Here is a 230,686-nt window from a genome sequence, read left to right as displayed (position 1 = left end):
ACGACCGGCCATGCGAGGTTTTTCTCGATATAGGCGGCGATATCATCGCAGAAGGTCGCGATCGACATTTGCTCCGGATTGCCGGCTTGGGACTGGCCGTGGCCGCGCGCTTCGATGGTCACCCGGCGGAAACCCATGTCGGACGGAAAGACCTCATCGGTCTGCGCCGCATCTCCGCATAGGCCATGCTGGAAGATGACGGACACGCCCTCGCCCGCCGTATCCACATTGAGAATGGTCCCGTCGCTGGTTTCGAACGGTTGACCTCGTCTCATCTTCCTGCCTCCGCAGAATTACCGTCGAGGCTATTCTTCAGGAAGGCCGCCACACCGGCCGCCTCCGAGGCCGAAAGACCATGCGTGACGAGACTGCCGTCAAAGCCGATCGCCTTGAGCCGGCCGAGATAATGCCCATAGTCGAGGACACCCTTGCCGGCGGTCGCGAAACGACCGTCAGGATTGCGGTCTTTCGCATGCGCCATGACGATCCGATCGGCCAGGAGGTCGATGGCGGAAGACACGATGCGCCGCTGCTCATCCAGCGTCGCGACCTCGAAGAGATTGGCCGGATCGAGCACGATCTTGATGCGGGGGCTCGTCAGTGCCGTGATCAGCCGATCGGCTTTCTCAGCCGAGTTGACGACATTGGCAAGCTCGGGCTCGATGCCGAGATCCACATCATAGCGCTCGGCAATCTCGATGGCCGTCTCCATGGCTTCGAGGAGATCCCGCCACGCCTCCGGCGTGTCGTTGTCGCCGTGGGCCTTCCACTGGTCGATGGGGTCGCGCGTGCCGGTGCAGAGCGTAATCAGGTCGGTCGACATGCCGGCGCAACGCTCGGCCAATGTCGCCAGATTGCGAAGGCCGGCCTCGCGCACGGCGGGATCCGGATGGATCATGTTGAAGGTGCCGGAAACGGCAACGATCTCGACGCCGCTGCTCAGCGCAGCGTCGGCGACCGAGCGGGCCTGGGCTTGCGTGATGATCTCCGGCATCGGCGGAAGGCCAGAACAGGCCATATTGTATTGGGTGCAGGTGAACCCGGCCGCAGCGACCGAATTCAAAACGGTCAAGGGCTCCGTTCCCTCGAAGGTCTTTGCGAAGATGCCGAGCTTCATCACACGCCGCCCGTGACGTCAGCCAGCGCAACCGCCTTGCCGCTTTCGGCCGAACGCGCGACGGCGACCATGGCTCGTACGGATGCCACGCCATCATCGATGTCAGCGCCTTCCATCACCGCGCCGTCCAGAATGGTGCGGGCGAAGCCTTCGACCTGGCGGCGGTAGAAATGGCCGTCGGCGCCGAGAACGCGATGGGTGGCGCCGTCCGCTTCGCGGAAAATGTCCACCTCGCTGCTCTTGTAGTACCATGGGTTATAAGTCTTGCCCAAAATGCTGCCATTTCGGCCATAGATCTGGAAGCCTTCGTGCCAGTCCATGCGCACCTGGACGGTGAGATCGAGATGGCCGAGCGTGCCGGAGGCAAATTCCACGTCCACGAACCAGCACCAGATGCCCGCGCGCTCGGACAGGCGCGCGTTGACGGAAACGATGTCGCCGGCGAAATAACGTGCGGTGTCGATCAGATGGCAGCCGTGCGCAAGCATGTAGTAGCGCCGCAGGTCGGCTTTCGGATTGGCCCAGGGCTTTTTCGCATTGGCGCTGGTGACGATCAGGGGCTGGACCGCATCGGTCATCGGATAGCGGTGCGTGCTGTCGCAATACCAGGCTTTCAGAGCGACCATCTCGCCCATTTCATCGCGGATGAAGGATTTGGCAGCCTGGAGCCCCGCGTCGAAACGCTTCATGTGCCCGACCTGAAACACCTTTCCCGACGTCTCGACAGCGGCCTTCAGTTCAAGGCATTCCTCAATGGTGACACCGACGGGTTTCTCGCACAGGACATGCTTGCCCGCCTGAAGAGCGCGAATGGAGGCCGGGACGTGAAACGCATCGGCGGTGGCGATGATCACGGCATCGAGGTCGGGATCGGCCAGCATCCTGTCGTAGTCGTCATAGGTTTTTTCCGCTCCGTGGGTGATTGCCATACGTTCGCGGAGATCCTCGGCAACGTCGCAAATCGCATAGAGGTCGGCATTGGCCGCCTTGGTGCAGCTCTCGAAGTGCGCGGCCTGGGCAATCTGGCCCGCTCCCAATACGCCGATGCGGAGACGTCGTTCCTGTTTTGCTGGCATCGATGAGCCCTTCTTTCGCTCGTCACTTCAGAGCGCCATATGCGTTTGAGGATGGAAAAAGTGTAGTTTCGCCGGGTCGATTGCCAGATCGATCGATTGACCTGTCTCGACCGCACTGACCGCTTCGAACCGCGCGACGGCGTTGGCGGCCCCGCTCAGGTCTTCGACGGCATCGGGATCGCCCGAGTCGATCCGGACCGCGTCGATCTTCAAATGCACGATCAGCTCGGAGCCGAGCTCCTCGATCGACTTCACGACCACCGGGATCGTCGGATACGAAGCACCGGACGGCAACCGGCTGTCATAGAGATCCTCAGGCCTGACTCCAAAGATCACGGAATTTCCCTCGAAGGCGGAAAGACCGGGCGCGCGTTCGAAGGCGCCGTCGGTCAAGGGAATGGAGAAGCCCGGCAGATGAATTCGCCGGCCCTCCAGACGCCCCTCGAACAGGTTCATCGATGGCGAGCCGATAAAGCCGGCGACAAAGGCGTTGACCGGGCGGTGATACAAAGCCTTGGGCGTATCCACCTGCTGAAGCACGCCGCCCTTCAGCACCGCGACCCGATCGCCCATGGTCAGCGCTTCGGTCTGGTCATGCGTCACGTAGATCGTCGTCACGCCCAGCTGTCGCTGCAGGCTGGCGATCTCCGCCCGCATCTGCACGCGCAGCTTCGCATCGAGGTTCGAGAGCGGTTCGTCCATGAGGAATGCCGCCGGCTCGCGGACCATGGCGCGGCCCATCGCAACACGCTGGCGCTGGCCGCCGGAAAGCTGTGCCGGCTTGTTGCCCAACAAGGCTTCCAGCTGCAGGATCTTGGCGATCTCATGCACGCGCTTGGTGCGTTCGGCCTTGCTCTTTCCGGCCAGCTTCATCGAGAAAGCGATGTTGTCGAACACGGTCATGTGCGGGTAAAGCGCATAGCTTTGAAAGACCATGGCAATGTCCCGGTCCTTGGGCGCGAGATCCACCACGTCCTGGCCGCCGATGCTCAGGGTTCCGCTGCTGATTTCCTCGAGCCCGGCAATCATGCGCAGCGCAGTCGATTTTCCGCATCCGGACGGACCGACCAGGATCAGAAACTCGCCGTCATGGATCGTCAGGCTCAGATCCTTGATCGCATGGTAGCTGTTGCCATAGGTCTTGCAGATTTTGTCCAGTACAACCACGGCCACGTCTCGTCCTCCCGTACCAGTCGGATCACATCTTCAGACGGCGCTCCCCGCCGTCTCCGATCCTTTCGACAAGAAGGCTCAGGACTGCGCCTCAAAGTCAACAAAAGAATCGAGGTATGACTCGCCAGAAAGTGCCGATAATTCGGTATATATATCTGAAAAATATATCTATTTATGATGTTTAGTTGCGAGATTTTATTTTTTATCGCGCGTAATTTTTATGGCCGTGCTGCAGGTGTTGAGATCTCGCCGTGCGATCAATTATCCACCAGAGAGGTTTCACTCGACCGATCGGCCAGCGTCGACATCAGGCACCCCGCGCTCATTCCCGGCATTGGGGCAAAGCGAGCGGCACCGGCGCATTCTCCGCCGCCATCCATGCCAGGCATGTCCGGTTGTCCGGCAGGCCCCGGCGCCCTCCCCGTGCGGTCACGGAAATGGCGGCAGCCGCCGTAGCATAGGCAACGCAATCCAGCGGGCTTTTCCCTTCCGCGAGGGCAAGAGCGTAGGCCCCGTGAAAACAGTCCCCGGCGCCTGTGGTATCGACCGCTTGTACTGGATAAGCCGGCACATGCCACCGGACGGCATCGCCACTCTGGCGGAGGTAGGTCCCCCGTTCGCCATCAGTGAGGACAACAGCGGACCGATCCGCAGACCAGAGCTTGTCCAGGATCATCGTCGGATCACGCTCGCCGGTATATTCCTGCCCGAAGGCGAGCGGCAACACCAGATGGTCAGCGAAAGCCAATATCCGATCCGTCGTGGCACCGACCGTCCATTCGATATCGGCAATCACGGCCAGGCCCAAGGCACGTGCGCGGGCCACGACGCTTTCCGAGTGCGTGGCATAACCGTCGATCAGCATCACCGGGGCCTGCAGCAGAACATCGTCGGGCAGCGCATCCGACGTGCCGTGCAGCACATCGTCGTCATAGGCAATGAACCGGTCGCCGTCGGGACCGACCGTGATCACGGAGCGGATCGGAGCGGCATCCGCATGGCGGGGAGCCAGCGATATGTCGACGCCGTCACGCTCGAGTTCGCTGCCGGCCACATCAGTCGCGGGCTCATCGCCGAGCCAGCCGATGAAGCCGGCGCGCCCGCCCAGCCGGGCGACGGCAACAAGGGCCGTCGCCACGTTGCCGCCATGGTCGGTGGCGCGTTTCGTCACCTTCCCCTTGCCGGCCGTCAGCCCCCGATCGACATAGATGATGTCATCGATTGCCAGGGCGCCGAAGCCCAGAACCTGGAAAGGGCGCGACACGCCTCAAGCACCGGCCGCCGCCAGCGCCTCCTCCGGCGCCATCCCCTTATGAATGACGAGCTTGAAGGCGCGCGCGGCCATGGTCGTATCGCCATGACCCCAAAGGTTGCGACCGACAACCGCGCCTTTGGCGCCAGCGCGCAACGCTTCGGAAGTCTGGACGAGCGCTCCGAGCAGCGTATCGGTTTTCGGGCCGCCGGCGATCACCACCGGAATCGGGCAGGTCGCAACGGTCTCCCGGAAGGACTCGAAATCGCCGGTATAGCCGACCTTGATCACGTCGACGCCGGCCTCGAAGCCGATGCGCACCGCATAGGCAATCTCATCCGGCGTGAACACGATCTTGCCGCCGTCGGAGAAATCGCGGGGATAGACATGGGCGACGACCGGCATCTCGAAACGGGCGGCGGCGTTGACCGTATCGGTGAGCCAGCGGATATACTCTCCTTCGGTGGCGCCGCGCACGGGAATGGCGACCGCCAGAGCGTCCGCACCATAGCGCACGGCATCTTCCGGGGTGGCAATGAGCTGGCGAATGCGGTCGTCGGCGGTGAAGCAACCGCCCTGAATGACGAGCGCTGCCTTTCCGGCATATTCCGACCAGAGGTGACGCGCCGCACCAGGCTGGATGCTGATGTAGTCCGGCCCCCCCGCCATGACGCGCCGGAGCGCGCCCGGCAGGTCGGCAAGCCCGCCCTCACGCACATTGCCATAACCGACAAAATGATCGACGGCGCCTCCGAACAAATGACCCGAGGGGTTCGAGAACAGGCGTGCGAGGCGGACTTTGGTTCCGAGACCCATGGCGAGACTTCCCTTTGTGATGGCTGCTTTTTCAATTGTTGGAGAACCTAACTCGAAAACAAACAAACATTCAATATTTCGATTTCTTTCGTTTTTACGTGACGAAGGAATTTTTGACGTGCATTTTCGTCGTTCAACGGCTAGTTTTGCAGCAGAAGCTGTGAGCTGGGAGCTCAAGCTTTCGTTTTTCAAAAGTCAGATAGTCGCAAAAAGCGACAGTCGGGATCACATATGCTTGCAGAACAGAGGCGGCAGCAGATCATGCTGGAACTTCAGCGGGTGGGTCAGGCACGCACCCGCCAGCTGGCTGAATTCTTCGAGGTCTCGGAAGTGACGATCCGCTCCGATCTCGAAATCATGGACGCGAAGAAGCAGCTGATCAAAACGCATGGCGGCGCGATCGCCCTGCCGTCCGACTCGCCGGCGGCGGCCTTCGAGGAACGCATGCAGCGCAATTTCGATGCGAAACGGCGTATCGCCCAGATGGCTGCGCGGCAGATCATCGACAACCAGTCGATCGTCTTCGACAGCGGCTCGACGCTGCTGCAGGTTGCCATGCAGATGCCGCCGGTCAACAACGTCGTGGTTGCGACGACGGCGATGAACATCGCACAACATCTGATGTACCGGCCAGGGCTCGACGTGCACATGATCGGCGGCCGCGTGTTTCCGAGCACCGTGAGCACGATCGTTTCGGACTCCGACAAGGCGGTCGGTGGCCTCGTCGCCCACCAGGCCTTTGTCGGCGCCCACGCGATCGATCAGGCCTTCGATGTCGTCGACGTCTCCGAGGATATCGCCCGGACCAAGCGCAACCTGGTTCGCATGGCCCGGCGTGTCGTCCTCGTGGCGGATTCGAGCAAATTCGACATCGGCGCCTCCTCGAAAGCCTTCTCGCTGTCGCGTGTCGATCTGATCATCACCGACAGCAACATGCCGCACAGCATCCGCCACCGGCTGGACAAGCTCGGCGTGGAGGTCCGCTACGCGTGACCTGCCGTCCACCTCTCCGCTGCGTAAGAACGCCAGCAGAGACTTGGGCTCCGATCGACGGTTCAGGCCGACAGCGGGGAAAACGAGGCCGGCTAAAATCCGAGACGTCGAAGCGTCTCGCGGTTCACGCGAACCGCCGCGGCGGGATCGGTTCCGGCGTGGTCCGATTCTTCCTCGACCACGATCCAGCCGGTAAACTTCGGCGCATCCCGAACGGCCGAAATCACGGCAGGCACGTCGCAGACGCCGTCGCCCAGCATCGCCCAGACGCCACCGGCGTCGACATCCTTCAGATGCACGTAGCGGATACGCTCCCGGTAGGCCGCCAGCGTATCGCCGATCTGCTGGCCGCCACGCAGGATATGGCCGGTATCAGGCACCCAGCCCACGCGCGAATCCAAGAGAGCAAACAGGCGGTCATAGTCCTCGCGGGTGAAGAGGAGCGTGTTGTGGTGCGAGGAAGGATGGACGGCAACGGCGACACCGGCCGACTGCCCAATCTCGGTCGCACGATTGTAGCACTCGGCCGCAATGGCGAACTTCTCATCGCGCGGGCCATCCGAAACGACCGTCGCCGATCCCATCGAGACCATCGCACCGGGAAAGTTCGCCGCGAAATCGACCCATCGCCGCGCCGTGTCGAGATCGGAGGCAATCTTTTCCGCCACCGTGAAGCCGCTGGCGGAGCCGAAGGCAAAGGAAACCAGCGTCAAACCGGCGTCCGTCAGAGTACGGGCAAAATCGGCAGGATTGAGCGCGTAGTGACCGATCATCGTGTCGGTGATTTCGATGCCGGTATATCCGCCATCGGCGACGGCGCGCACCAGATCGTCCGGGCCGCCGCTCCAGCCTGCGCCGAGCATCTCCCAGGTGAATGTCTGGCAGCCGATCTGCAGCTCAGCATTTTTCATATCTTGGTCCTGACCTATTTGTTGATAACAGCCGATACCGAAGTCCTCGGGGCATTTCGCCTCGCCGGCCGAAAGCCCTTCCGCAGGGAGTGCGGATCGAAAACCGGAAGGGCGGCTCTTCTTCGGAGATTGCGACCCCAGTGTCTTGTCATTACGTACGGTCAAATGTTACCGTGCGTCAATATAATTTATTCCCTGCGCTTAAAACGTAACGCACCCTCAACTCTCCGCAGCCGCAACGGCAAAATCAGGTTCCTCGATGACACAGACCAATGGCATGAAACTCAGGATCGGCGTTGTGGGATGCGGCAACATTTCGCTCGCCTATATGCGCAACGCGCCGCTGTTCCGCGGCGTCGAAATCATTGCCTGTGCAGATCTTAACGCCGACGCCGCCAAGCGCCGCGCGGCGGAATTCAATCTGCGCGCGGCCGACGTCGATAGCCTCATTGACGACAAGGACATCGACCTCATCCTCAATCTGACGATCCCGGCTGCGCATTTCGACGTTTCGATGCGGGCGCTGTCGGCAGGCAAGCATGTCTTCACCGAGAAGCCGCTCGGCGTCACGGCCGCGGAAGGACGCCGGCTGGTGGATGCGGCCGCCACCAAGGGCCTTATGCTCGGCTCGGCGCCGGACACGTTCCTGGGGGCAGCCGGACGCCATGCCCGGCGGCAGATGGAAGCCGGCGCCATCGGCAAGCCGGTGACGGGAACGGCCTTCATGATGGGGCGCGGCATGGAGCACTGGCATCCCGATCCCAGCTTTTACTACCAGGCCGGCGCCGGCCCGGTCATGGATATGGGGCCTTACTATCTGACGATGATGGTCAATCTCATGGGGCCGATCCGCCGTGTGCAGGCGGTCGCCACAAGCGGGCAGGAAGAACGGCTCATCACCGCCGAGGGGCCGAAACAGGGCACCACGTTCAAGGTCGGCACGCCGACCAGCGTGCTGTCGCTGCTGGAATTCGATTGCGGCGCCACCGTCACCTTCGGCACCTCCTGGGACGTCTTCCGCCACTCCAACCACCCGATCGAGCTCCACGGTACCGAAGGCTCGCTGCGCCTGCCCGACCCCGACAATTTCGGCGGCTCCGTCGCGCTCTCCAGCCGTGGCGCTCCCTGGCAGGAAACGGATACATCAGGCGAACTCTTCGGGGCCGTCAACTGGCCGATCGCCGCGCCTGATCGCGCCAACTACCGCATGCTTGGCCTTGCCGATCTCGCGCGCGCAATCATCGAAGGCCGCACGCCACGCGCTTCGTGCGATCTCGCCCTGCATGTGCTCGAAGTCATGGAAGCGATCCTGCGTGCGGGTGAAACCGGCGTCGCGCAGACCATTGCGGGTATCGTCGCGCAGCCGAAAGAATTGCGGGAAGACGAAGCAAGGAGCTTGCTCGCATGACGCAACTGGACGAATCCGCCAAACGCGCCCTGGCATGGCCTGGCGATCCGGAAACGGCGGTGGAAAGCTGCACTCCGGCGCAGGCGCGGCAGCAATATCTGGACAGTTTCGCAGGCATCCAGTGGCCACTCGAAGAGGTGGCAGAGATGTTGGAAAGACGTGTGGGCGCCATCAGGGTGAAGATATGGCGCGGCCAAGCAGCGCCGCGCCAAGGGGCGCCGGCCCTGCTTTATCTCCATGGTGGCGGCTTTGTGATCGGCGCGCCGGAAACCCATGAGGATATCTGCCGGACGCTTGCCAATATGGCAGGCGCCGTCGTGGTTTCACCCGATTATCGCCTGGCACCGGAACATCCGTTTCCGGCCGCGATCGACGATTGCGCTGCCACACTTGTTTGGATGACGGAGCAGGCCGATGCACTCGGTATTGATCCCTCGCGCATTATCGTCGGCGGCGATAGCGCCGGCGGCAATCTGGCCGCCGTCGTTGCCCTCCTGGCGCGGGACGGACAGGTGCCGGCCGTCATCGGCCAGGTGCTGATCTATCCGGTGACCGACCAGTTGCAGGCCGCAGACAGCTACTCACGTTACGCAGAGGGTTTCGGCCTGACGGCAGCGGCGATGAAATGGTTCCGGGACCACTATCTGCCGGAAGCCGCGAGCAGGTCGGACTGGCGGGCTTCGCCGCTCAGCGCGATGTCGTTGGCCGGTGTGGCGCCGGCCTTCGTGATCCTTGCCGGACACGACGTGCTGGTCGACGAAGGGGCAGGCTATGCCGAGCGGCTCAGCCGGGAAGCGCAGGCCACAAGCCGGACCTGGCCCGGACAGATCCATGGCTTCGTATCGAAGAGACGGGCCATTCCGGAGGCGCAAGAGGCGCTTGAGGCCATTGCAATGGCGTGGCGCACCATGGACCCCGCGCTTACCCGCTGAGGCCGTAACCCTCGCCGGATCTCAAGCCGACCGGATCTCAAGCCGAGTCGCGCATGACAAGCGTTGCCTCAAGGATCACCTTGTTCGTGGCGGGGGTCGTTCCGTCATCCTCGCTCTCGATATGCGCGAGCAAAAGCTCCACGGATTTCGCGGCGATCTCGGATGCGTTCTGGGCCATCGTCGTCAGCGACGGGCAGGTATATCGGCTCAGCGGGTGGTCGTCGTGCCCGGCGATGCGCACGTCGCAAGCCTCGTTCCGGCCGATTTTCAGTCCCGAGGCGAATGCCGCCGCCATCGCGCCGAAGGCGAACCGGTCGTTGGCGCACAGGAGCGTTTTGCCGGGAAGTCCGCCATTCGCAAGCATCCTCTGCATCTGCTCGTATCCGAGACGCTCGAACTCCCAGGAAGGCGGCGCGTCGCAATCGATGACGAGCGGGGAATGCCCTTCCCTCGCCATGGTCGCGCGATAGCCCGCCTGCCGCTCGCCGGCATTTTCGGTCATATGCGGAATTTCCAGGAAGATCGGCGGCTCACCGGATCGGCAGAGATATTGCACAATGGCTGCCATGCTTTGCGCGTTGTCGTTGCCGACATAGGGAAGGTCACCGCTGGCAGGATTGTCGAAGCAAACGACGGGGATTGCATCCCTTAGTCTTTCCAGCGCGGAACGCCGCGAACCGGCGCCCAGCGGCGCCACGATCGCACCCGCGACCTTCAGCGAGAGCAAGGTCCGCACGGCCTCCGCCTCCAGCTCGGGCCGCGTGTGCGAGGAGATCTGGACAGGCCAGAATCCCCTTTCGCGCAACTCCAGCTCGATCAGCGACACGACCTGCACATAAAAGGGATCCGACATGGTCGGGACCAGAATCCCGATATTCCTGGTCCGCTTGCGATTGAGATGCCGCGCGAAAAGATTCGGCTCGAAGTTCGACTTCTTGAGAGCCGCCTCGATACGCTTGCGGGTCACTTCCTTGATCTGCGAGGGATCATCGAAATATTTCGACAGCGTCGGACGCGATACGCCGGAGGCGGCCGCAAAATCGTCCATCGATTTATAACTTTTCTTGGCCATTCAGTTCCTTAATCGGCGGCGCGACGGTGCGCTGAATCGAAAATGATGTCGCATCACACGCATTCGGCAATTTGTACAGGGTGGTCTTCGTTTTCCGGAATCGGGGAAAATCAACGGGCAGGCCGGCATGACTTTTCGCTGCGGACCCGGCTCTCTTTCGAAAAACGAAATATTCTCCTCTCTTGCGACGTCAGGTGCTCGCGCCGCATGGTTGCAAAAACGCTTGTTTCAGGCCCCGAATTCGAAAATTTGCGGTGAGGACGGCGGGCGTCTCCGCTTTTCGTTTTGTTGGGCAAACTTTCATTTGTTTACGAAAGTAAAGAAAAAAAGCGTCACAAGCAACACAAATGCTCCGAAAAAATTCGGACGATAACGAATAATTTTGTTATTATATTTCAATTAGTTGTGTGCGAACTCGCCATGAATACGGGCCTCCCATCTTTTCTCGATCGCAGTTCTTCATTGACAGATAGGCGCCTCAGGGAACCTACTTTGCCTACGATCTTGAGGAGGATCGATTAACTGAAAATCTATGGGAGGCACACATGAATATCAGAAAATTCAGCGTGACGATGCGGGCTGCCGTGGCGGTATGGGCGCTCTGCGCCACATCGGCGTTTGCCGACACCACCATCGAATTCATACAATGGTGGGAACCCGAAATGCCGTCCGGGGCGCTGCGCGGCATCATGAACGATTTCGAGGCCGCCAACCCCGGCATCAAGGTGACGCTGGTCAGCGGCCCCTATGCCACGACGCGTGACCAGATCGTCGTCGGCGCCGCCTCCGGAACGCTGAGCGACGTGGTGGGCCTGGATGGCGCCTGGGTAAACGGGCTGGCCAAGCAGGGCGCAATCGCCTCCATGGACGAACTGATGGACAAGGCGAAGTACGACAAGAGCCAGATCACCGATATCGTCAAGGTCGATGGCAAGAGCGTGATGTTCCCGCTCGCTTCCTTCGTCTATCCCGTCTTCGTCAACCTCGATATCGCCAAGGCATCCGGCGTCGACAAGTTGCCGACCACACGCACGGAATTCGCTGAAGCCGCGAAGAAGATGACCGATGCGCCGAAGAACCAGTATGGCTGGGTCCTGCCGCTGTCGCTGCAGTCGCCGAGCGGAATCCAGAACGACGTCATGTCCTGGGTCTGGGCCTCGGGCGCCTCGATGCTGAAGGACGGCAAGCCGGATCTCGAAAATGACGCTGTCGTCGGCACGCTCGATTATATCGCGTCCCTCAACAAGGAAGGCGTTATTTCGCCCGGCATTTTCGCCAAGAAGGAACAGGACAAGGTCGAGGAATTCGTCAACGGCCGCGTCGGCATGATGGTCGACTCGCTCGCCCACGTGAACCTCATCCGCGAGCGCAATCCGAAGCTCAACTTCGGCATCTCCGCCTTGCCGGCCACTGACGGCTACACCGGCAAGCGCGGCATGCCTTATGCCTCCTGGGGCATCGGTATCAGCGAAGGCAGCCAGCACAAGGAAGAAGCCTGGAAGCTTGTGGAATATCTGATGAGCCCAGACGTCAACGGCCGTCTGGTTTCGATTGCCAACGCCTTCCCCGGCAATGTCCACGCCAAGCCGGATTTTGTGGCATCGGACCCGATCTTCGCCGAAGCTTTCAAAATCTTCCAGAGCGGCTATCCTGCCAATGAATTCGTCGGTCTTCCGGTTGCCGAAGAGCTGATGCGCGACATGAACGTCGAAGTTCAGAAGATGTTCGACGGCGGGCAGTCGGCCAAGGACGCGGCTTCCAATACCCAGAAGGCCTGGCTCGCGAAGTTCTAAAGCACGTCGCTTTCACGAATCACCGGCAGCGCCAGATTGCGCTGCCGGTGCAAGTCGTCAAATCTCGGCAGAATGGGAACTCACAGCTCATGAATCATTCCGCTCCGGCTCTGGTCGCTGCGCACGCCAAAGCGCCAAGAAAAGGATGGCTTCGTTACAGCACCTTGAGGAAGCTGGTGCCGTATTTCTACGTGTCGCCCGCCACTCTGCTGCTTGTTCTGCTGATGCTGTTCCCGATGGTGATGGTCTTCAAATATTCGCTGATGGACGGCGCCATCATGAAAAAGGATGCGGCGTTCGCAGGCGTCCAGAACTACCTGACCATCTTCGAGAATCCGGTCTTCTGGCAGTCGGTCGCCCAGACGCTTTATTTTACCATCATGAGCGTCGTCTTCCATTTCATCATCGGCCTGGCCTTCGCGCTGCTGTTGAACACCAACCGCGTCGATCCGCTCATTCGCAGCATCCTGCGCGTGCTCTTCATCCTGCCCTGGCTGTTCACCGCCGTCATCATCGCCATCATCTGGCGCCTGCTGCTCGATCCGAACGGCGTCGTCAACAGCGTGCTGATGGCGCTCCATATCATCAACTTCAAGGTCGAGTGGTTCTCTTCGACGCGCACCGCCATTCATGCATTGACCTTCGCAAACATCTGGGCGGGTTACCCGCTCTACATGGTCAGCCTGCTCGCCGGCCTCCAGGGCATTTCGAAGGAGCTTTACGAGGCAGCCGGTATCGACGGTGCCAACGAACTCGAAAAATTCTGGTACATCACCATTCCGCAATTGATGCCGATCATCATCAGCATCGCGCTTCTCGACTTCATCTGGACGATGCAGGTTTTTCCACTCGTATGGATGACGACGGGCGGCGGTCCGATCTATTCGACGGAAGTGCTCTCGACTTTCACCTACAAGCTCGCCTTCTCCCAGTATGAGTTTTCCCTGGCTTCGGCGAGCGCGATGATCATCCTCATCATTTCGATGAGCGTCACCTACTTCTACATCAAACACCAGCAGCGCAGGTGACCGCCATGGCAAAGCGTTCCTTCAAAAGCTCGGCATTGCCGACCATCCTGACCTATCTCGGCCTGGCGATCGGCCTGGTCTTTTCGACCTTCCCGATCGTCTGGATGTTTTTCAGTTCGCTGAAATCGAATACGGAAATCTTCGCCCTTCCGCCGCGGCTGCTGCCGGATGACTTTACGGTGGCCGCCTATCTGACGATCTTCAACGATCCGGTGAAAGTGCGCTTCTTCATCAACAGCTACTTCGTCGCCGGCGTCGTCACCTGCCTGACCCTGGTTATCGCCATCCTGACCGCCTACGGATTCAGCCGCTATCAGTTCCGCTTCAAGAACACTTTGAACATCTTCATCATCAGCACCCAGACCGTTCCGCCGATCACCCTTCTCATCCCCTATTTCGGCATGGTGGTCGCCTTCAGGATCTTCGATACCTATCTGGCGCTGATCCTGACCTACATGGTCTTCACGCTGCCTTATGCCATCCTGCTAATGACAGGCTATCTCAATACCTTGCCGAAAGAGCTGGACGAGGCCGTCCTTGTCGACGGCGGCTCGAGCTGGACGGCGCTCTGGCGCGTCATCGTTCCGGTCTCCATCCCCGGGATCGTCGCCACGGCGGTCTACACGTTTCTGCTGGCCTGGAACGAATTCCTCTTCGCGCTAACGCTGACGAAATCGATGGATCTCAGAACCGTTCCGATCGGTATCCAGCTTCTGATGGGCCAGCACGCCTTCGAATGGAACGAGATGATGGCGATGAGCGTGCTTGGTTCCCTGCCCCTTCTGGTACTCTACCTGGTTGCCCAACGCTATTTCCTGGCAGGCATGACCGCCGGCTCGGTCAAAAGCTGACGGCTGGTGGCCACGGCTGCGCAGTATGATTTCGCGGAATTATTTCTCTAGAGCCGTCACCCCGCCATGACACGAAGTCGATCGTCGTTCATTCACCTGCGGCTGCTGCTTGCAAGATCGTTCTCGCAATATCAGCAAAACCAAGGCCGGCGGGCTGCAACGAGACCCACTTCGGTGCGTACTGCAATTGCGGAAGGACGGGAATGATATTGTTGACGCCGAAGGAGTTGCGGATAAAGCCGAACATCGGGGCATCGTTTCGAGAGTCGCCGACGAAGGCGGTAACGGCGGGAGTTTCAGCCGGGTCGATACCGAATATCTCGGTTAAGACGCGTTCGCTCATCGACCGCTTGTCGTAATTGCCGATCCACGTGTTGATGTGAATGGAGCTGATCGCAACCGTTCCGCCAATGGCTTTTATGCTGGACGCGAGATCCTCGACCTCATGCGGGTCGTGACCCTGGATATCGATCGCGACGTCCGCCAGCCGGAAGACCTGATCGTGGGCAATTCTGAACGTCTTGCCCCTTCGCGAAACCAGCTCTTTCACTGACTGGAGATGCAGGCGTTGGCGCTCAGCCTGCAGGGTGGCATCTTCCCAATAGTCGAAGACGACTGCGCCGTCCCTACGGGTGACACAATATGCGCCGCTTTCGCCGACGACCGCGGCCACCGGCCAGGCACGAACGATGTGTTCGCACCAACCGGCGGAGCCGCCCGTAACCGGCACGACGGCAATGCCTGCCCGGCTGAGATCCCAGAGAGCTTGGTAGGTTTGCGGAAGTAGCTTGCCTTCGGTGGTCAGGGTATCGTCGATGTCGGTGAACAGGTAGCGCACGTCCCGTAACTCACGAGCTGATGGCGCAAGGTCTACATAGCTCATGCCATATCCTCGCTGCATGTCACCACGTCCAAGCCGCTCTCGGAGAGGGCATTGGTGGCGGCCGCTTCGCCAGGCAGCCGATCCGTATAAAAGCGGGTGAGTTTGCTGAATGGCGCCACACGCACGGAAGCGTTTCGCGTCCACTTGCTGACGTCTGCAGCCAGAATCTGCGTTTGTGAATTCTCAAGGAGGGCATTGGTGATTTGGGCTTCGCTATAGCTGAAATCCATCAGACCGTTGAGCGGGCTTAGAGCGCCTGCGCCGACGACGGCGTAAGTCGCATAGAATTTTTCGACGAACCTGATCACATCCGTGCCCACCACGTCGCGATCGTCGTGACGCAAAAGGCCGCCCGTCAAATGCACCTCGACACTCGGTGCATCGCAAAGGCTCAAGGCGACGTGGATGTTGTTGGTAATCACCGTCAGGCCCTGGTGATCACGCAGCGCCTCGGCAACGAACCGAACCGTGCTGCCGATCCCCAGGAACACTGTCGCGTCGACCCCTATGTCGGCGGCGACGCGCTTGGCGATAAGCCGCTTGGCCCTTCGGTTGAGCTGGGCGCGAGCGTTGAGCGAGATGTTGCTGCCCTCGACCGGCAGGTCGACGCCACCGTGGAAGCGGCGCGCGTGCCCGAGATCGCACAATGCATTGATATCGCGACGGATCGTCTGCGTCGTCAGATCGTACCGACGTGCCAGTTCCTCGATGTACTGAACACCGTCCGTTTCGATCAGCGCAAGGATCTCACGTTGTCGGCTCGATATGATCCGCTGCCCCATCGCCGCTCCTTACGTGAGGTAGACACTGGGGTCGTCTGTTATCACCCCAGTCAAACCCACCTCCCAGAAAGACGCGAGCAGCTTGGGATCATTGCAAGTCCATGCCCGCACCGCGATGCCGCGACGCACGGCCTCCTCGAGAAACCCGACACTCAGAGCCTTGTAGTCGAGATGGATGGTCTTTGCGGGAATTGACCGAAGGATATCCAACCAATCCGCGGGCAGGTTGCTCCACAGCATGGCGAGCTCGTAGCTTGGATCGACTTCGTGCATTCCCTTCAGCGCAGCGGCATCAAAGCTCGAGATCATGATCTTGGTGTGCGCCGCCCGCCCTTTCAAATGTTCATCAACGACTTTGACCAACTGGTCGAGTGATTTGTGATGAGCATGCTGCTTGATCTCGACGTTGGCATTGAGACCGAGTTCGCCCAAGGCGGAAACGACACGGGCCAGCGTCGGCAGCGGTTCGCCTTTGAATTTTGGGCTGAACCACGAGCCAGCGTCGATTCTCGCGAGATCCGACGCGTTGAGGTTGGCCAGATTTCCCTTTGACGAGGAACAGCGGTCGATGGAAACGTCGTGGATCACGACCGGCGTACCGTCGGCAAGAAGTGCAACGTCGAGTTCGACCCATTCCGCGCCCTGGTCCGCGGCCGCTCGAAAGGCAGCAATCGTATTTTCAGGCGCAACGGCAGAAGCGCCTCGATGTGCCTGAACTTCACCGCGTCTCGGCCCGGATCGCGACTCTACGGTCGTCATCGTCTCATCTCTTTCGTCTTCTTCGAAGGTTGGATGGAGAAATAATAAACTGGAGTCAATCTGTGCGTTTTCCCGTATCGCTATTAAAAGGGTGCATCGCGTCAACACGTGCAAAGATGTCGATATTCGCATTCTCGGCAAAGTCCGGACGACCCGGTACGGTCAGGACAACCGTCTGCTGGCCCCCCCCCAATCGCACATGCAGATGGCTTTCTCCCCCGATTGGCTCGAGCAACTCGACGGTTGCGTTGAGACGGACGGAAGGCTCTGCCGGCCTGGCAACAAGTAACGCGTCCGGGCGGAGCCCGACCATGTCGGTACCGGCAGGCAATGCCAGGGTCCCAGCGCCGTCGGCCGCCCTGAGGACGTCGATCGGTACCAGATTCATCGGCGGCGAGCCGATGAAGCCTGCGACAAACAAGCTTGCCGGACGGTCGTAGACTGCCACTGGCGTTCCGACCTGTTCGACAAGTCCGCCGTTCATGACGACCAATCGGTCTGCGAGGGTCATCGCTTCAAGTTGGTCATGGGTGACGTAGATGCTGGTCGTCTTGAGACGCCGTTGCAGCCGACGAATTTCAACTCGCATCTGCACGCGCAATTTGGCATCGAGATTGGACAGCGGCTCATCGAACAGGAAGGCGGCCGGCTCGCGAACGATCGCGCGCCCCATCGCAACCCGCTGGCGCTGCCCGCCGGAGAGTTCGCGAGGTTTACGATCCAACATCGGTCCGATTTCGAGGATCTCGGCGGCTTCCGCCACACGACGGTTGATTTCGGCCCGTTCGGTGCCGCGATTTTTCAAACCATATTCGAGATTTCCGCGTACCGTCATATGCGGATAAAGCGCATAGTTTTGAAAGACCATGGCGATATCGCGGTCGGCCGGCTCTGCCTTATTGACATTGCGGCCCGCAATCTCGACCTGGCCTTCGCTGATCGTTTCCAACCCGGCAATCATGCGAAGCAGGGTGGATTTGCCACAGCCCGAGGGGCCGACGAGGACGATGAGTTCGCCGTCTGCAACGGATAGGTTGATGCCTTTGACAGCTGGAACGGTACCATAATTCTTCTTGACGTCGATGATGTTGATCGTTGCCATTTCATTTCTCCGTTTCGACCAGGCCTTTGACAAAAAGGCGTTGCATGGCGACGATGACGAGGACGGGTGGCAGGGCGGCGAGAATGACCGCTGCCATCACGAGGTTCCAGCGGGGCTCGGCATCGGCAACCGCTGCCATGCGCTGGATTCCCATCACGACTGTGTAGAAGCTCTGGTCGGTCGTTATGATGAGCGGCCAGAGATACTGGTTCCAGCCGAGTACGAAGAGGATGATGAAGAGCGCCGCGATATTGGTGATCGACAACGGCAGCAGAATATCCCGGAAGAACTTCATCGGTCCCGCTCCATCGACGCGGGCGGCCTCCATCAGTTCGTCAGGGACGGTCAGAAAGAACTGACGAAACAGGAAGGTTGCCGTTGCCGAGGCGATCAGCGGGATGATGAGGCCGCTGTAATTGTTCAGCATTCCAAGATCGGCGACGACTTTGTAGGTCGGCACGATACGCACCTCGACCGGCAACATCAGGGTGATGAAGATCATCCAGAATGCCAGGGTCCGGAACGGAAACCGGAAATAGACGATGGCAAAGGCCGAAAGGATCGAGATGACGATCTTGCCGACGGCGACGCCAACCGCCATGATCAACGAGTTGATCATCATCGGCCCGATCGGCGGCGCCCCGGAGCTCGTCATCCCGGATGAGAGCATCGTCGAATAGTTCTCGATGATGTGGCCACCTGGTGTCAGCGGCACGACGCCTGACAAGAAGTCGTTTGGGCCATGGCTTGATGCAATGAAAGCCACGTAGACCGGAAACACCACGATCGTCACGCCAATGATGAGGACAAGGTGCGCCAGGAAATTTAGGAAGGGGCGATTCTCAACCATCCTTGGAATTCCTCAATATTGTACGCGGCGTTCGATAAAACGGAATTGGACGGCCGTCAGAGCGACGACGATCACCATGAGAATGACCGACTGTGCCGCCGACGAGCCCAAATTCAGCCCGATAAACCCGTCGAAATAGACTTTGTAGACAAGGATTTCCGTCGCGCGCGCCGGTCCGCCTTGGGTGGTTGCATGAACGATGCCGAATGTGTCGAACATCGCGTAGACGATATTGATGACGATCAGATAGAAAGTCGTCGGTGAGATCAGCGGGAACACGATCGTCCAGAAACGCTTCATCGGACCGGCTCCGTCGATGGCCCCGGCTTCCTGAAGCGAGCGTGGGACGGATTGCAGCGCAGCCAAGAAGAACAAGAAATTATAGGAAATCTGCTTCCACGTCGCCGCGATCACGATCAGGACCATGGCATCGTCGGGATTGATCAGATGATTCCAATTGATTCCCATTGCCCGCAACATATAGGCGACGATGCCGATCGATGGATTGAACATGAACCACCAAAGAATGCCGGCGATCGCGGGGGCGACGGCATAGGGCCAAATGAGCAAGGTCGAATAGATTCGAGAGGTGCGCAACACGCGCATTGCCGCTGCAGCCAGGAGCAGCGCAATCGACGTTGATAGGACCGTCACGAGTATGGCGAAGATGAGCGTGTGGCCGAAGGCATTGATGTAGATCGGATCGGCAAAGAGCCGACGGTAGTTTTCAAACCAGACGAAGGTCGTTTTGAAACCGAAAGCGTCCTGACGCAGGAAAGATTGCCAGAATGCAGTTCCCGCAGGCCAAAGGAAAAATACCACGGTCACGAAAATTTGGGGAGCGATGAGCAGGTAAGGCAAAAGCTTGTTGGGAAATACGGTCCGTTTGGTTTGCATGGGCCCTCACACTGACGGATGGGAAACGGGGGCCGGTCTTTCACCAGCCCCCGTCACGGAGCCCATTAGTTGGCGGACTGGAAATCGCGAAGCTGTTCGTTGCCTCTTGCGACCACGGAATCAACTGCTTCCTTCGCCGTCTTCTTCTCGCCCAGCAAGGCCGCAAACTCATCGTCGATAATGCCACGCACCTGGACGTAGTTGCCGAAACGGATGCCCTTGGAATTGTCGGTGGGTGTCACCCGCGTCAGTTGCTTGATGCCGATATCTGCTCCGGGGTTCTTCTCGTAATAGCCCTGATCCTGGCCCAGCTTATAGGCAGCCTCCGTTATCGGCAGGTAGCCCGAGAACTGATGCCAATCGGCTTGGACTTCCGGCTTCTGCAGGTAGGTGAAGAACTTCGCGACACCTTTGTACTCCTCTTCCGGGCGACCTTTCAGTGTCCAGAGAGTGGCGCCGCCGATAATCGAGTTGAGCGGCTGCGGAATAACGTCGTCATAGTAGGGAAGCGGCGCAAAACCGACCTTGAAAGCCTTTGCGTTGTTGATGACCCCTGCCCGACCGGCGGACGAATTCATGTACATCGCGCATTCCTGAGAATAGAACATCGGAGGAGCGTTATCGCCGCCGCCAGGTCCTCCAAATTTGAAGAGCCCCTCGTCCTGCCACTTCTTCAGATTGCCCCAATGGCGGATCGTGAGATCATTGTTGAAGGTGAATTCTGCGTCCAAGCCGCCAAAACCGTTGGCCTTGGTGGAATACGGCTTATCGTGCAGGGCATTCAGGTTCTCAGTCTGGATCCAGGAGATCCAGGCGCTGGTGAAACCGCATTTAGCTGCGCCGGACTTCATGATCGTCCGCGAAAAGGCTTCAACGTCCGCCCATGTTTTCGGCGGCGTTTCCGGGTCAAGCCCTGCTTTCTTGAAGATATCCTTGTTGTAATACAGGATCGGCGTCGAGGAATTGAACGGCAAGGACAGAACGTTGCCGCTGGTGTCAGAGTAGTAACCGACGACCGGAGCAATGAATTTGCTCTGGTCCCAGGCCTCACCTTCGTCCTTCATCAACTGGTAAACGGGATAGACCGCACCCTGTGCTGCCATCATGGTGCCGGTACCAACTTCATAGACCTGTACGATTGCGGGCTGCTGGTTGGCGCGGAACGCAGCAATGGCGCCCGTCAGCGTCTCGTCATAGGTGCCCTTGAATACCGGAACGATCTCATAGTCAGATTGAGATGCGTTGAACCCCTTGGCGATCTGTTCAAGCTTCGCGCCATTCTCGCCGCCCATTGCGTGCCACCACTGGATCTTCGTGGCTGCCATTGCCGGAACGGATAACGATAGGCTGGTCAATCCTGCGGACAGGAAAAAAGCGATCTTGTTCATCCTCACTCCCACTTGTTGTCGGTCCGAAGCCTCCCGCTACGAACGTGAGCCCGATGGTAACAGGCGAAGTTCACTTTGCAAGAATGAAATGTTCAAATGAACATTTGCGGCCGGCGATCACCTGCGGACTGGCGCAATGCTGGCGACAGCATCAGGTTCGAGGTGGGCGGTTCTCGGGCCGAGGATATGGGATTGAGGGCCGTGACCCGGCGGCATGGGCTTGGTCGCCTTTGGGTGGCAGCACAAGCGTGATCAAGTGAACACCTCCATGGCGTTCACCATTAACGACGTTGCTGCCTGGATTGTCACAACTCTTCCGGTGTGATCACTTTCATCGTCGCCACCGCCGGGCGCCAATCTTGAAGCACCTTGCAGACTTCGGCTCTGGTCGGCGCGCCGGTGCGACCGCCGAAGACCTGGCACTTGAGCGCCGCCGCCATAGACGACAGGCGCATCGTCTCTTCGATCGGCATGCCTTCCGCGATAGCCAACACGAAAGCGCCATGGAAGATATCCCCGGCTGCAAGCGTATCGACCGCTCTCACCTTTGGAGCGGCAAGATGGCAGACTTCGCCGGTTGCGTCATCGAACCAGAAGCAGCCATTTTCGCCAGCCGTGACGCTGATGAAGGCATGCTCGAACTTTTGCTTCAGCAGGCCGACGACTGTCACCGGGTCGGCCGTTCCCGCAAGCCGCTCAGCGGCTGGTTGCGAGAACACGATATGGCTCGCCGCCGGCGCAAGCATCTCGACCACGCCATCGCCGGCAACGTCGCCATCGAGAATGGCCGGCTTGCCCGCCTCTCTCGCTGCCAACAGCGTCCGCAGCGCAAGCTTCGGCCAGCGGACGTCGACCAGCACCGCGTCGAAGGAGGAAATGTCCTGTTTTGTGACCGGCTTGACCGTCTCGTGCAGGCCAGCATCGTAGAAAGGCACGATCAAGCGTTCGCCCTGATCATCGACAAGGATCGTCGAGACGGCCGAGCGGGCGCCTGCCACACGCACCATACCGCTCGTGTCTATGCCGCTCTCGCCGAGGTCGGCAATGATGCGGTCGCCGGTGGCGTCATCGCCGACCGCGCCCCAAAGGCTGGCATGGCCGCCAAGCCGGGCAACGGCAAAGGCGGCGCTCGATGCCATGCCCTCGGCAATCTGCAGCATATCATAGGGCAGAAATTTGCCCTGGCCGGTCGGTAACGAGCGCACACGAAACAACGTATCCATAACCGCCGCGCCGACGCACAAAACGCGGCGCGCCTGACCGGGAGGCGGGTCGAAGGCAGAAGTCGTCAAAACCGTCGTCTCACCCGCTCACTTGACGGCTCCGGCCGTCAGGCCTGCCACGATCTGCCGTTGCGCAAACACCGTCAAGATCAGCACCGGCAAGGTGACGATCAATGCGGCTGCCGCGAGCGGACCCCAACTGACCTGTTCGAACGAGAGCATGTTGTAGACCGCGACCGGAAGCGTGCGCGTCTCGCGACTGGCGAGCACGATGCCGAAGACGAAATTGTTCCAGGAAAAAATGACCGACAGGATGAAGGCGACGACGATGCCCGGCCTTGCGATCGGCAAGGCGACCAGACGGAAAACCTGCCAGGGTGTCGCGCCGTCGATGCTTGCAGCCTCTTCCAGCTCCATCGGGGTCGTCTCGAAATAGCCGATCATGATCCACACGACGATCGGCACGGTGACCACGAGATGGATGATGATCTGCGGCAAGAGCGTGCCGAGCAGGTTCAGCCATTGGAACAGCAGGAAGAGCGGGATCAGGAAGGAAAGGCCCGGTGTCATGCGCGCGATCATGATGACCATCGCGGACTTCTCCGCCTTCAGCCGGGCGATGCCATATCCGGCGGGCACGCCGATCAGCAGCGCCAGAAGCGTGGCCGCACCCGTCACCAGCACCGAATTCCAGAGATAGAGGAAGAAATTGTTCTCCTCGAAGACTTTCAGATAGTTCGACCAGGCCAAGCGCTCCGGGATGAAGATCGGCGGATAGGCGCCGTTGTCGATTTCATACTTCAGCGACAGCGAGATCATCCAGAGGAAGAACAGGACGACCGGCGAGATCATCACCAGGGCGACGAACAGCAGTCCGATGCGATCGAGCGTCTTGCGCTTCATCAGCGTGCCTCCCCGTCGGACCAGTTCACGCGCTGCCTGAGCATCATAAGGACGAAAGAAAGCAGGACGATGAGGATGAAGAAGACAACCGCCATGGCCGAGCCATAGCCGATATCGTAATAGGCGAAAGCGGTGTTGTAGAGATAGATGTTGATCGTTTCCGACGCCGTGCCGGGGCCGCCTTGGGTCATGGCATAGATGATGTCGAAACTTTTCACTGCATCGATGCTGCGGATGATCACGGCGATCATCAGGAAAGGCGCGATCATCGGCAGCGTCAGATAACGGAATTTCTGCCAGACATTGGCGCCATCGATCTCCGCACTTTCATAAGGTTCGCGCGGAACCGCCGCCAGGCCGCCAAGCACGATCAGCATGATAAGCGGCGTCCATTGCCAGGTCTCGACCAGCACCAGCGACGGGATGACGCTGCTCTGATTGTAGATCCACTCCTGGGGACCGATGCCGATGAGGGAGAGGAGATAGTTGAGAACGCCGAGCTGCGGATGGAACATCATCGTCCAGACGAGTGCGATGGCGACGGGTGTGGCCATCATCGGCATCACGAATATGCCGCGGATGAGACCGCGCAGCGGAAATTGAGCATCGAAGATCAGCGCGGCGAGCGTTCCCAGAAAAAGGGGAACCACTACGGAGAGCGTCGTATAGAGCACCGTATGCCACAGCGACTCCCAAAAGCGCACGTCGCCGGCGAGGCGCACATAATTGTCCCACCCCGCAAAGACCTGCGCTTGGCCGAGCGTCCAGCTGTTGACGCTCATCCACACGGTAAACACCCATGGAAAGACGATCACGGCCGATATGACGATGAGCGCCGGGATGACGAAGGGCCAGTAGTTGGGAGCAAACCGATCCGGTTTGCTCCTTCCTTTCGACGCCTTGGCCGCTGTGGCCGTTTCGATGCTTGCCGAGGCCATTATCCCTCGCTTTTCGCCAGGACGGGTTCGAACTGTGCCGTCGCTGCCTTCAGTTCGGTTTCGGGATCAGCGCCGCCGATCATGTTGGTGAGACCGACGCCATAGATGTCGCGGAACTCGGTGACCGGAATGATGACCGGCAGCGCGAGCTGCGAGATCTTGCCCGAACCGACGACGGCATCAAGCCACGCGCCCGGCATCTTGACGCCTTCGCGAACCTTCGCATCCTCGAGGACGGACTGCCGGAAAGGAACGCCGGCGCCGGCCTGCAGCAGACGGGCGCCCATTTCATGCGAAATCGCCCATTGGCAGAAGAGGTAGGCTGCTTCCTTTTTCTGGCTTGCTGCGACGACGCCAAGGCCGTCGCCGAAGGTGCCTGCGGCCTGTGCCTTCGGGCCTTTCGGCATGATGCCGTAACCGACCTGGCCGACGACGCGCGACTTTTCCGGATTTTCGATCGGCGGTGCAAAACCGACGCCATCAAGCCACATGCCGATCTTGCCCTGCAGGAAGGCCGACTGCGCCTCCGCCCAGTTGAAGCCGGAGACGCCGGGAGGGGCGGTTTTGGTCATCAGTCTCTGGTAAAGCTTGGCCGCATCGATCGCTTCCGGCGATGTCGTGCGCAGCTTGCCGTCAGGGCCGAGCGGGCTCGAACCATAGCCGAGCAGCAGCGACGTCCAGACCGGCGTATTGGCGTTCTTCAGGCCGCGGGCAACGAAGCCATAGGTGTTGGTCGAAGCGTCGGTCAGTGCCTCCGCAGCACTTGCCAGCTCTTCGAAGCTCGAGGGGTAAGCAAGCCCCTTCTTCTCGAACAGCGCCTTGTTCCAGTAGATGATCCAATAATCGACTGAAAAGGGAAGAGAGCGCAGAACACCTCCGGCGTCCTTGGCGAAGGCGAGGCCGGCTTCGGCGAAATCGCCCTCCGTCAGGGACGGGTCGGTCAGCGAAGGGTCCTTGAGGAAACCGCTGATATCGGCAAGCCAGCCGCCCTTTTCGAACTGCCGCTTCTGGACATGGTAGCTCATATGCACGACGTCGAAACTCGGCTTGCCGGAGCTGAGCTCGATCGTCGTCTTCTGGCGCTGCTGCTGTTCGGGCGTCGCTTCGGCATTGACCTTGATGCCGGTGAGCGCCTCGAACTCGGACAGGTACTTCAGCAGTATTTCGCTGCGCGGGCTCTTGACCAGGTTGACTTCGAGCGTCGTGCCGGCAAAACGCTTCCAGTCGACGGCGGCCGATGCGAGCCGCATGCCGAGCATGCTGCTCGCCCCAAAAGCGGCTGTGCCCGCCAGAAAGCCGCGTCTCGTCGGATTCAAAAACGATGACATGTGATTCCTCCTCCTTTTGCCGGCGATCTCCTCACCCCCGGCTGTTTATTTCCGATTATATCCTGAGCGCACGATCTCTTGCATGATTGATGTGTGCGACAAGGCTGTTGACGGCGTCCTCCGCCGATCGTCGTTCGATCGCCTCGAGCACTTTCAGGTGCTCGCCCATGACAGGTCCGACGTGACCTTCGATGCGAAAACGATCCTGACTGATCAGGCGCATCTTGATCGAGTTCACCCGATAGGCGTTCGAAATGATGGAATTTCCCAGGGCATCGATAAAGGCGTCGTGCATACCCCAATCGACGGCCTGCGCGTGCACTTCCAATTCGTGCGATGTATCGCCGCTTCGAATGGCATCGGCGATATCCCGATGCTGCTTCAAAAGCCCGGCGATCGTCTCGTCAGACGCAGAGCGGGTGAAAAGCGCGACGGCCTCCTTCTCCAGGAACACGCGCAGCTGGAAGGCCTCGCGAATGAGGTTGAGGTCGATATGAGCAATCTGCAAACCCCGCTGGGGGACCGTCTTGATCAGCCCTTCGGCTTCGAGCCTCGGGATGAGCTCACGGATGGCGCCGAGCGTCAGTCCCGTCAGCTCGACGAGACGGCGCTGGGAGACGAACTGGCCGGGACGCACGTCACGCGCAAGAAGATGGCGCGTGAAGCTCGCATACGCCTTTTCCCGCAGCGTTGGCTGCTCGTCCGTTTCGTCCATCGCCTCTTCCCGAAACATGTCTGACCTATGCCGCTTTCGACTGGAAAAGACGATCGAAAGCAAGAGCGAGCTGCGCCTGCCCTTCGGCGGATATTGAAGCGAGCGGCGGGCGCACCGCAAGCCAGATCTCTTCGGACGCCACGTGCGCCATCATGGCTTTCACGGCCGGGACAACAGGATATTTGAGCAGCTCGGCCACAAAACCCTCGATGCGGGGATCGTCCTTGCCTTCTTCGGCCATCAGCTTGACGTCGCGGGGCACAAAATTCGCCATGCCGGAGATCGCCCCCTGGCCGCCGAGCCGCACGCCCCTGGCAAGATGCCGTTCATCGCCCACCAGGATAATGAGATCGCCATGCGCCTTGAGCAGGCTTTCGGTATACGGCCAGTCGCCGGAAGAATCCTTGACGCCTGTCACGATATTGGGGAAGGCGGTCCGCAGCCGTCCGATCAGCGACACGGTCAGCGGGACCATGGTGAGCGAGGGAAGATTGTAGACGATGATGTCCCGCGCCTTGTCTCCCAGAATGGCGAAGACGGCCGAAAACCACTGGAAGACACCGTCGTCGCTGACATTCTTGAAATAGGACGGCGGGGCAAGAAGAATATTACGAACGCCCTGGGAAAGAGCATGATCTGCCTGGATCGCCGCATCCTCGGCGGCATCGACCAGCACACCGACGATGATGTTTTTTGCCGCGATCCCCGCATCGAGGAAAGACGCGAGGACGCGGTCACGTTCCCGGCTTCCGATGGAGGAGCCTTCACCCGTCGTTCCGAACAGGGTTACGCTGGAACATCCTGCAGCGAGGCTTCGCCTTGCCTGCACGATCATCGCATCGATCGCAATATCGCCATTGCTGTCAAACGGCGTGGCAAGAGCGACTGACAGGCCGAATTTCTGGGTCAAATATGCTTCCTCCCGATTGTTGAGATTAGATGTAGCAGACTGACATGTTAGCTGTAAAGAGGTGATTGCAGACTCCTCGTTACGCGCGCCACGTCACTTTTCGCAGAGCCGCCGGCCGCCGGAATATGGCTGATAGGTACAGTCGGACGGCCGGAAGGAGCGGTAACTGCGCGAGCAGGCGGTGATGTTACAGGACTGCGGTGCGCCTTGACCATCGCTTGCCGCTTCTGTCGATCGCACGCCATTCAGCGGAGGTTCGGCCGTCGCCTGGCGCATGAAATCCCGCCAAATATGCGCTGGCAGGGCGCCGCCCGTCACCCCCTTCATCGGCGCGTCATCATCATTGCCAACCCAGACACCGACGACAAGCGCTTCCGTGAAGCCGACGAACCAGGCGTCACGATTGTTCTGGCTCGTGCCGGTCTTGCCGGCCGCAAACGTGCCGGGGTCCGCTCCACGCCCAGTACCGCGCTCGACCACCAACTGCAGGAGGCCGAGGAGATCGGACTGGTAGGGCGAAAGATCGACGTTCGGCTTTGATTGTGAGCCAACTCGAAATGTCTTGGGCTGCCCTGCCGCTTGAAAGTCGATGATGCCCCAGGGCTTGACAGGTGCCCTACCGAGTTGGACGGACGCATAGGCGCTGGTGAGGTTAAGCAGATTTACTTCGGATGTCCCAAGCGCCAAAGACGGCGTGTTGGCGAGTGGTGCATCGATGCCGAGTTCACGCGCTGCGGCAATCACATTGTCTAAACCAACCTCTTCGGCAAGCGCGACTGAAGCGGCATTGAGCGATCGCGCGAACGCCTCGGCAAGCGTTACCCAACCGCGATAGTTGCCGCCGGAATTTTCTGGCGACCAGCCAGCGATGTCAATTGGCGCGTCCAGAACCTGGTCAGACAAGGTGAACCCGGCCTTCAGTGCTGCGTAATAGACGAATAGCTTGAAGGTGGAACCCGGCTGGCGCATCGCTGCGACGGCGCGGTTGAACTGGCTTGCCTTGTAGTCGCGCCCGCCAACCATCGCGACGACCGCGCCATCGGGCGTCATCGCAACCAACGCGGCCTGCGATGCTCCAACTGCCTTCCCTTCACCGTCCAAGGCTCCTTTCACGACCCTTTCGGCGATTTGCTGCAATTGTGGCACCATCGTGGTTCGCACCGACGTCGAACCTGGCGAGGAGCCGGCGATTTCGCTCGCTTGCGGCGAAATCCAGTCCGCAAACCAGCTTCCCGAGCGCGGCGTCGGCGTCGTTGGATGCAGCTTGGCAAAGCTCGCCTTGGCCTCCGCCGCCTCTGGCGCGGTGATTTTTTCATTGGTCGCCATCGCATCGAGAACGACCATGCTACGCTGCCGGGCGCCTTCGAAATTGTCGATGGGATTCCATTGACTTGGAGCCCGCAGCAACCCCGCCAGCATCGCCGATTCCGGCAAGTTAAGGGCGTCGATATCCTTGTTGAAATAGATCCGCGCGGCGGCAGGCATGCCTGTCGCGCCAGCGCCAAGATAGACGCTGTTGAGATAGCGCGTCAGGATTTCCCGCTTGCCGAGCTTCCACTCCAGCCAGACTGCGATCACAACCTCCTGTATCTTTCGCTTTATCGTTCGATCGCTGTCCAGATATTGCAGCTTGATGAGTTGCTGGGTGATGGTGCTGCCCCCCTCCACCACCGAGCCAGCCTCCAAATTCCGGAGAAACGCCCTCCCGATCCCTCTCGGATCGACGCCGAAATGGTCCATGAACCGGCGGTCCTCAATCGAAAGGACGGCATCGATCAGATGGGACGGGAACTGGTCGTATTGCGTATATGGCCCTTGATAAGGTCCCTGCCTTACGAGCGGCGCACCGTCAGCGGTTTCCAGCACAACAATCGGCTTCAACGTTCCGTCACGAATCTCGCTCCAGGGCACGTCTTTTAGTGCCCACACCAGCACGCTGCCTATGAGGAGGCACACAAGCAAGGCCCAGCCCATAGCGAATTTCCACCAGTTCGCCGGAAGCCATCGGCGCCGGCGACTTTCGCGCGGCTTGCTATGCCAATGGCGAATGCCGCGCCCGGCTTTGATCGGAGCAGTCGTCATCCATTTGGTGAGAGCCGATGTGCTTCCCAGCCGCATCGACCTCGTCAGCCTCGTTATCAAAAACAAAGCCATCGACTTGATCTTCGCCAGCACAGGACTTGCCTGCAAATCGTGACGCAGCGCACGTAACAGATTGCTCGCGGCCTGGCGAGTTTGGACGAAGGGTCGGTGAGGGAGTTGCGGACTGTCGGCCTGGGTGGTTCTCGGCGAATCCGAGGCGGTCACTTGCGTTGCCGAAACTGCTTGCTGATTGCCACCCGTGCTCGATTTGCCAACGCTTTCGCCTGAGGATTCGGGAGGATTGGGCATCGGTTACCGCCAAAAGGCCAACGTGGCGTGAACTTTATAGCCGAGCGATGCTGCGTGTTCTACCGCAAAAGGCCCCAATCACTCCGAGGCGTTTTGGCCGGAATAAGCCCCTGATCGAACAGGCGTCGTAGACTTTCAATGCGGCGCTTCGTCCAGAGCCGACCTGCTTCTGCCTCAGGCTTACGACCATCACTTGTCTATTTTTTTCAATGCGCTAAATTACAAGAATTAGTTGCATCGGTTTGTCCCCGCTCGATTGGGGCGGATGCTGCAGAAGCGATACCTTCGGATGCCAACATGATCTGGAACCATCGCATCACACGCATTGTTGTCGGCCTGCTGCTGCTGGCACTGGTGACTCTCGTTTCATTGCCGACGATTACCGGCTTTACGAGCCTTGATGGCACGGTCAATGCGCGGTTTGCGGTCGTTAATGCCCCAATCGATGGCACAATTGCGGAAGAATCCCTCAAGGTCGGCAGCCCGGTCAAAGCGGGACAATCCCTCGCAGAAATCAGAAATACGCGCGTCAATCGCGCAATCCTCGCGTCGCTCGAGGCAGATCACAACACGGCGCTCGACCGCGTCGCGGCACTGAAAAAGGAACGGGAGGAACTCTCCGCGCTTCGCGAGGAATTGTCTACCAGATTGGAAGTCTACAAGCAGACCACCATTGCCAATCTCGAACGCGAAGTCGAAATCCTGCGGAAGAAAGTCGAAGTGTCGCAAGCTCAGGATCTGGTCGCCCAGGTCGACTTGAGCCGCCGGATGCAGCTCGAGTCAAAAGGCATTCTCACGCAGAAGCTGGTTGAGGCCGCGCGTGCCGCGGGCGCTGCGACCGGCGGCGAGGTCGAAATCAGCAACCTGACTGTCGATCAATTGCAACAAAGGCTCAATGCGGTCCGCCAGGGTATCTTTGTCTTCGGCGACGGGCAGAATGACGTGCCTTATTCGAGACAGCGTGAAGACGAGGTAGTCGTTCGCATCAATGACTTGAACTCGCGCATAGCGGAAAATGAAACACGAGCCACCGAAGTTCAAAAGCAGCTGGTCAAAGAGGCAAATCGCGTCAGCAGCCTTGAATCCGCAACCGCGATAGCGCCCTTTGACGGCGTTGTTTGGGCGAGGAGTATCGTCAGCGGTTCGAATGTTGTGCTGAATGACGAGTTGATGCGCCTCCTCGACTGTCGAGAGCTGTTTGTGGATATCCTTGTTCCCGAGGTCAATTATGACGAGATCTATCCGGGACTTGTCGCGCAGGTGCGTTTGTTCGGCCGCAGCGATGTCTTCAAGGGCACGGTCATTTCTGTCAGAGGCAGTTCGGCTTCGGTCGAGACCGATTCCTTTGCCGCCACTTTGCCGCCGTCGACTCAGCGCAATGCCCGCATTCGGGTTCGCCTTGATCCATCCTTCATGAACGACGACTTTGCGAACTCCTGCCAAGTGGGGCGCACAGTGCAGGTAAGGTTTTCCAAGCACGGCATCGACGTGTCCAACTGGGTCAAAAGCCTGTGGTTCAGTATCTTGTAGCGCTGGTTCCGACCTTTCTCGTTTTGGCCTTCTTTTGCCTGGGGCCGTTCAATTGGTCGCGCCGTCACACCTGGACACGGGCGGTGACCTGCGCGTTTGTCGCTGCAGTCGCATTGCGATACATGTTCTGGCGCTTGACGGAGACAGTGCTTCCCTATCCCAACAACGGTGCGAGTTTCTACTGGGTTTGGATCCTCTTCGTCGTCGAGATTCTGGCGTGCGTCGAAGTCATCCTTTTTCTGGTATTGATGAGCCGCTACGTCGACCGGAGCGCGGAAGCGGACAGGCTGGCTCGTGGTTTCTTTGCGCGCGACAAGCGTGAGCTGCCGACTGTCGATGTTTTCATTCCAACCTATAACGAGCCACTCGACGTGCTCGAGCGAACCATCATCGGCGCCCGCTCGCTGGATTATCCTCCCGACAAATTGAATGTGTACGTGCTTGACGATCAACGCCGGGACTGGCTGAAGGCCTATTGCGAAGAAAAGAACGTCATCCACGTCATGCGCGGCGACAACAACCACGCCAAAGCGGGCAATATGAACAATGGGCTGAAGGTCAGCTCGGGCGAGTTTATTGCGGTCTTCGACGCCGATTTTGTTCCCTATCGACATTTCCTTCGCCGAACGCTGCCCTTCTTTTGCGACGAAAGCATCGGCATCGTCCAGACGCCTCAACATTTCTTCAACGCCGATCCGGTGCAATCAAACCTCGGCCTGGAGAATATCTGGCCGGACGAGCAGCGTTTGTTCTTCGACGAGATCGCGCCCAGCAGAGACGCCTGGGACGTCAGTTTCTGCTGCGGGTCATGCTCGATTGCCCGCCGCAAGTCCATTGACGCAATAGGAGGATTCCCGACGGAGTCGATCACAGAAGACCTGCTGACAACTCTTTCAATGCTCAACAAAGGCTACAAAACGCGCTACCTGAACGAGCGGCTGTCGATGGGATTGGCTGCCGAAAACCTAACCGGTTATTTTGTGCAGCGCGAACGGTGGTGTCAGGGAGGTATTCAAACCCTTTACCTGCATAATGGCCCGCTGCGTGGCCCCGGATTGACGCTCTTTCAACGGATCATGTTCCTGCCGGCGTCCTGGCTGGTGCAGTATCTGGTCCGCTTCATGATATTGCTCGTCCCCATCGTCTATCTCTGGTTCGGCCTGCTCCCCCTCTATTTCACTGACATAGCCGATTATGTGTCTCATCAGGTGCCGCTGCTGGCAGCGTATTTTCTGCTTATGCTATGGATCACGCCGACGCGCTATCTGCCTGTGATATCAAGCGCCGTCGGGACCTTTGCGACATTCCGCATGTTGCCTACCGTGGTCTCCAGTCTCGTGAGACCATTTGGCAAGCCGTTCAGGGTGACGCCGAAGGGCAGTGGCAACGAGTCGAACCAGTTCGACCGCTACAGCTTCGCCTGGATCGCAAGCATCATCATGATCACCGTCCTTGGTCTGCTGGTCAACATCGTCCCGGAAACGGCGCATGTACAAGGCCAGTTTTCGCCGGTCGCGGCCTGGTGGTCAGGTATCAATATCGTCGTGCTGCTCATCGCATCGCTCATCTGCTTTGAGAAACCCCGACGCTTGTTTCATGCCTTCAAGCTCGATGAACCCGCGATCGTAGACGATGTACCTGGCCAAATCGTAAGTTTGGCCTTGGACAAGGCGGTCGTTGCGGTCCCCACCATGTCCCGATTTCAATCCAAATCCGTCGTGCTTAAACTGCCCGGCTTTGCTCCGTTCAAATCTGAGCTCAGACTGGTCACCCAACGACGCAGGAGCATAAGTCGCGGTGGTGACAAGCAATCTTACTACCTCCACCTGTATTTCGAACTCATTGGCTCTGCTCGCGACAGCATGATCGTGAAGCTCTACACTGGTCAATATTCGCAGGACATTCGCGACATCGATAAAGTCGCGGTCTCTCTTAATCTTCTTCTGCGTTCGTTCGGGCGAACGCGCACGTTGTAGTCGACGGTCAACCTCGGATCGTCCGGCCGGCGTCCTCTCGAGCGTTGCCGCAACAGAGCCGGATTATTCCATCGAAGGGGCGCCAACCAAACCCGCCCTCAGCGGCGGGTTTTTCTTTGCCTTGTTGCCGCTTTGTCAGCGTTGCGGATCATTGTCGTAGCCGCAACTTCCTTACGATCAACCGGCATGTCGCCGCACTCCACTGTTTGCCCGCACCAGCGCCATCAGCATCGGGCCGATAGCAAATTCGCCCCTCTCGGTTCTTCGGGTCAGATCGCGGAGATAACCGCCAGGCGAGTTGATATGCCCTCCCCTTTCCAGGATGCAGGCGATCACGGTTGCGGCATTTTCCGGCCCCATGCCCGAGCAGGCTTCCTCATAGGCCGAGGGGCTGACGCCGAGCATCGAGCGCACGATGACGGCAGCCGACATCAGATCCCGCCAGTTGCCGATCGTTCCACCCGGCCCGTAGTCGAGAATTTGAGGGCAGGCCTGGAGGACGAGGCCAAGCGGGAAGGATTTCAGGCTATGCCCGGCCCCTGGATCTGCCGTGTCTTTCGCCTTGTTGCCCATCCCGCCGGAAGGCTTCGGTTGTTTCAATCTTCGCTCGTCCGGCGCTTCGGCGTTCGGCTCATTATCGGCCACCGCCCTTTCGCCCTGCTTCGTTTCGAAGCTTGGTTCAAGTTCATAAGTGGAGTAGGGATTTGAATTCTGTTTGTGACGCTCAATCTGAAACTCATTGGCGTTTATTTTTTGTGTTTTTATCCGTCTTTCCAATGCGTTGATGATCTCATCGCGCAGTAGTCCCATCTCGTCGAGCAGCGGCGCCAGTGCTTCGGCCGTCGCAACGCGCGGAATTCGGGCAAGGAGCGTGCGGAACATCGCCGAAATTCCCTCCCAGTCACCGGAGACCTCCTCTTCGATGGCTGTCGCGATCAGCTTGGAGATATCGCGCCGGCACACCGTCAGGCGTTCCCTGGTCACCCTGAGCAATTCCCGGTCGGCGACCGCCTGGGCGGCCAGGTTTTCGATTTCAACCGCACGCGCGAGCAGCGGCGCGACGCTGAAGCCGAAGGCCTCACCGACGGCACCTGCTTTGTCGCGGCGCGCATAGCGCTTTCCATTCGGACTGTCCTTGCGCAGGATCAGGCCGGCCTCGACCAGGACGGCAAGATGCCGCCTGAGGGTGGCTGCCGTCATGCCGCGGGCACGCAGCGAAAGCTGCGCATTCGACGGGAAGACGATCAGGCCCTTTTCTTCGGAAATCTCGTCGTCAGGGTAGAAAGTCAGAAGCGCATCGAGCACCGTCAGCGCCCGATCGGTCACGCCGAGCGCCGGCCGCGCCTCGCAGATTGCCCTGAACAGCTTCCACTTGCTGCGCTTCATTCCCGGCTCGATGGTCTCGGCCAGTTGCTGGCTTGCCAGCATGCCAAGCGACATCGGCCGCCGCCCAAAGGGCGTCGTCACATATCCACTCTCCATTTGCCTTCACCTTCGTTCAGGCAAAAGAAAACCATCCACCAATTTGGTGCCTAAGACGCTTGACTGTGATTCGTGGAAATGCGATTCTCGATGTGCTTAAGATCTGAGAAGGGCTTCCACGACGGCGTCGTTGGGGGCCTTTTTCTTTTGCGCGTTACGCTCCTCTGTCCTTGTTGAATTCCTGGAACAGGCCCTTCAGCCTTTCCTGGACGAATTGATCGAAACCGGGTGCGGTCTTGCCGTCGAAGACGAAGGTTGCACCGGATGCTGTCTTTTTGATCACCACCGGCACGCCGCTGACTAGGGTTTTGGCGATCGCCGGCTTCGGCGCTGCCGTCCTCTTCGTTGCCAGAACGAGTGCCCGATGAAACCGCTCGTCGCTTGAGATTTTGCGAGCGTCGTCCGCGGACAACTCCGCGATGATCTTCTCGATGTCGGCGCCTTCCAGCCGCTCGCCCAGCTCCAACCAGCGTCGACGGCCGATATCGGGGGCCGCGCCGATGGCGTTGACGAGCGCCAGGGGGACCTGCCGGATGACGATCAGCATTCTCGACAGCGCCGCCTTATCGACGCCGAGAGCCGCCATGATGACATCGCGGCCAAAGCTGCGTTCCTCCAGCCGCGATGCGAAGAGCGCACGCTCGATATAGGAGAGATTGGTTCGAGCGCTGTTTTCCTGACCCTGGCTGACGACCAACTGACCGTCAGTAAGATCGCGGACGACCGCGCGCACCCTGATGCCGATTTCTCGGGCGGCAGCCAGGCGACGATGGCCGTAGGCAACCTGATAGCGTCCCCTAGTTTCGGGATGCGGACGAACAAGGATCGGAACCTGCTGCCCATGCTCGCGGATCTGCTCGACAAGCTGGGCGAGTTCGGCCGCATCGATCGCCAACCGATCGCTAACGAAGGAAGCGTCGATCAGGCCGGGATCGAGCTCGACGATGGTCTGGCCGGCGGCAAGCTGCCGTTCCAGTTCACTCGCCCGCTCCATTTTCTCGGTAATGTTGCCGAGCGTCTTGGTGATGCCGCCGACCGGCGCCGCACTGCGCTCCTGCGGCACGAATCCGGCGATCGGACGATTGTCGCGCGGCGCGACTGCCTCCACCCTTGCCGGGTTCGGAGCGGAGATTTCGATGAGGTTCTTGCGCGCCATCTCCTATTTCCTTCCCCAGGTCGAGCGAATATGCGCTTCGATCTCGCCATTCACGAGGTTGAGGGACTCCAGAGCCCGGTCATAGGTTCCGCGTGTGAACTGCGACCGCTCGACCTCGTAGAGAGTCTGCTTGGTGACGCCGGCGTCGGCGACCGCCGTCGACTTCACCATGGCATTGTGAAGCATTCGATTGCCGAAGATCGCCCGCATGAAGCCGGTCATCTGACTTTGCGGCCCGTCGTTCGGCTCGAAACGGGTCACGAGATAGCGCATCCAGTCATAGCTGGTGCGACCACCCGCCTTTTCCACGACCGACATCAGCTCACTCGTCATCGTCAGGAACTGCGACATCGACATGACATCCAGCATCTGCGGGTGAACCGTGATCAGGACCGAGGTTGCCGCGCAGAGCGCCGACATCGTCAGGAATCCCAACTGTGGCGGGCAGTCGATGACGACGATGTCGTAAAGGCTTTCGATCTCCGTCAGGACCTCGCCGATGCGGGCAAAGAACATCGTCTCCGCCGTTCCCGAGGCCATCGCCTTCGGTGTCTCGTGCTCGAATTCCATCAGCTCGAGATTGCCCGGAATCAGATGCAGATTGGGCGTGTAGGTGGCGCGCACGATGTCGGCGATCGGACGCGGCTCCTCATATCGGATCGCGCCATATATGGTTTCGCCCTCTCCGACGTCGAACTCCGGCTGATGGCCGAACAAGGCGGACAAGGAAGCCTGCGGATCGAGGTCGACGGCGAGCACGCGGTAGCCCCTGAGCGCCATGAACTGCGCCAGGTGGGCCGCCGTGGTGGTCTTGCCCGAGCCGCCCTTGAAATTCATGACGGAGACGATCTGGAGCTTTTCGCCCGGCCTGCGGGCCGGCACATATTTCGGCGTGCCGTTTCGCTCGTCGAGGACCCGGCGAATCCGATCCATATCCAGGGCACTGTAAAGCCGCCGTCCGTTTGCGAGCGGATCAGGGCCATGGCCATCGGCAGCCACCTGGCGGAGATAGCCTTCGCCAATGCCGATGAAGGCCGCAGCTTCCGCCGGCGAAAATGTTCTGATGGTCTTTTGCGACAGCGGGGGGAAGATTTTTGCCTGATGCTGCTGAAGTTGATAAGATAACTCCTTCGCATCTGTTGCCAGAAGCGACGGGAGATGCTCTTGATCGTCCTGAAGAGCAAGACTCGGCTGCATGATCTTTTTCCCACGTAACTGCGCAATTTTGAACGAAAGCGCTTCAGTTGCGCAGTTACTATATGCCTCGATTCGTTACCAATTTACAAATGCTTAACCAAGCTGCTCATTTCACCCATCGAGACGGCTGGCCAGGTCAGGCAGGTTTCGGGCGGCTGGCGCCATGGCCCCGGCTCGAAACGGCTGACAGCCCTGGCGGCTTTCAAACCGACCGGGAAGTTTAGGCCTTAGCCTTATAAATCTAATTTATTCAATACCTTGGATGCTACCTGGCTATCTCCCGTCGTCCTTGAGGTAGTTGTTGCCGTTGATCACCAGAAGCCCGTCGGATGCTTTGTCCGGTTCGAATATGCTCATGCTTTCCGTCCTGCCGTCGGCGTCGGTCAAGTCGAGGCGATAGCCGGAAAGCTTATAGCGGCCGCTTGCGACCGGCCGGTTTCCGGATGTGGTGACGCCCGATCGGGATCCGCCGATTTCGTTCATCATCGAGGCGCCGGACCAGCCCGTGCGTTCGAAGGTGCCGTTTCGACGAAGCGTCAGCGTATGGCTGGAGGCCACCGATCCCGATGAGGTCGCAGTCATGCCGCTCGAGGCAAAGGTGGAAACCCATTCGCCGTCGAGCGTCGTGCCCTCATCAAATGGCGGCACGGCGCGATAATCCGCGTCTGAAATCACCAGGTCCTCACCCTTTTTCGAGAATGGTTTCGTCTCGATTTCGATCGTGCCGTAGGCTGAGGTGACGCTGCGCATTTCGATCGACCCGGCCGAGGAGAAGAAGCCGCCGCCGGCAAGCTTGTAGAGACCGCAATCAGTCGGGGTCTCCTTGCAATGTTCGCCAATGCTCCGGCCGCCCTTCGGCAGCTCCGTGCTGAACCGGCCCTCCCGGTCGAACATGCTGATCGTGCTGTCCGAGTAGAAATCCATGCCGCCGAAGACATTCGGCCGGATGCCGGTATCGAGATGGGTGAAGACGCCGTCCAGCCCGCCATCGCCGCTCGCCGGAACAAGGTCGAAATCCCTGTCGGAAGGATCGAGCTTCACCGAGCGCACGAGGGCCGCGAAATCAGCCTCCGCCCCTTTGCTTCTGTCGCCGGTTACATTCAGCAGCACGAGCTGCAGATAGGCCTGCCGCTTGTCGCCGGCGATGCCGACCACGATCTGGTTGATGCTGACATTGTTCTGATGGACGCAGCAGCGTTCTTCCACGCGGATGTCGTGGCCGTTCACCGTCACCCCGTAATGTTTGATCAGGATATCTTCCTTCGCCATGTCGGGCAGCGTGGCGACGAAGGTCTTCATCCCGGCCTGCAGGGAATTGCGCGCGGCCGGGAGCGGCTTGGTGATCTGGATCAGAGCACTGCCGCGCTTGTCGTCATCCGTTTCAGGAAAATCCTTCTGCAACATGAAGAGATTGCCTTTGGCGGCCTTCCTCCAGCCGGAAGCGGCGTCGGGCAGGGTCACCGTCAAACCGCCGATATCGGCGGGCGCGGCAAATGCCGGAAGGCAGGACAGGAGGCAGGCAAGAACGACAATGAAGCCCAAACCTGACCTGGCCCGCCCTATCCGATCGACATACGCATTGCCCATGCGCCCCTCCCCTCGTGTTTCGACGACCGCCGACGAGATTTGGAGCCGGGGGAGGCCATTTCAACCCTGAGCTTCATGAAGGTTTCTTGAACGCTTCGACCCACGTTATATTCGTGAGCCTACGAAGTGGGTGCTGTCAGGAGAAACAGGGGCGATAACGGCCGACATTGCCGCTCAATGGCGGCAGTTGCTCTACCGCAGCTGAGCGCCGATCAAAAATCGGAAAGCACGCCAACCGCCGAGGGGCCACCACGGTGCTGCTGCGGTAGGCCAACCGCAGTTTCCCTCGACGAGTTTTGGTTTGGCTCGTCGAGAGAAATTTGTTTCGCCTAGAAGCGACGGGGTTCTTCGGGTTTGTTGCCGGCGATCATGTCGATCCGGTCCAGCACGTCAGACGTCATCTTTTGCCTGTGTGAGAGGGCCGCGAGATTGACCTGCAGCTGGCTGGCGCGCGATGCGCCAAGAATGACGGTCGAGACGTTCCGGTTGGCGAGGCACCACAAAAGGGCGAGATGCGTGATCGATATTCCGATCTCGTCCGCGAGCTTTGCGAGCTCGCCGACTTGTCGGAGCTGGGCGCGGCCGGCATCGCTGGACCACTTTTCCTTCAGCCATTCGTAGCCAGGCAGGTTCATGCGACTGTCGGCGGGCACACCGTCATTGTATTTGCCGGTGAGGACGCCCGAGGCGAGTGGCGACCAGATCGTGGTGCCAAGCCCGATCAACTCGTAGAGCGGGAGGTAGTCCGACTCGACCTTCTGGCGCTCGAAGATGTTGTATTGCGGCTGCTCCATCGTCGGCGGAGTGATGCGCAAGTCCCGAGCGACGGCATAGGCTTCCGTCAATTGTTGCGCCGACCATTCCGACGTACCCCAGTAGAGCACTTTGCCCTGGGCGACGAGATCGTGCATCGCCCGGACTGTTTCCTCGATGGGCGTGTCGATATCCGGGCGATGACAGAAGTAGAGGTCGAGATAGTCGACCTGAAGCCGCTTGAGCGCGGCATGGCAGGCGTCGGTCACATGCTTGCGCGACAGGCCGCGCTGTGTCGGTTTCTGCCCTCCCCAGAAGACCTTGCTGGAGACGACGAAGCTGTCACGGCTCCAGCCCAGCGATCTGAGCGCCTCGCCCATGACGATTTCGGACTTGCCGCTTTCGTATCCCTCGGCATTGTCGAAGAAGTTCACCCCGTTGTCATAGGCAAGCTTCATGAGATCGACGGCGTCGCCTCCATTTACCTGCTTGCCGAAAGTGACCCATGAACCGAAAGAGAACTCGCTCACTTTCAGACCCGACTTTCCCAAACGTCGATATTCCATCATGCAGCTCCCGCAAGTTATGAACATGTGCCGGCCTGTCACCGGCGTCGGCGTCGCACGATTGATCGACTGCCAATTCGCGTAATCTATGGCATGAGCAACGATATGCGAGGCTTAGCTATCGGTTCGCATCGCCTCTTTTGTGACGAGACGATCGATCCAGTGAAACGATCCGCGTTTGCCCGCCTGGACTGAAGCACGGGTGCGGTGGAACCGCCGCCACGGTTCTAGCCTGCGTTCCAGCCTCCGGCAAGAGAAAGGGCGCTCCGCACTTATGTCGGAGCGCCCGTAGCGTGCGGTCGACGACGTTTGCGGCGGAGGTCGACGGCAGCAACGCAAGATGAAGAGATTCGGAACGGATAGGCAACATATGATTAGAATAGGGGGCTTTGTCGGCCGCCGATCGATCGTGTCATCCACTGGATATCCACAGCTTATCCACAGGAACGGCGACCGCGACCGCAGCAACTTCAATGACATTCGCCTGGCGGCAAATCACACCTCACAAATGCTTATGTGACTGGTGAACGACACTGCGCTTTTGTTTGCCGGCTTAGATACAAACCAAGGCCTGGTTCGGATAGATTTGGTTCTCTTCCCGACCGTGGCGGCGGACGCCGGGAGGAGGTGGGCGGTGGGCAACATGAGGGTCCACCGCCTTCTTTTAACCGCCCCCTGGGGTCGGCCATCTCACACGTCGAGTTTGACAATTCCCTTGGCCGCCAGGGCCTCGACCGATACCCGACCTGCACGCTACGGAATGCGTCTTGGATATGAATCGGGTGCCACCGCGCGATCAAATGATCGACTCGCTAGTCCGCCATCGCTTGGTAGAGCCAGTCGGAGAGCTTCTCGGTCGCCACGCGCGCGCCGGCGCCAGGAAGCAGCGCGCCGGCGGTCAATTCGACGCCGAAATACGAGGCGGATGGGTCTGTCACCACCTGCCGCTCGTCCTCATTCGCGGCGAGATAGATCCGGGCGATTTCATCGATACCGAATTGATCCGGACCGCCGATTTCAACAATATCGTTCAACGGCGCTCCGACTGACAATTCCGCCAGCAATGCGGCGACGTCACCGGCCGCCACCGGCCTCATGAACGCCGGAGACAATCGGAAAACATCACCATCAGCACCGGTGTCGATCAATCCGCTGATGAACTCGTAGAACTGTGTGGAACGGAGAAGCGTATAGGGTCGATTTGAAGCCCTGATGAGATTTTCCTGCACCATTTTCGCGCGGAAATAGTCGCTTTCGACCAGACTTGGCGTGCCGACGACCGAAAGTGCAAGATAGTGCCTGACACCGGCCTCGGCCGCTGCGGCAAGCAAATTCTTGGTCGAAGCCCTGAAAAAATCCAGCGCCGCACTGTCGCCGAAAGATGCGGCGTTGGTAACGTCAACGATGACTTCAGTTCCCGCCAAGGCCGCTTCAAGGCCCTTTCCGCTAACCGTGTCGACGCCGAGCGACAACGACGCGGCGCTGACTTGGTGGCCGGACTGGCGTATGATTTCACTGAGGCGTGTTCCGACAACACCGGTTGCTCCCGCTACCGTGATTTTCATCTCAGCATCCTTTGTTGCATTGCACCGCGCGAATGGCGACGAGATCGCGGATAGGGATCGTCTTCAACGTCTCGGAATCGACCGGACCGACAATGACTGGAAAGCCGGGCGCTCTCCATCGTCCATGGGGTCCGGTCGCCTTAGCCGTACGTCTAGCGAAACCACCCCAAGGTTTAGGATGCCCCACCAGAAGGCAGGACAGGTCTCCAATTGCTCGTTCGCGCCGAACTACCGATTCCGGGCACGGCGGCCACATCCCCGCGCAATGCATGGGTTTCCATGAGTTGCGGTTGTAATGGGGCGGGGTTACGGTCTGAGCATGCGCTCGCCAGCCCCGAAATCGAGAATAACGACAATACAAAACGCCGACGATCCCGTGGCTTTGTCTGTCCGGCAGGAGCAACTGATAATGAGCGTCTGGTCGCACCGCCCTCAATTCCTGCACCTGGGCCTTTTCATCGTAGCCTATGTGCTGGCCTGCGGATTCGCCCAGTCGCTCGCAATCGTCCCTGGAACCGGAATTTCCATCTGGCCGGCGAGTGGCCTTTTCATTGCGACACTTGTGGCCGCCTCTCCCTACAGCTGGCCTTGGTGGGTGCTGGGAGGCTGCCTGGCCGAACTGTTCAGCAATTTGCTGTGGTTCCACAGTCCGCTGCCTGCGGCTTTTCTGATCTACATCGGTAACGCCCTGGAAGCGGTTGCCGGGGCATGGCTCGTCAACCGAATCTTGAAGCGGCCAGTTCGGCTGGAAACCTTGCAGGAAGTTTTCGCGTTCGTCGTACTGGGCGCGGGGATTGCGCCCATCGCAAGCGCGACCGTGGGAAGTGCGACCCTGGCGTGGTTTGGCATACAATCGCAATCCTTCGCAACGGCTTGGCCTCTTTGGTGGATCGGAGACGCCACCGGCGTCCTGATCGTAGCGCCGCTGGCGTTGGTCGTATTTCACAGCTGGCGCGGCAAGACCCGACTCTCAGCCCCGCAATGGGTGGAAGCTTTCGTCCTGGGGCTGATCTTTCTCGGCGTTGCGGCTCTTTCGCTGAGCGGCTACCTCCCCTTCGCATACATTATCATGCCGCCTCTTCTTTGGGCCGCCGTTCGCTTCGAATTCAAAGGCGCCGCCGTATCCTTGGTCCTCCTCGCCCTGATCACGGCGTTGTTCACGATAACAGGCACCAGCCAGTTTGCCGGCGATCCCGAGGCCCAGAAGCACAAGCAGGTCATGCTGCAGCTTTTTCTGGCCATCTCGGCATTTTCGGCGCTCATTGTGGCCGCCATATCCCGGCAACACCAGTTGGCAGTGCTCACATTGCGCCAAAGCCTGGATACGCTCCGCGACCGGGAGCGGGAACTCTCGCAGCTCGTGGATATGGTTCCGAGCCACGTCTGGCGTCTAACCCCCGACGGCGAGCCGACCTTCTTCAACCAACGGATGGTCGATTTTCTCGGTCTCGATGTTGCTGATTTCGACAAACCCGACATGAGCCGGCTGGAGTCCGTCCTGGACGCCACCGTTCACCCGGAGGATGCGGCGGGTTTCGGAGATGCCCTTCGCCATTGCCTCGCTACCGGCGCGAGCTTCGCCATGCGGTATCGACTGCGCCGCTCCGACGGCCTCTATCGCTGGATGTCGAGCCGTGCGGAACCGATGAGGGATCAATCAGGGCGCATTGTCCAGTGGTACGGCCTGTGTCACGACATCGACGATCAGGTTCATGCCGAAGAGGCTGTGCGGCGGAGCCAACAACAGCTTCAGCAGATCATAGACGCCGTGCCGGTTCGCATCTGGAGTGTGGAGCCCACGGGAGGATCGTTCTATTTCAACAAGCGGTATCAGGATCATTTCCGCTCCGTTATTGCCAATTTCGACGCTCTCGGTGAACCGCGCATCGACGATCTGCTGCAACAGCTGATTCATCCAGAAGACGCACCCGACATCCAGCGTACGCTCAGGAACTGCTTCGAAACCGGCTCCGGCTCCGCGATGCGATTTCGCTGGCGCGAACAGGATGATGTCTACCGCTGGGCGGAATGCCGGGTCGAGCCCCGCCGCGATGACGACGGAACGGTCGTGCAATGGTACGGCGTTTCTCTCGATATCGACGACGAGGTGCGTGCGCTGGAGGCGTTACGTGAACGTGAGCGCGAGCTCTCGCAGCTCGTCGACATGGTCCCGGTACAGATCAGGCGCTTGACGCCGGAAGGCGAGCCGGTCTTCTTCAACAAACGTCTGATCGACTTTTTCGGTCTCGACGTGGGCGATATGGACAGGCCTGGCATGAGCCGCCTCGCGTCAGTCATTCACACCCTCGTCCACCCCGATGACGCATCGAGGTTGCTGGAGACGGTTCATCGTTCCCTCGCCAGCGGCGATCCCTTCTCGATAAAATACCGCATGCGCCGCGTCGACGGTGCCTATCGCTGGGTCGACGGCCGCGCCGAACCGCTGCGGGACCAAAGCGGCGCAATCATGCAATGGTACGTGATCTCAGTCGACATTGACGATGAGATGCGTGCACAGGAAGCGCTGCGCGACCGGGAGCGGGAGCTTTCGCAACTGGTGGATATGGTTCCCAGCCTGCTCTGGCGGCTCAATTCGGACGGCACTCCGACCTTCTTCAACCAGCGCCTAATCGATTTTCTCGGTCTCGACATCGCCGATATGGAAAAGCCCGGCGTGAGTCGGCTGGCAGCCCTCATCGAAGCCGCCGTCCATCCCGACGATGCCGCCAGCCTCGCCGAAGCGCTCAACCACTCCCTCGTCACCGGCGAGGGCTTCTCGAAACAGTATCGCCTGCGGCGCGCCGATGGCGTCTATCGCTGGGTGAAGGGCAGCGCCGAGCCGCTGCGGGACGAAAACGGGCGGATCGTCCAATGGTACGGTCTCTCGCATGACATCGATGATCAGCTGCGCGTTGAAGAAGCGCTGCGAGAGAGTGAACGCTCGCTCTGGCAGATCGTCGAGACGCTGCCGGCCATGATCGATTGCGCCGCTCCGGATGGAGAGCCGGTCTATCGCAATCCTCAGCTTCGCGACTTTCTCGGATACAAGCTCGAAGAGCTGGACGGAACGGGAAAGTCCCGGCTGGCCGGCACACTCGACGCCGGTGTTCATCCCGACGAGGTGGCCGGAGTCAAGGAAAAGTATGCTCATTCGCTCGCTACCGGCGAGCCCTATGCACGCAGACATCGCCTACGGCGGTTCGATGGTGAATATCGTTGGGTCGAGACACGCGCGGCGCCGATGCGCAACGCTGAAGGCGAGATCATTCAGTGGAATGTCATATGCCTCGATATCGACGGTGAGGTACGGGCGCAAGACGAGCTGCGCCTGGCGCAAGAGGGCCTTGCCCGGGCGAGCCAAGCGGCGAGCCTCGCCGAGCTTTCGGCTTCGATCGCGCATGAGGTGAACCAGCCGCTGGCCGCCGTCGTGGCGAATTCGCATGCCTGCCAGCGCTGGCTCACGGCTGAGCCGCCGAATATGGAGCGGGCACAAAAGACGGTCGAGCGCATCATCCGGGACGCCAACTCGGCGGCCGAGGTCGTCAGCCGCATTCGCGCCTTATTCAAACAGTCCGCGGACAGGAGGATCCAAACGACGATCTCCGGCATCATCGACGAGGCGCGCAGCCTGATGACCGACGAGGCCTGGCGACGTCGTGTTCGCATCGGTGTCGACGTTGACGGCAATCTTCCGCTCATTGCAATCGATCGCATCCAGATCCAGCAAGTCCTGATCAATCTCATCCGCAACGGCATGGAAGCGATGGACGCCGTTGCAGACGACAGGATGATCGAGATCCGCGTGCGCCATATGGGGAATGCCGTCCAGACCGAGATTAGCGATCGCGGCCAGGGTATCGAGTTTCCCGAGAAAATGTTCGAGCCGTTCTTCACGACCAAGGAAAACGGCATGGGCATGGGGCTGGCGATCTGCCGTTCGATCGTCGAGCTTCATGGTGGACGATTGTGGGCCGAGAAGAACAATCCGCACGGAGCGACGTTGATCTTTACCTTGCCCATAGAAACGAAGGCGGCGTCATGACAGCCGATGACCATATTGTCTTCATCGTGGATGACGATGGACGTATTCGGGAAGCGCTCGGCGAGTTGCTGGAGTCGCACGGCATGCGCACCATCGCCTTCGAATCGGCCTGCGATTACGTGAGAGCGGACAAGCCTGACCTGCCCGCCTGCCTTATTCTCGATATCGAACTGCCTGACATCAACGGCCTCGACCTGCAGAGACAGATCGCTGACAGGGACCATCCGCCGATCGTCTTCATCACAGGACATGGCGACATTCCCTCCTCCGTGCGTGCGATCAAGCATGGCGCGGTGGACTTCCTGACCAAACCCTTCAGCGATGCGGACCTCATGGCGGCAGTCCACGCGGCGATCGCCGAGGATCGGACAAAGAGATCGGAACGCGCCGAACTCGACATGCTCAAACGACACTACCTCGACCTGACGCCGCGAGAGCGCGAGGTGCTGCCGCTCGTCGTCAGCGGTCTTCTCAACAAGCAGGCGGCAGCCGAATTGGGGATCAGCGAAGTCACGCTGCAGATCCATAGAAGAAATGTGATGCAGAAAATGGCGGCGGCGTCGCTCGCCGATCTCGTCCGGATCGCGGAGAGATTGGAAATACCGATAACCCACTCGCGCCGAGTGGGAGGGAATTGAACATGAACAAGACAAGACACGTCGTGGCAATTGTCGATGACGATCCAAGGCTGCTTGAATCGATGGGCGACCTTCTGGAATCCGCGGGTTATGTGGCCCGCAGCTTTTCGTCGGCGGGCTCGTTGCTCATCAACGGGCTGTCGGACCTCGACCTGCTCATCACCGATATCGGAATGCCTGGCATCGACGGCTTCGAACTTCGCGATTTGGTGCGAAAGTCGCGTCCGGAGCTGCCGGTATTCCTGATCACGGGCCGCCACGAGATAGCAGATCAGGGCCGCGCTCAAGGCGTGGGCGGATTTTTCCGAAAGCCCTTTGATGCCCAGGCGCTGCTGGCAGCCATAGCCAACGCTTTGCATAAATCGACAGATGGAGGGTGACATGCGAGTTGACCAGCCGTTGCTGCGGAGATCGGCGCCGTTATCGTTGCAGTGCAGATGTGAAGAGACAGAGCCACTCGTCATCATCGTCGATGACGACGCGTCCGTTCGTGAGGCGCTGTCGGAGCTCATCCTGTCGGCGGGTTTCCGGTCGACCAGTTTTGCCTCGACCCGCGAATTGCTTGACGCCGATATATTGGATAGCCCCGGTTGCCTGATCCTCGATGTGCGCATGCCTGGAGCAAGCGGCCTCCACCTGCAGCGTCATCTGGCCGAAAACGGCATTGCCAAGCCGATCATCTTCGTGACCGGCCATGGCGACATCCCGATGACCGTTCAGGCGATGAAGGCCGGCGCTGTCGATTTTCTCACCAAACCCGTGCGGGACCAGACGCTGCTCGACGCCATTACGGCTGCCATTGCGACGGATGCCGAGCGGCGAGCGGAAGCCGCGATCGCCGAGCGCAATATCAAGCGCCTGGAGACCCTGACTCAGCGCGAGCGCGAGGTTCTGCATGAAGTGGCACGCGGCCGCCTCAACAAGCAGATCGCCTTCGATCTCGGCATCAGCGAAGTGACGGTCAAGCTGCATCGCAGCAATGTCATGCACAAGATGGAGGCTGCCTCCATCGGCGAATTGATCCGGGCCTGGGAAACTCTGCCCGCACAAATGCGCCAGGCAGGCGCGCGCTAGCGCAATTCCAGACGCAGCACTGCTGCACAGTTTTGCTGGAATTGCTCCAGCTTTAGCAGCACGCCTCCAAAAACTCGGGATGCCGGCCTCGAAGATTACATACCGCCGCTGTCCATTTGATGCGCGCCGTATCCGATCTGCGCCGAAAAAGACCATCTTGCGCCGGCAATGGGGTTTCGGCCGCGCACCCATGCGTTATTCCTAAATTAAAGCTCGGGGATATGACCTGGTGCCCCGCTTTGGTTCCTAAAGGAGATCTCGCTTTGAACAATCACTCGTCAACCGCGCCTTCCCCTGAAACCACCGCCTTCGACAACGAAGCAAACTTCCTGTCGGCCATGGGGAATGCCAAACGGCTTCATATGCTGCATCTGCTGGCCGAGGGAGAAATGTCGGTGAGCGTCCTGGCCGACGAGGTGGGGTTGAGCCAATCTTCGACGTCCCAGCATTTGGCCATTCTTCGAGAACAGGAACTCGTGCAGACGCGAAGGGCTGCACAGACGATCTATTATTCACTTCAATCCGGCGCGGCCAAGGCGATGCTCGATACGCTCGCCGACATTTTCGGATCCTACCATCGCTCCCCGGTAGAACGTGTCCGAGCCGTAGGCACCTGATGACGAAGCGTTGCTCTTGCGGCTCATGATTGGTGCCCAATTCTGCTGAGGATGATCCTGTCGGCAACTCAGGATCGGCGCCGCCGCAGCGAGGTGCGGCATCACGGCGAAGAACGCAGTTTCGAAAAAGACGACTGCGGCTTGAGCGCAAGCGCCAAGCCGCCGTTCAAGGGCCGCAACTCCAAGGCCGGGATGCCGTGGCGCGGGAGTCCTGTCATGCTTCGCCTACATGCCCCTCGAACGCATCGATCCCCGATGTACGTTTGATGTACCCCTCCTAGACCACGGTGTGATTACGCCTCCATTGCGAATGGAGATAATGAACCGCATCAGGAACGGAACGGCAGCCCGACCATGCTCATCGATGCTGGGTTTGGGTCAGACGGAGGTGATCATGGACGTATATGAGGCAGTCAAAAGCCGACGGTCGGTGCGCGGGTTCAAAGACGCGCCTGTGGACAGGGAGGTTCTGGAGCGGGTGCTGTCCGCCGCGGCTTGGTCGCCGTCAGGATCGAACATCCAGCCGTGGAACACCTACGTGATGACCGGCGCGCCGCTGGCTGAGCTGAAGACGTCCGCCGTCGAGCGTGTGGCCCATGGCGACGCCTGGGACAAACGGCAGTACGAGATGTACCCGCCCGCACTGAAGTCCCCCTACGGGGAGCGCCGATCCGCCTTCGGCAAGGAGCGCTACAGCGCGCTCGGCATTGCACGCGAGGACTGGGAGGCGCGCCAGCGGGCAGCAATCGCCAACTGGAACTGTTTCGGCGCGCCCGCCGCCCTGTTCTGCTACATCGATCGCGACCTGGGCCTACCCCAATGGGCCGACGTCGGCATGTATCTGCAGACCGTCATGCTGCTGCTCCGCGCCGAAGGTCTGCACAGTTGCCCGCAGATGGCGTGGTCGCAGGTTCGCGAGACGGTCGCGGAGGTTCTGTCACCCCCGGACGGGCTCATCCTCTTCTGCGGCATGTCGATCGGGTACGAGGACCCCACGGTAAGTTACGCCCGTACAGGCCGCGCGCCGCTCGATGAGACGGTCACGTTCCTCGGCGATTAGTTACTTGCGATCAAAGGACAAGAGGGAGAACGCCATGACCACGCATAAAGTAGGCTATCTCATCGGCAGCCTCGCCAAGGGCTCGATCAACCGCAAACTCGCCACGGCGTTGGTGCGGTTGGCCCCGCCGGAACTCGAAATGTCGGAGATATCCTTCAAGGATCTGCCGCTCTACAGCTACGACTATGACGCCGACTACCCTCCGGCTGGCAAGGCATTCAAGGCGGCAATCGCGGCCGTCGACGCCGTGCTGTTCGTCACGCCGGAATACAATCGATCCATACCCGGCGGGCTGAAAAACGCAATCGACTGGGCGAGCCGCCCCTACGGCACCAACTCGTTCACACGCAAGCCGTCAGCAGTGATCGGCACGTCGCCGGGCGCGATCGGCACAGCCGTCGCCCAGCAGAATTTGCGCAGTGTGCTCAGTTTCTGCAACTCTCCGCAGATGAATGCCCCGGAAGCCTACATCCAGTTCACACCAGGGCTGATCACCGACGACGGCGAGGTCACGAAAGACAGCACCGCCGATTTCCTTCGCACTTTCATGCGGGACTTCCACGTCTTCATCGCAAGGGTTCGCTCAGTGCTGCCTAGAGATGCCTAGCGGGCGCTTGGAATGAGCGATTGCGTATCCTGTACTGCGGGAGCTGGCCACGTCCATCCGGGCGGCCAGCTCCGGTTTTTAAAGCGCACAATGCCTCAGGCGAAGGCGTAGGAGCCGTCCGGTCGCTTCGGCACGCGCCGCTGCCAGTGGATGTAGCCTTCCTCTTCCATCGCCTTCTCGTCCATTTCGACGCCCCAGCCCGGCCGGTCGGGACGCAATTCCAGATAGCCGTCCTTCGGCAGATAGGGATCGACGACATAGCGGGTTTCCCCCTGCCGTTTCTCGATATCGAGGCCGCCATAGACATAGGCCTGCCCCTTCGGCAGCCGGTATTCGAGGATGCGGAAATTCTGCGCCGCGGCCGAAAAATGAACGTTGACCGCCGTCGCAAGCGGCCCCATCGGGTTGTGCGGCGCCACCCCGACGAAATAGGCTTCGGCGAGTGTAGCAATGCGGCGCATTTCGCTGATGCCGCCGACGACGCAGATATCGGGCTGGATGAGATCGGCGCCCTTGACCTGCAGCAGCCGCAGGAACTCGTTTCTGTTGTAGAGCGACTCGCCGGTGGCAAGCACGCAGTTGAGCCCCTGTTTCAGATCGCCCCACGCCTCGATATTCTCAGGGCGCAGCGGTTCCTCGAAAAACAAGGGATCGTAGGGGGCCAGCGCGTTGCCGAGTTGCCTTGCGGCGACCGGCTCGAAAATCTTGGCATGGGCATCGAAGGCGATCTCGTATTCGTCGTTGACCGTCTCGCGCAGCGAGCGGAAATAATCCGCCGAGGCTTTCACGACATTGCCCCAGCGATGGGCGTGCATGTCGATACGCCAGGGGCTGAGCTTGAAGGCGGTGAAACCCCATTCTTCCTTCAGACGATCGAATTCGTCGCGGGCGGCGGGCGCGTCCGGTGCGGTGTAGACGCCGGCATAGACCTTGATGCGGTCGCGCACCTCGCCGCCCAGCAGCTTGTAGACTGGGACATTTGCTGCCTTGGCCGCAAGATCCCATAGGCAGTGATCGAGCGCAGAGATCGCGGCAAGGCCAAGCGCACCCGGCGGGAACCGGCTTTGCTGGATCAACAGATTGACGAGATAATCGACGCGTGTGGGGTCCTGGCCGGAGAGAAATGCGTAGAGATAATCCAGGAGCGGCGGCAGCGCCTTGTCGGGGCCGTGATTGTAGCATTCACCCCAGCCCGTCAGCCCGTCATCGGTGTCGAGCGCGACGATCACGCGGGGACGGTCCTTGTCGCGGGTCATAAAAACCCGCATGCGGTCGATCTTCATCTTTCTGTCCTTCTAGCGATTGAAATAGCTGCGGCGTGCGACGCGCGTCTGCACGTAGAGATGCTCTTTGTAGGTTCCGGGATTATAGGAGCCGGCAGCTTCCGGCACGGGAACGGAGACATTGCCGCCGCTCGGAAAACGAGCGACGAATGCTTCGTCGATATCGCAGCCGAGCCCCGGCCCGTCCGGAACCGCAATCAGGCCGTCGACCTGAACGGGGTGCGGCACGATCGTCTGGCGGCGGCCGTCCCAGTCGTCGTCAAGGCGCTCGAGAATGAGGGCGTTCGGGATCGCCGCAAGCAGATGCAAGGCGGCATATTCCGCCACCGGCCCGAGCGAGCCCGAATGCGGCGCCATCTGGATATGATGCGCCTCGGCCATGGCGGCGATCTTCTTCATCTGGGTGATGCCGCCGGCCCGGCCGGTATCCGGCTGGATCACGTCGACCAGTTCCTTCTCGATGAGCTCGCGCTCGCCGAAGATAGTCGCCGAGCGCTCGCCAGCCGCGAGCGGCACATGGGCTGCGTCGCGGATGCGCCGGTAGCCGTCGATATTGTCGGGCGCGATCGGATCTTCGACCCACATCAGCTCGTAAGGTTCGAGCGCCCGCACCAGCCGGCAGGCATCGGCTGGCGTCAGCCATGGCGGCCCATGCAGATCGATGGCGATGTCCATGTCGTCGCCGACGGCGTCGCGGAGAGCTGCAACCTTGCGAACGGGATCGGCAACCCCGCCGCATTTGATCGCCTTGATGCCGCGCTCCTTGATGGCAAGCGCGCGCTCGGGCGTATTCGCATGCGAATAGATCGGGATCCGGTCACGCACCTTGCCGCCGAGCAGCATCCAGACTGGCACGCCGAGCGCCTTGCCCTTGATGTCCCAGAGCGCCATGTCGATGCCGGTCATCGCACCGCCACCGACCGTCCCGAGCATGCCGTGACCCATCATGGCGATATGCATCTTCTGCCACAGCCGTTCGATATGGGCCGGATCCTCGCCGATAAGGAGGGGTGCAAGATCATGGATCGCCGTCTCGATGACGCGCGGCCAGCCGGAGCATTCACCAATACCGGTGATGCCCTCGTCGGTATCGATCTTCAGAAAGAGCCAGTTCCGGGTGCCGGCGAGTTGTCTGGACGCACCATCTCCGGAGCGCTCGTCCGAGGCCCATTTGGAGGGATCGGGCTGACCGGCATGCATGAGAAACGTGCGGATCCCGGTGATTTTCATCGCAGAGAACTCCCATTCTTCAGAATCTCCGGCGCGACGTAGCGGAAACGCCGCGAATGATCGCGGTCGCGCGGATCGGGGCGCGGGATGGCTGATATGAGCGCCTGCGTATAGGCGTGCTCGGGCGTGCGGCAGACTTTCTCCGCATCGCCGATTTCGACGAGTTGGCCTTTGTACATGACGCCGACACGGTCGCACATGTAGCGGATGACGCCGATGTCATGACTGATGAAGATATAGGCGAGGCCGAGTTCGTCCTGCAGGCGCATCAGGAGATCGAGCACCTGCGAGCGCACGGAGACGTCGAGCGCCGAGGTCGCCTCATCGGCAACGATGACACGCGGATTGAGTGTGATGGCGCGGGCAATGCCGATGCGCTGGCGCTGGCCGCCGGAGAATGCGTGCGGGTAGCGTTCGCGCGCCCTCGGGTCTAGGCCGACCTGCTCCATGAGGTGGCAAACGCGCTCGTCCAGCGCCCGCCCCTTTGCCACGCCATTGACGAGCAGCGGCTCGCCGATGATCTGGGAGACGGTCATGCGTGGGTTGAGGGAGCCGAAAGGATCCTGAAACACCATCCGCAATTCCCGCCGTGCGGCGGCGAGCGTCTGACCCTTTGCCGTTGCCAGATCGATGATGTCGCCGTCGGCGCGGCGATAGAGGATTTCGCCTGCTGTGGGATCAATCAGCCGCATGATCGAGCGGCCCATCGTCGTCTTCCCGGATCCGCTTTCGCCGACGATCCCAAGCGTCTCGCCCGGCAGAAGCGAAATGGAAACATCGTCCAGCGCTTTCACTTCACCGAAATCCATCGATACATTGCGGAGTTCGAGGATCGGTGGCGCCGTCGTGTCGAGCGGGGCGCGCGCCAGCCGAATTTCGGCCTTCGCTTCCAGCTTCAGCACCGAGCCGATCAGCATGCGGGTATAGTCGTCTTTCGGTGCATGAAAGATCTGCTCGACCGGCGCATATTCCTTGGCGACGCCATTGTGCATGACGAGCACATCGTCGGCGATCTGCGCGACGACGCCCATGTCATGGGTGATGAACAGAACGGCCATGCCCTTGGCCTTCTGCAGCCGGGCGATCAGGTCGAGAATTTCGGCCTGTGTCGTCACGTCGAGGGCCGTGGTCGGTTCGTCGGCGATCAGGAGCTGCGGTTTGCAGGCGAGCGCCATGGCTATCATCGCGCGCTGGCGCATGCCGCCGGAATATTGGAAGGCATATCGGTCGAGCGCCTTTTCCGGCGAGGGAATCTCGACCTGCTTGAGCAGCGATATGGCCTCGGCGCGCGCCTCTGCCTTGCTCATCCTGGTGTGAAGGCGAAGCGCCTCGACGATCTGGTTGCCGACCGTGTGGATCGGCGACAGTGACGACATCGGCTCCTGGAAAATCATGGCGATGTCGCGGCCGCGGATCGCCCGGATCTGGCGCCCACGCGGATTGAGACTGGTCAGATCGATCGAGCCGCCGTTCTGATCGTTCAAGATGATCGATCCGCCGGAGATACGGCCGGGCGCATCGACGATCTGCAGGATCGAACGCGCCGTCACCGACTTTCCCGATCCGCTTTCGCCGACGACACAGAGCGTCTTGCCCGGCTCGATCGTGAAGGACAGATCGCTGACGGCGCGAAAGACGCCGGTGCGCAGCGGGAATTCGACGGTCAGATTTTTCACCTGCAGCAGCGGCTTGCCGGCAATGGGAACGATATCGGTCATGCCGGCCTCATTTGTTGTAGGGATCGGCTGCATCGCGCAGGCCATCGCCGAGAAGGTTGAGCGCCATCACGGCAACGACGACGGCGCAGCCCGGCATGAAGAGCCACGGTGCCGTGGCGATCGAGCGAATGTTCTGGGCCTCGCGCAACAGCACGCCCCAGGAGATGGTCGGCGGCTGCAGCCCAAGCCCCAGGAAGGAGAGTGAGGTTTCGGCAAGGATCATCGCCGGCACCGCAAGCGTGATCGAGGCAATGATGTGGCTGGCGAAGCTCGGCAGCATGTGGCGAAAGATGATGCGTCTTTCGCGAACGCCGTCGAGCCTGGCGGCGGCGACGAATTCTTCGGTGCGCAGGGACAGGAAGCGGCCGCGAACGACGCGGGCAAGCTGCGCCCAGCCGGTCAGCGACAGGATGATCGTGATCATCATATATTGCAGCGTCGCCGGCCAATCCTGCGGCAGGGCCGCGGCCATGGCCAGCCAGATCGGGATCGTCGGCAGCGACAGCACGAAATCGATCACCCGCTGCAGGAAGAAATCGATGCGGCCGCCGTAGTATCCCGAGATGCCGCCGAGCACGATGCCGAGAATCAGCGAGAAGAATACGCCAACGAGGCCGATCGACAACGATATCTGCGAGCCCTGTACCGTTCGGCTGAAGACATCGCGCCCCAGCCTGTCGGCACCGAAGAGAAGCAGCGGCGTCATCTTGTCGGGCGAGGCGATCAGATGGATGTTGGTGTCGAACAGGCCGAACACGGAATATTCATAGCCGCGCCCGAAAAACTGGACGTCGACACGCTTCGTCGTGTCTTCCTTGAAGATAGCGGCCAGCGTTTCCGGATCGCGAGTCAGCTTCATCGGGTAATAATGCGGGCCGAAGGAGAAACCGTTCGCAGTATCGATCAGATGCAATTTCTGCGGCGGGTGAAAAGTCGCCCGCGCATTTTGCAGGTTCGGATCGTTGATGGCGAAGAAACCGGGAACAAGGGCGACGATATACATCATCACGGTGACGACGAGCGCGACCATGGCGAGCCGGTGGCGGCGGAAAGCCCACCAGATGAGCTGCCACTGCGATGCGACGGCAGCGCGATCCGGCTGAATATTTGTAACGGTGATGTCGGCCACGTGAGGCTCCTATTCCAACCGGATGCGGGGATCGACCAGCGCAAGCAGGATGTCGCTGATCAGAGAGCCTATCAGCGTCAGCGCGCAGATCAGCAGAACGAAGGCGCCGGCGAGATACATGTCCTGGGCCATCAGCGCCTGCAGCAGCAGGGGTGCTGCCGTCGGCAGATTGAGGACGATGGCGACGACGACGGAGCCGGAAATGAGGTTGGGCAGCAGCCAGGCAATCGTCGAGATGAAGGGATTGAGCGCGATCATCAGAGGATATTTCATCAGCAGCCGGAACTCCGAGAGCCCCTTTGCCCGTGCCGTGGTCACATAAGGCTTCGGCAGTTCGTCGAGCATATTCGCGCGCATCACGCGAATGAGGCTTGCCGTCGAAGAGACGGCCAGGATGATGACGGGAAGCCAGAGATGCGAGAACAGGTCGACCATCTTGGCGAAGCTCCAGGACGCGTTCTCGTATTCCGGCGAAAACAACCCGCCGACATCCTGGCCGAATTCGACCGCCGCGATATACATCAGCACCAGCGCCAGCAGGAAAGACGGAACGGCCAGGCCGAAGAAGGTGAAGGCGGTGAAGAAATAGTCGCCGATGGAATATTTGCGCACGGCGGAGAAAACGCCGATCGGCAGGGCGATCGCCCAGGTGGCGATCAATGTCGACAGAGCCAGGACGAGGGTCAGCGCCATGCGCTCCCAGATCAGGTCGGAGACCGGTTGCTGCCACTCGAAGGAAATGCCGAAATCGCCGCGCGAGAGGATGCCCCAGATCCATTTGAAATATTGGACGAGCATCGGATCGCCGAGGCCGAAGCGCTCGCGCAATTGTGCCGCCGTGTTCTGATCGACGATCTCGTTGGAGGCGGCCAGCGTCGCAATATAGGTCGTGACATAGTCGCCCGGCGGCAGCTGGATCAACACGAAAGCGAGGAAGCTGACGGCAAACAGCGATGGAATCATCCATAGGAAGCGTTTGGCGATAAAGATCAGCATGAGGCGCCTCTTGCATTGAACGCCGCCCTCCGGGCCCTGTCGGCCGTCAGCCGGCAAGGCATATCGGAGGGCGAACTGAAAGAAAGCGCCGTACCGTTGGGCACGGCGCCAAGATCGAAATCAGCTCGTAAAGGTGAATTGCTGCGGCATCGCAGGCCCCGGATTGGGCCAGGACCAGCTATCCGGCTCCTTCTCGGGAACATTGCGCAGATTGTTGCGGATGATGCCGAAGCCGCCGACGGCAAGGCATAGGCCGACTGTCTCGAACTCTTCCGCCGCGATATCGAAGATCTGCTTCATGATCGCGCCGCGCTTGTCGAGATCGGCCGTCGAACGCGCTTCGTCGAAGAGCTTCATGCGCTTCTTCTGGCTTTCCGGGGGCTCTTCGCCGCGGGCACCGTTGGAGGTGTACCAAAGCGTCCACGGAATGGCGTAACGCGATCCTTGAGGATGGAAGGCGAAGAAATCGCGCGGATCGAGCATCGGATCGAGACCGCCAGGACCCGGCCACACCGCCGCATCATGGGCGTTGTCGTCGCCGCGAGTGTAATAGAGCGCCCGCTCGATCGTGTTGACCTTCATGTCTATACCGATCTGAGCCCAATGCGTCTTGACCAATTCCAGGGCATCGACGAGGTCTGGATAGAGCGTCGGAATGACGTCGATCGAGAAGAACACTTTCTGGCCGTCGGGCCGCAGCCGGAAACCGTCGCTGCCCTTCTTGTAGCCGGCTTCATCGAGCATCGCGCCCGCCTTGTCGACATCATATTCGGTGAACTGGCGCGCGTATTTCTCGTTATACCAGGGATGGGTCGGACGCGGTCCGGCCTGGTAGGGTTCGCTCTGTCCGAAATAGACGATGTCGATGAGTTCCGGGCGATTGATGCCGATTGAGAGCGCTTGCCGGAACGCCTTATCCGCAAACATCTTGCGCATGGCAGGATCTTTGTGGGTGATGTTGAAGTAGATCTGGCACTGTTGCGAGGCCGAAGGCACCAGCGTCAGCAGACGATAATCGCCTTTCTCCATGTTCTGGGACAGCGTCGGCTTGTTGGCCAGAACGCTGATATGGCGTTCCTGGATATCGATCTTTCCGGAGATGACGTTCAGCATCAGCGATTCGACGTCCTGCGAGATGCCGAAGTTGATTTCATCGATGTAGGGAAGCTGGTTGCCCTCGGTATCGACCTGCCAGAAATAGGGATTGCGGGTCATGACGACGCGCGTGGCACCCCCGGCATAGGGCTCCTTGACCACCCACGGATCGAGCGTCGGCTTGTCGACATTGCCCCACCGCGACGGGATCTCGATATCGCCGCAACGGCTGCGGAACAGCTCCGTCCAGCTGGTGACGCCGGCCTTCTTCGCATCGGCCTCGATATTGGGATTGTATTTCGGCAGGAACTGACTGCAGTAATGCTTCGGGAACAATGTCGGATGCTGACCGAGCGGCGTGGCGAGGTTTTCGAGATAAAGCGCGTTGGCCGCCGCAAAGGTGAACTTCACCGTATAATCGTCGATCTTCTCGACCGTGACCGGCTTGCCGGCGACGGCAAGCTGCGCCGGTGTCGAGCTGTAGAGCTCGGTGTTCTTGACGCAGTCTTCGATCGCAAAAACGACGTCGTCGGCCGTGAAGGGGTGGCCGTCGGACCAGCGAACACCTTCGATCAGATGGAAGGTGAATTGGGTTGCGTCGTCGCTAACTTCCCAGCGTTCGGCAAGGTTCGGCTGCACGGCGGTAAAATCGAGGTTCCAGCGCACAAGGCTCTGGTTGCCGACCATGCGCAGGATGCCGTTATGGTCCGATGAACCGCGAAGGCCGCGCCGCAGCGAGCCGCCATAGGTGCCGACTTTCTCGTACGGCGTCACCACCATCGGCTTTTTCGGCAGGCGCTCGGCAAGCGGCGGCAGTTTTCCGTCTTTGACGAGCTGCGCAAGTGCCGGCGCTTCGCCGCCTGCGGCGAAAGCGCGGCCGGCGATGGACAGCGCTGCGACGCCAGCCATGCCACCAAGCACGGCGCGGCGTGTGACACCACGCGACAGAATTTCATTGGGCATCGAGTTCCTCCCTTTTTGCGCCGGCACAGCTTTTGCACCAGCTGATGCGGCGGGCTCCCGACCTGCCGCTTGCGCCCTCCTCGGCGCTGGGACCGAACCATAGACACGTTCTCAAATGATTACAAGAGTTGACAGATATTTACAAATTCGATAGCGATGCAGCCAGACACCGCAGGCGTCATGCCTCTGAAAATACTGTCGCCAGACCAAAAACGGCGGCAGATCTGTCAGATTCTGTAGGCCACACAGAAGACCTCACGATCGGCGACAGGGAGTACGTGGGGCGCCGCGTGGCTTGAGAGAAAAGGACCATAATGACTTTCGCAGTCGACGCCGTTTCCAACAGAGGCGCAACGCGCTTCAGCGACATCATCTACGAGAAGATCGTGGGGATGATCGCCGACGGCAACTTTCCGGTGAACGAACGACTGCCGTCGGAAACGAAGCTCGCCGCGGATTTCGGCGCCTCGAGGCCCGTCGTGCGTGAGGCGCTCGAACGTTTAAGAGCCGATGGCCTGGTCGTTTCGCGCAAGGGATCCGGCTCCTATGTTCGGCAAAGGCCGGATTCGTCGATGCTGAAAATGGTGCCGGTCGGCTCGCTCGCCGATGTCCAGCGCTTTTTCGAATTCCGCGCCGGCCTCGAAGCGGAGGCTGCGGAGCTTGCCGCACGAAACTGGCAGCCGGATGACAGGGAGCGGATAACGGCAGCGCTTCTTGCGATCGAGCAATGCCTGCGCAACGGGGAGCTTGGCGCCGAGGAAGACCAGGCACTGCATGATGCCATCGCCATGGCGACCGGCAACCAGTTCCACATCACCGTTCGTGAATGGTTCAGGCCGCATTTCGCCATCGGGCATTCCGTGACACGAAGCCTGAGCTTGAAACGAACGCTGGAGCAGATTCGCAGCGTCCAGGATGAGCATGCGGTGATCGTGGAGGCGATCTTCGCGCGGCGGGAAACCGACGCTCACGATGCGATGAAGAGACACATACTGAATGCTCGCGCCCGCATGTTCCAGGGCGTTTGAGCGAGAATGGGAGGAAGAACGATGAAACGGGTCGCTGTGACGGGTGCCGCCGGACGTGTCGGAACGCTGCTGCGCCCGCTGCTTCGCTCGCATGTCGAGCATCTGCGCCTGATCGATCTCGAGGAGCCTGCCGGGCTTGGCGAAAACGAGCATTTCGTGAAGGCCGATCTCGCCAATGTCGATGAGGCCACCGCTGCGCTTGAAGATATCGACGGCATCGTCCACCTGGCGGGCATTGCAAGCGGCATCGATATGAACGCCATCCTGCAGGCCAATGTGCTGGGAACCTACAATCTCTACGAGGCGGCGCGGATCAACAAAATTCCCAGGGTCGTCTATGCCTCGAGCAATCATGCCACCGGCTTTTATCCGCGCGGCCAGCTCGTCTCGCCGCTCGATCCGATGCGCCCGGACAGCCCTTATGGGCTTTCCAAATGCTGGGGCGAACTGGTGGCGGGGCTCTACTACGACACATCGGGCATTCGCTCCCTTTCGATCCGCATCGGCAATGCCGGCACCTATCCCAACAGCGAGCGATCCGTCGCGATCTGGATCAGCGCACGAGACCTGGCGCAATTGGTCAGGATCGGCCTGTCGCACCCGTCGATCGCCGCGACGGTGGTCTATGGTGTTTCTGACACCGACGAGAAATGGTGGGACAACGAACTGGCAGCGAGGCTCGGCTACCAGCCACAGGACCGGCCACGCGACCATGCCCGCATCGAGCAGGGATCCGAAGGGCCGGTGGCGCTTGCGTTCCAGGGTGGCGGCTTCTGTGAGATCAATCACGACGGCACCATCCGCATGCGGGACGCCGAGGGCTTGGCCGAGAGCCTGGAGATGGTTCCATGACGGCACCGCGCATCATCCGCCCGGACGTCCGTTCCGTGATCCAGCAACCGCTGACGGTCGGTGAATCCCCGGTATGGGACGAGCGGACCGGCACGCTGTGGCTCGTCGATATCCTGGCGCCGGCAGTTGTCCGCATCTCCGCGCAAGGGAAGGTCGACCGCTTCGACATGCCGGCTCCGGTCGGCAGCCTCGGGCTCTGCCGTGACAACAGGATCGTCGTGGGCCTCCAGACAGGCGTCCACCTCTTCGAGCCCGCCTCGGGCGATCTCGAGTTCCTGTGCGATCCGGTCGGGCGCCACATCAATGGCCGCCTCAACGATGGCAAGGTCGGTCCCGACCGACACTTCTGGGTCGGCTCGATCAGCGAAGCCAAGCCGCAAGTAAACGACGCCGCTCTTTTCCGGGTCGGCGCCGACGGCAGCGCGCGGACGGTGGCAACGGGACTGACGAGCTCCAACGGTCTTGCCTGGTCGCCGGATGGCCGGCGGATGTATCACTCCGACAGCCGGCAATGTTTCCTGCAGGCATTCGATTTCAATCCGGCGACGGGCGAAATCGGCGAAGGACGCCGGCTTCGCAGCTTCACGGAAGACGACGGGCGGCCGGACGGAGCGGCCATCGATCGTGACGGCTTTTACTGGAGCGCCGGCGTATCCGCCGGTCGCCTCAACCGGATATCGCCCGACGGCGAAATCGTCGAGATCTACATTCTGCCGGTCGCCGCACCGACCATGCCGTGTTTCGGAGGGCCGGATCTGCGCACCCTCTACGTCACGAGCCTGTCGACCGACCGCACTGGACGCTTCGAGGCGGGAACGGTCATCGCCTTCGACGCGGACGCAGAGGGCTTGGCGCCCTTCCGTTTCGGATGACAGCGTGCCGATCACCCGTCGGGTGACGGCGGATTGATGGAAAGCTAAGGGGGAAGAAAGATGAGCATCGCAATCATGCGCAAGGCGCTCACAGGCGTATCGGGTGTTCCCGTCACCGCCTATGACGGCAGCGGCGAAGTCGACCCCCGGATCACGGCGAAGGTCTATGAGCGGGTGGCGGCAGCAGGCATCCACAACATCGTTGCCGCCGGCAATACCGGGGAATTTTATGCGTTGACGCCTGAGGAGATCAGGATCGTCCACGAGGCGGCGGTGTCAGGTGTCGACGGCAAGGCGCCGGTGACGGCGGCGATCGGCCGGTCGCTGCGCGAGGCGGTCGGCATGGCAAAGGACGCGGCCCGCATCGGCGCCTCCGCCGTGATGTCGCATCAGCCCGTCGATCCTTTCGCAGCACCTTCGGCCCAGATCGACTATTTCTGCAATCTTGCGGATGCTTCCGCCCTGCCGCTGGTCGCTTATGTCAGGGCCGAGGGTTTCAGTGTCGCAGAGATCGTTCGGCTCGCAAATCACGGCAATATTGCCGGTATCAAGTTTGCGACGACCGATCTGATGCTGCTGTCGCGAGCGATCCCGGCGGCCGACCCGGCCGGTGCACTGTTCGTCTGCGGCCTAGCAGAAAGCTGGGCGCCGACATTCACCGCAGCCGGTGCGCGCGGCTTCACTTCCGGTCTCGTCAATGTTGCACCGAAGCTCTCGCTTGCCGTCCACGATGCGCTTGAAAATGGCGATTTCGCCGCGGCACGAGCGATCGTCAATAAGCTCGAACCATTCGAGCGGATGCGGACCAAATTCCGCAACGGCGCCAACGTGACCGTCGTGAAAGAGGCGGTCAGCTATTCCGGTCTCGATGTCGGCCCGGTGCGTGTGCCGGGCTTGCCGCTGCTCGACCAGCATGACCGCGAGGAACTTCATCGGCTGCTTCGAAGCTGGGAGGCCGAGGGCAATGTTCAAACGGATCCGAACCGGCAGGAGACTTCAAAGGCCGCCGTCTGAGGCCGACATTATTTCCGCAAGCAACAGGTGCCGGCATGGCCGCGCCACAGGATTGGGAGGTCTTGAGATGCTGAAACAGCTACTGACAACGATCGCGATAACGGGCGCCCTGACGGCGGCACAGCCGAGCTGGGCTGCATCGCCGCCAAACATGCTGGTCATCGGCACGAATCTCACCGGCATAAGAACGCTCGATCCGGCCCAGAACAATGCCCGCACGGTTTCCGAGCTGATCTCCAATCTCTACGACAACCTCGTGCAACTGTCACCGGACGATCTAAAAACGCTGAAGCCGATGCTCGCGACGCAATGGAGCGTCTCGGCGGACGGCAAGATCATCACGCTGACATTGCGCGACGACGCGGTCTTCCAGAGCGGCAACAAGGTAACAGCCGATGATGCCGCCTGGTCGATCCAGCGCGTTATCAAGATGGGCCAGGTCGGCTCCACCGATGTCGCGCTCTGGGGCTTCACATCAGACAACGTCGAAAAGCTCGTTCGGGCAAAGGACGAACACACGCTTGAGATCGAGCTGCCGCAGGCCGTGAACACCGATCTGGTGCTCTATTCGCTAGCCGGCTCGTCGATCGGCATCATCGACAAGAAGACGGCACTCTCGCATGAGGCAAACGGCGACTTCGGCGGCGCCTGGCTTTCTGCCAATTCTGCCGGCAGCGGCCCGTTCGCGCTGGCGCAATGGCGGCCGAACGATGTTGCGATCTTCAACGCGCAGCCGAACTACTGGGGCGGCAAGCCGGCCATGACCCGCGTCGTCGCTCGGCATATCCCAGAATCCGGTAACCTCAGACTGCAGCTCGAAGCCGGAGATGTCGATGTCGGCCAGTATCTGGCAAGCGGCGACCTCGATGCCCTGTCCAACAACAAGGACGTGGTGATCGAGAGCGTTCCGGGTCTGGGCTTCTATTACATCGCCCTCAACCAAAAAGACCCGGATCTGCAGAAGCCGAAGGTTCGCGAGGCCTTCCAGCATGCTTTCGACTGGAAGGCGATCTCCGGCAACATCATGCGCTACACCGGTTTTCCCTGGCAGTCGATGATCCCGCGCGGCATGATCGGCGCGCCCGAGGAAGCTGCCTCCCACTACGACTATGATCCTGCCAAAGCCAAACAACTGCTGGCGGAAGCCGGCTACCCCAATGGCCTGAAGAAGGTGCTCAATCCATCGGGCGCGGCGACACTGCCCTTCGCCGAAGCGCTGCAGGCGAGCGCCCGTGCTGCCGGCCTCGATCTCGATCTCGTGCCCGGCGAATTCACGCCCGCCTTCCGCGAGCGGAAATACGAGGTGCTGCTCGGCAATTCCGGCGCCCGACTGCCTGACCCTTTCGCTGTCGCCACGCAATATGCCTATAATCCCGACAATAGCGACGAGGCGCGTCTCGGCAGCTATTATCTCTGGCGCGCCGGCATGAAAGTGGACGAGCTCAACACACTCGTCGACCAATCGATGAAGGAGCGCGATACGGGCAAGCGCACTGACATCTTCAAGAAGATGGACGGCATCTATGCCGGCATGGCCTCGCCGCTCGTCATCTTCTTCCAGCGAACCGACCCCTATGTCACGCGCGCCAACGTCAAGAACTATCACGGGCACACAACCTGGTCGACGCGCTGGCACGACGTTACCAAGGAGTAGAACGCGTGGCGAGCGCCGATCTGACATCGAAGCGGGAGAGCGGCACCCGTTCTGCGGAGGGCGGGTTCGCCGATGCGGCCCCGCACCCTCTGGTGAACCTGTTGCGGCGCTTGGCAGGGCGGGTCGTGGCTGTGGTGACGACGTTGCTCGGCCTTCTCTTCCTGACCTTTTCGATGGGCCGTCTGCTGCCTGCCGACCCGGTGCTCGCCATCACCGGGGCGGAGGTCAGCAAGGAGGTTTATGATCGCGTCTATCATGAGTTGGGACTCGGGCAACCCGTCTGGATGCAGTTCCTCGCCTATGTCGGGAAGATCGCGACAGGCGATCTCGGCACCTCGGCGACGACCGGCCAGCCGATCCTCACCGACCTCATGACGATCTTTCCCGCCACCATCGAGCTTGCGGTCATCGCCATGATCATCGGCGCCATCATCGGCGTTCCCCTGGGGATCACGGCTGCCGTCAGACGCGGAACTGTCATCGACCACGTCGCCCGCATCGTGGCCCTTGCCGGCCATTCCATTCCGATCTTCTGGACCGGGCTGATGGCGCTCTTCATCTTCTACGCCAAGCTCAAGCTCGTCGGCGCATCCGGCCGCATCGACGTCTTCTACGAAGGCCTCGTCACGCCCATGACCGGCTTTCTCCTGATCGACGCAGCGCTGCAGCAGCAATGGGACGTGTTTCACAACGCTCTCGGCCACATCATCCTGCCGGCGGCGATCCTCGGCTATTATTCCGTCGCCTATATCAGCCGCATGTCGCGCAGCTTCATGCTGGAGCAGCTCAGCCAGGAATACATCATCACTGCGCGGGCAAAGGGGCTCGGCACCCGCAAGGTTGTCTGGCGCCATGCCTTCAAGAACATCCGCGTGCAGCTTTTGACGATCATGGCGCTGACCTTCGGCGGGCTGCTCGAAGGGGCGGTGCTGATCGAAACGGTTTTCGGATGGCCGGGGCTCGGCCAGTACCTGACCCGAGGGCTGCAGATGAACGACATGAATGTCGTCATGGGCTCTGTGCTGACGATCGGCGCCGTCTTCCTGACGATCAATATCCTGTCGGACTTCCTCTATCGCATTCTTGATCCGAGGACACGGTGACGCCATGACGATTTCCTCTGAGCACGCAGACAGCGTTGACACCGGCGGCTTTCGCAAATGGCTGCTCGCGCCGGAGCCTCGAGGCTGGTTTCAATCGTCCGCGCAGCAAATCCATCAGGGCTGGCTGAAATTCAGCCTGCACCCGCTTGGCCTCGCCGGACTCGCCATCATCGTGCTGCTGATCGTGGTGGCGACGGCCGCCCCCCTGCTGACGAGCTACGATCCGATCGTCCAGGACATGGCCGGGCGGCTTGCCGCCCCATCGGCAAGCCATTGGCTCGGCACCGACAATTTCGGCCGCGATGTGTTCTCCCGGGTGATCTATGGCGCCCGCACGACGCTCTACATCATCATGCTCGTCACGATCATCGTCGCCCCGCTCGGCCTGCTGATCGGCACCGTCTCAGGTTATTTCGGCGGCATCATCGATGAAATCCTGATGCGCGTCACCGACATCTTCCTGTCTTTCCCCGGGCTGGTGCTGGCGCTCGGTTTTGCCGCAGCGCTCGGACCGGGCATCACCAACGCAATCGTCGCAATTTCGCTGACGGCCTGGCCGCCGATCGCGCGCCTCGCGCGGGCCGAAACGCTCAGCCTTCGCAAGGCGGACTATATCGCCGCCGTGCGCCTGCAGGGCGCGAGCTCAATCGCAATCATCACCCGCCACATCCTGCCGATGTGCATTCCCTCGGTGATCGTCCGCGTCACCCTCAATATGGCCGGCATCATCATCACCGCCGCTGGTCTCGGCTTCCTCGGCCTCGGTGCCCAGCCGCCATGGCCGGAATGGGGCTCGATGGCCGCGAGCGGCCGTGAGTTCATGCTCGACAGCCCCTGGGTCATCGCCGCACCCGGCATTGCCATTGCGCTGGTCAGCCTCGCCTTCAACCTCGTCGGCGATGCGCTCCGTGATGTGCTTGATCCCCGAGGTTCAGAATGACCGAGCCCTTGATCGATATTCAAAACCTCGAAATCGCCTTCGGCGGTGGACAGGTGCGGGCCGTGCGCGGCGTCAGCTTCGCGCTCGGACAGGAAAAACTCGGGATCGTCGGTGAATCCGGATCGGGAAAATCCACTGTCGGGCGGGCGATCATGAAGCTCTTACCGCCGACCGCGATCGTCAATGCCGAGCGGATGCGCTTTCGCGACGTGGATCTGCTCAAGGCAAACGAGAAAACGATGATGACGATCAGGGGGCGGCGGATCGGGCTCATCCTGCAGGACCCGAAATATTCGCTCAATCCTGTCATGCGGATCGGCGAACAGATCGCCGAAACCTATCGTTTACATCATCCCAAGGCGAGCACCAAGCAGACCTCCCGCCAAGCGCTCGATATGCTCGAAGCCGTCCAGATTCGCGATCCCGAGCGCGTGGCCCGCCTTTATCCGCACGAAATCTCCGGCGGGATGGGCCAGCGCGCGATGATCGCCATGATGCTGATCGCCGAACCCGAAGTGCTGATCGCCGACGAGCCGACGTCGGCACTCGACGTGACGGTAAGGCTCGAAATCCTGGCGCTGCTGGACGAGCTCGTGCTACGCCGCAATCTCGGCCTGATCTTCATCAGTCACGACCTCAATCTGATCAGGAATTTCTGCGATCGCGTCCTCATCATGTATGCGGGGCGGGTCGTCGAAGTGCTCGAGGCGCGCGATCTCGACAAGGCCAGACACCCCTATACGCAAGGGCTTCTCGCATCCCTGCCGACGATCGAGAATCCCCCTGCCCGGCTGCCGATCCTCAAGCGCGATCCGGCCTGGCTCGACGAACCCGTATTGGAGGCGCCGCGGTGATCAAGATCGACAATCTCACGATCCGTTTCGGGCATGGCCAGCGACCCGTCGTCAGAGACATCAGCCTCGCCATCGAGAGCGGCACGGCCTTCGGCCTGGTCGGCGAGTCCGGCTGCGGAAAATCCACCGTGCTAAGGGCGCTTTCCGGCCTCAACGCCAATTATGACGGCCGGATCTCGCTCCAGGGCGAGACGCTGGACCGGCAGCGTAGCCGGCCGTTCTTCCGCCGGGTGCAGATGGTGTTCCAGGACCCCTACGGGTCGCTCCACCCGCGCAAAACCATCCGCTCGCAGCTGAAAGAGCCGCTGCGCAACCAGGGACTGGATACGAATTCCGTCGACGTGAATGCCGTCCTGAGATCGGTCGGCCTCGATCCGGCGCTGAGCTACCGATTTCCGCACCAGCTGTCCGGCGGACAGCGGCAGCGTGTGGCGATCGCCCGCGCCCTGATGCTGGACCCGGATGTTCTGCTTCTCGACGAACCGACATCTGCGCTCGACGTGTCGGTTCAGGCCGAAATCCTCAATCTCCTTCAGGATTTGCGTCGGGAACGCGGCCTCACCTATCTGCTCGTCAGCCATGATCTCGCCGTCGTCTCCCATATGTGCAGCCGCGTCGCCATCATGGAAGCCGGCGAGATCGTCGAACAGGTCGATATCGCAGCCCTGCGCAGAGGCGCGGTCGAGCATCCCTATTCGCAACGCCTGCTGCGGGCGAGCCAGATGTATGGAAAGGCGTAAATTCTCGATCGATGCGCGGCGGCTCGACGTCGTCGCAGGCCCGCCGTCCTCAGGATCGTCACTGGCGGATCAGAGACTCCCAATCCAGCACTATCCGCTCGATCTGGAGTACAGGCCAAGCTCGTCTCTCATAGCAAATCCGCAACGCTGATAGAACTCCGACAGCGCCCCACCTCGCTGCGAGATCAGCCAGACGCTATTACACCCTTCAGCTTTGGCTGTTTCAAACATTGCAGAAAGCAGAGCAGTGCCTATTCCCATACCCTGTGCGTCGGGTTGCACTGAAAGCTCGTCCAAGTAAATCACCGGGCCGGTGTGGCGCCGCTGTCGTACGCCCAGCGCAATCCCGAGCACCTTGCCTTCATCAACCGCCGCCAGCGCAACCGATCTAGGGGTTTCAAGCACATAGGTCACATTTTCCGCAGCCGCCTCAAGGGACCAGCTCTCGTTCCACGGCGGCAGGGCATAGGCTCTTACCAATACGTCGGCCGCGCCGCTGACGTGTTTTTCAACCAGACGTTCGATCCGAAATGACATGAACTTGTCTCACGCTACGTGAGGTGACATTTGCCGAGCGCGGTTGGTTTCGCAATGGTGTGTTGCCTGCATCCGCAGATTTTTTCCGAGCTTATCCCCAAAATGGCTAGGCGCCAGGCAGGCCGAGCCAGTCCTCCCGGCTGAGCCCGCCATTGAAAGTCCCTATTTCCAACTTGTGTAATCGTCAGCGACGCAACCAAACGGCGCACGATCCTGACCGAACCGCTTCTTGAGCTGCTGGCATCCCCACTCGTTCAACGGCGCCGGCATGAGATTGTTGATATCCATGCCAGGCGATTGAAATTGTGTCGTGGAGCTCGTGACGTACCAAAGCCAGAAGCCGACCACACCGACGAGGATCAGAAGCAACACACCGAAGAAAATCTGCAGCCGCTTCCAGATCGATACCGCCTTTTTGGGCTCTTCGACCAAGACCGTCGCATTCCGATCGCCTTCTTGCTGAGACGCGAGAGATGCAAGAGCGGCGGCACGCTCATCATCCGTAAGCTCGACGCGCTACAGACGATCGTCCAGAAGCACCGGAAGAGCAGTATTGCCGTGCCTGACAGCCAGTCCGATCGCTTTGCCCTTGGCTTCACCGACGATGAGCGGCTCTTCTCCATTCTTCATGCGCGTGTAAGCCGATCGCCCCGTTTTGTCGGCGGCGATCTTGTCATTATAGGTGATGGAAAGGACGCCGCGTTTGCGGTCGAATGCGGTCACCTCGACCGGGACAGGGGTCAGCATGGCAGGCCGGCGCAGTTGGCCCTTGACCCGCCAAATGCGGATACCGAGAAAAATCATACCCAGGCTCATGCCGCCAAGCAGGATGACAAACACAGTCAGCGTGATGATCCGGTTCCAGAGCATATCCAGACCTAGGCTCATCGTCGCGAGTTCCGGATGATCGGCTGATATCACAAGGCCGGTTTCGTAGTCGCCGGTATGGAAATCGACGAACATGACCTCGACCTCGGTGTCGTAGTCCCGTCCGCCGTAATTGTAGACAAGGCGTGCTTCGCAATCCGTGAAGATGGCTTTGCGCGTCGTGCATCGCCCGTTTTGCACATCGCCGTTTTCGAGCACCAAGGGGTTCTGGCTGATCTGGTAATCGCGGATCACGCCTGGCGCTTCCGAAACGAAGAGAAAGATAGCCAGTGCCAGGATGATAGGCGTTGACCAGAAGTAAGCATTTGGCGTGGAGATGACGTTGCGCGCCAACGAAAGCGGGCGACTAGGAAGAACAAGCGAAGACAATGGCGTCGACCCTTATGTGACAGCGCAGCGCGCTGGTAAAGCTTCAGACAGCCGATGATGAACGAGCGGCGTTGATGCGATTGCGACCGGCTTCACACAATCCCATTGTGTGATACCGATCTACAGCCTGAGGCGGGCGATCGGCAATCCCTTTCAGCGCGCGTGGGTAGCATTGGTATGTTGATCCCTTCGCGCACCGCGAGCGAGTCGGTGAGTTGCGCCCGGATATCGATGATTCGTGTCCTCGGCGCCGCGCTCGCATTTGCTTAGCAGGTGAGCTCTACAGCCGATTGGCGCGCAACAAGGTGTCTCGCGACAGATATCCCGCAAGCGTCCCATCGGCTGACCTGACATGCAGGCCCGGCATCTCACCGGACAGGATGAGCGCCAAGGCATCGTGAACCGTGGCGTCAGCGGCGATCTCGGCATCACCGTTGGACGGTTCCGGCGCGGTCATGATCGTCGATACGGCAATCAAGCTGAGCCTCTTTATGGCTCGGTCGGGGCCGAGGAAACTCTCGACGAATTCGTTGACGGGACGCGCAAGGATTTCCTGCGGGCTATCATATTGAAGGAGGCGGCCATCCCGCATGATCGCAATGCGATCGCCCATCTTGATAGCCTCATCGAGGTCATGCGTGACGATGACGACGGTTTTCTTCACCTTCCTCAAAATATCGCGGAATTCGTCCTGAAGCCGGACGCGGGTGATCGGATCGATCGCGCCGAACGGTTCGTCCATCAGCATGATTGCTGGGTCGGCTGCGAGTGCACGCGCGAAACCGACGCGCTGGCGCTGCCCGCCTGACAATTCATGCGGCAGGCGCTGCCGCATGATGGCCGGATCAAGACCGACGAGATCCAGGAGTTCGTCGACGCGGCGATCGCTGCGCGCCTTTTCCCAACCGAGAAGCCGCGGGACGGTCGCGACATTGCGTGCGATCGACATATGCGGAAACAGACCGACCTGCTGGATGACATAGCCGATGCTGCGGCGCAGCTCCTTCTGGTCGACCCGGGCGATATCCCTGCCGTCGACCAGCACACGTCCCGTCGTCGGGGTCTCCAACTGATTGATCATCCGCATGGTCGTGGTTTTGCCGCAGCCCGAAGGACCGATCAGGGCAACCGTCGTACCAGTCTCGATCAGGAGATCGAGGTTGTCGACCGCATGCTGGCCACTTCCGTCGTAGTTCTTGGTCACATGATCGAGATGAATCATCCTGATATCCGCTTTCGGCCGCTCAGCGCCGTTGAGTGAAGAGGCGCTCCAGGGCGCCGAAGGCCAATTCCGCGAAGATTGCGAGCAGGGCAATCGGCACCGCTCCGACAAGAAGGCGCGGCATGTTCATGATCGCAATGCCGGCATTGATGAAATCGCCAAGCCCGCCGCCGCCGATGAAGGAGGCCAGCGCCGCCCCGCCGATGACCTGGATGGCGCTCGTCCTGACGCCCGACAGAATCGCGGGAACGGCCAGGGGAAGTTCGATCTCCCACAGCATCTGTCCGGCGCTCATGCCCATTCCATCCGCCGCATCGATCACCGAGGCGTCGATCTCGCGGATGCCGATGATCGTGTTCAACAATAACGGCGGCACGGCCAGGACGATGAGGGCGATCACCGACGGCAGCAATCCGATGCCGAGAAAAGGCATCGTCGCCGACAGGATCGCCAGGCTCGGGATGGAGCGCAGGGCGCCGGCAATATTGACCACCGCAAAGGCGGCGCGCGGCGCCCGGGCGACGACGAATCCGAGCGGCACGGCGATGACGAAGGCGATGCCGAGCGAGAGGGCGCACATCAGAAGATGGCGATTGAACGCGTTGAAGAAGGTGCCGGAATTGTTGAAGATCCAGCTGAATGCATCGATCACGATCATGCCGGCTTCCCCCCGCTGCGCCGGCGCAGCAGCTTTTCGAAGGAGGCAAAACAGTAGTCGGCAAAGAGCGCCAGACATGACGTCAGCAGCCCGCCGGCGATGATCTTTTCGGGAAAGCGCTGGTCGATGCCTTCGAAAATGATGACGCCGAGCCCGCCGGCATTGATATAGGCGGCAACGGTGGCGATGCCGATGACCGTCACCATGGCGATGCGGATGCCGCCGACGATATAGGGCATGGCCAGCGGCAGTTCTACTTCCCAGATCCGCCGTGCCGTGCCGTAGCCCATGCCATCAGCAGCTTCCAATATGTCACGCGGAATAGCCTGAAATCCCATGCCGATATTGCGGATCAGGATCATCAGCGAGTAGGCGGCAAGACCGGTTATGGCGGGCGCCGCCCCGATGCCCATGATGGGGATCAGAAGCGCAAACAGCGCCAGGCTCGGCACGGCGAACAGGATGCCGGTGAAGATGACGATGGCCGCAAAACTCCGCGGCCGCCTCGCCGCCCATATCCCGACGATCAGCGAGATCACCAGGGCAATGCCGACCGAGGAAAAAACGAGATAGAGGTGCTCCAACAGCGCGTCGAAGAGCCGGTCGAGATGTTTGGGGACCCATTTCATCGTCGAGACCTCCGCATCCGAGCGCTCGTTCGGCTGTCTACCATGTGATCCCCAATCTGCGATCGGCGTCGTCGGCTCTTAGCGGCAGACTATCGTAGGCCGGGGGAACGACCGTCGAAAATCGCCGGAGGCCGAGCCGTTCCAAAACCGCCGCTCCCTCAGGCGTTTCATGCAACGTCACGAGGCTTTGCTGTAATGCTGTGGCGATGTCCGCAGGCAAGGTTTGCGCGGCAACCAATAGCGGCGCGGGAAGCGGATCGGTCGTCGCCAGAATACGAAGACCATCGATCGCATCGGTTTCGTGCATCGACAACAATTGGAAGGCGTAAGCATCGATCGCACCCGCATCGATCCTGCCGTCCTTGAGGGCGGCGACGATGCCTGACGGGTTGAGCAGCGGCCCGACCGTCATGCTCTGCTTCACTTTCCCGGCAAACCGGTCGGCAAGAAAAGAACGCGCCGCGTGGTAGCCCGATTGGGAATCGCGCACGGTCCAGCCCCAGCGGGCCACAGCGAGATCCGCTACCTCGTTCACCGCCCCGGTGGAGGCGACGAGAATGTGGCTGGCATAGAGCGGCTGGTCCAAAGACCATGCCTCGCTCGAAACGGGTGCAGCAAGGGCAGTCGGCCTGGCGCCCTCGGGCATACGCGAAAACGGATAGCCGCACATAAAGACCAGCCCCATGTCCGGCCTCGCCCATAGCTCCGACAGCGGCGCCGGTGCTGCATGAGCGATGATCTCGAGCTCAATGCCGGACTGCACGCTGACCAGCGCAAACAACGCATCCCACAGGCCGCGAATGCGCGGACTGAGATTATACATTCTCGAACAGGCGATCGGCTTGGACATCACCATGGCAACTATGCGAACCGCAGCCGCTGGCCGATGTTCATCTCTCTTGCCTTATCGACCATGGCGGCGCCGAGCGCCACGTCGGTGGTGCTGAGGCCGCGGTGCCAGAACAGGATCGTCTCCTCGTCACTTTCGCGGCCGGGCTTCATGCCGCAGACGATCTGGCCGATTTCGGCATGCAGGTTCTCGGCCGTCACCTTGCGCTCGTCGACGTGACGGCGAAGCGCTCCGAACGGCTTGCCGGGGCCGCATTGTCCCCAATCGTCGACGACGACCTTGTCCATGATGTCGGTGAGATCGAATTCAAGCGCGCTCATCGTGCCATAGGGCACGACGAAGGCGCCCTTCTTCACCCATTCCGTCTTGAACAGCGGCGCCGGTTCCGGCAGGCGGCTCGCCTCGACCATGATGTCGGCGCCCTTGAGGCAATCCTCCCAATTGTCGGTGACGATGATCTTCTTGCCGAGATCCGCCTCAAGACGCTTGGCGAAGGCATCCCGACTTTCCGGCCGGCGCGAATGCACGCGGATTTCCTCGAAGTCGAAGAGATGGTCGAGAAGCCGGACATTCCAGTAAGAGGTTCCGCGCGCACCGATATGGCCGAGAATCTTGCTGTCCTTGCGGGCGAGATATTTTGCGCCAAGAGCGGTGACGGCCCCGGTGCGCATGTCGGTGATGGCAGTTGCGTCGATGATGGCCTTCGGCACGCCGGTGTTCGGGTCGAACAGGTTGAGGACCGCAAGCTCCGAAGGCAGATCGACCTTGTAGTTGTCGACGAAGTCGCCGACGACTTTGACGCCGGCATAATTCAGCGCTTTGACGTAGCCGCGAAGCACGTTGAAATGGCCTTTGTCGGAGCTCTCCGGCACAAGATGAACACGCGGCTCGATGACGGTTTCACCCCTGCCCTGCGCATCCAGCGCCTTCGACACCGCATCGAGAATCTCGTCATTCGTCAGCGCCAGCGCCTTGGCATCGAGGGCGTTGAGATAATCGATCCAGATTTCCTGCATTTCCCGCTTCTCCATATTCCTGCCCGGCTGCTGACCGGACGGATTTTCGAACAAAAACCCTTAAATGGATCGCCGCGCCAGACCGCAGCCGGATTGATATCCGGCCGCGGAGGCATGACAATCATTTCGGCAGGAGGCCGTTTTCCTTGAGGAAATCGACCGCCACATCCTTGGCTTCCTCGTGATCGGTTTCGACCTTGGCATTGAGGACCCGCATCTTTTCGTTGTCGAGATGGGAGCCGACCGCTTCGAGCAGTTCGGCAACCTTCGGGTTGGCCTTCAGCACGTCCTGGCGGACAACAGGCGCCACGTAGTAGGGCGGAAACAGACCCTTGTCGTCTGCCAGCGGCACGAGATTCTTCGAGCCGATCTGCCAGTCGGTCGCCGCACCATTGGCAACGTCGATATCCTTTTGTTCCAGCGCGTCGTAACGAAGACCAAGCTTGGCGAACTGCTTGAACTCCTTGAACTCGGCGTCGTAGACGCGCTTCAGGCCGGGCAGGCCGTCGGCGCGATCCGGAAATTCGGCGCCGCCGCCGAAGACCAGTGTCTTGGAGACCTTGGCGAGATCCGACAGGCTCTTCAGATTGTTGGCCTGCGCCGTTTCTTGCCGGACGACGATGACATAGCCGTTATTGATCCCGCTCGGCTTCAGCCATGTGAGATTGAACTGCTTGGCGTAGAAGTCCTTGACCTGCGTATAGACCTTGTCGGCGTCGGTCGACATCTCGCCCTTGACGACGGATGCGAGCGCCGTGCCGGTATATTCCGGATAAAGATCGATCTCGCCGGCCACCAATGCCTGGTGCGCAATCAGCGTGCCGCCGAGGTTGATCTTGCGCTCGACGGTGAAGCCGGCATTTTCCAGAACGGCTGAATACATTTCAGCGAGGATGAACTGCTCGGTGAAATTCTTGCTGCCGACCTTGATGGTCTCTGCGGATGCAGACTGGAACATGGCGGTTGCCATGATGCCGGCTGCAAGGATGCCCTTTGTCCAATTTTTCATAGTCATTCCCTCTTGTTGACTTTTCAATGAACGAACCGGCGGCGTTCCCCGGAATAGCCGTCGGCATGACCGGTCGGCGCCCTGCCCTTCTTGGTGGGGCAGTGGCGAACCGGGCTTACTGCGGGCCAAGCCCGATCAATGCGGCGATCGTCGCAAAATCCGGCCCTTGCGCGCGATCCTCATCAAGCGCCGGGACGTGGTTGCGGACGAAAGCATAGGCCTCAGCCGATCCCTTGCCCAATTCGCCTGAGACGCCGCGCAGCTCGACGGCCTGCGCCGAGGCAATCAGTTCAATTGCAACGAGATAACGCAGGCGCTCGACGATCGCCTGCGTCTTTGCCAAAACGCTCGGCGCCATCGACGCTTGGTCTTCGACGCCATCGGCGACGGGAAAGGGCGAGAGCGAAACCGGCATGGCGAGATGGCGGATTTCGGCTTCCATGGCCGAGACGGTCTTTTGCACGGTCGCAAAACCGGTCCGGCTCTGGCCCATCGGGGTCAGGAAGCGCGGGAGGTCGGACATGCCGGGCGACATGATCTTCATGATCCGATAGGCGGTGCCTGCCGCACAATGCGCCATCGCCTGCCCCAGCCTTTCCCAGGCGAGCACAAAAGCGGTCATGTCGAAATTGCCGTGTGCAAGAATGACGCCTTCGGAGGCGATGACGACAGGATTGTCGCTGGAGCTGACGAGATCTATCTCCGTCGCCTGCCTTGCCTCATCGATCGCATGCCTCATCGCGCCCCAGACCTGCGGCGTGCAGCGGTAGCTCAAAGGATCCTGGAGACGTCTTGCGGCATCGGCCGCAAGCAAGGAGCTTCCCGAAAGCAGTTCCATCAGTTGAGCGGCGACACGGCGCTGCCCAAAGGCCGGTCTGGCAGCGAGAGCGCGATCGTCGAAGACGCTGACATTGGCCCGGAACGCTTCGAAATTAACGGCAATCGCCTTCAGGGACCAATCGAAGAGCCGCTCGATATCCTCAAGCGCCAGGCAGGCAAGGCCGATGGAGAGACTGTTGGCCACGACAAGCGCATGCCCGTCCTTCGGCGCCAATTCGAGTTGTTTCAGGCCGGCCCTTTCGAGGGCGATGGCGGCCGGCAGCACTTCGCCGCCAAGCTCGATCTCGCCGAAGCCGAGAAGCGCCCGGCTCATATGGGCAAGCGGAGCCAAATCCGCCGCACCGATCGAGCCCAATGACGGGACGACCGGATGGATATCTGCATTGATGGCGGCGATCAGACCACGAAACACGTTCAGCGAAATGCCGGAGCCGCCCGCCGCCATGCCGGCAGCCCTGACGGCCATCATCGCCCGCACGGATTCCTGGGCAAGCGGCTTTCCGACGCCGACCGCGCGGGCTTGCGGCACACGCATCTGAAACGCCACCAGATCTTCCGTTGCAAGTCGTGTATCGACCCCCGCTCCCAGTCCTGTCGTCAGGCCATAAACCGGCAGCTCCTTTTCCGTATAGCGATCGACGACGGCGCGCGCCGCCGTAATCCGGGCCTCGACCTCGGCGGAGATTTCGATCCTGGCGTGACGACGGGCAATTGCTGCGATGTCCTCGATCGTCGGCGGCGACGCGCTGAAGGTGATCGATGGAGAATGGGTGGCGCTCACTGTTTCTCTCCGAGAATGGCGACGGGCTTCGAGGGACCCTTGGTGGACCGTGCTTCCAGCCGATATTGCGCGCCCGGATAGTATAACAGCGCACAGGTCACGACGGCCTCGCCCGACCAGGTCCTTCGAAAGACGCGCAGGCAAGGGTGATCATTCTTCAGGCCAAGATATTTGCGGATCGTCGTGTCCGGTTTGACGGCCTGGACGATATGTTCGAACGCCGTTATCGGCGCAACCTTCGTCAGATATTCGTTCGGCGTCATGCTGCTGAAATCGGTCGACAGATAGTCGGGCGCGACCAGCGGATTGACGTAGCGCTCCTCGACCTGAATGGGCTGGTCGTTTTCCAGGTGCACGATCAGCGAGTGCATCACCTCAGCGCCGAGCGTCAGTTCGAGCGCGTCGGCAACGTTGGCATCCGCCTTCATCGAGCCGGCCTGAACGACCGCCGCCTTATGCGTGTGACCCCGCTCCAGTATTTCGTCGGCTATGTTGCGGATTTGAAGCAGATCGACGTCGAGGTGCTTTGGCGACACGAAGGTTCCGATCCCGGCGGATCGCTTGAGGACACCCTCGAACATCAATTCCCGCAGCGCGCGGTTCGCCGTCATGCGGCTGACGCCAAATGCCGCCACCAGTTCGCTTTCAGAGGATACCCGGTCTCCCGGCTGCAGCTTGCCTTCGGCGATGTCGGCCAGGATCTGCTCCTTGATCCTGATATAATGGCGCGCCTCGCCGGCGGCTGGTTTGACCGCTTTCGTCATGACAGCCTCGCCATGCCATTGTCGAGGATGGTCACACCCCGTGACGCAACGATCCCCCTGAAGCGAATCTCGGCGTCGTTGCGCCACATCTGCAGGGTGATCGTTTCTCCGGGAAAGATCGGCGCGCTGAACCGCGCCGCGATCGCCCGCAAGCCGATCTTCATGCCTGGATCGATGGCGGCGATGATGGCGTAGCCCGCATAACCGAAGCTGCACAGCCCATGTAGGATCGGCCGATCGAAGCCGCTTCGGCCGGCTGCCTGTGGATCCGCATGCAGCGGATTGAGATCGCCGTTCAGGCGATAAAGCAGCGCGGCGTTGTCAGGGAGGTCGACATTGAATTCGAAGTCCGGCTCGTCGTCCGGGACTTTGGACAGAGGTTCAGGCGCCGTTCCCGCCGAACCGCATCCACCGTCACCGCGGCAGGCGTTCGTCTGGACGATCGTCGCGATCGGCTCATCACCTTCCACGGTTGCGATCATGCGCTCGAAGCTGACGAACATGCCTTTCTCAAGGCCGCGATCGACCACCGACAAGACGCGCGACCGGGAGATCAGCGGCACATCGAGAGGGACTGGCCGGTGGATGGTCAGGCGATGTTCGGAATGCACGAGACGCGCCCAGTAGACACCCGTCTGCTGCATCCACGGGCCTGGATGCGCCACGACATTGGCAAGGGTCGGCGCGGTCACGAGATCGCGTTCATAGACATAGTTCAATAGGTTTTCGTCGAGCGGGTTGGTGCCGTAGCCGACAGACAGGGCGTAGAGGATGGCATCTCTTGCAGTAACCACATGCGTCGCCTGCGGCACCGGGAAATCGAGGATGGATTGGGCCGACAGTGTCACGATGCGGCTCCGCCGGATGCCACGGGTTTGCGAACGCCACCCGACAGGCGGATGCCGCCGTCGACGGAAAGCAATTCGCCAGTGACGAAGTCTGCCCCCTGAACAAGCCAGACAATGGCGCCGGCAACGTCTTCCGGTGTCGCGACCCGGCCGAGCGGCGCGGTTTCCGAAAATCGCTTGGCAATGGCGCCATAGGCATCCGGCCCGAGCGTGTCGCGCATCCAGCGCGTATCGATGATGCCGGGGCAAACCGCGTTCACCCGGATATCGGGACCGCAGGTGCGCGCTAGCGCCAGGGTCAACGCATTGAGCGCACCCTTGGAGGCCGTATAGGCAAGCGAACTGCCGCCGCCGGTAAAGGCAACGTTGGATGAGACATTGACGATCGCACCGCCGCCGCTGTCCCGCATCGCAGGCACCGCCGCCCGGCACATCTGATAGGCGCCGATGACATTGACGCCGAAAACACTCTGAAAATCTTCGGCCGACAATGTCTCCAGATCGAAAGGATCCGATTTGACCGTCGTTGCGGCATTGTTCACCAGGGCGTCGAGGCGCCCCCACCGGTTGACGGCCGTCGCGACCATCCGGCGGCAGGCCGCATCGTCGGCAACGTCGGCCTGGACGATCTCGACCTCCGCGCCCAGGCTGCGGCAGATATCGGCCGTTTCATCGGCCTCTTTGTTGCTGCTGTTGTAATTGACGACCACCCGGGCACCGCTCTCGGCGAACTGCTTCACGCATGCGGCCCCGACGCCTGTTGCCGAGCCCGTGACGATGATGACGGCTCCATCGATTTTCATGGGGCAAAGTCCTTCATGGCGTGGGTGGAAAACAGGCGCGCGTCCATCTGTTTCAGCTGGTCCGACACCGCGACGCCCTTCGGCAGGCGGTCGAGAACATGGGAGGCGAGATCGATGCCGGGGGCAAACTCCGTCAGCATCAGGCATCCCTCGATCACTCGAAAGACCGCCCGCTCGGTGACGACGAGCTGCGACTGCCCTTCCGGCGCAAAGGCCGGGCTCGAACTGATCTGGTCGACATGGTCGACGATCTTGCAAACTCTGCCGTCCCGGATGATGTCGAGCCTGCCGTCGGCAACCGCAATTTCCGCGCCGCCGGCCGAAAATGCGCCGAGATAGACAACACGCCCCGCCGTCTGCGAAATATTGGTGAAGCCGCCGACCCCAACGATGGAATTGTTGAAGCGGCTGACATTGACCGCACCGTGCCTATCCACCTCGGCCATGCCGAGAAAGGCGATATCGAGGCCGCCGCCGTCGTAAAAGTCGAACTGCGAAGCCTGTGGGACGATGGCGGTCGGATTGACGGCAGCGCCGAAGGACAGTTCCTCGGCCGGCACGCCGCCGATCACGCCGGATTCGATCGTCACCGTATAATCGTCGAATCCCTCTTCGCTGGCGATCCGACCGATCCCGGCGGCAATGCCGATGCCGAGGTTGATCGTCGGGCGATGGAGCGGCGCCAACTCCAGGAAGGCACGGCGCTGAATTATCTTATCGGCCGACAGCGGCGCCGGGTGCAGGCGGCTCACCGCCATCCGGACGCGCCCGGTATAGGCGATATTGTCTGTCTCGGCGAAACTGACGCCGTGCTGGGCCGGATTTTCGCAGACGACGACATAATCGACCAGCGCCGCCGGGATGCGAACATCGCCCGGCGGCAGCGAGCCGCGCTCGGCAATCCGCTTGACCTGCACGATGACGACACCGCCGGAATTTCGGCCTGCCTGCGCCATGGCGAGCACGTCGAGCGGAAAGGCTTCGTCCTCGAGGGTGACGTTGCCGTCTTCGTCGGCCGTCGTACCGCGCAAAAGCACGCAGTCGAGCGGCATCGAGGGATAAAGCAGCCATTCCTTGCCGCGCAACGACACGCGCTCGACAAGCGCTCGCGGCGTCGTCGCATTCATGCGGCCGCCGCCATGCAGCGGGTCCATGAAAGAACCGAGCCCGATATGGGTGATCACCCCAGGCTGACCGGCGGCAATCGCCCGATAGAGCTGGGCGATGACGCCTTGCGGCCAACAATGCGCTTCGATCTTTTCCTCGATCGCCAGCCTGCCAAGGCGCGGCGTTCCCCGCCATCCCCCGGCGATCACGCGGGCGACGAGGCCCTCATAGCCGAAATGCCCCATGCCGCGCGTCTGACGATCGCCCGTGCTGGCAGCAAACAGAAGTGTCAGCTTGCGCGGTTTTCCAGTGGCGAGGAAACGCTCCTCCACCGCGGCCGTGATGGCCTCGGGATGGCAGCATCCTCCAAAACCCGAGGCAGCGACCGTCATCCCGTCTTCGAGGAGATCCGCAGCTTGCTGTGAAGAGATGACCCGCATGACGATCTTTGCTTCTCCGCCCTGTATATACAGGCTAGTCGCTGATCGTTTGGAAGGCAACGGGAATTTTTGCAAGTATTTTGGGCACACCACCCCGTCTCAGACGATATTCAGCAGGCCGATCAAGCAAAGCCCAAGCACCGCCAGAGCTAGCAGCGACAGCGCCGCCGCGACGAGGACCCGACCGCCGGTATGGGCGATGGATCTGACATCGACGGAGAGGCCCAACGCGGCCATGGCAGTAACGGTGAAGGCGGCTGATACAGCCGACATCGCGGGCAGCAGCGGCGCCGGGATCGCGTCGAGCGAACGAAGCGTCGCCATGGCCGCAAAACCGAGGATGAACCATGGCAGAACATGGCGGAGATTGATTGCGGCGCCGCCGGGACGGCGACCATGAACTGCGCCGAGCACAAGAATGACGGGGCCGAGCATCATCACGCGGATTAACTTGACGAGCGTGCCCACCTGGGTGCTGACGGCGCCGGCGGAGGCCGTCGCCGCCAATACCTGCGGCACGGCATAGGCTGTCAGCCCTGCGAAAACGCCATATTGTACGGCGCTGAGACCCAGGAACAGATGCAGAAGCGGCAAAGTCAGCACCGCACCAACGCCGAGCAGCGCGGTAAAGGCTATCGAGGCGGCGATATCGTCCGGTTTGGCGCCGATCACAGGTGCTGCCGCGGCGATCGCAGAATTGCCGCAGATCGAGTTGCCGCAAGCAACCAAGGTCGCCAGGCTGGTCGACAGCCCGAAGAGCCGGCCAAGCAGAAAGCTGCCGGCCAAGGACAGCGCAACCAGGACGGCAATTCCACCGACAAGCGGCAGTCCGGCCTGCCGGATGGCGGCCGTGCTGAGCGAGGCGCCCAGCAACACGACGGCAATCTCGAGAAGCGTCTTGGCGGCGAAGTGAATGCCGGGAGTGAAGGTCTGCGGCAGGCGGACCGAGGAGCGCATGGCAATGCCGATCAGAATGGCCAGCACGAGGCTCTCGATCCAGTGCGCGCCGAAAATCATCAGCTGCAACTGCTCAACCAACTGCGCAATGAGCGTGACCGCCACACAAAGGACAAGTCCCGGCAGGACGGCAGGAAGCGACGGGGAACGGGAGGCGGAAACGAGCATCGGCAAGACCTTGCGGAATGCTTCACTGTCCCATACTCAATTGTCGACTTCCATTGAATAGTTTAATATAGTTCATTCGGTAAAATCGAACGATTGCATCATGACTTTCGAACAGCTCTCCATTTTCGTTGCGGTTGCGGAACGCGAGCACCTGACCAATGCCGCCGCGGCGATCGGCCTCACGCCGTCGGCCGTCAGTTCGGCCATCCGCAATCTCGAGGCCTCCTATGGCGTCGAGCTTTTTCACCGTGTCGGACGCCGCATAGAGCTGACATATGAAGGGCGGGTGTTTCTGGGGGAGGCACGAGCCACACTCGCGCGCGCAAAAGCCGCAGCACTCGTCTTGTCCGATCTCGGCGGCTTGCAAAAGGGTGAGCTCGTTGTTTTTGCCAGCCAGACGATCGCAAGCTATTGGCTGCCGGCGATGCTGATGCGTTTCAAGGTCCGCTACCCGGGCATCGACCTCAAGCTGATGATCGGCAACACGACCACGGCGGCGAAAGCGGTTCTCGATGGATTGGCGGAAGTCGGATTCGTCGAGGGCAGCGTTGACGAACCGGCGCTGAATATTCGGCCGCTCGCCGAGGACGAACTCCTTATCGTCGTCGGTCCGCGCCATCCCTGGGCGCGTGGCAAACCGATCGCCCCGGCGGAGCTGGTTTCGGGCACGAAATGGGTCATGCGGGAAAAAGGGTCCGGAACCCGGTCGGCTTTCGAGGCGGCGATTTCCAATCTCGGCATCGGCCCCGCAGATCTGACAGTCGCGCTTGAGCTGCCGTCGAATGAAGCCGTCATATCGGCAGCAAGAGAAGGCCTCTGCGCAACGGTCGTTTCCGGCGCCGTGGCCGCGCCGCTCTTGACGCAGGGTCTGCTGGTTAAGGCGCGCTTCCCTTTGCCGTCCCGCCAATTTGCAATCCTGCGGCACAAACAGAGGCACTCCAGTCGTGCCTCGTTGGCGCTGGAAACGATTTGCCGCGAGGACAAAGCTGCCGAGGTCCAAAATCGGGATGACTGGGCGCTTTAGATCGAAAGCGGTTCGGCCGAACCCCCTGTTATTACGCCGATTCCCGGCAAAACCGCTTCGCGCTTCGCCTGGGAAAACCGCGTTAAGCCTCTGATACAATGCTTTCCGCGGCCTTTTCGGCAATCATGATTACTGGCGAGTTGGTATTGCCCGAGACGATCGTCGGCATGATCGAGGCATCGACCACCCGCAGTCTCGCAAGACCATGCACCCGCAATTGCGGATCGACAACCGCCATGGTGTCGCTGCCCATCTTGCAGGTGCCGACCGGATGGAAAATCGTTGTGGCGATATCGCCGACCCGACGGATCAGGTCCTCGTCACTCTGATATTCCGTGCCCGGCAGCATCTCCTGCGGCCGGTAATTGCGAATGGCATCGGCCTCCATCAGCCGGCGGGCATGCCGGATCGATTTCGTCGCAACCATCCGGTCGCCGGCTGTCGAAAGATAGTTCGGGCGGATTTCCGGCGCCATGCAAAGGTCCGGGCCGCCAACATGCACGCTCCCCCGGCTTTCCGGCCGCAGATTGCAGACGGAGACGGTGACAGCGGGATATTTATGCAGCGGCTCGCCGAGCCGGTCTGTGCTCAAGGGCTGCACGTGATATTCGAGATCGGCGGTCGCAACAGCCGGATCGCTCTTGGCAAAGATACCGAGCTGGCTCGGCGCCATCGACAGCGGACCGGACCGGCGCAGCATATATTCAAGCCCCATACCCGCTCGGCTGAACAAGTTGTGATAGAGCTGGTTCAGCGTCTTTGCGCCCTCGATGCGGAAGACCGTACGGATCTGCAAATGGTCCTGCAGGTTTTCGCCGACACCCCGAAGTTCGTGGGCGACGTCCAGTCCGGCAGCGGACAACACATCCGGGCGACCGACGCCGGAAAGCTCGAGGATTTTCGGCGAATTGATCGCACCGGCAGACAGGATGACCTCGCGATCGGCGCGAGCCAGATGTTTCTGCCCGTTCAGCCGGAACCGCACGCCGGTCACCATCCTGCCGTCGAATTCCAGCCGCTCGGTTTCGGCGCGGGTCAGCACGCGCAGATTGGGCCGCTTCATCGCCGGGCGCAGAAAGGCCTTTGTCGTGTTCCAGCGCAGGCCGCCGCGCTGATTGACCTCGAAATAGCCGGAGCCCTCATTGTCGCCATCGTTGAAATCGTCGGTTTTTGGAATGCCGAGCTCCTCGGCCGCATCGCGAAAGGCATCGAGGATCGGCCAGGAAAGCCGTTGCTTTTCCACCCGCCATTCGCCGCCTGCCCCGTGCATCAGCGACTTCCCGCGATAATTGTCCTCGGATTTCAGGAAATAGGGCAGCACGTCATCCCAGCCCCAGCCGGAATTGCCGGCTTGCCGCCAGCCGTCATAATCGGCCGCTTGGCCGCGCATATAGATCATGCCGTTGATCGACGAGCAGCCGCCCAGCACTTTTCCACGCGGATAAGGCAGTGACCTGCCGTTCAGTCCGGCTTCCGCCGCCGTCTTCATCATCCAATCGGTGCGCGGATTGCCCATGCAATAGAGATAGCCGATCGGCACATGCACCCAGTGATATCGGTCGCTGCCGCCGGCTTCGAGCAGCAGGACGCGAGTTTTCGGATCGTGCGACAGCCGGTTGGCCAGAACGCATCCCGCCGATCCCGCGCCGACGATGATGTAGTCGTAGCTTCCCGCATCGATGGCCCCATCATTCACCCGCATGTTCATGCCGCCGCTCCCGCTGCCAGCGGAACCGCCGTCAGACGCCGCCAGAGCGGTGCCATTGCCTCGGCGATATCCTGATAGAGAGCGTAGCGCCGCGCATAATGTGCCTCAAGCGAGACATCCGGACGATAATGCCGCTCGGTCCGGACCATGGCCGCAGCACCGGCGCCGAAGTCTGCGAAGACACCGACGCCGGTTCCGGCTGCAATCGCCGCTCCCAGCGCACCGGTTTCACGCGAGCGGGCAACGCTGACCGGAACGCCGAGCACATCGGCAAAGATCTGAGGCCAGATCAGGCTGCGCGAGCCGCCGCCGGACAGCACGGCTTCGTTGAAGACCGCGCCGGCCTTTCGGATCGCCTCGATGTGCTGGCGATGACCGAAGGCGACGCCCTCAAGAAGCGCGCGAACGAGATGCCCCTTGGTGTGCCAACCGGCAAGACCGTAGAAGCCGGCGCGTGCATGGCCATCCTGCTGGGCGCCGTAGAGATACGGATGGTAAAGCGGGTCGTCTGCAGCGGGTTCGATCGCCTCGGCCAGCGCGCAGCAGGCATCGAAGGGCGAAACGTCTTCCGCATGCTCGCCTTCGAAAAACTCCCGCACCAGCCATTCGAGATTGGCAGCCGAGGTGGCGCTGTTCTCCATCGCCATGTAGCGGCTGCGATCGAAGGTCGACGACATGAACACCGGCCCGTCGAGGTCGGGGCCATCGATGATGACCTGGTTGATACTCCAGGTGCCGGCGATGATCGAGGCGCTGCCGGTGCGTGAAACGCCCGAGCCGAGCGCCGAGGCGACGACGTCGAACAGCCCGCCGACCACAGGAGTACCGGCGGCGAGCCCGGTTTGCGTCGCCACTTCTTCCGTTACCGTGCCGGCAATGTCGGCGCTTTCGATGAGCGGCGGCAAGAGGTCCATGCAATCTCCCAGTCCATAGGCCTCCATCAGCGCCTTGTCGTAGCGGCGCGCGGCAAGATCCAGCAGACCGGCACCCGACATATCGGACACCTCGCTGACGCGGCGGCCGGTCAGGCGGTTGACGACGAAATCCTTGGAGAAGAACACCGTACCGATGCGGTTGAACAGATCCGGCCGGTGACGCTTGAGCCAGGCAAGCAATGTCGGCGTCTGGGATGGCCACGGACGCTGGCGGGCAATCGGATAGGTCCGGTCACCAATGCCGGCCTCTCGCCATTCATCGACCAGGCCGGCGGCCCGCGTGTCGAGCGACTGGATGCCGAGCAGCGGAGCGCCGTCACGATCAAGCGCATAGAGACCGTTGCCATGCCCGGCGCAACCGATCGCGGCGATTTCCTCCGGCTGGATCTCCGCCTTTTCGATGCAGGCGCGGATGACCTGCCGTGCATTCGTCCAGAGTTCGTCCAGCCCTCGCTCGACATGCCCCGGGCTCGGCATGCGGCTGTGCCCTTCTTCGGACGCAGCCGCGATCTCGTTGCCGCTCAGGTCGAAAATCACCGCCTTGATGACGGTGTTTCCGGCGTCGAGCCCCAAAAGATAGTTTCCCATGCTGAACCCCTCCCAAGGTTCGAGATCGCATTCAACCCTGCTGGTAGAGCGCAAACGCCTGATCGCCGCTCGCATCCTCGTGCACGATCGCCATCAGTCCGCGCACCACGGCCCTCGGATTGGCGTGCTGATAGATGTTGCGGCCATAGACCATGCCTAGAGCGCCTTGTCGCATCAAGGCCGCCGATTTGTCGAAGACGGCACGAAGATCTTCCCTGCCGCCACCGCGGACGAGAACCGGGCAACGGGCTGCTTCCACCACCCTGTGGAAATCCTCGGCATTGGTGGTTGGGTCGGCCTTGACGATATCTGCGCCCATCTCACGGGCGAGCCGCGTCAACGTCACAATCTTGTCCGCGTCACCATCGACCATATAACCCCCTTTTTCGGTGACCGGCTGCATCACCAGCGGCTCGATCATCAGCGGCATGCCATACCTGTCGCAATCGCCCCGCACGCGGGAAATGTTCTGCACGCACTGGCGGAACAGGTCCGGCTCATCAGGCAGCATGAACAGGTTGACGACGACGCAGGCTGCATCCATCTCGATCGCGCCGATCAACGGTTCGGCGTCGTTCTGCAGCACCGCCCACATGTCGCGGTGGCGGATTCGGTTATAGGGATTGCCCATGTCGATGCGCATGACCAGCGCCGGCTTGTCCTTGCCGGGCACGTCCTGCAGCAGGTCCGCTTGGCCGTAATTCATCTGGATCGCATCCGGCGCGGCAGAGACCAGCGCCTTGACGACGGCCTGAATGTCCTCCAGCCCGTTGAGGAAGGACGGCTCGTTGCAGACGCCGTGATCGATCGCCACATCGAGGCAGCGGCCGCCGCCGAACAGCCGGTTCATCCGGACTTTGCTGTTGTGTCGCATTCTGTGCTCCTTGGTTCGTTCCTTGCGGAAAGCATGTCTTCGTCGACGCCGTGGCGTTCGTTGAGAAGGGTGAGAAAGCGGACGCGCTCACTGGCGCGATGCGCGAGCGTCCAGTTCTTATCCTGCGCCAGCAGGTCGAGTGCTGCGTCCATCATGTCGAGTGAAAGCTCGCCCGAAACGGCAAGCGTCGTGCGCCGCAAAAGCAGGTCGTCGAGATGTTCCACCGCTTCCTCGCGGATCAGGAACTGCAATTCGCGCACCGAGTAGGCGGCGTGCGGCAGCGCTTCATCGGGGCTTGGCGCGATGAAGCCGGCAATCGCCTCGGCATCCGTGCCATATCGGGCAAACAGCTCAGCCATGCGCCCTGCGGAAAGGCCTTTGCTGGCTGCCATCTGCGCTAGCCAGGCGGGCGTGTTCGCGGGAAAGGCCCGACCGCCGCCGATCGGCCGATCGGTTGTCGCAACGCGGCGCCGCCTGCCGAGCCTTTCCAGAGCCATGTCGGCCGCCAGTTCCCCGAAGGACCGGAATGTCGTCCACTTGCCGCCGATCATGCAGAGCACCGGCGCACCGCCATCGGGAGGCTCCAGCATGGTGCAGAAATGATCGCGCGGGATGCGTCCGGTAAAGCTGTCGGTGCTCGCCGGCAGCGGCCGCACGCCGGAAAACTGAAAAACGATTTGCTCCGGCCGAATGGTGATATCGGGCAGCACGAAGGCAAGCGATTGCAGGATATAATCCCGCTCGTCCGCCTCGCAGCGCACCGTTTCCGGATCATCGACGCGGATATCGGTGGAACCGACGAGAACCTTACCGAGATAAGGAAAAGCGATACAGATCCGCCCGTCCTCGTTCTCGTAGTAGATCATGTGATCGGCAAGTGCGTCGCGCAGCTCCGCATTGTCGATGATGAGATGCGAGCCCTTGGTGCCGCCCATCAGTGGTGACGGCCGTGCTTCTGGCGAAAACAGGGTTTGATTGGCAAGGTCGATCCAGCCACCGGTGGCGTTGATGATCAGCGCCGGTTCGACGGCAACGGACGCGCCGCCGATCTGATCCTCGACGTGATACTCACCATTTTCGGTACGCCGCAGTTCGGCATAGTTCAGCGCCATCACTCCGAACTTTGCCAAAAGACCATCCTGTAGGAGCTCGATGCCCAACCGCTCCGGATGGCTGACCCAGGCGTCGAAATAGGTGGCGGAACTCTTGATGTCGGGATTGAGCGCCGGCCACTTGGCAAGCGTTGTGCGCCGGCCGCGAAACTGGTGGCGCGGCATCAATGCCCGTTTGCGCGTCAGGAAATCATAGATGCTCAGGCCCGCCTTGATGGCGACGGCGCCACGTCGGCTCGGACGGCGGCTGAGGCCAAGGAAGCGGACAATGCCATTGCCGAGGCCGGAAAAGATATCGAACACCGGCACCGTCGTCGGCAGCGGCGCGACGTAATGCGGCGCGTTGCGCAGCAGCCGGTCCCGCTCGACCAGCGATTCCTGCACCAGCTTGAATTCGCCGTTTTCAAGATAGCGAAGCCCGCCATGGACCATGCGCGACAACGCCGAACTGGCACCGGAGCAATAGTCGTGCTTCTCGACGAGCAGCACGTTCAGCCCCTGCAGGGCCAGTTCCCGAAAGACGCTGATGCCGTTGATGCCGCCGCCGACGACGCAGACGTCCACCTTCGGGCTCTGGCGGAGCCCGTCCAATATTTCTTGCCGTTTCATGATGGCGATCCGCTACCTGTCCATATCAGTCAGTTTCGCCGCTATGGCCGTATCGATGGCCGCAAGATCGGCCGTATCCAGCCGGATGGTCCCGGCCCGCGCATTGTCGAGCGCTTGTGCCGGATTGCGCGCCCCGCAAAGTGCAAAGGTGACGCCCGGCTGCGCCAGCGTCCAGGCAATCACGATCTGGGCGATGCTGGCGCCGTGTTTTTCTGCGAGCGGCCGGATGGCGTCGGCGAGCGCCGCTGCCTTCTGGCGGTTGTCGACTGAAAAGCGCGGATTGTCCTTGCGCTGGTCGTCGCCGGAAAACACACGGTCCGGACCGATGGTGCCGGACAGCAACCCCAGCGCCAGCGACGAGTAACTCAGCGTCGCTATGCCGTTGGCCTTGGTCAGCGGCAGAAGCTCTGCCTCGATCTCGCGGTCGATCATGCTGAACCGCTCCTGGATCGCGTCGAGACCGCCGGCAGCGAGATAGGCATCGAGGTCGTCGGAACTGACATTGCTTGCGCCGATCGCCCGGATCTTGCCCGATGTTCGCAGGTCTTCCAGCGCCCGCATCGTTTCCTCGATCGGGGTCGTCGGGTCCTGCCAATGGGTGATGTAGAGGTCGATATAGTCGGTTCCGAGCCGCCTCAGGCTTTCCTCGACCTCATGCAGGATCGCATCGCCGCCGAGATAACGGTGGACCGGCTTGCCGTCTTGGTCGAAGAAATGACGGCCCTTCTGCGTATGCCAGACAAGGCCGCATTTGGTGGCGATCACAGCCTTGTCGCGTCGCCCAGCCAACGCTTTGCCGACGATCTCTTCGGAACGTCCAAGCCCATAGGCTGGCGCCGTGTCGATCAGCGTTACGCCGGCGTCAATCGATGCCTGGATTGCGGCGATGGATTCGGCCTCGTCGGTCCCGCCCCACATCCAGCCGCCGATCGCCCAGGTGCCCAGCCCGACCGCCGAGGCGGAAACGCCGGATTTGCCGATCTCACGTGTCAATTGCTGTCCATTCATGCCCATTTTCCTTCGCCATTCGCCAGTGCCAGCACCCGCGCACCTGTCGCCTCATCGGTCACCAGCGTATCGAGATGATTGCCCCTGAGAACGCTGAGGATTGGGCCTGCCTTGTTCGGCCCGCTCGCCACGCCGATCTTGGTGGGGATCGAGGCGAATTCCGGCAGCGTCAGCGACACCAGCGACCGGTTGAGGCTGTAGTCGCAGACCTGGCCATGATCATCGAGCAGATGCGCCAGCAATTCGCAGGAGGCGCCGGACCGCTCGATCGCGGCGCGGTCGGTGCTCGAGGAGGGATGCAGGTCGTAATAGCTCGAATCGTCCGACAGGATCGAGCCGATGCCGACCACCGCGACCTTCGCCTCGCGCGCCCGTTTGAAAACGTCGGCGACGGCACGCATGTTGATCAGCATTGCCCGCTGCTCGGCATCGTCGGCAAAGAGCGGCGCGTGAATCTGGTAGGAACGTCCCCCAAGCCGGTCGGCCATCAAGGTCGAGACATGGTTGACGTCGGTATAGTGCTTACCCTGCACGCAGCCCGTTGCTGGAATGACCTCGACATTGAAACGACGTGACGGCTGCAAGCCGGCGACGACGGCGCTCACGCCTTTGCCTCCCGTGATGCAGATCGTATCGCCATCGATGATCTCTTCCAGCAGCAACCGCGCTGCCGCTTCGCCGACGGCCTGAAGCGCCGTTTGCGGATTGTCGGACACAGTCGGCACCACCACGGCGCGGCCGATGCCACCAAGCGCTCGCAGCTGTTCCTCCATATCGACCAGCGGCTCGACCGGCGACTTGATCTTGATCTCGACCAGGCCGAGTTGCCGGCCGCGCTTGATCAGGCGGTTGACGGTAGCATGCGAGATGCCGAGTTGATCGGCAATCTGCGCCTGTGTCAGTCCCTCGAGGAAATGCAAGACCAGGGCCTGGTGCATCTGCCGGGCGATGACGATTTCCTCGCGCGGCGCGTTTGCGGGTTTGAGTTTGGCTATCGGCATGTCAGGCAGCCTTCCGCTTGTGCAGGAAATGGTCGATCGAGACGGCAGCAAGCAGAATGCAGCCTTTAATCATGTCTTGCCAATAGACGGACACGTCGAGCAAGATCAACGAGCTTGTAACGACCGACAGGAGGGCAATGCCGAGAATTGCCCCCAAGATCGTGCCGGAGCCGCCATTCAGCGACGCGCCGCCAATCACCGCGGCTGCGATGATATTGAGCTCCATGCCGACGCCGAAGGTCGGGGTCGCGGCGCCGAAGCGGGACATGTAGATCACCCCGGCAACCCCCGACAGCGTGGCGCAAAGCACCGTCACCCAGAACTTCACCTGGTTGGTCTTGATACCGGAATAGAGCGCCGCCTTCTCGTTGCTGCCGGTGTAGAACACCTTGCGGAAGGCGGTTGCCCGGCGCAGCAGGAAATCGAACAACACGACGACCGCAACAAAAATCAGGATCACATAGGGGACGCCGTAGAACGTGCCTTGCCCGACCGCCTTGAACGAAGGCGGCAAGGTGAACAGCGACAGCGGCGTGCCCTTGGTGATGATCAGGCAGATGCCGCGCACGATGACCATCGCCGCAAGCGAGGTGATGAAGTGGTTGAGCCCGACGACCGTGACGAAAAAGCCCATGACGCAGCCGATCAGGCTGCTGGCTATGATCCCGATCAGGGATGCGCTCCACGGATCGAGCCCCATCAGGAACAGCGAGCCAGACAATACCATCGAGAAGCAGACGACCGAGCCGACCGACAGGTCGATGCCGCCGACGATCAACAGGATGGTCATGCCGACGACGACGATTCCCTCCACCGAGAACGACATCAGCATCGCCCGGAAATTGCCGAGCGTCAGAAAATGCGGCGAGGCAAAGCTCATGACGATGCAGAGCGCCAGGATGATCGCGATCAGTCCCGCCTCGCGCATTGTCCCCAGCCGTTTCCAGCCGGGCGCGCGTGCCTGATGTACCGTTGCCAATGTAGCGTCCGCCATGACCTTGTCTCCCGCCCCTGCGTTTTCTTTATGCGGCATGCTCTGATGCCTTTGAATTGTTAAGACCGCCGATACCCGACGCGAGCCGCATGATCGCTTCCTCCGTCATCGTCTCGTCCTCGACCTCGCCTGCAACGGTGCCCTCGTGGATGACCAGCACCCGGTCGCATAGACCGAGAAGCTCCGGCAGTTCCGACGAGATGACGACAATGCCGATGCCAGAGCGCGCGAGATCGCGCAGCAGCCGGTGGATTTCCGATTTGGCGCCGACATCGATACCGCGGGTTGGCTCGTCCATCAGGATGACCTTCGGATTGACCGCCAGTTGCTTGGCAATCGCTACCTTCTGCTGATTTCCGCCCGACAGCGACGAGACCGGCATGTCGATGCCCCCCATCCGCACCCCGAGCCGCCGGACCAGCTCGTGGGCACGATCCGCCTCGGCTTTGGAATTCAACAGTCCCAGGGGTCCGGTCAGCGATTTCAAATCGAGAACGGCAATGTTCTGGGCGATGGAAAGATCGAGGAAGATGCCGGAGCCTTTCCGGTCTTCCGACAGGTAGACGACACCCGCCTGCGCGGCCTTCGCATAGGAGTGCGCCGGCAGCCGCTGTCCATGCAGTTGCACCTCGCCGGCGATCACCGGCCGCAACCCGCAAATGCCTTCGGCTATCTCGGTGCGCCCGGAGCCGATGAGCCCGCCGACGCCGAGAATTTCGCCCTTGCGCAGTTCGAAGCTCACATCCGTAAAGCGGCTGCCGTCGCCGAGATCGCGGACGCTCAGAATGATCTCGCCGGTCCGCTCCGCCGGCGCTTGCTTTTCTGGATAGAGCTGGGTGATCTCGCGCCCGACCATGCGGCGCACGACATCATCCGGCGTCAAGTCCGCCACCGTCTCCGTCGAGACATAGCGGCCATCGCGAAAGACGGTGACCCGGTCGCACAGGCTGAAGATTTCGGCCATGCGGTGGCTGATATAGATGATCGAAATACCCTGCGCCTTGAGGTCGCGGATGATCCCGAACAGGACCTGCGCCTCCGCTTCCGTCAGAGCCGCCGTCGGTTCGTCGAAGATCAGCACCCGGCAATCGAGCGTCAGTGCCTTGGCGATCTCGACAAGCTGCTGGCTTGATATCGACAAGTCGCCGACTTTGCGGCGAACATCGATCGGCGCCAGACGGTTCATCACGACCTGCGCATCCCGTTCCAGCCTGCCATAATTCATGAAAGGCGAGCGGCGGCGGTTGGTCGCGGCCATGAACATGTTCTCGGCCACCGTCGCATCCGGGCAAAGCGCGATTTCCTGATGCACGAGGCCAAGCCCGAGCGATTGCGCCACCGCCGGCGACGCCACTTTTATCGGCACGCCATCGACAAGGACGTCCCCGTCGGTCGGCTGCAGCACGCCGGCAATGATGTTCATCAGCGTCGACTTGCCCGCGCCGTTTTCGCCGCAAAGTGCATGAACCTCGCCTTTTTCCAGGTTGAAGCTCACATCCGTCAACGCCTTCACTGCACCGAAGTGCTTGCTGACATTGCGGATTTCCAGAACCGGCACCGACGCCACCATAATTTCCTCCTCACGCTCGCGATGGCTGCCCGGAGCTTGAAGCCCCGGACAGCAGGCACAAAGGTTTACTCCTCGATGCCCTTGGTGCCCCGCCGCTTCAGGTACTTGTCCCAGTAGAAGTCGTCGGCATTATTGGCCGTGACGATCGACAGGCCGTTGTCGACGAACGGAATGCTCATCGGGTTGAAGCTGGCGCGCTTGGCGTCGTTCATCGGGTCGATGAGTTCGGGATGCTTGGCGAGCCACAGGAGCATGAAGCCCATGTAACCCTGCATGCCCTGGTTCGGGTTGATCGAGCCGAACACTTCGCCCGCCTTGATCATGTCGAGGATGTTGGCGTTGACGTCGGCGCACATGACGAGGATCTTGCCGCCGCTTTCCTTGTTGGCCTGCGAAGCGCCGATGGCCGAGTTCGCTTCCGGCATGAAGACGGCGCCAAGGTTCGGATGTGCCTGCACCAAGCTCATCAAGCCCTGATAGGCCTTGTTCGGGTCCTGGTTGGACGCAGCGCGGCCGACCAGCTTCATATCAGGATACTTTTCGTCCATTCGGGCGATGAAGGCGGCGATACGCTTGTCGTGGTTGTCCTGGCCCGGATTTTCCAGAACGGCATATTCACCCTTGCCCCCCATCTTTTCGGCAATCGCGTCGGCCGCATAGGTGCCTTCGCGGGTATTGTCCGACGTGATGAACGAGATGCGCTTGGACAGCGGCGCGTCGGCTGCGAAGGTGACGACCGCCGTGCCCTGATCGATGGCCCGGTTGATCGGCTCGATGAACGGATCGGAGTTCATCGGATGAACGAGGATACCGGCCGGGTTCTGGGCCAGCGCCTGGTCGAAGGTGGCGATCTGTTTGTTGACGTCATATTCCGGCGTGCCGGTATAAGCCGTCTCGCAACCGAGCTGCTGACCGGCCTGCTTGAACATTTCATAGACCGGGAACCAATATTCGACGCCCGAAACCATGACATTCATGACGTATTTTTCACCGGGCTTGCAGCGGAACGGATTTTCCGCGTCCGCGCTGGCCACGCCGGCATAAAGCGTCGATGCGAGGACCGCCAATGCGGTCGTGCTTAGAAATCTGCGCAAGTTTCCTCCTCGAGGCCGAAGCCCCTCCCAAATATCCGGCGGCGCCTCAGCGGCTGCCGATGATCCATTGAAGACCGGAGTTCCTCCTCGAAGTCCGGTATGGGCAGATAATCGCAACGGCGGAGCGGTGTCAATATAATTCATCATGTGAAATATATTTCAAACGTCAGCGTCCTGCATGGCGATTGTTGCCCGCATTTGGCGCTCGAAGGCACCGCTTCATGAGAGGCACTTGATGCGGCGGCTGATGAAGCCGTGGGTCGACAGGCCTGAAGACGGTCGTTTGCGGGTTCGACTGCAATCTCTTCAACCGGCCCATTGACATCGGCAGGGTTAAGGCCGAAGCCGCACTCGGCCGCGTATTCGCGGCCGCTTTTGCAAGGATGTCTAAAATGAAGACCGAGACTGGTGTAGCCAATGCCGGAAACCTGATCATAACAGGCGTCGTGCTGATGCTGCTTGGCGATCTGCTTTTTGCGCTGAACGATGCGATGGGCAAGTGGCTTGTTGCGAGCTTTGCCGTCGGTCAGGTGCTGGTGATCCGCTCGGTCGGCGCTTTCATTGTGCTCGGACCAATGATCCTGCGGCAAGGACCGATGGGTTTGTTCCGCGTCGAGCAGAAGGGCCTCCAGTTCATACGCGTTTTCATGGCGACTTGCGATGTCGCGCTGTTTTACGCCGCCGTCGCCTATCTGCCGCTCGCAGACGTCATGACCTTCTATATGGCCGGGCCGATCTACATTGCGGCGCTCTCGCATTTCTTTCTCGGAGAAAAAATCGGCTGGCGGCGTTGGCTGGCCGTTCTGATCGGCTTCGCAGGCGTCGTCATCGCGCTGCGTCCGTCAACCGCAATGCTGTCGCTTCCGTCGCTCTTCGGCCTTGCGGGCAGCCTTGCCTTTGCACTGTCGCTGGTGATGAGCCGCTATCTGCGCTCGACCAGCGACACGACGCTCGTGACATGGCAGACGGTCGCCGCGCTCATCACCGGCATCGTTTTGAGCATCGGCCATTGGCAGCCGGGGACGATTGTCGACTGGTCCGGCATGTTGCTCCTCGGCATCGTCGCCACCTGCGCGCATCTGCTGATCACCCGCTCGCTGAAGCTTGCACCGGCATCGCTGCTCGCGCCGCTCCAATATACGCTGCTGCTCTGGGCGATCATCCTCGGCTACCTCTTCTTCAATGATGTTCCCGACATGCAGGTCATCATCGGCGCCGCAATCATCGTCGTTGCCGGGCTCTTCATCTTCCACCGGAAGAATCTGAAAGAAACGGTTCCGATTGAGGCCGTCCCGCCCGACGGCCATTGAAGCTACAGCGCTGCTTATCTTCAGAGGGATAGAGACATAGTCACGTGGACTTTCCACGGAACAATCTGGACGCTTGCACGCTACTCCCGAGCATTCAAACACGGGAGATCACAATGGCGTCCATGACCCTCGAAGACCTATCCTCGCAACTGAAGAAGATCGATTTCTGCATGCTGTCTACGAACGCCGGGTCGGGCCGCATCTCGGCCCGACCGATGAGCAATAACGGCGACGTCGAATATGACGGGGATTCCTGGTTCTTTTCGTATGAAGACAGCAGAAAAATCACCGAGATCGAAGGCATCGACGCCGTCTCGCTGACGTTCACGGCGCCTCCCAGCCTCCTCGGCAAGCCGGGGATTTTCATCGCTGTCGAGGGCTTTGCCTCACTGGTACGGGACAAGGCGACATTTGAAGAACATTGGGTCCCCGATCTCGAGCGGTGGTTTCCTGAAGGAGTGGACACTCCTGGGATCGTTCTCATCAAGGTTTCGGCGTCCTCCATCCGGTACTGGGATGGAGAGGAAAACGGTGAGATCGCCCTGCCTGGCTCCGCGCGTTAAGGAAAGCATGGCCGCCCCTGCGCCCTTGCATGTTTCGATGATGCACACGGCCCGTTCTATGGATCTAATGGCCCGCCCCGCATGATGTGAGGCTGGCGCGCATTGGTCGGCAGATCACGTCAATGACCACTCTCATCCACCGGCGGCGGCTCCCAGCCGAACACGCTGCGGCCGCCGAAATCCGCGGAGTGCCGGAATTCGCCGGCGATGATTTCCTTGAGGTCGGGGCCGGTCACATAGCGTTCCATCTGCCTGGATTGGTCGTCCAGGCGCCGCAGCGCCTGCAACTCCTCCTCCCGCCCCAGCTTGCCCTTCTGCACCGCCGATTTCATCACGGCGATGGTCTCGTCATAGACCTTGAGCGGAACCGGAAAGGGATGTCGGTCCTTGCCGCCATGGGCGATCGAGAAGCGCGCCGGATCGGAAAAGCGGCAAGGCGCGCCGTGGACGACTTCCGCCACCATCGCCAGCGCCTTCACCGTGCGGGCGCCGACGCCTGGAACCAGCAGCAGCTCTTCGAAATCCGCCGGTCCGCGATCGGCCGCGGCGGCCAGATTTCCGTGCAGGCGCCGCATATTGACGTCGCTCTCGCGGACGTCGTGATGGGCGGGCATGATCAGGTGCGGCAGCATCGGCTGTTCGGCAGGTTCGGGCGCGGGTTCTTCGGCACGCAGCAGCGCGGCGGCCTCGCGGATGATCCGGTCGGGGCCGAGCGTCGCCAGCAGATCGAGCTGGCCGCGCCGCGAGCGCTCGGCGCGCCTGTCGGCCAGATTGACGATCTCGCCCTGGCTCCTTCCCTCGATTGCCGCATGCGGCGAGTCGACGAAACTCTCCAGCCCTTCCGACAGCCAGTGATAGCGCCGGGCCTGCCGCCTGTCGCCATTCATACCCTGCTGCACCACCACCCAATGGCCGTCATCGGCAACAATGAACCCGTGGAGATAAAGATCGAACCCGTCCTGAAGGGCAGCACTGTCGACCTTGGCGATGAGACGGCTCGTGGTCGCCAGCCCCTCTCCGTCGAGACCGACACGCTCGCCGATCGAGACAAGCTCCTGCGGGGTCTTGCGCGAATGCGCGCCGCGACCGCCGCAGACATGCAGGCCGAGTTCGCCGGCACGCGGCTTCAGCCCACGCTTCAGCGCCCCGAGAACGCTGGTGGTGATGCCGGAGGAATGCCAGTCCATGCCCATGACCGCACCGAAGGACTGGAACCAGAAGGGATGCGCGAGCCTGCGCAGGAATTCGTCGCGGCCATAGTGATGGACGATCGCCTCGGTGATCAGCGTGCCGAGCCGCGTCATCCGATCGCCGAGCCAATGCGGCACACGTCCCCCGTGAAGGGGAAGATCGGCGCTGCCTGCTCGTTGTGACATCTCGTTTCCTTGCACTTTGTATCGCCCGTCGTTGCCGGCATGTTCGCCTCATCCGGCGCGACAGGGAACCCAAAAATATTCCAGGCGTTTGCTCTCCCAGTGAGAGGCCGAGGCAATCATGACGACATTCGAAACCATCTTCAATGACCCGAACTTGCCCCAGACAAAATCACAACGACCAGGCGACCGCCCAAAACAGGAGGGCGGCGCCTTGCGCTTGGAAGGAAGCGCGGCGAAGGCAGCCTTCCTGATCAACGGCAACAGCTATTTCGCCGAACTGGCGCGCGTGCTGCGGCAGGCGCGGCGCACCGTCTGGATCATCGGATGGGATTTCAATCCCGACATCCGGATGCAACCGGAAAAATCCGACGAAACATTGGCCGATCTGCTGCATGCCCTGGCCGCGGCAAATCCCAAGCTTGAAATACGCATCCTCATCTGGACGCTCGGGCCGATCTATTCGGAGAAATCCCTGCAGGTGCTGCGAAAGAAGAACTTTCCCAGGAATGCACGGATCGATCTGCGCTTCGAGCTTCAACCGACATTGCGCGGCTGCCACCATCAGAAACTCGTCTGCATCGACGACGCCGTCGCCTTCATCGGCGGCATAGACCTGACGTCGCGGCGATGGGATACCCGGCGCCATCGCGCCGAGGAGAAACTGCGGCGCGACCCGGAGGGCGTTTCCTACGATCCGCTGCACGACGTTCAGGCAATGGTCACCGGCGATGCCGCCAGGCTGATCGGCGACATCGCCAGGCAGCGCTGGGAAAATGCCACCGGCGAGATCCACCTGCCTTTGGCCGAAAATATCCGCTTCGTCTGGCCGGACGATCTCGCCATTTCCATGAGGGAGGTTGCGGTCAGCTTCGCGCTGACGGAGCCTTCGACCGCACTTCGCCCCGGCATTAGCGACGGCATCGCCATGACATTGGACGTCATCGCCCGCGCGCGGCGGCAGCTCTACATCGAGGCGCAATATCTCGCCTCTTTCCGCGTTGCCGACGCCATTGCCGCGCGGCTGCAGGAGGAAGACGGGCCTGAGGTCGTCATCATCTGTACGCGCAGTTCTCACGGACTGATCGAAAAGCTCGTCATGGGCGGCAATCGCGACCGCGTCATCCGCCGCCTCAAACGCGCCGATCGCGCCGGCCGTTTGCGCGTCTATTACGCGGTCACGCCGGGAGAGGACGGCGAGGTGGAGGTGCTCGTCCATTCCAAACTGATAATCGCCGATGACGAACTGGTCCGCATCGGCTCCTCCAACCTCAACAATCGCTCGGAAGGGCTGGATTGCGAATGCGACATGCTGTTCGAGGCTGGCAATGACGAGCACCGCGGCGCAATCGCGGATTTGGGCAATCGCCTGCTTTCGGAATATCTCGGAACCAAACCCGAAAGCTTTGCCGCAGCCTTTGCGCAAAGCGGCTCGGTCATCGCTGCGGTCGATGCGCTCAATGACGGGCCTCGGGGCTTGCGAGAATTCACCGTTGCGCTGTCGGGCAGCATTTCACCGATTACAGGCACAGGGCTCTTCGACCCGGTTCGACCCTTCGCACCCTTAGACCGACTGGGCCTCGGCGCGCTCGTCCGCCTCCTCATCCGGCCGGCGTGATCTCCGCCGGAAGATCATCTCGCTGATGACGAGAAGCGTGGATCCGAGCGCCAGCGGGATGAAGAAATAGGCGCAGCGGAACGCAATCAGCGCGCCGATCGAGGCCTCCTTCGGCACGGCATAGGAAACGGTCGCCTCGAGCACGCCGAGGCCGCCCGGAACATGTGTTGCGAGAATTGCCGAATTGGCGAGCACGTAAGCCGTCACCGACCGGAAAAAGGCGACGTCGCCAAAGGCCGAGAGCATCTGGTGCAGACAGGCGGAGACGAGCATGAAGTTGAGCGTCCCGACCCCGACCTGCGCGACCGCGGTCGAAAATCGCGGCAGCTGAAACGACCAGCGCCACAGCCGCAACGTGCCGCGGATGAAGAACGCCAGGCCCGTATAGACAACCGGCACGACCAGCGCCACCGCGCCGAAGATGCGCACACTCCCCGGATCAATGCGCAGCAGACGCCCAGCATCACCGGGATTGACGATCATCGCGAGACCGCTAAGCGTGATCAGCCCCAACCCCACCGTGACGCCACAAAACAGTATGACCTTCGCCACGTCCTCCGCCGTCAGCCCCCAGCGAGAATAGAAACGATAGCGGAAGGCGCCGCTGCTCAGGCCGGCAAAGCCGATATTGTGGCCGAGCGACAGGCTGATGAATGAAGTCAGCGCTATCCTGGAATAGGGCAAGGATTTGCCGAGCGAACGGATCGCCAGCAGATCGAAACAGCTGAGGCACAGATAGGATGCCGCCGCAAACAGAAGGGCTGTGCAGAAGGTCGAAAAAGGAATGCTGCGAACCGACTGGACGATCTGCTCGAGACTATACTGTTGGAAGATCCGATAGAGGAGAAAGACCGCAAGGCAAAGCGCGGCCATGAGCAGTCCATTCCAGATTACGCTTTTCAAGCTCATCGATTGTCCGTTTCCGAGATGCGAGCGCGACGGCTCGATGATCTGGAACGATCAAACGAGTTCTGTGTTCCCAAGGAGAACACGTTCTATGTTCTCCCTGGGGAGGAACGAGTTCCGTGTTCTCCCGGAGGGAACAAGCTTTTCAGCGGGGCCAATGCCGGATAAATCGATCAAACTTCTGACCTATAACGTGCACAGTTGTCTCGGCAGCGACCGGAAGCTCGATCCCGGCCGCATCGCTTCCGTCATCGCCGAGGCCGGGGCCGATATCGTCGCGCTTCAGGAGGTCGATGTCCTCAGGCGCAGGACCGGCGGCGTCGACCAGGCCCATATGATTGCCTCGCTGCTGAAGATGCAGGCGCATTTCCATCCGGCGCTGTCGGTTGCCGAGGAGCAATATGGCGACGCGATCATCACCGCGCTGCCGACAGGCGCGGTCAAGGCCGGCCCGCTGCCATCCATCGGCGAACAGCGCGGAGCGCTGTCCGTCGAAATACTGGTCGGCGACCGAAAACTGCTGGTCGTCAACACCCATCTCGGCCTTCGCGGCCGCGAGCGTATCCGGCAGATGACGACACTGCTGAATTCCGGCTGGCTGCGCGGCACGGCGGACGAAGCGCTTCCCAGCATTCTTTGCGGCGATTTCAACGCCATTCCGTCGTCGGCGGCTTACCGACTTGCCGCGCGCTCATTAAAGGACGCCCAACTCGCAGGCAGCAACGCGCCGAGAGCGACCTTTCCATCCCGCTACCCGCTGATGCGCCTCGACCACATCTTCGTTACCGAGGATCTGATCGTCAAACAGGCGGCGGTCCTGGAAAACCGGCTGACAAGAGTCGCCTCCGACCACCTGCCTCTGCTAGCGGAAATCGGTTTCGCGTGATCAGTCGTCGACGCTGACAGACGTCACCTGGCGAACTTCCGGTTCATCGCCGCCGCCACCAACGGCACCGCCGTCGTCGCCACGGCTCCCAGAGGCAGCCGCCGGATGCCCCGCGTAACGACGAATGCTGCCGCCATCGCGCCTGCCAGCTTGAGCCAGGGCTGATTGCCGAGCTGTACATGGGCGCTTGCATCGGCCCAACGGACGTTCTCCGCAACGACGGTCGCAGCCTGATGCTGGATCACGTGAAGGCGCGCGCGGAGGTTTTCGATCTCTTCTCTCAGTTCTCGCAAGCGGCCTTCCAGGGCATGACCATCGGAGACATCACCATCAGAGACCAGGAGAGGTTCCTCGACGATGTCGCCAACCGGAACATGACCACCGAGTGTTGCAATATACGCCCGATAGTCGGCCTCGCTCGCGAAACCCTCACGTCTGATGAGATCGGGATTGATGGTGGCTTCTTCCAAAGCCGCCGGTGCGGTGCCGGCACCGCCGGGCATACCCCTATTTGTGCCGATCTCTCCGCGTTCGTCCTTCAACATGATGCGTCTCCAGTTGTTTCCTGGCGATAGAACGTCTGACGGCTCAGAAGGATGCATCGGCCGCCGCTTCCCAGGCTGGACAAAATGCTGGTTTCGGCGAATATTGAAACGAATATTTCACGAGTCGTGCAGTATGAAATATCTATTCCACTGATGCGTCATGCGTCCGACAGGGATTATGTGCAGAACCGGTTCGAGGGGATCGGCATCTTCACCCGAGATTGATTGTTCTTCTTCAGGCATTTCCTTCCGACGGATCCAGGAATTTCGGAAGGTCAAGAGGAAGGGGCGAACGGCCGCTGGTTGCGAGCAAACCTGTGCGCCGACCGCCTCAGGCGGAAGAGGATTTTCACTCGACGGGAGGCGAACTGCAACAGCCCCTGCGCCCGGCGCCGTAACGAGACGCTGTGAGCCGAGGAGGGACTCATGTTGGGAAGGCTATTGTCACGCGTTCGAATCCAGACGCAGGTAATGGTGTTCATCATTCCGTTCGTCTTGAGCATCATGGCCGTGGGCGCGACAGGTTTTTATGCGTCGAGCCTGCTCCAGGGGCGGATGGATATTTCAAATTCCGTCCTGCAGTCCTTGAGCGGCTTTCGGGATTTGTCGGCCGCGATGGGCGAGTTCCTCGCCAATGCCACGCAAGAAAACCGGGATGTCGTCACCCGAAAACTTGCCGATCAACGCACCCTTCTGAAAGCCGGCATCGATAAGCTCGCCGCCGATCGCAGCGGTCAGCAGGAGCTCGAGCAGGCGCAATCCTCCATCGACGGAATTTCAACCCGCATGGATTCGCTCTGGCGACTTCAGGAGAACCGGGCGGCGCTGCTCATCGATCTTCAGAAGGCATTGAGCGTCGTCGTGTCGTCCCAGACGGATATCGTCGAAGGTACCAAGGTTCTTCAGCGGGCTGCCGACAGCCAGGAGGACGAAGCACGCAACATGCTGGGCGACGCGCAGCGTATTTCCGATTTCTTATCCTTCGCCCAGGCGTTTAACGACAAGGTTCAAGCCGCCGCCGGTATCGGCGGGCCTGACATGGAAGAACTCGGCCGGCAGCAGCGGGTCCTGGCGATGGCGCTGGCCGGCGAAGCGCCGGAGGCCAAAAAGGCGATCGACGACGCCATTGTTTCCTTGAAGCCGCTTGTCGAGGCCACCGGTCAAACCGAGGAACGCGCAGCCGGCCTCAGCAATGCGATGGGCCAGATCGTCGGCAGACTGCCTGAATTGCAGGCGGCCGCCGCACGGCGGGTGAAGGCGGCAACGGAAAAGGCGGCCGAGATTGCCAAGCCGGTCGAGCGCGCTAAGACCAGCCAGAGAGACGGCCAGAAACTGATCACGTCGGCTTACGTGATTCAGATCGTCATGGCCAAACTGACGCTCGCGCCGACGGACGCCAATCTTCAGAGACTCTCGCAGGAAATTACCGCTGTCAGGAAAGGCTTGGACATGCTGATTTCCAACGCCGGCAGCGTTGCGCAGTTCGACAAACTCAAATCGAAGCTTCTGCCGGCGCTGGACAAGATGCAGGAGGCTGCCGCGGACCTCGTCCACATCAGCGCACAGCGCCAGGAGGAATTCCGTTCGGCCGCCGCCGACGTGGACGGGATGTGGTCTCAACTGACGGCTTTCGCCGAAATGCAGCGGCAGAACGCGGCCGACGAACGCACGGACGCCAACTCGATGTCTCTCGGCACGACAATCCTCGGCGTGGTGATCGCGATCCTCGCAGGCGTCGGGCTGACCGTGACGCTCAAGGGCCCGATCAATCAGATCACCTCGGCCATGAGGCGCCTGGCGGATGGCAAGCTCGAAACATCAATCGTTGGCGAGCGCCGGGCCGATGAAATCGGCGATATGGCCCGCGCGCTCGGCGTATTCAAGAACAATGCCATCGCCAAGGTCGAGATCGAGGAGCGCAGCGAGATCGAGCGATCGAAGGCCGAAGAGGAAAGGCATCGCAACGATGAGGAAAAACGCGCGGTCGAAGAGCAGATAGACTTCGCGGTGACGGCACTGGCACAGGGTCTCGGTCGACTGGCGCAGGGCGACATTTCGCAGACGATCGCGACACCCTTTTTCGGACGGTTGGAGCAGCTTCGCAACGATTTCAACGCGTCGCTGCTACGGCTGCAGGAAACGATCGACCAGATCCGCACGAACACCCGGATGATCGAAGGCAATGCCGGGCAAATGGATCTCGCCGCGGGCGATCTAGCAAGGCGCACGGAACAACAGGCCGTCGCACTCGAGGAGATTGCAGCAGCCATCGAAGAAATCACCACGACGGTTCGTTCGTCTGCAGCCTGCGCCGATGACGCCCATCAGATCATCACCGACACCAAACAGGCGGCCGATTCGTCATCCCAGGTCGTCGCCAGTGCTATCGATGCGATGAGCAAGATCGAAGCGGCGTCCGACGAGATCGTTCAAATCATCGGCGTCATCGACGAAATCGCGTTTCAGACGAACCTGCTTGCGCTCAACGCCGGCATCGAAGCGGCCCGCGCCGGCGAGGCCGGAAAGGGCTTTGCGGTCGTGGCCCAGGAAGTGCGCGAGCTCGCCCAGCGCTCCGCGGAGGCCGGCCAAAGGATCAAACAGCTCATCGGACGTTCGCAGACGGAGATTGCCAATGGAGCGCGTGTCGTGCGCGAAACGAGCGAAGTCCTCGAAAGCATTTCGGCGAAAGTGGTCACAGCCTCCGGGCAGATGGACGTGATCGCCCGCTCGAGCAGAGAGCAGTATAACGCCCTTCATGAAGTGAATTCTTCCGTCAACCGGATGGACCAGATGACGCAGCAGAATGCGGCCATGGTCGAGGAAACCAGCGCGGCGACGAAGGAACTTGCCGACGAGACGAGGATACTCCTCCAATTGATCGATCAGTTCCAATTGGCGGAAACGGACACGCTTCGTCGAACCGCTGCGGCATAGAACCGTCACCCCCGGCCAGCGGCTCGAGCTTCGCGACCTTCACTGTCGCGACGCGCTGAAACGCTCCGGCCGAAACTCCGCCAGCAGTGGATGGCGGCGCCCAGTGACGATTTCGTCCGCCAGCAATTCGCCGGCAATCAGGCCGAGGGTGGCGCCGCTATGGCTGAAGGCAACGAAATAACCAGGGATTGACGAGAGCTCGCCGAAGACCGGCTCGCCATCGCCCGGGATGGGCTTCGGCCCGACTCCATAATCTTCGATCTCCAGTCGCGGATTGCCTTCGAGAACCCTTGAGGCCTCGCGCAGCAGCCCGTCCAGCGTCGATTGCCTGACTTCGTAGCTGCCGTCAGGCTTCACGCTCACCTCTTCCTCGGACCAGGCGGAATCGAGCGCAAAGCCGCCGCTGGGCGTCGGCCGAATGGCAATGCGGGGGGTATTGAGTACGGCCTTCAGCGGGTGGCGGATCGGTTTGGTCCTGACGAGAAGGGCGACAGGCGTTGCATCCTCGATAAGCTGGCCGGCCTCGGCCACGATTGCGGGAACATCGCCGCCCGCAGCAAGCAGCACGGCATCCGCATCGCGGCGTATGCCGTCGGCCGTGATCACGCCGCAGGCCCGCCCGCCTTCGACATCGACCGTCGCGCGCCCGGCATCGGTAATGATCTCACCGCCCAGCGAGCGGAACTCTTCCGCGAGTGTGGCGATCAAGGACGGAAGATCGATCCAGCCCTCCCCGGGGTTGAAGATCGCGCCTTGCGGCGTCACGGCGCTTGCGTCGACACCTGGCGTCGTCCCGGCAATTCCTTCCCGGGCGAGCCATTGCGCGTGATAGCCGCGATCGCGCTCATAGTCGAAGATCTCGGCGATCTCGTTGCCGGCATCGTCCGCATCCCATGTCAGGCCGCCGTCGAAACGCAGCCACGGCGCATTGGGATATCGGGCGGCCAGGGTGCGATAGCGATCTATGCCGGCCAAACGCAGCCGGTGATAGGCATCGGAGCGTTTACGCGCCGAGTTGAGCCAGGCAAGCGAACGGCCGGAGGCACCGTTGGCAAGCGGGCCGTCATTGACGAGCACGGTGCGGACCCCGAGCCGCGCCAGATGAACGGCCGTCGAGACGCCAAAGATCCCGCCGCCGATGACGATGACCTTCACGGGTTTGGTGGAAGCATTCATGTCGATAACCTTGTTTCCTGCTCTTTCTACATCGGGTGAAAAATCCGGTGCATCCGGCGTGCGGAAGACCGGCGCCCATGCCTTGCCTCGGGCGCTTTACAGGACCTCGGCAAGGAAGCGCTTCAATCGCTCACTTTGGGGATTGTCGAATATCTGCTCCGGGCAGCCGGCTTCGACGATGCGGCCCTCATCCATGAAGACGACCTGGTCAGCCACCCTGCGGGCAAATCCCATCTCGTGCGTCACCACGGCCATCGTCATGCCCTGGCGGCCGAGAGCGGCCATCAGGTCGAGAACGCCCTTCACCAGTTCGGGATCGAGCGCACTGGTTACTTCGTCGAACAGGATGAGTTCCGGATCCATGGCAAGCGCACGCGCGATGGCGACGCGCTGCTGCTGCCCGCCCGATAGACCTGCCGGGCGATGATCCTTGCGCTCTGCGAGACCGACCTCGGCCAAACGCGCCTCGGCGATGCGTCGCGCCTCCTGTCTCGGCATCTTTTTGATCTTCGTCAGCGAAAGCATGACGTTTTCAAACGCCGTGTGATCGGGAAACAGGTTGAAGTGCTGGAACACCATGCCGACACGCCGGCGCAGCCTCTCCGGCTTCATCGCCAGGATGCTTTCGCCATCGAGCAGGATGTCACCGCCTTTCGGTTCGACAAGCCTGTTCATGCAGCGCAACAGCGTCGATTTTCCCGAGCCGGAGGGGCCGATGATGCAGGTGACGGTCCCGGCGGCAATGTCGAGATCGACCCCCTTCAGGACGTCGAGATGGCCATAGGCCATGGTCAGGTCCCGGATATTGAGGGCCCCACCCTTGAAGCGCGGTTCCATCTCCTCGACAGATTTGGCCGCGGACTGCGGTCCGGCAGCGGCCTGCAACTCGCTCACCTCGAGCAGCCCACTTGCCGTGCCGGGGCCGTGGCCTTGTTTTCCCAGGCGCAGTCGCGCATCGATATAATTGACGAAGTGGGTCAGCGGCACGGTGATGACAAGGTAGAAAACACCCGCTAGCAGCAGCGGCGACAGATTACCTGTGACGACGGCCTGATCCTGCCCGACACGGAAGATCTCCCGCTCGGAGGCGAGCAATCCGAGGAAATAGACAAGGCTGGAATCCTTGACGTTTCCGATGAACTGGTTGACCAGCGCCGGCAGAACGCGCCTGATGCCCTGCGGGATGACGATCAGGCGCATGCCCTGCCCGTAGCTCATACTGAGCGCCCGACAGGCTTCCATCTGACCGCGCTCGACGCTTTGGATCCCCGACCGGAAGATTTCGCCGATATAAGCACCGGCGATCAGGCTGAGCGCCAGGATGCCGAGCGGAAATGGCGACGGACCGAAGATCTCCCGGCCGATCCGGGCAAAACCCTGACCGATGATCAGGATCGTGACGATCGCCGGCAGCCCGCGGAAAACATCGGTATAGAGGCGTGCCGGCAGCCGCAGCCAGCGGGACTGCGAGATGCCCATCACGGCAAGAACCATGCCGATGACGACGCCGAGCACGGTCGAGGCAGCGGCCAGGATCAATGTGTTTTTCAGGCCGACGCTGATCATGCTCGGCAGCACTTCCGCCATGGCATCCCAGTCGAGGAAGCTGCGGCGCAGATTTTCAAGCCAGTTCATCGAGATCCCCATTGGAGCCCTTGCCGGGCACGCTGCCGCTCGCAGGCTGCGATCGGCAGCGCCATTTGTCAGCCGTCCGCTCTGAACGGCCGGCCTGCGGCCTTACTTCTTGGGAAGATACTGGTCCGGCATGGGCGAGCCGGGAAACCACTTTTCATAAAGGGACTTCCAGGTGCCATCCTGCATCGCGTCGTGAAGCGCGCCGTTCAGCGCCGTCCGAAAGGCATCATTTCCCTTCTTGACTACGAAGCCCGCCGGCGCATCGAAGGACGGGATGTTTACAGCAACCTTCAGCGCGGGATAGCGCTCGCCATATTGCTTGGCGGCCTCGTAGTCGAGAAAGTGCGCATCGATCGTTCCGTTGTTGAGGGCGGCCACGGCGGAATTGTTGTCGGGGAATTTCACCAGATCGGTCTCACCGAAATTCTTGGCCGCATAGACTTCCTGCAAGGTCCCCTGCACGACGCCGAGACGCTTGCCCTTGAGGCCACTGGCATCCTTGATGGCGGCATCCGCAGTCAAGACAGAGAGATAACCGGCAAGATAGCCGTCGGAAAAGTCGACCGTCTTCTTGCGGGCTTCGGTGGTTCCGATCGCCGCAACGGCAACATCGAACCGTTCGTTAGCGACCGACGGCAGAAGGGCTGAAAATTCCTGGCCCGTGAACGTCACCTTGTCCTTTGGAAAACCGAGGCGGGAGACGACGTTGAGAAACAACTCGATATCGAAACCCGTGAACTGGCCGTCCGCCGTCGCAAACGTATAGGGCTTGGAATCGCCCATCGTGCCAACGCTGATCACCCCGGGCTCGATTAGCTTATAGGGATTGTCAGCCGCCGCCGCGGATCCTGCACCCACTGCAAGAAGGCATGTCAAAAGGCCGGCCCGCAATGGGGCGAGGGTGGCCGCAAATGATTCAAAAGGCTTCATGTTCGTTCTCCGCTCTGAAAGGAATGCTCTTGTCGGCATTGTCGCGTCGCCCCGCCCCCGTCGCATAGTGCGGCAGAGTCTTCTGGACAAGACACCGGTCTCCTGTATAAAGAGACCGGTCTCACAACATATTTGATATCCGTCAATTGACCGGCCGTCAACAACTCTTGTAGTCCTCGGCTTATGGAAGATTCCGCTCATTCGAAACGTTCAGTCACGGTCGCCGATGTCGCGAAGGCCGCAAAGGTCTCGAAGGCGACGGCCGCCCGCGTGCTCGGCGGCTACGGCGTGGTCAGCGCCAAGATCACGGATCAGGTCATGGCGTCGGCAGCCGCGCTCGAATACCGCCCGAACGAGCTCGCCCGGAGCATGAGCACCGGAAGATCCGGCATCATCGGGGTCGTGGTCGGCGATATCGAGAACGCTTTCTTCAGCCTGGCGGTGCGCGGCATCAGCGATGCTGCCCGGCTTGCGGGCTTCAACGTCATCATCGCGAATTCGGGCGAACAGCTGGATGCGGAAAAATCGGCCGTCGACCTTCTGATCGGCAAACGCGTCGATGGCCTGATCGTCACGCCCGCTCGCTGCGACAACATCGATCACCTCCGAGATATCCGCCGCGCCGGCGTGCCGCTGGTCCTGTTCGACCGGGCCATTCCGGAACTCGATGTCGACGCCGTGACCGGGGACGACCAGGATGCGGCAGTCACCGCGACCCGGTATCTGATCGGGCAAGGGCATCGCCGCCTCGCTTACGTCTCCGCCATGGATGCCGAAGGCGGCGGGCTCACCGATGTCGGGCGAATATCGAATTCCGCCGTGCGCGAACGCGTGGAAGGCTTCGTGAGCGTCCTGACCGAGGCGGGCCTGCCGAACCCTCTTCATTATGTCAGGCTCGGCGCCACCGACCAGCAACAGACGGACGGCGTGATCAAACGCCTGGTCTCGGAGGGATCATCGCCAACTGCACTCTTGGCATCCGACAGCCTCGTCGGCTTGCGCATCTTCAAGTCGCTGCAGTCGCTCGGCCTGTCAATCCCGAGCGACGTGTCGATGATCTGCTTCCTGGATGCCGACTGGACCAGCGTCACCGTTCCACCGATCACCATCATCGACCAGCGCGTCTACGAGATGGGCAAGCTCGCGAGCGAACGTCTGGTCGCCCGCATCGAACGCACGCCTCTTGCCGTCGAACGTCTGCGCGTCAGTACGCGCCTTGTCGTACGCGGCTCCGTCGCGACGATCGGCCGGTGAGACCGCAGATCCAGGCGGAATCAATCGGTCGCACAGCAGCATTGTGATCGGCCGTGTTGTATCGATGGCCACCGATTTGTTATTGCATATAGTTCCTGTTGTCTTTGCCTGGCCTACGTTATTTAATACTGAAAATACTCGTCATGGGATTTTCAGAAAGATCATGCTCCAGTCAAATGAGGTTTCATCTGAGCTGATAGATTTGATCTATGGAAGTCTCTTCGGTGAGTGCAACTGGCAAGATTTTCTGGATCGAGTTGCGCAAACTTCGCCCAATGGAAAAGCTGCACTCCATTACCACGATCTGGCCTCGCCTATTGCTCATGTTCCTTACGTATCGGGCTTCTCGAGGACCGAGGTCGACCAGTTCAGCAGCCACTTTGCCTCGGTGAACCCTTGGATTCCGAGATTGAGCGTCGTGCCCGTCGGCCAGGGTGTCTGTGGAGACGAAATCTTTCCACGCAAAGACTTGCTCAAATCGGAATTCTACAACGATTGGCTGAAGGGGCAGGCCGGCTGCGAGACCAGCATCGGTGTCTCCATCATCCGGGAGGAAACCCGCACCTTCGTTCTGTCGACCTGCACGTCGTCGGCAGACCCCGATTTCAACAAAGCGGCAACCGGGCGCTACACGATCCTCGCGCCGCATTTGAAAAGGGCTTTCGACTTCATTCGGAAGCGCGATCTGCTGGCACCGGAAAAACAGGCAACGCAAACCCTGTTTGATAGTATCGGCGCCGGACTGATCTACGTTTCCGAGCAAGGGCGAGCACGCCAATGGAATAGGAGTGCGGAAGCGTTCGTGGAAGCTGGCTTCCCTGTGCATATCGCGCCGGATGGCAGGCTCGCACTTCAATGCGAGACATCAGCTGCCGTTCTCGATTTCCTGACGTCCAGAAAGGGTGTGCAAACAAAGCCGCATACGGCGATTGTAAAGGGGAAGAACAAGGCCAATTACCGCATCACCCTCGTCCGACTGCAGTCCGACGCGTTCACCGAATTCCTGGAGGGGCCGACCGTGGCCGTGATCATCGAGCCGATGATCACGACACCATTCAATGAGCGGCGAGACTTCCTGATGGAAACATACAAACTGACTGCGACGGAAATCCGGATCGCATCCAGCATTGCCTCAGGCCGTTCTCCAAAGGAAGTGGCCGTAGCCGATCACATCAGCTACGAAACTGTCCGGACTCATCTCAGAAACATTTATTCCAAGCTCGGGGTCAATTCCCAGGTTGGTTTGGTGGCCCTGCTCATGCGCTGAGCATCGACGCGGCGGTCAGTTCGAGCAGAAAACCAACCCGTTTAGATCTTTGTTTTCATGCATGTCGTTGCCCAAAACCGCTGCACGCTTTTTGGGCGACATGCATCAATCGTAGAGCTCACCACGACCGATCTGTGCCCTGGCAGGTTCATCGCTGATGGCGGGATCGTCGGCCGGATCGGGATCTCTCTTGTTGGCGTCGCTCAGAAACTGCGCAGCCTTCAGGAGCGCTGAGGTTATCTCTTCGGTGCCCCATCCGGCTTCATTGGCGGCTGCAATCAGCCTTTCCAAAGCCTCGCGCGCAGCGGCGGTCGCCTCTTCGAAGCGCTGCGCAGGAGCTTCGGCCTTCGGTGGTGGAAAGGTCATCGGCATTCCCTCCATGGATTGGCTGTTGGAGATGAACGCAGCCCGCGCGAAATGGATGCATAACCGCGCTGATTTAACAAGCGAACACCCGCGGCGCGACAAGGGCCGACGACGCCTCTGCGTCAGATCACCGTCTGCAACAGAAACGGAGAGCGCTCCAATGGCTGCTGGGCGAGGATCCGCAGCATGGCGGGACCTTGTATGCCTGACGTCGTGCACGAGCGACCGTCGTGATAGACCACCGTCATCACGCGGCTGAGACTATTGTACCTGATCTCTGCGATCGTGCGCGTGTGAACCGGAAAGATAAATTCGTGGGGCTGTGATTTTCGCCCCGAAGTCTTCAAGGTCATTGCGACGCCCCCGCGAAACAATAGCATTTTGGCCCGACCGTGCCTTAACCCGAGCCTAACGACGCCTATCAAGCACATATTGCTGCGACGGTCGCGTGACATCGGCGTGACACGCAGAATCGACATTCCCAACTCAAAACCGACTTCGTGACACGTCAGTTGCAAAAGCGGCGATCAGCCGTCAATGCAATGTCCTGCGGATCTCGTGTGCAAGAACCGGCTGCGGCCAGCCTTCGACCGTGCGTGCCAGCGATCGAACAGCTTCGTCCATGTTGAAAACCATGTCCCCGAGCCGCTCGATCTCATAATCGAGCTCGTAGACCTCGACTTCGTCAAGACCTTTGCTCTGGAGCAGTCGCCTCATTGCTTCGATAAGCCGCTCAGTCCGCCCAACGATATCAAGAGCGCTTCGGATAATAATATCGACCATGCACATCCCCTCGCTTCGATAACGGAGCGTCGGCCATAATCGCGATGCTGACAATCCTGAAATCTTGTCAGACGCGGCCTCGGATCGTGTCGTAGAGAGTACTCGACTGACGCCGCGCTTAGTCGTCGTCGAGCGAAAAGACCGGCCGGTAGTGGCGCTCGGCGATCAGCAAGCTCCGGTCGGGCCGGATGATGTAGATCTCCTCGACCTGGCGTCCCCATTGATCTGTGAAGGTATGCGGGAAGGAAGAGCCGACGGGCGACTTCGTCAACTTCGTGCGCGGTTGACCATTATAGGTGATGCTGCCGGGAATGGGGGCCAGCCCCGCCGACGAATAATTGCCTGCGCCGGTGGTGCAGCCTGTCAGCACAACGGCAAGTATCAACCCAAATCCTATGCTCCGCTTCATCGAGCCCTCCAACTGCTTCGTCCTTCACGCAGCACTCGTCTTATCGTCAATGTAACAGGGGACGATAGACATTGTTCCAGAATCGGTCGGAGCACACGCAGTCGTCCATCCCTCGTGTTGGCGTTGAATTTTTCAGAAAAAGGCGGCATTAAAAATTCATTCAAAGCGTGGCAGTGATTTAACTCTTGGATGGAACGCTGTTTACCCATGCGAGTAGTTCCTGGAGCTATCCTTCTGGCTGTCGCGACGATATTGGCCGCACCGGTCTTCACACGTGCCGAACCGGTGAAATCCACGGATGTTTCCACGGTCATTCTCTCCGTTTCACCACGGACAGTTCGTTGGGCCACCGTCTACAAACATCCGGATCCCGCCGGTCACGATCCCTATTACCATGTGGAGGTGATCGAGAAGGAGCAAGGTTCGCCGCCATGGCAATTCAAACGGCTTGCCGCACATCTTGTCGTAACGGCAGACGCTTTGGACAGGAGCCGTCTGAGACAAAAGGCCAAGACCTATTTTTACAAGGACCTCGAATTCCGGATCGCCCACCGAGCCTGGCGCACACAACCTCTCATCCAGCGGGGCACCGGGGTTTGCCGCACGACAATTCTTGAATGCGTCGGGGCTGCAGGCAATAGGCGCCCATAATGCGTGTGGATACGGTGAAGGCATGGCCGTATCAATGCGGGAGGATGAACGAAAGGAACGTTCGGCGATGCTAGCAAGAGCAGCGGGATATGCAGGGGCGGCAATCGCCGCTCTGTGGGCGGCCCGTCAACTAAACCGAATTTATTCATTCCCCGAACCGCTTGATGCTGAACTCATGAATGTTGCGAGAAATTTTGGCATTTTCATTCTGCCAGCGCTCGTTCTGCTGTTGGCAGGACCGTTCAGGATGTGGTTCGACAGATTTGCGCCGCTTTATCCCTTGGTGCTCGGCGCCGGCGTCCTCAACATCTATCTGCAGAATGATGCGCTTGCCGCCGGTCTGCCGATCATCGTGCTCGTTTATCCCTTTCTGGTAATCTTTGCGCTCGCCTATCTGTTGCGCGGCCGAGTGCCGCGGGCTTAGAAAAGCCGGAACCCCCATTCCGGTGCATCTGACAACAACAAATGCCGACCCATATTTCCGGTTTGGCATCCGAATTCAAAGGGTTGCAAGAATCGAAGAAATACACTTTATGTGTGATAATGAATCGCCAAACTACCCCTGCTAGAGAAAATGCTGCCGCCCACGGCCGGCGTAGGGATGGCCATTTTTCGTCAGCCCTGGGGTTGCGGCTGATCCGAACCTTATCGCCCCCCAATTAGCTTACCTGATCACCAGGACATGCATTCGCCTCTCCGTTCTCAGCGTGGGAGAGACACGTCCGGATAATGTTCACAAACCTCGCATCTACTTTCTCCATAAGGACATCTCGATGAAGCCCATACGCAATCTCCACATGATGATGGCAAGCGCCGCATTCCTGACGCTCGCCGGCCCGGCGCTTGCCCTTGATGGCGCCGACATGATGAAGAAGCTCAATGCCGCAACCAGTGCCGGCGGTACGGTCATCACTTTTGAGAAGGCGGATGTCGACGGCGACACGGTAACGGCGACAGGCGTCCAGGTGGGATATGCGAACCTGCCCGGCGACACGCTGAAAATCGGCGACCTCACCTTCGAGGGCGTCGAGGAAACCGAAGGCGGCGGCTACTACGCCAAGGGCGTCTCTTTCCCGGATATCGATATGAGCCAGGAGGAAGGTCGTTTTTCCGCAAAGGACATCCTGATCGTCGGCCTCACGATCCCCGCCAATGCATCAGGCGACACGCTGAACGATATCCTCCTCTATGAAACCGTCAGCACCGGCCCAATCGCTTTCAACATCAAGGGCAAGGACGTGCTTGCTATCGAGAGTATCGAGTCAAACCTCGGACGCCAGGACGGCGGCTTTGCCTATGACGCCAATGTCGCCGGCATCAAAGCCGACCTGTCGCAGGTCGAGGAGGCGAGCGCGAAGGAGGCCATCGCGAAGCTCGGGTTGACGACGCTCGACGGCACCGTGACGATGAAGGGAAACTGGGAGATCGAAAACGGCAAGGTCGCTGTCGACGAATATGCCTTCGATTTCAAGAATATCGGCCGGCTGAATTTCGCCGTCGACTTCTCCGGTTACACGCTGGGCTTCATCAAATCGCTGCAGCAGGCGGTGAAAACCGCCGAGGCCAATCCGAACAAGGAAGAGGCCAACCAGGCCGCCGGCCTTGCGATGTTGGGGCTGATGCAGCAGCTGACGTTCAACAGCGCTTCGATCCGCTTCGACGATGCCTCGATCACCAAGAAGGCACTTGACTATGCTGGCTCGCAGCAGGGCGTCACGGGCGATCAACTGGCGCAATCGCTGAAAGGTCTTGTGCCGATGATGATGGCACAGCTCAACCTACCCGAGCTGCAAAACCAGGTGTCGGCCGCCGTCAACACCTATCTCGACGGTCCGAAAAATCTGACGATCAGCGCCGCGCCGGAAAAGCCGGTTCCCTTTCCGATGATCATGGGTGCTGCCATGGGTGCACCGAACACCATTCCCTCGGTGCTCGGCGTCAAGGTCACCGCGAACGACTAGAGCAATTCCAGCAAAAGGGCGTCGCAGTTTTGCGTCCGGACTTGCGTGAAAACAAAGAGATAGAGCATTTCCGTGATTCGGAAAAAAACGGAAATGCTCTAGGATCTTTGCTCTAGGATCTTTGCAGGGCGCTTCACGAACGCCGGCTGCCGGAGGCGGGTTATCTGCCAACCTGCCTCTGGATCAGCCCCTTCAGGAATTGCTCTAGAACTCGTCGCTGCGACGCTTCACGGCGTGCTTCAGAGCTACCATATGCCTTCGCCGCTCCAGCACATAATCGGCATATCCGACGCAGATGAACAGCAATGTCGGGCCGGCGTATATGATGATCAGCGCCAATGCGATAAGGATGAATGCGGTCGTCATGGTCGTATTTTCCATCAATATTAGGCGCGCCGCATCTGGAGCGGCGAAACGGACGGAGCCTCGTCTCGACGATCCCTGTCCTTATTCCTTCAAAATTCGCCGGCCTGCTATTCGTTCCCTTCCCGATCGATTTCCATTCGTTTGGGATGCCCGATCGAGCGACAATGACGAAGCTGACGGCTCGCCCCAACCTCGATCAGTCCCGTGGCCGTTCCTCCCGCATTGCCGCCGTCACGCTCTTGAGTAGCGGGCTCGACATCAGATCCCCGAGCAAAAACGATAGCTTCGGCTTCCAGTTCGGATAGCTGTCACTGGTGCCGGGAACATTGGTCGGTCTCTTCTCGTCGGTAAGGTCGGCGAGACGGACCACGGCGAGAAGCGAGGGTGTCCTGGCGATGAAGCGATAGGCGCTCACGGTCAATTCTCTCAGCGTCCGCTCGCTTGCTTTCGCGCGCGCGAGGCGGGCCGGCAGATCGAGGCCGGCGAGCTTGAAGGCGGCCTTCAGGTTTCTCCGTTCTCGCTTGCGGTATTCGCGATGTTTTTCGGTGAGATCGGCCGGCACGATGCCGTGGTCGGAGCGGGCCTGAATGTCGGCGCCACGCCACCAGCCGGCAAGCGTCTGATGGTCGTGGGTCGAAATGCAGGCCAAAGCGAGGACGGGATAGACGTCCGCCGGCTTGAAACCCTGTTCGTCCTGTTCATAGGAAAGAATGCGATAGGAGAGAATGTGGGCCGCCGCCAGATCCTCCTGCAATCCCTTGGGGATCAGCCCCAAATCTTCTCCAATGACCAGGCAGCGATGTTCTGCGGATAGCTCGGCGAGGATCTGCAAAAGCCGATCCTCGGGATAGCGGACAAAGGCGCCTTTGTCCGGCCTGCTGCCTAATGGCACCAGGAAGAGGCGGCGAAGCGCTGCGGCGTGGTCGATGCGAATGGCGCCCGCATATCGCATGGCAGCGCTCACCATCCGCCGGTAAGGCGACATTTCTCCTGAAGCGATTGCCGAAGGCAGGTATCCGGCGAGGTGCCAGTCCTGCCCGTCCACGGCGAAGGGATCGGGCGGGCTGCCAATTGTGGCCTTCGAGACATAGATGTCAGGCTCGCTCCATGTCGCCGAACCGTCGACCGCCTCGCCGACGGCCAGATCGAGATAGAGCCCGATCCGCAGGCCGGCCTTCCCAGCCCGGTCCGCCGCCTGCGTTAGCTGCCGATGGGCGAGCCATTGCAGCCACATGTGGAAGCGGACATCGTCCGCATGCCCACGCTCGAATTCGGCGACAGCGGCGCTGTCGAAGTGCTGGAAGTCTGCCGGCCAGCTTTGCCAGCCGGCGCCCGAGCCGCGCTCGACCATGGAAAAGGAGAGGCATTCGAAAAGCGCGTGAAGGCGCAGGCTGTCGCCGCCTTGCGCAACAAAAGCGTCGAAATCGGCCGGGTCGTATGTTTTGTCACTGACGCGGCGCTGTCGCCAGGCCGGCCAGAGATTGCGAAGGGCCTCGAGCTTGATCTCTGCTACTCCGACGTAATCGACGAGATCGGTTTGGCGAAGGCTTGCCAATTGCCGTTCGAGTTCCGGACTACAGACAAAACCCGGCAATCGGTCGACCGCGATATAGAGCGGGTTGAGATGCTGGCGGCTCGAGGGCTCATAGGGGCTGCAACGCTCGGGATCCGCGAGAAACGGCGCGTGAAGCGGGGTGAGGCCGATGAAATCGGCGCCCAGCGATCCCATGAGATCCGCCATATCGGCCAGATCCTCGAAGTCTCCTATGCCCCAGTTGCGTGCCGAACGGAGCTCGTAAAGCTGCAGGCTCACACCCCAGACCCGCGTAGCGGAAAGGAAATCCGGCAGAAATGACGTGGGAATCTTCCTGCGTGCCGGCCTAGGCTCCCGCCGCGGCGCGCCGGCCTCGTGATCGACTGCTCCCGTCACGTCGATCTTCAATGCCGAGAGGATCTTCCGCTTGGTCTCGCCCGATACCGTCACCTCCCGGTTGTCCGGACTGGGCCTGGTCGGGCTGATGCCGTGCCGGCGAGCGAGCTTGTCGAGCTCAGCGGATTTCATCGTTCGATCGCCTTCCTGTCAGCCCGCCCTCACGCTTCGCTGATGCTCCACATCACCGTCCAAGGCGCGAGATTATCGCCGTCGCTGCCGCCGAGACGGAAGATCGTCTCAGCGTCGTCCTGCTGCAAGGAGAGCGGCACCGCCTCGTTGCCGAGATTGGCGCGCAGATGAAGACGCCGGTTTTGCGCCAGGGTCCAATCCACCGCGAGCGCGCTTCCGGCTGAGCGATAGACCGCCTTTCCGGCGCCGGCGCCTTTCAGCAAGGGCACGATCCTTCGGTGCCGGAGCCCGAGAAGCGTCCTGTAAAAATCAAGAACATCGGAGGAAGCGCATTTCGACCAATCCAGCTTGGCGGCGGCAAAGGTCGATGGCGCCGTCGGGTCGAGAAGATCGTCTGCGTCGAAGCCCGGCAGACGCGACAGCTCCTCGCGGCGGCCTCTTCTGACCTTCTCGTTCAGATGCTCGTCGAAATCGCAGAAGAAGGGGAAAGGCTCTCTGGCGCCCCATTCCTCGCCCATGAACAGCATCGGGATCTCGGGCGCCAGCAGGTAGATTGAAGTAACGGCCTTGACGGCATCCGCCGGGCTCGAAGCCAGAATCCGGTCCCCCAGCGCCCTGTTGCCGATCTGGTCGTGGTTCTGGATGAAGGAGATGAAAGCGGTGGGCGGCAGGTGACCGCTCGGCCTGCCGCGGCTTCCGCCGCGATAGGGCATATGCTCTCCCTGAAACACGAAGCCTTCCGCCAGCGCCCGGCCGAGCTTGCCGGGGTCTTCGGCATAATCGGCATAATAGCCGAAGGTTTCGCCCGTGGCGGTGATGTGCAGCACATGGTGCACGTCGTCGTTCCATTGTGCGGTGAAGAGGCTCGCCTCGCCGTTTTCGTCACGCGACAACAACTCGCTGTCGTTTTCCTCGTTTTCGACGATCAGGTGAATATGCCGACCGACCGCCGCCGCCCTGACGCGGCGGGCAAGCGCGTGAAGCAGATGCTCGGCGCTGTCGTCCTTGATGGCATGGACGGCATCGAAGCGGAAACCATCGAGCCTGAATTCGGTGATCCAGTAGAGGGCATTCTGAATGATGAATTCACGGATCATCGCCGATCCGTCGCCGTCGTAATTGACGCCGTGGCCCCAGGGCGTCTTGTGGTGGTCGGTAAAGAGCGGCGCGTAGGAAGGGATAAAATTGCCGTCCGGTCCGAAGTGATTGTAGACCACATCCAGGAAAACCGAGATGCCGCGCGCATGCGCTGCGTCCACCAGCGCCATGAAATCTTCCGGACGGCCATAACTGTTGTCCGGAGCGTAAGGAAGCACGCCGTCATAGCCCCAGCCGTAGCGGCCCGGGAATTCGCCGACCGGCATGATTTGCAACGCCGTGACGCCCAATTGTTGCAGATGGTCGAGACGCTCGATCGCCGTCCTGAAACTGCCCCCAGGCGTGAAGCAGCCTATATGCATCTCATAGATGACCATCTCCTCCCAGGGGCGGCCCGCCCAGGCATCCGTCTTCCAGCGATAGGTGGCAAGGTCGATCACTTCGCTCGGACCGTGCGCATCCTGCGGCTGAAACCGCGAGGCGGGGTCCGGAACTTCGGAGCCGTCCGGCAGGACAAAGCGATAAAGCGTACCGGCATGGGCTTGCGCGACGGTGCAGCGGTGCCAGCCATCCTCAGCTGCCTGCATTGGGCGCAGGCCAGCGCCTTCGAGTTTCAGCGACACGCTTTCATGCAAGGGAGCCCAGAGGCGAAACAGAATGCCCTCTTCGGTGAATGCGGGGCCGAACGTCATTTTGGTCAAGGGAAAGCCTTCGATGAAATTGGGATGGGATTTGGGTAACTTTTGCCGGAGCAAAAAGTTTCGTCCGCAAGCGGACGCACGAAAGCGGCCGCTGTCACCAGGATGGCCGGGCCGGTCGCCTTACGCTTGGATCGTCAGGCCGCCGCGACTTTGCCTGAGAGCGCCTGGTCCATGGCCGCCTGGAGTTGCTCCTGCGTGAATGGCTTCTTCATCCGCAGCATCCGGCCGAGGCCATGGTCTTCGGAAAACTCGGCATAGCCAGAGGCAAGGATGATCGGCAGGCCTGGAAAGGAAGAGCGAAGGTGACGCGCAAGCTCCGCGCCCGTCATACCCGGCATGGCATGATCGGTGATGACGAGATCGCAATCCTGTCCGCCGGCAAAGAATTCCAAAGCCTGGGACGCGGAAGACGCTTCCTGCGGCAGGTGCCCGAGATCCTCCAGCATCGCTACGGTTCCCGTCCTGACCAGCGCGTCGTCGTCGACGACGAGAATGGCAAGCGGCCGAGACGAGGGTTTCAACGGCTCCGTCGCCGGAGGCTCGACGGCAGGCAACACCTTGACGAAGGTTTCGGCGACGGGCAGCCACAGGCATATGGTCGTGCCCTTGCCCCTTACGCTCGATATCTGGATCGAGCCGCCGGATTGCGCCGCCAGGCCATGAACCATCGACAGGCCGAGACCAGTGCCCTTGCCGACTCCTTTGGTGGTGAAAAACGGTTCGGCAGCACGCGAGACCGTTGCCTCGTCCATTCCCTCGCCATCATCCGACACCGATATCCTGATGTAATTCCCGCCCGCGAGGCTGGCCGGCCGGCTCTCTTCGGCCGCCGCGGCAACCGTCACGGCGCCGCCACTTTCGAGTGCGTCCCGGGCATTGACGAACAGATTGAGCAGCGCCAGTTCCAGCTGGTTGCTGTCGACCAGCAGGGGCGCGAGATCCGCCGGGATGCTTTTGCGGATTTCGATGCGCGGCCCCACCGCCTTGGCGAGGAGATCCTCGACGTTTTCGAATAGCCTGAGGAAATCCACCGCCTGCGGCTTGAGCTCCTGGCGGCGCGCGAAGGCAAGCAGGCGCTGGGTCAGTGCCGTGCCGCGCTCGGCCGCCTGGATCGCGTTCGTCACCAAGCGTTCGCTGCGTTCATCCGGCGGAAGCCGTTTCTTCAGAAGATTGAGGCTGCCGAGAACCGCCATCAGGAGGTTGTTGAAGTCGTGGGCGACGCCACCCGTGAGGTGACCGATCGTGTCGAGCTTCTGCGCCTCGAACAGCTGTGCGAGCGCCTCCTCGCGCTCCCGTGTCCGTTGATCGATCCGATGTTCGAGCTCTTCGTTGAGTTCACGCAACTGCGCTGCCGAAGCCTCGAGCTCGGCGGTACGCTGATGAACGCGGGCCTCCAGCTCGGCGTTCAGGCGTTCGAGCTCCCGCGTCTTCCTGTAGAGATCGGCAAAGACCCGCACCTTGGCTCTCAGCACCTCCGGGACGATCGGGACGGAGACGTAGTCGACCGCGCCCACCGCATAGCCACGCAGCCGATCCGGTTCGGCGAGCATGACGGCGGAGACGAAGATGATCGGCGTGTTCTGATAGCGCGGATGCTGCCGGATCATGCTAACGAGCTCGAACCCGTCCTGTTCAGGCATGCAGACATCGACGAGGATCACCGCGATTTCGGTGCGCAACAGGTGCTCGAAGGCCTCGCGGGCGGATTGCGCCTTTATGAGGTTTTCTTCGAGTTCTTCGAGAATGACCTCGTAACTCAGGAGCTTGGCCGGCTGGTCGTCGACGAGGAGGATGTTGACGGGGTTCATGGCCAGATCCTCAACGATGCAGCCACATACGAAGAGCCGACAGAAGCTGTTCGGTATTGACCGGCTTCGCCAGGTAGTCCGAGGCGCCCGCTTCCAGGCATTTCTCGCGGTCGCCCTTCATCGCCTTGGCCGTCAGCGCCAGGATCGGCAGCCGCCGGAACCGGGGTTCCGAACGGATGACCTGCATCGTCTCATAGCCGTCCATTCCAGGCATCATGATGTCCATCAGCACGATCGCGACAGAGGGTTCGTTGTTGATGACGTCGATGGCTTCGCTGCCGGTCGTCGCGGTCAGCACCTTCATTCCCCGGCGTTCGAGGACACTGCTCAAGGCGAAGATGTTGCGGGCATCGTCATCGACGAGCAGGACGGTTTCACCGACCAGATCCTCATCCGAGCTGTGCAAATCCCGCAGAGTTGCCTGCTTTGCGGCCGGCAGGTCGGCGACGACCCGGTGCAGGAACAAGGCCGTCTCATCCAGAAGGCGCTCAGGCGACTCGACGCCCTTGACCACGACGCTGCGGGCCATGCTGTGCAGCGTCGCGTCTTCCTCGGCGGAAAGCTCCCGGCCGGTGAACACGACCACCGGCACCTCGCCGATCTCGGCGTCGTCGCGAATCTGCTCCAGCACGTCGAAGCCGGACATGTCGGGAAGGGAAAGGTCGAGCACCACGCAGTCGGCGGCATTATGCCGAAGGACGGCGAGAGCCTCCGATCCGGAGCCGACGCTGGTGATATCGATGTCGTCATGTCCGAGAAGGGCGGTGACGCTCAGACGCTCGGCCTCGTTGTCTTCCACGAGCAGCAGATGCTTGCGGCGCGGCTGCGCATAGGCCTTCAATCGCGACAGCGCCTTGCCAAGCCCTTCCGGCGTCGTCGGCTTGCTCATGAACGCGAAGGCGCCGCGGGTCAGACCATGCTGGCGATCCTCGTCGAGGCTGATGATCTGGACTGGAATATGCCGCGTCTGCGGATTCTGCTTGAGCTGGCTGAGTACGGTCCAGCCAAGCATGTCGGGCAGGAAGATGTCGAGCGAGATCGCCGCCGGCCTGTAGTCCTGGGCGAGTGCGAGCGCATCGCTGCCGCGCATCGCCACCAGAACCTTGAAGCCGTTGTCGCGGGCGAGATCCACCAGGACGCGAGCATAATGCGCATCGTCCTCGACGACGAGCAGCACCGAGTCGCCGGCTGCTATCTGGTGGCGATCGTCTTCGACATGTTCGGCAGGTTTTTCGGCCCGGCGGCTGGCGGCCGCTTCGGCGAATTCCACGACATTTGCCGGCGGAACGGACTTCGGCGCAACCGCGCCGGCGCCGACATAGGTGAGCGGCAAGTAAAGGACGAAGGTGCTGCCAACCCCGGGCGTGCTGCGCAGCTGGATCTCACCGCCGAGGAGGTTTGCCAGTTCGCGGCTGATCGCCAGGCCGAGGCCCGTGCCGCCATATTTGCGGCTCGTCGAAGCATCCGCCTGCTGGAAGGCCTCGAAAATGATGCGCTGCTTTTCAGGCGGTATGCCGATGCCGGTATCGACGACTTCGAAGGCGATCACCGAAGGCGCGTGCTTGAGCGAGGGATGATCGGACGACCAGCCGCTCGTTGCCGCAGCGACGCGAAGCGTCACGCCGCCCTGCGCGGTGAACTTGAAGGCATTCGACAGCAGGTTCTTGAGGATCTGCTGCAACCGCTTCGAATCCGTGATGAGGCTCTTTGCGACATCGGCGCCGACATCGACTGCGAAAGACAGGTTGCGGTTTTCGGCCTCGTGCCGGAATGGCCGCGCCATCATCTCGAGCAGATTGCTGACGAAGATCTCCTCGGCATCGACCGAGACCGTTCCGGACTCGATCTTCGACAGGTCGAGAATGTCGCTGATGAGGTTCAGCAGATCGGTGCCCGCGCCGTGGATCGTCTTGGCGAACTCGACCTGTTTTCCCGACAGGTTGCCATCCGGATTTTCTCCCAGCTGCTGGCCGAGGATGAGGATCGAATTCAAAGGTGTGCGCAGCTCATGCGACATGTTGGCGAGGAATTCGGATTTGTACTTCGACGTCAGTGCGAGCTCGGTTGCCTTTTCCTCCAGCGCGCGCCTGGCCTGCTCGATTTCCTGGTTCTTCGCCTCGACTTCGACGTTGCGTTCCTCCAGCTGCTGCGCCTTCTGCCCGAGTTGCTCGTTGGTCTGCTGCAACTCGCGCTGCTGCGTCTGAAGCTCGGCGGCAAGCTGCTGGGACTGCTTGAGCAGGCCTTCGGTCTGCATGGTCGCTTCGATGGAATTGAGGACGATGCCGATTGATGTCGTCAGCTGATCGAGGAAGGACAGCTGCAGCTCGGTGAATTCGCCGGCGGAGGCAAGCTCGATGACCGCCTTCACCTGGCCCTCGAAATGCACCGGCAGCACGATGGCGCTTCTCGGCAGGGTGGTGAACACCCCGGAACTGATTGGAACGACGTTATCGGGAAGGTCGGTGACCAGGATGCGGCGGGCGTCGCTGGCGCATTGCCCGACAAGTCCCTGGCCGAATTCGAGCCGGGCCGGATGCGCCGCCTCAACCCCTTGCGCATAGACGGAGAGCAGCGACAAGACCGGCTGCCGCTCGTCGGCATCCACCTGGTAGATGACCCCCTGATGGGCGCCGACCAGAGGTGCTAGCTCCGAAAGCAGCATCTTGCCGACCAGCGTCAGGTCGCGCTGGCCCTGCAGCATATTGGTGAAGCGCGCCAAATTGGTCTTCAGCCAGTCCTGCTCGGTGTTGCGCTCTGTGGTCAGGCGCAAATTGTCGATCATCGTGTTGATGTTGTCCTTGAGTTCGGCCACTTCGCCACGCGCGTCGACCTTGATCGAGCGCGTCAGGTCGCCCTTGGTGACGGCGGTCGCCACTTCGGCAATGGCGCGCACCTGCGTCGTCAGGTTGGCGGCCAGCAGGTTGACGTTGCCGGTCAAGTCCTTCCAGGTGCCTGCTGTGCCCGGAACATTCGCCTGACCGCCGAGGCGGCCTTCCACGCCGACCTCACGCGCCACCGTGGTCACCTGATCGGCAAAGGTCGCAAGCGTGTTGGTCATGTTGTTGATGGTTTCGGCAAGGGCGGCCACCTCGCCCTTGGATGCGACGGTGAGATTCTGCTTGAGGTCGCCGTTCGCCACCGCCGTCACCACCTTGACGATGCCGCGGACCTGCTCGGTCAGGTTGGCGGCCATGACGTTGACGGTGTCGGTCAGGTCCTTCCAGGTGCCGGCGACACCCGGCACCTGCGCCTGGCCGCCAAGCTTGCCTTCGGTGCCAACCTCGCGGGCAACACGCGTCACTTCGCCGGCGAAAGCATTGAGCTGGTCCACCATCGTATTGATGGTGTTCTTCAGTTCGAGAATTTCCCCCTTCACGTCGACGGTGATCTTGCGCGACAGGTCGCCGCGCGCCACGGCCGTCGTCACTTCGGCGATGTTTCGAACCTGGGTCGTCAGATTGGCGGCAAGCAGGTTGACGTTGTCGGTGAGGTCCTTCCAGGTGCCGGCGACGCCGGGAACGACGGCCTGGCCGCCGAGCCTGCCATCGGTACCGACTTCGCGGGCGACACGCGTCACTTCGCCGGCAAAGGAGCGAAGCTGATCGACCATGGTATTCAAAGTATCCTTCAGGAGCAGGATTTCGCCGCGCACGTCGACGGTGATCTTGCGCGACAGGTCGCCATTGGCGATCGCGGTCGCGACCTCGGCGATGTTGCGCACCTGCGCCGTCAGGTTGCCGGCCATCGAGTTGACGCTGTCGGTCAAGTCTTTCCAGGTGCCGGCGACACCGGAGACCTGCGCCTGGCCGCCAAGCTTGCCTTCGGTGCCGACTTCGCGCGCCACACGCGTCACTTCGCCGGCGAAGGCGTTCAGCTGATCGACCATCGTGTTGATGGTATTCTTCAGTTCGAGGATTTCCCCTTTCACGTCGACGGTGATCTTGCGCGACAGGTCGCCGCGCGCCACGGCGGTCGTGACTTCGGCGATGTTGCGCACCTGGCCGGTGAGGTTGGAGGCCATGGAATTGACGTTTTCGGTGAGGTCCTTCCAGGTGCCGGCGACGCCCGGCACCTGCGCCTGACCGCCGAGCTTGCCTTCGGTGCCGACCTCGCGCGCGACGCGCGTGACTTCGGAGGCAAACCGGTTCAGCTGATCGACCATGGTGTTCAGCGTTTCCTTGAGCTCGAGGATTTCCCCCGAGACCGACACCGTGATTTTCTTCGACAGGTCGCCATTGGCGATCGCGGTCGAGACTTCGGCAATGTTGCGCACCTGTGCCGTCAGATTGCCCGCCATGGAATTGACGCTGTCGGTCAGGTCTTTCCAGGTGCCGGCGACGCCAAGCACGTTCGCCTGGCCGCCAAGCCGCCCTTCCGTGCCGACTTCGCGCGCCACGCGCGTCACCTCGCCGGCAAAGCCGTTGAGCTGGTCGACCATGGTGTTGATGGTCTCCTTCAGTTCGAGGATTTCCCCCGACACGGTGACGGTGATCTTCTTGGAAAGGTCTCCCTGGGCGACGGCGGTCGCGACTTCGGCGATGTTGCGCACCTGTCCCGTCAGGTTGGAGGCCATGGAATTGACGCTGTCGGTCAGATCCTTCCAGGTGCCGGCGACGCCGCGCACATTGGCCTGGCCGCCAAGTCGCCCTTCCGTTCCCACTTCGCGGGCCACACGTGTCACTTCCGAAGCGAAGGCGTTCAGCTGGTCGACCATCGTATTGATGGTTTCCTTCAATTCGAGAATCTCGCCCTTCACGTCGACGGTGATCTTCTTCGACAGATCGCCATTGGCGATCGCGGTCGAGACCTCGGCGATGTTGCGGACCTGCGCCGTCAGGTTGCCGCCCATCGAGTTGACGTTTTCGGTCAGATCCTTCCAGGTGCCGGCGACGCCGCGCACATTGGCCTGGCCGCCGAGCCGGCCTTCCGTACCCACTTCGCGGGCCACGCGGGTCACTTCCGAAGCGAAGGCGTTCAGCTGATCGACCATCGTGTTGATGGTCTCCTTCAGCTCGAGAATTTCGCCTGACACCGTCACGGTGATCTTCTTCGACAGGTCGCCATTGGCGATCGCGGTCGAGACCTCAGCAATGTTGCGCACCTGTGCCGTCAGGTTCGAGGCCATGGAATTGACGTTGTCGGTCAAGTCCTTCCAGGTGCCGGCCACGCCCGGCACCTGCGCCTGGCCGCCGAGTCGCCCCTCGGTGCCGACTTCACGCGCCACACGCGTCACTTCGCCGGCAAAGCCGTTGAGCTGGTCGACCATCGTGTTGATGGTTTCCTTCAGTTCCAGGATTTCACCCGAGACGTCGACGGTGATCTTGCGCGACAGGTCGCCGCGCGCCACGGCAGTGGTCACCTGGGCGATGTTGCGCACCTGGGCCGTGAGGTTGCCGCACATGGCGTTGACGCTGTCGGTCAGATCCTTCCAGGTGCCGGCCACACCCGGCACCAGCGCCTGTCCGCCAAGCTTGCCTTCGGTGCCGACTTCGCGGGCGACGCGCGTCACCTCCGAGGCGAAGGACCTGAGCTGGTCGACCATCGTGTTGATCGCTTCTTTCAGTTGCAGGATTTCGCCGCGCACGTCGACGGTGATCTTCTTGGAGAGGTCGCCATTGGCAACGGCGATCGTCACCTCAGCGATGTTGCGCACCTGCGCCGTCAGGTTCGACGCCATCGAGTTCACGCTTTCGGTGAGGTCCTTCCAGACACCCGTCACTTCGGGCACCTGCGCCTGTCCGCCGAGCTTTCCGTCCGTGCCGACCTCACGGGCAACGCGCGTCACTTCCGATGTGAAGACGCTCAGCTGCTTGATCATCGTGTTGACGATATCGGCCGAGCGCAGGAATTCGCCTTTGAGCGCCCGCCCGTCGACATCAAGCGGCACGGTCTGCAACAGGTCGCCCTTGGCAACGGCCGTGATCGTCCGGGTCACGGCCGTCGTCGGCCACAGGAGATCGTCGATCAGGCCGTTGATCGATCCTTCCATCTCTGACCAGGAACCATCAGACAGGCCGAAGCGCACGCGCGTGCTCGTTCGCCCGTCCCGGCCGACGACCTGACCCACATGTTCGAGCTGCTGGGCCATGCGTTGATTGGCGGCAATGATGTCGTTGAGAGCGTCGGCGACCTTGCCGGTGACGCCTGTGAGATCCGACCGCATCCGCACGGAAAAATCGCCGCGCCTGACTGCGACAAGGACCTCCAGAAGCGCGCTGGCGTCGTCGAACGCCATCGTCTTGTGGTCGTGCCCATTGATGCTGTCCGGCGTGACGCTATCCCGCGAAAATTCACTGGCTTGATTACTCACGAAAATCCCCCCTGTTCGACTGGAGATAATTTAGTGCTCGAGTGGAAAAAGGGTATGGCCGGACCGCGCGGTTGTACAGACCGATATGTCCTGCCGTCAGCCGTAAACTTCGCCTGCGCGGGAACAGTTTCCCGCCGGCCGTCGTTTCCACCCCGAATGGAGAGCGACATGTCGAACGTCTCGAGAACAGGCAAGGAAGAGATCAACAACGCGACCAACCCGAACACGTTTGGAAAGTCGGTCGAGAGCCAGGCGCAAATCGAGGACGCGGCTGCGCAGGCGGCGTCCGGCGCTGGCGGCGAAATGCTCAACATCTACCGATTGGAGCCCATCGCGGCGCCTGACGATCCGCGATGGGACAATTCCCCGGGGCACGGTATTGTCATCGTCGCCGCCAGGACGGCGGGCGACGCCAGGATCGTCGCTGCGGCTCGTGAGCTCGACTTCATGGAAGTGGATGCGGCGCCCGCCGAGGATGTCACAACGGCCAATGCGAGCGCCTTTCGGGACGACAAGCTCTACACCGTCATCGAGATCGATCGGAACCGGCGCGATGTCACGCGCGGGATCGTCGACGGTGAAGTTACCGTCGACACGATCCGGCCGGTTCAACCGGACTGACGTAGCAATGTCCCGGCGCAATCGGCGATGCGCCGGAGCGTCATCAAGTGGCCCCTCGTTTCCTCGGAGCTCTTATGAACACGGCCAACCTTCAGCTCAAGGGCCTGATCATGGCAATGGCGTCGATATGCGACGCAATCGTCGAGAAGGACCTGCTCACCCGTCAGGAACTCAATGCCGCGCTCTCGAAAGCCAAGAAGGCCATCGAGGAGGACGACGACCATGAGCTCTCGGATGCCAACCGCGCCGCGATCCTGTTTCCCATACGAGTGCTGCTACTCGCCGAGGAGGCAAGCGGGAGAGGCGAACAGTTGACGTTTTCGGATTATGCCAAGCTCGTGGGAAAGATGAGCTGATGACCATGTTCGAGTCGCGGTCCCCGCTCCGCGCCTCAGTGGCAGGCTTAGATGGTCTGAAATCAGTCGAGCGGTTGCAACCGGCTCGGTCTGTTCCTCTGTAGATCCGCGATAGAAACCAACGCGTTGTTCGACGCGTGTCGGCGGGAACAATTCTCGTTCCGCACCTTTCTCGAAAATCCTTGTTGCAAATCAGTCGCAATTGCAGAATAGATAGGGGCAGACTTATCAGCAGCAATTGCCAATGCGTCGCATTTGCATCAGCGGACTGATTGCGGTCGACGCTGCGCCAAGGCGAGATCGGGAAACGATGGATGACGCAAAGAGAGAGGAAAGTTCATGCTTAGTCGAATGAGACGCCGGGTCGTAACCGGGCTGGCGGCCATCGCCGCACTCGGCGTGATGGCTGGCAGTGCCGCCGCGCAGGAGAAGTTCAAAGCTGTGACCACCTTCACCGTTATTGCCGACATGGCCAAGAACGTGGCCGGTGATGCGGCGATCGTGGAATCGATCACCAAGCCGGGCGCCGAGATCCATGAGTATCAGCCGACGCCCGGCGATATCCAGCGGGCGCAGGGCGCGCAGATCCTCCTGTCGAACGGGCTCAACCTCGAGCTATGGTTCCAGAAATTCTATCGGAATCTCAAGGATGTTCCCGACGTCGTGGTCTCGACCGGCGTCGAGCCGATGGGCATCAGCGAAGGTCCCTATAGCGGCAAACCCAATCCGCATGCCTGGATGTCGCCGAAGAATGCGATCATCTATGTCGACAACATCCGCGACGCCTTCGTCAAATACGACCCGAAGAACGCCGCGATCTACAAGGCCAATGCCGAGGCCTACAAGAAGGAGATCGAGGCGACCATCGCGCCGATCCGCGAGAAGCTCGATACCATTCCCGAGGACAAGCGCTGGCTGGTGTCGAGCGAAGGCGCATTCTCTTATCTCGCCCGCGACTTCGGCTTGAAGGAGCTCTATCTGTGGCCGATCAATGCCGATCAGCAGGGCACGCCACAACAGGTCCGCAAAGTCGTCGATGCCGTCAGGGCCAATAAGATCCCTGCCGTGTTCAGCGAGAGCACGGTGTCGGACAAGCCGGCCCGCCAGGTCGCCCGCGAGACCGGCGCCCGTTATGGCGGTGTTCTCTATGTCGACTCCTTAAGCGACGCTGACGGTCCCACGCCGACCTATATCGACCTGTTGCGCGTGACCTCCGACACTGTCGTCAAGGGCCTAGCCGAAGGCCTGTCGCAATGAATGCGATCGTCTCCCCGGTTTCCCCCGCATCTTCGGATGTGGGCGCCGGCATTTCCGTGAGGGATGCCACGGTCACCTATCGCAACGGCCACACGGCGCTGCGCGACGCCAGCTTCCAGACACCTACTGGCACCATCACCGCGCTCGTCGGTGTCAACGGTTCCGGCAAGTCGACCCTGTTCAAGGCGATCATGGGCTTCGTGCGTCTGGCCAGGGGGGAGATTTCGGTGCTCGGCATGCCGGTCGAACAAGCGCTGCGGAAAAATCTCGTCGCCTATGTACCGCAATCGGAAGAAGTCGACTGGAATTTTCCGGTGCTGGTCGAGGACGTCGTCATGATGGGGCGCTACGGCCACATGGGGATGATGCGAATACCGAAGGCGGCCGACCACGAAGCCGTGTCCAAGGCGCTCGCCCGCGTCAACATGAGCGAATACCGCAAGCGTCAGATCGGCGAGCTGTCCGGCGGCCAGAAGAAGCGCGTCTTCCTTGCTCGGGCGCTGGCGCAGGACGGTCGCGTCATCCTGCTCGACGAGCCTTTCACCGGTGTCGATGTCAAGACCGAAGAGGCCATCGTCAAGTTGCTCCGCTCGCTGCGCGATGAAGGCCGGGTGATGCTGGTCTCGACCCACAATCTCGGCAGCGTGCCGGAATTCTGCGACCGCACGGTGCTGATCAAAGGCACCGTATTGTCCTACGGACCGACAGACGAGACCTTTACGCAGGAAAATCTCGAAAGAACCTTCGGCGGCGTGCTTCGCCATCTCGTGTTGAATGGCTCCGGCGGCAAGCCATATCCCGTCGGCATCCTCACTGACGACGAGCGGCCGCTGGTCCTGCGGGAGGGCAAGCTGCTCGCGCCGGCCCCGGCGAACAAAAGCGATGGACAAGCCTGATGGCCGGCATTCTCGAACCCTTCACCTATGACTATATGCTGAACGCCATGTGGGTATCGGCTCTTGTCGGTGGTGTCTGCGCCTTCCTGTCCTGTTACCTGATGCTCAAGGGCTGGTCGCTGATCGGCGACGCACTTTCCCATTCCATCGTGCCGGGTGTCGCTGGCGCCTACATGATCGGACTTCCCTTCTCGATCGGCGCCTTCTTCTCCGGCGGCCTGGCTGCCGCAGCGATGCTCTTCCTCAACCAGCGCACCAAGCTGAAGGAGGACGCCATCATCGGCCTGATCTTCTCCTCATTCTTCGGGCTTGGCCTGTTCATGGTATCGCTCAGGCCGACTGCAGTGAACATCCAGACGATCGTGCTCGGCAATATCCTCGCGATCACGCCCGAAGACACGCTCCAGCTTGCCATCATCGGTTTCGTTTCGCTCGCCATCCTGCTGGTGAAATGGAAGGACCTGATGGTCGTTTTCTTCGACGAGACCCATGCCCGTTCAATCGGACTTAACCCGACGCGGCTCAAGATCATGTTCTTCACGCTGCTGTCGGCATCGACGGTCGCGGCACTCCAGACCGTCGGCGCCTTTCTCGTCATCTGCATGGTGGTGACGCCGGGCGCGACGGCTTACCTGCTGACGGATCGCTTCCCGCGGCTGCTCGTCATCGCCGTGGCGATCGGGGCAGCGACCAGCTTCATCGGCGCCTATGTGAGCTATTTCCTCGACGGCGCGACCGGCGGCATCATCATCGTCCTCCAGACGCTGATCTTCCTTGTCGCCTTCTTCCTGGCGCCCAAGCACGGAATGCTGGCAAGCCGGCGCAGAGCCGCACAAGCTCTGGAGGTATCCCCATGAATGGTCTCACCGCCCTGCTGGCGCCGTTCCAGTTCGATTTCATGATCAACGCCCTGATCATCTCGGTGCTGATCGCCATCCCGACCGCGCTGCTCTCCTGCTTCCTTGTGCTCAAGGGCTGGGCGCTCATGGGAGACGCCATGAGCCATGCCGTATTCCCAGGCGTGGTCATCGCCTATATCGCGGGCTTTCCCTTCGCCATCGGCGCCTTTGCAGCCGGGATGGTCTGTGCGCTTGCCACCGGTTTCCTCAAGGATAACAGCCGCATCAAGCAGGACACGGTGATGGGCATCGTGTTTTCGGGCATGTTCGGGTTCGGCCTGGTTCTCTATGTGAAGATCCAGTCCGAGGTGCATCTCGACCACATCCTCTTCGGGGACATGCTCGGCATCGGGTTTCCCGACATCGTGGAGACGGGAGCCGTTGCGATGCTGACGGCCACCATCATCGCCGTCAAGTGGCGTGACCTGCTGCTGCATGCGTTCGATCCGGCGCAGGCCAGAGCGGTCGGACTGAGGGTGAATCTCCTTCACTATGGCCTGCTCTGCCTGCTCTCCTTGACGATCGTGGCAGCACTCCGGTCGGTCGGGATTATTCTCGCCATTTCGCTGCTGATCGCACCAGGCTCCATCGCTTATCTGCTGACGCGCCGCTTCAGTGCGATGCTCGCTCTGTCGGTCGCAATCGCGGTGGTCATGGCCTTTGCCGGCGTCTATCTTTCCTTCTTCATCGATAGCGCACCCGCTCCGACCATCGTTCTTCTGTTCGCGATCGCCTTCGTTGGAGCCTTCCTCCACGCCACCCGCAAGACCGCGCGCATCGAAACGAGCGAGGCAACCTGAGGAGCCGGCGTTGCCCGGCGCATGTGCTCTGCTCTCGAATTTTGCGATAAGTTGATTTATTCTGTCTTGTTTTCTGGCTACTCCCAAGGCTATACCCCGGCCGCATACACTCACGCACCGGGGATTTCTTCGTGACCAGCCTCAAATCAATTCTGGCCGCCTGCGGCCTTGCCGCCCTGATCGGCTTTGCCGCAAATCCATCTTTGGCCGGTTCGACGACCTACCCGTTGACGCTGGACAACTGCGGTGCTGAGGTAACTTTCAAGAAGGCGCCCGAGCGGGCGATCGGCCTCGGCCAGAACAGCGCGGAAATCCTGCTGTTGCTCGGCCTCCAGGACAAGATGGTCGGCACCGCCTTCTGGCCGAGCAAGGTCCTGCCGCAGCTCGCCGAGGCCAATGCCAAGGTCAAGCTCCTGACCGTCGAAATGCCGACCTTCGAGTCGATCCTCGCCGAAAATCCCGACTTCGTGGCGGTGGCCTTGCCGAGCCTGGTCGGGCCGAACAGCAAGGTCGCCAAGCGCGACGATTTCGACAAGGTCGGTGTCGCCACCTATCTCTCGCCCAGCACCTGCCTCAGCACCAAGGACGTCAAGGACCAGTACGGCAGCCGCGGCGAGCTGTGGAACATGGATCTTCTCTACAAGGAGATCGACGAACTCTCTGAGATTTTCGACGTCGCCGACCGCGGCCAGGCGCTGATCGCCGACTTCAAGGCGCGTGAGGCCAAGCTTCGCTCCGGCGTTTCCAAGGACGGCGTGAACCTGTCCTATGTCTTCTGGTTCTCCAGTCCCAGCCCGTCGGCCGATGCCTATGTCGGCGGCAAGAACAGCGCCTCCGGCTTCATCGCCGACCTGCTCGGCGGGCATAATGCGATATCAGCGGAAGCCGAATGGCCGACGATCGGTTGGGAAGGCATCATCGCCGCCAATCCTGACGTGATCGTCGTGGCCAGCCTCGACCGTAACCGTTGGGAACTCGACAAGCCGGAGGCCAAGATCAAGTTCCTGAACACCGACCCGGCCGTCAGCCAGACCCCAGCCGTCAAGAACAAGGCGATCGTCGTCATGGACGGCCAGGCGATGAACCCGACCATCCGCACGATCTACGGCGCCGAGCAGGTGGCCGAGCAGCTGAAGGCTCTCGGTCTGCTGAAGTGACGGAAGCGGGCAGTCTCTTCCGGCAGCTGGGAGCGGCCACCGCACTGCTGCTCGCCTCCCTCTGCCTCATCGCTGTCGCCGTCGGCGTCAGCGTCGGCATCGGCGACCTGCCGATCCCGCTGGCGACCACTTTTTCGGCCGTCACCAACCGGCTCGGATGGACCGCGGTCGAACTGAACCGCATCCACGAGACCGTCATCTGGGATTATCGCCTGAGCCGCGCGCTCGTCGCCGCCTTCTGCGGCGCGGGCCTTGCGCTGTCGGGCGCGATCATGCAGTCGCTGCTGCGCAATCCGCTTGCCGAACCCTATGTGCTCGGCATCTCCGCCGGCGCCTCCACCGGCGCCGTCGCGATCGTCATCTTGGGCGTCGGCTCGGGCGCGGTATCGCTATCGGCCGGCGCCTTTGCAGGGGCCTTCGCGGCCTTCTTCTTCGTCGCACTGTTGTCGAACGGCACGCGCGGCGGCGCGGACCGCACCATTCTCGCTGGCGTGGCCGCATCGCAGCTCTTCAACGCCTCGACCTCCTATATCGTCACCACCTCGGCCAATGCGCAGCAGGCCCGCGACGTCATGTTTTGGCTGCTCGGCAGTTTTGGCGGCGTGCGCTGGCCGGAATTCGCGCTGGTTTCGATCGTCGTCGGGTTCGGCCTCGCCGCCTGTCTGTTCTATGCGCGCGTGCTCGACGCCTTCGCTTTCGGCGACGAGGCGGCATCCTCGCTCGGCGTCAATGTCGGCCGCGCCCGCATGGTGCTCTTCGCGCTGACCGCAATGATGACGGCGACGATCGTCAGTATGGTTGGCTCCATCGGCTTCGTCGGCCTCGTCGTGCCGCATGTCGCCCGCTTTGTCGTCGGACCGCTCCATATCCGGCTGCTGCCGGCCTGCGCCATAACAGGGGCGATTTTCATGGTGCTCGCCGACATCGCCGCGCGCGCCCTCATTCCCAACCAGATCCTGCCGATCGGCGTCGTCACGGCCCTGGTCGGCGTTCCCTTCTTCTCCCTCATCCTCTACCGGTTCCAGCGCGCGACATGAGCATCAAGGCCGACAACCTCACCTGGAAAATTGGCAGGAAGACCATTCTGGACGGCGTCTCCCTGGAGGCGCAGCCCGGCCGGATGCTCGGCCTGCTCGGGCCGAACGGCTCGGGCAAGACCTCGCTGCTCAGGCTTCTCGCCGGCCTGAAGCGGCCGCATGCCGGCCGCGTCACGCTCGACCGCAGCGATATCGGCACGATCAACCGCCGCTCGATCGCCCGGCGCATCGCCTTTGTCGAGCAGCATGCCACGACGAATGCCAATCTGAAGGTGGTCGACGTCGTCAAGCTCGGAAGGTTCCCGCACCGGTCGATGTTCTCGGGCTGGACCAAGGCCGACGAAGAGGCGGTCGAAAGTGCGCTCGCGCGCGCCGGCATGGCGGAGAAACGCGACGATCGCTGGCAGAATCTCTCGGGCGGCGAAAAGCAGCGCACCCATATCGCAAGGGCACTCGCTCAGTCGCCGCAGGAGCTGATCCTCGACGAGCCGACGAACCATCTCGACATCCAGCACCAGATCGGCCTGATGCGGCTCGTCTCCGGCCTGCCGATCACCAGCATCGTCGCTTTGCACGATCTCAACCATGCCGCCATGTTCTGCGACCAGCTGATCATCATGCAGCAGGGCAGGATCGTCGCCACCGGCGCACCGCAGGACGTATTGAGCGAGGCCCTTCTGCGCGACGTCTTCTCCGTCGAAGCCCGCATCGAAGCCTCACCCTATCACTCGCGCCCGCATATCCATTATCTCAGGTGAGAGCGTCTCAGGTCACGATCTGCAGCGGCAAAGCGGTCGTCTTTTTCAGTGTCTTGAGGACGATGCTTGACTTGACCGACGCCAGATTGTCGGTGACCCGGATCATTCTTTCGAGAAACTGGCTGAGATGTTCGAGGTCGCGCGTCATGACCTTCATCAGAAAGTCGGCGTCGCCGGTCTGCGAATAACACTCCAGGATCTCCGGCGCGGTCTCGATGAAGCGATGAAGCCGCTCGTTGCCGCCTTCCGTATGTGCTCTCAAGCTGACGAGCGTATGGGCAACGACGGTAAAACCCAGTTTCACGGGATTGAGGATGGCGACGACACTCTGGATATATTGCTCGTTGCGCAGCCTTTCCAAACGGCGAGCGCATTGGGTCGCAGAGAGATTGACCTTCTGAGACAGCTCGCTCTGCGTCACCTCGCTGTTTTGCTGGAGGGCGGCAAGCAATTTGATATCGAATGGGTCAAGCATGACCGCCCTCCTCGAACGGTGAATTTCTGCACATCATAGCCATATCGCGCCGATTGTCTGCATGATGGCGCGGTTTCAGGGAGATAATCGCAGAAATTCGTCGTGAAAGTTCAGCTAGTCTGCGAGCCAGAATTCAAGAAACGAGGTGGACTTGTGTTTGACGAACTGAACAGTCGGCCGGCCGACAGCCTGCTTGCACTCATCAAGGCCTTCCAGGCCGACGATCGCCCCGGAAAAATCGACCTTGGCGTCGGCGTCTATCGTGACGCCATGAGACGCACGCCGGTGATGCGTGCCGTCAAAGCGGCGGAACAGTTTCTCCTGGAGACCCAGGACAGCAAGAAATATCTCGGGCCGGAAGGCGACCTGCAATTCGTGCGCCTGCTGCAGCCCATCATCTTCGGAAAATCGCCAACGTTTACGCAACGCCTCGTCGGCATTCAGACACCCGGTGGAAGCGGCGCCTTGCGTCTCGGGGCCGAGCTTATCCAGGCGGCAAATCCATCGGCGAAGGTTCTGCTCGGGACGCCAAGCTGGCCAAATCATGCGCCGATCTTCAGCTCGGCGCGCTTGCCGGTAAAGGAGTACGCCTTCGTCGACCTGGCGTCGCAGCAGGTGATATTCGAAAGCGTGATCGACGCCTTGTCTTCCGCTCGGGAAGGCGACGTCGTTCTCCTTCACGGTTGCTGCCATAATCCGACCGGTATCGACTTCACCATGGAACAGTGGCTAGAGATTACCGAGCTCCTTGTCGCGCATCGGCTGGTGCCGTTCATCGATCTCGCCTATCAGGGGCTTGGCGACGGCCTCGAACAGGATGCTGCGCCAGCACGCATGGTCCTCGACGCAGTCGATGAGGCGCTGATCGCCTATTCCTGCGACAAGAATTTCGGTCTCTATCGCGAGCGTGTCGGCGCGCTCTATGTCATGGCCCGCAATGGAGATGACCTGAGGAAAGCCGAAAGCAACATGGCGGCACTTGCCCGTGTGAACTGGTCCATGCCGCCCGACCATGGCGCCGCCATCGTCAGGACCATTCTCGAGAGCGCCGAGATGACGGCCATGTGGTGCGCCGAGCTCGAAGAGATGTGCCAGCGTGTCAACGGCAACCGGGCAGCGCTCGCCGCCGCCTCCCCTGATCTGGCCTTCATCGCCCGGCAGCGCGGTCTGTTCTCCAATCTCGCCATGTCGAAGGATACGGCCGTAGCGCTCAGAGCGAGCCACGGTATCTACATGGCGGATTCCGGGCGCATGAACCTTGCCGGCATGCAGCCGGCCGACGCCGGCGCCATTGTCGCGGCGCTTCGAGCCGAAGGCTGCCTGAAATCATCGGCAGTCGCCTAGCCGAACGCCCGCATTGGAGTCTTCAGATGAGCAGGAAAGAAACGACCGGTCAGGCGATGACCCGTTCCCTCGTCGCCCATGGGATCGACACGGTCTTCGGCATCCCCGGCGCCCACATGTATGATTTCAACGATGCCCTTTACGGCGCCGGCGATAAGGTTCGGTTCATTCACACCCGGCACGAGCAGGGCGCCGGCTACATGGCTTACGGCTATGCCAAGTCCACCGGCCGGATCGGCGCCTATACCGTCGTGCCTGGGCCGGGCGTCCTCAATTCCGGCGCAGCTCTCTGCACCGCTTATGGCGCCAACGCGCCAGTGCTTTGCATTACCGGCAACATCATGTCCCATTTGATCGGTCAAGGCAGAGGGCAGTTGCACGAATTGCCGGATCAGCTCGCCACGATGCGCGGAATCACCAAGACGGCGGAACGCATCAATCACCTGTCCGAAACCGGTCCCGTCATGGCCGGGGTCGTCAGTAAAATGCTCTCGGGCCGCCAAGGTCCGGGAGCGGTCGAAGCGCCATGGGACGTGTTTGGACAATCCGGCCCTGAAATCGACCTTCCCGTCGGTTCGAGAGCGCTTTCTCCGGTCGTGAACCCCGATGCGATCGCCGCCGCAGCGGCACTGATTTCAGGTGCCAAGAACCCGATGATCATGGTCGGCGGCGGTGCGGCAGATGCCGGCGCCGAGATCGCAGCACTTGCAGAACTGCTGCAGGCCCCCGTCACCGCCCATCGCTCCGGCAAGGGCATCGTCGCTGACGACCATCCGAACTATCTGAATTTCGTCGCCGCCTATGAATACTGGAAGAAGGTGGACGTCCTGATCGGCATCGGCAGCCGGCTCGAATTGCAGTTCATGCGATGGAAGTGGCTGCCCAAAGGTCTCAAGGTCATCCGCATCGATATCGATCCGACCGAAATGGTCCGCCTCAAGCCCGATGTGGGCATCGTCTCCGATGCCAAGGCGGGAGCACAGGCTCTGCTCGATGCCGTGGCAGGTTCCAGCCGCGAGGATCGCACACGCGAATTTGCCGAACTCAACGCAGAGGCCAGGTCTCGCTTCTCGGCAGTGCAGCCGCAGCTCGCCTATCTCGATGCCATCCGCGAAGCTCTGCCAAGGGACGGCTTCTTCGTCGAGGAAATCTGCCAGATGGGCTTTACCGCCCGATTTGCATTCCCGGTCTATGGCCCTCGCCAATACGTCACATGCGGTTATCAGGACAATCTGGGTTTCGGCTTCAACACGGCCTTGGGCGTCAAGGTCGCTCATCCCGACAAAGCCGTTATTTCCATTTCCGGCGATGGCGGCTTCCTGTTCGGCGTTCAGGAACTTGCCACAGCCGTCCAGCACAAGATCAATGTCATCGCTGTCGTCTTCAACAATTCTGCCTTTGGCAACGTGCTGCGCGACCAGAAGCAGGCGTATAAGGGCCGCTATCTTGGCTCGGACCTCACCAATCCGGATTTCGTCGCCCTTGGCGAGAGCTTCGGCATTCGCGCGTTCAGGGTGACGAGCCCCGGCGCATTGAAAGACGCGCTCGAGAAAGCCCTATCACTCGACGAACCCGTTCTCATCGAGGTTCCGGTCGAGAAGGGATCCGAGGCGAGCCCCTGGCCTTTCATTCATGCGGCTCCACATGCCGAATGATGCCAAACGACCGCGAAGCCGCAAGGGACTGAGACCTCGTCAAGGCGACGGCCCCTGCAGAAACATCGTCGACAGCGGCGGCAGCGTCAGCGACAGGGAGACGGGCCTGCCGTGGGCCGCCACGGGTTCAGTCGACACCGCGCCATTGACCAGACCCGAGCCGCCATATTCCCGTGCATCGGTCGTTATCCGTTCGATCCACACACCGTCGCTCGGCACACCGATCCTGTAACCGTAGCGCGGCACCGGCGTGAAATTCGACACGACCAGGAACGACGAAGCACGGGCGGGCGCGTAACGGAGCATCCCGAGAACGGAATTGACGGCGTCGTCGGCTGCCGCCCATTCGAAGCCCTCCGGGTGAAAGTCGCCGAACTGCAATGCCGGCTCTTGCCCGTAAAGCCTGTTCAGATCCCGCACCAGCCGCTGGATCCCGACATGCTGGGGCCGGTCCAGCACATCCCAGGTCACCGAACCGTCATGGTTCCACTCGCCCGGCTGGGCGATTTCGCTGCCCATGAACAGAAGCTTTTTGCCGGGATGGCCCCACATGAAGGCAAGATAGCTGCGCAGATTGGCGAATTTCTGCCATTCGTCGCCCGGCATCTTGGTCAGCAGCGAGCCCTTTCCGTAGACGACCTCGTCATGGGAAATCGGCAGCATGAAGCGCTCGGAATAGGCATAGATCATCCCGAAAGTCATCGTACCGTGGTGATAGCTCCGGTAGACCGGATCCTTCTCGATGTAGCTCAGGCTGTCATGCATCCAGCCCATGTTCCATTTAATGTCGAATCCGAGTCCTCCCTGCTCCGGCGGTTTCGTCACTCCGGGCCAGGCCGTCGATTCCTCGGCGATCATCATCGCGTGCGGGCAGCGCTCGTGAATGATGCTATTCAGGTGCTTGAAGAATTCGACCGCTTCCAGGTTTTCGCGACCGCCATATTGGTTGGGAATCCACTCGCCCTCGTTGCGGCTGTAGTCGCGGTAAAGCATCGAGGCAACCGCATCGACCCGCAAACCGTCGATATGGTAACGCTCGAGCCATTCGAGCGCGCTGGCGATCAGGAACCCTTTCACCTCGTTGCGGCCGAGATTGTAGATCAGCGTGTTCCAGTCGCGGTGAAAGCCTTCGCGCGGATCTTCGTGCTCGTAGAGTGCGCTGCCGTCGAAGCGAGCAAGCCCCCAGACGTCTGTGGGAAAATGGGCCGGCACCCAGTCGAGGATGACGCCGAGCCCGGCGCCATGGCACCGGTCGACGAAATAGGCGAGATCCTCAGGCGTTCCGTATCGGCCGGTGGGCGCAAACAGGCCGAGCGGCTGATAACCCCAGGAGCCGCCGAAGGGATGCTCCATGATCGGGAGGAGCTCGATATGGGTAAAACCCATGTCGCGGGCATAGGGAACGAGCCGCTGGCTGAGCTCGACCCAGTCGAGTGACCTGTTGCCATCCTTTTGATCGCGAAGCCAGGAGCCGGCGTGCACCTCGTAGACGGAGAATGCGCCCTCCAGTCTGTCTTGCAGGGATCGGCCCTTCATCCAGCCGTCATCGCTCCATCGAAACGGCGTCGACGATGCGACGATGGATGCGGTCGACGGGGCGGCCTCGCTCGCCCTTGCCACCGGATCGGCCTTCTGCGGCAGGCAGGTCCCCTGCGCGTCGACGATCTCGAACTTGTATCTTTCGCCGGGGGCGAGGCGCGGAACGAACAGTTCCCAGACGCCCGCCGACGGTCTCAGCCGCATCGGGTTTCGCCGCCCGTCCCAGGCATTGAAGTCGCCGACGACCGAGACACGGCGCGCATTCGGAGCCCACACGGCAAAGCGGACCCCTGATATGCCGTCGATCGACATCGCCATAGCGCCGAGCGTCCGGCTCAGGCTGTAGTGGGTGCCTTCCGATATCAAATGGAGGTCGAGTTCTCCCAGCAGCAGGCCGAAACTGTAGGGATCCTCGGTGATCTGGACGGCATCCGGCCAGGTGATCCGCAGCCGATATCCCGTCCTCGACGCGGCCACTGCCGCAAACAGGCCGGACGGATGGCCGATGCTGAAAGGCGTCACCACCCGACCGCTCGCCGCCTCGATGAGATCGACCGCTTCGGCGCCGGGCAGGTAGACCCGCACGATCGTCATGCCACCGCTTTCGTGGGGACCGAGGATCGAAAACGGATCGCCATGATGTCCCTCGATCAGGGCCCATAACGCATCCTGTCCGATGCCTGATAGAAGTTCCGAACGTTCAACATTCATGCCTTCACCCCCGCCAGACGCGATACGATTTCGGTAAAGCCGGATAATGGGATCGGAAGCCATTTCGGCCTGTTGCGGGCTTCATAGGCGATCTCGTAGGCGGCCTTTTCGAGAAGAAAGGCATCGAGAACCCTCCGTCTTTGATTGGCTGGCATGTCAAGCTCCTTCGATACGGAGACCGCCTGCGAATAGGCATCGAGAAAGGCCTCCTCGGCATGGCGCCCGAAGCGGGCGATCGCCTCGCGCCGGACTTCGTTCTCGTGTTCGATGACTGCGTCGTTATCGAGTTGGGCGGTGGCCACGAGATAGCTCAGCGATCTCAAAAGCCCGGCGACATCGCGCAGCGGGTTGGTCTTGGCGCGGCGCTCGGTCAGGTTTTTCGCGGGTTCCCCCTCGAAGTCGATGATGACGGCATCGCCCTCGCTGACGAGGATCTGGCCAAGATGGAAATCGCCATGCGTGCGCGTCATCAGCGTATGCCGGGCGCTCGCCGCCAGCGTCGCGGCGAGCTCGGCGAGTTCGGAACGGCGCTTGAGAAGCGGTGCTGCGAGCAGGTCGATCGCCGGATCGGCGTTCTCCTCGCGTTCGGCAAGTTTCGACAGGGCATAGGCAACCTCGTCGGCAACGGCGTTCTTCATCGCCTCGACCTCGCTGTTGCCTGCGACCACCGGACTGAAGGCTTCGTCATCGGTCTCCCCGGCGAGTACGACATGCAGTTCGCCGAGCCGGAGGCCGACCATCGCGACGAAACTGATCAGCGACCGGAAGACGTCGTCGCCGGGCTGGACGGCCGGGTCGTTCAGCACGAGTTCGTCCGCCCCACGGCGCAGATTGTTCAACATCCAGTTCCAGGCGTCGCCTTGATTGCGGATCGCGCCCTGGACGATGATCAAGGTCGAACGGCGTCCGCTGGAATCGGTGTGCGCGACCTCGCCGAGCAGGGGCGCCGTGTGGTCATAGCCGGCGCGGGTGAGATAGCGCGTCATCTCGACCTCCGGATGGATACCCGGAAAGATGTGCCTGATCAGCTTGATCATCGCGAGGTCGCCGACGATCAGCGAACTGTTGGACTGCTCGGCCGAAAGCCAATGGACCGCAAGGTCGTCAGTGACTTCAAGGCGATCGAGCCGCTCCGTGCCGAGAAATTCGAGGGTGCCGGTGCGGCCGGTGATGCGCGAGCGGTCGCGAAGTCCGCGCAGGATGCCGCGCGCCATCGCCTCCACGGCAAATCCATCCGTCAGGAAGCCAACGCGCCTGCCCTGGCGAATCCGTCCGAGCGCCAGTTGCTGGGTCAGCGCGGAGGGTTGCGCATCGTCCCAGGCGACCGCCAGCGGCAGTTGATAAGATTCGCTATGGTTCGGCAGCACGGCTTCCAATTCACCGAGAACGATGCCGTCGGCGAACGGGATCGGCGTTGCGGAGATCAGACGTGCTGCCTGAAGCGCCTGGTCCTTCGCCCCGAACCACCGCCGTTTCGCGAGATAGGCAGGCAGGATTTCAGTGCTGAGGGCGCGCGCAAGCTTGGGTTCATCGACAAGATCGAGCAGGCCGCGGCGGATGACCATCGTCACCAGATCTGGAAGCTGCTCCGGCGGCGCGGTGCGCCATGCCGGCGGGTCGGCATCGGCCTCCAATTGGAACCAGAAGAAGCCGTAGGGCGGCAGCGTCAGCAGATAGGTCAGTTGACCGATCGGCGGAAAGGGTGACATGCCGGTCAGTTCGATGGGCACGCGGCCCTCGAAGCTCGACAGGTCGAGTTCGACGGCCTGGGGCAGCCGCGAGAGGTTTGCGACGCAAAGCAGGGTCTCGTCTTCATATTCCCGGAGATAGGCAAGGATCTTGCGGTTCTCCGGTGAGAGGAACCGCAGCGAACCACGTCCGAAAGCCGGATGCCTGCCGCGTAGCGCCAGCATTTTGCGCGTCCAGTTGAGCAGCGAATGCGCGTCCGTGCTCTGCGCCTCGACGTTGACGGCCTCGAAACCGTAGAGCGGATCGGCGACCGGCGGCAGGACGAGACGCGCCGGGTCTACCCTGGAGAAGCCGCCATTGCGGTCCGGAGACCATTGCATCGGCGTCCTCACCCCATCCCGGTCGCCGAGATAGATATTGTCCCCCATGCCGATCTCGTCGCCATAATAGATCACCGGCGTTCCCGGCATCGACAGAAGCAACGCGTTCATCAGTTCGATCCGCCGGCGGTCGCGTTCCATCAGCGGCGCCAGGCGCCGCCTTATGCCGAGATTGATGCGGGCGCGCTTGTCGGATGCATAGGTCTCCCAAAGATAGTCCCGCTCGGCGTCGGTCACCATTTCGAGCGTCAACTCGTCGTGGTTGCGAAGGAAGATCGCCCATTGGCAGTTGTCGGGAATCTCCGGCGTCTGACGCAGGATGTCGGTGATCGGGAACCGGTCCTCCTTGGCGATCGCCATATACATCCGTGGCATCAGCGGGAAGTGGAAGGCCATGTGGCATTCGTCGCCGTCCCCGAAATATTCGCGCGTGTCCTCCGGCCACTGATTGGCCTCGGCAAGCAGCATCACGCCGGGATGGGTGGCGTCGAGAGCGGCGCGAATGCGTCTGAGGATTGCATGGGTTTCCGGCAAGTTTTCGTTGATCGTTCCCTCGCGCTCGACGAGGTAGGGGATCGCGTCGAGACGAAATCCGTCTATGCCGGTTTCCAGCCAGAAGCGCATCACCCTCAGCAATTCCTCCATGACGAGGGGGCTGTCGAAATTCAGGTCGGGTTGATGGGAATAGAAGCGGTGCCAGTAATAGGCGCCGGCAACGGCGTCCCATGTCCAGTTGGATTTTTCCGTGTCGATGAAAATAATCCGCGTTTCCGGAAATTTCTGATCGGTATCCGACCAAACGTAGAAGTCGCGCTCCGGTGATCCCGCTGGCGCCTGGCGGGCGCGCTGGAACCAAGGATGCTGATCGGAGGTGTGGTTGATGACGAGCTCGATGATGACGCGGATATTGCGCTGGTGAGCAGCATCGACGAAGGCGCGGAAATCCTCCACCGTCCCGTAATCGGAGCTGACATTGCCATAATCGGCAATGTCATAGCCGTCGTCGCGGCGCGGAGAGGGAAAGAACGGCAGCAGCCAGATGGCGTTGACGCCGAGGGCCGCAATGTGATCGAGCTTCTGGTGCAGGCCGGCAAAATCGCCGACCCCGTCGCCATTGGCGTCGTAGAACGACTTGATGTGCAGCTGGTAGATGATCGCATCCTTGTACCACAGCGGCTGGTGCGAGCCATCGGCATTCATCGCGTCCATTCATGCCTCCCTTGAGCGAATACGCCAGATCGCATAGGGCAGGACCTCGGGGTTGAACCCGATGCTCTGCCATTTCCCGGTCCACTTGAAACGATGCCCGACGATCAGATCTTCGGCATCCAGCGTGCCGCCGTCTCCGAGCGACCAGTGCCAGAGCGGCAGTTCGACGTCGCTTTGCTGGAAATTGTAGGGGTCGAGGCTGATGGCGATCAGCAGGACATTGTCGCGGGCACGGCTTGCCTTCTCGAAAAACAGGATATTGTCATTTCGCGCATTCAGCAGCGTCAGCCCGAGATGCGAATGCAGCGCGGTGTTTTCGGTCCGGATGCGGTTGAGCGTCCTGATTTCGGCAATGATATTGCCCGGCCGGTCATAGTCCCAGGCACGGATCTCGTACTTCTCGCTGTCGGCATATTCCTTGCGTTTAGCGTCAGGACGCCCCTCGCAAAGTTCGAAACCGTTGTAGACGCCCCACAAACCCGACAGGGTGGCGGCAAGGGCTGCGCGGATCAGGAAGGCCGGACGTGGCGCATTCTGCAGGAAATCCGGATTGATATCATGGGTGTTGACGAAGAAATGCGGGCGGAAGAACTCCTTCGCCGGCGTCTCGGTCAGCTCTCGCATATATTGCTCGAGCTCCCATTTGGCATTGCGCCAGGTGAAGTAGGTGTAGGACTGGGAGAAGCCGATCTTTGCCAGCCGGTACATGACCTTCGGCTTGGTGAAGGCCTCCGACAGGAAGACGACATCGGGATGACGCGCCCTGATATCGCCGATCAGCCATTCCCAGAACGGAAAGGGTTTGGTGTGCGGATTGTCGACGCGAAACAGCTTGACGCCCTGATCCACCCAAAGCTGGACGACATCCCTGAGCTCCACCCATAACGAAGGCAGCGCGTCTTTCGTGTAGAAATCGACGTTGACGATATCCTCGTATTTCTTCGGCGGGTTTTCGGCATATTTGATCGTGCCGTCGGGACGCCAGTCGAACCAGCCGGGGTGCTCCTTCAGCCAGGGGTGATCCGGCGACGCCTGGATCGCGAGGTCGAGAGCGATCTCCAGACCATGCCGGCTTGCCGCCTCGACCAGCCGGCGGAAATCCTCGAACTCGCCGAGCTCGGGATGGATGGCATCGTGGCCGCCGTCCTCCGAGCCGATGGCATAGGGGCTTCCGGGATCGCCCGGCGCGGCTTTCAAGCTGTTGTTACGGCCTTTCCGGTTGGTCGAACCGATCGGATGAATCGGCGGGAAATAGAGCACGTCGAAGCCCATATCGCGGATGGCGGGCAATCTGGGGATGACGTCGTCGAAAGTGCCGTGCCGGTCCGGATCGCCGCTCTGCGAGCGCGGGAAGATCTGATACCAGCTGGCAAAGGCGGCCGCCTTCCGTTCGGCATCGACGGTGCTTGCCTCTGAGCGAAGCCGAAACGGCCGGCTGTCCGCCCTGTCCATCAATCCGGATGTCCCGGCATCGAGCAGGATCGCCGTGCGCTCGACATCGGACGCCCTTTCGAGACTGTCGGCGAGGGCCTTCAATTCGGTGCGGAGCGCAGCAGCCGCATGCGTCTCAGCCGAGCGGACGAGGTTCAGCCCCTCCTGCAGTTCGAGCTTCAGGTCCAGCCTGGCATCGTTCTTCTTCGTCAGTTCGTAACGAAAGATCGCAAACGGGTTTTTCCATGCCTCGATGGCAAATTCGTAGCGTCCGGTGCGCTCCAGCAGGAATTCGGCGCGCCAGCGGTCGTTTTCGACCAGTTGCATCTCCGTCTCGTTCCAGTCCGCAGCATCGACCGGCCGCCAGAGCAGGACTGCGACGAGCGGGTCGTGGCCGTCGGCAATTATATCCGCCTCGACGGCCACGATGTCGCCGACCACCCGCTTGACCGGAAAGCGTCCGTCGTCGACCCTCGGCATGATGTTTTCGATGGCGAGCCGCGCCGACGCGACCGCCTGCTCGATCTCGAGGATCGGCTGGGATGTGATCGGCGACGGCGCCTTACATTCAACCACCCGGGCCTCCCCTGCCCGCAGCCGCAGCGGCGCGCCGTCGGCCGCGACGGGAAGAAAACCGGAAGCCGCTTCGCGAAGGGCCGTCACCGGCGCGGGTGCGCTCTTCCGAAGATCCCTATTGAGCAGGATGAAGCGTACATTCTCGGCGCTGCGCAGGTCTTCCGCCTCGGACTGCAGAAGTGCCGAGACCGGGCCATTGGCGTTGCGGATCAGCCGCAGCGATGCGGCACGCGCATGAGGGTTCTTGCCGATCTCATTGTTTGCAAGGCGAATTTCGGAGGAAAGATCAAAAGCGAGGTCATGGCGCATCCCTCGCAAGCCGGCTCCATTCCCATGGGTCGGATCGAGTGGCGTGGTTGCACCATATTCGAAGCCCATCGGAACCATCAGGCCGCCGCCGAGCGAGGCAGCAAGACGCAGCGCCCTGACCGCGCGCCGTTCGAGGACTTCGCGGCTCTCGGTTCCGTGCGCGATCCGCCGGGCGAATGGCGGCTCCGGAAAAGCGATCTGCCAGCCGAGCGGTGCCTGGACGCGGCATTCTTCGATGAACCATCTCTCGTCGAGATCCCACCAGGCCATCGATGAAAAACATCCATCGAAGCCTGTATCCCTGACCGCGTCCCTCACGCCAAAATCAGTACCGGGCGTCCAGGCGAGAAATTGCGCGTCCGCCTTCTCCTGGACTGCCGAAATCAGCGATCTGAAAATCGCCGGCGCGACGCGATCAATCCCGAGCGTCCGGTAACCGGCGAGGCCGAGCTCGGTCAGCAACCGCAGCCGTTCAGTCCATTCCGCCAACAGCTGCGATTGGCGCTCTGCGCCCATCGCGGATATCGGGTCCTCGGGGTCTAACGGCGAGCGCCGGGGGTCGACGGGATGAAAGCCCGCTTGGGAAGCCCGGACTTTGCCGTCGAGCATCAAGTCCATCATCAAGGCGACACCGCTCTTGCGGGCAGCCTCCGCCAGAAGCCCCACTCCATCCTCGACCTCGCGTCCGAGCGACAGTTGAGGATCGAGGCAATCCAGATCTTGGGAGGCGAAGACGCTGCGCTTCCCGCCCCGGTCGAAGAGAGGTGCGGTCAGCACACGGTCGAAGCCCATCTCCGCCGCATGGTCGAAAACCTCGCGCCACGCATCGACACCCTGAAGAAGGAGTGGATTGACATAATAAATCCGGGGTGGGGTGCTCAACACACCCTGGTTCGCAGAGAATAACATCGTCCGCCGCCTCGAGTTGGTTTAGAGGCAAACTTTTTTTGGCGGCGGTTGTTCCACTAAAACTGGCAATTCGCGATGCGCCAGATACCGTCGGCCGCGTTGGCGCGGGATCGATGGGGCGCGTTCCAAGGCGCTCGCACTGCGGCGAAGCCTTGAAGGTTCGTGCCGTTTTTGGGTAGTCTTCTGCCTCCCGGGAGGGTGACCCATTTGGCTGCTGACGACGTACCATTGCTTCGATCGATACAACTTGGCGCAGCCCTGTCGGCTTGCGCCTTGGGTCTGGCTTCCTGGAGCATCGAGACCGATCACTCCACGGAGCACACGCATGGCCTGTTCGAAATCCGCGAGGAGGCCAGGCGCTTCATTTCGCACGAGAACGCCAGGGGGGATCAGCAATGGGAAGTGCTGGAGCCCAATCTGAAGACGCTGGTTCCCCGATGTGCGGTCCCACTGGAAACACAGTGGACGCCGAAGAGTCTTGGCCGCTCGAAACCGAGCGTCATGGTGATATGCACGGTCGCCGTGCCGAACTCTGTGATGAAACGCTGGGACGTACACGTCCCCGTGAAGCAGGAACCAAATCCGACGAAAGCCGCCACAGATCCCGCCTCCCCCTGAAAGAGCAGGCGTCCGAACGTGATTTGATATATCCGGATGAGATCACTGCGATTGCAACAGAGGCGACCAGACGTGAATGCATCGGTGGAATTGCGCTCCTACCCCGGACTCGACGATCGCATCGTGATCGTCCGGGTCGGCGACGAAGTGGATGCCGTGTTCGTCCGGACCGAGAGATTCAACGTCCTGATCGATACGCTCGGCACGCCCGAGCTGTGCCGGATGGCGCTGGATCTGCTCGAGGAAAGGGCCGAGGCTCGTCCGCTGGTCGTCGTCAATTCGCATATGGATTGGGATCATTTCTGGGGAAATGCCGCCATTGCCGGGCGCGCGCCGATTATCGCGCATGCCGCCGCGCTCGACCGTTTGCGCGACCCTTCCACACGAGAAGTCCTCAGCGACAAGGCGAGCCAGGAATCGCGATTTCGGAACGTCGACCTCATCGGTCCCGCTATTACCTTCTCAGGCTCGATGACCCTCAACGGCGGCGATCTGACGCTGGAGCTCATTCATACGCCAGGACATACGCCCGACCATATCGTCATATGGATTCCCGAACTTCGCACCTGCCTGGCCGTCGACGCGGTGGAATACCCCATTCCCGAAGTCTGGAGCAGAACTGCTGGCGACCTTCGCCTGATCCGTTCCTCGCTCGAGCGCATACGCGACCTCAAAGCCAGACTGGTCATCCCTGCGCACGGCCACACGTACTCTCCTTCGGCAGTCGATGAGAACCTGGCCTATTTCCAGGCCCTGGCCGATCGTGTCGGCAGTTTGAGCGAAAGCCGGCTGGCGGATCAGCAACTCGGCAGCTCAAGCGGCCTGCGGCTGGAAGACTTCGTCCCCATCCCCGACGGAATGCCTTCCGACACGGTGACGTTCTACCGGAGCTGTCATGAGACAAACCTCGGCGCGACGGTCCAGGCCCATATCGAAAGACTGAAATCCGCGTAAAATATCTTTGGAGATCGCGAAGTGAAGCCATTGGAGGGCGGGCGAACCGCGCAGATCTGGCGTGACGGCGATACCGTCATCCGACCATCGGGCGCATGGACGCCGACGGTGCATCGGTTTTTACGCCATCTGAGGAGCAGAGGCTTTGCGGGAGCACCTGATCCCATTGAGATAACCGGCGAAAATCAGGAAGTCGTCAGCTATGTCGCCGGGCGTGTCTGCGAAGACTTGAACGATCCGTTTGTCGGATCGGAGCGCATGCTGGTTTCCGCAGCCCGGCTCCTGCGCGATTTTCATTCGGCATCTCAAGGGTTTCTGCAGAGGGATCGCGAGGTCCAGACATGGATGCTGCCGCCGCAAGAGCGGTGCGAGATCATATGCCACGGAGATTATGCGCCCTATAATGTCGCCACGGCAGAGCATGAGGCTGTCGGGATCATCGATTTCGACGCCGCCCATCCCGCGCCGCGCCTATGGGACCTGGCCTATTCGGTTTATCGCTGGGCGCCGCTCTCCGATCCCGCCAATCCGCATGTGCCATTCGACCTCGACGAACAACTGCGGCGGGCGGACATCTTCTGCATGGCCTATGGGGCGACGGCGGAGGAACGGCTCCAGCTCCCCGAAACGATCTGCCGGCGCCTTCAGGCGCTCGTCGATTTCATGCTGGCGAGCGCCTCAACCGGAGATGAGACATTCGTCGAGGACGTGAATGCAGGAGACGCCCGGCTTTATCTCAGCGATATCGACTATATCGGAAACCATCGGGATCGACTGCTGAAGGCGCTGTGCTGACGCGCCTCGCCAATGCAGACGTCCCGTCTGCCGCGTGTCCGCAGCGCCCACATATCTAGAGCCATTTCCTCCGACGGAAGAAAGTGAAGAGGAACAGACACAAGAAGGCGATGACGGCTAGCACGACGAAATAGCCATACTGGAATTTCAGTTCCGGCATATCGCTGAAATTCATCCCGTAGATGCCGGCGATTGCGGTGGGGACGGCGAGAATCGCCGCCCAGGCGGCGAGCTGGCGGGCAATCGCCGTCTGCTCCGTCTGGCCAATCATCACGCTGGCCTCGAAGGCGAAAGCGAGGACCTCGCGCAGCGCGTCGATATCCTCCTGGACCCGGCGCACGTGATCCGTTACATCGCGAAACAGCGACTGGAGCGTCGGATCCATGCCGGGAAGATCGATATGCTCGTAGCGCCGACAGACGTCTACCAGCGGGACCACGGCGTTGCGCAGCCGCAGCAGCTTACGCCGCAACAGGTAAAGCCGCTCGATGTCGGATTTTGCCAGCTGTTCGCGTAGCACCAGATCCTCGAGCTTCTCAACCTCCTCCTGCACGACCTCGATCACCGGCATGTAATTGTCGACGATGAAATCGAGGATGGAATAGAGAATGTAATTTTCGCCGTGGGCAAGCGCCGTGGGCGTGGCCTCGCATCGCTGCCGCACCGCAAGGTACGAGGACGAGTCTCCGTGGCGAACGGAGACGACATAGCCGCGACCGACGAACAGATGCGTTTCGCCGAAGACGATTTCGTCATCCTTCATATGCGCAGTCCGGGCGACGATGAACATCGCGTCCCCATAGATCTCCAGTTTCGGGCGCTGGTGGGGCTGTGCTGCGTCCTCGATCGCCAGCGGATGGAGATTGAACTCGGCCTGAACCTGGTGCAGCAGCACTTCATCCGGCTCGTGCAGGCCGATCCAGACGATGGCATTCTCCCGGCCTCGCCATTCGCCGGCCTCTTCGATCCTGATGTCCCGAATGCGTTGCCCATGCTGGTAAACGGCGGCAGCCACGACACCGGGCCGTTCAAACGGCGGCGATGCCGAACCGCTCCCTCCCCGCTTGGGAATACTGTCCAGATCCTTCAGCTGTTCCAATCCTGCCACCCTCCCATCCCTACGCATCACATATCCGCGGCCAACTCGTCCGCCGGCCGGGCGCGCAGCCGATCATAATGCTATTTGGCAAAACATGCATCATCTGCCTCGGTGGGGGCCTGACTTGGCGCTTTTCGTGACCGGACCCGGGCCGCGTCATGTGTCCGTGGATATATCGTCCCAGTCCTGATCCATGTAACCGGTCAGCCAGTTGAGGGCGTAATGCCGTTCGTAAACCACGCCCTTATCCAATCCGGCGGGTGGCTCTTCGCCCTTCAGCCGCGCGTTCACGGCGGCCCAATCGTAGCGGTAGACAAGGTCGGCGGCGTCGAGCAGCTCTTTCTGCGGGCGCAGCCTGGCACGCCGCATGAGCCCTTCCGTCCCCAGTTCGCGAAGCGTGTTCGCAATGAATGGCACATCGCAAATATGGTCGGGTCGCTCGAGGTCCGGCGAGATTCCGAGCGCCCACAGCATGACGTGGACACCCTCGTACCGCCAGGCGAAATTCGTCCGCTCCTGATCCGAAGGATCCGGATCGTCCATGAACGCCCGTTCCTTCGGGGTGAAAAAACTTGCGGCGTTAAACTGGCGGATGAGAGCCTGACCCATTGCGTGGTCGCCGGTCTCGCCTTTGACGGCAACGATTGCAAGGGCGATCGTGCGCTGAACGACAGCCTTGGTATTGCGGCGGGTGCTCTCGTTTTCGGGCTCGATGGTCGGCAGATGATCGATGGTCGGAACGCCTTCCGATCGAAGCTGGGCGATAGACCGGGCTTTGCGCGCTCCCGCCTCGTCAGCGGGCTGCGAAACGGCTGCCTGCACCGGCAGGATCAGTGCGAGAAAGGCGGAAAAAATGCGCTTCATCATTATCTGGCTCCCAGCATCGCCGACGACGCATGGATAGCCATTTTCCAGTCTGAGCGGGATCCCGAGACCGAAGGCAGCGGCGATATTCCGGAAAACTGGTAAACGGCTTTTTTACATCCCGGAACAAATCGTTAAATTTTTTTCGATACAAAAGTTGTCAGCCAAGCCGGTATGAGGCCGGACCTTCGATGGGGACTTTCAATGCGTCGTCCAAACATAAAATCGAGTTTGCTGTTGATTTTCAGCGGCATAGCTCTTCTTTTCGGCCTTGTCGCCTATCTCGCGGTCGACGGCCTTCGAAAGACGAACGGCTCCACCGAAGAAATTGCTGCCCATTGGCTGCCGAGCGTGCAGGCTTCGCAGGCGATCAATCTCGCCATGACGAATTTGCGTCTCGCCTATCGTGATCACATCATCGCGCAATCGGATGCGGAAAAGAAAACCCGCGAAGAGGCCATCAAAGTCGCCGAGGATACCGTCGGCAAATCGGTGGACGCCTATCTTTCGCTGGCTTCATCCGAGCACGAGCGCGACCTGATCAAGACGATCAAAGAGAGCGTTGGAGGCTACATCGCCAGCAGCTCGCAGTTGCTCGCCCTTTCCCGCGCCAACAAGACCGAAGAAGCCGGGCAATATCTGGGCGGGGAGATGCGCTCCTATTCGGAGAAGCTCAAGGAAGCCACGACGACCCTGGTCGAATTGGACGTCAGCGGCAGCAACAAGGCTGCCGAACTCAGCAAGGAAACCTTCGACTCCATAGAATTCTACCTGCTTGCCACAATCGGCGTTGCAGGACTGCTCGTTCTCGGCGCCATCGCGTTCGTGCTGACAGGCATCGCCAACCCGATTACCGGCATCACCGACGCGATGCGGCGGCTGGCCGAGGGAGACACCGCTTCGAAGATTCCGTTTGCCGACCGCGCCGACGAAATCGGATCGATGGCGGGCGCGGTGGAGATCTTCCGCCAGGCCGCGATCACGAACAAGCGCATGGAAACGGAAGCCGAGGAAAGCCGCAACAGGGCGGAAGGCGATCGCATTGCCGCTCAGCAGCAGGCGGAAGCCGACGCCTCGGAGCGGCTGCGCATCGCCACCTCGGGTCTCGCCGCCGGTTTGAAGCGACTGGCCGCAGGCGACCTCGCCTTCCAGCTCAACGAGGCCTTCGCCCCCGACTTCGAGGCGCTGCGCCATGACTTCAACCAGTCCGTCAACCAGCTTGGCGCGACGCTGAGAGCAATTTCCGAAAGCATCGGCACGATCGACGAGGGCACGCGGGAAATCTCCTCAGGGGCGAGCGATCTTTCGAAGCGTACGGAACAGCAGGCGGCCTCGCTCGAAGAGACGGCGGCAGCGCTGGAAGAGATCACGGCAAACGTCTCGAACTCCAGCAAGCGAACCGAGGAGACGCGTACGGTCGCCACGGAGGCAAATCGCAGTGCCGGGGTCTCCGCGGAAGTGGTCTCCCACGCCGAAGAGGCGATGGAGCGGATCGAGACCTCGTCGCAGCAGATTTCCAACATCATCAGCGTCATCGACGAGATCGCCTTCCAGACCAACCTTCTGGCGCTCAATGCCGGCGTCGAAGCGGCAAGAGCCGGCGAGGCCGGCAAGGGCTTTGCCGTCGTGGCCCAGGAAGTGCGCGAACTCGCCCAGCGCTCGGCAAGCGCTGCCAAGGAAATCAAGGGCCTGATCCAGAACTCCTCGAAGGAAGTGGAAAGCGGCGTCAAGCTGGTGCGCGATACCGGCCAGGCCCTGAAGACCATTGGCGGCTTCATCACCCAGATCAATCACCATATGGATTCGATCGCCACCTCTGCGAAGGAACAGTCCATCGGGCTGAGCGAAGTCAATGTTGCGGTCAACCGGATGGACCAGACGACGCAACAGAATGCGACCATGGTGCAACAGTCGACGGCGGCATCCGATTCGCTGGCGCAGCAAGCCCAGAAGCTTCGCGAACTCATCGCCCAGTTCAGGCTCGACGATGGGGCCTCCAGCCAGTCCGCAGCCCTTCGCTCGACGGCCAGAACGATGGCGCAGCCCTCTGCCCGTCCAACCATGCATGCGGTCGCCGCACGCCGCTAAAACACATGGCGGCAGGAAATCGGATATGAAAGGCGCCCGGCAATTGCCGGGCGCCTTTTCATTCGGTCATGACGCGAAGGCGGGATTGCGGCGCGCCCCCATTCTCAACACGAAATAGATCGCCCCGCCGATGGCGACGCCGAAGAACCAGCCGTAGGTGCCCCACCAGTCCGGCAGGATGGACGTGAAGGTCGGCAGGATCGAGGAGAACAGCGCTCCCACGGCAAATGCGATGAAGGCGCTGCCGTGCCATCCGCTCTGGAACCGGAACTCGCCATTCTCATGGTAGAGCGCCTCAACATTCAGCTGGCTTTTCCGGATAAGGTAATAGTCCACCATCATGATGCCGAAGATCGGCCCCATCGTCGATCCGATGAAATTGACGAAATGCGCCGCACCCGTCTCCCAGGGAGCAAACGGGTAAAGCACGAGAGCGATCAGGGCGGCGATATATCCCCCGCGTTTGAAGTTGATCTGCCGCGGGAAGACATTGGCGAAGTCGAAGGCCGGCGACACGAAGTTCGCGACGACGTTGATGCCGAGCGTTGCGATCGCAAATGTCAGCGCCGCAAGCAGCGCCAGGAACCAGCTCTCGAATTTCGCCGATATCATTTCGGGATGTAGCAAGACCTCGCCATAGACCGTGAAGGCGGCCGTGGTCGTAACACCCGCGACGAGGCAGAACGCCAGGAGATTGATCGGCAGCCCCCAGAGGTTGCCTTTCCGCAGCGCCTTTTCGCTCGTGGCATAGCGCGAGAAATCGCAGAAGTTCAGGTAGAGCGCCGCGAAATAGGTGATCCAGGTGGCCGCCACGGCGGCAAGCGCCGCGATCGAGCCGGGTTCACCCGGCACGCCGGCATCCTTGGTCTTCTCGATCAGCACTTCGCGCGGGATTTCGGAACCGAAAGAGAAGGTGCCGGATTTGACGACCAGATAGACTGCGAGGATCAGCATCATGATCCAGACGGCGGGACCGGCCCAATCCTGGAATTTGCGAACCGTTTCCATCCCCCGCTGGATGATCAGCAATTGCAAACCCCAGACGATGACGTAGCAGATGACTTCGAGGGTCGAGTGGCCGAGCAGGTGGCTGTTCTGATGGAAGGCGAGCAGGCTTTCGTTGCGGATCAGCAAGGCGACGATAGCGCCGGACGCGGCCGCGGTTTGCGCCCCATACCAGAAGCAGGCGACCACCGCGCGGACCAGTGCCGGAACATTCGCCCCGAATGTGCCGAAGGAGGCGCGCGCGAGAACCGGAAAGGGTACGCCGGTACGCACGCCGGCATTGCCGACCAGGCTCATCAGAAAGAAGATGACGAGGGATCCGATGCCGATGGCGATGACGAAATTGACGAAGCTGCCGCACAGCAGGAACAGGCTCGCCGCCAGATAATAGCCCCACAGGCTGTGGACATCAGATGTCCAGACATTGAAGATGCTGAATGCACCCCATTTGCGCTCCTCGGCGGGTGCAAGATCCTCGTTATACAACGAGGGAGACGGATTTCGTACGCTCATGAATGCCCTCCCATATCCTCGAGGTCAATTTGACCACAGGCGGAAGTCTGCTCTTCATTTGGGCATCTGACAATTTGATAGTCACATTGTACACATCTCTTGGCGATGCCTGAGGATTAGCCATCGCCGCCGGCTCTTACTTCAGTCCATTCATTGCGCGCCGACGACACGTCCTGCCAGGCGAAACGGACTTGCCACCGCGGCGCCGGCGGCATCGAAGACATAGGCACCAACATCACCGGCGGTCGAACGCCGCCCGCTTTCGAAGGAGGCGAGCTGCGCGCCGAACTTGGCGAGCGATGCATAGCGGTCATGCCCCAGCCCGTCGGAGGCCTGGATCGAAGTGATGTCGATGACCCGAAGCCTTTCCTTCAAGGCAGCCTCCTCGATGACGGGATCGTCGATATCGAGGCGCCCGACGCGCGGCCGCTCCCCCGCGATGAAACTCGAAGCCACGAGCGCCCGGTCATCCTTCGAGACGAGAAGGGATATCGGGAGCGGCATGCGCCCGATATCCTTCAGCTGGGATCGGAAGACATCGACGTCGATGTCAGGGGCGGCCAGGATTACCGCCAGCTTGGCGATGACGTCATCGCGATGTTCCAGGTTGAGCTGACGCACCGTTTCCATGACCAGGAACCCGCCCATGCTGTGGCCGAAAAGAATGATGCGTTTCACCTTCCCGGAAGCCGAAAGCGATCTGACGAGGGCGTCGAGGTCGCTGCGCGAGGAGAGCGCCGCATCCCGGTCGGCGACATAGCCGGCAACGGCCGCAGCCGAGGGCCAGGAAAACAGGATCGGTGCACCCGGAATGTTGGCGTCCGCGGCGATCTGGGCGGTGCGATAGAGCGCCTCCTGGTAGCTGTAGTTGTAGCCATGCACGAAGATGCCGACGGTGCCGTCGGGTTGCACGGAGGCGAGCGCCTGATGCACGAAGGCGTCCTTCGGCAGCTGCTTGCGCTCGACGACCGCAAATTGGCGTTCGGGATCCGGTTTTGCGCTGGGGTAAGTGATGGCGGTATTCTTCCTGCCGGAAGGGACCGAAAATGCGTACTGCTCGTAGGTGAGATTGTCAGCCCATGCACTGCCGAAGCCGCCCCGCACACTGTCGGGAGTTCTGTTGGTCGCGGCAAGAACGCTCACGCGATCCGGTGCGACGTCATCCGCATGAGAGGCTTCATCGCGATGACCCGCCAGATGGACCGGGTTCAAGACCTCTGGCGAGGGCCTCGTGGCGCAACCGGCGAGCACTGCCAGACCGATCGTGGCCAGCATCGCCGGCGCGCCCTTCGGAAGCCATTTCAAACGCAGTTCCGTCATCGAGCCGTCCCCTCGGAGACCAGGAGATGCAGCGGCCGCCCTGGCGGCCGCATGCGATATTCGGGGACACGCGTGCTCATGCTTCTGCAACGGCGTCGGCCTGGACGTCTTCATCGCGCGGGATCCGGAACCAGGCGACATAGAGCGCAGGCAGGAACAGCAGGGTGAGCGCGGTGCCGACGACGATGCCGCCCATCATGGCGTAGGCCATCGGCCCCCAGAAGATTTCGCGCGAGATCGGGATCAGCGCGAGGGTGGCGGCGGCGGCCGTCAGCATGATCGGCCGCATGCGGTGTTCGGTGGCTTCGATGACCGCCTTCCATGGCGCCATTCCTTCGCTGCGCAGATGCTCGATCTGGACGACCAGGATAACCGAGTTGCGGATCAGGATGCCGATCAGCGCCAGCACGCCGAGGATCGCGACGAAGCCCATGGGGGCGTTGCTTAGCAAGAGTGCTGCGACCACGCCGATCAGGGCCGTCGGCGCGACGGCGAACACCAGGAAAAGGCGGCTGAAGCTCTGCAGCTGGATCATCAGGATCGTCGCCATCGTAAAGAGCATCAGCGGAGCGACCGCAGCGATCGGCCCTTGGGCTTCCGCGCTGGATTCGACCGCGCCACCCACTTCCACCTTGTATCCCACCGGGAGGTTCTTCTGGAACTCCTCGACCTTCGGCTTCAGCTGGTCGACGATGGTGGCCGGCTGTGTCGAACCGATGACGGCAGCCTTGAGCGTGATGGTGGGTTGCCGGTCACGACGCCAGATCGTCGGCTGCTCGAGTTCGTAGCGGAAGTTCGCCACGGCCGAAAGAGGCACGACCTTGCCGTTGGAGGTGGAAAGCTGCAGGTTCTGCAGCGTCTGGATGGAGTCCCGTTCGGATGCCCTGGCTCGCCCGATGACGTTGACCAGATAGATATCGTCGCGGACCTGCGTTGCCGTCGAGCCTTCGACGATGCCGTTGAGGGCGGTGGCAATATCCTCCGAGGAAACGCCGAGCTGGCGCGCCTTGTCCTGCAGCACGTCGACCTTCACCACGCGGGACGGCTCGTTCCAGTCCAGGACCATGTTCGACAGCAGCGGATGCGAGCCGACGACGCCGGCAAATTGCTGCGAGATGTCGCGAACCTTTTGAATATCGGGGCCGCTGATCCGGTACTGAACCGGCTTGCCCACCGGCGGGCCGATGTCGAGAAGCTTCACGAAGGCGTCGGTGCCGGGGAAGGTTTTTGTCAGATAGTCCTGCAGCTCCGCCCGCACCTTGTCGCGCACGTCGAGCCCCTTCGTGACGATGATCGTCTGTCCGAAGGTGACATCGGGTGTCTGCACGTCGAAAGACAGGATGAAGCGGGGCGCACCCTGGCCGACATAGGTCGTCCAGTGATCGATATCCTTATTGTCGGCCAGCATCTCCTTTTCGAACTTGGCCATCTGCCTGTTGGTCTCGGCGATCGAGCTGTTGTGGGGAAGATTCCAGTCGATCACGAGCTCGGTTCTGTCCGAGTTCGGGAAGAACTGCTGCTGCACCAGCCCCATGCCGCCGACCGAAAGGCCGAAGACGCCGACCGTGAGGATGATGGTGACCCAACGCCAGCGCATCGCCAGCCCCAGAAGCCAGGAGAAGATCGAGGCGAAGCGCCCCTTCTTCTCATGATGCGACTTCATGGTCTTCGGCAGGATCGTGACGCCGAGAAGCGGAGTAAACAACACCGCCACCACCCAGGAAACGATCAGCGACACCGCGATGACCACGAACAGCGTGAAGGTGAATTCGCCGGCGGCGCTGCTGTTGAGACCAACCGGAATGAAGCCCGCGACGGTGACGAGCGTTCCCGTCAGCATCGGAAAGGCGGTCGACGTGTAGACGTAGGTGGCGGCTTTCCTGAGATCGTCGCCCGCCTCCAGGCGGGCAACCATCATCTCGACGGCGATCATCGCGTCGTCAACGAGCAGTCCGAGCGCGATGATGAGCGCGCCGAGCGAGATACGCTGAAGCGAAATGCCGGAATATTCCATCACCACGAAGGTGATGGCGAGCACGAGAGGTATGGAGATCGCCACCACCATGCCGGCGCGAAGACCGAGACTGATGAAGCTGATGACGAGCACGATGACGATTGCTTCGAAGAGTGCGCGGGTAAAGCCGGACACCGCTTCGTCGACGACGGCAGGCTGGTCGGAAACGCGGTGGACGTCCACGCCGATCGGAAGATCGGCGACGACGCGCTTCATCTGTGCGTCCAGCGCCTCGCCGAATTCCAGGAGATTGGCGCCCTGCTTCATGCCGATGGCAAGCCCGATGGCGGGCTGGCCCTTGAACCGGAACAGCGACGAGGGCGGATCGACGTAGCCGCGTTTGATCGTGGCGACATCGGTCAACGGGAAGAAGCGGTCGTTGATCCTGAGGTTGATCGTCCGGAGGCTTTCCTCGGAAGTGAACTGTCCGCTCACCCGCAGGGCGATGCGCTCCGGCCCGGCATCGACGAAGCCGGACTGGGTGACGGCATTCTGCGCCTGCAGGGTCTGGATGACTGACTGCTGGTCGATGCCGAGCGCTGCGATCTGGCGCGTGGAGAATTCCAGATAGATCGCCTCGTCTTGAGCGCCGATCACATCGACCTTGCCGACGTTGGGCACGGTCAAAACCTCGGAGCGGGCATTTTCGACGAGATCGCGAAGCTGCCGCTGGGTCAGTCCGTCGCTCGTGAAGGCATAGATGTTGCCGAACACGTCGCCGAAGCGATCGTTGAAGAAGGGACCGACGACCCCGCTCGGGAAATCGCCCTTGATGTCGGCGATCATGTTGCGGATGCGCAGCCAGGTCGGTGCGACATCCCTGGCCTTGGTCGTCGGCAGCAGTTCGACGAAGACGGTCGTCTGGCCGGCAACGGTCTCGCTCTTGGTGTAGTCGAGCGATTCCAGTTCCTGGAGCTTTTTCTCGATCCTGTCGGTCACCTGCCGCGTCACCTCTTCGGCGGACGCGCCGGGCCACTGGGCGGTGATCACCATCGTCTTGATCGTGAAGTTCGGGTCTTCCTCGCGGCCGAGGTTCAGATAAGAGAAGGTGCCTGCGAGAATGAAGACGATCATGAAGTACCAGACGAGCGAACGGTGTTCGAGCGCCCAGTCGGAAAGGTTGAAGGACTTCACTGGCTGATCTCCTGGTCGATCCTGATGGTCTGGCCATCTTCAAGTTTATGCACGCCTGCCACGACCACCCGTTCTCCAGCGGCGATCCCTTCGGTGACGCGGACGGTACCGCCGTCTTCGACGTCGCCGTCGATCGTCACGCGGCGCAGCGATACCTTTTTGGCCGGCGCGTCGACGATCCAGACGCTCGGGCCGTCGCTGCCGACAAGGATGGCAGAGGAAGGCAGAACGATCTGCGGATCGGCGGCAATGGTTGCCGAGGCCGAGATGACGGAGCCGAGCCTGAAAGTTTCAGGCGGATCGCTGAGCGCGATCTTGGTTCTGCTCGTGCGGGTGGCGGTCTCCGCCTCCGGCGCGATCTCGCGCACCACCCCGGATGTGCGGATGGTCGGATCGAGCTGCAGCGTCACTTCGAAAGGCGCGCCGATTTTCAGTTTCTGGGCGGCTGCCTGTGGCACATCGACCACGGCGTCGCGCCTGTCCGGCCGGGCGATGGTCACGACCGTCTGGCCGGCCGAGACGACCTGTCCGACCTCGGCCGAGGTCGCCGTCACCACGCCATCGAATTCCGCCTGAAGCTGCGCGTAGCCGAGCTGCTCCTTGGCCTTGTCGAGGTTGGCCTGCGCCTTGGCCACGGCGGCCGCGGCCGTCCGTCTCGCCTGCTCGGCCTCTTCGAGCGAGGCTTCCGTGCCGGAACGCGACTCCACCAGCGCCCGCTGGCGCTGCTCCGTGGTCACCGCGTTTCTGAGCTGGGCGTCGCTGTTCTCCACGTCCGACTGTGCGTTACGCACGGCAAGCTCCAGCGCCAGCGGATCGATGGCGGCGACGACGTCGCCCCGCTTGACGATATCCCCGACATTGACATTGCGGGCGATCATCCGCCCGAGAATCCGGAAGCCGAGTTCGGTCTCGATCGTCGGTTCGATCGTGCCGGTCAGGCTGAGGCTCGAAACGGACGTCTGTTTGACTGTCATCGACAGCACGGGACGGGGCGCATCCTCCTTGCTTTCCTCCTGCTTCGTGCAGGAGGAAATCAGGGCCGTACCCATCATCAGGGCGACTATCTTGGGACGAATACTCACTTGGAAGCTTCCTTGACATAAGACACGATTTCAGCCGGCCTGAGGAACTTGGTCCCGTCGGTCACCACGACGTCACCCGCCGACACGCCTGATTTGACGATGAAGCTGCCGGTCTCGTAGCCGGCGACATCCACAGCCCTTGCCGAAACCGCGGAGGATGCGGGATCGACGATCCAGACGGCCGGCTTGCCGTCCTTGGACGTCATGGCGGACCAGGGAAGCTGGATGACGTCCTGCGAGACGTAATTGAATCTCCCGACGACGGGAGCGCCGAGGGGAATGGGCGCGTCGCTCGATATCGCAACCTTGACCTTGATGGTTCCGGTGGAGGAATCGATGGTCGGCGAAATCTCGCGCACCTTCGCCGCGATCTTCTGTGAAGGGTCCGACAGAAGGGTCACAGTTCCGTCGCCGTCGATCGGGCGTAGGAACGCGCTTTCGACCACCTCGAAGACGGCATCCCGGTCGCCGTCATGGGCAAGGGTGAAGACGACCTGCGCGGCCTGCGCCACCTGCCCGACCTCGGCATTGCGGGCGGTGATCATCCCGTCGGCATCCGCCTTCAGCTCCGTGTAGGACAAAGTGTCCTGAGCCGTTTCCAACAGCGCCTGCGCCGACTTCGTCGATGCCTGCGCGGTCAGAAGCGCCTCCTGCGCCTGGTCGAGCGCCGCGCGCGTCGTCACCTGCGTTCGAAACAGGCTCTGCTGGCGGTCATAGGCGAGCTGTGCCTGGGTCTGCTGGGCTTCAGCCGACTGAAGATTGGCAGCCGCCACATCCAGTTCGGCCTTCTGCTCTTCCGGATCGATCCGCGCCAGCAGCTGCCCCGCCTTCACGGACTGTCCGACTTCCACCAGCCGTTCAATGATCTTGCCGCTGACGCGGAAGGACAGATCGGTCTGGACACGTGCGCGGACTTCTCCGGTGATCGCGCCGCCCTCAACCAGCGGCTCGGGTTTGGCGACGACGACGGTGACCTGCCGCGGGGTGGACTCAGTCGGCCCGCCCGCATCGCTGCATGATCCGAGACCGATGGCGCATACGATCGCTGTGGCGACCAGAATGGTTCTCATAGTTGACCTCTTGCTCTCAACGGCAGCTGCTATATAATTGACTGACGCATTAGTCAATGAAACTTTGTGCCGCAGGGGACGAGCCGCGCACGACACGGGAGGCAAGGAAAAAAATGACAACTCCGAAGAAACTCACACGCGCGGAACAGAAAGCGCTGCGGCCCATCCAGATCCTGGATGCGGCCTTCGAAGAATTCGTCAGAAGCGGTTTTTCGGGCACGCGTGTGGAAGACATCGCCGAAAGGGTCAACGTCACCAAAGGCACGGTCTATGTCTACTTCGAGACGAAGGAGAAGCTTTTCGAAGCGATGATCCACCATTTCTCCGTGCCGTTTCAGGAGTTGCTGGAGACGGCCGAGGGCCTCAGCGGCAGCGCTACCGACAGGCTGCTTTCCATTCTCGGCCTGCTTTACGAGCAAATTGCCGAGGATCGCACGACCCGCGAATTGACGCGGCTCGTCATATCCGAAGGGCAGCGGTTTCCCGACCTGATCGACCGCCACCATGATGAGTTCATTGCGCCGATCATCGCCAAGGTCGACGGCCTCATTCTGGAGGGCGTGGCGTCGGGGGAATTTCGGGCAATTCCGGTGGAATTCTCCGACATCGTGGTCGCACCCATCCTGACGACGACGGTTCTCAGGCTTATATTCGACGACCGCCGCGAGCCGCCCCCCAACAAGGAGGCCTTCCTGCGGGCCTATTTCGACCTGCTGCTGCACGGCCTGCTGGCCAAGCCTCACTGATCACAGAATGACGAAAAATACCGCGCAAAGCGCATAGCTTTTCTCAAGTTTTTATGTGAAAACATCGAGTTAGCGATGCCTTCGAAGGCATAGCCTCAATTCGTGACGGAAAAAGTGGAACGCAAAGTCAATCTCAAGGATGTCGCGCGCGATGCCGACGTGTCGCTGAGCACGGCCTCGCACGCGCTGAACGGAACCGCGCCGCTGACGATCGAGGTGCGCGAGAGGGTTCTCGACTCGGCCAAACGCCTGGGTTACCTCGACCGCCGGAGGAAGAAGGCGACGATCGCGGCCTTGCGCGTTCTGCTGCTTGCCATTCCCGACGACGCCGCGCCGCAGAGCGATCTCAACCTGGTGAGCTGGACGATCCTCAACGGCCTTCGACGGGAGTGCGAGCGCCGCGGCATCAGGATCGTGCCTTTCGTCAGCACCGGCCGACGCATCGACGGCGCTCAGGTCAGGCAGATCGCGCTCACGGAGCGCGCCGACGGCATCGTGATCCTGAACGACGATCAGCCGGAACTGATCCGAAGCCTCGCCTTCCCCGACATGCCCGTCGTCCTCGTTAACGGCGAGGATCCAGCCATGCTGGTCGATACGGTCACGCCCGAAAACCGTTTCGGCGCGCGGCTCGGCATCGAGCACCTGCTGGGGCTCGGGCATCGCCGCATCCTGCACCTGACCTGGAAGGGCCGCACCACGATCCAGCGCCGGTATGACGGCTTTTCCGATGCCTATCTCGCCGCTCAGCTTCCCGTGCCGGAGGATATGATCGTCGAGGCCGAAGGATATGAGCCGAGGCATGGCGAGGCTGCCATCAACGCGCTGCTCGACCGCGATCCCACGATGAAAGGAGCGACGGCCGTCTTCTGCGCCGCCGACAATCTGGCGCTCGGCTGTTTGAAGGCCTTGGCCGATCGCGACATCCGTGTGCCCGAAGCGATTTCCGTCCTCGGCTTCGACGACATCGTCCCCGGCGAATTCAGCCGTCCGCCGCTTTCGACGATCAGCGTTCCCACCGACAGGCTCGGCGCCGCCGCTTTGGCGCTCATCGAGCAGCGGCTGATCGCCAACGACCCGCAGCGGCCGGCCCATCGCCTGGAGCTCGGATGCCATCTCGTCTTGAGGGGTAGCGTCGCGCCGCCGCGCTAATGTCTAGTTCCGGGCACTAGGCTGAATTCCCGGCATTTTCGTAAAACGGAATTGGAGAGATCCAGGCGATCACGTGCGAACCTCTGTGCCTAGGCGACGGTGCGTGTCGCTCGAAAAATGGCCGGCCGCCTTGGGGGCCTCGCACAACAAAGACCGAAGCGCGCCGCATGAAACAAGTTCAATGCGACGCGCTTCAGTCGGGAGGAAGACGCAGTATGGGTTCTCCGACGGGGCGAGGAGATCTTTCTCCCCGCCTTGCCGTTCACTTCATCCCTGTTCCGGCAATGCCTGTGGTGATGTACTTCTGCAGGAACAGGAAGACGACCGTGACAGGCAGCAGGCTGAGGAACGTCATTGCCAGGATATAATGCCACTGCACAGAGAACTCGCCCTGGAACGCGTTCAGACCGACCTGCAGCGTGAAATTCTCGCGGCTGTTGAGGACGATGAGCGGCCAGAGGAAATCGTTCCAGCGCCAGAGCACGGAAAAGATCGCCAGCACCGCCAGTGCCGGCGCCGTCAGCGGCAGGATGATACGCCAGAAGATGCAGAATTCGCTCGCCGCATCGACGCGCGCCGCCTCTATCAGCTCATCGGGTATGGTCAGCATATATTGCCGCAGCAGGAAGACGGCGGTCGGAGAGGCGACCGTCGGCAGGATGACGCCCCAGAGATTATCGGCGAGCCCGACCCCGACGATAACGAGATAGGCCGGCACCATGACGACGGCGAGCGGGATCATCAGGGTTGAAATGATGATGACGAAGACCGCGGTGTCGCCTGCAAATTTGTATTTCGACAGGGCAAAGGCCGCCATGGCGTTGACGATCAGCGTCAGCAGCGTTGCGACGAAGGTGACGAAGACCGAATTCTTGAGGAAGGTCAGGAAGTTGAAGCGCGTCAGCGGATCGGTGTAATTTTCCGTGGCGACCGTCAGCTTCTGCACCGGCGTCAGCCCCTTCACGTCGACGCTGACGGGCTGTCCCGGATTTGCGGGGTCGACCATCTGGGCCTTGAGGCCGATGCGCCGGACCATGGCCATTTCGCGCTGTTGGCCGTCAACGGTGACCTGCCAGAGGCTGAGCGGCTTGTCGAAGCCGGGTACGGTCTGCTCCACGGCGGCCCGGGGAAGCAGGGTCGGTGGAAACCGGGTAATTTCGGCCGCCGGCTTCAGCGAGGAGAGGCCCGCCCAGAGGACGGGAACCAGCACCACGAAGGTTCCGCCGATCAGCCAGACCCATGACAATATGTCGGTTATATCGATGCGTCCGGCCCGGCGGGTGCGCGTGAGAAAACTGATCGGATTCATACGGCTGTTCATCTCAGGACTCCATTCGCTTGCCGATGCGCAGCTGTATGAGGGTGAGGACCAGAAGCACCAGCCCCATCAGAACCGATGCGGCGGATGCGAGACCGAAGAGACGGAGATCGCTGCCGAATGCCATCTGGTAGATATATTGCACGATGAAGCTGTTGGCCGTGCCGGGACCGCCGCCATTGGTCAAAACCCAGGCCTCGTCGAAGATCTGGACCGATTTGATCATCAAAAGAATGAACACGACCAAGAGATTCGGGGCCAGCAGGGGAAGCGTGATCCTGAAAAGCGTGCGGCGCGGTGAAGCAGCATCGATGGAGGCAGCCTCGTAAAGCTCCTTCGGAATAGCCTGAAGGCCGGCGAGCAGGATGAGGGTATAAAAACCCATGTGAAACCAGACCGAGACCACGACGACGAAGAAGCGTGACCAGCCGACGTCGAGCAGGAAGATCTCAGGGGGAACGCCGATCATCTGGAAGAAGGCGTTCAGGAGCCCGTTGCGATCGAGGAACCATTTCCAGATGAGGCCGATGACGACGGGAGACAGCAGAACGGGATAGAAAAACATCGCCCGGAAGAAGCCGCGCGCGACAATCGCCCGATTGAGGATCAGTGCCGTGATCAGCGCCACCAGCAAGGTGGCGACGACATTGAGGGCCACGAACCAGAGCGTGTTCCACACAGCCGTCCAGAACAGCGATTCCTGGCAGGTTCCCGGCTGCAGATAATTGCCGCAGGAAAGCAGTGTGCGGAAATTATCCAGGCCGACGAAGGGCCGCTCCGAGACGAAAAGGTTCGTGCCGCCGGTGAAGGCGTAACCGATCGCGATCGCGATGGGAAGGAACGTGAAAATGGCGAACAGAACGAGGTTCGGCGCCAGGAACAGCCATGGCATGCGTTTGCGGCCGAAGATGCGCTCGACCACATTCATCGGGGCTTCGACCACCCGCATCGCCGTTTCGCCTGCCTGGGACAGCAATGCACCTGCCTTGAGCGCCGCCATGTTCAGCGCCTCCCCTGTCCGGGCCGCCGGGCAAAAGCCAGGCCACTTTCGGGATCGAACAGGTGAACCCGTCCCGGGGCGGCGTCGATCAGGATGTGATCACCCGGCGCCGGCGCGAAATGGCCGGCCTCATGAATGATGATTTGCTCATCCTGGCCTGCAAGGTTGCCGTAGACATAGGTTTCTGTGCCGAGGCCCTCGTGATACTGGACGATGAACGGCAGACCTTGCTCGCCGGAGCGTGAAAAATGCGCGGGCCGGATGCCGGCGAGAACGGCCTGCCCGACCGCAATCCCCGCAGGATCGACATCGCTGACGATTTTGCCGCCGTTGCCGACATCGATCGCGACGCCGTTTTCGCCGATGCCTGATACCTTGCCCTTGATGATGTTCATGCGCGGCGAACCGAGGAAGCCGGCGACGAACAGATTGCGTGGGCTATCGAACAGGTCCAGCGGCGCGCCGACCTGCTCGACCCGCCCGGCGCGCAGCACGACGATCTTGTCGGCCATCGTCATCGCCTCGACCTGGTCATGGGTGACATAGATCATCGTCGTCTTGATGTCGCGGTGGAGCTTGGTGATCTCGGCGCGGGTCTGGACGCGCAAGGCGGCGTCGAGATTCGACAAAGGCTCGTCGAAGAGGAAAATGTCCGGTTCGCGCACGATGGCCCTGCCGATCGCCACGCGCTGACGCTGGCCGCCCGAAAGCTGCTTCGGACGCCGGTCCAGATAGGGTTCGATCGCCAGCATCCTGGCGGCTTCGGCAATCCGCGCCTCGATCTCGGCGCGCTTGAACTTCAGGTTCTCCAGGCCGAAAGCGAGGTTCTTGCGAACGCTCATATGCGGATAGAGCGCATAGGACTGGAAGACCATCGCGATCTTGCGCTCGGCCGGCGAGAGCGCGCTGACGTCGCGGCTCCCGATCGCGATTGCGCCCGTCGTGACCTCTTCGAGACCGGCGATGACGCGCAGCAGGGTCGACTTGCCGCATCCCGACGGACCGACGAAGACGACGAACTCGCCGTCCTTGATATCGAGCTCGACGTCATGCAGGACTTTGACAGAGCCATACGACTTGTTGACGTTGGAAAGTTTCAGTTCTGCCATGCCCCACTCCCATCAGGTGCCACCGTTTCGAAGACGGCGTCGTTTTTGTTCCAGCCTTGCGGCAGCGGTGTCGGTCTTGTGATCCGCACCTCGTTCATCAAGATCCCGGTGACATCAGCCACGTAGACGGCCGGCATTCCTCCCGGATAATTCTCAAGGCCGATCACCCGCCCGTCCGACCCGCGGGTCCAGGCATTGGCGCGGCCGCCGCCATCGGCTTTCGGGGAAAGGTCGGCGTTCGTCGGGCGCAGGTCGTAGGACCGCGCCGTGCCGAGTTGCCCGGGCTGCTGGTCGATGGCGATACGCGCCAGTGATGCGTTCCGGATGCCGGCCGACGAGGTCGAAATGACCGTGATCGCCCCCTCCATCCGGCCGGTGATATCCTCGACGATGAGATTTTCGATGGCGCCCGCCGTGCGCTCCGCGATGCGGTCGACCACATTGACGGTCAGCGCCTCGCCTGAGCCCCAGAAACCATCGGGGGTCTCGCGGCATTCCACCGCAATTCGCGAAAACCTCACATTCGATATCCGGCCGCCATCGCGGGAAAATATGCCGAGCGCCCTGTTGGAGGATGCGACGTTGCAATCCTCGAACACGACGTTGGTGACGTCGCCATGGGTTTCCGTGCCTATCTTCAGCGCACAGCTGAGGCTCTGAACGGAGCAGCGGCGGACAAGAATGTTTTCGCATCGTCCGATGGCGACACGATCGGGGCCGATGCTCGTCTTCAGGCATACGCCGTCGTCGGCCGTCGATATCCGGCAGTCCTCGATCACGGCGCCGCGGCAGGCATCCAGCACGATACCATCCGTGTTGGGAAGGCGACGGTCGTTGTCGATGGTTACGTTGCTGACGACCACATCGGTGCAGTTGACGAAATGCAGCGTCCACATCGGCGAGCGGCTAATATGGACAGAGCTGATCTCGACCTCGTCGCAGCCCTCGAATACTACGACGCGCGGACGAAACTCGGCCGGAATGAAGGTTCCGACTGTCTCGTCGTCTCCCACAATGAAGCTGTCGCAACCGGCTTCGATGCGCCCCGCCCCCGTCAGGCTGATCCGCCGTGCATCCCTAGCGACGATCATGCCGCGGTCCGACTTTTCGGCGATCACCGAAACACTCGTATGCGCATAGGCCTCGTAATCCGCAACGGGACGCAGGATCGCGCCGGCGGCCAGATGAAGGTCGACATCGGATCTGAGCTGGAGCCCCCGGCAGACATGGATGCCGGCCATGAGCTCCACGCGTCCGCCGCCCGAAGCCGACAGGCCGTCGATGGCCGCCTGCAGGCGGACCGTATCGTCGTCCTCCGCCGGCTCGATCGCGACAAGAGACACGGGGCTCATTGGCGATCGCCGTTCTCGAGGACGACTTCCGTCAGCAACAGCATGGTCAGCGCCTGGCCGTAAGGCGTCGGCACGTTCGGGATGCGCCTGTAGAAATCGAGGTCATGCCCCATCGGCGTGCCGTCCGAGACGCCGTGGACCACACCTTCCTCGTCTATCTGCGCCAGCACTGCCGCAAGCGCCCGCTCCGCGTAGGCCTTGTCGCTATCGTCGAGAATGCCGGCATCGACGGCGCGCAATATGCCATAGGCAATGCCTGCCGTGGCCGAGGTTTCCAGCGGCGAGGACGGGTCGTCCAGAAGCGTCGTGAACATCCCGTCCGGCCGCTGGCATTCCTTCAGCGAGCGCACCTGGCTGACGAGGACGTTCGACAGAAAACGCCGGTCCTTCTCGCCGAGCGTCGGAACGAGATCGAAGAGCTCGGGGATGGCAACGGTGATCCAGGCATTGCCGCGCGCCCAGAAGGCATTGGCGAAATTGTGCCGCCCGTTGAAGGTCCAGCCGTGATACCAGAGGCCGCTGACCGGATCGGAGAGGTAGCGGGTGTGGATCACGAACTGATAGACGGCCTCGTCGATCCAGTCGCTGCGTTCGCAGAGCACGCCGGCCCGGGCGAGAAACAGGCAGGCCATGAAAAGCGTGTCGTCCCACAATTCGCCGTCGTTGAGGCGCTCCTTGACGACGTGCTGAAAACCGCCGTCTTCGGTCTTCGGCAATTCCTTGACGAGCCATTCGGCCCAGTCCTCGACAAGAGCGCGAAAATCGGGACGGTCGACATGCTGGACGAGGATCGCAAGCGGCAGCATCGGCGCCGTGCTGTTGATCTGGCGCGGCGGCAGGCCGCGTTCGATCTGGCCGGCATACCAGGCAACAAGCTCCTGCAGCGCTTTCTGGTCATCGGTGGCAATGGCGCGCCGCAGGAAACCGTAAAGACCGACGCCGACTTCCCAGTCCCATTCGTCGAACTGGATTCCCGAGGCGGAATTTCCGGTCACGAGACCTTCCTTGATGCCCTTGAGCCGGCTGAAAGCCGTTGCAACGCGATCGATCGTCGTCAGGAGAGCGGCGTTATCGACAGATGTTGTGTTCATGCTTGGAGACCTATGTTTCAGGAGTAGAACGGCCCGTCAGTGCCGGCCCCGGAGGCTGCACTGTCGTGGGTGAGGATCGGGTGTGGCTGATCGTACGTGAACGGCCTCGCCTTGCCGGCGATCGAAAGACCGTCGGCATAGGACAGGCAGAGCGCCGGGCCGCCCGGCGGCGTCAACGCGAGCCGCCGAAGCCCGGGATCGAAGGAAACCGTCGTCTGGCACAGGCGTTCGATGAACGCCTTGAAGGCATCGCCGCTGCCGCATCCGACGACGGCCGCCCAGCCGCAAAGCGGCCCGTAGGAGCGCGCCTCGCGGCCGGCGGTCGGGCCGTCGGTGATCAGCTCCAGGCCGTTCGACGCCCAGAGGGCGGCAAATCCCCTGCCCGATCGCGCAATCAGCCACTTGTCTTCGGTGATGAGATCGTCCAGGCCGTCGCGACCGATATAGGCATGCGTCCATCCGTGCCGCGCATCGCTTGTGTCCTCGATCAGCAGGGCGACGTCACGATGCTGGGCAACGCGCGGCAGAATGCCGTTGCCGGCCCAATAGGACGGCCTCTGATTGCCCCAGGGATCGTCCTCGCCGGGATGGTTGACCCAGAGCCTCGCCATGGGGTGGCCGGCGAGCCGGATGTCGAGCACATGCTGCTGATGGCCCTTCTGGCCGGTCTTGTGATCGACGACGGTCGAAAGCTGCGCCGCCTCGTTTTTGAACAGCACGAGTTTTCCGCTCTCGAGCCCCTGGCTGTAACGCGCCTCGACGCTTCTGGTCCTGGCAAGCGACGCAAGCTCGGCGAGATCGGCCGGCGGCTCGTAGCCGCCGGCGCAGAACATGGTCAATGCCGCCACGCCATTGTTCAGCCAGCCGGTTCCGAAGGCGACCTGGGCGAAAGGTGCAAGCTCTGTCAGCGGGCCGGCGCGCAGTTCCTTGTCGTAGGCGCGGCCCTGCGATCCGGCCGGAACGCCTGCGAGCGTGTGAAGGGCGATCATGCGGAAGATGAGATCGATCTGGCCGCGGGCGCGCTCCGAAATCGCCGTCTCGGCCCAGCGCTCCAGCGCCAGCAGGCCGATGAAGTCGATCGGGTAATAGGCCGCCGAGTTCCACTCCGCCAATCCGTGGGCTTCGACGCTGTCGAACCAGCGCGCGAGGCGCGCGCGGCCAAGTTCCGCCTGCTGCCGGCCCGTCCTGCCCGAGGCTGAAAACACCTCGTCGGGCAGAAGAAGTCCGGCCAGCAGCTGGCTCGTGTGAAAGCAGAGCACATGGTTCTCGCTCCAGAACCACATCGCATCGTTGCCCGGCTCGTCGACCCAGTAACGATAAGAGAGAACGGAATGCCGGATGCGATCGACCACCGCCGCCGGCATCCGGTCGGCATAGGCGCCGAGCAGCCACAACAGTGGCACCATGATGAAATCCGAGCAATCCTCCCGCGCATCGATGGAGACGAGCGTTGCGTCGATGATGCGGTCGAAGCTTTCCTGGTCGTGGTGACCGGTTTCCATCATCGCAATGAGACGCCCGACGCGGTTGGCGCCGAAGCGGGCGCTGTATTCCAGCGCCTGCCGCTTGCGGGCAGAAAGCGATGCCTCGGCCGGCAACGGCGAAATGCAGCTCATGAAGGCGGCATCGATGACGCGGGTGACCGAGCCCGTACCGGAACCGATCGTCATGTGGATGCCGTGATAACCATCTGCGATGCCAGAGACATTCTCGGCGACCAGACGGTTCTGATGAGCATGCAGGGTCAGTTTCGAATGCGCGAGAACGGGCCGCTCGTGACCATGGCCGATGACCTTGAGCTCTACAGGCAGGTCGCGCTCCGGCGCCGTGTCGAAGATGATCTCCAGCGGCTGGTTGACGAAGACGTCGCGGGCCGGGCGAACGCCGCGCACAAGGGCTTCCAGCTCGCGAACCTCATCCTGGTCCAGCGATACCGGCAACAGCACGCAGAGCGGCTCCTCATCCAGCAGCTCTAGCTCGAAAAACCACGTCGTGTCGCGCTCGGCCAGGTCTTCGGTGTGAACGAGAATGTGGTTGTCGCCGGCTTCGAGCGTCAGCCTGATGTCGGTTGCGCTCTCGACATTACGCTTGAAGGGTTCGAAGCGCACCGCCTCCTGTCCGTTGACCCATATGCGAACGCCGCCGCAGGTCTTCAGTCTGAGATTGAGCGTTCGCGCCGTCTCGGTCCTGAACGTGCCCTTCAGCCATCGCCTGAGATGCGTCGGCACATGCCAGAAGCCGGTGAACTCGACGCGGCGGTTCGAACCGGGAAGATAGAGGCTCTCGGTCGGCCAGGACGTGTCGGGCGAGAGCGGCCGCCCCACCATGGTGGACCAGAAGGCTTTGCGGCAAGGCAGGTCGCCGACATCGACGAAACCGTTGATGAAACGATAGTTTACGCGGTCTTCGGCCGACGCCGGCTCGCCCGGAAAATAGCTGGCGATGAGGCCGGATACCGCCCATGCCGTTACCGTCTGGCCCGCGGCCACGCCATATGCTGGCGCCATATCGTCCGGCCGCTTGATGCATTCCGTTTTCACAGACCGCCTCCTCCGCAATCCTATGAAAATATTTTCATTAGGTCATTTGGGCGCGTCGTTTTTGAAAAATGCTCAAAAACATCGCTATTGCCTCAGAAAATAGCTTGACGGGACGAATGTCAAGTATATGAAATTCATTTATCGATGGCTGACGCCGCGATTGATGAAAATGTTTTCATGGGAGGATGAAAATGAAAACCTATCTCTCAGGAGCCCTCGCACTGGCGCTGGCTACCGTTTCTTTCGCATGGGCCGGCGCGGCCATGGCGGAAACCAAGACGATCACCTTTCTGTTTACCGACGACGACCAGGCTTACGTCGAGCGGATGGAAGCGCTGAGCAAGGAATTCGAGACGGCGCATCCCGATGTCAAGGTCAACTTCGTCTCGTCGGGCTATGATGCGGTCGCCAAGCAGCTGCCGGTGCAGCTCGCCGTCGGCGAAGGTCCTGACATCGCCAAGATCACCGACTGGCAGCTTGCGCCCTACTACCTCGACATGCGTCCCTACATGAAAGACCCGGACGGCTTTGCCAAGCTGCACGGCGACAGCCTGAACACGCTTCGCTTCCCCGGCGTCAACGATCCGAAGTCGATCAACGGCTATATCGCCTCGCAGACCTTCAACCTGCCCTTCGTCAACAAGACGCTCTTCGAACAGGCCGGCGAACCGCTTCCGAAGCCCACCGCCACGCTGAAGGACATCGTCGAAGCCTCGGCGCGCGTCGCCAAGGCGACCGGCGCCCAGATCCCCTTCACGATGGATCGCTCGGGCCATCGCTTTTCCGGCGCGGCATTCTCCTACGGCTCGAACTACGTCAAGGACGGCAAGTTCTTCTTCCCCGACGATGCCGCCAAGCGTTATGTCACGGATCTCTACGGCTGGACGAAGGACGGCTCCTTCCCCAAGGAAATGTGGGGCGCTGCCGGCGGAACCCAGTACAAGAACATGGGCGACGAATTCGTCAACGGCAACGTCGTGACCTATCTCGCCGGCAACTGGATGGTCAATCCGTTCCAGAAGAAGATCGGCGACGCCTTCGACTGGACGGCGATCAGCGCCCCGTGCGGCGATGCCGGCTGTTATGCAATGCCGGGCGGCACCGCGATCGTCGGCTTCAAGCGCACCAAGTATCCGGAAGCCGTGGCGGCGTTCATCGAGTTCCTCGGCTCCGAAAAGGTCCAGCGTGAAATCGCCGAAAACTACGTCATCCTGACGGGCGCCGACATCAAGGACCCGCAGTACAAGCTCGAGAGCAAGAATGCTAAGGACGCCATGGCCGTCTTCCTCGGAAGCCGCAATAGCGTGCCGCAGGCAGCCCGGGACCTGGAACGTCTCAAGGGATCCTCCGCCATCTATCAGCTGATCGTCCAGAGGATGAGCCAGCTGATCGTCGGCGAGCTTTCCCTCGACGAGACCTTCAAGGCAATGAGTGCCGACGTCGACAAGGTCAACGGGGCGCTCGCCGCCAAGTAACCCGGTCACGCGTTGTCCCGCAAAATGCGCGCATGCAGCAGCCACGGCCTCGCAACAGGGCCGTGGCTTTTCATTTTCCCTACGGACACTTCGACCTGTTTCGAATTGTCGACGGCCTGAACCACGCTACGTCTGCCTTCAAAGTGTTGCAGCGTCCCTTGCGCGTCTGAAAAGACGCACGGCGCCGTACTGGAAAGGCAGCGTCATGCACTCAATCGAACAAGGCACCCAGGCTTACTCGCAGCTGAAGCCGGCCGCTCTCGCCATTCTTTGCCTCGGCGTGATCGTAGCGCAGGTCGATACATCGGTCGTCAATCTGGCGGTTCAGCCGATAGGGCTCGATCTCAGGGCCTCCGTCACCGAGCTGCAGTGGGTCGTCGACGCCTACAATCTCGTTTACGCCGCACTTCTCATCAGCGGCGGCCTGTTCGCCGATCTTTACGGCCGCCGCCTGATGTTCGTGATCGGCTGCGCTGTTTTTGCCCTGGCGAGCCTTGGCTGCGCTTTCACCTCGACCATCGCGGTCCTCATTGCGGCGAGGGCCCTGACCGGCTTCGGCTCTGCCCTCCTCCTGCCCGCTTCTCTTTCGCTGATCCGGGTCATCTACCGGGATGAGAAGGTCCGTGCCCGGGCGCTCGGAATCTGGGCCGGCTGCAATGGAATGTCGCTGGCGATCGGTCCGAGCCTCGGCGGCCTCCTCATCCGTGATTTCGGCTGGCGATCCGTCTTCTTCGTCGTCATTCCCATCGCGCTGATCGCGGCGGCGGCAGCACGGTTTTTCGTTCCGGAAAGTGCCGATCGGCAAGGCCGGTCCTTCGACATGCCGGGGCAATTGCTGGGGATCGTATCTCTCACCGTGTTGACCCTCGCCGCAATCGAATCATCGCATCTGCCGCCCTTATGGATGGCACTCATGGCAATCGCCGGCGCGCTGCTTCTGCTGCTTTTCATCATCGTCGAGAAGCGCCTGGAGCAGAAGGCTCTGGTTCCGATCTCGATGTTTTCGGGCAGGCAGTTCCGCGGTGCCATGGCCGGAACGGCCGCAATGACTTTCGGCATGTACGGCACGCTTTTTCTTTTTCCGCTCGCCTCCCTCGGCCTCGGACGCCTGGCCTCGGTGGAGGTCGGACTGTCGCTGCTGCCGATGGCTCTCAGCTTCATCGCGATCTCACCCTTCTCCGGCTCGATTTCGGAACACCTTGGGAAGAACCGCACCATATCTGCTGGACTGGCGCTGATGGGTTTGGGCAACCTCCTGCTCGGCTCATCCTTTCTGGCCGACTGGCTCATCGCCGAAGAGATCGGATTGTTGGTAACCGGGATCGGGATGAGCATGGCGACGGGGCCTCTGACGGCGGTTGCGGTTTCGACCGTCACCGCCGATCGCGCCGGCACGGCCAGCGCCCTGATCAATGTTGCCCGCATGGTCGGGGCGACGATAGGCGTCGCTTTGCTCGGGGCGATCTTCGCCTTCCTGGGGGAGGCGGAAACTGCCTTTATCGTCGCGATGACGGCAGGCGGCAGCGCGCAGCTGCTTGGAAGCTTTATCGCCTGGCGCTTGCTTTGAACGCGCGGCCGGATGTCGCGGTCATGCGCAGCCTCCGCATCCGTCGGCGAAGGTCTCGTGACACGAGCCCCGCGAGAGGCTATAGGCGTTGTCGGTCTGCGCCAGCCTGCGGGTCCGTTAATTCACAAGTGCCGGCAACCCGGTTACGTCCGGCGACCCAGCGACTGCCTACCGTATAGAGGTGCATTTCCATGCCGATGGGCTCCGAGCATCCGCTGCGAAGGGAACTTCACAACGAGCTGCACGCGCGGCCGTCGCTTTATTTCGACGGCGACACCGATGTCTGGCACGTCGCCATCGTCGGCGAGAATGCTCCTCCTTCAATCCCAGTCTCGCTGCCGGGGCTGGAAGATGTCTCCACGACTCGCGAGGGTAACCACGGCATCGGCCGTTTCGGCGACGGCCGGCTGAAGTGGGAGGCCCATACCGAGTTCCTGACGCTGACCTTCGTCGTTCCGGCATCGGCCGAACCCGGCAGCCAGCCGCCGGAAGCCTTTCAGGCCTGCTGCCGCCAGATCGACGGAAAGATCATTGCAGCCGTTCGGGTGCTGGTGCGGGACGAGAAGGACGGACAGCGTCCGGAAAAACCGAAACTCGACTATGTCGCCTCTCAGGTCGGCGGCGGCGATGCGGAAGTGCATTCGAACTTCCGGCTGACCGACAGCGGTTTCGTCGAATTCCTGTTCTTCAACCGCAACCTCAACGCCTATCGCACCGGCCGCATGGTCAGGCGTTTCCTGGAGATCGAGACATACCGGATGATGGCGCTGCTGGCATTGCCGATGGCGCGCGAGACGGTCTCGAAGCTCTCCGTCTTCGACCGGCGCCTCGACTTGCTGATCGCGCATATGCAGAGTGCGATCAAGGTCGACAAGGCGCTGCTTTCCGAGGTGACCAGGCTCTCGTCGGATGTTCTCAACTTCTCGGCGCTGGCCCGCCACCGCTTCGGAGCGACGAAAGCCTATGCCGAAATTGTCGCGAGCAGAGTGTCGGAGCTTCGCGAGGCACGCGTCGAGCAGCGCCAGAGGCTCGGCACCTTCATCGACCGGCGCTTTCAACCGGCCGTCCGCTCGGTCGAAGCCGCCGAGCGCCGGCTCGACGAACTCGCCGAACGTGTGAGCCTGGCTGGAGACCTTCTCAGGACGACCGTGCAGGTCCAGCTCGAGGATCAGAACGCGTCGTTGCTGACGTCGATGGAAGAGCGGGCGCGCATCCAGGTGCATATCCAGCAGGCGGTCGAAGGCTTCTCCGTCATCGCCATCACCTACTACACCGTCGGGCTGGCGAAGATCTGCCTGGAAAGCATTTCAGAACTGGGTGTCGATCCGCATGTGGCGAAGCTCGCCGTACTCGGCGCCATCCCGCTCGTGCTCTTCGCCGTCTGGACGGCGGTCCGTCATGTTCGCAAGAGCATTGCCGGCGTACCACACGGTCCGGCACCCGGGAGCCACTGACGCGACCGCCGCCCTTTCGGGCGGCGGCGTTTACTTTCGTGCATCGATGGAAGGTCAGGATGCCAAGGCGTAGTGCCGATGCTCCGATGCCCGGCCGCTGCTCGTCCTGAAGCGCCGCAGCAATTCGGCAAGGCTTTCGGTTTCATGCGTCAGGCTCTGGGCGGCCGCCGTGGTCTCTTCAACCATCGCGGCGTTCTGCTGCGTCACCTTGTCCATCTGGTCGCCGGCGGCCGACACCTCGCGCAGGCTCGTCGCCTGCTCGCGGGCGGCAACGGCGATCTCGGCCACGGTCGCATTCATGGCGGTGACCTGCTCGACGATCTGTTCGAGCGACAGGCCGGATTCACCCACCAGCTGGACGCCTGTCTTGACCTGCGCCGAGGAAGTGGAGATCAACTGCTTGATCTCCCTTGCCGCGTTGGCGGAGCGCTGGGCGAGCTCGCGGACTTCCTGAGCGACGACGGCGAAGCCCTTGCCGGCCTCGCCGGCACGCGCCGCTTCCACGCCGGCGTTCAGCGCCAGCAGGTTGGTCTGGAAGGCGATCTCATCGATGACGCTGATGATGTTGCCGATCTTCGACGATGAATTTTGAATTTCCGTCATCGCGTCGATGGCGCGGGCAACGATCTCGCCGCCCTTTTCGGCATTGGTGCGGGCGGTTGCTACGACACCCTGGGCGCGGCTTGCGCCCTCCGCCGTTCCGTTGACGCCACGGGTCACGTCACCCAGCGCCGCCACCGTTTCTTCCAGGGACGCTGCCTGCTGCTCGGTGCGGCGGGCGAGATCGTTGGACGCCGTGGAGATTTCCGCAAGGCCGGACCGAATGGTGGCGACCGCGCGAATGACGGAATCCACCGCCTCTTCGAGGCTCGCAACCGAGTTGTTGAAATGATCCCGGATCCTGACGTAGCGATGATCGACTTCGCCGACGCGGACGGTGAGATCGCCCTTCGACAATGCGTCCAGCCCGACGGAGATCTGGCGGAAGGCATGTTCCATCACCTGCGCGTCGGAGAGCCGCTCGGCCTCCTGACGGAGCCGTTCCTCTTCGGCAGCGAGGCGCGCGCGTTCGGCATTGGCCTCGGCGATCAGCTTGGCGCGGCCTGTCTCCTGGAAGACCTTCAGCGACCGGGCCATGGCGCCCAATTCGTGGCGATGCTCGACGCCGGTGATGACGATCCCTTCCTCGCCGCGGGCAAGCTGTTCCATCGACTGGGCCATGTTGCGCACCGCCGAGGAAATCAGCCGGCCGACGAAATAGGAAAGCACCAGGCCGATGACGATCAGGAGACCGCTGATAACCAGCGTCGTGCTGGTCGCGGAGGCAACCGTTGCGTCGACCGAACCGTCGAGGTTCTTCTGCGCGCCGGTCACTGCCGCCTGCAGATTCTTGAACTCGCCTGATATCTTCGGCGCCAGCACGTTCAGCTGCGTCTGGCGGATATTGCCGGCAGCCTGCAGCACCTCCTTCATGTCGCCGAGACGGGCGGTGTAGTTCTGCATGAGCTGGCCGGCGCCCATCAGGCGCTTCTTCTGCAGCTCGTTCTTTGCGGCCTTGGCGGCGGCATCGTTGAGCGCCACGGCTTCGGCGAGTGCTGCCTGCGCCGTATCATAGGCGGCGAAATCATCGGAATGCACGAAGCGTTCGGAGAAATAGAGGCTGCGGTTCAGGGCCTCCAGCGTCGCCGCCGTCATCTGCAGCAGGGCCACGTCGTTCTGGCGCCAGGCGCTGCGCACGACGTCGTTGAGCGCGATGCTGGTCCAGGGGCCGAATTCGGTGACCTTGGAGATCAGCATGTCGCGTCGGGCCTGGAGGGAAACAATCTGTTCGAAAGCCTTGCCATAGGCGGTGATCTCCTGACGGATCGCCGCAAGGCCGGACTGCAGCTCCTTGTTGCCGGCAAAACGCGGATCATCCGCCTCGAAGGCCTTCACGCCGGCGCGAAAGCTGTCGACCACGGCTTGTGTCGGCGTCGAGCGGAACGCTTCGGCCGACATCTGAATTTCGTTCAACTGCTCGCTGTAGTCCGAGATGGCGAGACTTTGACCGGCCGTGACGCGATAGGATGCGAAGATCGCGGCGAGGCCGTTCATGCCCGAGATGGCGCTGACCGTCAGCAGGCTCATCAACAGGATCAGCGGCACGAAGCCGGAGGTGATCTGCGCGCGAATGCCGAATTTATTCCAGAAATGCAACATGATAGTCCTCTTATGCTTACTGGCTCTTCGGCAGATAGGCGGCAATGTTTTCAGGTGTGACGAGTTCGAAGGGAACGTTGTTTTCGCGCGGCACCTTCTCTTTGTTGATCAGCTTCACGGCGGCGTCGACAGCGGCAGCGCCCTGCCCGACGGCGCTCTGGAGAATGGTGACGTCGAGATCGCCGGCCACCATCGCGGCGAGCGCGTCGTCGGTCGCGTCGACGCCGCCGACGACGACGTCCTTCATCGGGATATTGGCCCTCTTCATGGCGCGGATCGCACCAAGCGCCATCTCGTCATTATTGGCGATAACCGCATCGAACTTGACGCCGGCCGCCAGCCATTCCTGCATCTGCTGATCGGCATAATCGCGTGACCAATAGGCCGCCTGCCGCTCGACGATCTCGAGGCCTTTGCATTCCGGCGTCGCAATGACATCGGTGATGTCCTGGGTGCGGGTGCGGGCAGCCACATGGAAGACCTCCCCCATCAGCACGACGACGCGGCCCTTGCCCTTGAGGAGAGAGCATACCTGCTTCGTCTCGAGCGTACCGGAGTCTTTCTCATCGGAGGCGACGACGACCTGATTGTCCGGCAAGTCCAAAAGATTGGAGGGCGTCGTGTTGATGTAGATCAGCGGAATGCCGGCATCCGCTGCGATCTTGGTCATTTGCGGCCCGAGATCGCCATCAGACAGCATCATGATAATGGCATCGACCTTGTCGGCGACGAACTGCTGAACCTGCTTCTTCTGCAGTTCGTTGTCGCCCTTGGCATTCGCGGTGACGAGCTTGAGGCCTGATATCGTCTTCCCGTGCGAGACGACGCCGTTCAGAAGCATCTCTCTGAATTTGTCGAGATTGGTCATCGAAACCGCGATCGTCTGCGCATTGGCAACAGAGACCGATATCGCCAGAGCGATGGATGCAAGCGTGGCCGTTTTCATGAATTCCCCTGCGCAATTCGGATACAACTGCGTTATTTCAAATTTTGGTTAAATTTTACTTTTCGACCGGAAACAAACGTTAAGCAGGGGATATGATCTTGCAACGCGAGCAGCGCGTTCTTCGGCGGCAATCGGCCGGACTTCAAGGACATCGCATCGAACTTGACGCAATGCGCTTAAGTCCTTGTACTTATAGACATCAGCGCCCGCCGAAGCCGGAGCCGACGCTGATGCCTTTGTAGATCACCCTCTGCAGCACGATGGCGAGCACGACGCCCGGCAGCATGGAGATCGTCGCACCCGCCATGATGTAGTTCCAGGCGGTGCCCTGCTGCGTCTGAAACAGGGTGAGGCCGAGTGGCAGCGTGGCTTTTTCGAGGCCGCTGGTAGCGATCAGCGGCCAGAGAAAACTCTTCCACTGCGCGATGAAGGTGAAGAGCGCCAGGAGACCGATGGCCGGCATGGCAAGCGGAACGATGATCCTGACCAGGATGCGCAGGCGCGAGGCCCCGTCCATCATCGCCGCCTCGTCGAGATCCTTGGGAATGCCGAGGATGAACTGGCGCAGTAGGAAGGTGCCGAAGGACGAGAAGGCGACCGGCAGGATCATGCCGTGATAGGTGTTGATCCAGCCGAGCTTGCTGACGAGAAGGAAGAGCGGGATGACCAGCATCACCTGGGGGATCATCAGCGTGCTGAGAAAGGTCAGCAGCAGTCCTTCGCGGCCCGGAAACCGCAGCCGTGCGAACGCATAGGCGGAAAGGCAGGATACCGCGATCACGATCGCGGTGACGCCGCAGGCGACGATGAAGGAATTCAACAGGAACGTGCCGAACGGCAGCGACACCAGGGCCTCGACGAAGGTGCCCCAATGATATTCCTCGGGGAGAATGCGGACCGGCACGGCCATGACCTCGGCATTCGAGCGCACCGCGTTCGACACCATCCAGAAGAAGGGAAAGAGGAACAGCAGCGCAACCAGCGAAAGCCCCGCATAGCTCAAGACGGTGCCGATCCCACGCAAGATGCGGCGGCGATCCGCAGAGACGGAATGTGGGTGCCGTGAGCTCGGATCAATCGTCATAATGCACCCATTTGCGCTGCATGTGGAACTGCAGGATGGTGAGCGCCATGATCATGACGAACATCACCCAGGCAAGAGCTGAGGCATAGCCCATCTGGAAATTGGCGAAGCCCTTCTGGTAGATGGCGAAGCCGAGTGTCGACGTCGCCGAGCCGGGGCCGCCGCGCGTCATCGCAAAGATCTCGTCGAAGACCTGCAGCGAGGTGATCGCCGTCATGACAGTGGCAAAGAAGATGGTCGGCGAGATGAGCGGCAGGCGAATGCGCCAGAAGCGTTGCCAGGCATTGGCTCCGTCGATCGTCGCCGCCTCGAGATAATGCTTCGGCACCAGATCGAGCGCAGCGTTGAACATCACGACGTTGTAGCCGACATTGGCCCAGAGCGTGACGATCACGACCGCCTGCATCGCCCAGCTCGAACTCAGCAGGAAATTCGGCAGGCCGAGGCCGAGCGAGCGGATGACGCTGTCGGCGAGCCCGTCCGGCGTGAAGATCAAGAGCCACACCACCGAGGCGGCAATGGTCGGGGTGAAGGTCGGCAGGAAGAAGATCACCCGAAAGATCGCCTTGCCGTGATTCAGGCTGGATATCCACACCGCCAGCGTCAGCGAGACGATGATATTCACGGCCAGATACTCGACGGCGAAGAACAGCGTGTTGTTCAATATCGTGTAGAAGGCCGGATCGACGGTGAACAGCTTGATATAATTCTGAAAGCCGACGAAGGACGGCGTCGAAAGCAGCTGCCAGTTGGTGAAGGAGAGCGCCAGCGACGCCAGGATCGGCAGGGCCATGAAGATCATGAAGCCGAGGAAACTCGGCAGCAGGAACAGCATGGCCGTCTGCGTCTCAGGCTTCAGAAAGCGCCGTGGCTGACCGGGCTGCAACGGAATTTCGGCGACGGCGCTTTGCGACATGTCTTCCTCCATGCGCGGCAATCCTGCCGCGCCATCCTATTGCTGCGCGAGGCTCTGGATCGACTCCATCGTCTGCTTGGCATCGGCGCTGCCGGCGAAAGCCGGTGGGAAATACTGGTTGAAGAGGTTTTCCACCGCCGCCCAATTGTTGGTGATCACATAGGGCACCGAATGCGCCAGGGAATAATCGAGCGCCTCGCCGCCATTGGTGATGTCCTTGGCCGCCACCTTATACCAGGAGGATTGCGAGGCCGTGCGCGCCGGCAGCGCGCGCCCCTGTTCGGCGAGATATTGCAGCGCCTCGGGACTGGTCAGCACCTGGATCGCCTTCCACGCCGCATCCTTGTTTTTGCTTGTCGTGGCAATGCCGAAACCGGAGCCCGCGGTCACGGCTGAAAGTTCGCCTTCGGCGCGCGGCAGAGTGGTGAGGCCGATCTTGAACTTCGCCTGGTCCTTCATGCCGATAATCGACCAGGGGCCATCGATATACATGGCGACGTTGCCCGAATTGAACCGGCCCTGGACGACCGTGCCGACATCGGCACTCGGCGGCACCAGCGGCGCGATCTTATCCTTGGCGGCAAAGCCGATCAGCCTGTCGGCAGCGGCAACAGCGCCAGGATTGGTCAGGTCGAGCTCTCCGGCGTCGTTGACGTATTTATCGCCCCAGGCCGAGGCCAGGACCGAATAGTTGACCGGGGTGATGCCGAAGCCGTACTTGCCGTCTTTCGTCAATTTCTTGGCGGCATCGGTAAACTCGGCCAGCGTCCAGCCCGGCTTCGGCAAGGGAATGCCGGCGGCTTCGAGCGCATCCTGGTTATAGTAGATGACCCACGGGCCGACATCATAGGGCAGACCGTAAAGCTGCTTGTCGACCGACATCCCGCCGATGATCGAGGGGGTAAAGGCTCCGACGTCGAACTTGTCGGCCGCTATTCGGTCATTTAGCGGCTCGAGCAGCGAATAGAAATTCGGCATGCGCAACGACTGCATGGAAACGATGTCGGCGAGCTGGCCCGACGCTGCCAACACCGGCAGCCGCGTCCAGTAATCGACCCAGCCCGTCGTCGTCAGCGTCACCTTGATATCGGGATATTTGGCCGTCACCATGTCGGCCAGGTGCTGCCAGCCCTTGGTGTCGGCTTCGGAGCCGGTCCACATCTGCCAGGTCAGGTTGACCTGTTCGGCCGATGCGGCTGTGGCAAAAAGACTGCTGCCGATTGCGGCAAGCAAAAGCGTTTTCTTCAGAACCTTCATGGGTTTCTCCTCCCTCCATGAACGCAAAGGACACGCGAGTGCGATCGAGCTCACGCCTTCAGGATGAGCTCGATCACCGGCACGGTAACGTCCGGGCGCCGGACCGGCAGTTCGAGTGTGATCATGCCTTCCGGCACCATCACGCCGATATTGGAATCCACATCCTTGGTGTGGCTCAGCCAGCGCACTTCGCTGGCGTCGTGCAGGAATTGCGCATAGGCGATCCTGTCGGCGAGGCCTTCGATGTGGATGTGGCGATAAGGCCAATTATAGACATGCAGGTAGAGGCGGTTGCCGCGCTGGGTATAGCGGCAGCCGGCCGGCACCGGATAGTCGGATGGCCCGGCCCCATAAATGGAGCGTGCGTTGACCTCAATCCAGTTCTGGTAGATTTCGAGCGCGCCGATGGCGCGCGCATCGAGCGTGCCGCGGCCGGTCGGGCCGACATTCATCAGGAGGTTGCCGCCGAGCGCGACGGAATCGATGAGCAATTGGATGATCTGTTCCGGGCTTTTCCAGCTATCCTCGTCGCGGTGATAGCCCCAGGAGCCGCTGAAGGTGTGGCAGGCTTCCCAGAGCACCCCCCGGCTGGCGATAGCGGGCGCCACGCGCGGCGTATATTGCTCCGGCGTCGTCACGTCGGGCAGATTGCCGGGCGGCAGATCGAGGCGGTTGTTGACGATGATGCCGGGCTGCAATTCACGCGCCAGTGCGAGCAGGCGCTCGCTCTCCCAATCGGCACGCCCCTTGCCGGGCAGGCCGCGATATTCGCGCTGGGGATAGCTGAAATCAAACCAGATGATGTCGATGCGGCCGAAACCGGTCAGAAGTTCACGCACCTGTTCGCGCATATAGGCGGCATAGTTGGCCATATCGCGGCCAGCATTGAGCGCCTCGGCCTGCGGATGGTTGCGCAAGGGATGGTGGACGTCGATCGGAAAATCGGGATGGTGCCAGTCGAGCAGCGAATAATAGAAGCCGATCTTCAGTCCTTCGGCGCGAAAGGCTTCGACCAGCGGCGTCAGCAAATCTTTGCCGCAGGGCGTGTTCGTCGCCTTGTAATCCGTCACCTTGCTGTCCCAGAGGCAGAAACCCTCGTGATGCTTGGTCGTCACCACGACATATTTCATGCCGGCAAGACGTGCCCGGCGGGCCCATTCCTTGGGGTCGTAGAGATCAGGATCGAAATTATCGAAATAGCGCTGGTAGTGGTCGTCGGTCAGCTCTTCGCGGTTCTTCAACCATTCATGCCGGGCTCCCAAGGCATAGAGGCCCCAATGGATGAACATGCCAAGGCGGTCGTGGCTGAACCAGGCGTGCTTGCCCGCTCCTTCCGATGCCGGATTTTCCGACAGGCGTTCCGAATTCGTCACAGGTTTCTCCTCCCTGCTTTCCGGCTCAACATCATATCGAACCGGTTCGGTGAGTAACAATCTTACTTGATCCAGCGCCTGTCAAGCCAAATTCGCGGTCGCAGTTTTAGAAATGCAAGCCCTACGGAATAACCAGTTTGAGGCATGGATGTTGCGCCGATCAATAAAATCGGACATAACAATGCATTAGAACCGGTTCGACAGACATGACCACGATACGAGACGTAGCGCGCATTGCGGGGGTTTCCATCTCGACCGTCTCGCTCGCGCTCAACAGCCCGAAGCGGGTCGGCGCCGAGACGCTCGACCGCATCCAGCAGGCGATAAATTCGACGGGCTACCGCATCGACCCGGTGGCCCAGACGCTGGCGCGCGGACGCAGTTCGCTGATCGGTTTCGTTTCGGCCAATCTCGGCAACATGTTCTTCGGCGACATCCGCCGCGAGATCGAGCACCAGGCGCTCGATCACGGCTATTTCGTCCTGATCGCCGACTCCTCCGGCAGGGCCGACCTCGAGCGGGCACTGCTGGAGCGGCTGGAGGCGCAGAAGATCGCCGGCATTGCGCTAGCGGCAAACGGGCGCGGCGAGGAATACGCCACGTTCCTGCGCGACTTCAAGACGCCGATCGTGATGTTCGACCAGAAGGTGGAGGGTGCAGAGCGCGATTTCGTCGGCTCCGACAATCCGCTGACCACCACCATCCTGACGGAACATCTGCTGCAACTCGGCCACCGGCGTATCGGCTTCATCTCCGGGCCTTCCGGTCTGCACACCGCCGACGAGCGCCTGAAAGGCTTTCTGAACACGATGACCGGCGCCGGTGTGGAGATCGATCCTTCGCTGGTGGTCGAGGGCGGCTACACCAGGACCGGCGGCCATGCGCAGGCGATGCGGCTGCTGACCCGCCGCGACCGGCCGACCGCCATCATCGGCGCCAACAACATGACGGGCCTGGCCGCACTGCAGGTGATGCAGGAGATGGGTTTCCGCTGCCCTGACGACGTGTCGCTGGCGATGGTCGACGACGTGCCATGGAGCAATGTCATCACGCCGCGCATCACCATGGTGGTGCAGGATGCGCAGAAGCTCGGGGAATTGGCGGCACAACGTCTGCTGACAAGAATAGCAAGCCCGGAGGGCGCCGCCGCGCCGCCTGAGGATTTCATCCTGACGCCGAGATTCGTGCGCGGGGAATCGACCAGGCGGCTGTGAGGGCTTCTACCGATCTTCCCGCGTATGCCAAAGCCGCAATACATAGATTGTCGACTGCTGGATTTCGTAGCGGAGCTCGTAACGGCCGACGAGAATGCGGCGAACCTCTCGAGGATCAAACTCCTCGAGTCGCTCGCCGAGACGTGGCTGCTCAAGCAGCCGCGCAGGGGCTGCCGTCAGCGCCTGTACGGTTCGGGCCGCAGCCCGCCGGTCGACCGGAGAGAGAAAGTCGTATAAGCGGGTAACATCCGAAACCGCTTTGTTCGTCCATTTGACTTCCATCACCGGGGCAACGAAATCGGCTCGTCACTGTCAAGACTATCAGCCCAGGCCTGAACAGCCTGGTGATCGACAACGTTTCCACTATCCACGTCGGCCAACGCCTCAAGCGTCAAACGCCGACGCTCCTCTTCCTGGTCGATCCATGCAGTCAGTGCCTGCTTGACGATCCAGCCGCGCGAGCGTTCGAGCCGCGATGCAAGTTGATCGACCTTCTGCGCAAGCGGCAGTGGAACATGGGCAGTCAGAACTTTGGTCTCCATCGAAAACTCCTTGTCAATCACTTATAATCATAGCGATTAATTCTGATTATATCCAGTCACCTATATCTCAGAAAAGCTCGAAACATGTCGGCGGACTGACGGAATGCCGAGAGTTTGCGCTAAAACACAGCGGCTGATCTCCAAGTAAAAACCGCCAAGGAACAAGCCCGACTGCCGCGACCATTGAAAGAGCGCGAAATTTGTCATACATGTGTGATGAATCATGAGTTTCGCAGTGCCGCGCGTTTGGACGGCATTCGGATCAAGCCGATGCGGGGGCAGGCGTGGCTATGCAGATGAAGGATCGCAGCAAAGGCTCCGGGTCGCTGGTCTCACAGGTCGGCGAAAGCCTTCGGCAAGCCATATTGAGCGGCCAGTATTCTGCCGGCGACAAGCTTCCGAGCGAGCATGAACTGACCGAAACGCATAGCGTCAGCCGGACCGTCGTGCGCGAGGCGGTGGCTGCGCTTCGCTCCGACGGGCTTGTCGAGGTGCGCCAGGGGGCAGGCATCTTCGTCCTCGGCGCCGATCCGGCTGTCTCCGCTGGGAAAGCCGACAAGGCCCGCGTTGTTTCCGATCTGGAAGTGCTCGAGATCAGAACGCCTGTCGAAATCGAAGCTGCCGGTCTTGCGGCCTTGCGCCGCTCGCCCGCGCAGGAGGAGGCGATTTTCGAATGCCACCGGAAAATTCTCAAGTGCATCGAGAGCGACCAATCCATTCGCGAGGCCGATCTCGAACTCCATGCCGCCATCGCCGAAGCCACGAACAATCCGCTATTCCGGCAGTTCCTGGAGTCCCAGGGCTCGGCGATCATCCCGCAGTCCAGGCTGGTCCCGGAAACAAGGACAGCCGAACAGACCGCCTACCGAAGGCTGATCCACAGAGAGCACGAGGCGATCGTCGTTGCCATTTCCGACAGGGACGATCAGGCCGCCCGAAATGCGATGCGCGAGCATCTGGTCGGCAGCCAGGCAAGGTACCGCAAGCTGCTGAAGGATCTGCGAAGCTTTACCAGCTGATAGTCGGTCGAGGAACTGTCTGAAAGCGCCCGTAGCGATTGGCGCGAATTGTCCGCTATTTGTCCGGCGCGCGCATTTTCCCGTGCCATCAAATTGCCGAATATGGCTTCATGATCAACCGCCATGGAGCAAAAAATGTCCGGCCATGATACTGTCCTTCTCGTTATCGACGCCCAAGAGTCTTTCAGACAACGCGATTACTGGGATGAAAACCTGGCATCCGCCTACATCGATCGTCAGCAGGCGTTGATCGACGGCGCGGAAGCCGACGGAATACCCGTCATCCAGATCTTCCATGTCGATGAAAACGCGCCGTTTTCGGAGGCATCCGGGTTCGTCAGGACACTCGCACCGCTCAGGATCGCGCCGAAGGCTACATTCAGGAAAAACCGCCATAGCGCCCTGGTCGGTTCGGGTCTCGACGTGTGGCTGACCGAGAACGGCGTCCGTCGTCTCCTCGTCTCCGGCATCCGCACCGAACAGTGCTGCGAGACCACCACCCGCCACGCCTCCGATCTCGGCTATCAAGTCGACTATGTCGGCGAAGCGACCCTGACCTTCCCGATGACCGACGCCACAGGGCGCACCTGGAGTGCGAGAGAAATCCGGGACCGGACCGAACTGGTCCTGTCAGGCCGTTTCGCTCGGATCGCGACCGTCGAACAGGCCCTGGCGGGGCGTGAAAAGCCACTCGCCGCATGACAGACGCCGCGCAGCCCTTCGATATTCCGGTCTTCGTCGTCGTGCCGCCGCGCGTGCTGCTGCTCGACGTGGCCGGTCCGATCGAAGTGCTGCGCAAGGCAAACCTCGAACAGCCCACAGTGCGCTTCACCGTCACCTATATCGGCCCGTCGGCGACGGTCGGCAGCTCGATCGGCCTTGCCGTTACGGGCGTCGCAGCATTGCCGGAATGCTTGCCCGATAGCGCGCTTGTCGTCATTGCCGGCAGCACCGACGTTCCGATGGAAAGCAGCCATCGGCGGGACGAACAGGAACGCGCCGACCAGGCTGCCATTGTCGCATGGCTGCAGCGCGCCATTCGTCCAGGAATTCGACTGGTCTCGATCTGCTCGGGCGCATTGCTCGCTGCCGAGGCCGGAATGCTCGACGGCCGCGAGTGCACCACCCATCACGGCTGCATGGAAGATCTGACCCGGCTCGCGCCGACGGCGCGCGTCCGGGACAACCGGCTCTATGTCGAGGATGGAGACCGCCTCACCAGCGCCGGCATCACCGCCGGCATAGACCTCATGTTGCATATCGTCGCCGAAGCGGCGGGACATGCCTGTGCGCTTGCGGTGGCGCGATACCTTGTCGTCTATCTCAGGCGCGGCGGCTCGGATCCGCAACTTTCGCCCTGGCTCGAAGGTCGCAACCATATCCACCCGGTCATTCATCGTGCGCAGGATGCAGTGGTCGCCGACCCCTCTCGGGACTGGTCGGTGGCATTGCTCGCCCGCCTCAGCGGCGCCAGCCCGCGCAACCTTTCACGGCTGTTCAACGAGCAGACGGGCATGAGCGTTACGGATTTCGTCAACCGTATGCGCGTGGCTCTTGCCCGCGAGATGCTCGCCGGTTCGCGACTGGACATGGAGGCCGTCGCCATGCGCGCCGGCTTCGGCTCGGCGCGGCAGCTGCGCCGAGCCTGGAATCGTCTGAATGATGGCCCGCCGAGCACGGCACGGTCGCGGCTGCAGCTGAAAGCTAGTTGAAAGCTTCGACGTCATAGGAAGGGGCAGCATCGTGGAGGAGACACGGGTCAAGGGTGGCGAGACGACGATGCGAGCAAACCACAGGAGGAGATTTCCATGCGTTCTTCACGCAGCCTTTTTCACACCGTCGCCTTTTCGACGCTTCTCGCCGCAGCATCTTTCGCTACGAGTGCCGCAAACGCAGCCGACAAGATCACCATCATGGTCGGCGGTTATGAGAAGCAGATCTATCTGCCCGCCAAACTTGCCGAATCGCTCGGTTATTTCAAGGACGAGGGTCTCGACGTCGAGCTCTTGAACGAAGCCGCCGGCGTCGATGCTGAAAACCAGCTTCTGGCCGGCGCCGTCCAGGGCGTGGTCGGCTTCTACGACCACTGTGTGGACCTGCAGGCCAAAGGCAAATTCGTCGAATCCATCGTCCAGTTCAGCCAGGCGCCGGGCGAAGTCGAGATGGTCTCGAGCAAACATCCCGACATCAAGTCGCCGGCCGACTTCAAGGGCAAGAGCCTCGGCGTCACCGGTCTCGGCTCGTCCACCAACTTCCTGACCCTCTTCATGGCCTCGAAGGCCGGCCTGAAGCCCGGCGACGTCGTGACGGTTCCAGTCGGCGCCGGCGGCACCTTCATCGCCGCCATGCAACAGGACCAGATCCAGGCCGGCATGACCACCGAGCCGACGATTTCGCGCATGGTCAAAACAGGCGAAGCGAGTGTGCTCGTCGACATGCGCACGGTCGAGTCGACCCGTCAGGCGCTCGGCGGCACCTATCCGGCCGCCTCGCTCTACATGGAGGCCTCCTGGGTCGACGCGCACAAGGAAGAGGCACAGAAGCTCGCCAACGCCTTCGTCAAGACGCTGCGCTATATCAACACGCATTCCGCCGCCGAGATCGCCGACAAGATGCCGAAGGACTTCTACGTCGGCGACAAGGACGGCTACATCAAGGCTCTCGACGAGGGCAAGGGCATGTTCACGCCCGATGGCGTCATGCCGGAAGACGGTCCGAAAACCGTGCTTGCCGTGCTCTCGGAGTTCTCCAAGAACGTCAAGGGCAAGCAGATCGACTTGTCCAAGACCTACACGACGGAATTCGTCAAGAACGTCAAGTAGGGCGTCACGCCGCTTCCGGCACCAACCGGAAGCGGCCAACCGATCGATCCATGGGCATTGCGTGCACGCGCCCAAAGGCACGCTTCAGGTATCATCATGCAACATGACAACAACCAGATTCCGGCGATCGAGCTGATCAATGTCAGCCGCCGCTTCGTCTCGCCGACCGGCAAGTCCCTTACCGCCTTGCGCGATTTCAACATGACCGTCGCCCGCGGAGAGTTTGTCGCCGTCGTCGGCCCCACCGGCTGCGGTAAATCGACGACCCTCAACCTCGTGACGGGTCTTGCACGCCCGAGCGCCGGCGAAGTCCGGCTGATGGGCGGCCCGATCACCGGCATCGACCCGCGTGTCGGCTTCGCATTCCAGACCGACGCGCTCTTTCCCTGGAAAAACGTCATCGACAACGTCATGGCCGGCCCGCTGTTTCGCGGCAAGTCGCGCACTGAAGCGGAAAAGAGCGCACGCGACTGGCTGGCCCGCGTCGGCCTTTCGAAGTTTGTCCATCACTATCCCCACCAGCTTTCCGGCGGCATGCGCAAGCGCGTCTCGCTGGCACAGACCTTCATCAACGAGCCGGAAATTCTGCTGATGGACGAGCCTTTCTCGGCCCTCGACGTCCAGACCCGCACCGTCATGCATGAAGAGCTGTTGAAGCTGTGGGCGGAGCGAAAGGCCTCGGTGGTGTTCGTGACCCATGATCTCGAAGAGGCTGTCGCGCTCGCCGACAAGGTCTATGTCCTGACCGCCGGCCCCGCGACGGTCAAGTCGGTCTATACGATCGATCTGCCGCGCCCGCGCGTCGTGTCGGAAATCCGCTACGAGCAGAGCTTCATCGACTATTGCAAGACGATCTGGGAAGACCTCCGCGAGGAGGTGGAGACCAGCTACCGGCGCGCGAGCGAAGCGGCCTGAGGGAGGATATCATGGCACACACCACTCTTGAGGCCGGTTCGGCCACCCTGTTTCGGCCGGGCACGTCGGACTCGGAAATCGAGGCGTCGGCGCTGAAGGCGATGCGCCGGCGCAACACCGCGGTGCGCTTCTGGCAGATTGCCATCCTGGTCTTCGTGATCGGCATGTGGGAGCTGTCTTCCAACATGCAGTGGATCGACCCGTTCTTCTATTCGAGCCCGAGCGGCGTCGTTGAGCGCCTCTACGAATGGGCGACCGAAGGCACCACGGAAGGTTCGCTCTGGTATAATCTATGGGTGACGATGGAGGAGGCCTTGATCGGCTTCTTCGCGGGCTCGATCACCGGCGTCTTCGTCGGCATCGGTCTTGGCCGCAACCGCTTCCTGTCGGACATCTTCTCCGTCTACATCAAGGCGATCAACTCGATCCCGCGCGTCGTTCTCGCCCCGATCTTCATCATGATCATGGGTCTCGGCCTGCCGTCCAAGGTTGCTCTCGCCTTCATCATGGTGTTCTTCGTGGTGTTTGCCAACGCCTTCCAGGGCGTGCGCGAGGCCGACCGCAACATGATCGCCAATGCGCGCATCCTTGGCGCCTCGGACTGGCAGGTCACCCGCACGGTGGTCATCCCCTCGGCGATGAGCTGGATCTTCGCAAGTCTGCACGTCTCCTTTGGTTTCGCGATCATCGGCGCAATCGTCGGCGAATTCGTCGGTGCCCGGTTCGGCATCGGCCAGCTGATTTCGATCGCCAAGGGTACGTTCGATGCCGCCGGCATGTTCGCGGCAATCCTCCTCGTCATGGTCGTCACGCTTTTCGCCGAATATATCATGACGCTGATCGAGAACCGCCTGGCGAAGTGGCGCCCGCAGCAGCATCTCGATACGCAGTGATCCAATCCGACCTCCTCCCAAGGCAGATCGAACAGGAGGCCGGGTGCATGCCCGGCCTTCTGTCATTTGATGCACTTGAGGTTTAAGCAAGCGGAAGCCGCACCGTCACGACCAGCCCACTGCCTTCCGCGTCATCGAGCGAGACTGAGCCTCCGGCGCCTTCGACAACCTCCCGCACGATCGCAAGCCCCAGACCGCTCCCCTCGGCTTCGGTCCCCATAATCCGGTAGAAGCGTTCGAAAACCTGCTCGCGCTCGCCGATCGGAATACCCGGTCCGTCGTCCTCGACGGTGACGACGGCGTTGCCGTTCGCCTGGCCGATCGCGACGGTCACCCGTCCATTGGCACAGGTATAGCGTATGGCGTTGTCTATGAGGTTGACCAGCATCTCGCGCAGCATCGTCCCATCGCCTTCGACGATGACCGGTCGGTCCGCTTCCAGTCCGAGATCGATGTTGCGCTTGAGCGCCTCTTCGGCATGCGCTTCCAGGATCTCGCGGGCAGCCTTGCTGAGATCGGTCGTATCGCTGCGCGGACGGCGGCTTCCGGGCTCGGCCCGTGACAAGGTGAGGAGCTGGCTGGCAAGACGCGAAATCTGCTTCGTGCTGGTGCGAAGGGCGAAAAGCGCCTCGTCGCGGCGAGCCGCATCGGCTTCGCGGGCTGCCACGCTCGCCTGCGTCGAAATCAGCGCGAGCGGCGTTCTGAGTTGATGCGCGGCATTCGATACGAAGCGTCGCTGTGCGGCCATCTGGTTCTGGACGCGCTCCATATGGTCGTTCAGGGCATGAACGAGCGGTCGCAGTTCGCTCTGCACCATCTCGGGCGGCAGCGGATCGAGACGGTTGCGCCCGCGCTGGCGCACGGCGTCCCGCAGTCTCAGAGCCGGCGCCAAGCCCCGCTGAAGCCCGAGGATGGTCACCAGGCTTGCGACGAAGACGAGCACGAACTGCTTCGAAAAATCCGAAAGCCATAGCTGCCTTCGCATCGCATACTGGCTGTTATGCGTCACGGCGACGGTGACGGAGATCGTGCCGTCATCGGGAAGGCCGACGACAGGATGGTCGAGCATCAGGACGCGCACATCGGCACCATGGAACGCACGATCCTCGCCCGCCCGCTGTACGGCTGGCAACGGCAGGTCGGGAAGACCGCTCACCAGACTGCCCCACACAGTGATGACCTGGTAAAATACCCGGTCGCCGAAGCCCGTATCGAACATCTCCAGCGCGGAAGGCGGCACGTCCACCTGAACATTGCCGCCCTCATCGACGCGGACGGCTTCAGCAATGACGCGGGCCGAGGCCAGAAGCGTTCGATCCGTCACCAGTTTTGCTGTCGCATCCGCCGTCCAGAAGCTGTCGTAAAGATTGAAACCGATCGCGCCGAAGAGAGTGAGCAGCACCCAGCAGAGCAGCTGTACCCTCAGGCTCTGGCTGAGCCGCGCGATCGTGGCGCCCAGCTTTGTGATGAGGCTACTGGACATGTCGGAGGAGATAACCGAGCCCGCGCAACGTCCCTATCTGAACCGAACTGCTCTCGAGCTTCTTTCGCAGCCTGTGGATGTAGATTTCGATAGCGCTCGGATCCGCCTCGTCGTCGAAACCGAACACACTTTCGGAAAGAGCGGCTTTCGAGATCGTGTTGCCGAGCTTCATGACAAGCTGTTCAAGAACGGCATATTCACGCGGCGTCAGCTGCAGCGGTTCGCCTGCGACGAAAAACTGCCGCGTTCCACCGGAGAAGCGCAGATTGCCGACGGTGATCTCGGAGGATGCCCGATCCTGACCGCGGCGAACCACCGCACGGATCCTCGCCTCGAGTTCGGCGATTTCGAAGGGCTTGGCGAGATAGTCGTCGGCACCGCTGTCGAGCCCCGCCACACGACCGTCCAGGCTCGCATTCGCAGTCAAGATGATGACCGGCAGCTTGTTTCCGGACTGCCGCAATCGTTTCAAGAGCGTCAAGCCATCAAGCTTGGGCAGCGCCAGGTCGAGGATCATCGCGGCATACTCCGCCACCTTGAGCATGTGCTCCGCATCCTCGCCATCGTGGGCAATATCGATAGCATATTGCGCCTGTCGCAGGGCTTTCCCCAGCCAGGCCGCCAGATCCTTGTTGTCCTCCACCACAAGCAGTCGCATCCGACCTCCTTAGCATGTGCAGAGTGCTTGGCGGAAGCGCATCCGTGGGGTCATAAGTTGAGAGGAAGAGCGGCCGGCTCTGGTTTATCTTCGGCCGCAACTGCGACGTCCCGATCGACGGCGCCCGGCACTTCCGTTCCCCAGATCTCGATCTGGGTCAGCGCCGGAAAGGGCGAGGCATCCTCGGCCTTGATCAGCCCATGCAATTCCACCCATTCGACGATACAGGGTTCTATGGAAAAGCTCTGAGCAACACCCGATTTCACCAAGGGAAAGCGGGAGGTCCTGCCGTTCGAGAAAGTGACGCTGGCCTCATTCCACCAAGAATCATGCGGGAAATCGGCCCGGAGATAGAAGACGATCTCGTCAATGCTGACCGGCCGGCCGAATTCCAGCTTCAGCGCCGCCTGCGGATCGCGATTGATGCCCCAGCTCGTATAGGGCCAGAAGCCGTGATCGTCGTTGGCCTTTTCGCCGTCGATCGCGTTGCGCGCGGCAAAGGCCGCTTCGCCCCGGGTCTCCACATTGGCGCGCGCATGCGGAAACAGCGCCCGGTTGGCATGATCGTCCCAGGGGTTCAGAGCGAGATTACGGCGTTGCACGATCTCGTCGGGGCGCGCGCTTCGCGCCGAAAGCCGGTGGAGATCACCCCGGAAGGCATTCGGCGAATAGGGCTTGCGCTTGTCGCCGAAGGGCACGGCGAGGGCATAGGCGCATTCCTTCATATAGACCAGGCCGGGTTGGATCGCGCCATCGAGGGCGAGGAAGACATGTCCAGGCTCGGAGACCTCCAAGACCACGCGATCGCCTTCGCGATAGCTCTGTCGATAGACCAGGAAGGTCTCGTCCCGCCCTGTGGAGCTTGCCAGCACCAGCCCATCGGCATCCACGATCTTCAGCGTCAATTCCATGCTCGCCTTCCTCATACGATCCGCAATCTCAGAACCCTGCCGGCGAACGGCACGCGCAGCCGGTAGATTTTCCCGGGCCAGGCCGATCTCAGCCGGGCGTCCTCCACGTCGATTTCGTCGATTTCGATCTCGCCACCGCCATCGACGAAGATGCTGCCGAGATCGGCGAGATCGATCCTGTCCGGGACGACGGTCGGCGCCAGGCACGTCATCAGCGACAGCACCGCCGGCTTGCCGCCGTCATAGCTGTCGACGATCTCGACATGGCGGCCGCGCAGCAGGGAAACGATGCGCCGGTAGCTGTGCAGCTCTGCTTCGGCGGGATAGGCGCCTGCTATATCGAGCGATATGCGCGCGCGCTCCTCGTCAAACCCGACCTCGACGTCTCGCGCGCCGAATGTGTCGCCGGCCGACTGCATGACGCCTGCGAATGTCGGCAGGTTGTGGAACGCCGATTGCATCGTCCAGATCTCGTAGCGCCGCGCCGAAAAGGTCTTTGCGGTATAGGTCTCGACACCGACATCGATCAGGAACGGGCGCCCATTCTTGTAGAGCGTCACGCTTCCGACATCGTTGTGATTGTGGCCCTCGCCATTGTTGCCGCCCTTGACGGCGAGCGAAAACTGCTCGTCGCGGGCGATGAACAGGCCAATGCCGGGATAAAACATATCGCGTCGGGACGCAGGATGCGGCGGGGCGGCATCGGGAAGCGTCGGGCCGATCAGCACTTCCTGCACGCGATACCAGAGGTTCCATTCTCCGGGCAGGTGCGAGCTTCCGGAGGCCGCCCTATCGGCCGCGGCGAACTCAGCCAGCACCTGCGAACCGACCGCCTGTCCGAACAGATATTCCCGCACACTGCAGGGTTCGACCACCGCGGAGGAATCGGCGAAGTTGAAATAATAGCGGCCGGCCACATGCATATGGGCGATATATTCAGCCATGCTGCGGATTTTCGGCTGTTGCCAGAGCTTGCCGAACAGGCCCGGCGCCACGCCATCCAGAATGGTCAGCGCGCCATGCAGGCAGAGTGCTGCGTGGCGATAGTAGAGCACGCCTTCCTCGCAGGCCCCGTCCTCGGCATAGTCCTTCAGGAAAGCATCGAGGCTGCCGAGCGCCTTTTCGACAACAGCACGGCGCGCCGGCTGGTCGGTTTTCAGCGAGAAGACCGTCAACAGGACATTCTGGCTTATCCAGGCCGTCCAGTTGTTCATTCGCTCCTCGCCGCGGCCCATCCACCAGAAATGCCGGCCGAGATAGGGCGAGACGATGCGGATCTGGATCTCGCGTTCCACCCGGGCGGTAATTTCGGGGCTGAAGCCGTCGAGCGCGTCGCCCAGCAAGGCGACGGCGGTGGCAAGCAGGGCCGCCGTTTCGGCGGCGAAGAGATCGACGACAGGCTGCGAATTGTCGGGAAGCGGCAGCCGCGCACCGCTTCGTTCATAGGCGTTGTGCGCCGGAAGCTGCCAGCCGCTCTCCTCGGCAATCAGGAAGATGCCGTCGACAATCCCAGGCAGGAACCGCGTCCTACCTTCGACGAGTTCGCCGAGCACCAGATTGTTGAGCATCCGGCGCCGCGCGAAATAAAGCTCCTCGAAGCGCGAGCGGTTGCCCGTTGCGGTGAACTCCCGGTAATCCGAGGCGGTGATGAGCGGAAAGGCGCGCGCAAGCGTCTCTTCGGCATCGCGAATGACCCGTTCCCGGACCGTCTGCGGCACGGAGTTCCATATGGCGCGATCTGAGCAAACCGACCCAGGCGTGAAATCGCCCAGCACATCCGGCAGCTCCCCTGAAATCTCGCTGAACATATCCCTCCCCGCACCGGAAAGCATTGATGAGCGTTTGGTCTGCATGCTCACCTATCATATGTATTTTGCGCTTTCTATTAAATTCGTATGACCTATTCAGAACTTGTTTGACCAGTATCGGAACTGTGCTATGTGGTTGCGAGAGGAAGAGGAGGCATCGGTGTCCATATCGAATTCGGCCATCGCTGGAGATGGCGCTCTGGCAACTTCCGGCAGGAAAGCCACCGTCTTGTCCAAGCGCCAGCGCAGGATACGCAGCGCGCTCGTCGCCTATTCCTTCATCGCGCCGAACTTCCTCGGCTTTGCCGTCTTCACGCTCGGCCCGATCCTGTTTGCCTTCGTGCTCGCCTTCATGCATTGGGACGGCTCGAATGCGATTACCTTCGCCGGCCTCGACAATTTCTGGCGACTTTTCGAGGACAAGGCCTTCATCGCGGCCTTCTGGAACACAGTCATCTATACGGTTGCCTCCGTGCCGGCGACGCTGCTCTGTGCGCTCGGCCTCGCCGTCCTCCTCAACCAGAAGATTGTCGGACGCGATTTCTTCCGCACGGCGATGTTCTTTCCCTATGTCGCCTCGCTGGTGGCCGTCGCGGTCGTCTGGAACATGATCTTCAATCCCGAAATGGGACCGGTGAACATGATCCTCTACACGCTGGGCCTCGATCCCAAGAACATGCCGGGATGGGCTGCCGATCGCCACTGGGCAATGGTGACGGTGATCCTGTTCGGCATCTGGAAGAACATGGGCTATTACATGGTCATCTATCTGGCCGGTCTGCAGGGCATCAATTCGGAGCTCTATGAGGCCGCCGATCTCGATGGCGCCAATTCCTGGCAGAAGTTCATCCATGTCACCGTGCCGCAGCTCGGACCGACGACTTTCTTCGTCACCGTCATGCTGACGATCCAGTCGTTCAAGGTCTTCGACCAGATCTACATGATCACTCAGGGCGGTCCCGGCACCTCGACCCTCGTCCTCGTCTACCACATCTACAACGAAGCCTTCATTTCCTGGGATCTCGGCTATTCCAGCATGGTTGCGCTCGTTCTGTTCTTCCTCGTGCTCGCCGTCACCGTCTTCCAGTTCCGGCGCCAGAGGGAGGACGAGGCATGAGGATCGCAGGACGCAGAGTCACCGCCAAAACGGTCCTCCTCTATGCCATCGTGATCACGGTCACGGTGGTCATGCTGATGCCCTTCGCCTGGATGCTCTCGGCATCCTTGAAGCTCAGCCGCGACGTCTTCGCCTTCCCCATCGAGTGGATACCGGCGGAGCCGCAATGGCAGAATTACGTGGATATCTGGACGAAGATCCCGCTCGCCCTCTTCATCTACAACACCTCGAAGCTGACGATCATCGTCACGCTGCTGCAGCTGCTGACCTCCAGCTTTGCCGCCTACGCCTTCGCCAAGCTGAATTTCCCCTACAAGAACACGCTGTTCCTCGGCTATATCGCCACCATCGCCATGCCTTGGCAGGTCTATATGGTGCCGCAATTCCTGCTGATGCGCGAATTCGGCCTCAACAACACCCATCTGGCGCTGATCTGCCTGCAGGCCTTTACCGCCTTCGGCGTCTTCCTGATGCGGCAGTTCTACATGTCGATCCCGACCGAGCTTTGCGAAGCGGCCCGCATCGATGGCATGAACGAGTACCAGATCTGGGCGCGCATCATGCTGCCGCTCTCCAAGCCGGCGCTCTCGACGCTGACGATCTTCACCTTCGTCACCACCTGGAACGATTTCCTCGGGCCGATGATCTATCTGACCAAGACCGAGCTGAAGACTGTCCAGATCGGCCTGCGCATGTTCATCTCGCAATATTCGGCCGAATACGGACTGATCATGGCGGCCTCCGTCGTCGCCCTCATTCCGGTCCTCATCGTCTTCCTCTCTCTCCAGCGCTTCTTCGTCGAGGGCATCGCCTCGACCGGACTGAAGGGTTAAATCCATGAACGCCGTTCCGTCCGTCGCCCCGCAACCGATCACCGACGAGGAAGCGAAAGCCGCGCTCGATCTTGCCGTCGCGCAGATCCGCCGCAACCTTCCTACTTTCACCTATGCTTCGCAGAACCATTCGAGTGTCGGGAATTTCTATCCGGCTGTGGCGAACACTCAATGGACCGCGGGCTTCTGGCCCGGCGAACTCTGGCTCGCCTTCGAGCATAGTGGCGATCCGGTCTTCCGACATGCGGCGCAGATCCAGGTCCAATCGTTCCTGCATCGGATCGTGAACCGCATCGAGACCGATCATCACGATATGGGCTTCCTCTATTCGCCGTCCTGCATCGCCGCCTGGAAGCTCGTCGGAGACGAGGATGGCCGCAGGGCCGCCTTGCTCGCCGCCGACCAGCTGATCGAGCGTTTCCAGCCCGTCGGCCAGTTCATCCAGGCATGGGGCCGCAAGGGGGTGGCGGAAGAATACCGCTATATCATCGACTGCCTGCTGAACCTGCCGCTTCTCTATTGGGCAAGCCGCGAGACCGGCGATCCGAAATACCGCGAGATCGCTCTCACCCACGCCCGCACCACGCTCGCCAATTCGGTTCGGCCGGATGATTCCACCTACCACACCTTCTACATGGACCCGGTCACCGGAGCGCCGGTGCGCGGCGCGACCAGGCAGGGCTACCGGGACGACAGCGCCTGGGCGCGCGGACAGGCCTGGGCAATCTCGGGGATGGCGCTCTCCTATCGCTATGAGCGGATCGAGGAATATCGCCAAACCTTCGACCGGCTGCTTGCCTTCTATCTCAACCGGCTGCCGGCCGACATGGTGCCCTATTGGGATCTCGTCTTTTCCGACGGCGACGGCGAGCCGCGCGACAGCTCGTCGGCCTCGATCGCCGCCTGCGGTCTTCTGGAGATGGCCGATCTCGTCGAACCGGAGCCGGCCGAGCGTTATCACATACTGGCGCGGCGCATGATGAAGAGCCTTGCCGATCACTATGCGGTCAAGGATCCCACCGTCTCGAACGGCCTGGTGCTGCACGCCACCTATTCGAAGAAATCGCCCTTCAACACCTGCCGCGGCGAGGGCGTCGATGAATGCGTCTCCTGGGGAGACTATTATTACATGGAAGCTTTGACGCGCCTTTCGCGCAGCTGGTCTTCCTATTGGTGAATTCAGGAGAACCCGATGGCCAGCATTTCGCTTAAAGAGCTGAACAAGAGCTACGGTGCGCTTACCGTCGTCCACGACATCGACCTCGAGATCGCAGACAAGGAATTCATCATCCTGGTCGGCCCCTCCGGCTGCGGCAAATCGACGACGCTGCGGATGATCGCCGGCCTCGAAGAAATATCGGGAGGAGAGCTCAAGATCGGCGGCGACGTCATGAACGACGTTCCTTCCAAGGATCGGGATATCGCCATGGTCTTCCAGAATTATGCGCTCTACCCGCATATGACCGTCTACAAGAACATGGCATTCGGCCTCCAGCTCAGGAAGGTGTCGCGCGATTACATCGATGCCCAGGTGCAGGATGCCGCCAGGATCCTCGACATCAGTCATCTCCTGAACCGCAAGCCGAAGGCGCTTTCGGGCGGCCAGCGCCAGCGCGTCGCCCTCGGCCGCGCCATGGTGCGCAATCCCGCCGTCTTCCTTCTTGACGAGCCGCTTTCCAATCTCGATGCCAAGCTGCGCGGCACGATGCGCTCCGAAATCACCAAGCTGCACAAGCGCCTCAATGCCACCTTCATCTATGTCACCCACGATCAGGTGGAGGCCATGACCATGGCGGACCGGATCGTCGTCATGAAGGACGGGCATATCCAGCAGGTCGACACACCGCAGAACCTCTATGACCGCCCCGTCAACATGTTCGTCGCCGGCTTCATCGGCGCGCCGCAGATGAACATGCTGCCCTCGACCATCCTGCGCCGTGGCGAAGGCTACGTCGCCGTCTTCGACGGCCGGGAACTGCCGCTGCCTGCCCATTTCGACCAGAACAGGATCGCTCCTTACGAAGGCCGCGAACTGGTGCTCGGCATCCGCCCCGAGAATTTCCACGAACTGCCGCCGGCCGACATCGCACCGGAGAACCTGGCGCCCCTCAAGGCGGTCGTCGAGCTTGCCGAACCCATGGGCTCTGAAGTGCACCTGAACATGGTGGCGGGCGGACGCAATCTCATCGCCCGCGTCTCGCCGCGCTACCGGCCTGATATCGGCGAGGAGGCGACGCTGGTCGCCGATATGACCAACGCGCAGCTGTTCGACAAGGAAACGGAACGTTCGATTCTATACTGAGGCGCCTGCGGGAGACGGCTATGCAGTGGTTGCGGGAGATGTGGACGAGGGAGGGACCGGGCATTCCGAAGGATGCTCCGAAGAAGACCGGCCTTGCGCTGTTCGCCGAGATCCTCGTCCGCGAATGGTGGGAGATGGTCAAGCTCAACATCCTGTTCATCCTGGCCTCGCTCCTCGTGGTGACGCTACCGGCAGCCCTGGTCGCCATGGCCCGGGTCTCGGTGACCTTTGTGGAAGATCGCAACACCTACCTGCTGCGGGACTTCACCGAAGCTTTTCTGCGCTATTTCTGGCGCGCCACCGCTTGGGGGCTGGTGCTCGCGGGCGGGCTTGCAATCGGCATCCATGCGATCGTTGCCTATACCGCCGGCGCGCGCGACAACCTGCTGCTGAGCGTGCCGCTGGCGATTGCCCTCGTCGCCACCGCCTTCGTCACCGTTCTCGCCTGCCATCTCATCATTCTGATGGTGATGCGCGATCTGCCGGCTTCCAGGCTGCTGCGCCTCGCCGCGCTCGCCTCCATCATCCGTCCGCTCCCGGCGCTTGCAGCGCTCGCCTTCGTTGCAAGCCTCTGGCTGGCGCATATCCTCTTCTATCCGGTTTCCGTGTTCATGCCGGCAACCTTCAATTTTTCACTCGGAATGTTCGCCGTCGTATTCGGCGCCCATCGGGCGGCGGTGATGGTTCTCGAGCTGCCGCCGTACCGCAAACCGCATGCACGAAACGCTTCATAAATAACTGATCCAGAGATGATCCAGGGAAGGAGAACGGGAATGTATTTGGATAAATTTGGGAGGACGATGAAACTTGCCTTGGCGGGTTTCAGCTTGGCTGCAACGACGGCCGGGGCAGCATTTGCCCAGGACGCCGTGACGCTCAAATGGGCTTTGTGGGACTGGGACAAGACTGCCTATTACAAGCCGCTGATCGAGGCCTATCAGGCCAAACACCCCAACGTGAAATTCGAGCAGATGGACCTCGGCTCGCAGGACTATCAGCAGATGATCTCGACGCAGCTGACCGGCGGCTCCAAGGACATCGACATCGTCACCATCAAGGACGTGCCGGGCTACACCAATCTGGTGCGCGCCGGCAACATCGCCGATCTCAGCAGCTTCGTGAAGGATCAGAAGATCGACCCGGCTCCCTATGGCGGCCTGATCGAGGAACTGACCATCGACGGCAAGCTCTATTCGCTGCCGTTCCGCTCCGACTTCTGGATCGTCTATTACAACAAGGACATATTCGACAAAGCCGGCGTGCCCTACCCCACGAATGACATGACCTGGGCGCAATTCGACGCGACCGCCGAGAAGCTTACGGGTGGCATGGGTACCAACAAGACCTATGGCGCGCTCCTGCATACCTGGCGGTCGACCGTCCAGCTGCCCGGCGTCCTCGACGGAAAACACACGCTGGTCGACGGTGAGTATGACTTCCTGAAGCCCTGGTACGAGAGGGCGCTCACCCTACAGAAGGATGGCGCGATTCCCTCCTACGCCTTCCTGAAGACGTCGAATACGCATTATTCGGCGCTCTTCTTCAACGGTACGATCGGCATGCTGCCGATGGGAACCTGGTTCGTCGGCACCCAGATCACCAAGGTGAAATCAGGTGAATCGAAGAGCAAGAACTGGGGCATCGTGAAATTCCCGCATCCCGACGGCGTCGCGGCCGGCACGACGGCCGCCCAGATTTCCGGCCTGGCGGTCAACGCCAATTCCGACCACAAGGATGCCGCACTCGACTTCATCAAGTTCGTCACCGGTCCCGAGGGTGCGGCCGTTATCGCGTCGACGGGCACGTTCCCCGCGCTCAAGACGGATGACGTCAGCGCCACGATCGCGGCAACGCCCGGCTTCCCGCAGGACGAGGCCAGCAAGGCGGCGCTGAAGCCGACGAAAACCTACCTGGAGATGGCGGTCAACCCGAACGCCGCCAAGATCGAGGTCGTGCTCAACCGTGCGCATGACGCAATCATGACCGACAACACGTCCGTCGACGACGGGTTGAAGGAAATGACCGACGGCGTGAAGGCCATCAAGTAGACGTCAAGAAATGTCGACGGCCGCGGGCAATATCTGCCCGCGGCCGATCCAGTTTTTCATGAATTTCGAGCCTGACAATGATATATGATCCCGCCCGGGCCAATCCGCTCTTCGGCAATCCGCTGAAGACCCGCGACGACCTCGCCAAGGCCGTCACCGATCTCTTCGAGCCGCTCCTGCCGTATTTTTCTGAAAGCGGCGCCCGTGTGCGCCTCGGTGCGGCCGGCGCGATCTTCGACCGGGCGGCGGCGGATCTGGAAGGATTTGCACGGCCGCTCTGGGGCATTGTTCCGTTCGCTGCAGGCGGCGGCGCGTTCCCGCATTGGGACCTCTATCGGCGCGGGCTGGCGAACGGCACGAACCCCGCTCATCCCGAATATTGGGGCGATCTTGCCGACCGCAATCAGCGACTGGTCGAGCTCGCCGCCGTCGGTTTCGCGCTGGCACTTGTCCCCGAACACATCTGGAAACCGCTCAGCGATAGCGAGAAGAAGACCGTCGCCGCCTACCTTCTCAGCGCGCGCGAACTGGAATTCATCGACAACAACTGGAAATTCTTCCGCGTCCTCATCGATCTCGGGCTGGAGCGCGTTGGTGTCGCCTTCGACCACGGGAAAACCCTTGCCTATCTCAACGAGTTGGAAGCCTTCGACCTCGGGGAAGGCTGGTATCGCGACGGGCCGGTGCGTCGGGTCGATCATTACATCCCCTTCGCCATGCATTTCTACGGCTTGATCTATACCGTGCTGGCGCGCGGCGACGAAGCGCGCAAGGACCGCTTCCGGGATCGCGCCCACACCTTTGCCGGGGATATCCGCCACTGGTTCGGCCCCGATGGCGCAGCCCTTGCCTTCGGCCGCAGCCAGACCTACCGCTTCGCGGCCGGTGGTTTCTGGGGCGCGCTTGCCTTTGCCGGCGTCGAAGCGCTGCCCTGGGCCGAGATCAAGGGCTATTACATGCGCCATATCCGCTGGTGGTCGGCGATGCCGATTGCCGAGCGCGACGGCGTTCTCTCCGTCGGCTACGGCTATCCCAATCTCTTCATGAGCGAGAGCTACAATTCGCCCGGTTCGCCCTATTGGGCGCTGAAATTCTTCCTGCCGCTGGCTCTTCCCGGGGATCATCCATTCTGGACCGCCGACGAGGCGCCGCAGCCGGAATTTCCGGAGCCGGTTGCGTTGAAACCGGCGGGCATGGTCGCCATGCACACGCCAGGAAACGTGGTCGTGCTCTCCTCCGGACAGCAGCATGACAAGATGCTCGGCGCAAACGAGAAATATTCGAAATTCGTCTATTCCACGCGCTACGCCTTCAACATCGAAGCCGACGACCGGAATTTTGCCGCCGCAAGCTTCGACGGCATGCTCGGCCTCTCCGACGACGGCGTCCATTTTCGCATGCGCGAAACTATGGAAGAGGCGCTCATCGCCGACAATCGCCTCTATTCGCGCTGGCGCCCCTGGAACGATGTCACCATCGAAACCTGGCTGCTTCCCGAAAACCTCTGGCATATCCGCATCCACCGCATCGCCACGCCGCGCGCCCTCAGCACAATCGAGGGCGGCTTTGCGATCGAACGCGCGGACTTCAATGCCGACCGCTCCGATGCAGGGGAAGGCCGAGCCGTCTGGTACGGACAGACCGATGTCAGCGCGATCGTGGATCTATCGCCCGATCCGAGGGCCGGCCATGCGATGAGCCCGATACCAAATACCAATCTCATCCACGCCAAGACCCTGCTGCCGCAGCTGCGCGGCGAAATCGGCCCCGGAACCACCGTGCTCGTGACCGCGGCAATGGCATTGCCCAGCCGCGAGAACTGGGCAAAAGCGCTCGATAATCCGCCCGCCTGCCCTCGCCTCGAAGAGGTGGAGCGGCTCTTTCGCGAGAACGGCGAGCGGGTGCCGGCATTCGCTCTCCAGTCATAGCCTGGGATTGGGGGAACAGGAGTGACTATCGTGCGGTCAACTCGGCACGGTATGCTTCTGCGATGCACTGTGCCAACTCTGCCATTTGATCGTCAGGTATGTGCAGGACCCCATTCTCCGCCATCAGCGCATGGTATTGCTGCTCTTCGAGAGGCACGCCTGAAGGCAAGGGAACGACATGAAAATGCAGGTGACTATTGGCTTGCTGGCTGCCGAGCGAAAGTACATAAATTCGCTCGGCGTCGAACACGCTTTTGAGGGCGCGCGACAAGACATGCACCTTGCCCTGTAGTCGAAGATATTCATCCTTCGACATGTCTCGCGCCAGATCCTCACGGTGCTCCTTCGGACAGACAAGGCAATAGCCGGGTAACGTGGGATATTTGCTCAGGAAAATGATCGTCTCATCGTCTTCAAAAACGCGATGATGAAAGAAAGCGGGGTCGTTCTTGAGCAAGCCGCAGATAAAGCACGGCCTTGTTCCGATGTCGTGGACATAGGCTTTGAGATCAAATGGCTGGCGTTCGATCATTCCAAACCTCTGCCATCTCGCACGCGGCGTATCCTATTGTCAGATTGATGCGACAATCGGAGGGAAGTCAAATTGACCAAGTCATTAGCGCCAATGACACTCGCTGACTCCGGAACCGTCACCAAAGCTATTGCAAAAACCCAATGCGCGCCCGACGCCGCCGTCGCATAACATTTTCGAATTACTCAATAGTTATATTTACATCTCCAACTAATGAATAAGAAAAACCCACTCTTCGCAACATTGCTGTAATGAAATCCGGCAAAGCGCAACAGCATACTTAGCTTTCAGTTTTCCGAGATCTTGAGAGGAGGACACAATGCCTACCATAATGATCTGTCACGACGTCAAGGACACGAAACACTGGCTCGCTTCACCCATCCGCAAACAGGTATTGGAACCCATCGGCGTCACGAACATTCGTACGTTTACAGACCCGCAAAACTCCAACCGCGTTGGTTTGGTCATGGACGTCGCAGACATGGAAAAGTTGATGGCCTTCATGCAGACCAAGGCAGCCGCCGATGCGATGGCGAGTGACGGCGTCTTGCCCGAGACCATGATGTTCCTGGTTCAATCGTAATAGCCATCCACGAGACTTGGAAATGCAATCGGGGAGGATGATATGACGACATTATTCGTGAGGCACGAGGTCTCCGACTACGCCGCCTGGCGCAAGGTATATGATGCGTTTCATCAGGTTCAGAAGGCCAATGGGGTGACAGCGCAAGCCGTCTATCGCGCCATCGACAACCCGAACGATATTACCGTCACCCATGAGTTTGCGACGTTTGAAGCGGCTCAGGCGTTCAGCAAGCTGGACGAACTGAAGACGGCGATGCGCACGGGAGGCGTGCTCGGCGTCCCGACAGTGTGGTTTACCAACAAAACATGAAATGAGGCACAAAACCTTCGCTGCACCAGCGGAAGTCAGGTTACGGTCGCCATCGGCCCATTATCGATCTTGGCGGCCAGGCGAACTGCGCAAATTTGTCCGAGCCCCTATTGTCGGCTCTTGATGTCGCGCAGGAGATCCAGGCCGCGCTGGTACTTTTCGGTGTTCTTGCCGGTCTGTTCGGCCTGCCGGAGATTGTCTTCGAGATCGGCCTGCTTGACCGGCAAGGCCAGCGGGTTGGATGCCGCGCGTCTGACGAAGTCGTCGTCCGGCTCGTCCGGCCGCCGTGTCAGAGCGTCCACGGCGGAGATGATCGCTGGCGCAAAGCCATCTTCCCTCAGCCTGTCGAGCGTCCAGCCGCTTCCTTTCTCGACCACGTCATGAAGGTAGGCGATCGTTCGCCGCTCATCGCCGGAAACGAGAAGTGCGACCCGCTGGCAATGTTCGAAGAACGGCCGGCCGGTCTTGTCTGCCTGACCTTCATGGGCTGTAAGAGCCACTTGGATGGCATGGTCGAGATGCTGCATGGCGATCACGGGCCCTCGGTCTTCCCGATCTTCTGTCGGGAAGGCTTCTCGCCCGTCGTCATCTCGATGTCAGGGACGGGAACCGCCGCGGCCTGGACAGGCGTTCGTCGCCGATCGAAATCGCCGCTCTCGCCGGCACCTTGGAGCAGTGCTGCATCATCCCTGTCGTCTTCATCGAGCAGGTTCTGCAGTGTTTCATGCTCATCCTCGCCCGCAAGTTCATCACAGGCTTGCAGCCAGTGACGCTGGTCGGCGCCATCCGGGCGGCCTTCGGCCTCCCAGATTTCGTAGGCACGGTGACGTATCTGCTCGTGCTTGTCTATCGCCATGATCTCCTCCAAGCGCATTTAAATAAGCCGTCCGAAGAACAGGCCCAGCCACTTTCACGGCGTGTTGATGGTTGGAAGAAAATCCTCCACCCGTTTGTGCTCGTCCTTTGAAAGCGTCTCCACCCGTTCCTTCCAGAAGCGTTCGGCCTCCCGCGGATCTTCATCCCATTGACGAACGTCGGTGATATTGTCGTCGATCATCGACCGGCGGTGGCCGCCGAGGCTGAGATATTCTTTGGCAAGCTTGAGGCTTAGGGTTTCGGTGCCGCTGTGGCGATCCAATGTCGAACTGACGTTGCGCCGGGCAGTTTCCAATGCCCTTTTGCGATCGGCTTCGGTCCGTTCGGTGTCGGCGGAACGCGCGTCGTCGGTCCCGCTCTCGGGCGGCACGGTGGATTTGACGGTCATCATGGATCACCCTTCGATGTTGTGATCCAATAACCTTCGCAAGCAGTGAGAGTTCCGCGTGGGTGGCGATTGATTTGAGCGCGCGATCGAGCCGCACGCGCCGGCGGCAATCAATGAACGGCCATACTCACCATTCGATAGGGGTGCACGGCCTCGAACTGCGAAATCATCGCCGTCGCCTGCAGCAACACGAGCTCGGCATTGTCGGGATCGTCACGGGCCAGTTCGTCGGCGTTGACGCGGATCGCTTCAGCCATGTTGTTGGACAGTGCCGCAAACTGCATGTTGCCTTCGACAAGAGCCTCACGCGCCGTATCCTCCAGCGTGCGAGCGATATCGACGAAGATTTCCTCACGTTCCTCAATGCTGAGGTCTCTGATTATATTGGTCTTTTCTTCCATGTCACTCACTCCAAAAGACGTGGGACGGTGATCGAGCTCGTCAAGCCTCGATCATGAGACAGTTGGGAATGTCAAATTCCGGATTCAAGCCTCGATGCGGCTTGAACGCGCCTTCGACGCAGTGTCATCCACCTCGTAGTCCGAACGCGGGAGCCGATTTTCTGTTCCCTGCAATACGTTAGCACTCGTCGGTGGAGAGTGCTAATTTTTCTCTTATTCCCTCTTGAAATTGCAGTGCCGTCGAACCAGATCAGTCGCGCAAGGCGCGCTCGCGCGGAACCTTGCACCCGCCCCGGATTGGTCATCCGGTCCGGCCCGGGGGAGCAACATCATCACTGTTTGTCGATGGAGGAAGACATGTCGTTCCGACCGCTTCATGATCGCATTCTCGTCCGCCGGGTCACGTCAGAGGAAAAGACCAAGGGCGGCATCATCATTCCCGACACTGCCAAGGAAAAGCCGCAGGAAGGTGAGGTCATCGCCGTCGGCCCTGGTGCACGCAACGATGCCGGCCAGATCCAGGCGCTCGACGTCAAGCCCGGCGATCGCATCCTGTTCGGCAAATGGTCCGGCACCGAGATCAAGATCGATGGCGAAGACCTGCTGATCATGAAGGAAAGCGACGTGATGGGCGTCATCGAAACCCAGGACGAACAGCAGCAGGCCGCCTGAGGTCCCTGCGAACATTCGTCAACGCTGGAGCGCTTCAGCTTGTCGTAGAAAAGCAGAACAGCTCCAACATTTTATTTCTGACGCAATTCCGAACGGAAAACCGCTTCGCACCTTTCCCGGAATTGCTCTGGCTGCCTATGAAGGAGTGAGGACATGGCTGCTAAAGAAGTCAAATTCAGCACCGAAGCCCGGGAGAAGATGCTGCGCGGCGTCGACATCCTGGCCAACGCCGTGAAGGTGACGCTCGGCCCGAAAGGCCGCAACGTCGTGATCGACAAGTCCTTCGGCGCGCCGCGCATCACCAAGGACGGCGTCTCCGTCGCCAAGGAAGTCGAACTCGAAGACAAGTTCGAGAATATGGGCGCCCAGATGGTCCGTGAAGTCGCCTCGAAGACCAGCGACATCGCCGGCGACGGCACCACGACCGCAACGGTGCTTGCCCAGGCGATCGTCAAAGAGGGCGCCAAGGCCGTCACGTCAGGCATGAACCCGATGGACCTGAAACGCGGCATCGATCTCGCCGTCGGCGCCATCGTTGCGGAACTGAAGGCCAACGCCCGCAAGATCTCCAACAATGCCGAAATCGCCCAGGTCGGCACGATCTCCGCCAATGGCGATGCCGAAATCGGCCGTTTTTTGGCGGAAGCCATGGAAAAGGTCGGCAATGATGGCGTCATCACCGTCGAAGAAGCCAAGACCGCCGAAACCGAACTCGAAGTCGTCGAAGGCATGCAGTTCGACCGCGGCTACCTCAGCCCCTACTTCGTGACCAATGCCGACAAGATGCGGGCCGAGTTCGAAGACCCATATATCCTCATCCACGAGAAGAAGCTGTCGAACCTGCAGTCGATGCTGCCGGTTCTCGAAGCCGTCGTCCAGTCCGGCAAGCCGCTCCTCATCATCGCTGAAGACGTCGAAGGCGAAGCTCTTGCAACCCTCGTCGTCAACAAGCTGCGTGGCGGCCTGAAGATCGCTGCCGTCAAGGCGCCTGGCTTCGGCGACCGCCGCAAGGCCATGCTCGAAGACATCGCCATCCTCACCGCCGGCACCGTCATCTCCGAAGACCTCGGCATCAAGCTCGAATCCGTCACGCTCGACATGCTCGGCCGTGCCAAGAAGGTGTCGATCGAAAAGGAGAACACCACGATCGTCGACGGCGCGGGCGCCAAGTCCGACATCGAAGGCCGTGTTGCCCAGATCAAGGCCCAGATCGAAGAAACCACCTCCGATTACGACCGCGAGAAGCTGCAGGAGCGTCTTGCCAAGCTCGCCGGCGGCGTTGCCGTCATCCGCGTCGGCGGCTCGACGGAAGTCGAAGTGAAGGAAAAGAAGGACCGCGTCGACGACGCGCTTCATGCAACCCGGGCGGCGGTCGAGGAAGGCATTCTGCCGGGCGGCGGTGTGGCGCTGCTGCGCTCCGTCAAGGCGCTCGACAACCTCAAGACCGCCAATAGCGACCAGCGTGTCGGTGTCGACATCGTTCGCCGCGCGCTCGAGACGCCGGCGCGGCAGATCGCCGAAAATGCCGGAGCGGAAGGCTCGGTCATCGTCGGCAAGCTGCGCGAGAAAAGTGACTTCGCCTACGGCTGGAACGCTCAGACCGGCGAATATGGCGACCTTTATGCGCAGGGCGTCATCGATCCGGCAAAGGTTGTTCGCACCGCGCTGCAGGACGCGTCCTCCATCGCCGGCCTTCTCGTCACGACCGAAGCCATGATCGCCGAGAAACCCAAGAAGGACGCGCCGCCGCCATTGCCCGCCGGCCCCGGCATGGATTTCTAACACATCTGCCGGCCCGCCGGCCTCGCTGGCGGGCCTTTCGAAGGGAATAGAGATGGTTCAAACGATCAAAAACCGATCGCAGGTACCGCTGGACTCCCGCGATCTTGAAACCTGCCAGCACGTCTTCGACAAGCTCCGCGCCGATTACGCGATAGCAAGAGACAGCGATGAAGCAGAACGAATGGCGAGCATCATCATCGAGATCTACCGACAGGGCGTACGCGACCCCAATCAGCTGCAATCGATGGTCGAGGCGGCCCGCGGTCTCTTCGAAACAAGCGAGCGCCCGCCTACGGCTCGGGAAATTTGACCATGGTGCCGCCGCCGGTCGCCTGGTCCGTCGGGAAGACTTCGATCCGCGACACGTCGACGAAGACGGGAAGCTCGATGGCGTTCGAGATGATCGAGGCGATGTGTGAAGGCTGTATCGGACGGTAGCCGTCATAGAGCAGCGTCCGCGCCTGATTGCCCGCCATTGCGGTTCGATAAAGTTCCGTCTGGACGCGGCCCGGCACCACCTCGGTCACCCGAACGGAGGTCCCGAGCAGGTCGCAGCGCAAATTGTCGCAAAACAGGCTGAGCCCGGCCTTCGACGGGCCGTAGGCCGCCATATTCGGATACGGCGCCTGGCCGCCGCTCGAGCCGATATAGATCAGGTGGCCGCGCTTTCGCTCAACCATGGCAGGCAGGAATGCACGGGTCAGCTGCATCGGCGCCTTGAGATTGATGTCGATCATGGCATCGATTTCGGACGGTTCGATCTCGCTGAATGTCGCCCGCGTCGAGAGAATGCCGGCATTGTTGATCAGGATATCGACCTCAGTTCCGTGAAGCTGCTTGACGATTTCGGCGGTATCGCGCACATCGGCCCGGATCGGCTTCGCCCCGCTTTCCCCAGCGAGTTCTTCAAGAGCCTCGGCGCTTCGGCCAACGGCATAGACCGTCAGCCCCATCTTACACAGCTTGTCGACGGTGGCGCGACCGATGCCGCTCGTCGCACCGGTGACCACGGCGACCCGATAGGGCAGCGGCTCAGACATAGATGTAGCCTCCGCTGACGACGACGTTTTCGCCTGTTGCATAGGTGTTGCGGCTCGATGCCATCATGACGATCCATTCCGCCATTTCGACCGGCTCGGCCGCGCGGCCAAGGGCGCTGGCTTTGGCCAGCTCCGGCAGGAATCCGAGCTCCTTGGCGCGATCCGTCGCGAAACCGGCGGGCGCTACGGAATTGACAAGGATCTGGTCCTTGGCGCATTCCTGGGCAAAGGATTTCGTCAGGCTGACGACAGCCGCCTTGGTTGCGGCATAATGCGCATTCTGGGGATGAGCCTTGAAAGCATCGACCGAGGTCACGTTGACGATCCGCCCCGTAACCTCGGGCGCGTTCACGTGCTGGCGCATATGAAGAACGGCAGCCACCATCATATGATAGGTACCCTTCACGTTGATCGCATTTTCGAGGTCCCATTCTTCGTCGGTGATCTCGAGGATAGGACGTCTCGGATAGATGGCGGCGCTGTTGACGAGCACATGGATCCGGCCGAGCTTGCCGGCGATCTCGTTGAACCCACGATGAGCCGTTTCCGCCCGGGAAATGTCGGCAGCGGCCGTCGCAACCTCGGCGCCGAGAGCACGAAGCGCCTCGGCCGAAGAGGCAAGCAGCTGCTCATTGCGATCGATGAGCCCGATCCTGGTCGCCCCATGCGAGATCATCAGCTTGGCCGTCGTCAAGCCGAGCCCGGAAGCGCCGCCGACGATGATTGCGGTCTGGTTCTTCAAAGTTCCACCTCAGTGTTTTGCGTTGCGCCGCTGACATTGTATGTTATCACTTATATGCCAACTTCGACAAAGCTCAAGTGCATTCTGAAGGTTTCGACATGATTCCGCGCCTCCGGCCGCATGGTTCAATCCCCCTTCCTCCTGCAGGATTCTTCCAGCGGCTCATCGAGGCGGGGTTCGATGGCGACATCGAAACCGGCGCGGCGAGCCGGACGGTTTTTTCGACCGACAACTCCATCTATCAGATCGAGCCGACCGGCATCCTTTTCCCCCGAGGCGTCGAAGACCTGCAGATCACGGCGGCCGTCTTGTCGGAGCCGGCGTTTCGCGGGATCACCGTCGCGCCGCGCGGCGGCGGAACCGGCACGAACGGCCAATCTCTCACATCGGGCATCGTCGTCGACTGCTCGCGACACATGAATTCCATTCTCGAAATCGACCCGGTCAGGAGAATTGCCCGCGTCCAAGCGGGCGTGGTCAAGGATCAGCTGAACCAGGCTTTGAAGCCCTACGGCCTGTTTTTTGCGCCCGAACTCTCCACCTCCAATCGCGCCACCATCGGCGGCATGGTTTCCACCGATGCCTGCGGCCAGGGGTCATGCCTCTACGGCAAGACCAGCAACCATGTACTGGGATTGCGCATCGTGCTTGTAGATGGCTCCGACTGGTGGTCGCGCCCGCTCGATCCGGAGGCGTTCACGGAGATCGTCGCGCGCCAGGACCGTGTCGGCGAGATCCACAGGACAGTCGAGCGGATCGCGCGGGAAAAGCGCGACCGGATCGCCGAGATCTTTCCGAAACTCAACCGCTACATGACCGGCTACGACCTCGCTCACATCTTCCGCAGCGACGGGCGCTTCGACCTCAATGCCATCCTCTGCGGCTCGGAGGGAACGCTGGCGATGATCGCCGAAGCCGAACTCAACCTTCTGCCGATCCCCGCCCATGCGGCCCTGATCAACATCCGCTACGGCGACTTCAACACCGCCTTGGAGGATGCCCGCAGCCTCGTGGCGCTGAACGTCGCCTCGGTGGAAACGGTCGACGAAAAGGTTCTCGGCCTCGCCAGAGGCGACATCGTCTGGACCGGCATTGCCCGCTTTTTTCCGGACGACGCGAGCGAAGCGACCAACGGCATCAATATCGCCGAAGTGCTGGCCGACGATGAAGCCGAACTCGAACGCAAACTCGCCGAGGTGACCGCCGCGCTTGCCACAGGCCCAAATGCGCGTCACCTGGGTTATACGATCGCGCGGGATCATGCCGAGGTCGAGGCGATCTGGTCGATGCGCAAACGGGCGGTCGGCCTGCTTGGCAATGTCGATGGCCCGGTCAGGCCGGTTGCCTTCGTCGAGGATACCGCCGTACCGCCGGAGAATCTCGCGCCCTATATCCGCGAATTCCGCGCGCTTCTCGATGGCGCGGGCCTTTCCTACGGCATGTTCGGCCATGTCGATGCCGGCGTCCTGCATGTGCGGCCGGCACTCGACCTTACCCGCGACGACCATATCAAGCTGGTCCGGGAGGTCAGCGACGCCGTCGTGGCGCTGACGCGCAAATATGGCGGCGTGCTCTGGGGAGAGCACGGCAAAGGCGTGCGTTCCGAATATGTGCCGGAATTTTTCGGCGATCTCTATCCCAGCCTGCAGGAGATCAAACGGGCTTTCGATCCGGAAACCTGCCTCAATCCAGGCAAGATTGCAGCCCCTGCCGGCCAGGCGCTGCTGAAGATCGACGATGTGCCGCTGCGGGGAGAGACCGACCGCATCATCGGCAACGAGATCCGCTCCGCCTTCGACAACGCCGCCTATTGCAACGGCAACGGCGCCTGTTTCGACTTCGATGAAACCAGCCCCATGTGCCCCTCCTACAAGGCGACACGCGATCGGCGCTTTTCGCCCAAGGGCCGCGCGGCTTTGATGCGGGAATGGCTGAAGCTGCTTGCCGAGAAGGGCATCGATGCTCGCGAGGAGGCAAAACGCTTGCGGCGGAGCGGTCCGCTGGCGAAACTGGCGCGGCGCGCCTTCAACTCGCTGAACCCCCAAAATCGTGACGACTTTTCCCATGAGGTCCGCGCTGCGATGGACACCTGTCTGGCGTGCAAAGCCTGCGCGGGGCAATGTCCGGTGAAAGTCAGCGTCCCGGCCTTCCGCTCCAAATTCCTCGAACTTTATTACGGACGTTACCTCCGTCCGCTGAAGGATCCGCTCGTCGCCGCCATCGAGACCACCCTGCCCCTGGTTCAGCGGATACGACCTGCCTATAACCTTATCGTCAGCACGCGCGCCGGCAGGATGATGATGCGCGTCGCCGGACTGACGTCCCTGCCCCGCCTGCCGCGGATCTCTCTGGCGAAAGAGGCCGCCCGCCTTGGGGTACCGCTTGCGACCCCGTCGCGGATCGAGGCCTTGTCGCCGCGCCAGAGGGAGCAGAGCGTTATCTTCGTCGCCGATGCGTTTACCGCCTATTTCGATCCTGAGGTCGCCCTCGCCGCAATCAGGCTTGCGCGGAAAATGGGGCTCTCGCCCTTCCTCGCCGCGTCCCACGTTAATGGCAAAGCGCTGCACGTTCATGGCTATCTCGGACGTTTCGAGGCTGCGGCCGGGCGGACCGCGCATTATCTTCAGCGGCTGGATGAAGCGGGTGTGGCGCTCGTCGGGCTCGATCCGTCGATGACGCTCGCCTTTCGCAGCGAATACAAGGGCATGCTGAAGGCTGCCATTCTTCTTCCGCAGGAATGGCTGGTCGCCAATCTTGACCGGCTTGCCGCGTCACCCTCCGCCGCCAAGGGTAAAAACTTCCGACTGATGGCCCATTGCACCGAACGCACCAATGCGCCCTCTTCCGTCGCACAATGGAAACAAGTGTTCGCAAGCCTCGGCATCGACCTTCAGGCGGCACAAACGGGGTGTTGCGGAATGGCCGGCACCTTTGGCCACGAGGCGCGCAACCGGCCGATCTCCGAGCGCCTTTATGCGATGAGCTGGAAGCCGGAGGTCGATGCATCAGGCGATACCGACAGTCTCATGGCCACCGGATATTCGTGCCGCTCCCAGGTGAAGGAAATCGACAACAAACGCATCCCGCACCCCTTTCAGGTCATCGATAAGATAATGTCTGAAAACCCCGGCATCCCACAATCAGACGTGGCATGATATGTGATATGTGCTAAATTTGATCGTGAAAACCGGAGTGAACCAGTGTCAATCATCACGCAACGAGGCAATCTCGCGGAAATCGTCGTTGCAAAGCTGATGGAACGGATCGATTCCGGTCTTTATGCCCCGGGCGAGAAAATTCCGTCAAGTGCCCAGCTATGCGAAGAGTTCGGGGTTTCCCGAACCGTCATTCGCGAGGCGCTCACCTCCCTCAAGGTGGGCGGACGGGTGACAGCGCGGCAGGGTGCGGGGGTCTATGTCAGCGAGAAGGACGCAAAGACCCTCAATTTCGAGATCAGCCGCATCGAGGACATTCGCTCGGCGATGCAGATCCTGGAATTACGGCTCGGCGTCGAGATCCAATCCGTTGCCCTTGCAGCGTCGAGGCGCACGCCGGAGGCGCTGGCAGAAATTGCCCGCGCCTATGACAACCTTGAAAACCTGGTGACGGACGATGCCGAGGTCGAGGCCCGCGCCGATTTCGAATTCCATCTTGCAATCGCCCGCGCCACCCGCAATCCCCACTTCCCGAGTTTTCTGGAAGCGGTGATAGAGAGCATCAATTTCGAACTCGTGCTCAAACATCGCCAATCGGCGCGCGGCTACAGCACCTACCTGAAGAAGATCAATAAGGAACACGCCGCTATTCTGGCCGCGATCACCCAAGGTGATGCCAAGGCTGCCAAGGCCGCGCTGATCGTCCATCTGGAGGAAAGCCTCCATCGCTACCGCACGATGCTCAATGAGCCGGCGAGCAGCGAAACAGAGGATTGATGCGCACCGCCTGCTTTTCAGGCGGTGCGTTTTCCTGCGATCACTTCCCCGCAATCACTTAGCCGTAATCACTTTCCCTGGGCGATCGCCTGTTCGCGAATTTGCGTCAGTGTCATTTTCGGTGTCAGCGCTTCCGGATCGATCCGGATTTCGATGAGACCCGGCTTGCCTGACGCCTCGCAGCGTTCGAAGGCGCCGGCGAAGTCCTCGGTTTTTTCCACGGTCTCGCCGTGGAGGCCATAGGATCGCGCCAGCGCGGCAAAATCCGGGTTCGTCAGGCGGGTAGCGGAGACGCGACCGGGATAGCTGCGCTCCTGATGCATGCGGATCGTGCCATACATGCCGTTGTTGATGACGAGGAAGACCACCCGAGCGTCATACTGCATGGCGGTTGCAAGCTCCTGGCCGTTCATCAGGAAACATCCGTCGCCGGCGAAGGCAACGACCGTGCGCGCGGGATCGGTGATCTTGGCGGCGATCGCCGCCGGCACGCCGTAGCCCATGGAACCGTTCGTCGGTCCGAGCTGGGTGCGGAAGGTGCGGTACTGATAGAAACGATGCGCCCAGGCGGAATAGTTGCCGGCGCCGGTGGTCAGGATGGCGTCGGGCTTGAGATGGCCGCGCAGCCATTCCATGATATCACCCATCTGCACCGGCCCCGGGACCTCGGAATGCGCGAGGTTTTCGAGGTAGTCGGCATGGGTCGCTCGGGTCCAATCCTTCCACACCGGCGCAGATGATGGATTCAACTTTGCCGCCTGCGACAGGAAACCCGCGACGCTGGCGTTGATCGGCAATCGCGCGTGATAAACGCGCCCCAATTCCTCCGCGCCCGGATGGATATGAACGAGCGACTGCTTCGGCACTGGAATGTCGATCAGCGTATAGGCGCCTGTCGTCATCTCTCCGAGACGGGCGCCAATGGAGATCAGCAGGTCGCAATCCTTCACATGGCGGATCAACTTCGGCCCTGCGGCAAGGCCGAGATCGCCGGCATAATTCTCGTGCTTATTGTCGAACAGATCCTGGCAGCGGAAGGAAGCGGCGACCGGCAGGCTGAAGGCCTCCGAAAACGCTTTCAGGTCGACAACGGCCTGCTGCGTCCAGCCGCCGCCGCCGACAACGACCAGCGGGCGCTTCGCCTCGGAGAGAAGGCCGAGCAATTCTTCGAATTGCTCGGGGCCGGCAAAGCCCTCGACCCGCTTGTAAGGTGGAGTGTCGGCGACATCGACCATATCGGTCAGCATGTCTTCCGGAAGAGCGACGACCACCGGCCCGGGCCGGCCGTTGACGGCCCGGTGGAACGCCTGGCTGATGAGCTCGGGAATGCGGGCGGCATCCTCGATCTCGACGACCCACTTCGCCATCTGGCCGAACATGCGGCGATAATCGATCTCCTGGAATGCTTCGCGCTCCATCTGATCACGCGCCACCTGGCCGATGAACAGGATCATCGGTGTCGAATCCTGGAAAGCCGTATGCACACCGACGGAAGCATTGGTCGCGCCCGGCCCGCGGGTGACGAAGCAAATGCCGGGTTTGCCGGTCATCTTGCCGTAGGCTTCCGCCATATAGGCAGCGCCACCTTCCTGCCGGCAGACGATGAATTCAATAGCGTCTTCCATGTCGTGAAAGGCGTCGAGGGCGGCAAGATAACTTTCGCCCGGCACGCCGAACACGCGCTCGACACCGTGGATGCGCAAGGCATCGACGAGCACCTGGCCGCCACTGCGCTTCAATGTTTCATTTCTCATCGGGAGCCCCTCTCCTTGTACGTTAAATGACGGCGTCTTCGAGGAAGGGCCGGTGTGCCGTCACTCGTTCATAGCCAAATGGCGAAAGATCGAGCGTCTTGAAGCCACCATAGGCAATCAGTTCCGAGAGACCCCGTCCCATCGCCGGCGACTGCTGGAGACCGTGCCCCGAAAAGCCGTTTGCGAAGAGGAAATTGCTGACCTCAGTATGCGGTCCGAGGACGACATTGTGATCGAGGGTGCAATAATCGTAGTGGCCGGCCCAGGAATTGACGACCTTGATCGCCTCGAAGGCCGGAACCCGGTTCGCCATGATCGGCCAGATTTCCTCATCGAATTCGTCGTGCATGACGTCGAAATCGTTGGGATCGACCTCCGGATCGTGCTTGGGATAGGTACCCATCAGATAGAATTTGCCCTCGGGCCGGAAGAAAACGCCGGTGGGGTCGATCGTCAGGCCGACCTTTCCTTCGAGCGGTGTGCGGCAATCGACGACGAACAGCGAGCGTCGGCGTGGCTCGACGGGAACGTCGAGCCCGGCCATGCGGGCGACCTTTTTACCGTTGGTGCCCGATGTGTTGACCATCGTGCCGCAAGCGATCGTCTGGCCGCTCTTCGTCGACACGGAAACGATGCGGTCTCCCTCTCTGTTGACGGCAACGACTTCGTCTTCGATATATTCGACGCCCAAAGAGCGCGCTTTCTTGCGGAAGCCCTGGAGCAGGCCGACGCTGTCGAACCAGCCTTCGCCCCGTTCGCCGGTGCTGCCGAGCGTCAGTCCTTCCAGGTTCAACCAGGGAAACCGCCGGCCGAGGCCGTCAGGATCGAGCAGCGTGACATCAGCCCCGCAGGAGATCTGGGTCTCGTGGTTGCGCCGGAGAACCTGATCGCCGCGTTCGTCCTCGGCGAGGAACAAATACCCGGCCTCATGGAAACCGATCTCCGGCGTATCGTCGTCGACGGCGACGTTTTCCTTGAAGTTGCGGATGAACTCCGTCCCGAACTGCGAGACTTTGACGTTGATCGCATTCGAGAACTGGTGACGGATGGAGCTGGAAGAGAGCGCGGTGGCCGACCGCTGATAGGTCCAGTCCTTCTCGATCACCAGGACCGATCCGTTGAAATCGGGGTTGGTCGCCAGAAAATATGCCGTCGAACTGCCAACCACTGCACCGCCGACGATCACCACGTCATAGGACGACTTGGAAGCTTGCATCGGTGCGTCTCACTTCTTCTCGTCTTCATAATGGCCGGCAGCCGCAAAGCTGCCGCCCTGGAAGCGCACCGCCGGATCGTTGGGATCGCCTTGTTTCGTCTTCGCAAAGACCTTGTCCGCGTAATCGTCGGCGCTGTCTTCCGGCTTGTATCCAAGCGATGCCGCCGTGCGGTTGTCCCAGAAGGCCTGGCTGTTGTCGGACATGCCATAGGCGACCATGAAGCCGACGCGTTCGGCCGACAGGCTCTTTTCGACGAGCTGGCGGCAATCGCGATAGGAAAGCCAGGTGATGAGATGGCGCCGGTCCGTCGGCTCCGGGAAAGACGAGCCGATGCGCAGGCTCACGGTCTCGATCCCGAACTTGTCGAAATAGTAACGGCCGAGGTTTTCGACGAAGGTCTTCGACACGCCGTAGAGACTGTCGGGGCGGGTCGGTACGTTGCCGTCGATCGTCTCGGTGCGCTCGTAAAACCCGATGGCGTGAACGGAGCTGGCATAGACGATGCGCTTGACGCCATGCTGGCGCGCCGCCTCATAGATGTTGTAGCTGCCGACGATGTTGGCGTTGAGGATGGTGTTCCAGGGAGCTTCCAGCCCCTGACCGCCCATATGAATGATGGCGTCGCAACCCTCCACGGCTTTGGAAACGGCGTCGAAGTCGGAAAGGTCCGCCGGGAAATCTTCCTCGTGCGGCGCGAGGTTGTCGCAGGGCTTGCGTGCGGACAGCCTGACGATCTTGCCGAGCCTTGTTCCGGATTCGCGCAACTGGGTTCCCAGAGCGCCGGCCGCGCCGGTCAGAAGCGTGCGCTGATAATCGGTCATCGAATTTTCCCTTTAGCGAAGTTTAGCCAGTGCATCGGCGGTGCGCTCGATGGCAATGGCAAGATTGTCGCGCGATGTCGCGAAGGAAAGGCGAATATAGGGTTCGACACCGAAAGCGGCACCCGGAACGGTTGCGACCTTGCCTTCCCTGAGGAGATAGGAGGCCAATTCGGTGTCGTTGGAAATCCCGGCGCCGTCGGGCGCCGTCTTGCCGATATAGTGGGCGCATTTCGGAAAGAGGTAGAAGGCCCCTTCCGGTGCCCGCACCTCAAGACCGGGTATCGCGCTGAAGCCCCTTGCGACGAGTTCGCCGCGCGCCTTGTATTCGGCAACCGCTGTCGTCACGAAGTCCTGGGGACCGTTGAGCGCTGCGGCGGCGGCAAACTGGGTGATGGAGGACGGGCAGGTCGTGCTCTGGGACTGAAGCTTGTTGAGGACCCTGGTCAGTTCCCGCGGGCCGGCCGCATAACCGAGGCGCCATCCCGTCATGGCGTAGGCCTTGGATACGCCGTTGATGATGAGCGTGCGGTCCTTCAGCTCCGGGCAAGCGACGACGAAGGACGTGAAAGGCACCTCGCCGCAGACGATATGCTCGTAGATCTCATCCGACATGATCGCCACATGGGGGTGGCGCGCCAGCACCGCGCCAAGCGCCTTCAGTTCGTCCGCCGTATAGATCGCCCCTGTCGGATTGGAGGGAGAGTTGAACAGGAACCACCGCGTCTTCGGCGTGATGGCTGCTTCCAGCCGCTCGGCTGTGATCTTGAAGGCATCCTCGACACCGCAAGGCACGGTTTTGGGAATGCCGCCATGCAGGATGACGATGTCGGTATAGGAGACCCAGTAAGGCGCCGGCACGACCACCTCGTCGCCGGGCTCCAGCGTTGCCAGGAACGCATTGAAGAGTATCTGCTTGGCGCCGTTGCCGATGGAAATCTCATCCATGGCGTAGTCGAGGCCGTTCTCGCGTTTGAACTTGGCGACGATCGCTTCGCGCAGTTCCACCAGTCCGTCCGGCGCGGTATAGCGGGTAAGCCCCTTGCGCATCGCCTCGATCGCCGCCTGGACGATATGATCGGGCGTATCGAAATCGGGCTCGCCGAGCGAGAGGTCGACGACATGCTCTCCCCTGGCCCGCATCGCCTTGGCGGCGATCGACACCGCCATGGACGGCGAGGATTTGATCGTCGCGACGCGCTTGCTTTCGAATGCAATCATATTCATGCCTTGCCTCCCTGGGTCCGGCCCCTGCCGTAGGCTTCAGCCTGTTCTTCGGTGATGTATCCATGCCTCAGGTCGTGTTCGATCGCGTCAGTCGGGCGATTTGCCGGATCGCCGTAACCGCCGCCGCCCGGAAGCGACAGAACGAGGCGCCGGCCTTCCGGCACGAATTGAAGCCCCTTGCCCTTGAGAACCGTACCGTCGTCGAGCGCAACGGCGCCGGCCGTGCCGCTCTGTCCGCCTTCGCGGCCGCGTGCGGGGTGGCCGAGCCTGTCGAACATGGCGGAGAAGCGGAAGCTGAAACCTTCGGCCGCTTCGATCTCGATCATCTGGCCGAGACCGCCGCGTTGCGCGCCGGCACCCCCTGACCCCTCGCGCAACTCCTTGCGCCAGATGATGACGGGGCCGACATTTTCCGTCGCCTCGATCGGCATCGTGTGCACGCCGCTCGGAAAGGCGGTGGCGTTCAAGCCATCGAGAGCGGCACGCGCGCCGGAGCCGCCGGAATTGAACATCAGGATTTCCGCGCCCTTGCCGCCGATCTGATCGGAGACGGAGCGCACGCTCATATGCAGGTTCCAGAGTGCGCTGGCACCCTCCGCAGGAACCTGGCCCGGAAGCGCCTGATGCAGCGCGCCGAGCACGAGGTCCGGCACGAAATGGCCGAGAACGTGGCGGACGGCGACCGGCGCCGGCCGCTTGGCATTGAGGATGCAGCCTTCCGGCGCCACGACGTCGAAGGGTGCTAGCGAGGCCGCATTGTTGGGAATTTCCGGCGCCACGACGCATTTGATGCCGTAGCAGGCATAGGCCTTGGCGTAGACGAGCGGCACATTGATGCCGAACTTGCTCATGCCGGAGGTGCCATCGAAATCGACCACGACTCCCTCGGGACCGATGGTAAGTCTTGCGGCGAGATGCACCGGCTCATCATAGCCGTCGAGATCCAGGCTATAATCCCAGGAGCCGTGCGGAAGATTCTTCAGCCGCTCCAGCGTTGCCTCGCGGCTGTGCTTGAGGATGAAGCCGCCGATCGTCGACAAATCAGGAAGATTGAATTCCGTCAGCATGTCGACGAGCCGGCGATGGCCCGTTTCATTGCAGGCGGCGAGCGCATAGAAGTCGCCGACGACCTTATCGTTTTCGCGGACATTGTTGCGCACGATATGGATCAGCGTCCGGTTCAGCTCGCCGCGCTCGAAGAATTTCATGATCGGGATGAAGATGCCCTCTTCATAGACTTCACGGGCATCCGGGCCGAAACCGCGACCGCCGACATCGACGACATGCGCGGTCGAGGCAAAATAACCGACCAACTTGCCGTGATGGAAGGAGGGCGTGACGACGGTGATGTCGTGCAGATGGCCCGTTCCCTTCCATGGATCGTTGGTGATGTAGACGTCGCCTTCGAAGATATTGTCCGGCCCGATATCGGCAATGAAATGCGCGACGGATTCCGCCATGGCGTTGACGTGGCCGGGCGTGCCGGTAACCGCCTGCGCCAGCATGCGGCCTTCCAGGTCGAAGACGCCGGCCGACAGATCGCCCGCCTCGCGTACGGAGGTGGAGAAGGCCGTGCGGATCAGCGTCTGCGCCTGCTCCTCGACGACGGAGATCAGCCGGTTCCACATGACCTGCATATGGATATCGATCATGGATTGGTTCATGTGACTATCCTCAGATCCGGGTTACGAGAAGGCAGCCATCGCGCTGAACGACGGCCTTGAAAGAGACGGTGAGAACCGTCGAGGTCTCGCGCTCGACGATGACGGCGGGGCCCTTGACCACGTCGCCGGGCGTCAGGCCGGTACGCTCGTGAATGCCGGCTTCGAGATAGGCGCCCTGCGCAGCCTCGAACAGGCGGCGCGTCTTGCCAGGCTGCACGACATTGCCTTCGGCGATGGAGGATACGCGCTCCACCGGCGGCAGCGGCGAGCTCGCCTTGACCGACCAGCTGACGATCTCGATATCGAGACCTTCGATGGCGCGGCCGAAGAAACGCTCATATTCCTTTTCGAACGAGGCGGCGATCGTCTCAGCACTCGCGGCGTCGAAATTGTCATCGGCAAGCGGGACCGGGATATCCCAGCCCTGCCCGGCATAACGCATGAACAGCGTGCGTTCGATCACCGGGGAGCCCGCGTCGAGCCCGCCTTCGACGAAGCCCAACGCCTCAGCCTTCATGGCTTGGAGGAGCCGGTTGGCCTCGGAATATTCGAAATTCGACAGGTTGAAGACGGCGCTGCGGACGGACTCATAGCCGAACGGCGCCTTGAGGAATCCGATCGCCGAACCAACGCCGGCGCCCGGCGGAACGAGGAAGGTCGAGATGCCCATTTTTTCACAGAGGCGCGCGGCATGCAGCGGTCCGGCGCCGCCGAAGGTGATCATGGTGAAATCGGAAATGTTCTTGCCGTTCTCGACGGTGTGGACGCGGCCGGCATTGGCCATGTTTTCGTCGACCATTTCGCACGTGCCGTAAGCTGATGCTTCCGGATCGAGGCCGATGACCGAGCCGATATCGTCGCTCATTGCCCGGCGGCTCGCCTCGACGGAAAGCGGGATGGCGCCGCCCGCGAAATTGGCGGGATCGAGCTTGCCGAGGATCAGGTCCGCATCGGTGACGGTGGGGTTCTTGCCGCCGCGCTGATAACAGGCCGGGCCGGGCTCCGAGGCCGCCGAGTGCGGCCCGACGCGGATCTGGCGCATTGCGTCGACCGAAGCGATCGAACCGCCGCCCGCGCCGATTTCGACCATCTCGACGACGGGGATGGAAATCGGCATGCCGGATCCCTTGCGGAATCGATAGGTGCGCGCGACTTCGAACGTCTTGGCCGTCTTCGGCACCTGGTTTTCGATCAGGCAGATCTTGGCGGTCGTGCCGCCCATATCGAAGGAAAGAACCGTATCGAGACCATATTGACGGGCAATGTCGGCCGCGAAGATCGCGCCGCCCGCCGGACCGGATTCGACCAGACGCACCGGAAACTCGGAGGCGCTCTCGACCGAGACGATCCCGCCGCCGGAATGGATCATGAAGACCGGGCAGCCGACTCCGATCTCCTTCAGCGACACGACGAGACGGTCGAGATAGGATTTGATCGCCGGCTTGACATAGGCATTGGCGCAAACCGTGTTGAAGCGCTCGAACTCGCGCATCTGCGGCGAAACTTCCGACGAGATCGAAACGGAAATGCCGGGAAGGCGCTTCAGGATCGCATCGCGGACGGCGACTTCGTGCGCGCCATTCGCATAGGCATGAATGAAGCCGACCGCGACGCTTTCATAGCCGCCTGCGGCAACCTTCTCGACGACGGCTGCGACCGAAGCCTCATCCAGAGCGAGCAGAACCTTGCCCTGCGCATCGATACGCTCCCGGATGACGAATCGGTCGGCGCGGGCAATGAGCGCCGGCGGCAGGGAGATATTGAGATCATACTGCTCGAAACGGTTCTCAGTGCGCATCTCGAGCACGTCACGAAAACCTTCCGTCGTCACGAAGGCGGTTTTGGCGCCGCGCCGCTCGATGAGCGCATTGGTGGCGAGCGTCGTGCCATGAATCAGGATGCCGATCTCTGAAAGAGCGATACCCGCCATGTCGGCGACGGCCTTCACGCCCTTGAGGATCGCCCGCTCCGGTGCCGTATAATCCGTCAGGATCTTCGTCGAGTGAAGCGTCCCATCGAGGTCGAGAGCGATATCCGTAAAGGTGCCGCCGATATCGACGCCCACCCGGCAGTTTCGTGGCGTGCTGCTCACCGTCTTGTTCCCCGCTTTCTTAACGTTGGAGGCCGCGCTCGCGCAGCCATGCGTCGTGCCATTCTTCACTGTTGCAAACGACACTGCAACATTTCCGCTTGACGATCTTCGTATATGTCACTTATCATATAAGTGTCAATTAAGAAAAGGATCGAAAATCTCGAAATCCGCTCTTCTCCGCAACTGCGGAGCAGAGAAATTACCTAACAAAAATAATATCTTCGCCTTTGATGCGAAGCATGAACGCGGACTGAACCGCGTCGAGAACCATTAAAAACCAGAGAGCTTCAACCAGAGGGAAAAGCACATGAAATCCATCTCGAAACTTCTGAGCGCCACCGCTGTGGCCTCCGCCTTGCTGTTTTCCAGCGCTTTGGCCGCCGACACGGTCAAGATCGGCGTCGCCGGCCCCTTTACCGGCGCCAATGCGACCTTCGGCGAGCAGGTGTTCAGCGGCGTGTCCGCCTATGTCAGCGACGTCAATGCGTCGGGCGGCATCAATGGCAAGAAGATTGAACTGGTGAAGGGTGACGACGCCTGCGAACCGAAGCAGGCCGTGGCCGTCGCCAATCGTTTCGTCGACCAGGACAAGGTTCAGGCCGTGATCGGGCATTTCTGCTCGTCCAACACGATCCCGGCTTCGGAAATCTACAATGATGCCGGCATCCTCGAAATGACGCCGTCCTCGACCAATCCGACCGTCACCGATCGCGGTTTCGACAATCTGTTCCGTGGCTGCGGCCGTGATGACCAGCAGGCCGTCGTCGCCGGCAGCTTCATCCTGGATACGCTGAAGCGGGACAAGATCGCGCTCATCCACGACAAGGACACCTATGGCCAGGGCCTGGTGGACGCCGTCAAGAAGACGATCGAAGCACGCGGAATCAAGCCGGTGATGTACGAAGGCCTGACCCGTGGCGAACGTGACTTCAACGCGCTCGTCACCAAGATCAAGAGCTCCGGCGCCAACGCCGTTTATTTCGGCGGCCTCATTCCCGAAGGCGGCCCGTTGATCCGCCAGCTGAAGGAACAGGGTGTCGACGTAGTCGTCGTCAGCGGCGATGCTTTCGCGCAGACGGAACTCGTCGCAGCCGCCGGCGGGCCTGAGAATCTGAAGAACGTCTATTATTCGGCGACGCCCGATCCGCTGGCCGATCCCTCCACGCAGGGCGTCCAGGATGCGTTGAAGAAAGCCAACATCACGCCGGCCAACTACGTGCTCTATGGCTACGCCAATGCGCAGGCCATCGTCGCTGCGCTGAAGGCCGGCGACGAGCTGGAGGCCCAGGCCGACTATCTCCGCAACAACACGGTCGATTCTGCCATCGGCAAAATCACCTGGGACGCCAAGGGCGACATCAAGGACTTCAAGTTCGTCTTCTACAACTTCGACGACAAGGGAACCCCTGTCTTGGTGAAGTAAGGCATTTTGCCCGAGTTGGCCGGACCGCAAGGTTCGGCCGGCTTATCCATCCCCGAAAACCATAAGAGGGGTTCACCATGGACTTTTACATCCTGGTTCAACAATTGTTCAATGGCATCACGCTGGGGACGATCTACGGTCTGATCGCGGTCGGATACACCATGGTCTACGGCGTCATCCGGATGATCAACTTCGCCCATGGCGACGTCTATATGGTATCGGCCTATATCGCCGCCATCACACTCGCCGTGCTTGGCTATTTCGGCGTTCAGTCGGTTCCCTTCGCCTTGATATCCGTGCTGGTGATCAGCTGCGCGATCACGGCCGTCTATGGCTGGGTGATCGAACGCGTCGCCTATCGGCCGCTTCGCGGCTCGACCAAGCTTGCTCCGCTGATATCGGCCATCGGCATCTCCTTGATGCTGCAGAGCTATGTCCAGATCGCTCAGGGCGCACGCGACCAGGGCGTGCCGACACTCATCCAGGGTGCGTTTCGCATCGGTGGCGATGTCCACTTCGCACAGATCACCTATATGCAGACGGTGATCCTGTTCGCGTCGCTGATCGCCATGGGCATACTGACCTATGTGATCAACTACACCAGGATCGGCCGCGAATGCCGTGCCACCCAGCAGAATATCCGGATCTCCGCGATACTGGGGGTGAACACCGACCGGATCATTTCGGCCGTGTTCGTCATGGGCGCGGCCACGGCCGCCGTCGGCGGCACGCTCGTCACCTTCAATTACGGCTCCTTCAACTTTTTCATCGGCTTCGTCATGGGCATCAAGGCCTTCACGGCCGCAGTGCTCGGCGGGATCGGTTCACTGCCCGGCGCCGTGCTCGGCGGTATCGTCCTCGGCCTGACCGAGGCTCTGTTCGCAGGCTATGTCAGCACCGACTACAAGGACGTCTTCGCCTTTGCGTTGCTCATCACCCTCCTGTTTTTCCGACCGTATGGCCTGCTTGGCCGGCCGGAAATCCAGAAAGTCTGAGAGAGGAGCAAGAAACCATGGAATCCAACCGCCTTCGCGCGCTCGTCAGGCAAGCGCTCCTCACCTTTACGGTCTCCCTCATCCTGTTCGGTCCGATCTCGGGACTGGTGCTCGAGGGATTTTCGTTCACCAACGAACTGATACGCGCGGTGTTGCTGGCTGCCGTCGTCACGGCAGGACGTCTAGCACTCTCGCTGTTCCAGATGAGCAGCCCCGGCCGAAAACTCATCCGGCGCATCGCAGGCAACGGTGCCGGCGTGACCGTCATGACCGGCAAGGAAAGGTCGCCGGCGCTGCTCCTTGCCGTGCTGTTTCTCGCAGGGCTGAGCCTGCCGTTTTTTGCCGACAAATACCTCCTGGGTATCGCGATCCTCGCCCTGATCTATTGCCTGCTCGGCCTGGGGCTCAACATCGTCGTCGGGCTTGCTGGCCTGCTCGATCTTGGCTACGTCGCCTTCTACGCCGTCGGCGCCTATCTCCTGGCGCTCGGATCGCAATATCTCGGCATCGGGTTCTGGGGCGCTCTGGTGCTCGCCCCATTCCTGGCCGGCCTCTTCGGCATGGTCCTCGCCTTTCCCGTTCTCAAGATGCATGGCGACTACCTTGCCATCGTCACGCTCGGATTCGGCGAGATCATTCGTCTTGTGCTGAACAACTGGCTTGATTTCACCGGCGGGCCGAACGGCGCTCCGGTTCCGGCACCCACCTTCCTCGGCCTCGAATTCACTCGTACCGCCAAACAGGGCGGCGTTCCCATTCATGAATATCTGGGCATCCCCTACAGCGCGGACTACCGGTTCTGGTTTCTCTATTTCGTGCTGTTTCTTGTCGTCTGCTTCGTCATCTACGCCGTGGAGCGGCTGCGCGTCATCCCTCTCGGCCGCATGTGGGAAGCGCTGCGCGAAGATGAGATCGCCTGTCGTTCGCTCGGCGTCAATCACGTCTTCACAAAGCTCACGGCCTTCATGCTCGGCGCCTCCACAGGTGGCCTGGCCGGCGTCTTCTTTGCCGCACAGCAGGGCTTCGTGAATCCGACATCCTTCACCTTCTTCGAATCCGCCCTCATCCTGGCCATCGTCGTCCTTGGCGGCCTCGGATCGACGGCCGGCGTCATCTCGGCAGCGCTCGTTCTCACCATTCTTCCGGAACTTCTGCGCGAATTCGCCGAATACCGCGTTCTCGTCTTCGGCATTCTGATGGTGGTGATGATGATCTGGAAACCGCGTGGCCTGGTCCGCATCAAGCGCCCGGCCTTCTTTCCGAGCTCGATGAAAGAAGGCATCGGCAACGAACTGTCCTTTGAGGGCAAGGCGGAGGCGGGACGATGAACGGATCTATCCTCGACGTGCAGAATGTCACGATGCGGTTCGGCGGCATCGTCGCCAACCGGGACGTCAGCTTCTCGGTCGAACGCGGCGCGGTGACCGCCCTGATCGGTCCCAACGGCGCCGGCAAGACGACGATGTTCAACTGCATCACCGGCTTCTATCGCGCCAGCGAAGGCAGCATCATGCTGAACGGACGCGAAGGCCCGACCGATATCGGCCAGTTGGTGACGAAACCGATTACCGGCGGCTCGCACCTCGTGACACGCGCCGGGATTGCCAGGACGTTCCAGAACATCCGCCTGTTCAAGGAAATGTCGGTTATCGAGAACCTTCTGATCGCCCAGCACCTCACCACCCGCAACAACATCCTCAGCGGTGTTTTCCGGACTGGAGCGTTCCGCAAGGCCGAGGGAGAGGCCATCGATCGTGCCTATTACTGGCTCGGGCAGATGAAGCTTGCCGACGACGCCAACCGCCTGGCCGGTGAACTGCCTTACGGCCGGCAGCGCCGCGTCGAGATCGCTCGCGCCATGTGCACGGGCCCGAGCCTCATATGCCTCGACGAACCAGCCGCGGGCTTGAACCCCTCCGAAACGCTGGATCTGGCGGAAGTCATACAGCGGCTCTGTGACGATCACGATCAGACGGTTCTCGTCATCGAACACGACATGGGCCTCGTCATGCGCATTTCGAACCACATCGTCGTGCTCGATCATGGCGAGGTGATCTCCGACGGCACGCCTGAGCATGTCGCCAATGACCCGGCCGTCGTCGCCGCTTATCTCGGTGTCAGCGAAGAAGAGGTACCAGCATGAGCCAATCGTCCGACACGCAGGTACCGCTTCTCGAATTCGCCGGCGTCCATGCTCATTACGGCGCGGTCGAAGCGCTGAAGGCGGTAAACGTCCACATCTCCGCCGGTGAGATCGTCAGCCTGATCGGTGCAAACGGCGCCGGCAAGACCACGCTGCTTTCTTCTATTTTCGGCGCCCCGCGCGCCTCATCGGGCAAGATCCTGCATCGTGGCGAAGATATCTCCCATATGCCGACCAGCAGGATTTCCCGGCGTGGCATCGCGCTCGTTCCGGAGGGCCGGCAGATCTACCAGGAGATGTCCGTCGAGGAGAATATGATGATGGGCACGACACCGATCGGCATGGCCCATTTCGAAGAAGACCGGAACACCATGTTCGAGCTCTTCCCGCGTCTCAAGGAACGTCGAAACCAGACCGCCGGCACCATGTCCGGCGGCGAGCAGCAGATGCTCGCCATCGCCCGCGCCATGATGGCGCGGCCCGAATTGATCCTGTTCGACGAACCCTCGCTCGGCTTGGCGCCGCTGATCGTCAAGCGCGTTTTCGAGGTTTTGCGGGAAATCGCCGCAATGGGCAAAACGATATTTCTCGTCGAGCAAAATGCCAATCACGCCTTGAAGCTCTCCCAGCGGGCCTATGTCATGGTCAACGGCCGCATTCATCTCTCCGGCGACAGCGCCGCCCTTCTCGACAACCAAGACGTCCGCAAGGCCTATCTCGGGCTGCACTGAACGCAGGGATTTCCATGCTGCACAAGAACCTGATCGCCGGGGAATGGGTTGCCGGCGACGCTTCGGCGAACATAAACCCGTCCAACACCCATGACGTCGTCGGCGAATTTGCCCGCGCCAATGCCGATGACGTCAGGGCTGCCATCGCGGCCGCAAAGTCGGCTTTGCCAGCCTGGTCCCAAGCGCCGATCCTGATCCGCCACGCCATTCTGAAGAAGACCGGCGACGAGATATTGGCGCGCAAGGAGGAGCTCGGACGCCTGCTGGCCCGCGAGGAAGGCAAGACCTTGCCCGAGGCAATCGGCGAAGTCACCCGCGCCGGCCAGATCTTCGATTTCTTTGCGGGCGAGGTTCTCAGGCTGTCGGGAGAAACGCTGCCCTCGGTTCGCCCCGGCGTCGGCATCGACATCACCCGCGAACCGGTCGGCGTCGTCGGAGTGATCACGCCCTGGAACTTTCCGATCGCCATCCCCGCCTGGAAGATCGCGCCGGCCCTTGCCTATGGCAATACGGTCGTCCTGAAACCCGCCGATCTGGTGCCGGGCTCCGCCTGGTCCCTCGTCGAGATCCTTCACCGGGCGGGCGCGCCGGCCGGTGTCGTCAATCTCGTCATGGGACGCGGCAGCGTGGTCGGCCAGACGATGCTCGACAGCCCCGATATCAACGCCCTGACCTTTACCGGGTCGGCAGCGACAGGAAAGCGTGTCGCGCTCGCGTCGATCGAGCATAATCGCAAGTTCCAGCTGGAGATGGGCGGCAAGAACCCCTTCGTGGTCCTTGACGATGCCGATCTCGAGGTCGCCGTCGAGGCGGCCGCCAATTCGTCCTTCTTCTCCACCGGCCAGCGTTGCACGGCATCCTCACGACTGATCGTGACGGAAGGCATTCACGACCGCTTCGTGGCGGCACTTACCAGGCGCCTTGAGGGGCTTGTCGTCGACGATGCTCTGAAGAGCGGCACGCATATTGGTCCCGTCGTCGATGAGGGCCAGTTGCGGCAAGACACCGACTATATCGATATCGGCCGACAGGAAGGCGCAAGGCTTGCCTTCGGCGGCAACCGGCTGGAACGGGCGACACCCGGCTTCTATCTCGAACCCGCGCTTTTCACCGAAGCGACGAACCAGATGCGGATCGCGCGGGAGGAAATCTTCGGCCCGGTCGCCGCCGTCATCCGGGTGAAGGATTACGACGAGGCCCTCGCCGTCGCCAATGATACCAGCTTCGGCCTCTCCTCCGGGATCGCCACCACCAGCTTGAAGCATGCGACGCATTTCAAGCGCAATGCCGAAGCCGGCATGGTCATGGTCAATCTGCCGACGGCCGGTGTCGATTTCCACGTGCCGTTCGGCGGCCGCAAGGGCTCATCCTTCGGCCCGCGCGAACAGGGCCGATATGCCGCGGAATTCTACACCTCGGTCAAAACCGCCTACACGCTTGCATAGGGAAAACCGATGAAAATTCTCGTGCCCGTCAAACGGGTTGTCGACTACAACGTGAAGATCCGGGTTCGTCCGGATGGCACGGGTGTCGAGCTTGCCAATGTGAAGATGTCGATGAACCCGTTCGACGAGATCTCGGTGGAAGAGGCGCTGCGGC

The 230,686-nt window shown here is 61.1% G+C and carries 195 protein-coding genes and 2 pseudogenes (1 of these 197 cut by a window edge); 83 read left to right on the top strand and 114 right to left on the bottom strand.

Translation table 11 applies throughout. The annotated features are described in order from the left end of the window. From EEQ99_RS22195 to EEQ99_RS22170, 6 genes are all read right to left on the bottom strand, one after another. On the bottom strand, positions 1-275 hold the beginning of the coding sequence (locus tag EEQ99_RS22195) for an alpha/beta fold hydrolase (protein ID WP_127431109.1). Its footprint begins 535 nt before the window's first position; only the first 275 of its 810 coding nucleotides appear in the window; it begins with the start codon at positions 273-275; its stop codon lies beyond the left edge, outside the window. Further along, a complete protein-coding gene (locus EEQ99_RS22190; RefSeq protein ID WP_127431108.1) occupies positions 272-1,117 on the bottom strand; it encodes a sugar phosphate isomerase/epimerase family protein in 846 nt (281 codons plus the stop codon). Before EEQ99_RS22190 ends, EEQ99_RS22195 begins: the two co-directional genes overlap by 4 nt. Then, positions 1,117-2,193, bottom strand: coding sequence for a Gfo/Idh/MocA family protein (locus EEQ99_RS22185; RefSeq protein WP_127431107.1), 1,077 nt, complete (start codon positions 2,191-2,193; stop codon positions 1,117-1,119). The genes EEQ99_RS22190 and EEQ99_RS22185 overlap by 1 nt, the downstream gene beginning before the upstream one ends. 27 nt (positions 2,194-2,220) lie before the next feature. After that, on the bottom strand, positions 2,221-3,366 hold the full coding sequence (locus EEQ99_RS22180; protein ID WP_063473711.1) for an ABC transporter ATP-binding protein: 1,146 nt from the start codon (positions 3,364-3,366) through the stop codon (positions 2,221-2,223). A gap of 322 nt (positions 3,367-3,688) precedes the next feature. Next, complete coding sequence (locus tag EEQ99_RS22175) at positions 3,689-4,630, bottom strand: PfkB family carbohydrate kinase (protein ID WP_127431106.1); 942 nt, start codon at positions 4,628-4,630, stop codon at positions 3,689-3,691. A 3-nt stretch (positions 4,631-4,633) separates the two neighbouring features. Then, positions 4,634-5,434 carry a beta/alpha barrel domain-containing protein gene (locus EEQ99_RS22170; protein WP_047619009.1) on the bottom strand — a complete coding sequence of 267 codons (801 nt, stop codon included), beginning with the start codon at positions 5,432-5,434 and terminating at the stop codon, positions 4,634-4,636. A 231-nt stretch (positions 5,435-5,665) separates the two neighbouring features. Here EEQ99_RS22170 and EEQ99_RS22165 point away from each other — a divergent pair, with 231 nt between their 5' ends. Then, entirely contained in the window at positions 5,666-6,427 is a 762-nt protein-coding gene (locus EEQ99_RS22165) for a DeoR/GlpR family DNA-binding transcription regulator (RefSeq protein WP_028758619.1), read from the top strand. Between the two features lie 92 nt (positions 6,428-6,519). Here the strand turns inward: EEQ99_RS22165 and EEQ99_RS22160 are convergent, their stop codons facing one another. Further along, on the bottom strand, positions 6,520-7,338 hold the full coding sequence (locus EEQ99_RS22160; protein ID WP_063473713.1) for a sugar phosphate isomerase/epimerase family protein: 819 nt from the start codon (positions 7,336-7,338) through the stop codon (positions 6,520-6,522). A gap of 259 nt (positions 7,339-7,597) precedes the next feature. Between EEQ99_RS22160 and EEQ99_RS22155 the strand changes: the two genes are divergently transcribed. Next, complete coding sequence (locus tag EEQ99_RS22155; protein WP_127431105.1) at positions 7,598-8,746, top strand: Gfo/Idh/MocA family protein; 1,149 nt, start codon at positions 7,598-7,600, stop codon at positions 8,744-8,746. Continuing rightward, positions 8,743-9,678, top strand: coding sequence for an alpha/beta hydrolase (locus EEQ99_RS22150; RefSeq protein ID WP_047619017.1), 936 nt, complete (start codon positions 8,743-8,745; stop codon positions 9,676-9,678). The genes EEQ99_RS22155 and EEQ99_RS22150 overlap by 4 nt, the downstream gene beginning before the upstream one ends. A gap of 37 nt (positions 9,679-9,715) precedes the next feature. Here the strand turns inward: EEQ99_RS22150 and EEQ99_RS22145 are convergent, their stop codons facing one another. Next, positions 9,716-10,750 (bottom strand): LacI family DNA-binding transcriptional regulator, encoded by a 1,035-nt coding sequence (locus tag EEQ99_RS22145; protein WP_047619020.1) that lies wholly within the window; start codon positions 10,748-10,750, stop codon positions 9,716-9,718. Between the two features lie 545 nt (positions 10,751-11,295). Between EEQ99_RS22145 and EEQ99_RS22135 the strand changes: the two genes are divergently transcribed. From EEQ99_RS22135 to EEQ99_RS22125, 3 genes are all read left to right on the top strand, one after another. Continuing rightward, complete coding sequence (locus tag EEQ99_RS22135) at positions 11,296-12,543, top strand: ABC transporter substrate-binding protein (RefSeq protein WP_063473714.1); 1,248 nt, start codon at positions 11,296-11,298, stop codon at positions 12,541-12,543. A gap of 89 nt (positions 12,544-12,632) precedes the next feature. Further along, positions 12,633-13,571, top strand: a complete 939-nt coding sequence (locus tag EEQ99_RS22130) for a carbohydrate ABC transporter permease (RefSeq protein ID WP_028758669.1) — start codon at positions 12,633-12,635, stop codon at positions 13,569-13,571. A 5-nt stretch (positions 13,572-13,576) separates the two neighbouring features. Then, positions 13,577-14,422, top strand: coding sequence for a carbohydrate ABC transporter permease (locus tag EEQ99_RS22125; RefSeq protein WP_028758670.1), 846 nt, complete (start codon positions 13,577-13,579; stop codon positions 14,420-14,422). 88 nt (positions 14,423-14,510) lie between these two features. On the opposite strand, the gene EEQ99_RS22120 is transcribed toward EEQ99_RS22125, so the two are convergent. The 14 genes from EEQ99_RS22120 to EEQ99_RS22055 all read right to left on the bottom strand — a co-directional run bounded on the left by EEQ99_RS22120 (position 14,511) and on the right by EEQ99_RS22055 (position 29,491). After that, positions 14,511-15,305 carry an HAD-IIB family hydrolase gene (locus EEQ99_RS22120; RefSeq protein WP_048338470.1) on the bottom strand — a complete coding sequence of 265 codons (795 nt, stop codon included), beginning with the start codon at positions 15,303-15,305 and terminating at the stop codon, positions 14,511-14,513. Next, positions 15,302-16,087 (bottom strand): DeoR/GlpR family DNA-binding transcription regulator, encoded by a 786-nt coding sequence (locus tag EEQ99_RS22115; protein WP_047619028.1) that lies wholly within the window; start codon positions 16,085-16,087, stop codon positions 15,302-15,304. The genes EEQ99_RS22120 and EEQ99_RS22115 overlap by 4 nt, the downstream gene beginning before the upstream one ends. 9 nt (positions 16,088-16,096) lie before the next feature. Beyond that, positions 16,097-16,846 (bottom strand): glycerophosphoryl diester phosphodiesterase, encoded by a 750-nt coding sequence (locus EEQ99_RS22110; RefSeq protein ID WP_047619032.1) that lies wholly within the window; start codon positions 16,844-16,846, stop codon positions 16,097-16,099. Between the two features lie 55 nt (positions 16,847-16,901). After that, positions 16,902-17,948, bottom strand: a complete 1,047-nt coding sequence (locus EEQ99_RS22105) for a sn-glycerol-3-phosphate import ATP-binding protein UgpC (protein WP_047619035.1) — start codon at positions 17,946-17,948, stop codon at positions 16,902-16,904. A gap of 1 nt (position 17,949) precedes the next feature. Next, a complete protein-coding gene (gene ugpE / locus EEQ99_RS22100; protein WP_028758675.1) occupies positions 17,950-18,798 on the bottom strand; it encodes a sn-glycerol-3-phosphate ABC transporter permease UgpE in 849 nt (282 codons plus the stop codon). A gap of 12 nt (positions 18,799-18,810) precedes the next feature. Further along, positions 18,811-19,695, bottom strand: coding sequence for a sn-glycerol-3-phosphate ABC transporter permease UgpA (gene ugpA, locus EEQ99_RS22095; protein ID WP_048338469.1), 885 nt, complete (start codon positions 19,693-19,695; stop codon positions 18,811-18,813). A gap of 65 nt (positions 19,696-19,760) precedes the next feature. Continuing rightward, positions 19,761-21,083, bottom strand: a complete 1,323-nt coding sequence (ugpB, locus tag EEQ99_RS22090; RefSeq protein ID WP_127431104.1) for a sn-glycerol-3-phosphate ABC transporter substrate-binding protein UgpB — start codon at positions 21,081-21,083, stop codon at positions 19,761-19,763. Positions 21,084-21,388: 305 nt separating this feature from the next. After that, the gene (locus EEQ99_RS22085) at positions 21,389-22,375 is read right to left on the bottom strand and encodes a sugar kinase (RefSeq protein ID WP_047619043.1); all 987 of its coding nucleotides are present in this window, start codon (positions 22,373-22,375) and stop codon (positions 21,389-21,391) included. Positions 22,376-22,393: 18 nt separating this feature from the next. After that, a complete protein-coding gene (locus tag EEQ99_RS22080; RefSeq protein ID WP_027664817.1) occupies positions 22,394-23,209 on the bottom strand; it encodes a carbohydrate ABC transporter permease in 816 nt (271 codons plus the stop codon). Then, a complete protein-coding gene (locus tag EEQ99_RS22075) occupies positions 23,209-24,147 on the bottom strand; it encodes a carbohydrate ABC transporter permease (protein WP_047619046.1) in 939 nt (312 codons plus the stop codon). Before EEQ99_RS22075 ends, EEQ99_RS22080 begins: the two co-directional genes overlap by 1 nt. Continuing rightward, a complete protein-coding gene (locus EEQ99_RS22070; protein WP_063473716.1) occupies positions 24,147-25,475 on the bottom strand; it encodes an ABC transporter substrate-binding protein in 1,329 nt (442 codons plus the stop codon). Before EEQ99_RS22070 ends, EEQ99_RS22075 begins: the two co-directional genes overlap by 1 nt. A gap of 55 nt (positions 25,476-25,530) precedes the next feature. Beyond that, on the bottom strand, positions 25,531-26,208 hold the full coding sequence (locus tag EEQ99_RS22065; protein WP_174824481.1) for a GntR family transcriptional regulator: 678 nt from the start codon (positions 26,206-26,208) through the stop codon (positions 25,531-25,533). A gap of 7 nt (positions 26,209-26,215) precedes the next feature. Then, positions 26,216-27,100: a dihydrodipicolinate synthase family protein gene (locus EEQ99_RS22060; RefSeq protein WP_097543795.1), complete on the bottom strand. Its 885-nt coding sequence runs from the start codon at positions 27,098-27,100 to the stop codon at positions 26,216-26,218. Between the two features lie 93 nt (positions 27,101-27,193). Further along, positions 27,194-29,491, bottom strand: a complete 2,298-nt coding sequence (locus tag EEQ99_RS22055; protein ID WP_097543794.1) for a PBP1A family penicillin-binding protein — start codon at positions 29,489-29,491, stop codon at positions 27,194-27,196. Between the two features lie 297 nt (positions 29,492-29,788). Here EEQ99_RS22055 and EEQ99_RS22050 point away from each other — a divergent pair, with 297 nt between their 5' ends. Continuing rightward, positions 29,789-31,021 carry an HlyD family secretion protein gene (locus tag EEQ99_RS22050; protein WP_047619055.1) on the top strand — a complete coding sequence of 411 codons (1,233 nt, stop codon included), beginning with the start codon at positions 29,789-29,791 and terminating at the stop codon, positions 31,019-31,021. Further along, complete coding sequence (locus tag EEQ99_RS22045) at positions 31,003-32,997, top strand: glycosyltransferase (protein ID WP_047619057.1); 1,995 nt, start codon at positions 31,003-31,005, stop codon at positions 32,995-32,997. The genes EEQ99_RS22050 and EEQ99_RS22045 overlap by 19 nt, the downstream gene beginning before the upstream one ends. A 177-nt stretch (positions 32,998-33,174) precedes the next feature. Here EEQ99_RS22045 and repC read toward each other — a convergent pair whose 3' ends face one another. The 6 genes from repC to EEQ99_RS22010 all read right to left on the bottom strand — a co-directional run bounded on the left by repC (position 33,175) and on the right by EEQ99_RS22010 (position 41,303). After that, positions 33,175-34,479 carry a plasmid replication protein RepC gene (repC, locus tag EEQ99_RS22040; protein WP_127431103.1) on the bottom strand — a complete coding sequence of 435 codons (1,305 nt, stop codon included), beginning with the start codon at positions 34,477-34,479 and terminating at the stop codon, positions 33,175-33,177. Between the two features lie 154 nt (positions 34,480-34,633). After that, positions 34,634-35,635 carry a plasmid partitioning protein RepB gene (repB, locus tag EEQ99_RS22035; RefSeq protein ID WP_127431102.1) on the bottom strand — a complete coding sequence of 334 codons (1,002 nt, stop codon included), beginning with the start codon at positions 35,633-35,635 and terminating at the stop codon, positions 34,634-34,636. Positions 35,636-35,638: 3 nt separating this feature from the next. After that, positions 35,639-36,832, bottom strand: coding sequence for a plasmid partitioning protein RepA (gene repA / locus EEQ99_RS22030; RefSeq protein WP_047619065.1), 1,194 nt, complete (start codon positions 36,830-36,832; stop codon positions 35,639-35,641). 273 nt (positions 36,833-37,105) lie between these two features. Then, positions 37,106-38,419 (bottom strand): hypothetical protein, encoded by a 1,314-nt coding sequence (locus EEQ99_RS22025; protein WP_127431101.1) that lies wholly within the window; start codon positions 38,417-38,419, stop codon positions 37,106-37,108. Positions 38,420-38,748: 329 nt separating this feature from the next. After that, positions 38,749-39,738, bottom strand: coding sequence for a potassium channel beta subunit family protein (locus EEQ99_RS22020; RefSeq protein WP_097543790.1), 990 nt, complete (start codon positions 39,736-39,738; stop codon positions 38,749-38,751). An 812-nt stretch (positions 39,739-40,550) separates the two neighbouring features. Beyond that, positions 40,551-41,303, bottom strand: a complete 753-nt coding sequence (locus EEQ99_RS22010) for an SDR family oxidoreductase (RefSeq protein ID WP_097543789.1) — start codon at positions 41,301-41,303, stop codon at positions 40,551-40,553. Positions 41,304-41,709: 406 nt separating this feature from the next. On the opposite strand from EEQ99_RS22010, the gene EEQ99_RS22005 reads away from it, so the two are divergent. The 7 genes from EEQ99_RS22005 to EEQ99_RS21975 all read left to right on the top strand — a co-directional run bounded on the left by EEQ99_RS22005 (position 41,710) and on the right by EEQ99_RS21975 (position 49,341). Next, a complete protein-coding gene (locus tag EEQ99_RS22005) occupies positions 41,710-45,345 on the top strand; it encodes a PAS domain-containing protein (protein WP_097543813.1) in 3,636 nt (1,211 codons plus the stop codon). After that, positions 45,342-45,983, top strand: a complete 642-nt coding sequence (locus EEQ99_RS22000; protein WP_127431100.1) for a response regulator transcription factor — start codon at positions 45,342-45,344, stop codon at positions 45,981-45,983. Before EEQ99_RS22005 ends, EEQ99_RS22000 begins: the two co-directional genes overlap by 4 nt. Before the next feature lie 2 nt (positions 45,984-45,985). Then, complete coding sequence (locus tag EEQ99_RS21995; protein WP_047619077.1) at positions 45,986-46,363, top strand: response regulator; 378 nt, start codon at positions 45,986-45,988, stop codon at positions 46,361-46,363. Between the two features lies 1 nt (position 46,364). After that, positions 46,365-47,057, top strand: a complete 693-nt coding sequence (locus tag EEQ99_RS21990) for a response regulator transcription factor (RefSeq protein ID WP_127431099.1) — start codon at positions 46,365-46,367, stop codon at positions 47,055-47,057. 263 nt (positions 47,058-47,320) lie between these two features. Further along, positions 47,321-47,674 (top strand): ArsR/SmtB family transcription factor, encoded by a 354-nt coding sequence (locus EEQ99_RS21985; protein WP_047619082.1) that lies wholly within the window; start codon positions 47,321-47,323, stop codon positions 47,672-47,674. Between the two features lie 394 nt (positions 47,675-48,068). After that, entirely contained in the window at positions 48,069-48,734 is a 666-nt protein-coding gene (locus EEQ99_RS21980; protein WP_097543812.1) for a nitroreductase, read from the top strand. A 34-nt stretch (positions 48,735-48,768) separates the two neighbouring features. Further along, positions 48,769-49,341, top strand: coding sequence for an NADPH-dependent FMN reductase (locus EEQ99_RS21975; RefSeq protein WP_047619086.1), 573 nt, complete (start codon positions 48,769-48,771; stop codon positions 49,339-49,341). Between the two features lie 95 nt (positions 49,342-49,436). On the opposite strand, the gene EEQ99_RS21970 is transcribed toward EEQ99_RS21975, so the two are convergent. From EEQ99_RS21970 to EEQ99_RS21945, 6 genes are all read right to left on the bottom strand, one after another. Beyond that, a complete protein-coding gene (locus EEQ99_RS21970; protein ID WP_047619090.1) occupies positions 49,437-50,624 on the bottom strand; it encodes a galactarate dehydratase in 1,188 nt (395 codons plus the stop codon). A gap of 12 nt (positions 50,625-50,636) precedes the next feature. Then, complete coding sequence (locus EEQ99_RS21965; protein ID WP_047619092.1) at positions 50,637-51,854, bottom strand: mandelate racemase/muconate lactonizing enzyme family protein; 1,218 nt, start codon at positions 51,852-51,854, stop codon at positions 50,637-50,639. Further along, entirely contained in the window at positions 51,851-53,572 is a 1,722-nt protein-coding gene (locus EEQ99_RS21960; protein WP_127431098.1) for an ABC transporter ATP-binding protein, read from the bottom strand. Before EEQ99_RS21960 ends, EEQ99_RS21965 begins: the two co-directional genes overlap by 4 nt. A gap of 7 nt (positions 53,573-53,579) precedes the next feature. Next, positions 53,580-54,701 (bottom strand): ABC transporter permease, encoded by a 1,122-nt coding sequence (locus EEQ99_RS21955; RefSeq protein WP_127431097.1) that lies wholly within the window; start codon positions 54,699-54,701, stop codon positions 53,580-53,582. Between the two features lie 9 nt (positions 54,702-54,710). Further along, a complete protein-coding gene (locus tag EEQ99_RS21950) occupies positions 54,711-55,697 on the bottom strand; it encodes an ABC transporter permease (RefSeq protein WP_097543784.1) in 987 nt (328 codons plus the stop codon). A gap of 120 nt (positions 55,698-55,817) precedes the next feature. Beyond that, on the bottom strand, positions 55,818-57,755 hold the full coding sequence (locus tag EEQ99_RS21945; protein ID WP_127431096.1) for an ABC transporter substrate-binding protein: 1,938 nt from the start codon (positions 57,753-57,755) through the stop codon (positions 55,818-55,820). A 314-nt stretch (positions 57,756-58,069) separates the two neighbouring features. Between EEQ99_RS21945 and EEQ99_RS21940 the strand changes: the two genes are divergently transcribed. From EEQ99_RS21940 to EEQ99_RS21900, 9 genes are all read left to right on the top strand, one after another. Next, the gene (locus EEQ99_RS21940) at positions 58,070-58,783 is read left to right on the top strand and encodes a FadR/GntR family transcriptional regulator (RefSeq protein ID WP_047619104.1); all 714 of its coding nucleotides are present in this window, start codon (positions 58,070-58,072) and stop codon (positions 58,781-58,783) included. Positions 58,784-58,804: 21 nt separating this feature from the next. After that, positions 58,805-59,635 (top strand): NAD-dependent epimerase/dehydratase family protein, encoded by an 831-nt coding sequence (locus tag EEQ99_RS21935; RefSeq protein ID WP_063473732.1) that lies wholly within the window; start codon positions 58,805-58,807, stop codon positions 59,633-59,635. Beyond that, positions 59,632-60,507 (top strand): SMP-30/gluconolactonase/LRE family protein, encoded by an 876-nt coding sequence (locus EEQ99_RS21930; protein ID WP_063473733.1) that lies wholly within the window; start codon positions 59,632-59,634, stop codon positions 60,505-60,507. The genes EEQ99_RS21935 and EEQ99_RS21930 overlap by 4 nt, the downstream gene beginning before the upstream one ends. A gap of 60 nt (positions 60,508-60,567) precedes the next feature. Next, positions 60,568-61,521 (top strand): dihydrodipicolinate synthase family protein, encoded by a 954-nt coding sequence (locus EEQ99_RS21925; RefSeq protein WP_047619110.1) that lies wholly within the window; start codon positions 60,568-60,570, stop codon positions 61,519-61,521. 67 nt (positions 61,522-61,588) lie between these two features. Next, positions 61,589-63,175, top strand: a complete 1,587-nt coding sequence (locus EEQ99_RS21920) for an ABC transporter substrate-binding protein (protein ID WP_127431095.1) — start codon at positions 61,589-61,591, stop codon at positions 63,173-63,175. 5 nt (positions 63,176-63,180) lie between these two features. Next, the gene (locus tag EEQ99_RS21915; protein ID WP_127431094.1) at positions 63,181-64,278 is read left to right on the top strand and encodes an ABC transporter permease; all 1,098 of its coding nucleotides are present in this window, start codon (positions 63,181-63,183) and stop codon (positions 64,276-64,278) included. A gap of 4 nt (positions 64,279-64,282) precedes the next feature. Continuing rightward, positions 64,283-65,218, top strand: coding sequence for an ABC transporter permease (locus EEQ99_RS21910; RefSeq protein WP_127431093.1), 936 nt, complete (start codon positions 64,283-64,285; stop codon positions 65,216-65,218). Beyond that, entirely contained in the window at positions 65,215-66,072 is an 858-nt protein-coding gene (locus tag EEQ99_RS21905) for an ABC transporter ATP-binding protein (RefSeq protein ID WP_127431092.1), read from the top strand. The genes EEQ99_RS21910 and EEQ99_RS21905 overlap by 4 nt, the downstream gene beginning before the upstream one ends. Further along, entirely contained in the window at positions 66,069-66,812 is a 744-nt protein-coding gene (locus EEQ99_RS21900; RefSeq protein ID WP_063473737.1) for an ABC transporter ATP-binding protein, read from the top strand. Before EEQ99_RS21905 ends, EEQ99_RS21900 begins: the two co-directional genes overlap by 4 nt. 90 nt (positions 66,813-66,902) lie before the next feature. On the opposite strand, the gene EEQ99_RS21895 is transcribed toward EEQ99_RS21900, so the two are convergent. The 14 genes and pseudogenes from EEQ99_RS21895 to EEQ99_RS21830 all read right to left on the bottom strand — a co-directional run bounded on the left by EEQ99_RS21895 (position 66,903) and on the right by EEQ99_RS21830 (position 80,698). Further along, positions 66,903-67,349, bottom strand: a complete 447-nt coding sequence (locus EEQ99_RS21895) for a GNAT family N-acetyltransferase (protein WP_127431091.1) — start codon at positions 67,347-67,349, stop codon at positions 66,903-66,905. A 162-nt stretch (positions 67,350-67,511) separates the two neighbouring features. After that, a pseudogene (locus EEQ99_RS21890) lies at positions 67,512-68,606 on the bottom strand (hypothetical protein). A 280-nt stretch (positions 68,607-68,886) separates the two neighbouring features. Further along, complete coding sequence (locus EEQ99_RS21885; protein ID WP_047619133.1) at positions 68,887-69,828, bottom strand: ABC transporter ATP-binding protein; 942 nt, start codon at positions 69,826-69,828, stop codon at positions 68,887-68,889. A gap of 22 nt (positions 69,829-69,850) precedes the next feature. After that, positions 69,851-70,486: an ABC transporter permease gene (locus EEQ99_RS21880; RefSeq protein ID WP_047619135.1), complete on the bottom strand. Its 636-nt coding sequence runs from the start codon at positions 70,484-70,486 to the stop codon at positions 69,851-69,853. Beyond that, complete coding sequence (locus EEQ99_RS21875) at positions 70,483-71,115, bottom strand: ABC transporter permease (protein ID WP_097543774.1); 633 nt, start codon at positions 71,113-71,115, stop codon at positions 70,483-70,485. The genes EEQ99_RS21880 and EEQ99_RS21875 overlap by 4 nt, the downstream gene beginning before the upstream one ends. A 37-nt stretch (positions 71,116-71,152) precedes the next feature. Continuing rightward, positions 71,153-71,971: a phosphate/phosphite/phosphonate ABC transporter substrate-binding protein gene (locus EEQ99_RS21870; protein WP_097543773.1), complete on the bottom strand. Its 819-nt coding sequence runs from the start codon at positions 71,969-71,971 to the stop codon at positions 71,153-71,155. A 5-nt stretch (positions 71,972-71,976) separates the two neighbouring features. Beyond that, positions 71,977-72,981, bottom strand: coding sequence for an ornithine cyclodeaminase family protein (locus EEQ99_RS21865; protein ID WP_097543772.1), 1,005 nt, complete (start codon positions 72,979-72,981; stop codon positions 71,977-71,979). Between the two features lie 121 nt (positions 72,982-73,102). Next, complete coding sequence (locus EEQ99_RS21860) at positions 73,103-73,990, bottom strand: glycine betaine ABC transporter substrate-binding protein (protein WP_097543771.1); 888 nt, start codon at positions 73,988-73,990, stop codon at positions 73,103-73,105. A 115-nt stretch (positions 73,991-74,105) separates the two neighbouring features. Continuing rightward, entirely contained in the window at positions 74,106-75,611 is a 1,506-nt protein-coding gene (locus EEQ99_RS21855; protein ID WP_097543770.1) for an HAL/PAL/TAL family ammonia-lyase, read from the bottom strand. Next, a complete protein-coding gene (hutC, locus tag EEQ99_RS21850; RefSeq protein ID WP_097543769.1) occupies positions 75,608-76,375 on the bottom strand; it encodes a histidine utilization transcriptional repressor HutC in 768 nt (255 codons plus the stop codon). The genes EEQ99_RS21855 and hutC overlap by 4 nt, the downstream gene beginning before the upstream one ends. Beyond that, positions 76,372-77,223 (bottom strand): MaoC family dehydratase, encoded by an 852-nt coding sequence (locus tag EEQ99_RS21845; protein ID WP_127431090.1) that lies wholly within the window; start codon positions 77,221-77,223, stop codon positions 76,372-76,374. The genes hutC and EEQ99_RS21845 overlap by 4 nt, the downstream gene beginning before the upstream one ends. Then, positions 77,220-78,026 (bottom strand): SDR family NAD(P)-dependent oxidoreductase, encoded by an 807-nt coding sequence (locus tag EEQ99_RS21840; RefSeq protein WP_097543767.1) that lies wholly within the window; start codon positions 78,024-78,026, stop codon positions 77,220-77,222. Before EEQ99_RS21840 ends, EEQ99_RS21845 begins: the two co-directional genes overlap by 4 nt. Further along, positions 78,023-79,573 (bottom strand): acyl CoA:acetate/3-ketoacid CoA transferase, encoded by a 1,551-nt coding sequence (locus EEQ99_RS21835; RefSeq protein WP_097543766.1) that lies wholly within the window; start codon positions 79,571-79,573, stop codon positions 78,023-78,025. Before EEQ99_RS21835 ends, EEQ99_RS21840 begins: the two co-directional genes overlap by 4 nt. 99 nt (positions 79,574-79,672) lie before the next feature. After that, entirely contained in the window at positions 79,673-80,698 is a 1,026-nt protein-coding gene (locus EEQ99_RS21830; protein WP_063473749.1) for a YeiH family protein, read from the bottom strand. A gap of 100 nt (positions 80,699-80,798) precedes the next feature. Between EEQ99_RS21830 and EEQ99_RS21825 the strand changes: the two genes are divergently transcribed. Further along, positions 80,799-81,722, top strand: coding sequence for a LysR family transcriptional regulator (locus EEQ99_RS21825; RefSeq protein WP_097543765.1), 924 nt, complete (start codon positions 80,799-80,801; stop codon positions 81,720-81,722). Between the two features lie 82 nt (positions 81,723-81,804). Here the strand turns inward: EEQ99_RS21825 and EEQ99_RS21820 are convergent, their stop codons facing one another. From EEQ99_RS21820 to EEQ99_RS21780, 9 genes are all read right to left on the bottom strand, one after another. Continuing rightward, positions 81,805-83,430: a GMC family oxidoreductase gene (locus EEQ99_RS21820; RefSeq protein ID WP_164735951.1), complete on the bottom strand. Its 1,626-nt coding sequence runs from the start codon at positions 83,428-83,430 to the stop codon at positions 81,805-81,807. Further along, the gene (locus EEQ99_RS21815) at positions 83,427-84,953 is read right to left on the bottom strand and encodes an FGGY-family carbohydrate kinase (RefSeq protein ID WP_097543764.1); all 1,527 of its coding nucleotides are present in this window, start codon (positions 84,951-84,953) and stop codon (positions 83,427-83,429) included. Before EEQ99_RS21815 ends, EEQ99_RS21820 begins: the two co-directional genes overlap by 4 nt. Positions 84,954-84,984: 31 nt before the next feature. Then, positions 84,985-85,827 (bottom strand): class I fructose-bisphosphate aldolase, encoded by an 843-nt coding sequence (locus tag EEQ99_RS21810; RefSeq protein ID WP_097543763.1) that lies wholly within the window; start codon positions 85,825-85,827, stop codon positions 84,985-84,987. Next, a complete protein-coding gene (locus EEQ99_RS21805; protein WP_063473754.1) occupies positions 85,800-87,548 on the bottom strand; it encodes a glycerol-3-phosphate dehydrogenase/oxidase in 1,749 nt (582 codons plus the stop codon). The genes EEQ99_RS21810 and EEQ99_RS21805 overlap by 28 nt, the downstream gene beginning before the upstream one ends. 12 nt (positions 87,549-87,560) lie before the next feature. Further along, positions 87,561-88,556, bottom strand: coding sequence for an aldo/keto reductase (locus tag EEQ99_RS21800; RefSeq protein ID WP_047619220.1), 996 nt, complete (start codon positions 88,554-88,556; stop codon positions 87,561-87,563). Beyond that, complete coding sequence (locus tag EEQ99_RS21795; protein ID WP_063473755.1) at positions 88,553-89,557, bottom strand: sugar-binding transcriptional regulator; 1,005 nt, start codon at positions 89,555-89,557, stop codon at positions 88,553-88,555. Before EEQ99_RS21795 ends, EEQ99_RS21800 begins: the two co-directional genes overlap by 4 nt. A gap of 1 nt (position 89,558) precedes the next feature. Beyond that, the gene (locus EEQ99_RS21790; RefSeq protein WP_088930321.1) at positions 89,559-90,551 is read right to left on the bottom strand and encodes an ABC transporter permease; all 993 of its coding nucleotides are present in this window, start codon (positions 90,549-90,551) and stop codon (positions 89,559-89,561) included. A gap of 28 nt (positions 90,552-90,579) precedes the next feature. Continuing rightward, complete coding sequence (locus EEQ99_RS21785) at positions 90,580-92,121, bottom strand: sugar ABC transporter ATP-binding protein (RefSeq protein ID WP_244604833.1); 1,542 nt, start codon at positions 92,119-92,121, stop codon at positions 90,580-90,582. A 65-nt stretch (positions 92,122-92,186) separates the two neighbouring features. Next, positions 92,187-93,215, bottom strand: a complete 1,029-nt coding sequence (locus tag EEQ99_RS21780) for a substrate-binding domain-containing protein (protein WP_047619177.1) — start codon at positions 93,213-93,215, stop codon at positions 92,187-92,189. Between the two features lie 392 nt (positions 93,216-93,607). Between EEQ99_RS21780 and EEQ99_RS21775 the strand changes: the two genes are divergently transcribed. Together EEQ99_RS21775 and EEQ99_RS21770 are read left to right on the top strand one after the other, a co-directional pair. Further along, a complete protein-coding gene (locus EEQ99_RS21775; protein WP_097543762.1) occupies positions 93,608-94,525 on the top strand; it encodes a DMT family transporter in 918 nt (305 codons plus the stop codon). Positions 94,526-94,638: 113 nt separating this feature from the next. Continuing rightward, positions 94,639-95,088, top strand: coding sequence for a pyridoxamine 5'-phosphate oxidase family protein (locus EEQ99_RS21770; protein ID WP_047619183.1), 450 nt, complete (start codon positions 94,639-94,641; stop codon positions 95,086-95,088). A gap of 119 nt (positions 95,089-95,207) precedes the next feature. On the opposite strand, the gene EEQ99_RS21765 is transcribed toward EEQ99_RS21770, so the two are convergent. Continuing rightward, a complete protein-coding gene (locus EEQ99_RS21765) occupies positions 95,208-96,464 on the bottom strand; it encodes a DUF763 domain-containing protein (protein WP_097543761.1) in 1,257 nt (418 codons plus the stop codon). 118 nt (positions 96,465-96,582) lie between these two features. Here EEQ99_RS21765 and EEQ99_RS21760 point away from each other — a divergent pair, with 118 nt between their 5' ends. Beyond that, the gene (locus tag EEQ99_RS21760) at positions 96,583-98,079 is read left to right on the top strand and encodes a phospholipase D-like domain-containing protein (RefSeq protein WP_127431089.1); all 1,497 of its coding nucleotides are present in this window, start codon (positions 96,583-96,585) and stop codon (positions 98,077-98,079) included. Here the strand turns inward: EEQ99_RS21760 and EEQ99_RS21755 are convergent. After that, positions 98,026-98,988: a lysylphosphatidylglycerol synthase domain-containing protein gene (locus EEQ99_RS21755; protein WP_097543759.1), complete on the bottom strand. Its 963-nt coding sequence runs from the start codon at positions 98,986-98,988 to the stop codon at positions 98,026-98,028. The genes EEQ99_RS21760 and EEQ99_RS21755 overlap by 54 nt on opposite strands. 154 nt (positions 98,989-99,142) lie before the next feature. On the opposite strand from EEQ99_RS21755, the gene EEQ99_RS21750 reads away from it, so the two are divergent. Further along, positions 99,143-99,871 (top strand): endonuclease/exonuclease/phosphatase family protein, encoded by a 729-nt coding sequence (locus EEQ99_RS21750; protein ID WP_127431088.1) that lies wholly within the window; start codon positions 99,143-99,145, stop codon positions 99,869-99,871. Between the two features lie 23 nt (positions 99,872-99,894). Here EEQ99_RS21750 and EEQ99_RS21745 read toward each other — a convergent pair whose 3' ends face one another. Continuing rightward, positions 99,895-100,416 carry a hypothetical protein gene (locus EEQ99_RS21745; protein ID WP_097543757.1) on the bottom strand — a complete coding sequence of 174 codons (522 nt, stop codon included), beginning with the start codon at positions 100,414-100,416 and terminating at the stop codon, positions 99,895-99,897. 426 nt (positions 100,417-100,842) lie between these two features. Between EEQ99_RS21745 and EEQ99_RS21740 the strand changes: the two genes are divergently transcribed. After that, positions 100,843-103,350, top strand: coding sequence for a methyl-accepting chemotaxis protein (locus EEQ99_RS21740; RefSeq protein ID WP_097543756.1), 2,508 nt, complete (start codon positions 100,843-100,845; stop codon positions 103,348-103,350). Between the two features lie 39 nt (positions 103,351-103,389). On the opposite strand, the gene EEQ99_RS21735 is transcribed toward EEQ99_RS21740, so the two are convergent. From EEQ99_RS21735 to EEQ99_RS21725, 3 genes are all read right to left on the bottom strand, one after another. Beyond that, positions 103,390-104,526, bottom strand: a complete 1,137-nt coding sequence (locus tag EEQ99_RS21735; RefSeq protein WP_029868063.1) for an NAD(P)/FAD-dependent oxidoreductase — start codon at positions 104,524-104,526, stop codon at positions 103,390-103,392. A gap of 96 nt (positions 104,527-104,622) precedes the next feature. After that, a complete protein-coding gene (locus tag EEQ99_RS35395; RefSeq protein ID WP_028757529.1) occupies positions 104,623-106,161 on the bottom strand; it encodes an amino acid ABC transporter permease/ATP-binding protein in 1,539 nt (512 codons plus the stop codon). Positions 106,162-106,263: 102 nt separating this feature from the next. Next, positions 106,264-107,091 carry an ABC transporter substrate-binding protein gene (locus EEQ99_RS21725; RefSeq protein WP_028757530.1) on the bottom strand — a complete coding sequence of 276 codons (828 nt, stop codon included), beginning with the start codon at positions 107,089-107,091 and terminating at the stop codon, positions 106,264-106,266. Positions 107,092-107,274: 183 nt separating this feature from the next. Between EEQ99_RS21725 and EEQ99_RS21720 the strand changes: the two genes are divergently transcribed. Further along, positions 107,275-108,345 (top strand): LacI family DNA-binding transcriptional regulator, encoded by a 1,071-nt coding sequence (locus EEQ99_RS21720; protein WP_097543755.1) that lies wholly within the window; start codon positions 107,275-107,277, stop codon positions 108,343-108,345. A gap of 163 nt (positions 108,346-108,508) precedes the next feature. Then, entirely contained in the window at positions 108,509-109,612 is a 1,104-nt protein-coding gene (locus tag EEQ99_RS21715; RefSeq protein WP_097543754.1) for a helix-turn-helix transcriptional regulator, read from the top strand. A 105-nt stretch (positions 109,613-109,717) separates the two neighbouring features. Here EEQ99_RS21715 and EEQ99_RS21710 read toward each other — a convergent pair whose 3' ends face one another. From EEQ99_RS21710 to EEQ99_RS21695, 4 genes are all read right to left on the bottom strand, one after another. Next, on the bottom strand, positions 109,718-109,978 hold the full coding sequence (locus EEQ99_RS21710) for a hypothetical protein (protein WP_029868066.1): 261 nt from the start codon (positions 109,976-109,978) through the stop codon (positions 109,718-109,720). Positions 109,979-110,100: 122 nt separating this feature from the next. Further along, the gene (locus tag EEQ99_RS21705; RefSeq protein ID WP_028757534.1) at positions 110,101-110,331 is read right to left on the bottom strand and encodes a hypothetical protein; all 231 of its coding nucleotides are present in this window, start codon (positions 110,329-110,331) and stop codon (positions 110,101-110,103) included. Positions 110,332-110,512: 181 nt separating this feature from the next. Beyond that, entirely contained in the window at positions 110,513-110,761 is a 249-nt protein-coding gene (locus EEQ99_RS21700; RefSeq protein ID WP_097543809.1) for a hypothetical protein, read from the bottom strand. Positions 110,762-110,879: 118 nt separating this feature from the next. Then, on the bottom strand, positions 110,880-111,170 hold the full coding sequence (locus EEQ99_RS21695; RefSeq protein WP_029868068.1) for a hypothetical protein: 291 nt from the start codon (positions 111,168-111,170) through the stop codon (positions 110,880-110,882). 189 nt (positions 111,171-111,359) lie between these two features. Between EEQ99_RS21695 and EEQ99_RS21690 the strand changes: the two genes are divergently transcribed. The 3 genes from EEQ99_RS21690 (at position 111,360) to EEQ99_RS21680 (ending at position 113,782) form a co-directional block, all read left to right on the top strand. After that, the gene (locus EEQ99_RS21690) at positions 111,360-111,821 is read left to right on the top strand and encodes a DUF5086 family protein (RefSeq protein WP_308422537.1); all 462 of its coding nucleotides are present in this window, start codon (positions 111,360-111,362) and stop codon (positions 111,819-111,821) included. Positions 111,822-111,843: 22 nt separating this feature from the next. Then, positions 111,844-112,245, top strand: a complete 402-nt coding sequence (locus tag EEQ99_RS21685) for a hypothetical protein (RefSeq protein ID WP_244604832.1) — start codon at positions 111,844-111,846, stop codon at positions 112,243-112,245. Between the two features lie 349 nt (positions 112,246-112,594). Further along, complete coding sequence (locus tag EEQ99_RS21680; RefSeq protein ID WP_097543752.1) at positions 112,595-113,782, top strand: hypothetical protein; 1,188 nt, start codon at positions 112,595-112,597, stop codon at positions 113,780-113,782. A 204-nt stretch (positions 113,783-113,986) separates the two neighbouring features. Here the strand turns inward: EEQ99_RS21680 and EEQ99_RS34670 are convergent, their stop codons facing one another. The 5 genes from EEQ99_RS34670 to EEQ99_RS21660 form a co-directional block, all read right to left on the bottom strand. Beyond that, positions 113,987-114,148, bottom strand: coding sequence for a hypothetical protein (locus EEQ99_RS34670; protein ID WP_164735950.1), 162 nt, complete (start codon positions 114,146-114,148; stop codon positions 113,987-113,989). A 196-nt stretch (positions 114,149-114,344) separates the two neighbouring features. Further along, positions 114,345-116,210 (bottom strand): 4-alpha-glucanotransferase, encoded by a 1,866-nt coding sequence (gene malQ / locus EEQ99_RS21675; protein ID WP_097543751.1) that lies wholly within the window; start codon positions 116,208-116,210, stop codon positions 114,345-114,347. Positions 116,211-116,239: 29 nt separating this feature from the next. Beyond that, on the bottom strand, positions 116,240-118,009 hold the full coding sequence (gene treZ / locus EEQ99_RS21670) for a malto-oligosyltrehalose trehalohydrolase (protein ID WP_097543808.1): 1,770 nt from the start codon (positions 118,007-118,009) through the stop codon (positions 116,240-116,242). A gap of 134 nt (positions 118,010-118,143) precedes the next feature. Continuing rightward, on the bottom strand, positions 118,144-119,817 hold the full coding sequence (locus tag EEQ99_RS21665) for a response regulator (protein WP_047618922.1): 1,674 nt from the start codon (positions 119,815-119,817) through the stop codon (positions 118,144-118,146). Between the two features lie 10 nt (positions 119,818-119,827). Continuing rightward, entirely contained in the window at positions 119,828-126,127 is a 6,300-nt protein-coding gene (locus EEQ99_RS21660) for a HAMP domain-containing protein (RefSeq protein WP_097543750.1), read from the bottom strand. 156 nt (positions 126,128-126,283) lie between these two features. On the opposite strand from EEQ99_RS21660, the gene EEQ99_RS21655 reads away from it, so the two are divergent. The 9 genes from EEQ99_RS21655 to EEQ99_RS21615 all read left to right on the top strand — a co-directional run bounded on the left by EEQ99_RS21655 (position 126,284) and on the right by EEQ99_RS21615 (position 133,908). Next, positions 126,284-126,748: a hypothetical protein gene (locus EEQ99_RS21655; protein ID WP_080759940.1), complete on the top strand. Its 465-nt coding sequence runs from the start codon at positions 126,284-126,286 to the stop codon at positions 126,746-126,748. Positions 126,749-126,822: 74 nt separating this feature from the next. Next, positions 126,823-127,104 carry a hypothetical protein gene (locus EEQ99_RS21650; RefSeq protein ID WP_048338452.1) on the top strand — a complete coding sequence of 94 codons (282 nt, stop codon included), beginning with the start codon at positions 126,823-126,825 and terminating at the stop codon, positions 127,102-127,104. Positions 127,105-127,443: 339 nt separating this feature from the next. Continuing rightward, a complete protein-coding gene (locus tag EEQ99_RS21645; RefSeq protein WP_127431086.1) occupies positions 127,444-128,361 on the top strand; it encodes a metal ABC transporter substrate-binding protein in 918 nt (305 codons plus the stop codon). After that, entirely contained in the window at positions 128,358-129,257 is a 900-nt protein-coding gene (locus EEQ99_RS21640; protein WP_048338450.1) for a manganese/iron ABC transporter ATP-binding protein, read from the top strand. The genes EEQ99_RS21645 and EEQ99_RS21640 overlap by 4 nt, the downstream gene beginning before the upstream one ends. Further along, positions 129,257-130,114: an iron/manganese ABC transporter permease subunit SitC gene (sitC, locus tag EEQ99_RS21635; protein WP_132574993.1), complete on the top strand. Its 858-nt coding sequence runs from the start codon at positions 129,257-129,259 to the stop codon at positions 130,112-130,114. Before EEQ99_RS21640 ends, sitC begins: the two co-directional genes overlap by 1 nt. Beyond that, positions 130,111-130,956, top strand: a complete 846-nt coding sequence (locus EEQ99_RS21630; RefSeq protein WP_127431085.1) for a metal ABC transporter permease — start codon at positions 130,111-130,113, stop codon at positions 130,954-130,956. Before sitC ends, EEQ99_RS21630 begins: the two co-directional genes overlap by 4 nt. Before the next feature lie 131 nt (positions 130,957-131,087). Further along, the gene (locus EEQ99_RS21625) at positions 131,088-132,113 is read left to right on the top strand and encodes an ABC transporter substrate-binding protein (protein WP_127431084.1); all 1,026 of its coding nucleotides are present in this window, start codon (positions 131,088-131,090) and stop codon (positions 132,111-132,113) included. Continuing rightward, positions 132,110-133,150: a FecCD family ABC transporter permease gene (locus EEQ99_RS21620; RefSeq protein WP_048338447.1), complete on the top strand. Its 1,041-nt coding sequence runs from the start codon at positions 132,110-132,112 to the stop codon at positions 133,148-133,150. The genes EEQ99_RS21625 and EEQ99_RS21620 overlap by 4 nt, the downstream gene beginning before the upstream one ends. Continuing rightward, positions 133,147-133,908: an ABC transporter ATP-binding protein gene (locus EEQ99_RS21615; protein ID WP_047618897.1), complete on the top strand. Its 762-nt coding sequence runs from the start codon at positions 133,147-133,149 to the stop codon at positions 133,906-133,908. The genes EEQ99_RS21620 and EEQ99_RS21615 overlap by 4 nt, the downstream gene beginning before the upstream one ends. Before the next feature lie 7 nt (positions 133,909-133,915). Here the strand turns inward: EEQ99_RS21615 and EEQ99_RS21610 are convergent, their stop codons facing one another. Then, positions 133,916-134,383 (bottom strand): Lrp/AsnC family transcriptional regulator, encoded by a 468-nt coding sequence (locus EEQ99_RS21610; protein WP_048338445.1) that lies wholly within the window; start codon positions 134,381-134,383, stop codon positions 133,916-133,918. Positions 134,384-134,536: 153 nt separating this feature from the next. On the opposite strand from EEQ99_RS21610, the gene EEQ99_RS21605 reads away from it, so the two are divergent. Beyond that, the gene (locus EEQ99_RS21605) at positions 134,537-135,727 is read left to right on the top strand and encodes an amino acid aminotransferase (protein ID WP_127431083.1); all 1,191 of its coding nucleotides are present in this window, start codon (positions 134,537-134,539) and stop codon (positions 135,725-135,727) included. A gap of 26 nt (positions 135,728-135,753) precedes the next feature. Further along, positions 135,754-137,382, top strand: a complete 1,629-nt coding sequence (locus tag EEQ99_RS21600; RefSeq protein ID WP_127431082.1) for a thiamine pyrophosphate-dependent enzyme — start codon at positions 135,754-135,756, stop codon at positions 137,380-137,382. A 39-nt stretch (positions 137,383-137,421) separates the two neighbouring features. On the opposite strand, the gene glgB is transcribed toward EEQ99_RS21600, so the two are convergent. From glgB to EEQ99_RS21585, 3 genes are read right to left on the bottom strand one after another with little or no spacing between them, the layout of a single operon-like run. Continuing rightward, positions 137,422-139,632, bottom strand: a complete 2,211-nt coding sequence (gene glgB, locus EEQ99_RS21595; protein WP_127431081.1) for a 1,4-alpha-glucan branching protein GlgB — start codon at positions 139,630-139,632, stop codon at positions 137,422-137,424. Beyond that, positions 139,629-142,910, bottom strand: a complete 3,282-nt coding sequence (gene treS, locus EEQ99_RS21590; protein WP_127431080.1) for a maltose alpha-D-glucosyltransferase — start codon at positions 142,908-142,910, stop codon at positions 139,629-139,631. Before treS ends, glgB begins: the two co-directional genes overlap by 4 nt. Next, positions 142,911-146,135 carry an alpha-1,4-glucan--maltose-1-phosphate maltosyltransferase gene (locus EEQ99_RS21585; RefSeq protein ID WP_127431079.1) on the bottom strand — a complete coding sequence of 1,075 codons (3,225 nt, stop codon included), beginning with the start codon at positions 146,133-146,135 and terminating at the stop codon, positions 142,911-142,913. 228 nt (positions 146,136-146,363) lie between these two features. On the opposite strand from EEQ99_RS21585, the gene EEQ99_RS21580 reads away from it, so the two are divergent. The 3 genes from EEQ99_RS21580 (at position 146,364) to EEQ99_RS21570 (ending at position 148,502) form a co-directional block, all read left to right on the top strand. Next, complete coding sequence (locus tag EEQ99_RS21580; RefSeq protein WP_097543807.1) at positions 146,364-146,753, top strand: hypothetical protein; 390 nt, start codon at positions 146,364-146,366, stop codon at positions 146,751-146,753. 72 nt (positions 146,754-146,825) lie between these two features. Beyond that, a complete protein-coding gene (locus EEQ99_RS21575; RefSeq protein WP_097543740.1) occupies positions 146,826-147,707 on the top strand; it encodes an MBL fold metallo-hydrolase in 882 nt (293 codons plus the stop codon). Positions 147,708-147,728: 21 nt separating this feature from the next. Further along, entirely contained in the window at positions 147,729-148,502 is a 774-nt protein-coding gene (locus EEQ99_RS21570) for a phosphotransferase (RefSeq protein ID WP_097543739.1), read from the top strand. Between the two features lie 55 nt (positions 148,503-148,557). Here EEQ99_RS21570 and EEQ99_RS21565 read toward each other — a convergent pair whose 3' ends face one another. Both EEQ99_RS21565 and EEQ99_RS21560 read right to left on the bottom strand, forming a co-directional pair. Continuing rightward, complete coding sequence (locus EEQ99_RS21565; RefSeq protein ID WP_047618872.1) at positions 148,558-149,601, bottom strand: magnesium and cobalt transport protein CorA; 1,044 nt, start codon at positions 149,599-149,601, stop codon at positions 148,558-148,560. A 156-nt stretch (positions 149,602-149,757) separates the two neighbouring features. Next, complete coding sequence (locus EEQ99_RS21560; protein ID WP_097543738.1) at positions 149,758-150,468, bottom strand: DUF4272 domain-containing protein; 711 nt, start codon at positions 150,466-150,468, stop codon at positions 149,758-149,760. 201 nt (positions 150,469-150,669) lie between these two features. On the opposite strand from EEQ99_RS21560, the gene EEQ99_RS21555 reads away from it, so the two are divergent. Next, entirely contained in the window at positions 150,670-152,553 is a 1,884-nt protein-coding gene (locus EEQ99_RS21555) for a HAMP domain-containing methyl-accepting chemotaxis protein (RefSeq protein WP_097543737.1), read from the top strand. Between the two features lie 66 nt (positions 152,554-152,619). Here the strand turns inward: EEQ99_RS21555 and EEQ99_RS21550 are convergent, their stop codons facing one another. The 5 genes from EEQ99_RS21550 to EEQ99_RS21530 all read right to left on the bottom strand — a co-directional run bounded on the left by EEQ99_RS21550 (position 152,620) and on the right by EEQ99_RS21530 (position 160,691). Continuing rightward, positions 152,620-154,071 (bottom strand): NCS1 family nucleobase:cation symporter-1, encoded by a 1,452-nt coding sequence (locus EEQ99_RS21550; protein WP_029868242.1) that lies wholly within the window; start codon positions 154,069-154,071, stop codon positions 152,620-152,622. A 150-nt stretch (positions 154,072-154,221) separates the two neighbouring features. Next, positions 154,222-155,391, bottom strand: coding sequence for an alpha/beta hydrolase (locus EEQ99_RS21545; RefSeq protein WP_127431078.1), 1,170 nt, complete (start codon positions 155,389-155,391; stop codon positions 154,222-154,224). A 76-nt stretch (positions 155,392-155,467) separates the two neighbouring features. Beyond that, on the bottom strand, positions 155,468-158,539 hold the full coding sequence (locus tag EEQ99_RS21540; protein WP_047618865.1) for an efflux RND transporter permease subunit: 3,072 nt from the start codon (positions 158,537-158,539) through the stop codon (positions 155,468-155,470). Then, a complete protein-coding gene (locus EEQ99_RS21535) occupies positions 158,536-159,621 on the bottom strand; it encodes an efflux RND transporter periplasmic adaptor subunit (RefSeq protein WP_029868245.1) in 1,086 nt (361 codons plus the stop codon). The genes EEQ99_RS21540 and EEQ99_RS21535 overlap by 4 nt, the downstream gene beginning before the upstream one ends. After that, positions 159,618-160,691, bottom strand: a complete 1,074-nt coding sequence (locus EEQ99_RS21530; protein ID WP_047618862.1) for an efflux RND transporter periplasmic adaptor subunit — start codon at positions 160,689-160,691, stop codon at positions 159,618-159,620. Before EEQ99_RS21530 ends, EEQ99_RS21535 begins: the two co-directional genes overlap by 4 nt. 113 nt (positions 160,692-160,804) lie before the next feature. Here EEQ99_RS21530 and EEQ99_RS21525 point away from each other — a divergent pair, with 113 nt between their 5' ends. Both EEQ99_RS21525 and EEQ99_RS21520 read left to right on the top strand, forming a co-directional pair. After that, on the top strand, positions 160,805-161,437 hold the full coding sequence (locus EEQ99_RS21525; RefSeq protein WP_047618973.1) for a TetR/AcrR family transcriptional regulator: 633 nt from the start codon (positions 160,805-160,807) through the stop codon (positions 161,435-161,437). A gap of 102 nt (positions 161,438-161,539) precedes the next feature. Then, the gene (locus EEQ99_RS21520) at positions 161,540-162,589 is read left to right on the top strand and encodes a LacI family DNA-binding transcriptional regulator (protein WP_244604831.1); all 1,050 of its coding nucleotides are present in this window, start codon (positions 161,540-161,542) and stop codon (positions 162,587-162,589) included. A gap of 262 nt (positions 162,590-162,851) precedes the next feature. Here EEQ99_RS21520 and EEQ99_RS21515 read toward each other — a convergent pair whose 3' ends face one another. The 6 genes from EEQ99_RS21515 to EEQ99_RS21490 are packed head-to-tail and all read right to left on the bottom strand — an operon-like array spanning position 162,852 to position 170,999. Then, on the bottom strand, positions 162,852-163,898 hold the full coding sequence (locus tag EEQ99_RS21515; RefSeq protein WP_174824483.1) for a carbohydrate ABC transporter permease: 1,047 nt from the start codon (positions 163,896-163,898) through the stop codon (positions 162,852-162,854). Between the two features lie 13 nt (positions 163,899-163,911). After that, positions 163,912-164,907: a carbohydrate ABC transporter permease gene (locus tag EEQ99_RS21510; RefSeq protein ID WP_063473552.1), complete on the bottom strand. Its 996-nt coding sequence runs from the start codon at positions 164,905-164,907 to the stop codon at positions 163,912-163,914. Between the two features lie 2 nt (positions 164,908-164,909). Beyond that, positions 164,910-166,016: an ABC transporter ATP-binding protein gene (locus EEQ99_RS21505; RefSeq protein WP_047618858.1), complete on the bottom strand. Its 1,107-nt coding sequence runs from the start codon at positions 166,014-166,016 to the stop codon at positions 164,910-164,912. After that, on the bottom strand, positions 166,004-167,368 hold the full coding sequence (pglB, locus tag EEQ99_RS21500) for a polygalacturonase PglB (protein ID WP_097543734.1): 1,365 nt from the start codon (positions 167,366-167,368) through the stop codon (positions 166,004-166,006). The genes EEQ99_RS21505 and pglB overlap by 13 nt, the downstream gene beginning before the upstream one ends. Then, positions 167,365-168,459, bottom strand: coding sequence for a beta-galactosidase BglB (bglB, locus tag EEQ99_RS21495; RefSeq protein WP_029867880.1), 1,095 nt, complete (start codon positions 168,457-168,459; stop codon positions 167,365-167,367). Before bglB ends, pglB begins: the two co-directional genes overlap by 4 nt. Positions 168,460-168,476: 17 nt before the next feature. Then, positions 168,477-170,999: a hypothetical protein gene (locus EEQ99_RS21490; RefSeq protein WP_127431077.1), complete on the bottom strand. Its 2,523-nt coding sequence runs from the start codon at positions 170,997-170,999 to the stop codon at positions 168,477-168,479. A 191-nt stretch (positions 171,000-171,190) separates the two neighbouring features. On the opposite strand from EEQ99_RS21490, the gene EEQ99_RS21485 reads away from it, so the two are divergent. From EEQ99_RS21485 to EEQ99_RS21475, 3 genes are all read left to right on the top strand, one after another. Continuing rightward, positions 171,191-172,474: an ABC transporter substrate-binding protein gene (locus EEQ99_RS21485; protein WP_029867882.1), complete on the top strand. Its 1,284-nt coding sequence runs from the start codon at positions 171,191-171,193 to the stop codon at positions 172,472-172,474. A 205-nt stretch (positions 172,475-172,679) separates the two neighbouring features. Next, positions 172,680-174,041 (top strand): MFS transporter, encoded by a 1,362-nt coding sequence (locus EEQ99_RS21480; protein ID WP_127431076.1) that lies wholly within the window; start codon positions 172,680-172,682, stop codon positions 174,039-174,041. A 191-nt stretch (positions 174,042-174,232) separates the two neighbouring features. Beyond that, the gene (locus tag EEQ99_RS21475) at positions 174,233-175,495 is read left to right on the top strand and encodes a DUF3422 domain-containing protein (RefSeq protein WP_127431075.1); all 1,263 of its coding nucleotides are present in this window, start codon (positions 174,233-174,235) and stop codon (positions 175,493-175,495) included. A gap of 54 nt (positions 175,496-175,549) precedes the next feature. Here the strand turns inward: EEQ99_RS21475 and EEQ99_RS21470 are convergent, their stop codons facing one another. The 6 genes from EEQ99_RS21470 to EEQ99_RS21440 form a co-directional block, all read right to left on the bottom strand. Beyond that, positions 175,550-177,694 carry a methyl-accepting chemotaxis protein gene (locus EEQ99_RS21470; protein WP_029867885.1) on the bottom strand — a complete coding sequence of 715 codons (2,145 nt, stop codon included), beginning with the start codon at positions 177,692-177,694 and terminating at the stop codon, positions 175,550-175,552. 16 nt (positions 177,695-177,710) lie between these two features. Further along, on the bottom strand, positions 177,711-178,640 hold the full coding sequence (locus EEQ99_RS21465; protein ID WP_063473577.1) for a substrate-binding domain-containing protein: 930 nt from the start codon (positions 178,638-178,640) through the stop codon (positions 177,711-177,713). Positions 178,641-178,839: 199 nt separating this feature from the next. Further along, the gene (locus tag EEQ99_RS21455; protein ID WP_047618844.1) at positions 178,840-179,724 is read right to left on the bottom strand and encodes a carbohydrate ABC transporter permease; all 885 of its coding nucleotides are present in this window, start codon (positions 179,722-179,724) and stop codon (positions 178,840-178,842) included. Next, complete coding sequence (locus EEQ99_RS21450) at positions 179,714-180,640, bottom strand: carbohydrate ABC transporter permease (RefSeq protein WP_127431074.1); 927 nt, start codon at positions 180,638-180,640, stop codon at positions 179,714-179,716. The genes EEQ99_RS21455 and EEQ99_RS21450 overlap by 11 nt, the downstream gene beginning before the upstream one ends. Positions 180,641-180,676: 36 nt before the next feature. Further along, positions 180,677-181,897, bottom strand: a complete 1,221-nt coding sequence (locus tag EEQ99_RS21445; RefSeq protein ID WP_127431073.1) for an ABC transporter substrate-binding protein — start codon at positions 181,895-181,897, stop codon at positions 180,677-180,679. A gap of 50 nt (positions 181,898-181,947) precedes the next feature. Continuing rightward, positions 181,948-183,270, bottom strand: a complete 1,323-nt coding sequence (locus EEQ99_RS21440) for an alpha-L-fucosidase (protein ID WP_127431072.1) — start codon at positions 183,268-183,270, stop codon at positions 181,948-181,950. A 206-nt stretch (positions 183,271-183,476) separates the two neighbouring features. Between EEQ99_RS21440 and EEQ99_RS21435 the strand changes: the two genes are divergently transcribed. Further along, positions 183,477-184,484: a LacI family DNA-binding transcriptional regulator gene (locus EEQ99_RS21435; protein WP_029733074.1), complete on the top strand. Its 1,008-nt coding sequence runs from the start codon at positions 183,477-183,479 to the stop codon at positions 184,482-184,484. Between the two features lie 6 nt (positions 184,485-184,490). On the opposite strand, the gene EEQ99_RS21430 is transcribed toward EEQ99_RS21435, so the two are convergent. Further along, positions 184,491-184,766 (bottom strand): type II toxin-antitoxin system RelE/ParE family toxin, encoded by a 276-nt coding sequence (locus EEQ99_RS21430; protein WP_082849646.1) that lies wholly within the window; start codon positions 184,764-184,766, stop codon positions 184,491-184,493. Next, entirely contained in the window at positions 184,766-185,026 is a 261-nt protein-coding gene (locus EEQ99_RS21425; protein WP_047618843.1) for a CopG family ribbon-helix-helix protein, read from the bottom strand. The genes EEQ99_RS21430 and EEQ99_RS21425 overlap by 1 nt, the downstream gene beginning before the upstream one ends. A 290-nt stretch (positions 185,027-185,316) precedes the next feature. Here EEQ99_RS21425 and EEQ99_RS21420 point away from each other — a divergent pair, with 290 nt between their 5' ends. From EEQ99_RS21420 to EEQ99_RS21395, 6 genes are all read left to right on the top strand, one after another. Further along, entirely contained in the window at positions 185,317-186,045 is a 729-nt protein-coding gene (locus EEQ99_RS21420) for a FadR/GntR family transcriptional regulator (protein WP_127431113.1), read from the top strand. A 123-nt stretch (positions 186,046-186,168) separates the two neighbouring features. Then, positions 186,169-186,747 (top strand): isochorismatase family protein, encoded by a 579-nt coding sequence (locus EEQ99_RS21415; RefSeq protein WP_029733070.1) that lies wholly within the window; start codon positions 186,169-186,171, stop codon positions 186,745-186,747. Further along, the gene (locus EEQ99_RS21410; RefSeq protein ID WP_127431071.1) at positions 186,744-187,757 is read left to right on the top strand and encodes a GlxA family transcriptional regulator; all 1,014 of its coding nucleotides are present in this window, start codon (positions 186,744-186,746) and stop codon (positions 187,755-187,757) included. The genes EEQ99_RS21415 and EEQ99_RS21410 overlap by 4 nt, the downstream gene beginning before the upstream one ends. Before the next feature lie 96 nt (positions 187,758-187,853). Continuing rightward, a complete protein-coding gene (locus EEQ99_RS21405; RefSeq protein ID WP_029733068.1) occupies positions 187,854-188,867 on the top strand; it encodes an ABC transporter substrate-binding protein in 1,014 nt (337 codons plus the stop codon). Between the two features lie 96 nt (positions 188,868-188,963). Further along, entirely contained in the window at positions 188,964-189,782 is an 819-nt protein-coding gene (locus EEQ99_RS21400; RefSeq protein ID WP_029733067.1) for an ABC transporter ATP-binding protein, read from the top strand. Positions 189,783-189,793: 11 nt separating this feature from the next. Continuing rightward, positions 189,794-190,675, top strand: a complete 882-nt coding sequence (locus EEQ99_RS21395) for an ABC transporter permease (RefSeq protein WP_029733066.1) — start codon at positions 189,794-189,796, stop codon at positions 190,673-190,675. An 82-nt stretch (positions 190,676-190,757) separates the two neighbouring features. Here the strand turns inward: EEQ99_RS21395 and EEQ99_RS21390 are convergent, their stop codons facing one another. From EEQ99_RS21390 to EEQ99_RS21375, 4 genes are read right to left on the bottom strand one after another with little or no spacing between them, the layout of a single operon-like run. After that, positions 190,758-192,158 (bottom strand): sensor histidine kinase, encoded by a 1,401-nt coding sequence (locus EEQ99_RS21390; protein WP_029733065.1) that lies wholly within the window; start codon positions 192,156-192,158, stop codon positions 190,758-190,760. Further along, positions 192,148-192,816, bottom strand: a complete 669-nt coding sequence (locus EEQ99_RS21385) for a response regulator (protein ID WP_127431070.1) — start codon at positions 192,814-192,816, stop codon at positions 192,148-192,150. Before EEQ99_RS21385 ends, EEQ99_RS21390 begins: the two co-directional genes overlap by 11 nt. 50 nt (positions 192,817-192,866) lie before the next feature. Further along, positions 192,867-193,727, bottom strand: a complete 861-nt coding sequence (locus tag EEQ99_RS21380) for a hypothetical protein (protein WP_025554787.1) — start codon at positions 193,725-193,727, stop codon at positions 192,867-192,869. An 11-nt stretch (positions 193,728-193,738) separates the two neighbouring features. Next, positions 193,739-195,535, bottom strand: a complete 1,797-nt coding sequence (locus EEQ99_RS21375) for a heparinase II/III domain-containing protein (RefSeq protein WP_127431069.1) — start codon at positions 195,533-195,535, stop codon at positions 193,739-193,741. A 130-nt stretch (positions 195,536-195,665) separates the two neighbouring features. On the opposite strand from EEQ99_RS21375, the gene EEQ99_RS21370 reads away from it, so the two are divergent. The 7 genes from EEQ99_RS21370 (at position 195,666) to EEQ99_RS21340 (ending at position 203,763) form a co-directional block, all read left to right on the top strand. Then, the gene (locus tag EEQ99_RS21370; RefSeq protein WP_025554591.1) at positions 195,666-196,652 is read left to right on the top strand and encodes a carbohydrate ABC transporter permease; all 987 of its coding nucleotides are present in this window, start codon (positions 195,666-195,668) and stop codon (positions 196,650-196,652) included. After that, positions 196,649-197,485 (top strand): carbohydrate ABC transporter permease, encoded by an 837-nt coding sequence (locus tag EEQ99_RS21365; protein ID WP_025554593.1) that lies wholly within the window; start codon positions 196,649-196,651, stop codon positions 197,483-197,485. Before EEQ99_RS21370 ends, EEQ99_RS21365 begins: the two co-directional genes overlap by 4 nt. 4 nt (positions 197,486-197,489) lie before the next feature. Then, complete coding sequence (locus EEQ99_RS21360) at positions 197,490-198,662, top strand: glycoside hydrolase family 88 protein (RefSeq protein ID WP_127431068.1); 1,173 nt, start codon at positions 197,490-197,492, stop codon at positions 198,660-198,662. 15 nt (positions 198,663-198,677) lie between these two features. Then, positions 198,678-199,787 (top strand): ABC transporter ATP-binding protein, encoded by a 1,110-nt coding sequence (locus EEQ99_RS21355; protein ID WP_025554597.1) that lies wholly within the window; start codon positions 198,678-198,680, stop codon positions 199,785-199,787. Between the two features lie 20 nt (positions 199,788-199,807). Further along, positions 199,808-200,521: a DUF624 domain-containing protein gene (locus EEQ99_RS21350; RefSeq protein WP_025554599.1), complete on the top strand. Its 714-nt coding sequence runs from the start codon at positions 199,808-199,810 to the stop codon at positions 200,519-200,521. Between the two features lie 39 nt (positions 200,522-200,560). Continuing rightward, complete coding sequence (locus EEQ99_RS21345; RefSeq protein WP_127431067.1) at positions 200,561-201,835, top strand: ABC transporter substrate-binding protein; 1,275 nt, start codon at positions 200,561-200,563, stop codon at positions 201,833-201,835. A gap of 77 nt (positions 201,836-201,912) precedes the next feature. Next, entirely contained in the window at positions 201,913-203,763 is a 1,851-nt protein-coding gene (locus EEQ99_RS21340; RefSeq protein ID WP_127431066.1) for a DUF2264 domain-containing protein, read from the top strand. Between the two features lie 25 nt (positions 203,764-203,788). On the opposite strand, the gene EEQ99_RS21335 is transcribed toward EEQ99_RS21340, so the two are convergent. Further along, the gene (locus EEQ99_RS21335; protein WP_127431065.1) at positions 203,789-204,295 is read right to left on the bottom strand and encodes an HIT family protein; all 507 of its coding nucleotides are present in this window, start codon (positions 204,293-204,295) and stop codon (positions 203,789-203,791) included. Positions 204,296-204,614: 319 nt separating this feature from the next. Here EEQ99_RS21335 and EEQ99_RS21330 point away from each other — a divergent pair, with 319 nt between their 5' ends. Together EEQ99_RS21330 and EEQ99_RS21325 are read left to right on the top strand one after the other, a co-directional pair. Continuing rightward, on the top strand, positions 204,615-204,878 hold the full coding sequence (locus EEQ99_RS21330) for a hypothetical protein (protein ID WP_029867892.1): 264 nt from the start codon (positions 204,615-204,617) through the stop codon (positions 204,876-204,878). A gap of 42 nt (positions 204,879-204,920) precedes the next feature. Continuing rightward, positions 204,921-205,190 (top strand): hypothetical protein, encoded by a 270-nt coding sequence (locus EEQ99_RS21325; protein ID WP_029867893.1) that lies wholly within the window; start codon positions 204,921-204,923, stop codon positions 205,188-205,190. Positions 205,191-205,297: 107 nt separating this feature from the next. On the opposite strand, the gene EEQ99_RS21320 is transcribed toward EEQ99_RS21325, so the two are convergent. The 4 genes from EEQ99_RS21320 to EEQ99_RS21305 all read right to left on the bottom strand — a co-directional run bounded on the left by EEQ99_RS21320 (position 205,298) and on the right by EEQ99_RS21305 (position 206,855). Beyond that, entirely contained in the window at positions 205,298-205,717 is a 420-nt protein-coding gene (locus tag EEQ99_RS21320) for an HD domain-containing protein (RefSeq protein WP_029867894.1), read from the bottom strand. A 5-nt stretch (positions 205,718-205,722) separates the two neighbouring features. Beyond that, complete coding sequence (locus tag EEQ99_RS21315) at positions 205,723-206,046, bottom strand: DUF2934 domain-containing protein (RefSeq protein ID WP_127431064.1); 324 nt, start codon at positions 206,044-206,046, stop codon at positions 205,723-205,725. Positions 206,047-206,100: 54 nt separating this feature from the next. Beyond that, positions 206,101-206,457: a hypothetical protein gene (locus EEQ99_RS21310; protein ID WP_097631267.1), complete on the bottom strand. Its 357-nt coding sequence runs from the start codon at positions 206,455-206,457 to the stop codon at positions 206,101-206,103. Between the two features lie 107 nt (positions 206,458-206,564). Further along, on the bottom strand, positions 206,565-206,855 hold the full coding sequence (locus EEQ99_RS21305) for a hypothetical protein (RefSeq protein ID WP_029867897.1): 291 nt from the start codon (positions 206,853-206,855) through the stop codon (positions 206,565-206,567). A 357-nt stretch (positions 206,856-207,212) separates the two neighbouring features. Here EEQ99_RS21305 and EEQ99_RS21300 point away from each other — a divergent pair, with 357 nt between their 5' ends. From EEQ99_RS21300 to EEQ99_RS21285, 3 genes are all read left to right on the top strand, one after another. Continuing rightward, complete coding sequence (locus EEQ99_RS21300; RefSeq protein WP_127431063.1) at positions 207,213-207,527, top strand: co-chaperone GroES; 315 nt, start codon at positions 207,213-207,215, stop codon at positions 207,525-207,527. Positions 207,528-207,680: 153 nt separating this feature from the next. After that, positions 207,681-209,309, top strand: coding sequence for a chaperonin GroEL (gene groL, locus EEQ99_RS21290; protein ID WP_029868430.1), 1,629 nt, complete (start codon positions 207,681-207,683; stop codon positions 209,307-209,309). Positions 209,310-209,361: 52 nt separating this feature from the next. After that, entirely contained in the window at positions 209,362-209,619 is a 258-nt protein-coding gene (locus tag EEQ99_RS21285) for a hypothetical protein (RefSeq protein WP_047618812.1), read from the top strand. On the opposite strand, the gene EEQ99_RS21280 is transcribed toward EEQ99_RS21285, so the two are convergent. Further along, the gene (locus EEQ99_RS21280) at positions 209,600-210,349 is read right to left on the bottom strand and encodes an SDR family oxidoreductase (protein ID WP_097631692.1); all 750 of its coding nucleotides are present in this window, start codon (positions 210,347-210,349) and stop codon (positions 209,600-209,602) included. The two genes, EEQ99_RS21285 and EEQ99_RS21280, sit on opposite strands and share 20 nt — an antisense overlap. Beyond that, positions 210,342-211,091 (bottom strand): SDR family NAD(P)-dependent oxidoreductase, encoded by a 750-nt coding sequence (locus EEQ99_RS21275; RefSeq protein ID WP_029868427.1) that lies wholly within the window; start codon positions 211,089-211,091, stop codon positions 210,342-210,344. Before EEQ99_RS21275 ends, EEQ99_RS21280 begins: the two co-directional genes overlap by 8 nt. A 98-nt stretch (positions 211,092-211,189) precedes the next feature. Here EEQ99_RS21275 and ydiJ point away from each other — a divergent pair, with 98 nt between their 5' ends. Further along, entirely contained in the window at positions 211,190-214,246 is a 3,057-nt protein-coding gene (gene ydiJ, locus EEQ99_RS21270; RefSeq protein WP_127431061.1) for a D-2-hydroxyglutarate dehydrogenase YdiJ, read from the top strand. A 45-nt stretch (positions 214,247-214,291) separates the two neighbouring features. Beyond that, positions 214,292-215,023: a FadR/GntR family transcriptional regulator gene (locus EEQ99_RS21265; protein WP_029868376.1), complete on the top strand. Its 732-nt coding sequence runs from the start codon at positions 214,292-214,294 to the stop codon at positions 215,021-215,023. A 68-nt stretch (positions 215,024-215,091) separates the two neighbouring features. Here the strand turns inward: EEQ99_RS21265 and EEQ99_RS21260 are convergent, their stop codons facing one another. Genes EEQ99_RS21260 through EEQ99_RS21235 form a run of 6 tightly spaced genes read right to left on the bottom strand, consistent with a single transcriptional unit; the run spans position 215,092 to position 223,795 of the window. Then, on the bottom strand, positions 215,092-216,777 hold the full coding sequence (locus EEQ99_RS21260; RefSeq protein WP_127431060.1) for a thiamine pyrophosphate-binding protein: 1,686 nt from the start codon (positions 216,775-216,777) through the stop codon (positions 215,092-215,094). Positions 216,778-216,799: 22 nt separating this feature from the next. Further along, positions 216,800-217,993 (bottom strand): NAD(P)/FAD-dependent oxidoreductase, encoded by a 1,194-nt coding sequence (locus EEQ99_RS21255; RefSeq protein WP_127431059.1) that lies wholly within the window; start codon positions 217,991-217,993, stop codon positions 216,800-216,802. Between the two features lie 9 nt (positions 217,994-218,002). Beyond that, complete coding sequence (locus EEQ99_RS21250; protein ID WP_047618800.1) at positions 218,003-218,815, bottom strand: NAD-dependent epimerase/dehydratase family protein; 813 nt, start codon at positions 218,813-218,815, stop codon at positions 218,003-218,005. A gap of 12 nt (positions 218,816-218,827) precedes the next feature. Beyond that, positions 218,828-220,039, bottom strand: a complete 1,212-nt coding sequence (locus EEQ99_RS21245; RefSeq protein ID WP_164735949.1) for a pyridoxal phosphate-dependent aminotransferase — start codon at positions 220,037-220,039, stop codon at positions 218,828-218,830. Next, complete coding sequence (locus EEQ99_RS21240; protein WP_127431058.1) at positions 220,036-221,703, bottom strand: hydantoinase B/oxoprolinase family protein; 1,668 nt, start codon at positions 221,701-221,703, stop codon at positions 220,036-220,038. Before EEQ99_RS21240 ends, EEQ99_RS21245 begins: the two co-directional genes overlap by 4 nt. Positions 221,704-221,713: 10 nt before the next feature. Then, complete coding sequence (locus EEQ99_RS21235) at positions 221,714-223,795, bottom strand: hydantoinase/oxoprolinase family protein (protein ID WP_127431057.1); 2,082 nt, start codon at positions 223,793-223,795, stop codon at positions 221,714-221,716. 307 nt (positions 223,796-224,102) lie between these two features. Here EEQ99_RS21235 and EEQ99_RS21230 point away from each other — a divergent pair, with 307 nt between their 5' ends. The 7 genes and pseudogenes from EEQ99_RS21230 to EEQ99_RS21200 all read left to right on the top strand — a co-directional run. Continuing rightward, positions 224,103-225,218 carry an ABC transporter substrate-binding protein gene (locus tag EEQ99_RS21230; RefSeq protein ID WP_127431056.1) on the top strand — a complete coding sequence of 372 codons (1,116 nt, stop codon included), beginning with the start codon at positions 224,103-224,105 and terminating at the stop codon, positions 225,216-225,218. Between the two features lie 77 nt (positions 225,219-225,295). Further along, positions 225,296-226,213 carry an ABC transporter permease subunit gene (locus EEQ99_RS21225; RefSeq protein ID WP_127431055.1) on the top strand — a complete coding sequence of 306 codons (918 nt, stop codon included), beginning with the start codon at positions 225,296-225,298 and terminating at the stop codon, positions 226,211-226,213. A gap of 17 nt (positions 226,214-226,230) precedes the next feature. Then, on the top strand, positions 226,231-227,541 hold the full coding sequence (gene livM / locus EEQ99_RS21220) for a high-affinity branched-chain amino acid ABC transporter permease LivM (RefSeq protein WP_127431054.1): 1,311 nt from the start codon (positions 226,231-226,233) through the stop codon (positions 227,539-227,541). After that, a complete protein-coding gene (locus EEQ99_RS21215) occupies positions 227,538-228,356 on the top strand; it encodes an ABC transporter ATP-binding protein (protein ID WP_127431053.1) in 819 nt (272 codons plus the stop codon). Before livM ends, EEQ99_RS21215 begins: the two co-directional genes overlap by 4 nt. Further along, positions 228,353-229,087: an ABC transporter ATP-binding protein gene (locus EEQ99_RS21210; protein ID WP_028755658.1), complete on the top strand. Its 735-nt coding sequence runs from the start codon at positions 228,353-228,355 to the stop codon at positions 229,085-229,087. The genes EEQ99_RS21215 and EEQ99_RS21210 overlap by 4 nt, the downstream gene beginning before the upstream one ends. A 14-nt stretch (positions 229,088-229,101) precedes the next feature. Then, positions 229,102-230,532: an aldehyde dehydrogenase family protein gene (locus tag EEQ99_RS21205; protein WP_028755657.1), complete on the top strand. Its 1,431-nt coding sequence runs from the start codon at positions 229,102-229,104 to the stop codon at positions 230,530-230,532. 9 nt (positions 230,533-230,541) lie between these two features. After that, positions 230,542-230,686 (top strand): annotated as a pseudogene (locus tag EEQ99_RS21200) (electron transfer flavoprotein subunit beta/FixA family protein); the annotation flags it as partial.

The sequence above is a fragment of the Rhizobium anhuiense genome, assembly GCF_003985145.1.
GTDB lineage: Bacteria > Pseudomonadota > Alphaproteobacteria > Rhizobiales > Rhizobiaceae > Rhizobium > Rhizobium anhuiense.
This window is presented reverse-complemented; position numbering and strand designations above follow the sequence as displayed.

Bases quoted from the DNA above. Each gene is read 5' to 3' on its own strand.
- EEQ99_RS22190 (WP_127431108.1), bottom strand. From the start codon at position 1,117: ATGAAGCTCGGCATCTTCGCAAAGACCTTCGAGGGAACGGAGCCCTTG.
- EEQ99_RS22185 (WP_127431107.1), bottom strand. From the start codon at position 2,193: ATGCCAGCAAAACAGGAACGACGTCTCCGCATCGGCGTATTGGGAGCG.
- EEQ99_RS22170 (WP_047619009.1), bottom strand. From the start codon at position 5,434: ATGGGTCTCGGAACCAAAGTCCGCCTCGCACGCCTGTTCTCGAACCCC.
- EEQ99_RS22165 (WP_028758619.1), top strand. From the start codon at position 5,666: ATGCTTGCAGAACAGAGGCGGCAGCAGATCATGCTGGAACTTCAGCGG.
- EEQ99_RS22160 (WP_063473713.1), bottom strand. From the start codon at position 7,338: ATGAAAAATGCTGAGCTGCAGATCGGCTGCCAGACATTCACCTGGGAG.
- EEQ99_RS22155 (WP_127431105.1), top strand. From the start codon at position 7,598: ATGACACAGACCAATGGCATGAAACTCAGGATCGGCGTTGTGGGATGC.
- EEQ99_RS22150 (WP_047619017.1), top strand. From the start codon at position 8,743: ATGACGCAACTGGACGAATCCGCCAAACGCGCCCTGGCATGGCCTGGC.
- EEQ99_RS22145 (WP_047619020.1), bottom strand. From the start codon at position 10,750: ATGGCCAAGAAAAGTTATAAATCGATGGACGATTTTGCGGCCGCCTCC.
- EEQ99_RS22135 (WP_063473714.1), top strand. From the start codon at position 11,296: ATGAATATCAGAAAATTCAGCGTGACGATGCGGGCTGCCGTGGCGGTA.
- EEQ99_RS22130 (WP_028758669.1), top strand. From the start codon at position 12,633: ATGAATCATTCCGCTCCGGCTCTGGTCGCTGCGCACGCCAAAGCGCCA.
- EEQ99_RS22125 (WP_028758670.1), top strand. From the start codon at position 13,577: ATGGCAAAGCGTTCCTTCAAAAGCTCGGCATTGCCGACCATCCTGACC.
- EEQ99_RS22120 (WP_048338470.1), bottom strand. From the start codon at position 15,305: ATGAGCTATGTAGACCTTGCGCCATCAGCTCGTGAGTTACGGGACGTG.
- EEQ99_RS22115 (WP_047619028.1), bottom strand. From the start codon at position 16,087: ATGGGGCAGCGGATCATATCGAGCCGACAACGTGAGATCCTTGCGCTG.
- EEQ99_RS22110 (WP_047619032.1), bottom strand. From the start codon at position 16,846: ATGACGACCGTAGAGTCGCGATCCGGGCCGAGACGCGGTGAAGTTCAG.
- EEQ99_RS22105 (WP_047619035.1), bottom strand. From the start codon at position 17,948: ATGGCAACGATCAACATCATCGACGTCAAGAAGAATTATGGTACCGTT.
- ugpE (WP_028758675.1), bottom strand. From the start codon at position 18,798: ATGGTTGAGAATCGCCCCTTCCTAAATTTCCTGGCGCACCTTGTCCTC.
- ugpA (WP_048338469.1), bottom strand. From the start codon at position 19,695: ATGCAAACCAAACGGACCGTATTTCCCAACAAGCTTTTGCCTTACCTG.
- ugpB (WP_127431104.1), bottom strand. From the start codon at position 21,083: ATGAACAAGATCGCTTTTTTCCTGTCCGCAGGATTGACCAGCCTATCG.
- EEQ99_RS22080 (WP_027664817.1), bottom strand. From the start codon at position 23,209: ATGAAGCGCAAGACGCTCGATCGCATCGGACTGCTGTTCGTCGCCCTG.
- EEQ99_RS22075 (WP_047619046.1), bottom strand. From the start codon at position 24,147: ATGGCCTCGGCAAGCATCGAAACGGCCACAGCGGCCAAGGCGTCGAAA.
- EEQ99_RS22070 (WP_063473716.1), bottom strand. From the start codon at position 25,475: ATGTCATCGTTTTTGAATCCGACGAGACGCGGCTTTCTGGCGGGCACA.
- EEQ99_RS22065 (WP_174824481.1), bottom strand. From the start codon at position 26,208: ATGTTTCGGGAAGAGGCGATGGACGAAACGGACGAGCAGCCAACGCTG.
- EEQ99_RS22055 (WP_097543794.1), bottom strand. From the start codon at position 29,491: ATGCCCAATCCTCCCGAATCCTCAGGCGAAAGCGTTGGCAAATCGAGC.
- EEQ99_RS22050 (WP_047619055.1), top strand. From the start codon at position 29,789: ATGATCTGGAACCATCGCATCACACGCATTGTTGTCGGCCTGCTGCTG.
- repC (WP_127431103.1), bottom strand. From the start codon at position 34,479: ATGGAGAGTGGATATGTGACGACGCCCTTTGGGCGGCGGCCGATGTCG.
- repB (WP_127431102.1), bottom strand. From the start codon at position 35,635: ATGGCGCGCAAGAACCTCATCGAAATCTCCGCTCCGAACCCGGCAAGG.
- repA (WP_047619065.1), bottom strand. From the start codon at position 36,832: ATGCAGCCGAGTCTTGCTCTTCAGGACGATCAAGAGCATCTCCCGTCG.
- EEQ99_RS22025 (WP_127431101.1), bottom strand. From the start codon at position 38,419: ATGGGCAATGCGTATGTCGATCGGATAGGGCGGGCCAGGTCAGGTTTG.
- EEQ99_RS22020 (WP_097543790.1), bottom strand. From the start codon at position 39,738: ATGGAATATCGACGTTTGGGAAAGTCGGGTCTGAAAGTGAGCGAGTTC.
- EEQ99_RS22010 (WP_097543789.1), bottom strand. From the start codon at position 41,303: ATGAAAATCACGGTAGCGGGAGCAACCGGTGTTGTCGGAACACGCCTC.
- EEQ99_RS22000 (WP_127431100.1), top strand. From the start codon at position 45,342: ATGACAGCCGATGACCATATTGTCTTCATCGTGGATGACGATGGACGT.
- EEQ99_RS21995 (WP_047619077.1), top strand. From the start codon at position 45,986: ATGAACAAGACAAGACACGTCGTGGCAATTGTCGATGACGATCCAAGG.
- EEQ99_RS21990 (WP_127431099.1), top strand. From the start codon at position 46,365: ATGCGAGTTGACCAGCCGTTGCTGCGGAGATCGGCGCCGTTATCGTTG.
- EEQ99_RS21980 (WP_097543812.1), top strand. From the start codon at position 48,069: ATGGACGTATATGAGGCAGTCAAAAGCCGACGGTCGGTGCGCGGGTTC.
- EEQ99_RS21975 (WP_047619086.1), top strand. From the start codon at position 48,769: ATGACCACGCATAAAGTAGGCTATCTCATCGGCAGCCTCGCCAAGGGC.
- EEQ99_RS21970 (WP_047619090.1), bottom strand. From the start codon at position 50,624: ATGAAGATCGACCGCATGCGGGTTTTTATGACCCGCGACAAGGACCGT.
- EEQ99_RS21965 (WP_047619092.1), bottom strand. From the start codon at position 51,854: ATGAAAATCACCGGGATCCGCACGTTTCTCATGCATGCCGGTCAGCCC.
- EEQ99_RS21960 (WP_127431098.1), bottom strand. From the start codon at position 53,572: ATGACCGATATCGTTCCCATTGCCGGCAAGCCGCTGCTGCAGGTGAAA.
- EEQ99_RS21950 (WP_097543784.1), bottom strand. From the start codon at position 55,697: ATGCTGATCTTTATCGCCAAACGCTTCCTATGGATGATTCCATCGCTG.
- EEQ99_RS21945 (WP_127431096.1), bottom strand. From the start codon at position 57,755: ATGCCCAATGAAATTCTGTCGCGTGGTGTCACACGCCGCGCCGTGCTT.
- EEQ99_RS21940 (WP_047619104.1), top strand. From the start codon at position 58,070: ATGACTTTCGCAGTCGACGCCGTTTCCAACAGAGGCGCAACGCGCTTC.
- EEQ99_RS21935 (WP_063473732.1), top strand. From the start codon at position 58,805: ATGAAACGGGTCGCTGTGACGGGTGCCGCCGGACGTGTCGGAACGCTG.
- EEQ99_RS21930 (WP_063473733.1), top strand. From the start codon at position 59,632: ATGACGGCACCGCGCATCATCCGCCCGGACGTCCGTTCCGTGATCCAG.
- EEQ99_RS21925 (WP_047619110.1), top strand. From the start codon at position 60,568: ATGAGCATCGCAATCATGCGCAAGGCGCTCACAGGCGTATCGGGTGTT.
- EEQ99_RS21920 (WP_127431095.1), top strand. From the start codon at position 61,589: ATGCTGAAACAGCTACTGACAACGATCGCGATAACGGGCGCCCTGACG.
- EEQ99_RS21910 (WP_127431093.1), top strand. From the start codon at position 64,283: ATGACGATTTCCTCTGAGCACGCAGACAGCGTTGACACCGGCGGCTTT.
- EEQ99_RS21905 (WP_127431092.1), top strand. From the start codon at position 65,215: ATGACCGAGCCCTTGATCGATATTCAAAACCTCGAAATCGCCTTCGGC.
- EEQ99_RS21895 (WP_127431091.1), bottom strand. From the start codon at position 67,349: ATGTCATTTCGGATCGAACGTCTGGTTGAAAAACACGTCAGCGGCGCG.
- EEQ99_RS21885 (WP_047619133.1), bottom strand. From the start codon at position 69,828: ATGATTCATCTCGATCATGTGACCAAGAACTACGACGGAAGTGGCCAG.
- EEQ99_RS21880 (WP_047619135.1), bottom strand. From the start codon at position 70,486: ATGATCGTGATCGATGCATTCAGCTGGATCTTCAACAATTCCGGCACC.
- EEQ99_RS21875 (WP_097543774.1), bottom strand. From the start codon at position 71,115: ATGAAATGGGTCCCCAAACATCTCGACCGGCTCTTCGACGCGCTGTTG.
- EEQ99_RS21870 (WP_097543773.1), bottom strand. From the start codon at position 71,971: ATGGTGATGTCCAAGCCGATCGCCTGTTCGAGAATGTATAATCTCAGT.
- EEQ99_RS21865 (WP_097543772.1), bottom strand. From the start codon at position 72,981: ATGCAGGAAATCTGGATCGATTATCTCAACGCCCTCGATGCCAAGGCG.
- EEQ99_RS21860 (WP_097543771.1), bottom strand. From the start codon at position 73,990: ATGAAAAATTGGACAAAGGGCATCCTTGCAGCCGGCATCATGGCAACC.
- hutC (WP_097543769.1), bottom strand. From the start codon at position 76,375: ATGACGAAAGCGGTCAAACCAGCCGCCGGCGAGGCGCGCCATTATATC.
- EEQ99_RS21840 (WP_097543767.1), bottom strand. From the start codon at position 78,026: ATGAAAATCGATGGAGCCGTCATCATCGTCACGGGCTCGGCAACAGGC.
- EEQ99_RS21835 (WP_097543766.1), bottom strand. From the start codon at position 79,573: ATGCGGGTCATCTCTTCACAGCAAGCTGCGGATCTCCTCGAAGACGGG.
- EEQ99_RS21830 (WP_063473749.1), bottom strand. From the start codon at position 80,698: ATGCTCGTTTCCGCCTCCCGTTCCCCGTCGCTTCCTGCCGTCCTGCCG.
- EEQ99_RS21825 (WP_097543765.1), top strand. From the start codon at position 80,799: ATGACTTTCGAACAGCTCTCCATTTTCGTTGCGGTTGCGGAACGCGAG.
- EEQ99_RS21820 (WP_164735951.1), bottom strand. From the start codon at position 83,430: ATGAACATGCGGGTGAATGATGGGGCCATCGATGCGGGAAGCTACGAC.
- EEQ99_RS21815 (WP_097543764.1), bottom strand. From the start codon at position 84,953: ATGGGAAACTATCTTTTGGGGCTCGACGCCGGAAACACCGTCATCAAG.
- EEQ99_RS21810 (WP_097543763.1), bottom strand. From the start codon at position 85,827: ATGCGACACAACAGCAAAGTCCGGATGAACCGGCTGTTCGGCGGCGGC.
- EEQ99_RS21805 (WP_063473754.1), bottom strand. From the start codon at position 87,548: ATGAAACGGCAAGAAATATTGGACGGGCTCCGCCAGAGCCCGAAGGTG.
- EEQ99_RS21800 (WP_047619220.1), bottom strand. From the start codon at position 88,556: ATGAATGGACAGCAATTGACACGTGAGATCGGCAAATCCGGCGTTTCC.
- EEQ99_RS21795 (WP_063473755.1), bottom strand. From the start codon at position 89,557: ATGCCGATAGCCAAACTCAAACCCGCAAACGCGCCGCGCGAGGAAATC.
- EEQ99_RS21790 (WP_088930321.1), bottom strand. From the start codon at position 90,551: ATGGCGGACGCTACATTGGCAACGGTACATCAGGCACGCGCGCCCGGC.
- EEQ99_RS21785 (WP_244604833.1), bottom strand. From the start codon at position 92,121: ATGGTGGCGTCGGTGCCGGTTCTGGAAATCCGCAATGTCAGCAAGCAC.
- EEQ99_RS21775 (WP_097543762.1), top strand. From the start codon at position 93,608: ATGAAGACCGAGACTGGTGTAGCCAATGCCGGAAACCTGATCATAACA.
- EEQ99_RS21770 (WP_047619183.1), top strand. From the start codon at position 94,639: ATGGCGTCCATGACCCTCGAAGACCTATCCTCGCAACTGAAGAAGATC.
- EEQ99_RS21765 (WP_097543761.1), bottom strand. From the start codon at position 96,464: ATGTCACAACGAGCAGGCAGCGCCGATCTTCCCCTTCACGGGGGACGT.
- EEQ99_RS21760 (WP_127431089.1), top strand. From the start codon at position 96,583: ATGACGACATTCGAAACCATCTTCAATGACCCGAACTTGCCCCAGACA.
- EEQ99_RS21755 (WP_097543759.1), bottom strand. From the start codon at position 98,988: ATGAGCTTGAAAAGCGTAATCTGGAATGGACTGCTCATGGCCGCGCTT.
- EEQ99_RS21750 (WP_127431088.1), top strand. From the start codon at position 99,143: ATGCCGGATAAATCGATCAAACTTCTGACCTATAACGTGCACAGTTGT.
- EEQ99_RS21745 (WP_097543757.1), bottom strand. From the start codon at position 100,416: ATGTTGAAGGACGAACGCGGAGAGATCGGCACAAATAGGGGTATGCCC.
- EEQ99_RS21740 (WP_097543756.1), top strand. From the start codon at position 100,843: ATGTTGGGAAGGCTATTGTCACGCGTTCGAATCCAGACGCAGGTAATG.
- EEQ99_RS21735 (WP_029868063.1), bottom strand. From the start codon at position 104,526: ATGAATGCTTCCACCAAACCCGTGAAGGTCATCGTCATCGGCGGCGGG.
- EEQ99_RS35395 (WP_028757529.1), bottom strand. From the start codon at position 106,161: ATGAACTGGCTTGAAAATCTGCGCCGCAGCTTCCTCGACTGGGATGCC.
- EEQ99_RS21725 (WP_028757530.1), bottom strand. From the start codon at position 107,091: ATGAAGCCTTTTGAATCATTTGCGGCCACCCTCGCCCCATTGCGGGCC.
- EEQ99_RS21720 (WP_097543755.1), top strand. From the start codon at position 107,275: ATGGAAGATTCCGCTCATTCGAAACGTTCAGTCACGGTCGCCGATGTC.
- EEQ99_RS21715 (WP_097543754.1), top strand. From the start codon at position 108,509: ATGCTCCAGTCAAATGAGGTTTCATCTGAGCTGATAGATTTGATCTAT.
- EEQ99_RS21710 (WP_029868066.1), bottom strand. From the start codon at position 109,978: ATGACCTTTCCACCACCGAAGGCCGAAGCTCCTGCGCAGCGCTTCGAA.
- EEQ99_RS21705 (WP_028757534.1), bottom strand. From the start codon at position 110,331: ATGACCTTGAAGACTTCGGGGCGAAAATCACAGCCCCACGAATTTATC.
- EEQ99_RS21700 (WP_097543809.1), bottom strand. From the start codon at position 110,761: ATGGTCGATATTATTATCCGAAGCGCTCTTGATATCGTTGGGCGGACT.
- EEQ99_RS21695 (WP_029868068.1), bottom strand. From the start codon at position 111,170: ATGAAGCGGAGCATAGGATTTGGGTTGATACTTGCCGTTGTGCTGACA.
- EEQ99_RS21690 (WP_308422537.1), top strand. From the start codon at position 111,360: ATGGAACGCTGTTTACCCATGCGAGTAGTTCCTGGAGCTATCCTTCTG.
- EEQ99_RS21685 (WP_244604832.1), top strand. From the start codon at position 111,844: ATGGCCGTATCAATGCGGGAGGATGAACGAAAGGAACGTTCGGCGATG.
- EEQ99_RS21680 (WP_097543752.1), top strand. From the start codon at position 112,595: ATGAAGCCCATACGCAATCTCCACATGATGATGGCAAGCGCCGCATTC.
- EEQ99_RS34670 (WP_164735950.1), bottom strand. From the start codon at position 114,148: ATGACGACCGCATTCATCCTTATCGCATTGGCGCTGATCATCATATAC.
- malQ (WP_097543751.1), bottom strand. From the start codon at position 116,210: ATGAAATCCGCTGAGCTCGACAAGCTCGCTCGCCGGCACGGCATCAGC.
- EEQ99_RS21665 (WP_047618922.1), bottom strand. From the start codon at position 119,817: ATGAACCCCGTCAACATCCTCCTCGTCGACGACCAGCCGGCCAAGCTC.
- EEQ99_RS21655 (WP_080759940.1), top strand. From the start codon at position 126,284: ATGGAGAGCGACATGTCGAACGTCTCGAGAACAGGCAAGGAAGAGATC.
- EEQ99_RS21650 (WP_048338452.1), top strand. From the start codon at position 126,823: ATGAACACGGCCAACCTTCAGCTCAAGGGCCTGATCATGGCAATGGCG.
- EEQ99_RS21645 (WP_127431086.1), top strand. From the start codon at position 127,444: ATGCTTAGTCGAATGAGACGCCGGGTCGTAACCGGGCTGGCGGCCATC.
- EEQ99_RS21640 (WP_048338450.1), top strand. From the start codon at position 128,358: ATGAATGCGATCGTCTCCCCGGTTTCCCCCGCATCTTCGGATGTGGGC.
- sitC (WP_132574993.1), top strand. From the start codon at position 129,257: ATGGCCGGCATTCTCGAACCCTTCACCTATGACTATATGCTGAACGCC.
- EEQ99_RS21630 (WP_127431085.1), top strand. From the start codon at position 130,111: ATGAATGGTCTCACCGCCCTGCTGGCGCCGTTCCAGTTCGATTTCATG.
- EEQ99_RS21615 (WP_047618897.1), top strand. From the start codon at position 133,147: ATGAGCATCAAGGCCGACAACCTCACCTGGAAAATTGGCAGGAAGACC.
- EEQ99_RS21610 (WP_048338445.1), bottom strand. From the start codon at position 134,383: ATGCTTGACCCATTCGATATCAAATTGCTTGCCGCCCTCCAGCAAAAC.
- EEQ99_RS21600 (WP_127431082.1), top strand. From the start codon at position 135,754: ATGAGCAGGAAAGAAACGACCGGTCAGGCGATGACCCGTTCCCTCGTC.
- glgB (WP_127431081.1), bottom strand. From the start codon at position 139,632: ATGAATGTTGAACGTTCGGAACTTCTATCAGGCATCGGACAGGATGCG.
- treS (WP_127431080.1), bottom strand. From the start codon at position 142,910: ATGGACGCGATGAATGCCGATGGCTCGCACCAGCCGCTGTGGTACAAG.
- EEQ99_RS21585 (WP_127431079.1), bottom strand. From the start codon at position 146,135: ATGTTATTCTCTGCGAACCAGGGTGTGTTGAGCACCCCACCCCGGATT.
- EEQ99_RS21560 (WP_097543738.1), bottom strand. From the start codon at position 150,468: ATGATGAAGCGCATTTTTTCCGCCTTTCTCGCACTGATCCTGCCGGTG.
- EEQ99_RS21555 (WP_097543737.1), top strand. From the start codon at position 150,670: ATGCGTCGTCCAAACATAAAATCGAGTTTGCTGTTGATTTTCAGCGGC.
- EEQ99_RS21550 (WP_029868242.1), bottom strand. From the start codon at position 154,071: ATGAGCGTACGAAATCCGTCTCCCTCGTTGTATAACGAGGATCTTGCA.
- EEQ99_RS21545 (WP_127431078.1), bottom strand. From the start codon at position 155,391: ATGACGGAACTGCGTTTGAAATGGCTTCCGAAGGGCGCGCCGGCGATG.
- EEQ99_RS21530 (WP_047618862.1), bottom strand. From the start codon at position 160,691: ATGAGAACCATTCTGGTCGCCACAGCGATCGTATGCGCCATCGGTCTC.
- EEQ99_RS21525 (WP_047618973.1), top strand. From the start codon at position 160,805: ATGACAACTCCGAAGAAACTCACACGCGCGGAACAGAAAGCGCTGCGG.
- EEQ99_RS21515 (WP_174824483.1), bottom strand. From the start codon at position 163,898: ATGAATCCGATCAGTTTTCTCACGCGCACCCGCCGGGCCGGACGCATC.
- EEQ99_RS21510 (WP_063473552.1), bottom strand. From the start codon at position 164,907: ATGGCGGCGCTCAAGGCAGGTGCATTGCTGTCCCAGGCAGGCGAAACG.
- EEQ99_RS21505 (WP_047618858.1), bottom strand. From the start codon at position 166,016: ATGGCAGAACTGAAACTTTCCAACGTCAACAAGTCGTATGGCTCTGTC.
- pglB (WP_097543734.1), bottom strand. From the start codon at position 167,368: ATGAGCCCCGTGTCTCTTGTCGCGATCGAGCCGGCGGAGGACGACGAT.
- bglB (WP_029867880.1), bottom strand. From the start codon at position 168,459: ATGAACACAACATCTGTCGATAACGCCGCTCTCCTGACGACGATCGAT.
- EEQ99_RS21485 (WP_029867882.1), top strand. From the start codon at position 171,191: ATGAAAACCTATCTCTCAGGAGCCCTCGCACTGGCGCTGGCTACCGTT.
- EEQ99_RS21480 (WP_127431076.1), top strand. From the start codon at position 172,680: ATGCACTCAATCGAACAAGGCACCCAGGCTTACTCGCAGCTGAAGCCG.
- EEQ99_RS21475 (WP_127431075.1), top strand. From the start codon at position 174,233: ATGCCGATGGGCTCCGAGCATCCGCTGCGAAGGGAACTTCACAACGAG.
- EEQ99_RS21470 (WP_029867885.1), bottom strand. From the start codon at position 177,694: ATGTTGCATTTCTGGAATAAATTCGGCATTCGCGCGCAGATCACCTCC.
- EEQ99_RS21465 (WP_063473577.1), bottom strand. From the start codon at position 178,640: ATGAAAACGGCCACGCTTGCATCCATCGCTCTGGCGATATCGGTCTCT.
- EEQ99_RS21455 (WP_047618844.1), bottom strand. From the start codon at position 179,724: ATGACGATTGATCCGAGCTCACGGCACCCACATTCCGTCTCTGCGGAT.
- EEQ99_RS21450 (WP_127431074.1), bottom strand. From the start codon at position 180,640: ATGTCGCAAAGCGCCGTCGCCGAAATTCCGTTGCAGCCCGGTCAGCCA.
- EEQ99_RS21445 (WP_127431073.1), bottom strand. From the start codon at position 181,897: ATGAAGGTTCTGAAGAAAACGCTTTTGCTTGCCGCAATCGGCAGCAGT.
- EEQ99_RS21435 (WP_029733074.1), top strand. From the start codon at position 183,477: ATGACCACGATACGAGACGTAGCGCGCATTGCGGGGGTTTCCATCTCG.
- EEQ99_RS21430 (WP_082849646.1), bottom strand. From the start codon at position 184,766: ATGGAAGTCAAATGGACGAACAAAGCGGTTTCGGATGTTACCCGCTTA.
- EEQ99_RS21425 (WP_047618843.1), bottom strand. From the start codon at position 185,026: ATGGAGACCAAAGTTCTGACTGCCCATGTTCCACTGCCGCTTGCGCAG.
- EEQ99_RS21420 (WP_127431113.1), top strand. From the start codon at position 185,317: ATGCAGATGAAGGATCGCAGCAAAGGCTCCGGGTCGCTGGTCTCACAG.
- EEQ99_RS21415 (WP_029733070.1), top strand. From the start codon at position 186,169: ATGGAGCAAAAAATGTCCGGCCATGATACTGTCCTTCTCGTTATCGAC.
- EEQ99_RS21410 (WP_127431071.1), top strand. From the start codon at position 186,744: ATGACAGACGCCGCGCAGCCCTTCGATATTCCGGTCTTCGTCGTCGTG.
- EEQ99_RS21405 (WP_029733068.1), top strand. From the start codon at position 187,854: ATGCGTTCTTCACGCAGCCTTTTTCACACCGTCGCCTTTTCGACGCTT.
- EEQ99_RS21400 (WP_029733067.1), top strand. From the start codon at position 188,964: ATGCAACATGACAACAACCAGATTCCGGCGATCGAGCTGATCAATGTC.
- EEQ99_RS21395 (WP_029733066.1), top strand. From the start codon at position 189,794: ATGGCACACACCACTCTTGAGGCCGGTTCGGCCACCCTGTTTCGGCCG.
- EEQ99_RS21390 (WP_029733065.1), bottom strand. From the start codon at position 192,158: ATGTCCAGTAGCCTCATCACAAAGCTGGGCGCCACGATCGCGCGGCTC.
- EEQ99_RS21385 (WP_127431070.1), bottom strand. From the start codon at position 192,816: ATGCGACTGCTTGTGGTGGAGGACAACAAGGATCTGGCGGCCTGGCTG.
- EEQ99_RS21380 (WP_025554787.1), bottom strand. From the start codon at position 193,727: ATGGAATTGACGCTGAAGATCGTGGATGCCGATGGGCTGGTGCTGGCA.
- EEQ99_RS21375 (WP_127431069.1), bottom strand. From the start codon at position 195,535: ATGTTCAGCGAGATTTCAGGGGAGCTGCCGGATGTGCTGGGCGATTTC.
- EEQ99_RS21370 (WP_025554591.1), top strand. From the start codon at position 195,666: ATGTGGTTGCGAGAGGAAGAGGAGGCATCGGTGTCCATATCGAATTCG.
- EEQ99_RS21365 (WP_025554593.1), top strand. From the start codon at position 196,649: ATGAGGATCGCAGGACGCAGAGTCACCGCCAAAACGGTCCTCCTCTAT.
- EEQ99_RS21360 (WP_127431068.1), top strand. From the start codon at position 197,490: ATGAACGCCGTTCCGTCCGTCGCCCCGCAACCGATCACCGACGAGGAA.
- EEQ99_RS21355 (WP_025554597.1), top strand. From the start codon at position 198,678: ATGGCCAGCATTTCGCTTAAAGAGCTGAACAAGAGCTACGGTGCGCTT.
- EEQ99_RS21350 (WP_025554599.1), top strand. From the start codon at position 199,808: ATGCAGTGGTTGCGGGAGATGTGGACGAGGGAGGGACCGGGCATTCCG.
- EEQ99_RS21345 (WP_127431067.1), top strand. From the start codon at position 200,561: ATGTATTTGGATAAATTTGGGAGGACGATGAAACTTGCCTTGGCGGGT.
- EEQ99_RS21340 (WP_127431066.1), top strand. From the start codon at position 201,913: ATGATATATGATCCCGCCCGGGCCAATCCGCTCTTCGGCAATCCGCTG.
- EEQ99_RS21335 (WP_127431065.1), bottom strand. From the start codon at position 204,295: ATGATCGAACGCCAGCCATTTGATCTCAAAGCCTATGTCCACGACATC.
- EEQ99_RS21330 (WP_029867892.1), top strand. From the start codon at position 204,615: ATGCCTACCATAATGATCTGTCACGACGTCAAGGACACGAAACACTGG.
- EEQ99_RS21325 (WP_029867893.1), top strand. From the start codon at position 204,921: ATGACGACATTATTCGTGAGGCACGAGGTCTCCGACTACGCCGCCTGG.
- EEQ99_RS21320 (WP_029867894.1), bottom strand. From the start codon at position 205,717: ATGCAGCATCTCGACCATGCCATCCAAGTGGCTCTTACAGCCCATGAA.
- EEQ99_RS21315 (WP_127431064.1), bottom strand. From the start codon at position 206,046: ATGGCGATAGACAAGCACGAGCAGATACGTCACCGTGCCTACGAAATC.
- EEQ99_RS21310 (WP_097631267.1), bottom strand. From the start codon at position 206,457: ATGATGACCGTCAAATCCACCGTGCCGCCCGAGAGCGGGACCGACGAC.
- EEQ99_RS21305 (WP_029867897.1), bottom strand. From the start codon at position 206,855: ATGGAAGAAAAGACCAATATAATCAGAGACCTCAGCATTGAGGAACGT.
- EEQ99_RS21300 (WP_127431063.1), top strand. From the start codon at position 207,213: ATGTCGTTCCGACCGCTTCATGATCGCATTCTCGTCCGCCGGGTCACG.
- groL (WP_029868430.1), top strand. From the start codon at position 207,681: ATGGCTGCTAAAGAAGTCAAATTCAGCACCGAAGCCCGGGAGAAGATG.
- EEQ99_RS21285 (WP_047618812.1), top strand. From the start codon at position 209,362: ATGGTTCAAACGATCAAAAACCGATCGCAGGTACCGCTGGACTCCCGC.
- EEQ99_RS21280 (WP_097631692.1), bottom strand. From the start codon at position 210,349: ATGTCTGAGCCGCTGCCCTATCGGGTCGCCGTGGTCACCGGTGCGACG.
- ydiJ (WP_127431061.1), top strand. From the start codon at position 211,190: ATGATTCCGCGCCTCCGGCCGCATGGTTCAATCCCCCTTCCTCCTGCA.
- EEQ99_RS21260 (WP_127431060.1), bottom strand. From the start codon at position 216,777: ATGAGAAATGAAACATTGAAGCGCAGTGGCGGCCAGGTGCTCGTCGAT.
- EEQ99_RS21255 (WP_127431059.1), bottom strand. From the start codon at position 217,993: ATGCAAGCTTCCAAGTCGTCCTATGACGTGGTGATCGTCGGCGGTGCA.
- EEQ99_RS21250 (WP_047618800.1), bottom strand. From the start codon at position 218,815: ATGACCGATTATCAGCGCACGCTTCTGACCGGCGCGGCCGGCGCTCTG.
- EEQ99_RS21245 (WP_164735949.1), bottom strand. From the start codon at position 220,039: ATGAATATGATTGCATTCGAAAGCAAGCGCGTCGCGACGATCAAATCC.
- EEQ99_RS21240 (WP_127431058.1), bottom strand. From the start codon at position 221,703: ATGAACCAATCCATGATCGATATCCATATGCAGGTCATGTGGAACCGG.
- EEQ99_RS21230 (WP_127431056.1), top strand. From the start codon at position 224,103: ATGAAATCCATCTCGAAACTTCTGAGCGCCACCGCTGTGGCCTCCGCC.
- EEQ99_RS21225 (WP_127431055.1), top strand. From the start codon at position 225,296: ATGGACTTTTACATCCTGGTTCAACAATTGTTCAATGGCATCACGCTG.
- livM (WP_127431054.1), top strand. From the start codon at position 226,231: ATGGAATCCAACCGCCTTCGCGCGCTCGTCAGGCAAGCGCTCCTCACC.
- EEQ99_RS21215 (WP_127431053.1), top strand. From the start codon at position 227,538: ATGAACGGATCTATCCTCGACGTGCAGAATGTCACGATGCGGTTCGGC.
- EEQ99_RS21210 (WP_028755658.1), top strand. From the start codon at position 228,353: ATGAGCCAATCGTCCGACACGCAGGTACCGCTTCTCGAATTCGCCGGC.
- EEQ99_RS21205 (WP_028755657.1), top strand. From the start codon at position 229,102: ATGCTGCACAAGAACCTGATCGCCGGGGAATGGGTTGCCGGCGACGCT.